Below are 230,686 nucleotides of genomic sequence, written 5' to 3'. Positions count from 1 at the left end.
TTAAGTGCTTCTTTGGTTTTTTTAAGCTCCTTTTTTCAGAGAGAAGTTTTTTAGCATGCTGATGAGAAAGGTCGTGACAGAGCCTAGGAGCACTGAGACCAAAATCAATATGATTAAGGGAAGTTTGAAGCTAAATAGGATAAAGCTAACATTGACACTCTGCATATTTGCCAAGGAAATACTGGCAACCAATAGAATGGTAATTAAAAGCAGGATATAATGCAATTTTTCTTTCATAGTGATTCTCCTGTTTGTCTATTCAAACTCAGCCTTGCTCTTGATATCTCCGTATTCTTCTGGGATTTCTTGGGCTAGGATATCTTCATAAGCCGCCAGTTCAATATCTGAGCCATACTTATTTTTCAGAGCGGTGGTCACTAGACGGTAGGCCAAGTTCGCATTGCGGGACAAGATGGGACCATGGAAGTAGGAGCCAAAGACATTTTTATAATGGACGCCTTCGCAACCATCCTCTTGATTGTTGCCATTTCCATAGACGACTTTGCCCAGAGGTTTTTCATCGTCCGAGAGGAAAGTCCGTCCTTGGTGATTTTCAAAGCCGTAGTAGGTCTCATTGAATTCTTCGTTATGAATCTTGATGTCACCGATATAGCGGTTTTTGGTCTGGTTGAGGGTATAGTGACCCATGATGCCCAGGCCTTCGATTCGTCGACCAGAAGCTTCGATATAGTATTGGCCTAGGAGCTGGAATCCGCCGCAGATAGCTAGCACTACGCCGTTTTCATTGATAAAGCTTTCCAAAGCTTCCTTTTTAGCTGGCAAGTCACGAGCCACAATCGTTTGCTCATAGTCTTGACCTCCGCCAAAGAAGACGATGTCGCAGCTGTCCTTGTCAAAGTCATCTTCTAGAGAGACGATATCGACTTCAACACTAGCGCCTAGCTTTTCAGCCACATACTTGAGCATGAGGACATTGCCGTTGTCGCCGTAAGTATTCATGAGATTACCATAGAGGTGAGCAATCTTTATATCATAGCGATAGTCCTGGTTTTCAGGAGAAGTGAGGGATCTGTAAACCATTAGTTCATCTCCTTTCTGACTACTTGTCGTTCTGCCAGCAACTCGCGGAATTCCAGCATAGCAGTATAAGTTGCTAAGATATAGGCATACTTGGTTTCTTGCTGCTCAATGGCTTTGAAGACGGCTTCTAAATCTTTGACTTCAGTAATCTGATCTGCTGGATAGCCCGTTACCCGCAGGCGACGAGCAATCTCAGAGTGGCGCACACCGCCTGCGATGACATGAGGAATTTCCATCTCTAAAATCTTCTCAAAGTCAGCATCCCAGATCCAGCTGGTATCAATTCCGTCTGCATAGTTGGCGTTGAGCAGGACGGACAAGCTAAAGTCAAAGGGCGCAAGTCCAATCATATCTAAAGCTTGGGTCGCCCCGACCGGATTTTTAATCAAGACTAAGGTACATTCTTTATCGCCGATTTTGAAAGTTTCCTGACGGCCAAAGACAGCCCGGCTCTTGTCAAAGCCAGCCTTGATAGTAGCCGGCTCGACACCAAAGAACTGAGCTACTGATACAGCGGCCAAGGCATTGTAGATATTATAAAGGCCTCCGATATTGATTTGATAGTCTTGACCATCAATGGTAAAGGCCGAGCGGTTATGCTCAAGTGTTCTGAGAGCGGTCAGGCTGTAGTCAAGCTTAGGACGCTTGAAGCCGCAGTCCTCACAGATATAAGCCCCCAGATTGGCATAAGTGTTGAGCTCGTATTTGAGGATATGCTCGCACTTGGGACAGAGGATGCCCTCTGTATTGTAGTGAGCCAGCTGAGCCTGGCCTTTCTCGGTATCAAATCCATAGTAGTGGACAGGATTTTTTAGAGTGACCGAGTTAAAGAGGGGGCTGTCACCATTCATCAGCACAGTCGCTTCAGGTACTTTAGCTGCAGCATCCAGAATCATCTGGTAGGTCGTGTAGATCTCACCATAGCGATCCATTTGGTCTCGGAAAATATTGGTAAAGACGAAGAGGCTAGGCTTGATATAATCACAAATCCGAGATAGGCTGGCTTCGTCTATTTCCAGCACAGCGATATTTTTGCCAGATTTGCCTTTCTTAGCGGTCAGGAAGGTTGTCGTAATCCCAGTAATCATATTGGCACCGCTGGGATTGGTCACCACTTGTCCGAAGGCTTCCTTGAGAATGCCTACCGTCAGAGCTGTAGTCAGAGTTTTCCCATTGGTTCCGGTAATAACCACGACCTCATAGTTCTTCGCTAGGTTTTGTAAAATATTTTTATCAAATGTCAGGGCAACTTTCCCTGGCAGAGTAGAGCCGCGTCCCATTTTGCTGAGAACAAAGTGGGAGGACTTGCCTGCCAAGAGGCCCAAGGCTGTATTTATCTTCATAAGAAATATTTTATCATAAAAAAGTAAAGAAGGTTACAGAAAAATATTGACAAACGTGATATAATGGGTTGGTAAGTCTTTAAGCATTAAGACCCACTGTAAAATAAAAAGAGAGAAGTTAATTGAGTGAACTCTAATTACAAGATAAAATCAGGCTGTTACTAGATTTAATAAGTTCGATTTGTTGCTACAGCTGTTTGATTTTGCTTGTAGAGGAGTAGGAAGTCTAAGTATGAATTTTCAACAACTAACCAATCTCCAATATTGGGCCAGTTTGTTTTCTGACCCTTGGAGGATTGTAATTAATATTATTGACGTCGCTATCGTCGCATGGATTCTATATTATCTAATCAAGGCCATTGCTGGTACGAAAATTATGATTCTGGTCCGCGGGGTGCTCTTCTTTATCTTGGCACAGTTTTTTGCCAATATCATCGGCTTGACGACCATTTCTTGGTTGATTAATCAGGTCATAACTTACGGGGTCATTGCGGCCGTGGTGATTTTCTCGCCTGAGATTCGGGCAGGATTGGAAAAGCTTGGCCGAGCAACGGATATCTTTTCTGCGACGCCCATCAGTAACGAAGAAAAAATGGTTCAGGCCTTTGTCAAGTCTGTTGCCTATATGAGTCCGCGGAAAATCGGGGCTTTGGTGGCTATTCAAGGGACCCGCACCTTGCAGGAGTACATTGCGACAGGGATTCCCTTGGATGCAGATGTGTCCGGAGAGCTGCTAATCAACATTTTCATCCCCAATACGCCATTACATGATGGAGCTGTCATCATAAAAAATAATAAGATTGCGGCTTCCTGTGCCTACCTGCCTCTGACAGAAAGCAGTGGTATTTCTAAGGAGTTTGGAACTCGGCACCGCGCAGCTATTGGCCTGTCTGAAGTATCCGATGCTTTTACTTTTGTCGTTTCAGAAGAAACCGGCGGTATTTCCACTACGCACAATGGAATTTTCAAGCATGATTTGACTTTGGATGAGTTTGAGACAGAGCTGAGAAAGGTCTTCTTATCAGAGCAGGACAAGCCAGCAGGTTTGAAAAAACGCGTCATGGGAGGATGGAAGAAATGAAAAAACGTAAAAAAATTCTTTATATCATCTCTTCGTTTTTCTTTGCCCTAGTTCTTTTTGTCTATGCAACCTCTAGCAGTTATCAAAACAATACTGGAGTTCGACAGGTCACATCTGAAACTTATACCAATACGGTTTCCAATGTGCCAATTGACATCAAATATGACAGCGAGAATTACTTTATCAGTGGCTTTACTTCTGAAGTTTCCGTCGCACTGACAGGCTCCAACCGGGTCAATCTAGCCAGTGAAATGCAGGAAAGTACTCGGAAGTTTCGAGTTGTAGCTAATCTTTCTAAGGCTACAGAGGGAACAGTAGAAATTCCGCTAAAGGTTGAAAACCTGCCAAGCGGTCTGACTGCTACAGTCACTCCACAGAAGATTTCTGTTAAGATTGGTAAAAAAGCCAGCAAGAAGGTTGAGGTCCGCTACCTCATCACAGACAGTCAGGTGGCTGAAAATGTGTCTATTAGTGGTGTGACCTTGGAAAACAAGGAAGCTACAGTAACCAGTGACGAGGAGACCTTGTCTAAGATTGAATATGTCGTAGCTATTCTCCCGACCAATGTCATTATCACCGGCAACTATAGCGGGACAGCGCCGCTGCAGGCTGTTGATGGACAAGGGAATGTTATGCCGAGCGTGGTGACTCCATTTGAAACGACTATGCGTGTCAACACTAAAACAGCAGACAACTCTGGCTCGTCCTCCTCTAACAGCAGCTCAAATACGAGCTCATCAAATAAAAACTAACTAAAATTTTGAAAATAAACTTGGATTAAAGCGGTCTGCCTTGCTTGCAGCCAAAACCTTTACATCCAGGTCTTATGAAAGGAAACTATTTATAATGGGTAAATACTTTGGAACCGATGGTGTTCGCGGAGAAGCAAATGTGGAATTAACGCCGGAATTGGCCTTTAAACTTGGCCGCTTTGGTGGTTATGTTCTGAGCCAGCACGAAAGTGAAGTGCCTCGGGTCTTTGTTGGCCGTGATACTCGAATTTCAGGAGAAATGCTGGAAAGCGCCTTGGTTGCAGGACTTTTGTCCGTTGGGATTCATGTTTATAAGCTGGGTGTCATTGCAACGCCTGGTGTAGCTTATCTGGTCAAGTCAGAGAAAGCCAGCGCCGGAGTCATGATTTCTGCCAGCCACAATCCAGCTTTGGATAATGGTATCAAATTCTTTGGTGGTGACGGTTATAAACTGGATGATGAGCGTGAATTGGAAATCGAAGCTTTGCTGGACGCAGCAGAAGATACCTTGCCACGTCCAAGTGCCGAAGGTTTAGGTGACTTGGTGGATTACCCAGAAGGACTGCGCAAGTACCAACAATACTTGGTTTCAACTGGCTTGGAACTAGAAGGAATGCATGTGGCCTTAGATACGGCCAACGGTGCGGCTTCTACCAGCGCCCGTCAGATTTTTGCGGATCTCGGCGCACAGTTGACGATTATCGGAGAAAATCCAGACGGCCTCAATATCAATCTGAATGTTGGCTCTACGCATCCAGAAGCTTTGCAGGAAGTTGTTCGTGAGTCTGGTGCGGCGATTGGTCTGGCCTTTGATGGAGATAGCGACCGCTTGATTGCAGTGGATGAAAATGGTGAGCTGGTAGATGGTGACAAGATTATGTTCATCATCGGCAAGTACCTGTCTGAAAAAGGCAAGCTGGCGCAGAATACGATTGTTACGACTGTCATGTCCAACCTAGGCTTTCATAAGGCTTTGGATCGAGAAGGTATCCAAAAGGCTGTGACAGCAGTTGGTGACCGCTATGTAGTAGAGGAAATGCGCAAGAATGGCTATAATCTAGGTGGCGAGCAGTCTGGACATGTTATCATCATGGACTACAATACGACAGGTGACGGTCAGCTTTCAGCTGTGCAATTGACCAAGGTCATGCAGGAAACAGGTAAGAAACTATCTGAATTGGCTGCTGAAGTAACCATCTATCCGCAGAAACTGGTCAATATACGTGTAGAAAACAGCATGAAGGACAAGGCGATGGAAGTTCCAGCTATCAAGACGGTGATTGAGAAAATGGAAGCTGAAATGGCTGGCAATGGCCGAATTTTGGTTCGTCCGAGTGGAACTGAGCCTCTGCTGAGGGTCATGGCTGAAGCACCAACTGACGAAGAAGTTAATTATTATGTAGATACCATTGCCAATGTTGTTCGAGATGAAATTGGAATAGATTAATAAATGTAAAGAAACTGAGACACAACGTCTTGGTTTTTTTACATTTGTGTGAATATTTAAACACTTTGATACAAAATGTTGATAAATTGCAATACTATTGGTATAATAAGCTATGAAAGGAGCATACAATGAAAGATAAGAAGACGATCATTCTTAAAATTTTAATTTTGTTAACGGCTATTGTTACAGGTATTGGTTTTGCTGCTAGGACTCAGGCTGCTGAGGTAACATACTATACTCAACAAACCAGTATCACTAAAAATGGTGTGCCAGTAACAAGTGACTCAACGGTTATGACCAATGAAACTTTATCTGCAACAACTAGTTTCACATTCCCGTCATCTCAAACTATCGCTGAAGGGGACACCCTTACTTTCTCACTGCCGCAGGAATTAACCCTGATTACTCCCTTAAACTTCCAAGTATCTGATGTTGTCAATCACAAGGGAGAAGTAGTCGGAAAAGCTCAAGCGAATCCAGCGACTCAGACGGTTACGGTAACGTTTAGTAATTACTTTACTAACTACACCGAACAAAAAGAAATGTCCCTGACTTTTAATGTACGAGTTAATAACGACAAGGTGCAAAATTCAGGGCCAGTTTCCTTCAAATTTGGCCAGACAGATTTTTCTTTCCAATACGAAAAAGTAGAAGGAACTGCTGGTGAATATGAAATGAAATATGGTTACCAAGACAGTAGCGATCCAAAGATTGTCAAGTGGCGCATTATCCTGAATGCAAGACAGGACATGCTTCGCAACATGGTGATTTCAGACAACTTTGGCAATGGTCTGACACTGGTACCAGGTACACTGCGCGCAGTTCGTTATGCTCCTGTAGAAGGTGGTATCCGCAATGAAGCGCACTTGCTGACTCTGCCTGTTTTGGATAACTTCACTAACAAGGCGGTTCTTACACAAAATGCTAATGGTGATGCCAATGGCTTTACCATCAACTTTGGTGATAACTACAACTGGCCAATGTACATTGAGTACTCTACTCGCGTACTAGATGGTGTTCAAGTAGGTGATGTGGTTAACAACACCTTGTCTTGGACAGCTAAAGGCTTCCCAGAGCGTACTATTACTAAGTCAGTCCGTTTAGAAGATGGTTCTGGTAAAGGAAGCGCTCTGTTAGCAAAAGACGTAATGATTAAGGCTCAGAAGAAGCTTGTTAACAAAGAGTTAGAAAAAGGTCAATTTACCTTTGGTCTCTTTGATGAAAATGGTAACTTGCTTCAAACAGTTACCAATGAAGCAGACGGCTCTATCAACTTCAAGGCCTTGAACTATAATGCAGCTGGTACTTACCGCTACAGCATTAAGGAAATCCCAGGCAATGATGATAACTATGTCTATGATGACAAGGAAGCACAGCTGACAGTTACTGTAACAGATGTTAATGGTGAGCTTTTGGGCTCTGTCAAGTATGACTTGGATCCAGTCTTTACAAATACTTATAGAGGTAATGATCCAGGTAAGTCAGTTCAGCCACCAACTCCTGGCAATAACAACAATCCAAACAACAATCCAAATAATAATCCAAATAATACCCCAGGCAATGGTAACAATATCCCTGGTAACAGTTCCGACAATCCAAAGGGTGGAACAGACAATCCAGGGAATGGAAAAAACAATTCAAACAATGGTACCAATGATCCGGGTGCTGCAGGAGGCAACAAAAAAGTTCTGCCTAAGACTGGTCAAGAAACTACACTTTGGCTGTCAGTTGCAGGTTTGGCAATCTTAGTTGGCTTTGGAAGCTATGTCTTTCTTCAAAAAAAGACTAGATAAAATTCAAAGGTTTTAAGAGTTTTCTCTTAAAGCCTTTTTGCATACTTTTCCATTTGAAAAAACGGAGCAATCATGTTAGAATAGACCTAGTAATTTTTAAAGGATAGAGGTGTTATCGTGGCTTTTGGAGATAACGGACAACGCAAAAAAACAGGATTTGAAAAATTGACGATGCTGGTCGTGATTATCATGCTCATCGTGACAGTCGGAGCAATCTTTGCTACCGCTATCAGCGCAATCTTTTAATCCAAACGCTTCAGGGCGTTTTTTTAGACTAGAAAAAGAGAATAGAAAAAATGAGTATGTTTTTAGATACGGCCAAGATTCAAGTTAAGGCTGGCAATGGTGGCGATGGCATGGTGGCCTTTCGCCGTGAGAAATATGTTCCTAATGGCGGTCCTTGGGGCGGCGATGGTGGTCGTGGTGGCAATGTTGTTTTTGTCGTAGACGAGGGCCTTCGTACTCTGATGGATTTTCGCTACAATCGCCATTTCAAGGCTCAGTCTGGTGAAAAGGGCATGACTAAGGGCATGCATGGCCGAGGTGCTGAGGACTTGATTGTTCGAGTGCCGCAGGGGACGACGGTTCGTGATGCGGAGACTGGCAAGGTTCTGACGGATTTGGTAGAAAATGGTCAAGAATTTATCGTAGCGCGTGGTGGCCGAGGCGGTCGCGGAAATATCCGCTTTGCAACGCCTAAAAATCCTGCTCCGGAGATTTCTGAGAACGGAGAACCAGGTCAAGAGCGAGAGCTTCTGCTGGAGCTCAAGGTTCTAGCAGACGTTGGTCTGGTCGGATTCCCATCTGTTGGAAAATCCACTTTGCTCAGTGTTATCACTGCAGCTAAGCCTAAGATTGGTGCTTATCATTTTACGACCATCGTGCCTAATCTAGGCATGGTTCGCACTCACTCTGGAGAATCCTTTGCAGTAGCAGATCTACCAGGTTTGATTGAGGGGGCCAGCCAAGGGGTTGGACTGGGAACCCAGTTTCTCCGTCATATTGAGCGGACAAGGGTTATCCTACACGTTATTGATATGTCAGCAAGTGAGGGGCGTGATCCTTATGAGGACTATCTAGCTATCAATAAGGAGTTGGAATCCTACAATCTTCGTCTCATGGAGCGTCCGCAGATTATTGTCGCTAACAAGATGGACATGCCTGATAGTGATGAAAATCTCAAGATATTCAAAGAAAAATTAGCGGCTAATTATGATGAGTTTGCTGACCTGCCGCAAATCTTCCCCATTTCCAGTCTGACCAAGCAGGGACTTGCGACCCTCTTGGATGCGACCGCAGAATTACTGGATAAGACGCCAGAGTTCTTGCTTTACGATGAGTCTGAAATGGAAGAAGAAGCTTACTATGGCTTTGACGAAGAAGCACCAGCCTTTGAAATTTCTCGTGATGATGATGCGACTTGGGTGCTGTCAGGTGACAAGCTTGAGAAGCTCTTTAATATGACCAACTTTGACCGTGATGAGGCAGTCATGAAATTTGCCCGTCAGCTTCGTGGTATGGGAGTTGATGAAGCCCTTCGCGCTCGTGGAGCCAAGGATGGTGACCTGGTCCGCATCGGCAAGTTTGAGTTTGAATTCGTTGACTAAGGAGGCTTGCAATGGGTGATAAACCAATATCCTTCCGCGATGAAAATGGAAATTTTGTCTCTGCAGCCGATGTCTGGAATGCAGAAAAGCTAGAAGAGCTCTTTAACAAACTCAATCCCAAACGCAAGCTGCGTCTGGAAAGAGAAGCATTAGCGAAAGCAGAAGAGGAATAAGATAAAAAGCAGCTGAGCAGGAAATAATCCTACTCAGCTGCTTTTTTTGCGCCAAAGATGTATTCGTTAAGGTAATTAATCTTTGTTTTGAGCAAAGATTTTAGGACTGACCGCTTTTATTCGAGGGAGAGCAGCTAGGCAGACACCTAAAACGATAAGCTTGTCTGCATAATCAGTCAGTATTTGGACGAGGACGATACTAAGGACGGGGTTGACTCCCATTCCCCGCAGGGCTTGGACGATGAGACTAGATCCGCTGGATGTTATGCCTCCGAAAAGCAGGACAGTGATTGCAGAGGCTACTAGGGTACCCGGAAGGGCTACCAATAGGGTTTTCCAGAGAAGACTGAGCTTTAAGCTTCCTTTTTCTTTAAAAAACCAAGCTGCTGAAAGAGCAATGATGATAGCGGCAGGCGAGTAGTAGAGAGAAAAGATATCGGTTGTCATCCAGCCAATGAGGGCGCTGAGAAAGGCAACGCCAGCCCCAGAAAGAGGCCCTAAGGTCAAGCTAGCTAGAATCGTTCCAAAGGTATCTAGATAGATAGGCAATTTCAGAAATAGAGCAATATTAGCTCCCACGTAGTTAAGAGCGATACAGATAGACAAGAAGCTTAAGATAAGGGGTGTAGATTTTTTCATGATAAAATTTTCCTCATAAAAGTGATGATAGGTCTTGAGCAATCGTTTCCTTAGGCTGATTCAGGAGGATAGCTAAGAAGTCTTGGAAGAAGAGCGAGGGACTGACTTGAGTTGCAATATAGGCATTGGCTGGTTTATGATAGAAGTCATAAGCATCAACCACGGTCTGTCCAAGAGCAATGCCTTCGGTCACGACTTCAACATAGGAGTCGAAGCCCGTACAAAGATCCTCATGCAGAAAATGAGCAATAGCCAGCGGATCGTTGATAACACATCCGATGATGTGCTCGTATTCCCAATGGAAGTCCCAGTAGAAACGCGTGATACGGCCGACAAACTCAGCTACTTCTGGCTGCAGGAAACGCATGTACTCTAATAGATTGGGGGTGAGGACGATGGCGCGTGTGACATCCAGTCCCACCATCTCGATTTTTCGGCCTAACTTTTGATAGACAAATTGAGCGGCGTGTGGGTCACACCAGTAGTTATACTCGGCTACAGGTGAGCAGTTGCCATGAGATTTGTAGCTACCGCCCATGCTGACAAAACGTTTGATTTGTTGTCCTATTTGTGGATTTTTCTCTATAGCCATTGCTAGATTAGTCAATGGTCCTAAGGTGATAAGGGAAGTGTCCTGAGTCTTCTGGAAATAGGTAGCCAGAAATTCAGAAGCTTTCTGAGGCTGGGGCTGACAATTGCTTGTCCGATTGATTCTGCTCTCGCCTAAACCATCCATACCGTGGGTATCTTGAGCTGAAACGAAGTTACGGACTAGAGGCTTGTCTGCACCTGCATAGACTGGGATATCTAACCGATTCAGTCTTTCTAATATTTTAAAGGCATTTTCAACACCAAGGTCTACTGGGACATTTCCAGCGACGATGGTCAGTGCTACTACTTCTAGATCGGGATGTTGAATGGCATAGATTAGGGCTAGACTATCATCTATACCAGGGTCACAGTCGATAATGATTTTTCTTTTCATGAGTTCTCCTTTGCCTATATAAAAATGAGGTTGAGACAATTGGTCCCAACCTCTTAACAGCCTGCCTAATCGAGGAGACAGCAAAAAAACTATGCGCAAGACATTTTAAATACAATATAAAGGCACTTAGTTTTTTATTCTGGGAAGTTTTCGAACCAGTCCAAAACCTAGGTTTTGATTTCTATGTTTTTCTATCATAAATAAAAATAATGAAAAAGTCAATGGGAGTAAGACTAACATGGCCACCCCCATCTTTTTATGGTATAATGAAAAAAATAAGTAGGAGAAGTGATAATTATGGCAAAAACGATTCATACAGATAAAGCACCAGCAGCGATTGGACCTTATGTTCAAGGAAAAATTGTCGGTAACCTTTTATTTGCGAGCGGGCAAATTCCTCTGTCTCCTGAAACAGGAGAAATCATCGGGGCGACTATTGAAGAGCAGACCCAGCAGGTACTGAAAAATGTTTCAGCCATTTTGGAAGCCGCTGGAACAGACTTTGACCATGTGGTCAAGGCTACTTGCTTCTTGAGCGATATAAATGATTTTGTGGCTTTTAATGAAGTTTATAAAACAGCCTTTACAGAAGCATTTCCAGCTCGCTCTGCAGTCGAAGTGGCTCGCCTGCCTAAAGATGTGAAAATTGAGATCGAGGTTATTGCCGAGATTCTCTAAAAAAAGAGCAGGGAAACCAGCTCTTTGACGGATTCTATCTGATGAAAGGATTATAATGTCTGAGAAGAATATTCAGCTTGTCATTGTGACTGGAATGAGCGGGGCGGGGAAAACCGTAGCCATCCAGTCCTTTGAAGACTTAGGTTATTTTACCATTGATAATATACCACCAACTTTGGTGCCGAAGTTCTTGCAGCTGGTTGAAGGGACCACGGACAATGATAAATTGGCTCTGGTTGTCGATATGCGCAGCCGTTCCTTCTTTTTGCAAATCCAGAACGTTTTGGATGATCTAGAACAAAACGAGAACATTGATTTTAAAATTCTTTTCCTAGATGCGGCGGATAAGGAGTTAGTGGCTCGTTATAAGGAAACTCGGCGCAGTCATCCGCTGGCAGCTGATGGGCGGATTTTAGATGGGATTAAACTGGAGCGTGAACTCTTAGCCCCTCTGAAGAATCTCAGCCAAAATGTTGTGGACACAACAGATTTGACACCACGGGAGCTCAGAAAGACCATCTCTGAGCAATTCTCAAATCAGGACGAGATGCACAGTTTCCGCATTGAGGTCATGAGTTTTGGTTTCAAATATGGTCTGCCTTTGGATGCAGACTTGGTCTTTGATGTGCGTTTTCTGCCTAATCCCTACTATAAGCCTGAGCTGCGCAATCAAACTGGCTTGGACAAGGATGTCTTTGATTATGTCATGAACCATGCCGAGTCAGAAGAATTTTACCAGCATCTGCTGGGCTTGATTGAGCCCATTTTGCCGGGCTATCAGAAGGAAGGCAAGTCTATCCTGACCATTGCTGTGGGCTGTACGGGTGGTCAGCACCGCAGTGTAGCCTTTGCTCAGCGCTTAGCGGATGATTTGGCTAAAAATTGGCCGGTCAATGCCAGTCACCGCGACAAAAACCGTCGGAAAGAAACGGTGAATCGTTCATGAGAAAGCCACGAATTACAGTCATCGGCGGTGGAACAGGAATTTCAGTTATTTTAGACAGCCTGCGTAAAAAGGATGTAGAGATTACAGCCATTGTCACAGTAGCAGATGATGGAGGCAGTTCTGGTGAACTGCGGAAAAACATCCAGCAGCTGACTCCACCGGGTGATTTGCGAAATGTCTTAGTAGCCATGTCCGACATGCCAAAGTTCTATGAGAAGGTCTTTCAGTATCGCTTTGCTGAGCGAGATGGTGTTCTAGCGGGACATCCCTTGGGCAATCTGATTATTGCCGGTATTTCCGAAATGCAGGGATCGACCTATAATGCCATGCAGCTTCTGACTAAGTTTTTCCATACTACTGGTAAAATCTACCCTTCCAGCGACAATCCGCTGACCCTGCATGCTGTGTTTACAGATGGAACAGAAGTTATCGGTGAGAGCAATCTGACCAGCAAGATCGGGATGATTGAGCGGGTCTATGTGACCAATACTTATGATGACAAGAAGCCTGCTGCTAGTAAAAAGGTGGTTGAAAGTATCTTAGAAAGCGATATGGTGGTTCTGGGACCAGGTTCGCTATTTACCTCTATCTTGCCTAATCTCGTTATCGAGGAAATCGGTCAAGCTCTTCTAGACACCAAGGCAGAAGTGGCCTATGTTTGCAATATCATGACCCAGAGAGGTGAAACAGAGCATTTTTCAGACAGCGACCACGTCCAAGTCCTACACCGCCATCTAGGCAGGAAGTTTGTAGATACAGTCTTGGTTAATATCGAACCTGTTCCTCACGAGTACATGGACAGTAATCAGTTTGACGAATATCTGGTACAGGTGGAGCATGATTTTCAAGGGTTGCAAGAGCAGGTTCCGCGCGTTATTTCTTCGAATTTTCTGCGTTTGGAAAATGGCGGAGCTTTCCATGATGGTGAGTTGGTTGTTGACGAATTGATGCAGATTATACAGGTACGCAAATGAGCTTTACAGTAAAAGTAAAAGAAGAACTGCTGAGTCTGGCAAGCAGAGATAAAAATGAGCTGTCAGCCATGATCAAGATGTCTGGCAGTCTGGGCTTGGCCAGCAGTGGTTTGACCCTATCTGTCACAACAGAAAATGCCAAGATTGCCCGCCATCTCTATGAGTTGCTGTTGGAGCTTTATCAGGTCAAGTCAGAAATCCGTCACCATCAGAAGACCAATCTACGCAAGAATCGAGTTTATACAGTATTTCTAGATCAGAAAGTAGAAGAAATACTTTCTGACCTGCACTTGGCTGATTCCTTTTTTGGTATCGAGGCCGGGATTGACCAGACCATTTTGTCAGATGATGAGGCCAGCCGAGCCTACCTACGGGGAGCCTTTCTCTCAAATGGTAGCATGCGGGAGCCTGACTCAGGCAAGTACCAGCTGGAAATCCTGTCCGTTTATCTGGATCATGCTGAGGATTTGGCTGCCTTGATGCGCCGTTTTCTGCTGGATGCCAAGACCATCGAGCGTAAGAAGGGGGCTGTTACTTATCTGCAGCGAGCTGAGGATATCATGGATTTTCTCATTGTCATCGGAGCTATGGAAGCCATGGCTGAGTTTGAGTCTCTTAAGCTCATGCGGGAAGCGCGCAATGACCTCAATCGCGCTAATAATGCGGAGACAGCGAACATCGCTCGCACGGTCACAGCCAGTATGAAAACCATCAACAATATTGCCAAAATCAGTGACAATATTGGCATTGAGAGTTTACCTGTAGACCTGCAGGAGGTAGCCCAGCTTCGTATCCAACATCCGGACTACTCCATCCAGCAGCTAGCTGATAGTCTGAGCCGGCCACTGACTAAGAGCGGAGTCAATCATCGCTTGAGAAAAATCAATAAAATCGCAGATGAATTATAACAGCTGCTGAGCTTGAGCTCGGCAGCTGTTTTGTTATAGGCTTGTAGAATGTTTGGGTTGGACTTTTTGCTCGGGATAGATATGGTTAATGGCATTGTTGACAGCAGTAGGTGCCTCACCTAGCCCAGTTGCAATCAGGTCAATCTTCCCCTCGTAGCTGCAGCAGTCCCCAGCTGCATAGATGCCTGGCACGGAAGTTTCTTGCTTGCTGTTGACCAAAATCTTGTGACGGTTGAGCTCCAAGCCCCAATCTTTGAGATTGCCGACAGAGGATTTAAAACCGTAGTTGATAAAGAGATGATCCAGCGGCAGCAGTTGACTTTCCTCTCCCTTGACCTGGCTGATTTCCAAGTGGGTAATCTTGCCATTTTCACCGACCAATCGACTAGGTACAAATGGTGTCTTAATCTCAACACTAGAAGCCTTGAGTTCTTCCACACTATGCTCTAAAGCTCGGAAGTTGTCCCGACGGTGAACCAGGGTGGTTTCTGCGATTTTTTCAAAAGCTAACGCCCAGTCAACAGCCGAGTCGCCGCCGCCCAGAACAACAACCTTTTTGCCAGCGTACTGGCTGATGTTTGAAACGTGATAGTGGAGGTTGCTGTAGCTTTCAGCATCATCTAACTCCAAAGCCCTTGGTTTGAAAGCACCGCCTCCCATGGCGATGATAATGGTTTTGGTCTGATGCTGGGCTTGAGAAGTCGTGATGGTGAAGCCATCATCAGATTTAGTGATATCCAGAACCGTTTCATTGAGGCAAATCTCAGTCTGGAAAGTTTCCAACTGCTCAATCAGACGCTGTGTCAACTCTTCGCCACTTAGATTGGTAAAGCCCGGCACATCCAGAATCTTCTTCTCTGGATAGAGAATGGCCGGCTGACCACCTAGCTGATGCAGGGAATCAATGATTTTAACCTTGGCTTGGCGCAAATGAGCGTAAAAAGCTGCGAATAGGCCAACTGGACCGCCGCCGACAATCGTAATATCATACAGTTCAGACATAAATTTCCTCAATCTTTTTAAAATAAACTAGCATTATTGTATCATAAAAAGGGGTTGAAATGTAGACAAATGTTTTGAAGACATCTTAAAAGCCCCATCAGGGGCTTAAAATTAGATAGCAAATAAATCATTGAGATTTTCAGCCAGCGTTGGGTGGGTGAAGATTTGCTTGCTCAAGTAGGTGTAAGGAATCTTATTATCCATGGTCACAGTCAGGATATTGATAATTTCCTGAGCTCCTGCTGAGAAGATAGTCGCTCCAACGATTTCCTTGGTTTCAGTGTTGACAACAGCCTTGAAGGCACCGCGTAAGTCAGCATTGACATGTCCACGAGGCATTGCTGCGACTGGAATCTCTTTAACTGCAATCGGCAGTCCTTGATCTTGGGCTTCCTTTTCAGTCAATCCGATTTGAGCCAATGGCGGTGTGATGAACATGCTGGTAGGGACATTTTTACGGTCTTCCAGTGTGTAGCTGCCGTCGCCAGCCAGATAGCTATAAAGGATACGGAAGTCATCCAGTGAGATATAAGTAAACTGCAGACCGCCATTGACATCGCCCGCTGCAAAAACGCCGGGTACAGATGTTTCCAAGTGTTTGTTGACCTTGATTGCTCCGCGCTCTGTCAGCTCGATATCTGTATTTTCCAACTGCAGTGGCTCAACATTGGACTTACGGCCGGTAGCATAGAGCAGGGCATCAAAGCGGAATTCTCCATCCTCTGTTACAACGACAACTTCAGCACCATCATTTTTAACCTGCTTGGTTTGCACATTTTGCAGGAGCTGGATTCCGTCTTCTTCCATGTATTGCTTAGCTAGAGCAGCGATAGAAGGCTCTACTCGAGGGAGAAAGACAGGAGCAGCATCCAGCACAGTCACCTGACTGCCCAATTTATTGTAGAGTCCAGCAAATTCTAGGCCGATATTACCGCCACCCAGAACTCCCAAGCGTTTAGGAAGTTCTTTCAGATTTTGGATGCCAGTTGAGTCATAGACATGCTCGGTCTCGGTCAGTCCTGGAATCGGCAGGACATTAGAAACAGCACCAGTATTGATAACAATAGTTTCAGCAGTCAGTTCCTCTTTCTCATCGCCAGCTGTGATTTCGATGACTTTATTGGAAAGGAAATGAGCTTCCGCATCGATGATGTCGACACCAGCGCCACTGATTGTTGCGTAGTTCTTTCCATTGAGACGGCTGGTTACAGCGTTCTTTTCAGCCATGACTTGGTCGAAAGCCAGGCCTTTTTCAGCTGCGACAAGCAGGGTCTTGGTTGGGATGCAGGCGATATTAATACAGGTTCCCCCGTACATAGCCTTGCTTCGCTCAATCAAAGCAACTTTTTTTCCTTGGGCCGCCATTTTGGCTGCCAATGTTTTACCGGCCTTACCAAAGCCGATGACAATTAAATCATAGGTTAACATAATTTACCTCCATTTTTCAAAAAGATTGTATCACATCTAGTCAGAAATTGCTTATTTCTGCTACGCTTTTTTCTTCAGTATTTTTAGTCACGATTTTTATACAAACCGTCCATTTTTTGAGCAAGATTTTCGCAGTTCCAGTCAGTTTGTGTTATACTAAGTTTCGTTATTTATTTTAGGAGAGCGAAATGTCTATTATTACATTGATTTTGGCAAGCTTGGTTGCCTTGGAATTTTTCTACATCCTGTACTTAGAGACCATTGCGACGACTTCAGCGACAACAGCTCGGGTTTTCGGCATGTCGCAAGAGGAGTTGGAGCGGCAGTCGGTCAATACACTTTTCAAAAATCAAGGAGTTTACAACGGATTGATAGCTGTTTTGGTCTTGATTGCGGCCTTTGTACAGCCTAGTCCGGTTTGGCTGGGAATTTTTATGGTTTATATCATCTTGGTGGCAGCATACGGTGCAGTGACCAGTGACCCTAAAATCTTGTTCAAGCAGGGAGGGCTGGCTATGCTGACCCTACTTAGTTTATTTTTCTAAAATAGAGTGAGGAAGTGATTTCCCGCTCTTTTTTATATAATGATTGACTTTTTTGTTAGACAAGTGTAGAATAAAAATAGAATAGCATTATTTAGAAAGCGCGTGGGAATGATGAAAAGATCTATTAAACGTTTGCCAGATGGGGAATTTACTATTTTAAAAGTAATTTGGCAGCTGCCTACCCCGACGACCTCTGCCCGTATCATGGAAAAGCTGGGACCAGACAATCACTGGAAGCCCCAGACTTTGCCGACAGTCTTGGCTCGCTTGACTGAAAAGGGCTTTTTAGAAAGTGTCCGCAAGGGGCGTGAAAGGCAGTATACAGCCTTGATCTCAGAAGATGAGTATCTAGAAGTAGAGGCTTCGGATTTCTTGAAGCGTCACAGCGGCCGTTCAATGGGCGGGTTTGTCAAAACACTCTTTTCTTCTAACTCCTTTTCGGAAAATGAACTGGATGAGCTGCGCAGTTTGCTCAACCAAGGAAAGTAGGATGGAGGGATAAGCATGAAACAATTCCTTCTTTCTTTTCTTCTGACCAGTTTGTCAACATCCATTTTGGTGCTTTTGCTTAGTCTGCTTTTTACGGCCTTTAAGACTAAAATTTCGGTCAGAGTGAAGTATTTTATTTGGTTTCTGATATTGCTGAGTTTTCTGTTTCCGTTCCGTCCCCAATTTGGTTCAGGCCTGATTCGGCTGGATACAGGATCAGTAGTTCAGACAGCAGTGACTGCCACCCAGACAGGTGGTGCTCAGGGCGCTTCTCCAGCAGTTGAAAAAGCTGCCCAGCAAAATCTGTGGGAGGCTTTTCTCGGTCTGCCTTGGATTGAAATTCTCTTTGCCATCTGGCTGATTGGCTTTGTCTTTAGTATAGGAAGATACGCTTATTCTTATATTCGCTTCAGAAAGATGCTGAAGCGCTGGGGCACGGAGTTTCAGGACGAAGAAGCGATGGCTCAGCTACAGGCTGTTCAGCAGGAGATGGGAGTTAAGGCCCAGATTCATCTGCTCCACTATCCTATGTCCCAAAGTCCTATGCTGCTAGGTTTCAGAGATATTTTAATCGTGCTTCCAGAACTTGACTACACGGAGGAAGAGCTGCAGCTGATTTTCAAGCATGAGCTGACCCACTACAAACACCGAGATGTTTTAATCAATCTCTTAGGGATTTTTGCCAAGAGTCTGCACTGGTTTAATCCGGTTGTCCGCTTTGCCTGCCGTGAAACCCAGGAAGCAGGAGAAATGTACTGTGACTACGATGTTTTGAGCTGTAGAGATACAGAGTATCGGACTTTCTACGGTGAAACGATTTTGACCATGATAGACCGCAGTAAGAAGACCCCAATTGCTCTGACAACCTGCTTTTACTCTGACAAGTTTAATCTCAAGCGGCGGATTGTCGGTATTATGGATAACCGCCTGCCTAAGAGGTTTCTGTCTGCTGCCTTTGTAGTAGCAGTTCCTCTCCTTTTGCTCTTGACTAGCTCGGTCTTTGCCTTAGAAAGCCCAGAAGCTCAACAAAGCCGACCTGTGGCGGGTCAAAAACAGCTTCAAGGGCTCAGTCAGCGTCAGGCACTAGCATCCGTCTTAAAAGAGCTGTCTCTTTCTGAAAAAGATATTAAAGATTTACAAATTTCTCGTGAGAAAGACACCTATAAAATTCGCTTCTCGCACGGGCAAACGGCCCATGAAACCATTGTCAATGCTAAGGATGGAAAACTGGTCAAATCCAAGCAGCATACCATTGTCGAAAAGACTGTAACGGTTGAAAAAGAAGTCAGCCCATCCTCGTCAGCTGCATCAACTCCAGCTGACAACAGCGCTACTGCAGGCGCAGGGAATACGGGAGCAGCGGGCTCAACCGGAGCGAATAATGGAGCTAGTACAGCGACAGTTCAAACTCCGTCTCAGAACAGTTCCTCTCATACGACAGACACTGATGATTCGGACGATGATGATGACCATGATGACGATTAAATAAAGGATTCTGCCAGTTTAAGTTTCTTAAAAGCTTAGACTGGTAGAATTTTATTATCTTCTCAAAGGGGGATTTGGCAATCCTCCAAGAGCAGCTAGTCATCAGTTTATCTTTTATTTTAGGTCGATTTTGCTTACAGTTTGCATTTCGTTTCCTAATGCTAAAAAAACTGAAAGATTATTTATCTTTTTTCTTGACATTTATAAACGACAAATGTAGAATATATTTATAAACTACTTTTGTAGAATGTTTTTGAAAAATACTGCTTGGAAAGGAGAAGAAAGCAAATCTTATCCAGACGCTTGTAGGATGCAGAGCGGAAGCTCTATTTCTTTTAAAAGCAAAAACTACATTTGTAGAATCAAAGGAGAATTCAAATGAAACAAAAGCAAATCCAAACAAACTTCCAACGGATCGAAACGAAGTATATTCTTGACCGGGCAATGTTAGCTCGTCTTGAGGCTGACATGAGACCTTACCTCACCGCAGATGATTATGCGACATCAACCATTTCCAATGTATATTTTGATAATGATGAGTTCCAGATGATTCAGGATTCCATTGCCAGAAAAGGTGGTCGCGAAAAGATGCGGATGCGTACTTATGCTGAACAGCCGAATGATGATAGCCAAGTTTTCTTAGAAATCAAGAAGAAACGCGATGAAGTAGGCTTCAAATACCGTTTGGTTTCTAATCCTCTCTCTGTGGCCAACTATATCGTGAATGGTGTGGCAGACCATACTATTTCTGATGACCGGGTCAAGGCAGAAGTAGAACAGTTACAGGAGCGCTATATAGACTTGAAGCCAAAAATGGTGATTAGTTATGACCGCTACTCTATGAGAGGCTTGGAAGATAAAAAGGTACGTGTGACAGTTGATTCCAACATCCGCTATCGAGATTATGATGTAGACTTGGCTTTAGGCCGCTATGGACTGCCCTTGCTGGAAGACGACAAGGTGATTATGGAAATCAAGGTTCCTGGTCAATATCCTCAGTGGCTGGCTGATATTCTCAATAAATATGGACTAGAAGACCAGTCCTTCTCTAAATACGGCAAAGCCTACCTGAAAACTAAAGAAAGGCTGACTCAAACAGTCAAGGCCTGAGGGGGTAATCTATGCTCAATCATTTATTTAACAGTATTTACTCCTCTATGGAGATTAAGATTAATCCTTTAGCATTGATTTTTTCACTAGCAACTAGTGTGGTTTTAGGAATTATCTTGGCCAAGGTCTATAAGCACCAGACAATTTATACTAAGGAATTTGTCGTCACCCTCTCTCTTTTGCCAGCTATTATTTCCATTATTATCTTCTTGGTTAATGGAAATCTGGGTACCAGTGTCGCCGTAGCAGGGACTTTCAGCTTGATTCGTTTCCGGTCGGCTGCAGGTGGCTCTAAGGAGCTCTTAGCCATTTTTATGGCGACGGCTATCGGAATTACAACAGGGATGGGATTTGTAGCATTGGGAATTGTCTTTACTCTAGCTATTTCAGGCATCTGGATGCTCTTTGAAAAGATGAGCTTTACTTCAGTCAGTCAGACCAGACGTTATGTTCAGGTTCAAGTTCCAGCTGACTTTGACTACGAAGTACTCTTTGATGCTATTTTTGAAACAGCTTGTAAATCAGCTGAGTTGACCTCTCTCAAGTCAGCTGAAAAGAAGTCTATCAAGCTGGACTATGTTGTTGACTTGAATCCTGATGTGAATGACCGAGACCTCATTCAGCAGTTTATACGTTATAACAAGGTTCAAGACATTTCACTTTCCAAAATTGCTAAGAAACGTAAAACATTATAAAGCACTAAAGACCAGCTGCAATATGCAGCTGGTCTTCTTAGTCTAAAAAGAAGTGGAAATACATCCAAGTTACAGAAAAAACTTGACACTCTTTTCTATATGTGGTATGATTATATAGATTTTGGACTTGAAGGGAGTGAAAAAAATGTCAAAAACAGTAGTACGCAAGAATGAATCACTTGATGATGCACTTCGTCGTTTCAAACGTGCGGTTACTAAAGCTGGTACTCTTCAAGAAACACGCAAACGTGAATTCTATGAAAAACCTTCTGTAAAACGCAAACGCAAATCAGAAGCAGCTCGTAAACGTAAAAAATTCTAATTGAACAAAAAAGCAGACTCCGGTCTGTTTTTTGTTTTCACTCTTTGGAGAGAAGGGGATGATTGTGAGCAATAGGCAAGAAAAAAACACTGATTTTCATCAGTGAATTCTCTTTATTTTTTCTCAGCCAACAAAGCTTTGATTTCTTGTAGGACTTCCAATTCAGTTGGTCCAGCTAGCGCTTCTTCAGCTTCTTCCTTCTTCTTAGCAAGGCTTTGTGCTTTTTCAGCAGACTTAACGATGAAGAAGAGAACAGTACCGATTACCAAGAAGTTAATTACAGCGCTCAAGAAGTTACCATAGGCAATCCCGTTCCATTTCAGATCAGCAATTTGATTCAAGTGTGCAGCTTTCAAAATTGGGTTGAGGAAGAGAGGAGTGATTACGTCAGTAATCAATGAAGTGACAATTGCTCCAAAAGCGTTGGCGATGATCACACCGACTGCCAAATCAATCACATTCCCACGCAGCAAGAATTCTTTAAGATCCTTTAACATTCTTTCTTTCCTTTCAAGAATTTATTAATGAGATTATATTATAGCTTATTTATATGACATCTACAAGATATTTGTTTGTCAAATATTTTACATTTGCTTCATTTTGTTATAAAATATAGAATGATATTCTATGATAAATTGGAGGTATTGTCTCTTGATTGATAAAGAAATCATTTCTGAAATTAAAAACAGCGTCAATATCGTCGATGTCATAGGAGAAACGGTGGCCTTGACCAAGGCCGGGCGGAATTATCTAGGGCTTTGTCCCTTTCACGGTGAAAAGACGCCCTCTTTTAACGTTGTAGAGGACAAGCAGTTCTATCACTGTTTTGGCTGCGGCAAGTCGGGCGATGTCTTCAAATTCATTGAGGATTATCGAGGCGTTTCCTTTATGGATGCTGTGCAGATTGTAGCAGATCGGGCAGGGATTCCTTTGGCTTTGGAGACAGCAGGCAATGACCGACCGAGACAAAGCCATCCGTATCAGGCTCTCTACGATATCCATACCGAGGCAGCCAAGTTTTATCATGCGGTCCTGATGACGACCAAAATGGGAGAGGAAGCGCGGGCTTATCTCTACCAGCGGGGTCTGACAGATGATGTTCTTAAGCATTTTCAAATCGGGCTGGCTCCTAATGAGGGGAATTATCTTCATAAGAGTATGGCTGGCAAATTTGATGAGAATACCATCATGAACTCGGGCCTCTTCAATCTGGCGGAGAATAATCTGGTCTATGATGCCTTTCAGAATCGGATTATGTTTCCCCTGACCAATGACAGTGGGCAGGTTGTGGCTTTTTCCGGACGGATTTGGCAAGCAGCGGCTTCAGACGGGCATCAGGCCAAGTATAAAAACAGTCGCAGCACCGCTATTTTCAATAAAAGCTACGAGCTCTATCATCTGGATAAGGCCAAGCCGGTTATCAAGAAGAGCCATGAGGTTTATCTAATGGAAGGCTTCATGGATGTGATTGCGGCTTATCGGGCTGGGATTGAAAATGCGGTTGCCTCTATGGGAACAGCTCTGACACCTGAGCATGTCCAGCATCTGAGTAAGTATTGCAAGAAGATTATCCTGTCTTACGATGGAGATAGGGCAGGACAGGCAGCGACTGCAAAGGCTTTGGATGAGCTGAGAGATATGACGGTGGAAATTGTTCGGATTCCGGATAATTTGGACCCCGATGAATTTCTCGCTAAAAATTCTGAGGAAGACTTGCAGCATTTGCTGAGTAAAACGCGAATAAGTAATGTGGAGTTTCTGCTGCATCATCTGAAACCAGATAATATTGAAAATCTGCAGGCTCAGATTGAGTTTGTAGAGAAGATGGCACCGATTATTGCGAAAACCAAGTCCATCACAGCGCAGAACTCCTATATATACATGCTGGCTGAGTTGCTGCCGGACTTTGACTATCAGCAGGTGGAGCAGACGGTAAATAACAGCCGGCTGGCTGAGCGCTCTAGTCGCAGTCAGGAGGCGCCCACTCAGCAGTCTCAAACAGTCGTCATGCAGTTTTCGCCTTCGAACCGGCTGAGTCAGCTGACGAGGGCGGAAAATCATATCTTCCACCGCATGATGCATCATCCTTTGATTTTGAACCAATACAGGCTTAGAGAAGACTTTGTCTTTGACTCGGAGGACTTGCAAGCCTTGTATGAGATTTTGCTGGCAAATGGTGAGGTGACACCGCAGGATTTGTCTCAGCTGTCGGACAATGTCCAACAGGCTTGGTATCGGGTTTTAGAAGAAGACTTGCCTGATGAGGTTTTGGAAGATGAGTTGAAAGAAGTGGAAGAAACCAGAGAACGGGAGATTTTGCGCAAGCATAATCAGTTTATTAGTAAGAAGATTCGAGAAGCCTCTCACAGCGGAGATACGGATACAGCCCTGTCCGAGTTGGAGCGCTTGATTGAGCAAAAAAGAAGAATGGAGTAGGAATGGCTACAAAACAAAAAGAAGTAACAACATTAGACGTTCAAATTGCAGAATTTATCCGCAACCACAAGCAGACAGGGGTTGCGACAGATGATGAAATCAATGACCAACTGGTTATTCCTTTCACTTTGGATGCTGATGGAATTGAGGATTTGCTGCAGCGCATCCAGGATGCTGGCATCTCAATTACAGATAAGGAAGGAAATCCCAGCGCGCGCGTCTTGAATACTGAAGAGGAAGAAGCGGAGCTGACGGATGAAGAGCTCTTGGGCAGCAATTCGGCTAAGGTCAATGACCCAGTCCGCATGTATCTGAAAGAAATCGGGGTTGTGCCCCTTCTCAGCAATGAAGAAGAGCAGGAGTTGGCTATCTTGGTAGAACAGGGAGACTTGGAGGCCAAGCAACGTCTGGCTGAGGCCAATCTTCGTCTGGTTGTTTCCATTGCTAAGCGCTACGTCGGCCGTGGTATGCAGTTCCTTGACTTGATTCAAGAAGGAAACATGGGGCTGATGAAGGCCGTTGATAAGTTTGACTACACCAAAGGATTTAAGTTTTCAACTTATGCGACTTGGTGGATTCGTCAGGCCATTACTCGTGCGATTGCTGACCAAGCTCGTACTATTCGGATTCCGGTCCACATGGTGGAAACCATTAACAAACTAGTCCGTGAGCAGCGCAATCTCTTGCAGGAATTAGGTCAAGACCCAACACCAGAGCAAATCGCTGAGCGCATGGATATGACACCTGACAAGGTTCGTGAGATTCTCAAAATTGCTCAGGAGCCAGTTTCCTTGGAGACACCTATCGGTGAGGAAGATGACAGTCATCTGGGAGACTTTATCGAAGACGAAGTGATTGAAAACCCAGTCGACTACACAACTCGTGTCGTTCTTCGTGAGCAGCTGGATGAGGTCTTGGATACGCTGACAGACCGCGAGGAAAACGTCTTGCGTCTGCGCTTTGGTCTGGACGATGGAAAAATGCGGACACTGGAAGATGTCGGCAAGGTCTTCAATGTAACCCGCGAGCGGATTCGCCAGATTGAAGCCAAGGCCCTGCGTAAACTCCGCCATCCAAGCCGCAGCAAACCACTCAGAGACTTTATTGAAGATTAAGAACAGAAGAGCGCAACGAGGGGGCAGAGCAGGAAAACGTCAAGCCGGCAATCCTAGCTGAAAACAAAGGCCCCCTCAAGCTAACTTGAAATTTTTGCTCTATCTATAAGGAGGATATTGCATGTCAGAACAAAAATATAGCCCTGAAGAAGTTGAAAAGATTAAAACGCGTATTTTAGAGAGCTTGGAGCAAGTCATTGACCCAGAATTGGGAATTGACATTGTCAATCTAGGCTTGATCTATGAAATCCGTTTTGACGAGACCAATGGGGAGACGGAAATCGATATGACCTTGACAACCATGGGATGCCCTCTGGCGGATCTTCTGACTGACCAGATCTATGACGCCGTGTCAGATGTTCCCGAGGTTACCAAGACGGATGTTAAGTTGGTTTGGTACCCAGCTTGGACGGTGGAAAAGATGAGCCGTTATGCTCGGATTGCTTTGGGGATTCGCTAAGAACTGATAGTAAGTGCTGGCCTGCTGCGTGCAGGCTTTTGCTTTTTTTAGCAGATTCTGTTATAATGTTCTTATTGTCTTGGGGTCGTTACGGATTCGACAGGCATTATGAGGCACATTTTGCGACTCATCTAGCGGATGTAAAACGCCAGTTAAATATAACTGCAAAAAATAACAATTCTTACGCTGTAGCTGCCTAAAAACCAGCCAGCGTGACCCGATTCGGATTGCTTGTGTCTGATGACAGGTCTTATTATGAGCAAGCTACAGCAAAATCTGGTCTAGGGATTTTGCAAGAGATTGATAGACTCGCTTGACTTGGGCCTGAGCTATGTGTCAAAGTTAAGTTAAACCAATACATAGCCTATGGTTGTAGACAAATGTGTTAGCAGGTGTTTGGACGTGGGTTCGACTCCCACCGGCTCCATTATTTCAAAGCCTTTCTAAAACGTTGAGAAATCAGCGTTTTTTTGCTTTTGCGATCTTCAGGAAATCTTGATTTCTGTCTGAAAAAGTAATACAATGATGTTAGTAATGTCAAAGGAAATATTGGTATTTCTAGTTGGTCGATTTCATAAGTATTAAGGGAAGTTTGATATGAGTTTTTTTAAGAATCTGTTTGGTAAGAAGCAAGAGGAAGAGAAAGTAGAAAAGGTAGAAGAAGCAGTGCTTGATGTGCCTGCTGAGGATCCTTTTCCGAGTGAGTGGGGATCTTTCTCAACCTATATTGATGACAAGTTGGCTAGTATCCGTCTGAATCTTGCTCTTGCTGATGAGGCACCCTATCCTCTCTATGCCTATGCTATGAGGCTCAAGGTAACGCTCCTCCAGTACGATGGGGAGACAGGTTTTCCATCTAGTGATGAGTTTAAAGAGCTGAATGTGATTGAGGATCGGCTTTCTGAGGCTTTGGGCCAGGTCGGTGGCATTCATGTTGGTGTGATTACGACAGATGGAAATATTGAGTTTTACTACTATCTGCAAGACAAGAAAAGCCATCTGGAGCCAATTGCCAAGGTGATGCGCGACTTTCCAGACCGCCGCTATGACTCAGCGACCTTGGAAGATGAGGAGTGGGATCAGTACTTTGACTTTCTCTATCCTAATGAATACGAGTATCAGACCATTCTCAACCAGCGGGTCTGGTACCAGCTGGAGCAGGACGGCGATGACCATAGTCAGGAGCGCGAGATTGACCATTGGGCCTATTTTGCGTCTGAGGAAGACCGAGATGGTTTTCTAAAGGAAGTTGAAGCGTTGGGCTACAGCCTCGTATCTGCTGAAAAGATAGAAGATGCGGACAAACCATATCAGCTGCACGTGATTCGTATGGATACGACAGAAATCTTTGATTTGAACCAGAATGTTTGGACTTTGGTTGAATTTGTGAAAAAATTTAACGGAAACTATGGCGGTTGGGGCTGTAATGTGGTATAATGGTTAAAGTTTTGAGAAAGCTAGCCTTTCTCTTTTGTGGAAGATTACTCAAGAGGCTTAAGAGGCTGTGTTGGAAACGCAGTAGGCGTGTAAAAGCGTGCGTGGGTTCGAATCCCATGTCTTCCGTCATCATATGCAAGAAACGCTGCTTAGCGTTTTTTCTATTTGTTGACGGAGATGAAAGTTGCTTTAATATGAATATTTTTGGAAATGCTTGAAAACAATTTCAGCAAAAAAAATAAGTATTTATTGTTCATTTTATTTAATAGTGTGGTAAAATGAGAGTAATAGAGTTTTAAAAGGATATAAATTAAAGGGAGAATTATGTTTTTTAAACGTCAAAAAGGTAAGTACCACGAAGTAGAGCGTGTGACTCGTTTTAAGCTGATTAAATCGGGTAAGCATTGGCTGCGTGCTGCGACCTCACAGTTCGGCCTTTTTAGATCAATGAAAGGGGGAGGCCTTTCATCGATTGAGCTTAAGGTAACGGAAGAACAAGTTACCGATAAGAAGAGCGGCATAGACTTTTTGAGGGGGATTGTCGCCACGGGGGCTGTGCTGGGCGGAGCTGTTGTGACAAACACAATCGTCCATGCGGAAGAAGATCAGGCTCTGGAAAAAGTCATTGACACGACAGACGTTTTAGCGACACGTGGTGAAACAGTTTTAGGTGAAGAAAGCAGTGCTACTGAGGCAGCAACCGCAACGACAAGCTCACATACTGAGTCAGAGTCTGTATCAGATACATCCTCAGCCAGTGCCAGTGCTTCTGTCAGTGCATCTATCTCTGCCAGCGTCTCAGCTTCAGAGTCAATGTCACAGTCTAGCTCTGCTTCTATCAGTGCCAGCACATCTCAAGTAGTCTCAGATTCCTTAAGTGTATCTGAGTCTCTTTCAGTGTCTTCAAGTACATCGGATTCGGTGAGTGCATCTCAGCCAGCATCTACCTCAGCTAGCTCCCAGTCAGAATCTGCTGTAAACAGTCAAAGCGCGTCATCTGAAACCAATAGGTCTTCGACTAATAATGGCTCAGCCAGTTCCTCAAGTGAAACGACTCGTGTTCGGAAGAGACGTGCTACAGATACAACCCCGCCTACAATTACAGTTCCCAATGAAATAGTAGTCTATCGTGGTGAAGAGTTTGAATTTTATTTTGAAATAACTGATGACAGCGGACAAGTTACAAATGTAGAATTAAGTACTTTTGGTCAAGCATTGAATTTATCTTGGTTAGAAATTTCACGGGATAATTTCAATGTACCTGGGAATGCTACCTCTGCTAATCCATTACGTGTTAGAGCATACGGTAGAGTTCCAGAAGAGTTAACAATTGATCCTAGAAATGTAAATGCTGCTCAATATACGCGAACAATTAGAGCTTGGGATGTTAACGGTCAAGTCTCTTCAAATATTCCTTTTGTAATTAAATTTAGACCACAATCTTATAAATATGACCCTGCTAATCCGTCTATAACTTATGTTAATCGGCTTTCTAAGTTATCTCCAACTGAGAAAAATGCAGTAGAGGCTGCAGTAAGAGTAGCCAATCCTCAGATTCCAGCAGCTGCTAGAATTACTGTTTCAGCAAACGGAAGAGTTACTATTACTTATCCAGACTCATCTACAGATACTATCGCTGCGAATAGAGTAGTAAAAGATCTTGCATCAAGTCGTTCAGCTTTAACGTCAGCTTCAACATCCGCGTCAACGAGTGCTTCTATGTCTGCTAGTACCTCTGCGTCCCTAAGTGCGTCGACCTCTGCGAGCCAGTCTATTGTAGATAGTAAATCGGCTTCAGTAAGTGCATCAACATCCGCAAGCACGTCTGCATCAACCAGCGCTTCAGTGAGCGCAAGTACATCAGCCTCAACGAGTGCATCGGTAAGTGCAAGCACCTCAGCTTCAACGAGCGCATCCGTATCCGCAAGCACATCCGCGTCGACGAGCGCGTCAGTATCAGCAAGCATTTCTGCATCGACGAGTGCGTCCGTATCTGCAAGTACATCAGCCTCAACGAGTGCGTCCGTATCTGCAAGTACGTCCGCGTCGACAAGTGCGTCTGTAAGCGCAAGTACGTCCGCGTCGACAAGCGCATCCGTCAGTGCGAGCGAGTCCGCTTCAACGAGTGCATCAGTAAGTGCCAGCACGTCCGCGTCCACAAGTGCGTCCGTAAGCGCAAGTACGTCAGCGTCAACCAGTGCCTCAACATCTGCAAGTACGTCCGCTTCGACGAGTGCGTCCGTATCAGCCAGCACCTCAGCGTCAACCAGTGCCTCAGTAAGCGCAAGCACGTCCGCGTCAACCAGTGCCTCAACATCTGCAAGTACCTCAGCTTCAACGAGCGCGTCTGTGTCCGCAAGCACGTCAGCGTCAACCAGTGCCTCAACATCTGCAAGTACGTCCGCTTCGACGAGTGCGTCCGTATCAGCCAGCACCTCAGCGTCAACCAGTGCCTCAGTAAGCGCAAGTACGTCCGCTTCGACGAGTGCTTCCGTAAGTGCAAGTACTTCCGCATCGACAAGCGCGTCCGTAAGTGCAAGTACGTCCGCCTCCACGAGTGCGTCAGTAAGCGCAAGTACGTCCGCGTCCACAAGTGCATCAGTAAGTGCAAGTACATCAGCGTCGACCAGTGCGTCAGTTTCAGCAAGTACCTCAGCATCAACGAGTGCATCCGTAAGTGCAAGTGAGTCAGCGTCCACGAGTGCATCCGTATCAGCCAGCACGTCAGCTTCCACGAGCGCGTCAGTGTCAGCAAGTACGTCTGCCTCAACGAGTGCGTCAGTAAGTGCAAGTGAATCTGCTTCCACGAGCGCGTCTGTGTCTGCAAGTACATCTGCATCGACTAGTGCATCCGTCTCAGCAAGCACATCAGCATCGACAAGCGCCTCAGTAAGTGCAAGTACGTCTGCTTCAACGAGTGCGTCAGTAAGTGCAAGTGAATCTGCCTCCACGAGTGCATCAGTAAGTGCAAGTGAATCTGCATCGACTAGTGCATCTGTATCTGCAAGTACGTCTGCATCGACAAGTGCTTCAGTTTCAGCTAGCACGTCCGCGTCAACAAGTGCATCTGTATCCGCAAGTACCTCCGCTTCAACAAGTGCGTCAGTGAGTGCAAGTACATCTGCCTCGACGAGTGCGTCGGTATCTGCAAGTACCTCAGCCTCAACAAGTGCATCTGTATCTGCAAGTACGTCCGCGTCAACAAGTGCTTCAGTCAGCGCTAGCACGTCCGCGTCGACGAGTGCATCAGTCAGCGCAAGTACCTCAGCTTCAACTAGTGCTTCAGTGAGCGCAAGCACGTCCGCATCGACGAGTGCATCCGTATCAGCAAGTACCTCAGCGTCGACGAGTGCGTCAGTTTCAGCAAGCACATCAGCATCGACAAGTGCGTCAGTTTCAGCAAGCACATCAGCCTCGACGAGTGCGTCCGTATCAGCAAGTACCTCAGCTTCAACTAGTGCTTCAGTGAGCGCAAGCACGTCCGCATCGACGAGTGCATCCGTATCAGCAAGTACCTCCGCGTCCACGAGCGCGTCAGTTTCAGCAAGCACATCAGCCTCGACGAGTGCGTCCGTATCAGCAAGTACCTCAGCTTCAACAAGTGCTTCAGTGAGCGCAAGCACGTCCGCATCGACGAGTGCATCCGTATCAGCAAGTACCTCAGCGTCGACGAGTGCATCTGCATCCGCAAGTACCTCCGCTTCAACGAGTGCATCCGTAAGTGCAAGCACCTCAGCCTCAACGAGTGCATCAGTGTCTGCAAGCGAATCCGCTTCGACGAGTGCATCAGTAAGTGCCAGCACGTCCTCGTCTACCAGTGCGTCAGTAAGTGCAAGTACGTCAGCGTCCACGAGCGCATCAGTAAGTGCAAGTACGTCCGCGTCCACAAGTGCGTCCGTAAGTGCAAGTGAATCGGCATCGACCAGCGCGTCCGTATCCGCAAGTACGTCAGCGTCCACGAGCGCGTCAGTATCTGCAAGCACATCTGCATCCACGAGCGCGTCAGTGTCTGCAAGTACGTCAGCGTCCACAAGCGCCTCTGTATCAGTAAGTACGTCCGCCTCGACGAGTGCATCTGTCTCTGCCAGCACGTCCGCATCGACGAGTGCATCAACAAGTGCAAGTACGTCCGCCTCAACGAGCGCATCTGTAAGTGCAAGTACGTCAGCGTCCACGAGCGCCTCTGTATCAGCAAGTACGTCCGCCTCAACGAGTGCATCTGTCTCTGCCAGCACGTCCGCATCGACGAGTGCGTCAGTATCAGCAAGTACATCCGCTTCAACGAGCGCGTCCGTAAGTGCCAGCACGTCCGCGTCTACTAGCGCGTCTGTAAGTGCAAGTACGTCCGCATCGACGAGTGCATCAGTAAGTGCAAGTACGTCTGCTTCAACGAGCGCTTCCGTAAGTGCAAGTACGTCCGCATCGACTAGTGCATCAGTTTCAGCAAGTACATCGGCTTCAACGAGCGCTTCCGTAAGTGCAAGTATGTCCGCATCGACTAGTGCGTCAGTGAGTGCAAGTACGTCCGCGTCCACAAGCGCGTCTGTAAGTGCAAGTACATCGGCCTCAACCAGCGCATCAGTTTCTGCAAGTACGTCCGCCTCAACGAGTGCATCTGTGTCTGCAAGCACGTCAGCCTCAACGAGTGCGTCAGTATCCGCAAGTACGTCCGCGTCCACAAGCGCATCCGTATCAGCCAGCACGTCCGCTTCAACTAGTGCATCCGTAAGTGCAAGTACCTCAGCCTCAACAAGCGCGTCAGTAAGTGCAAGTACCTCCGCGTCCACGAGTGCGTCAGTGTCTGCAAGTACCTCCGCGTCCACGAGTGCATCCGTAAGCGCAAGTGAGTCCGCTTCAACGAGCGCATCCGTATCTGCAAGTACCTCGGCCTCCACGAGTGCGTCCGTAAGTGCAAGTACCTCAGCATCGACCAGTGCATCCGTGAGTGCAAGTACGTCAGCCTCAACAAGCGCATCAGTGTCTGCAAGTACCTCCGCGTCCACGAGTGCATCCGTAAGTGCAAGTACGTCTGCGTCGACCAGCGCGTCAGTATCCGCAAGTACCTCCGCGTCCACGAGTGCATCAGTAAGTGCCAGCACATCCGCATCAACCAGTGCCTCTGTCTCAGCAAGTACATCTGCATCAACGAGCGCATCAACAAGTGCAAGCACCTCAGCTTCAACGAGTGCATCAGTAAGTGCAAGCACGTCAGCATCGACGAGTGCGTCAGTAAGTGCAAGTACCTCCGCGTCGACCAGTGCGTCTGTAAGTGCAAGTACGTCGGCTTCAACGAGTGCATCAGTAAGTGCAAGTACATCCGCATCGACGAGTGCGTCTGTAAGTGCAAGTATGTCCGCGTCGACTAGTGCATCAGTAAGTGCAAGCACATCTGCTTCAACGAGCGCGTCAGTTTCTGCAAGCACGTCAGCATCGACGAGTGCATCAGTAAGTGCAAGCACGTCAGCATCGACGAGTGCGTCAGTAAGTGCAAGCACGTCCGCGTCGACCAGTGCGTCAACCAGTGCATCAGTAAGTGCTAGCACGTCCGCTTCAACGAGTGCATCAGTATCCGCAAGCACGTCAGCATCGACAAGTGCGTCAGTAAGTGCAAGTACATCTGCCTCAACGAGTGCATCTGTCTCAGCAAGCACATCCGCTTCAACGAGTGCATCAGTATCCGCAAGCACGTCCGCATCGACAAGTGCGTCAGTATCTGCAAGTGAGTCAGCTTCCACTAGCGCGTCAGTTTCTGCCAGTACCTCAGCGTCGACGAGTGCGTCAGTATCTGCAAGTGAGTCTGCTTCAACCAGTGCATCAGTAAGTGCAAGTGAGTCCGCCTCCACGAGTGCATCTGTATCCGCAAGCACGTCCGCGTCTACCAGTGCAAGCACCTCAGCATCAACCAGCGCATCTGTATCAGCAAGTACCTCCGCCTCCACGAGTGCGTCTGTTTCAGCAAGTACCTCCGCCTCCACGAGTGCGTCTGTTTCAGCAAGTACCTCAGCGTCTACCAGTGCAAGCACCTCAGCATCAACCAGCGCATCTGTATCAGCAAGTACATCCGCCTCCACGAGTGCATCAGTAAGTGCAAGTACCTCAGCGTCCACGAGTGCATCAGTAAGTGCAAGCGAATCAGCGTCCACGAGTGCATCAGTGAGTGCAAGTGAGTCCGCTTCAACTAGCTCATCTGCGAAAGCAAGTGAATCCGCGTCCACGAGCGAATCTGTATCTGCAAGTACATCGGCTTCCACGAGCGCGTCTGTGAGCGCAAGCACGTCTGCGTCGACCAGCGCATCTGTTTCTGCAAGTGAGTCCGCTTCGACGAGTGCATCAGTGAGTGCAAGTACGTCTGCCTCAACGAGTGCATCAGTAAGTGCAAGCACGTCTGCCTCAACCAGCGCGTCTGTGTCTGCAAGTACGTCTGCTTCAATGAGTGCATCAGTAAGTGCAAGTACGTCCGCCTCAACGAGTGCATCCGTATCAGCAAGTGAATCAGCCTCCACAAGTGCGTCTGTATCCGCAAGTACGTCCGCCTCAACGAGTGCATCTGTATCTGCGAGCGACTCAGCGTCGACCAGTGCATCCGTGTCCGCAAGTACGTCTGCGTCAACGAGTGCGTCAGTAAGTGCAAGCGAATCAGCGTCGACCAGTGCATCTGTATCTGCAAGTACGTCTGTCTCAACGAGTGCATCCGTAAGTGCCAGCACGTCAGCTTCCACAAGCGCCTCAGTAAGTGCGAGCGAATCAGCTTCAACGAGCGCCTCAGTAAGTGCAAGTACATCCGCGTTGACAAGTGCCTCAGTAAGCGCAAGTACGTCTGCGTCGACCAGCGCATCAGTAAGTGCAAGCACATCGGCATCAACGAGTGCGTCAGTGAGTGCAAGTACGTCCGCCTCAACCAGTGCATCTGTATCTGCGAGCGACTCAGCTTCCACTAGCGACTCAGTAAGTGCAAGTACCTCAGCTTCAACGAGCGCATCCGTATCAGCAAGTGAGTCCGCGTCGACCAGCGCGTCCGTAAGTACAAGCACGTCCGCGTCGACTAGTGCGTCCGTAAGTGCAAGCGAGTCCGCTTCAACGAATGCGTCAGTAAGTGCAAGTGAATCAGCATCAATCAGCGAATCGACTTCAGTTCAGGCTTCTGCCTTAGCGTTGGCAAGTAGATCTGCTTCAGTAAGTGCTTCAGAATCCGCAAGTACTTCGGCTAGTCTGTCTGGTTCAGAAAGTGCTTCGATTAGTGATTCTCAGTCAATCAGCGAGTCGACTTCACTGAGCACTAGCACATCAGTCTTGCATAGTCAGCTGGATCTGGTTCATGAGAAGGAATTCTACTCACTCAGCCTTTTTACAAGTGAGTCACTGTCAGCAGCAGTCAGTCTCAGCGAGCTTGCCCGTGTCAGTCAGTCTGTATCGGAAAGCCTGTCGACGAGTCTGTCAGCTAGTCAGAGCACATCTGAAAGCCTGTCCGCTTCCACAAGACAGTCTGAACTGGATCTGATTTCCAGAGGTCGTCTGCCTCAGACAGGGGAAACGGAGAGTAAGGCTTCCATCCTGGCTCTGGGCTTGGGAGCATTGGGCTTGGCCTTCAAGAGACGTAAAAAGAAAAGCGACTCTGAGGAGTAGCAGTAAATAGTGCCGATCAGTTTATCTTTTAGTCCGTCGAAATTTCACTCAGTTAGTGAGTTGAGGAAGTGATGAATAGCGCAAGCCATTAAGGAAATCATGTCATGATTTCTGGTGCTTGCTTACTAAAATACTAGACTAAGAACTAGTAAAAAGAAACCGAGAGGCAATAGAAACAGGAAGTTTTGACAACTTCCTGTTTTTTTGACAATTTAGTAGAAAAAAGTGTTCTTTATTGTGCAGGAAAATCCTTGAGAATATAGATTTTTTGGACAATATTTTATATAATATCAAGTATAGAAATGATGTTTTAGAGTTTATGAAATGAAAGAGTAAGGGAAGAAATGAAAACGATTGTTTTGGTTGGGGATCAGGCCTATCAGGAGCAAGTTTCGACTACAATTAAGTCGATTTTATATTACAATAAAAATGTAAAAATCTATGTTTTCAATCAGGGATTGAGTGACGAGTGGTTTCGTGAATTTAATGAGTTGGCCGAGCAACTGGACAGTGAATTAGTTAATATCACCTTGGACCAAGTGACGATCAGTCCAGACTGGCTGACGCAGGACCATATCAGCTCAGCTACCTATGCTCGCTATTTCATTCCGCAGTTTGTAGCAGAGGAGCGAGTCCTTTATCTGGATAGCGATCTGGTGGTCAATAGAGATTTGCAGCCTTTATTTGATATTTCTCTAGAAGGCAAGCTTGTGGCTGCGGTTGGAGATGCCGGAGGTTATGGCTTTAATGCTGGCGTTCTGCTAATTGATAATCGAGCTTGGAAAGAAAGGCAGCTGCAGGAGAGCTTTATCAAGGAAACGGACCACATCATGGGCTTGGTCCAATCTGGTCAGATGGAGGATTTCAACGGTGATCAGACGGTTTTAAATCATGTGTTAGATCAGGACTGGCTGCCCCTGGATAAGATTTACAATCTGCAGGTCGGTCATGATTTAGTGGCCTTTTATAGCGGCTGGAATGGCCATTTTGAGCTGTATCAAGAACCTCTGATTATCCACTATACGACCTTCCGCAAGCCTTGGAACTCGGAAGTCAGCTATCGGTACCGTCAGCTTTGGTGGGACTTTCAGGCCTTGAGTCTGGAAGAGATTGTAGCCCATCATCAGGGGGAGTTTGAGCTGCCGGATCATTGGGAGCAGGCCGCTCTCAACTGTATGCTCCTGACGGATGTGCAGGAGCTGGAGCAGATAGAGTTTTTAGCCCAGTCCCTGCCTAGGGTTGATTTTCACATCGCCTGCTACACAGAGATGGGAGCTTACCTGCAATCTTTGAACCAGTATGAGAACATCCACCTTTACCCGCAGGTTATCCATGCAGTGCTAGATGAGCTCATTGATAAGTGCCAGGTCTATTTGGATATTCACCATGGAAGTGAGCACTATGAGCTGAGCAGTCGCTTCAAGGCACTTGACAAGCCAGTTCTGGCTTTTGACAATTCTAAGAAAAATGAAAACGAAGAGCTGGTCTATCCGCATGAAAATCCACAGGAGATGGTGGAAAAGCTGCGCAGTCTGATGAAAAGAGAGAAGCCGCAAGCCTTTCGGGCTGTGGTGCTGGCGGCTAATGCTGCTTATAGTGAGCAGGTCATAACCACCATTAAGTCCATCGTCTGCCACAATCGCTTTATCAAGTTTTATGTCATCAACAGTGACTTTCCGACAGAGTGGTTTGTCAGCATGCAAAAGAGACTGGCCAAGCTAGACTGCCAGATCGTCAATGCTCGGGTGTCTGCTTCGTTGGTGTCAAATTTTAAAACGGATATTAGTTATACTGTTTTCCTACGCTATTTTGTAGCGGATTTTGTTGAGGAAGACAAGGCTTTGTATTTAGATTGCGATATCGTTGTCACGCGGGATTTAAGCTCCTTATTTGAAACAAAACTTGGAGATGCACCGCTTGCTGCGGTCAAGGATCTAGGCGGGCAAGTGTATTTTCATCAGCATATCTTTAATGCTGGGTTCTTATTAATCAATAATGCCCTTTGGAAGCGAGAGAATATTCGCCAACGTTTGATTGAACTGACCAATGAATGGCATGACAAGGTACCGTCTGGTGACCAAAGCATTCTCAATATGCTCTTTGAGAATCGCTGGCTGGAGCTACCCTTTGCTTATAACTGCATTACGCTGCACACGACCTTTTCCGACTATGAGCCAGAAAAAGGTCTCTATCCGCCTGTGATTCACTATCTGACCGAGCGCAAGCCTTGGAAAGAGTATACTCAGTCCATCTATCGTGAGGTCTGGTGGTTTTATCAGGGACTGGATTGGTTGGATATGGAGGAGCCAGTCGGAGCCCTGACTCAAAAGATGGTGGAAGGTGAAGAGGGCTCAAGTCTGTCCTGCCTAGTCTATACCTACTCTTGTGACCTGATGCATATCAACTATCTGATCCAAGCCCTGCCTACCTGTCATTTCTACATTGCGGCACCGGTCATGGTGGCAGAGCCAATCACACGTCTGCTTCGGTATCCTAATGTCAGTGTCAGCTCAGATATTGCTGGGATTCCGGCTCTCTTGGAGTCGCTGGAAGCCAAGTCTCAGCTGCTGCTGGATATCAATGCTGGTGATGAGGTCGGGGATATTATCTCTCGCTTCAAGTCAGCCGGTAAGCCAGTTTTTGCCTTTGACAGCACAGCTCATGGCCAGCAGGGGCAGGAAGTCTTTCCAGCCGATAATCCTGAAGTCATGGTGCAGGCTATTGAGAAGCTGGGCTTAGCCGAGCCTAAAGAGCGGCAGATTTCTGTACTCTCTATCGACCAATCACTGGATTATCTCTTGGAGAAAGGTGCTTCAGTCCTTCGCTTTGGAGATGGTGAGATGGATTTGATTGCGGGCCGCAGTATCGTCTATCAGGATTTTGATCCAGAACTGTCAGCGCGCTTGAGAGAGATTATGTCTATGGAGAGCGATGAGCGTTTGATGATTTGTCTGCCCGATGTCTTTACAGGACTAGAGCGCTATTCCATTGATGCCCAAAATTTTTGGAGTCTAAATCATTTGCCACATTTTCTTGAGAAATATAAAAATATTTGCCGGGCACCTTGGTATGGCTCAACCTTTATTTCCCGTCCTTATATCGACTTGGAAGATAAGACGCCGTCTGCGGGCTATTTTGCCAAGCTCAAGCAGTTATGGCAGGACAAGGACCTCTTGATCGTAGAGGGTTTGACTTCTCGTTCTGGTGTGGGCAATGACCTATTTGCCGGAGCTCGGTCTATCAAGCGGATTATCTGTCCTTCGCGCAACGCCTACAGCAAGCTGGAGGCCATCAAGCAGGCTGTCCGAGAGCATGCGGACAATCGTTTGATTTTGACTATGCTGGGTCCGACGGCCAAGGTCTTGGTCTATGATCTGGTTCAGGAAGGTTATCGGGCGCTGGATATTGGACATATTGACTCGGAGTATGAGTGGTTCCAGATGGGGGCTAGCCACAAGGTCAAGCTGTCGCACAAGCATACGGCTGAGCACAACTTTGATCAGGATATTGAGTTTAGAGATGACCAAGCTTATGACAGTCAGATTGTTGCCAATCTGGCTCAGGAATGAAGATTAGAAAAAGAATATGAAAGTTAATATTACCAACCTATACGGTATGTCTGGCCAGAGTACGGCCTTGATTGCCCAGAATGATGTGACCAAGCTCGCCAAGCAGCTGGGCTTTAATGAACTGAGTTTTTACTTTTACGATATTTACAGCGATAGCCAGTCGGAGCTCAGTCGGCGTCTGGACGGTATCATGGCTAGTGTAGGCTATGGCGATGTGGTTATCTATCAGTCGCCGACTTGGAATGGCCGGGAGTTTGACCAGGCCTTTATCAGCAAGCTGAAGATTTTGCAGGCCAAGCTGGTTACCTTTATCCATGATGTACCGCCACTGATGTTCCCGTCAAATTACTATCTGATGCCGGAGTATATCGATATGTATAATCAGTCAGATGTGGTTATCGTGCCTTCTGAGCAGATGCGCGACAAGCTTCTGGCAGAGGGGTTGAATGTGGACAAGATTTTGGTCCAGCGCATGTGGGATCATCCCTATGATCTGCCCCTGCACCAGCCTCAGTTTGCGCCTAAGCTGTATTTCGCAGGAAGTGTAGAGCGTTTTCCGCATCTGAGCAACTGGTCTTATGTTACGCCGCTGGAGATTTTTTCGCCTGAAGAAGAGTCAAATCCAGAGGCCAATGTCAGCTATCGCGGCTGGGTCAGCCGGCCGGAGTTGCTCTTGGAGCTTTCCAAGGGCGGTCTGGGTCTGGTCTGGGGCGTTGAGGAAAATCCAGCAGACGAGCCGGAATACTACAGGCTCAACATCTCTCATAAGTCAGCTACTTATCTGGCGGCAGGGATTCCGGTCATCGTCCCTTCTTACCTGTCCAATGCGGAGCTGATTCGCGAGCGCGGTCTGGGCTATGTCGTAGACAGTCTGGAAGAAGCCAGTCGGATTGTAGAAAGTCTGAGTCAAGAGGAGTATCAGGCTATGGTCGAGCGGGTTAGAAAGTTCTCTTTCCTGCTCAAGGAAGGTTATTTTAGCAAGAAAGTCTTAGTAGATGCGGTCATAGAAGTTTTATCATAATGGCTTTCTAAGCATCGTCATGAGGAGTCAGTGTGAAGTCATTTTTTAAACCGGTCATTATCAAGAAGTTTCTGTGGACCTTATTTTTCTTATTTATCTATGTCTTGGGAACCAAGCTGACCCTGCCTTTCGTCGATATGAGTAAGGCAGCTGCCATGGACGGAACCTCTACGACCTTGAACTATGCGACAGCCCTGATGGGGGGGAATCTGCGCAGTATGTCGCTTTTTTCTGTCGGCTTGTCTCCTTGGATGTCCTCTATGCTGATCTGGCAGATGTTTGCTGTATCCAAGCGCCTAGGCTTGAGTAAGCTCCCTCTGGAAGTGCAGGAAAGGCGGCGGATGCTGCTGACCTTGGTCATTGCCTTGATTCAGTCAGTAGCGTTGGTCCTAAATCTGCCATTGCAAGAAGCAGGTGGGGTGGATATGACTACGATTATCGTCTTAGATACCTTGGTCTTGATGGCTGGGACTTACTTTCTCATCTGGCTGACGGATTTGAATGCTGCCATGGGACTTGGCGGCTCCATCATGATTGTCATGGCCAGCATGATTGCCTACATTCCGCAGGATATTTGGAACTCCATTCAGGAGCTGAAGATTTCTTCACTTTGGCTGGCCTTGATGCTGGTTTTCAGCCTAGTCTTTCTCTATCTGGCTGTTACAGTTGAACGGTCTAAGTACCGAATTCCAGTCAATAAGATCAATATCCATAACCGTTTCAAGAAATACTCTTATCTGGATATTCGTCTGAATCCTGCTGGTGGGATGCCGATTATGTACGCTATGACCTTGGTCAGCATTCCCCAGTATTTCCTTTTGATTATCCACTTTCTCCAGCCGGAAAACCAGTTGATTGAGCAGTGGATAGAAGCGTTGTCTATGGGAAGTCCAGCTTGGTTTATCCTCTATCTGCTGACTATTTTCATCTTGGCACTGGCCTTCGCCTTTATCAATATCAGTGGCGACCAGATTGCTGAACGGATGCAAAAGAGTGGAGAGTATATTGAAAATGTTTATCCGGGAGGAGCAACCCGCCGGTATATCAATGGTTTGGTGACCTATTTTGCACTAGTGGGGGCTTTCTATCTTATCCTGATTTCTGGCCTGCCTATGATGGTGGTGCTTCTGGACATTCGCTATCTGCGGCTCAGTATGATTCCGGGGATTTTTATGATTTTTATCGGAATGGTCTTTTCTATTAAGAACGAGGTGGAGGCCTTGACGCTGAATGACCGTTATCGTTCATTGTTGTAGGAGAAATTATGTATTACTTTATTCCTTCATGGAGTGGCAGTGGGGATCGGGTTTGGCACCGGGATATTGTCCCTTGGTATCGCTCCATGCAGCGACTGGAGTTTGATGACTCGATTCATCAGATTCGGATTTTTCAAAGTGAAAATTTGCCAGTCCAGCTGCTTTTGCCAGCCTATATGCCGCATGCCCGCTACCTCTTGCATCGGCAGGATATTTTTGAGACGGACTATTACTCGGTCTTTGATGAGATTCAGGGAATCCAGTCTAAAGAAATGCAGGTCTTGCAAATCAAGGATCTGGACTGGGAGCCAGACTGCGAGTTTGTCTATACGCCCTTTCTAATCATGGTTCGCAGGCAGGGCCAACTCTATGCCCATGTCGAGTTTGGAGTAGAAGGCTTTATCAGCTTTATCAAGTTTTTCAAGGATGACCAGCTGGAGAAGTTTTATATCTTTGATGATCGGGGCTTTGTCTCCAGTATCACCTATTATGAAGAGGGGCAGCCCCTTTATCAGGAATACCTGCAGCCGGATGGTGACTGGCGGATTCGTGAGCATCTGAAGCCTGACGACAGTCGGGTAGAGGTCAACCCTGCTTACTTACTGGACTTTGATAAGCTGGAGTATGAGCGGATGCCGGACTTGATTTTGGAGAAATTGGGACACTATATCGAGCGCAATGCAGGAGCGGACAGCCGGTTTGTCCTAGCAACGCATCCCTTATACACTCAAGCCATTTTGCGCTTATTGCCCCAGCAAGTTCAAGTCATTCTCAGCTTTTTCCACGAGCGCAATCATGCAGTAGACTGTCAGGCTCTGGAGGCGGATTTGCAGCAGGCAGATCTAGTCTTGACTGATCGTATGGATTTCAAGAAGGCGATTCAGCGTTACCTGCCTGGGCAGGCTCAGAAGGTGCATTACCTGTCGCCTTTTGATACTCGTTTGCAGCTGGGCAAGAGCCAGCGTCGTCGTGAATCCAAGATTTTTTATCAGATTAATCTGGAAGAAGGGCTTAATGACTATGCCATCTTCAAGGTTCTCCACTATGTGGCCAAGCATCCGGATACAGAGCTGACTATCGGTGTTTACAATGCCTGGCAGGAAGGAATCCAAAAGGTGGAGAACAAGGTGCAGGAGGTTATTGATGAATATCTGAATCGGTATGAATTTGTCAAGAACTACCGGCGCAGTGAGCAGGCTGAGAATGCCCTGCTGGAAAATCAGGAGCAGGACCTCCGTTTCACCATTAAGAATATCACGGATGAGCTTAGCTTGATTCAGGAGCTGGACGATACGCGGTTAATCATTGACCTGAGTGAGCAACCTAATCTCTATACACAGATTGCTGGGATTTCTGCCGGGATTCCGCAAATCAATCTGGTGGGCTCGGACTATGTGACCCATCTGCAAAATGGCTATATCTTGGACTCTATCTCTGATCTACCGACTGCTGTAGACTATTATTTGGAAGGTTTGAAAAATTGGAACCAGGCCTTGATATACTCTATCGAAAAAATTCATCATAATACAGGGCTGGAGCTGATTGGTCGTTGGGAGCAGTGGCTCAAGGAGACTGAAGATGCAAAATAAGCTGAAAATCTTACAGATTGGCTCAAGCGATTGGAGCAAGGAGCTTGCTATTCCAGACAATATGGCCTGGTATTATTTCTTTCCTAACTCCAATCTAGCTATCAAAAAGGTCATGGAGATGGATAAGATTGGCAAGTTTGATGCGATTCTGGTGGACGACCTGCGTCGGATCCCAGATTTGTTTATGATTGAGCCCCAAATTATCCCTTATACAGTTTTCTATGATCAGGAACAGGAAACCCAGGAAGCGGATATTGAGTACTTCCTCAAGCGTCACTGTGCTCAGCCAACGGATATGAGCGATCGAGCTGACCTGATCCGCAAGCTGTCCAAGGCTCTCTTTTCCGGCCAGTATGGGGATAAGATGACTCCACTCGATATGGTGGTCAGCTCTGGATTTCGGGGTAAGATTTGCTACAATGGCTATGAAAATCTAGAGCTGGAAGGTGACTTTGGTCAGGACTTTCAGCCAATCCTGTCTTGGAAATACAATATTATTGCCAACAAGTTCAATCCAGTTGAACTTTGGCTTGAATATGAAAAGTCAGGCAACTGTGAGCTGCGGCTGCGCCTCTATAATATCCAGGAAGGCTCGACTGCGGATATTGCTCGCGAGACTATTTTCGCAGAAGAGGACATGCGGGAATCCATGGTTCTGGACAATGACTTTACTTCTTATCTGGGCGTCAGTCTGGAGGCTAGAGGTGAGGGACGGATTCAGGTCGGTGCTATGCATCAGCGCCTGACCCGCTTTGAGTTTGGCAAGTATGTTCTGGGTGGGAAGATTTTTCGCGATAGCCACCGTCAGGAGATTAATTACTTCTTTTATCCAGGAGATTTGAAGCCGCCTTTGGCTGTTTATTTCTCTGGTTACCGTCGGGCGGAAGGCTTTGAGGGCTTCGGAATGATGCGCAGTTTGGGCTGTCCTTTTCTCTTGTTTTCAGATCCGCGCGTGGATGGCGGTATGTTTTATCTGGGCAGCCAAGAGCTGGAGAGCAGTATTCATAAGATTATCCAAGAGCATTTGGACTTTCTGGGCTTTACCGAGCGTGATTTGACTTTATCAGGCATGTCAATGGGGACCTACGGTGCGGTTTATTACGGATCGGAGTTTCGTCCGCGGGCTATCGTTTTGTCCAAGCCCTTGGGAAATCTAGGCACTATTGCCCAACGTGGTCGTTTACGCCTGCCCGAGGTCTTTCCGACGGCTCTAGATGTCCTTCACCGTCACACGGGTGGCAAAGATCAGGAACATGTAGAAGAACTGAATCAACGCTACTGGCGTAAGTTTGAGAAAGCTGATTTCAGTCGGACGACCTTTGGTATCGCATATATGAAAGAAGAAGACTATGATCCGACGGCCTATGAGGACCTAGTAGCGGCTCTTCATCTGACTGAGGCCAAACTGATTAGCAGAGGTGTCCCTGGACGCCATAATGACGACTTAGCTGTGTCTGTGTCTTGGTTTATGAATTACTATCGAATGATATTGGAAAAGGAATTTGGGAGAAAGAAATGAACATTCAAAAAAGAAAGGGCATTTACTGGGGAGAGCTGAGAGGGGTTTCGGCAGCTGGTAAAATGACTGACTTTACCTATCTTTATGGCACTACCCTTATTATTCATTCCCCTTCACATATATTTTTTGAAAATAAACTAATGGCTTCTGGCCAGACCATTCATGAGTGGTCTTCCAAATGGAACTATCAACGAGACCGGCAGGTGCCTGCTCTCCCCTTGCTCAAAAAGGGAGCTCGCTATTGCCTGTCTAGAGATATGACCACCTATCCTGAAGCCAGCGTCTTTCTGAAAATCATCTTCTTTGACCGCTATGATAAAGAAATCAGCAATCAAGTGGAGCGCTCGGAGAGTATGATCTTTACCTACCCAAAGGAAGCCTATAGCTATAAGGTTCAGCTGCTGAGTGCAGGAGTTGAGTCCTTAGAGTTTCATTGCCTAAACATTGACCAAATCATAGAGGAGTCTGATGATTAAAAATCATTTTCAAATTCAGCGCTTAAAGAAAATCTTAGCGAAAGTCAAGAGCTTTGAGTCAGAAATAGCTGGCTTGTCAGACGCTGACCTGCGAAAGAAAACCCAGGAATTTAAAGAGAGATTGGCTGCAGGCGAGACCTTAGACGACTTGTTGCCGGAAGCTTATGCCGTGGTGCGGGAAGCAGACAAGCGGGTACTGGGCATGTTTCCCTACGATGTGCAGGTCATGGGGGCGATTGTTCTTCATGAGGGCAATGTCGCTGAGATGGCTACGGGAGAGGGCAAGACTCTGACGGCTACCATGCCGCTCTATCTCAATGCCCTGTCTGGTCAAGGAGCTATGCTGGTGACCACCAATACCTATCTGGCTCTGCGGGATGCTCAGGAAATGGGACAGGTCTATCGTTTTCTGGGGCTGACTATTGAGGCAGCGGTAGTAGCTGATGAGACTGAAAATTTGACTCCCAAGCAGAAGCGGCTGATTTACCAGGCGGATATTGTCTATACGACCAATAGTGCCTTGGGCTTTGACTATCTGATTGAAAATCTAGCAGAGAATAAGGACAGCCAATATCTTAGTCCTTTCAACTATGTCATCATAGACGAGATTGACTCCATCCTCTTGGACAGTGCTCAGGTGCCTTTGGTTATCTCTGGTGCCCCTCGAGTCCAGTCTAATTTCTATGCCATCATGGATACCTTCATTACGACTTTGAAAGAAGACGAGGATTATCACTATGATGACGAGAAGAATGAAGTCTGGCTGACATCGAAAGGTATTCTGGCGGCGGAGTCTTTTCTGGACTTGGAGCATCTTTTTTCCAAGGAAAATCAAGAGTTGGTCCGCCACCTCAATCTAGCCTTGCGGGCCCACAAGCTCTACAAGAAGGACAAGGACTACGTTGTCCGCCAGGGTGAGAAAGAAGCTGAAGTCGTACTTTTGGATCGCTCAACCGGCCGTCTGCTGGAAATGACCCGGCTTCAGGGAGGTCAGCACCAGGCCATTGAGGCCAAGGAGCATGTCAAGCTGACAGAGGAAACGCGAGCCATGGCTTCCATTACCTATCAGAATCTCTTCCGGCTCTTCCGGAAAATCTCTGGTATGACTGGAACCGGCAAGGTGGTGGAGAGCGAGTTTATGGAAACTTACTCCATGTCTGTCATCAAGATCCCGACCAACCAGCCAGTTATTCGGCAGGATTTACCAGACCAGCTTTACCAGACCCTGCCAGAAAAAGTCTTTGATTCTCTGGACGAGGTCAAGCACTACCATGCCCAAGGCAATCCGCTCTTGATTTTTACTGGCTCAGTGGAGATGTCAGAGATTTACTCCTCCCTACTGCTGAGAGAAGGCATCGCCCACAACCTGCTCAATGCCAACAATGCGGCACGTGAGGCGCAAATCATCGCTGAGTCTGGGCAGAAAGGTGCGGTGACGGTGGCTACATCCATGGCCGGCCGCGGGACGGATATAAAGTTGGGGCCAGGTGTCGCAGATTTGGGTGGTCTCGTGGTGATTGGCACTGAGCGGATGGAGAACCAGCGGATTGACCTACAGATTCGTGGCCGTTCAGGCCGTCAAGGTGATCCGGGGATTAGTAAGTTCTTCATCTCGCTAGAGGATGACCTGCTCAGGAAGTGGGGGCCAGACTGGCTCAAAAAGTTCTACAAGAACTACTCAACCGAAGAAGTTCAGCAGCATCCAGTCCAGCTGGGACAGCGCCGTTTCAGAAGCTTAGTGGCTAAGGCCCAGAGAGCCAGCGAAAGCAGCGCCAAGATGTCCCGCCGGATGACGCTGGAATATGCCCAGTGCATGAAGATTCAGCGGGAGATTACCTATGCTGAGCGCAATCGCTTGATTCAAGCTGAGGAGCGAATTGACGAAGAAATCAACCGTGTCCTCAGTCAGGTCATTCATCAGGCGGCCTATGAGCGGTCCTATGATACGCGGGCTGACCTCTATCGCTTTATCTTAGACCATTTCAGCTATCATGCTGAGCGCATTCCTTATGATTTCGATATTTATTCGCCGGAGAAAATCGCAGAGCTCTTGCAGGATATTGCCGAGCAGGAGCTGCAGGCAAAGAAAGCCTATCTAAAGTCTGACAAGCTCTTTACCCATTTTCAGCGGGTGTCCGTTCTCAAGGCTATTGATGAGAACTGGGTCGAGCAGGTGGACTATCTGCAGCAACTCAAGACAGCTTTGAGCGGTCAGCATTTCTCTATGAAAAATCCTCTGGTAGAATACTACCAAGAGGCTTACGATGGCTTTGAATATATGAAGGAGCGCATGAAACAGCAGATTGTCAAGAATCTTTTGATGAGTGAATTGGCACTCAACCCTAAAGGAGAAGTCATCATGTACTTCCCGTAAGACGAGGAGAATATGACAGTATATAACATTAACTTAGGCATCGGCTGGGCCAGCAGCGGTGTAGAATACGCCCAAGCTTATCGAGCCCAGCTTCTGCGCAGAATCCAGCAGCCGGCTAAGTTTATCTTTATGGATATGATTTTAGCGGATAATATCCAGCATCTGGCGGAAAATATTGGTTTTCTGGATGAGGAAGTTATCTGGCTTTATAACTATTTTACTGATATCAAGATTGCACCGACGACGGTTACGCTGGATCAGGTGCTGGCTCAAGTCGCAGGTCAGCCGGAACGCTCTGAGAAGGAATGCAAGATTGTCCGCTATTTCTACCCGCAGGATGATCAGTTTATCACTTGCTATCTGCGGCAGGAAGATCAGGACTTTGTCGAGCATGTAGAGTATGTCTCGCGGGGGAGATTGATTCGCAAGGATTATTTCTCCTATGTCCGTTATGCTAGTGAATACTTCGCACCCCACAATGACGCCGCAACTCTCTACCAGCGCCGTTTTTACCATGAAGACGGCAGTGTGGCCTATGACATGCTGATAGAGGATGGTCAGGAAGAGCTCTATCGCTTTCCAGATCGGATTTTCTATTCCAAGGCTGAGCTGGTCCGATATTTCCTCCAATGTTTGCAGCTGCAGGCGGATGATGTGGTCATCTTGGATAGGGAGACAGGGATTGGTCAGGTTGTCTTTGAAGAGAGCCAGAAGGCTAAGCTGGGAGTAGTGGTCCATGCGGAGCATTTCAGTGAAAATGCCAGCAGTGACGACTACATTCTCTGGAACAATTTCTATGACTACCAGTTTACCAATGCTGACAAGGTGGACTTTTTCATCGTAGCAACTGAGGCTCAGAGAACGATTCTAGAGCAGCAGTTCCAGCATTACTCGGACAAGCAGCCCAAGATTGTCACCATACCGGTAGGGAGTCTGGACCAATTGACTTATCCCAAAGAGCCTCGCAAGCCTTTTTCTATGATTACGGCTTCGCGTCTAGCTACAGAAAAGCATATCGACTGGCTAGTGGCAGCGACTGTTCAAGCCCATGCCCAGCTGCCTGAGCTGACTCTGGATATTTATGGCAAGGGGGGCGAAGAGGAAAAGCTGCGTCGCAGGATTGAAGAAGCAGGAGCTCAGGACTACATTCGGCTCAAAGGGCATGCGGATCTGAGTCAGATTTATGCAGGCTATGAGCTTTATCTGACGGCTTCGACCAGTGAAGGCTTTGGTCTGACTCTCATGGAAGCAGTTGGCTCGGGTCTGCCTCTCATCGGCTTTGATGTCCGCTATGGCAATCAGACTTTTATCGATGATGGTAAAAATGGCTATCTGCTGCCGGTCAGTTCCAATCAGGTCGAGGACCAGATTATTGCTGCTTTTGTGGAGAAAATAGTAGCTCTCTTTAGCCAAGGACGCCAGCAGGAGATGAGCCAACACTCTTATCAAGTGGCCGAGAATTATTTGACCAACCGAGTTGAAGCGGCTTGGTCCCAGCTTTTAAAGGAGGTCAGAGATGATTCAGCTCTTTGATTATTACAATCAGGAAACCCAGGATCTGCATGATTCCCTCCTTGCAGCTGGCTATGACTGTCCGACCATTGTCATTGAGGCTAATGGCTTTCTGCCGGACGACATGATCTCCCCCTATACTTATTTTTTAGGGGATGAAGAGGGAGTAGACCACCCACTCTTTTTCAATCAAGTGCCAGTGCCCCCTTTCTGGGAAATCACAGGCGACCACCAGTCGGCGCGTGTCAGTGACATGGGAGAAGAAAGAGCACGGATTCACTATGCAAGTCAGGCCAAGGGGCGCTTGGTCAAACAGGTGGATTGGCTGGATAAAAAAGGCCAGCTGCGACTGAGTGAGCGCTATAATAAGCGAGGCCACTGCTTTGCCAAAACAGCCTATAAATCAGGCCAGGAGGCTTTCAACACAACCTATTACAGCACAGACGGGCAGGAGCGTATCGTGGAAAATCATGCCACTGGTGACATCATCCTGACACTGGAGCAAGAGCCCTTGCGAATTTTTAAAAGCCGAGTGGATTTTATCTGTTTCTTCTTGGAGCGGCTAGAATTTGACTTGGATCACATTCTCTTTAATTCGCTGGCTTATTCTTTCCTGGTTTCCCACAGTTTGACAGGCCGAGCTGGGCAGGACATTCTCTTCTGGCAGGAGCCTCTGTATGACGAGCTGCCAGGTAATATGCTGCTGATTCTGGAAAGCAGTCAGCTCCGGGCGCAGACTATTGTCATTCCAGATTTAGCAACTTATGAAAAGGCCAAGAGTCTGGCAGCGACTGACCAGCAGCAGAAGTTCCTGCATCTGGGCTATCATTATGATTTCAAGCGGGACAACTACTTGAGAAAAGATGCCTTAATCCTGACCCATTCGGATCAGATTGAAGGCTTAGAGACCTTGGTTCAGTCCCTGCCGCAGCTAGTCTTTCGCATTGCAGCTCTCACGGAAATGTCGCCCAAGCTCTTGTCTATGCTGTCCTATAAGAATGTCGTTCTTTATCAAAATGCCAGTCTCAAGCAAATTGAGCAGCTCTACTTGGAATCAGACATCTATCTGGATATCAATCACGGCGGACAGGTTCTGCAGGCAGTACGCAAGGCTTTTGAGAACAATCTCTTGATCCTAGGCTTTGAGCAGACCCTGCATGACAGGCACTACATTGCCCAGCAGCATATTTTTGACAGCAGCCAGCCTGCTCAGTTGGCAGCAACTTTGGAAGAAGCCTTATCTGGTGTCGAGCAGATGCGGTCAGCCTTGCAAGCTCAAGGCCGGCATGCCAACGATGTGCCCGTCAGTCTTTATCAGGAGACTCTCCAAAGCGTACTAGGAGGTCAGCATGGCTAAAAAAGATTTATTTCATAAGGATATTGAGGGGCGGTTAGATGAGCTCAAGCATGGCAAGCCCAAGAAAGAAAAGGCCAGCTTGGGTGAAAATCTCAACAAGGCCTTTGTCATCGCCTTGGGCTTGATGATCTTGATTGGATTGATTTTTACATTGATTGGAGCCTTGAGGAAATAAAATGCAAACAATATTGATTACACTTACCATTGTAGTAGCCCTTGTCTTGATTTTGCTGGTTAGTCTTCTTCCCAGAGTGAGCCAGCAATTTTACAGAGACACCAATACATCAATCGGCAAGTCAGGCTACTGGGAAACTCACTTTGCAAAGAAAATCCTAGTTCTTTTGGCAAGCCTTGCCCTGATTGTGCTCATGATTATCTTTATGATTCAATCTCTTTGATTTCTCAGACGATGGCTAAATAAGAAAGACCCTCTATTGCAGACGATGGAGGGAATTTTTATAAGCTGATTTTTTATATAAAGGTTTTAATTTCTGAAAGCACCTTGATATTTTCCTGAAAAAGAGTAAACTGGATATACAAGTGATGGAGGTTTGGTATGAAATTATACGTTCAGTTGATGATTATTTTTATGATTTCCCTCGTTGGAGAAGGAATTTCAAGTGTTTTTCACCTGCCAGTTCCGGGCAGTATCATAGGTTTACTCTTGCTGTTTTTGGCGCTGCAGTTCAAGCTCCTGCGCCTGCGTCATATCAGTATGGTTGGCAATTTTCTCTTGGCAAATATGACCATTCTTTTTCTGCCTCCAGCAGTTGGTATCATGGATAAATTTCAGGTCATCGCGCCTTATCTGCTGCCGATTATTTTGATTGTTTTAGGAGCAATTGTGCTCAATGTCTGCGTGATTGCAGTTGTGGTGCAGCTGATTAAGACCCGTTTTGAAGGAGATTATGAGGAAGGAGACACCAGCAATGTCTGATTTATGGAGCAACCCTCTCTTTGGCCTTGCCTTGTCTATCTTGGCCTATTTGTGCGGCCTATTGATTTTTCGGAGATTTCCTCATCCCTTGACAACTCCTTTGCTGATTGCAGCAGTTTTGGTCATTGCTTTTTTAAAATTAACCGGTATTTCCTACAAGGATTACTATGTCGGTGGCTCCTATTTAAACAATCTAATTGTGCCATCTACGGTTGCTTTGGGGATTCCGCTTTACAAGACTTTTCATTTGATGAAGCACCATGCACGCAGTATTTTGATTGGTACCTTTGCGGCGGTTGTAGTCAATACTAGCTTTACTGCTCTGTTGGCTAAGTTTTTCGGCATGGATTTCTTTCTGGCTGTTTCTCTTTTTCCGAAGTCTGTCACAACGGCCATGGCTGTCGGTATCACAGACAAGCTGCAAGGGCTTGCTACAGTGACATTAGTGGTGGTGGTTGCGACGGGCATTCTGACCAGTGTCTTGGGACCAACGCTTCTTAAGCTCTTAAAAATCACAGACCCAGTAGCTATCGGTCTAGCTTTAGGGGGAACCGGTCATGCGGTAGGAACGGGAACCGCCTTTAAATACGGCCAGGTCTCAGGAGCTATGGCAGGACTTGCGATTGGCGTGACTGGGCTCATGTACGTTCTGGTCAGCCCCATCGTGGCAGCCATTATTCTGAAGTAAAAATAAACGAGGTTGAAACATTTTGTTTCAACCTCGTTTTACTTATTGAAGATTTAGTTTGTTTTTTACAATGGTATGGATTGTAAAATAGAAACCGAAAATTTTGACCAGTTCAAAGACGATTCGGATAATAAGAAAGACATCTAGCATCTGTTCAAAGTTCGTAGCGGAGTTACTATAATCGTATGGAGCAAATAGGCCATACGGATTGAAGAGGCTAGGTAAGAAGATTGACAGGACCGCCAGAACACTCCAAATCAAAAATCCGAAAAGCACAGCCATCATAATCCGATTCTTCTTAAATAGCTGTCCGACTGAGATTGCTAGATAAAAGAAGAGGATACCAGAAAGGATTTGGAGGAGATTAAGGAAGCCGTATTTGACAATCCAAAGCCATAAATCTGGGATTTCGCCAATATATTTAAAAATCTCATTAAATGAATAGCCGGTAACAGGGAGGGCAATGCCAAAAATGGCAAGGCCGCTAATAAACATGGTTAGCATACACAAGAGGGTCCAAACAAATGCGGAAAGAAGCTTAGACAGAAGAATCTGATGCGGCGTAACCGGCAAGGTCCAAGTCAGGTAGCCTTCTCGCCCAAAAACATTTTTATAAAACCGACGGATAATAATGATGGTATTGGACAGAAAGACAGCGCAGGATGCAGAAAAAAGCAAGAGGAAGAGTAGGTATAAAGTGACAATAACACCACTAGTAGCCATTGGGTAGTCACTATAGCGTTCCATGACCTCAGGTCTCAAGCTGCTGCCAGTTATAAATCCCATCAAGATAGAGAGAGACAGAAGAATGGCAAAAGTGATACAGTACCATTTGTAATTAGACTTAAAGTCGTATTTAAACAGTTTTCCAAACATATAATGAAGACCTCCTAATAAAAGCGAAACTGGCTGCGGAAGAGATTATCAATGGATTGATTGTACTGTTGACGCAGCTGATTAGCATTTTCATGCAAAAGAATCTGACCTTGGTTAATCAGGATGACTTCATCCAAGATTGGCTCAATATCTGCAATCAAGTGGGTGGAAATGATGACAGAAGACTGAGGTGTGCGGTTTTGGATGATGGTCTGCAGGATATAGTCGCGAGCGGCCGGATCAACACCACCGATAGGCTCGTCTAGGATATAGAGTTCCGCATGGCGGCTCATGACCAGAATGAGCTGCATTTTTTCTTTATTTCCTTTTGAAAGGCTTCCGATGCGCACTTGAGGATCGATATGAAGATCCTTTAGAAGCTGCATGGCTTTGGTGCTGTCAAAATTATCATAAAAATCTTGGAAATATTTTACAGCTTCGATTACTTTAGAGCTGTCGCTTAGATAAGTCGTATCTGGTAGATAGGAAACGATTCTTTTGGTATCAGGAGAAGGTTTGACGCCTTTGAGATAAATATGGCCAGAGGTGGGCTGCAAGAGACCATTGATAAGCTTAATAATAGTTGTCTTGCCGCTGCCATTAGGACCTAGAAGTCCGATAATTCTGCCAGGCTGAATGTTTAAGCTCACATCGTACAGGGCGGGTGCGTCGCCATAATTTTTATGGACATGGTCAAGATAGACTAGAGGATACTGATTCATACATGTCTCCTTTATTTTCTTCAATTTACAATTATTATACCTTTTCCTTAGGAAAATGGCAAAGAAAGCCGGAAAGGGTGAATGGAATCTTTCTGTTCGGTCAAACTCCTATTTCCCTCATTCAGTGAATTGCGGTATAATAGTTATAAGAAGAAGCAAAGCATGTTCAAGGAGAAAAATGTGGTGATACAACTTGATACCAAGACTGTTTACAGTTTTATGGATAGCTTGATCCCGATAAAGAAATATGTGCAAAAAGCCAAGGGGTTAGGATACAGTCATCTGGGCATGATGGATGTGGACAATCTCTATGGGGCTTATCATTTCTTAGAGGAAGCCGAATCTGCGGGACTGCAGCCGCTTTTAGGCTTGGAGCTGAGTCTGCTCAAGGCAGAGCAGGAGCTTCATCTCCGTCTGCTGGCCTTGGACAGTCAGGGCTATCGCAATCTGATGAAAGTCTCGACTCTCAAGATGATGGGACAAAAGAATTGGGAGGATTTCCAGCATCTCTTTAAGGGATTGGCTGTGATTGTTCCTGCTTTTGACGGAGTAGCAGATCTGGATTTGGGTTTGGATTTTTATGTTGGAGTTTTTCCAGCAACGCCCCAGCAGGAGTTTGGTCGGCCAACCCTGCCCCTGCATACCGTCCGATATTTTGATACGGGGGATCTGGAAACCTTGCAGATGCTCCGGGCGATTCGTGAAAATGCCAGCTTGCGGGAGATTGGCAGCCTTCCCAATCATGAGTTTTTGCTGGCACCAGATGCTCTGGAAGGAGCTTTTAAGGAAACTTTCCCAGAGAGTTTGGCTAATCTTGAGAAGCTAGTCCGTGATGTTCACTATGATATCAATAGGGAGCTGAAACTGCCCCGCTTTAATCGGGAACGTCCTGCCGTGGAAGAGCTGCGGGAGCGATCAGAAGCTGGCTTAAAAAAACGCGGTTTAATAGGTAAACTTTATCAGGAACGGCTGAACCAGGAGCTGGCTGTCATTCATCAGATGGGCTTTGATGATTATTTCCTCATCGTCTGGGATTTGCTGCGCTTTGGTCGCAGTCAGGGCTATTATATGGGCATGGGCCGAGGATCTGCTGTTGGCAGTCTGGTGGCATATGCCTTGGAGATTACTGGGATTGACCCAGTCAAGAATAACCTGCTCTTTGAGCGCTTTCTAAATCTAGAGCGCTATACCATGCCTGATATTGATATCGACATTCCCGATGTTTACCGGCCGGAGTTTATCCGCTATGTTCGTGACCGCTATGGCAGTATGCATGCAGCCCAGATTGTGACCTACTCGACCTTTGGAGCCAAGCAGGCCATTCGCGATGTTTTCAAGCGCTTCGGTCTGCCAGAGTATGAGCTGACCAATATCACCAAGAAAATCCGATTTGGCGATAGCCTGACCTCTGCTTATGAGAAAAATATGGCCTTTCGCCAGATTATCAATAGTAAGCTGGAATATCAAAAGGCCTTTGATATTGCTAAAAAAATCGAAGGTCATCCCCGTCAGACTTCTATCCACGCAGCCGGCGTTGTGATGAGCGACAATGACCTGACCGACCAGATACCGCTCAAGTACGGTGAGGACATGTATATCACCCAATATGATGCCCATGGTGTGGAGAGCAACGGTCTGCTCAAGATGGATTTTTTGGGCTTGCGCAATCTGACCTTTGTCCAGCGGATGAAAGAAGCAACCCTGAAAAAATATGAGCTAGATATTGAGATTGCAGAGATTGACTTGGAGGATGCAGACACTCTGAAACTCTTTGCAGCTGGCCAGACCAAGGGTATTTTCCAGTTTGAGCAGCCGGGTGCCATCAGCCTGCTTAAGCGGGTTCAGCCAGTTCGCTTTGAGGAAGTAGTGGCCACAACCTCTCTCAATCGTCCTGGAGCCAGTGATTATATTGACAATTTTGTCAAGAGAAAGCATGGGCTGGAGCAGGTGGAGTTAATTGATGAAAGTTTGGCTGATATTCTAGCTCCGACTTACGGTATCATGCTCTACCAAGAGCAGGTCATGCAGGTGGCCCAGCGCTTTGGTGGCTTTAGTCTGGGGAAAGCTGATATTTTACGAAGGGCAATGGGGAAGAAAAGTGCTGCTGAAATGCACCGCATGCAGGAGGACTTTGTTGCAGGTGCTCTCAAGCTAGGGCATTCGGAATCCAAAGCAGAGGAAGTCTTTGCTATTATGGAGAAGTTTGCTGGTTATGGCTTTAATCGTAGCCACGCCTATGCCTACTCAGCTCTGGCCTTTCAGTTGGCTTACTTCAAAGCTCACTATCCAGATGTTTTCTTTGATGTCATGCTCAATTACTCTAGCAGTGACTATATCACCGATGCCCTGAGTTTTGACTTTGAAACAGCACCCCTCAGTATCAACAATATTCCCTACCATGATAAGTTTCAAGATAAGAAGATTTTTCTGGGCATGAAAAATATCAAAGGCTTGCCTAGAGATTTGGCATACTGGATTATCGAAGAGCGACAAAATGCTGCCTTTACTGGGGTAGAAGACTTTATTCTGCGCCTGCCTCAGAATTACCATAAGATTCCGCTGCTGACTCCTCTGATCCAGCTGGGGCTCTTTGACAGTTTTGAGAAAAATCGCCAAAAAATTCTAGCCAATCTGCCTAATCTATTTGTATTTGCGGATGAGCTGGGCAGTCTCTTTGCAGATACGACCTATTCTTGGACAGAGGCTCAGGATTTCAGCGATGCCGAAAAGTTTGAGCTGGAACAGAGCATTATCGGTGTGGGGCTTAGCGATCACCCCTTGGTGAAACTGGCCAAAGAAGCGGACCAGCCCTTTAGCTGGATTAGTGATTTGACAGAAAATAGCAGAGCTAGGATTTTAGCTGAAGTCCAGACTATCAAGACTATCCGGACTAAAAAGGGCGAGAATATGGCCTTCTTGCAGGTTTCAGATACCAAGAAAAAACTGGATGTTACCCTCTTTCCTGATACTTATAGACAGCTGGGTGAACGCATTAAAGAGAAGGGGATTTACTACTTGAGCGGCAAGGTGCAGGAACGGGATGGTCGTTTACAGTTGGTCTTGGCAGACATAGAGGAGACCACGACTGAACGCTTCTGGATAAAGCTTGCGGGCCATGAACATGATCGGGAAATATCTCAGATTTTGCAGAAATATACAGGCAATATTCCGGTTGTCCTGCGCTATGAAGATGAGAAGCGAACCATATCTGCACCTCATTTCCGAGTGGAGAAATCGGAGCAGCTGCAAGAGGAATTGAAGAATTATACTATGAAAACGATTTTTCGTTAAAAAATATGGAAAATAAGAGAATTTTCATGATGATTGTGGTATAATCTATAAGAATGTTAAAAAGAAAAAGGAGCAAAAAGCGAAATGAAACGTATTGCTGTTTTGACTAGTGGTGGTGATGCCCCTGGAATGAATGCTGCCATCCGTGCAGTTGTCCGTAAAGCAATTTCCGAAGGAATGGAAGTTTACGGGATTTATGATGGTTACGCTGGAATGGTAGCTGGCGAGATTTACCCACTTGATGCGACATCAGTTGGTGACATTATTTCTCGCGGTGGTACTTTCCTTCACTCTGCACGTTACCCTGAGTTTGCCCACGTTGAAGGGCAGCTGAAAGGGATTGAGCAGCTTAAAAAACATGGAATCGAAGGTGTCGTTGTTATCGGTGGAGATGGATCTTACCACGGTGCGATGCGCTTGACAGAGCATGGCTTCCCAGCTGTCGGTGTTCCAGGAACCATTGACAATGATATCGTCGGAACAGACTTCACTATCGGTTTTGATACAGCTGTTACTACAGCTATGGATGCGATTGACAAGATTCGGGATACCTCATCCAGTCACCGCCGTACTTTCGTTATTGAAGTAATGGGACGTAATGCTGGTGATATTGCTCTCTGGGCAGGTATCGCATCTGGTGCGGATGAAATCATCGTTCCTGAAGAAGGTTTCAAGATCGAAGAAGTTGTTGAAAGCATTAAGAGTGGCTATGCCAAGGGTAAGAAGCACAACATCATCGTCTTGGCTGAGGGTGTCATGTCAGCGGATGCATTTGCTGAAAAGCTGAAAGAAGCTGGAGATATGAGCGATTTGCGTGTCACAGAGCTCGGACATATCCAGCGTGGAGGATCACCAACTGCGCGTGACCGTGTTCTTGCATCTCGTATGGGAGCACATGCTGTTAAACTGCTTAAAGAAGGTATCGGCGGTGTTGCTGTTGGAATCCGCAATGAGCAGATGGTTGAAAGCCCAATTTTGGGAACTGCTGAAGAAGGAGCACTCTTTAGCTTGACTGCTGAAGGCAAAATTGTCGTTAACAATCCGCACAAGGCTGATCTGGACTTGGCTGATTTGAACCGCAGCATTAATATTTAATTATTATTTGTTATTCAGGCCAAGAGGCCAAATAGAAGAAGGAGTTTCATACAATCATGAATAAACGTGTAAAAATCGTTGCAACATTAGGTCCTGCGGTAGAAATCCGCGGTGGAAAAAAATTCGGTGATGACGGATATTGGGGAGAAAAGCTGGATGTTGAAGCATCAGCTCAAAACATTGCTAAGCTGATTGAAGCTGGCGCAAACACATTCCGTTTCAACTTCTCACACGGTGACCATGCTGAGCAAGGAGAGCGCATGGCAACTGTTAAGCGTGCAGAAGAAATTGCCGGTCAAAAAGTTGGTTTCCTTCTTGATACAAAAGGACCAGAAATTCGTACAGAATTGTTTGAAGGCGATGCAAAAGAGTATTCATACAAGACTGGTGAAAATATCCGTGTTGCTACTAAGCAAGGTATCAAATCTACTCGTGAAGTAATTGCTTTGAACGTTGCTGGCGGATTGGACATCTATGATGATGTTGAAGTTGGTTGTCAAGTATTGGTTGACGATGGTAAACTTGGTCTTCGTGTTTTCGCTAAAGACGATGAAACTCGCGAATTTGAAGTTACAGTTGAAAATGACGGCATCATTGCTAAGCAAAAAGGTGTGAACATCCCTAACACTAAAATTCCTTTCCCAGCACTTGCTGAGCGTGATAATGATGATATCCGCTTTGGTCTTGAGCAAGGAATCAACTTCATCGCGATTTCATTTGTACGTACTGCAAAAGACGTCAACGAAGTTCGTGCAATCTGTGAAGAAACTGGTAATGGCCATGTTCAATTGTTTGCAAAAATCGAAAACCAACAAGGTATTGATAACTTGGACGAAATCATTGAAGCTGCTGATGGTATCATGATTGCCCGTGGTGACATGGGTATCGAAGTACCATTTGAAATGGTTCCAGTTTACCAAAAAATGATCATCACTAAGGTCAATGCAGCTGGTAAAGTGGTTATCACAGCAACTAACATGCTTGAAACCATGACAGAAAAACCACGTGCAACTCGTTCAGAAGTATCAGATGTATTTAACGCTGTTATTGACGGAACTGATGCAACCATGCTTTCAGGTGAGTCTGCAAACGGTAAATACCCACTTGAGTCAGTAACAACAATGGCTACTATCGATAAGAATGCTCAAACCCTTCTTAACGAATATGGTCGCTTGACAACTGATAACTTTGAGCGCAACTCTAAGACTGAAGTTATGGCTTCAGCAGTTAAAGATGCTACAAACTCAATGGATATCAAGTTGGTAGTTACCCTTACTAAGACTGGTCACACAGCTCGCTTGATTTCTAAATACCGTCCAAATGCTGATATCTTGGCTATCACTTTTGATGAATTGACGCAACGCGGTCTTATGCTGAACTGGGGTGTAATTCCAGTGACTACAAACACTCCATCTAACACAGATGATATGTTTGACATCGCTGAAAAGATTGCGGTTGAGCAAGGCTTGGTTGAATCTGGTGATGATATCGTTATCGTTGCTGGTGTGCCGCTTGGTGAAGCAGTTCGTACCAACACAATGCGCATCCGTACAGTACGTTAATCTAAGATAATAAAAAAGAACCGTTGATTGAAAAATCACCGGTTTTTTTCTTGTCTATGTGATGCCACTTATTTTATTTGAGAGGAAGGGCTAGTTTGTGAATTGATTTTTGAAATAAGATTGTCCCTTTGTCTATTTTGTCGAAAAATGATATAATGGTATAAAAGAGATGGGAGAGACAGATGTTAAAGAGAGATTTATTAAGAAATGTCATTATTTTTTCAGTTCTAGCAGCCATCATTATAGGTCTGAGAGTTTTTATTTATACGCCTTATCGCGTGACTGAGCAAGACAGCAATGCTTATTTGGCAAAGAATGACTTGGTCTTGGCGACAAGAAAGCAAGACATCAAGCGTGGGGATTTTGTCCTCTATGAAGTGGACGGCAAAGACTATGTCGGCCGGGTCATTGCCCAGGAAAAAGATCAGGTAACCTATATGGATGATCTCCTTTACCTGAACGGCCAGGTCATGTCGGAAGAATATATTGAGAAAATGCGCGAGAAATATTTGGCTTCAGCAGGAAGTTCGGGTTACTATACTCATGATTTCTCTATTATGGATTTAAAAGACTCAAAGTCTGATAAAATTACTAAAGATTCTTATCTGATTCTTAATGACCGACGTGAAAATACGAAGGACAGCCGAGAATTTGGACTCATAAAAGCCAGTCAAATCAAGGGAGTGGTGGAGTTCCGACTCTCACCTCTTAATGAATTTGGTTTTATAAAAAATAAGTAAATTGAAGTCTATTTTCAACCAAGGCAGGGCAAGCCTTGGTTTTTTTCTTTGAAAATCAACTTTAAAGTTACAAGTAAACATAAAGATACTTGTCCTGATGTGGTATACTAATATCAAAAGACCGCTAAAGGAGAATGCTCTTGAAGTCAAGAAAGAAGAAATTATTATTTTTTGCTATACTGGCTCTAGGTTTTTTGACAGCATGCAGCAGTATAGTGAATAGAGATGGTGAAAAAATATGGATGTCAGATACAGAAATGACTGAGCTTCATAAGAAAGAGCAAAAGCTTTCACTTTATATCATTAATCATTATGAAGATGTTCAAAAAATTGAATTTGATGAATTTTCCAAGGGAAATTTATGGAAAGGGATTCCGTTAGTCTCATAGTAAATGACACCAGTTATATCCCACATGTTTCTTTGGACTCAAAAGATGAAAACTATAATATAAATGATAGTTCTCACACTGATTCGACAGAATTGACTTTTCGTCTGAAAAAGAAAGAGAAGGTCACAAATTTTAAAGATACGGGTGAGACGGATGTTATTTACTCTGGAGAAAATGCTTGGCTGACGACTGAGGAAAAAGTAAAGGTGCGCAATCAGGAAGAGGGTCTGGCTTTATTTTTACTGAATCACTATGAAAATGTTGAAAAAATTGAATTTACAAAGATTTCAAGAAAGCCTTTTGGACAGGCAAGATATGCTGCTTTACTTGTTAATGATAAGATAAAGATTTATACCGACCTAGATGATAGCTATGATGACTATCATTTGTCTGACAATTCTGAAAAAGACGGCCTAAAAGTTAAAGAGAATCCAACAAATTTGCAAAGTCTAGATAGCATTACTGTTATGTATTATACGGGGAAATGAATGGTGTGTTGCAAAGAAAAAGCCAGACTGACTTAATCATCAGACTGGTTTTTTCGTGTCTCTTGGTGAAAGATGTTTTGCCATACTTCGTGGCGGCGCCAGAGGCTGGTATGGATAACACCGTCCATTTCATAGCGGATGAGCTTGGTTTTCTGGCTGACAGAGAGGAGTTCAAAGTTTTTGATAGGTGTTTTTGAGGCTCTTTCTGCCTGAAATTCAGCCTTGTTGAGCTGTCGGCCATCTTGGGAAATATAGAGAAATTCGGCGGACAGAAGCGTATCCAGTTGGCTGCCTTGGTCCACGAGCTGCTCACGCATGAGTAGGTTTGGATAAAGATTTTCCAATCTCTCATCTTCAGGAATGGGAGCGGGCTCGATATGAATGTCAATGTCAAAGACCCCGAAGCGCTCCATCAACATATCCTCAACCTGGTCCGCAATCTCATGACTCTCATAGACAGAAAGGTCTGGATTCATTTCAAGAATAATATCTAGATAGATATTACTGCCATAGGTCCGGCCTCGCTGGGATTTAACCTGAGTGATTTTAGGAATTTCCAGGATAGCTTGCTTATAGTCTTGGAGCAGGCTTTCATCAAATCCGTCGGACAGGCTGAAGGAAGATTCCATAAAGATGTCATAGGCAGTCTTGAGGATAAAGAAGGTAATGATAATGGCTGCTAGCTTATCAACGATTGGAAAGTTAAAGGCGCTGGCAATGATAGCGACTGAAGTTCCGATAGAAGTGACAGCGTCTGACAAGTTGTCCTTGGCTGCGGCATCCAGAGCCTTGGAGTGAGCTTTTTTAGCCAGTGTTTTATTGTAAAAATAAACAACCAACATAATGATTGCCGAGATGATTCCGACCACGGCGCCAACTGGGTCAATCTTAGTCTCTTGGTTGGAGATGATCTTCTGAATGGTCTCAATCAAGACATCAAATCCAAAGAAAAACATGATGAAAGATGTGATGAGACTGGCCAAATCTTCTATCTTCCAGTGGCCGAAGCGATGGTCACGGTCGGCTGGTTTTCTAGCCATACGCAGGCCGATTAAAACGGCGATATTAGCCACGATATCAGAGACGTTGTTGAAGCCATCGGCCGTCAGACTGGAGGACTGGAGGGTAGAGCCTGCGATAATCTTGACCGCTGAGAGAATCAGATAGGTAGTGATGGAAAGGATGGCTCCTCTCTCCGCTAGTTTCAGATTGTTACTAGGATTTTTCATGACAGCCTTTCTTTCTAAGTGGGGCAGCAGAATGGAAAAGAGATATGCGAAAAAGTTATTTCTGGAAAGATATTCTAAGTCTCATATGGGCATATTATAGCAAAAATAGGCCTGATTTTCAATTTCCGTCGGGCTTATGGCGGCTTAAATGACTTTGCCAAAAATCTAATCTAAAATCAGGAATTCCTCTTCTTTCTGGTTTAGCTTCATAAGGATTTTTGTTATAATAGTAGCATTGACTTTGAAAGAGGAAGAAACATGCATCCTTTATTAAACGGTATGAATGACCGTCAGGCTGAGGCGGTTCAGACAACAGAAGGGCCTTTGCTGATAATGGCGGGAGCTGGTTCGGGTAAGACCCGTGTCCTGACCCACCGTATTGCCTATTTGATTGATGAGAAGATGGTCAATCCTTGGAATATCTTAGCTATTACCTTTACCAATAAGGCGGCGAGGGAGATGAGAGAACGGGCTGAAAAACTTAAAACGGAGGCCCAAGACTGCTTAATTGCCACCTTCCACTCCATGTGTGTGCGCATCCTGCGGCGAGAAGCAGATCATATTGGCTACAACCACAACTTTACCATTGTTGATCCGGGCGAACAGCGGACTCTGATGAAGCGAATTCTCAAAAGTCTCAATTTGGATCCTAAAAAGTGGAATGAGCGCGCCATTCTGGGGACCATTTCCAATGCTAAGAACGACCTGATTGACGAGGTGGCCTATGAGAATATGGCAGGTGATATGTATACTCAGATTGTGGCTAAGTGTTACATGGCCTATCAAAAGGAATTACGCCAGTCTGAGGCTATGGACTTTGACGATTTGATTATGCTAACTTTACGACTTTTTGATCAAAATCCTGATGTCCTGACCTACTACCAGCAACGTTACCAGTACATCCATGTAGATGAGTATCAGGATACCAACCATGCCCAGTACCAGCTAGTCAAGCTCTTGGCTTCTCGCTTTAAGAATATCTGTGTGGTCGGGGATGCTGACCAGTCTATCTATGGCTGGAGGGGAGCCGACATGCAGAATATCCTGGACTTTGAAAAGGATTATCCAGAAGCTAAGGTAGTTCTGCTTGAGGAAAACTATCGTTCCACCAAGACCATCCTTCAAGCGGCTAATGAAGTCATCCGAAACAACCGCAACCGCCGTCCTAAAAATCTCTGGACTCAAAACGAAGACGGTGAGGAAATTGTTTACTATCGGGCTAATGACGAGCAGGACGAGGCTCTCTTTGTCGCTCGGACTATTGATCAGCTGAGCCGAGAAGGATACAGTCATAAAGATTTTGCGGTTCTTTACCGGACCAATGCCCAGTCACGGACGGTGGAGGAAGCTCTGCTCAAATCCAATATTCCCTATACCATGGTCGGTGGAACCAAGTTCTACAGCCGCAAGGAAATCCGCGATGTTATTTCTTATCTCAACCTCATCGCCAATCCTAGCGATAATATCAGCTATGAGCGCGTGGTTAATGAGCCCAAGCGGGGTGTTGGACCTGGTACTGTTGATAAGATTCGAAATTTTGCGGCCAGTCAGGAAATCTCTTTGCTAGATGCGTCGGCCAATATCCTGCTGTCGCAGGTCAAGGGCAAGGCGGCTCAGGCGGTCTATGATTTTGCCAATATGCTTCTGGATTTGCGGGAGCGCTTGGATGACTATACCCTGACTGAGCTGGTAGAAGCTGTCCTGGAAAAGACGGGGTATGCTACAGTCTTGGCTGCCCAGGCAACCCTGGAAAGCCAAGCACGGATTGAAAATATCGAAGAATTCCTGTCTGTAACCAAGAACTTTGATGAAAATCCAGACAATCCTGCTGATGAGACTGGCCTTGATAAGCTCAGCCGTTTTCTCAATGACTTAGCCTTGATTGCAGACACAGATGACGGAGATACGGAGAGTTCTGAAGTGACTTTGATGACCCTTCACGCGGCCAAGGGATTGGAATTTCCGGTCGTCTTTCTGGTTGGTATGGAGGAAAATGTCTTCCCTCTAAGTCGGGCATCTGAAGATGAGGATGAGCTGGAGGAGGAGCGGCGTCTGGCCTATGTCGGTATCACCCGAGCAGAAAAGATTCTCTATCTGACCAATGCCAATTCCCGTATGCTTTATGGTAAAACCAACTATAATCAACCCACTCGCTTCCTGAGAGAAATCAGCTCAGACTTGCTTGACTATCAGGGACTGGCTCGGCCAGCAAACAGCTCCTTTAAGGTCAGTTATACCAATAGCGATACTAGTCAGTTCGGTCAGGGTATGAGTCTGGCTCAGGCTCTACAAGAGCGTAAACGTCAAGCGGCACCAAGTTCCATTTCTACAGGCAGTCTGCCTTTTGGAAAGAGCAGTCAGAACCAGCCATCTAAGCCGGAAGTTGCTTGGGCTATCGGAGATATTGCCCACCATAAGAAATGGGGCGATGGGACAGTTCTGGCAGTCTCTGGCAGTGGAAATAGTCAAGAGCTTAAGATTAATTTCCCAGAAGTCGGTCTGAAGAAAGTGCTGGCCAGCATAGCACCGATTGAGAAAAAATCATGATGAGGCATTCGATTGAAGCCTGGATCTATCATCCAGAGGATGGAGAAATCTTGCTTTTGAGAGTTGAGGATGAGAAAGTTTCCTTTTGGCAGCCCATTACTGGTGGGATTGAGAGCGGTGAGAGTCCAGAAGAAGCCTGCCTTCGTGAAATAAAAGAGGAGACCGGCTTGCTCTTAGCTTGTTCAAATCTGACTAGTCTTGGAGATTTTACGGTAAAGATTGATGAAAATCTGACCATCCACAAGAATCTTTTTCTAGTCCTGACTGAACGGAAGGAAATCCAGATTTCTGATGAGCATGTGGGAGCTCAGTGGGTAGCTTTAGACAAAGTTTCGTCGCAGTTGTACTGGACCAGCAATCAGGCGACTTTTGAGATTATAACCGAGAAGCTATAAGATATAGCTTCTCTTTATTTCTTTTGATAAGGAAATTCTATTAGTCAAGCGGGGCGTTTAGTGGTAGACTTATCACATAACTATAGTGAGGTGACCTTATGACACGTGAATTTAAATTTGAAACCCTGCAGCTTCATGCCGGACAGACAGTTGACCCGACAACTAAGTCGCGGGCTCTGCCTATTTACCAGACAACTTCCTATGTGTTTGATGATACTCAGGAGGGAGAAGATCTTTTTGCCCTACGCAAGCCTGGCAATATCTACACTCGGATTACCAATCCGACCCTGTCTGCTTTTGAGGAGCGGATTGCGGCTTTGGAGGGTGGAGTCGGAGCTCTAGCAACAGCTTCTGGTATGGCGGCCCTTACCTACACCATTCTAGCTTTGGCGCATGCTGGCGACCATGTAGTGGCAGCCTCCACCATCTACGGCGGCACATTTAATCTGCTCAAGGAAACCCTGCCTCGCTATGGCATTACCACGACTTTTGTGGATATTGAAAATCTAGCTGAAGTAGAAGCAGCCATTCAGGACAATACAAAGTTAGTTCTGATTGAAAGCTTGGGCAATCCTCTGATTAATATTCCTGACTTCGAAGCTTTGGCAGAGCTGGTTCATGCCCACAAGATTCCGTTTATTTCCGACAATACCTTTGCAACACCTTATCTGATCAATGTTTTTTCTCATGGAGTGGACATTGCAGTACATTCTGCGACCAAGTTTATCGGTGGTCACGGAACCAGTATTGGTGGTGTCATCGTAGATAGCGGCAAGTTTGACTGGGAAGCTTCTGGCAAGTTTCCGCAGTTTGTAGATCCAGATCCAAGCTATCATGATATCAGTTATACGCGCGATGTCGGAGCAGCAGCTTTTGTCACTGCAGTCCGGACCCAGCTCTTGCGCGATACGGGCGCAGCTATGTCTCCCTTCAATGCCTTTCTCTTCTTACAGGGGTTGGAAACTCTCTCTTTGCGTGTAGAACGCCATGTGTCCAATGCAGAGAAGATTGTTGATTTCCTAGCAGGACATCCCAAGGTTGAGCAGGTCAATTATCCAAAGCTTGCTGACAGTCCTTATCATGCTTTGGTAGAAAAATATTTCCCTAAAGGCGTAGGCTCTATCTTTACCTTTAATGTCAAAGGTTGTGAGAAAGAAGCTCGTAAGGTTATTGACAGCCTAGAGATTTTCTCTGACTTGGCCAATGTAGCAGATGCTAAGTCCCTGGTTGTCCATCCAGCTACGACGACTCATGGTCAGATGTCGCCAGAAGATCAGCTGGCAGCAGGCATTACACCAAATCAAATCCGTCTCTCTATCGGCCTGGAAAATGTGGATGACTTGATTGAGGATTTGAGAATCGCCTTGGAATCTATCTAATTTTCAAGGCCTCTAGACAGAGCAAATAAGAATAAAACTAGGTTTTCGCCTAGTTTTTTGTTATAATGAGAGATATTAAAAAATAGCAGGTAATCAAAATGACAATTTCAGTGATTGTTCCGTGCTTCAATGAAGAAGAGTCTATTCCTCTGTTTCATGAAGCCATGGAAGCGGTGAAATATCAAATCCGTGACCAGTTCGAATATATTTTTGTCAATGACGGATCGACGGACCGGACCTTGGCTGTTTTGCGTGAGCTCAGTAGCCGTTGTCCTGACGTGCACTATCTGTCCTTTTCTCGTAATTTCGGAAAAGAAGCAGCCCTCTATGCTGGTTTGCAAGAGGCTAGTGGGGATTTGGTGACGGTAATGGATGTAGATTTGCAGGATCCACCCGAGCTCCTGATTGAGATGAAGGCCATGCTGGACACGAATCCTGAGCTGGACTGCGTGGGAACTCGCCGCACTACTCGCGAGGGAGAGCCGCCAATCCGAAGCTTTTTTGCCAATTTGTTCTATAAGCTGATTAACAAGATTAGTCAGGTAGAGATGGTAGATGGTGCGCGTGACTTCCGACTGATGCGCCGCCAGATGGTAGCAGCCATTCTGGAAGTTTCAGAGTACAATCGCTTCTCCAAGGGAATTTTTGCCTGGGTTGGCTTCAATACCGAGTACTTGGAATACAAAAATGTTGAACGAGTTGCTGGCAAGACCTCTTGGAATTTCTGGTCTCTTTTCAACTATTCTTTAGAAGGCATCGTCAATTTCTCTGATGCGCCGCTCAACATCGCCTTTTTAGGAGGTATCCTGTCTTGGATTTTAGCCTTCATCCTGATGGCGGTGATTATTATCCGCACCTTGGTTTTTGGTGACCCGACATCGGGCTGGCCGTCCCTTATGACCGTCATTCTCCTTATCGGAGGCTTCCAGCTGCTGACCATCGGTATCCTAGGTAAATACATCGGCAAAATCTTCATGGAAACCAAGAAACGCCCGATTTATGTGATTAAAGAGAAGAGTAAGTAATATAGCAGATTTTTTCTGCTTTTTTTGTTATAATAAACTCATTAAATGTTTATGATGTGAAAGGAAAGACAAATGATTTTAATTACAGGTGCGAATGGACAGTTGGGTACAGAGCTTCGCTATCTTTTGGATGAGCGCAATGAGGAGTATGTGGCTGTTGATGTGGCAGAAATGGATATTACCAATGCCCAAATGGTGGACAAGGTCTTTGCGGAGGTCAAGCCAAGCTTGGTCTATCACTGCGCAGCCTATACCGCTGTTGATGCGGCTGAGGACGAAGGAAAAGAGCTGGATTATGCCATCAATGTGACCGGTACCGAAAATGTGGCAAAAGCAGCAGAAGCACACGGAGCAACCTTGGTCTACATCTCGACAGACTATGTCTTTGACGGCCAAAAGCCTGTCGGAGAGGAATGGGAAGTAGACGATCGGCCGGATCCGCAGACTGAGTATGGCCGTACCAAGCGCATGGGTGAGGAGCTGGTTGAGAAATATTCCAGCCGTTTCTATATAATCCGTGCTGCCTGGGTCTTTGGTAACTACGGTAAAAACTTTGTCTTTACCATGCAAAATCTTGCCAAGACGCACAAAACTCTGACTGTAGTCAATGACCAACATGGCCGTCCGACTTGGACTCGTACGCTGGCTGAATTTATGACTCATCTGGCGGAAAATCAAAAGGAATTTGGTTATTACCATCTGTCTAATGATGCGGCAGAGGACACGACATGGTATGAATTTGCAGTGGAAATTCTCAAAGATACGGATGTGGAAGTCCAGCCTGTTGATTCCAGCAAGTTCCCGGCCAAGGCTAAGAGGCCTTTCAACTCAACTATGAGTCTGACCAAGGCTAAAGCTACAGGCTTTGTCATTCCGACTTGGCAGGATGCCTTAAAAGAGTTTTACAAGCAAGAAAAGAAACAGTAATTTGCTTTGAAGTTGATAAGAGCGACAGAACTTAGTCTCAGACTAGGTTCTGTTCTTTTCTAGGAGACTGAAGAAACGATTTTGAGGTGCGTGCTCTGGTGGAGAAATAGCTAGCTTGAAGATGCGGGTGGAAAATGAGAATGGGAAGAATTTTCCACAGATCTTATCCCCTTAAAATAAAGATGTTTCAATTTGATGAAATTCTGTGGATAACCTTTATTATTTCATGCAACTATGTTACAATGTTACTATAAATAAAATAGAAGAGGTGTGTGAATATGTCACGTAAACCATTTATTGCTGGTAACTGGAAAATGAACAAAAATCCTGAAGAAGCAAAGGCTTTTGTAGAAGCAGTTGCTGCTAAGCTACCTTCTTCAGATTTGGTAGAAGTTGGTATCGCTGCTCCAGCACTTGATTTGACAACTGTTTTGGCAGCAGCTAAAGGAAGCAATCTTAAAGTTGCAGCCCAAAACGCTTACTTTGAAGATGCAGGTGCTTTCACTGGTGAAAACAGCCCTAAAGTTCTTGCAGAAGTTGGAGTTGACTACATTGTTATCGGTCACTCAGAACGCCGCGATTATTTCCATGAAACAGACCAAGACATCAACAAAAAAGCGCACGCTATCTTTCGTAATGGTCTGGTACCAATCATCTGCTGTGGTGAGTCGCTTGAAACTTACGAAGCTGGCAAAGCGGTAGATTTCGTTGGTGCTCAAGTATCAGCTGCTTTGAAAGACTTGACAGCTGAGCAAGTTGCATCATTGGTTATTGCTTATGAGCCAATCTGGGCTATCGGTACTGGTAAGTCAGCAACTCAAGACGACGCTCAAAAGATGTGTAAAGCAGTTCGTGACGTTGTAGCAGCTGACTTTGGTCAAGAAGTAGCAGACAAGGTTCGTGTTCAGTACGGCGGTTCTGTAAAACCTGAAAATGTTGCGTCTTACATGGCTTGTCCAGATGTTGACGGTGCTCTTGTTGGTGGTGCGTCACTTGAAGCTGAAAGCTTCTTGGCATTGCTTGATTTTGTAAAATAAAAAATGTTGAAAAAAGACTTGTCCTCCCAAAGGTGACAAGTTTTTTAAAAGTTGGAGAGAAAAGTTGAAATCGAAAGAATTGGTTTATTTAGCGAGTACGGCTATTTTGTTGGCAGCGACTGCCAATGTTGCAAAAGCCGAGGAACATACTATCGCTGAGTCAGAAGTTTTAAAAACAGAAAGGTCTGTTAGTTCCCAGAATCAAGCAGTCAATGCGGCTGCATCACAAGTGTCTAATCAGCCGACTGTAGCAGTATCATCTGCAGAACAGTCAGTTCAAGCAGTTAAGCAAGAGGAGCAAGTAACTAACGCTGTAGGAACAGCTGTTGAGTCTGGAGGAGCAGCTCAATCAGCCACTGTAGAAACTCAGGTAGCACCTGCTAAGCCAGAAGGGCAAACTCAGTCAGATGCAAATGCTTCTAATCAGAATGGAACTGTAGCTGCTCAGTCAGTAAAAGCAAGCTCTTCTGTTGCAGCTTCTGTTACTGCTTCAGAGCCCAAGGCTAGTCCTGCAGTAGCATCAGCACCAAAAGCTAGTAATGCTGGAAAAACTGTATTTTATAATGCTGGGTCAAAGGCTCAGGCAGCCCGCGGGAATTCCCAAGCAGAGATTAAAGGTACTTCCTTTGTAGATGTCAGCAGCCACAATGGCCATATCAGCGTAGACGACTATCGTAAATTAGCCCAGCAAGGGGTTGGCGGTGTCGTTGTCAAACTGACAGAAGGAACCCATTACACTAATCCATTTGCTGAGTCCCAAGTGAGAAATGCTCAGGGAGCTGGCCTACAAGTATCGACCTATGCCTTCTCGCACTATACCAGTGATGAAGAAGCGAGAGCAGAAGCTCGTTATTATGCTGCCTTTACTAATAGACTAGGTTTGCCTAAAAACACAGTCATGGTCAACGACATGGAAGATCCTAAAATGCAAAATGGGATCAACCAGCATACCCAAGCTTGGGCGGATGAGATGCGCAGACTGGGTTATTCTAACCTGATGTACTATACAAGTGCCAGCTGGCTGGATCAAAACAATCTTCGCAGCAAGGGACCGGTTAATACATCGCAATTTGGCTATACCAACTTCTGGGTGGCTCAGTATCCGTCTTCTAATTTAAATCTTGATGGAGCTAAATCTCTCAAATACAACAGTGGCGCTGGAGCATGGCAGTTTACAGCTCAGGCTCAGCTTTTAGCTGGCAAACATGTATTTGACCATAGCGTAGATTACACTGGGAGATTTACCCAGCAGTCTGCTCTTGCTAAGCAGCCTTTAAAGGGTAACATCAGTATTCAGAATAAGAATAATGTCAACGGCAGCTTTGATGTTGTGATTTCAAACGTTTCTGCTCCTTATGGAGTGTCTGTTGTTAGTGTCCCGGTTTGGTCTGAAGCTAATGGCCAAGACGATATTATCTGGTACACAGCGACTCAGCAGGCCAATGGTACTTATAAAGTTTCTGTTGATTCTAGCAGACATAAGGATTCAGTTGGCAAGTACAATGTCCATCTCTACTATGTCCGCAATGACGGCCAATTAGTTGGTGCTGGCGGTACTACAACCAATGTATCTGTCATCAAGCCACAGGGAAAAATCAGCATCCAGAATCGTAACAGCGAAACTGGTGATTTCGATATTGTTGTTTCAGGTATTTCATCTCCAGGAGGTCTTAAGACTGTTTCTCTACCAACTTGGTCAGAGGCCAATGGTCAAGATGATATCAAGTGGTACAATGCAGAACGTCAGGCTGACGGCACTTATCGTAAGCGGGTACGCATAAGCGACCACAATAATGTGCAGGGCGAGTACAATGTCCATCTCTACTATGTTCAAAATGACGGTCGCTTGGTTGGTGTAAGCGGTACTAAAACGACCGTTTCTCTTGGCAAACCTAAGGGCACCATCAGTATTCAAAATCGAAACAAAGAAACTGGCGATTTTGATATTGTGGTTTCAGATATTTCATCTCCAGGTGGTCTGAAGAGCGTTTCTCTCCCGACCTGGTCTACAGCTAACGGCCAAGATGACATCAAGTGGTACGATGCTGAGCGTCAAGCTGATGGTACTTATCGTAAGCATGTCCGCCTAAGTGATCACAATAATGTCGAAGGTGAATACAATGTGCATCTCTATTATGTGCAAAATGATGGCAGCTTGGTAGGTGTAAGTGGCACTAAAACGACTATTTCTATAGAAAAACCAAAAGTTCAAGGCAAAATCAGTATTCAGAATCGCAACAGCGAAACTGGCGATTTTGATATTGTGGTTTCAGATATTGTATCTCCAGGCGGTCTCAAGACTGTTTCCCTGCCAACTTGGTCAGAGGCCAATGGTCAGGATGATATCAAGTGGTACAACGCAGAACGTCAGCCGGATGGTACCTATAAGAAGCGAGTTCGTGCGAGCGACCATAACAACGTTCAGGGCGAATATAATGTACATCTCTACTATGTCCAAAATGATGGCAAACTAGTAGGAGCAGGCGGCATCAAGACCAACGTTTCTATCAGCAAGCCGCAGGGTAAAATCAGCATCCAGAATCGCAACAATGAAACCGGTGATTTTGATATTGTGGTTTCGGGGATCTCATCCCCAGGGGGGGTGAAGAGTGTTTCTCTTCCAACCTGGTCTACAGCCAACGGCCAAGATGACATCAAGTGGTACGATGCTGAGCGTCAGGCTGATGGCACCTATCGTAAGCATGTCCGTCTGAGTGATCACAATAATGTTGAGGGCGAATATAATGTGCACCTTTACTATGTGCAGAATGATGGCAGCTTGGTTGGTGTGAGCGGCACTAAAACGACTATTTCCATTGAGAAACCAAAAGCGCAAGGTAGAATCAGCATTCAGAATCGCAATATCGAAACCGGCGATTTTGATATTGTAGTTTCAGATATCGTATCACCAGGTGGTCTTAAGAATGTTTCCTTGCCAACCTGGTCAGAGGCCAATGGTCAAGATGATATCAAGTGGTACAACGCAGAACGTCAGCCGGATGGTACCTATCGTAAGCGAGTTCGTGCGAGCGACCATAACAACGTTCAGGGCGAGTACAATGTACATCTCTACTATGTGCAAAATGATGGCAGGCTGGTAGGAGCAGGTGGCATCAAGACCAATGTTTCTATCAGTAAGCCGCAGGGTAAAATCAGTATTCAAAATAAGAATAATGATACTGGAGAGTTTGACATTGTAGTATCAGGAATTGTGGCACCAGAAGGTCTCAAGACAGTTTACCTGCCGACTTGGTCAGAAGCGAATGGTCAAGATGATATCCAATGGTACACAGCGGATCGTCAGGCTGATGGCACTTATCGTAAGCATGTATATGCGCGTGACCATAAGAATAATGCAGGCGAATACAATGTTCACTTGTATTACTTAAATAATCAAAATCAGCTGCAGGGAGCTGGTGGAGAAAAGACCTCTATCTCCGTGAACCGTCCTCAGTCAGCTAGTCAGCGAGACCGTGTTCTTGCGGCGGCAGCTGCTATGGTAGGTGTCAGGGGAGGCAGTGCTGAGCATCAGCGTTTGGTCAACGATTATAATAGTGTCAGACCTCTGCCAGTTGGCTACGCTGTAAAAAACACAGATGACTGGTGCGACATTTTCACGACGGTTATTTTCCAAAGAGAGGGCTTGAGCGATCTTATCGGTCGCGAGTGCGGTGTTGAGCGCCATATTCATATTTTCCAAAGACTAGGTATCTGGAATGAAGATGGTAATTCGACTCCTAGCGCAGGCGATATTATCACTTTTAACTGGGACAAAGATACCCAGCAAAACGATGGCTGGGCTGATCATATCGGTATTGTCGAAAAAGTCGAAAATGGCATTATTCACACGATTGAAGGCAACAGCAATAACGTAGTTAAACGCAATACTTACCGCATCGGTCATGGAAATATCCGTGGTTTTGCGACACCTCGTTATAAATAAACACACAAAAAAACCAAGGGGAACCTTGGTTTCAGATTGAAGACAAAGTCCTAAGAACAGAAGTTTCTAAGGGCTTTTCTTTTTGTAAAGTCGTATAATAGAGGTAAGAAAATTTGTGAGGTACTCCCTATGTTTCACAAAGAAAAACCTGATTATAATCGCTGCCAATATGGTTTCTATACGATAGACGAATTGGTCCCAGAAGATCACTTTCTTCGCCAAGTGGAATCAGAGGTTGATTTCGACTTTATCTATGACTTGGTTGAAGAAACCTATAGCCCAGATCTGGGTCGTCCCAGTCTAGATCCCGTCATGTTAGTCAAAATCCCTTTGATTCAATGTTTTTATGGCATTCGCTCCATGCGCCAAACCATTAAAGACATTGAAGTAAACGTAGCCTATCGTTGGTTTCTTGGACTAAGCTTGGATGACAAGGTGCCTCATTTTACCACATATGGAAAGAATTACAGTCGTCGCTTTCAAGATAAAGCACTGATTACTGAGATATTTTCACAAGTACTCCATCAAGCTTTATGTGCTGGTTTAATGGATCCTTCGGAAATATTTGTGGATGGAACCCCTATCAAAGCGGCAGCTAACAGTCACAAGTATCATAAGGAAATGGTTGCCCAACAAGCTAAATTTATGGGTGAGCAATTGGAAGTGGAGATTGATTTAGATAGGAGAAAACACGAAAAAAAGTCCTTAAAGCCCGCAAAAGGAAGCGAGACTAAAGAAAAGAAAATCTCGAGAACAGATCCTGAGAGTGGTTGGTTCCACAAGGGGGAACACAAGGAAGTATTTGCCTATTCTGCCCAAGTAGCGTGTGATAAGCATGGTTGGGCCTTGGCTTATACGGTTGAAGCAGGAAATGTTCATGATAGTCAGGCTTTCCCTGCCCTTTTTTCAAAATTAGAAGCTTTCTCCCCACGTTACATTATTGCGGACTCAGGCTATAAGACTCCAGCTATTGCCCATTATTTATTACAGCGAAACATCATCCCTGTCTTCCCCTATACCCGCCCCAAGGGTGTAAAAGGGAACTTAAGGCCCAATGATTTTGTTTACGATTCCTATTATGACTGTTACCTCTGTCCAGAGAATCAAGTATTAGCCTATCGCACGACGACCCGAGCAGGCTACCGTGAGTATAAGAGTAATCCAAATACATGTGCTTCCTGTCCCCTATTATCCGTTTGCACCCAAAGCCAAAATCACCAAAATGTAATCACGAGACATGTATGGAAAGATGATCTTGAATTTTGTGAAGAGATTCGCCACCGAAGAGGGATGAAGGAGCTTTATAAGAAGCGCAAAGAAATAATTGAAAGGCTCTTTGGGACAGCCAAAGAGTACCATAACCTCCGTTATACAAGAGAGAAAGGAAAGTCCAAGATGGAGATAAGGTTGGGCTTACTTTGGCGTGTTTGAATCTCAAAAAACTAGTAAAAATGAGGGTGGGGAAGCCTTTTTATTTTGTTCAAATGACCATTATTCTATCAAAAGATGGAATATTAGCCTGACAAAAAGAAAAAGACAAACACCATTTGGAATGTTTGTCTTCGATCTGAACCTTGGTTTTTTTTAACGTCTTAGAATTTTCTTTATGAGTTGAAGCAGCTTAAACTTGAGAGGGTTGGGATAATAACGGAAAGTCCCAATTTTTCTTACGATGAAGCCGTTGAAGTTCTGTTTGAAGCGCAGAACACCGTCAGAACCATCGAAAATTCCCATAATACCGAGGAAATTATAAAATGGAATGCCTCTCTTGATGCTTTCAGTCATAACGTATTCCTGCAGCAGGGCAGGAGCGTAGAATTTATTAAACTCAGGATAGGAGCCGCTGAAAAGATAGGTTGCTTCCTGAGGAGTGTAGATAAAGAGGCTGGCAGCCAGAACTTGGTCTTGGTCACCGTACTTATCAATCAGCTCTTGAGCCTCTGCTTTGCGGGTTTCAAAGCTATCAAACTGGCTGGAAAGCTCTCGCAGCTGGTTTTGTTTCTTTTCGGATTTAGGATTGTTGCCCAAGTCTGCCTGCAGTTTCTGAATTTTCTGGCCCAGTTTCTCTTGGTCTTTTTGTAAGTTCTGAAGATAGTCCTTGAAGTTGAGACTGGCTGTCATAAAGTCCGCTTGTTGACCAAAGCTATCATAAAAATCTTGGTAATAGTCCAGTGGCTTGTCATCGTATTCACGCCGATCAGAAGTGGCAGAGGTAATCTCTTTGAAAAGATTGAGCTGGTCGCGTTCCAGCCTTTTTAGCTTGATACCAAAGGTATTAGCCTTTTTGACAGTCGCCTTGCCATTTTTACTGAAGGATTTGAGCAAGTCTTTCTCCGTCAGACCAGCTAAGTCTTTGACATAATGCCAATCAGGCTCCCCACCTGGATAGCCTGTCTGTAAGCCGTCAAAGTCAAAGCCCAAATCAGTCAGTTGCTGGATAAGCTCGACTTTTTCATCAGATGTAGGCTGGCCATTGCTGTCAAAGGTCTGGTACGTCTCATAGGGCTTGATGATGAGCTCTAGGGCGCCTTCTTTTTTAGCGTAAGCCTGCAAAGCTTGATAGAAAGGAGTCAGGTATTGAGCATCAGTAGAGACAGGACCGCAGTTGATTTCCATATGGAGGCCGCCAGTCATAGGCATGCTGTAGAGGACAGCAGACACCACTACCTGTCCCTGCGGGTCAGTGTAGCCGATATACTGGGTACTGAAGCCACGCTTGCTCAGCAGCTCTGCCATTTCCACGGTCTGCATAAAAGAGCGTTGGGAGCTAGCTGAGGTATGCTGGATAAATTCTTCTTGGCTGAGAAGTTTAAAGGTCATAGGCTTCCTTTCTTTTAATGCTTGCTGCGCAGTTTCTTTCTGATAGTGTAGACATGATTGGAGAGGTGATAGAGGGGATTGGTCGGCAGGTTAAACTCACCAGCAAATTCCTCAATGGTCGGATTGAACTTGGATTTAAAGCTATAGAGACCACCCTTGAGGTCGTTTTCGATTCCGCCCATATTTTGCCAATCAGCTCCGCGCTCAAAAGCATGTTTGGCTGTTTCGTACCAAGTGATGATGGCTGGCTGGTAACGGCGGTACTCCTCGTCCATTCCGGCATAGATATTTTCAGAGGTTTTGCCGTATTCCAAGACCAGTGTGCCAGACAGGGGAACGACAGCAGCCCCTTGGCTGATTTTGTCCTGCAGAAAGTCAATCTCTTCTTGGAGGCGTTTCTGTTCTTGCTTGTTATTCTCAATCTTGCCGGGCTTGGTTTTCTCGGTAAATTTCTCTGCTTCCTTGAGTGTCTTGGTCAGCTGAGTCTGCAAGTCTTCCAAGCGTGCCTTTAGATCAATGCTAGACAAGGTGATGTAGGAGTGCTCAGGATAAGTATCCAAGAGTTTTTGGTAATAGTCTTTGCCGCGTAGGTGGATGTTTTTTCTATTTTCTGTCTTCTTCATCAGGGCTGAAAAGTCATCCAGTAATTCTGCTCCTCCAAATTGGATTTGGATGCCTTTGTTACGGGCAGTGCGAATAGCTTGACGAGTACTCTTAGAAAGCAGTTCCTCGCTGAAATCTTCTTTATGAATATTAGCCTGCAAGCGAGGCTGGATGGTTTCGTCCAGAGACTCAGTCCGCCCGACCCAGACAGCTCCAGCTTGCTGCAGTTTTTGAATCAGCTCAATCGTTTCTGCCTTGTCTTGCAATTCGCCACCCATCTTGCTTTCTGCCAGAAAGAGGCTAGGATCAAACTTGGCAAATAGCGCTTTTTTCTCCTTGGCAAATTTCTTGAGCGAGGCCAAAACAAAGGCCAGCAGCTCCTTGTCACCATAGTCCATGATGGGGCCGCGCGGGATATAAAGCATGGTCATCCCTAAGGGCAGTGGTTTGATCAAGACACTGGCTGCAGCAACCAAGCGGTCGTCTTTATAGAAGCCCAAGCGCTCATTAGCCCAGTTATCCTTAATCTGAGCCCAGGCTGAGCTCTGCAGAAGATTGGCCTGTGGATGAGCCGTGACAAAATCATCGTGTTCCTGAGCTGAAATTCCAATTTTGTAACTAAACATTATTTTAAAACCCACTCTCTAATAGCGTGTGCTACGCCGGATTCGTCATTCGATTTGGTGATATATTTGGCGATTTTCTTGAGTTCTTCCTTACCGTTTTCCATGACAACAGGAGAGCCAACGGCTTCCAGCATGGCGCGGTCGTTTTCTTCATCACCGATAGCCATGGTCTGCTCCTTGCTTAAGCCAAGTTTTTCAGCCAGATGAAGGATAGCAGCTCCTTTATTGACAGTCTTTTTGACAATTTCCAGATAGAAAGGAGCTGACTTAACCAGTGTATATTTTTCAGCTAATTCCGGTGGCAGCTTGGCAATGGCCGCATCCAGAATTTCTGGCTCATCAATATACATGCACTTAACGATTTCTTTATTGACCATTTCTTCAGGTGTGCGGTAGAAGATAGGCATGCTGACCAGATTGGACTCGTAAACAGTGTACTTGCCGATGTTACGATTAGCTGTATAAATGCCGTCCTTAGTGATGGCATGCATGTGAACGCCTAATTTTCGACCAAGCAGTTCGATATCCAGATAGTCATCATAAGTCAGTGTTTCTTTGATTAATTCTTGACCTGTGACAGTATCCTGCACCAGTCCGCCGTTGAAGGTAACGACATAGTTGTCTGGCTGATTAAGCTCTAGGTCCTCGAGAAGCTTTTGAACACCCGCAATAGGACGGCCGGTTGCAATGACGATTTTAACGCCAGCAGCCTTGGCATCCTGAACAGCGCTGAAGACTTCAGGAGTGATTTCTTTTTGGTTATTTAAAAGGGTTCCGTCAATGTCAACGGCAACTAATTTGATAGACATATTATTCTCCGTAGGTAAATTGGTCGTTTTTGATATAGTGCATAAAGGTATGGTTTTTTTCGCTGAAAAGTCCCGTCTCTGCCAGCATTTCCTTAGGGAAGTAGAAGCGATTATCTCCTTGTCTGGTCCCTGCTAGCGAATGAACGATAGGTGACAGGCTGGACAATTCTGCTAAGCTGCCATCTTTTTGCAGAATCTCAATCTGGGTCCGGGGTTTTTCAACGTCAGGCCGGTAGAAATCGTAAGGCAAATCAAAATTACGATGGATAGCAGTATAGTAATCAGGGTCAAAACCAACCTGTCCAACTAGGTCTCGCATGATATCCAAATGCGCTTCGTTTTCCTGAGAGAAGACGATAGACTTAAAGACCTTGCGGTTGATAAAACGCTGAGCCAGGTCAGATAAAATCTTATCCGGACTAGTCATCCAAACTTGGAAATAGGTATTCATAACACCATCATCCAAGGCCAGATAATCCTGCAGGGTCACTCTGTTTTCAAAGAATGGAATGAGATTGGGCGATGATAGCGCAAAATAATCCTTCTGAGCCGGATAGAGAAACTTGGCCCGCTTGAGCAGATTTTGCAGCAGAACTTCCATAGCACGGCTAGCTGGGTGGAAATAGACTTGCATGTACATCTGGTAGCGGCTGACTACGTAGTCTTCTACTGCATGCATGCCATTGCGCTTGAAGGCGATGCCGTTTTCTACAGGACAAATCACTCGTAAAATTCTGGTTAAGTCAAATTGTCCATAGGAAGCACCAGTAAAAAAGGAATCTCGCAAGAGATAGTCCATCCGGTCCACATCAATCTGGCTGGAAATCAGCTGAACCACCTGTTTATTGGGATAGGTATGGTTGATGACGCTAGCTACCTTTTCAGGGAAATCTGGTGAAACCTGCACCAGTACCTGATGAATCTCCGTCTCTGGGCTGGTGATGATTTGCCGCGTAATATCCTCGTGATTAGTGTCAAAAAGACGCTCGAAAGTATGTGAATAAGCTCCGTGTCCCAAGTCATGAAGGAGAGCTGCAGTCATGGTCAGCAGGCTTTCATGGCTATCCCAGTTGGCTTGGTATTTTTCATTGAAAATCTTAGTGATGCGCCGAGCAATCTCATAAGCTCCCAGACAATGCGAAAAACGGCTGTGCTCCCCGCCGTGGAAAGTATAGCCGGAGGTACCCAGCTGTTTGATGCGGCGCAGCCGTTGAAATTCTTTGGTATTGATTAAATCATAAATAACCTGATGGTCCACATGAACATAATTATGAACCGGGTCCCGAAATACTTTTTCAATCATGTTACCATTATACCACAAATCATAGTAGGAAAAAAATCAAAGCTGCAACTGAAAGAAGAGCAATTTTGTCATTTTTTTGATAGAATAGGGAAAGAAAAACAGAAACGAGATGAAGATGCAAATTAGAATAAAAAATCAAATCCAGCTGGACGGGCATACCGAGCTAATTGATCAGGTCTACGATACGGACTGGATGCAAAAAGGAGACTATCATTATCTGCTTTACAAGAATGAGGAAGGTGAGAAAGTGGTTCTGAAGTTTCACGATAAAGAGTTGGTTATGACACGCTTTTCCGAGCCTAAGTCCATCATGCGCTTCATCAGTCAAGGGCAGGCGCTGGTTGGCATCCATACACCTGTGGGCGTGCAGCAGTTTGTGACCGATACTCCTTTCTATAAGGTTGATTTTACTAATCAAGTCCTGCAACTTCATTATCAGCTGAAAACTGTTGATGGGGAGCAGATTTTTGCCAGCTATGAAATGGAGATTAGCTGGGGTTAACTGCTATCCTCTGAGAAAACTCTTGAATATCATAATGTTTCCCCTTGCAAAAGCTTGAAAATTTGGTATAATAGTTTCTAACTCAAGGGAGTAGCTAACGGAATAACCGTTACAAGGTCGTCAATACGAAAGAAATTTCCGGCCTTGTATGAAATAGCGAGACTTGTTAATAAACAGGTCTCTTTTTTGTTTCTGACTTTTTGGATATGACTAATGTGGTTCAAGATGATGAGTCCTAGTGGTCAGAAAACTTCAGAAATAAAAGAGGCCAAGAGGAGGAATACATTGTCACAAGAACAAAAGCGCCAAGCTTTTTACACCCAGAGTCCTGAGGAAATTTTCAAAACTTTGGACGCTTCAGAGCAAGGTTTGTCCAGTCAAGAAGCCGCCAAGCGTTTAGCTGATTATGGTCGCAATGAACTGGATGAAGGAGAGAAAAAATCTCTCTTAATGAAGTTTTTAGAGCAGTTCAAGGATTTGATGATTATCATCTTGTTGGTAGCAGCTGTCTTGTCTGTTGTCACATCAGGCGGCGAAGACATCGCTGATGCTTTAATCATCTTAGCTGTAGTAATCATCAATGCCATATTCGGTGTCTATCAGGAAGGAAAGGCTGAAGAAGCGATTGCAGCTCTCAAATCGATGTCCAGCCCGGCTGCGCGTGTCCTGCGTGATGGCCATGTCACAGAAGTAGATTCTAAGGACTTGGTACCTGGTGATATCGTTAGACTGGAAGCCGGTGACGTTGTCCCAGCGGATATGCGGCTTCTGGAAGCTAATTCACTGAAAATCGAAGAAGCTGCTCTGACAGGTGAGTCTGTTCCGGTTGAGAAAGATTTGACAGTTGAGGTGGCTGCAGATGCTGGTATTGGAGACCGTGTGAATATGGCCTTCCAAAACTCAAATGTGACCTATGGCCGAGGAGTAGGGGTTGTTGTCAATACAGGGATGTATACGGAAGTAGGCCACATCGCAGGTATGTTGCAGGATGCGGATGAAACGGACACACCGCTCAAGCAAAATCTTAATAGTCTGTCTAAGGTTCTGACCTATGCTATCTTGGTGATTGCTGCAGTGACTTTTGTAGTCGGTGTCTTCATTCAAGGGAAAAATCCACTGGATGAGCTGATGACCTCTGTAGCCTTGGCAGTTGCTGCTATTCCAGAAGGCCTGCCTGCTATCGTTACCATCGTGTTGGCTTTGGGAACTCAGGTTTTGGCTAAGCGGAATTCAATTGTCCGTAAGCTTCCAGCTGTTGAGACTTTGGGATCAACTGAGATTATCGCTTCAGATAAGACTGGTACCCTGACCATGAATAAGATGACGGTCGAAAAAGTCTTTTATGACGGAGTCCTGAATGAAGCTGGACAAGATATTGAACTTGGCTTGGAGCTACCTCTCTTACGTTCGGTTGTTTTGGCTAATGATACCAAGATTGACCAGGAAGGGAAGCTAATTGGTGACCCAACAGAAACAGCCTTTATTCAATATGCTCTGGACAAGGGCTATGATGTGAAGGCCTTTTTAGGGAAATATCCTCGAGTAGCTGAGCTGCCATTTGATTCAGACCGTAAGCTCATGTCTACCGTTCATCCATTACCAGATGGGAAATTCCTTGTGGCAGTAAAGGGAGCACCAGATCAACTATTGAAACGCTGTGTTGCCCGTGATAAGGCTGGAGATGTTGCAGCGATTGATGATGCTACTTCACAGTTGATCAAGTCTAATAACTCAGAAATGGCTCACCAAGCTCTGCGTGTGCTGGCTGGCGCCTACAAGATTATTGATGCAGTTCCGACTGACCTGACATCTGAAAATCTGGAAAATGATTTAATCTTTACTGGTTTAATCGGTATGATTGACCCAGAACGAGCAGAAGCAACAGAAGCTGTTCGTGTAGCCAAGGAAGCTGGTATTCGTCCGATTATGATTACCGGTGACCATCAGGATACAGCAGAAGCTATCGCTAAGCGTTTAGGTATCATCGAAGAAGGAGATACTGAAGACCATGTCTTGACTGGTGCAGAGCTCAATGAGCTTTCTGATGCAGAATTCGAAAAGGTTGTTGGACAATACTCTGTTTACGCGCGTGTATCTCCAGAACACAAGGTTCGTATCGTCAAAGCGTGGCAAAACCAAGGTAAGGTTGTTGCCATGACAGGTGACGGTGTTAATGACGCGCCAGCTCTGAAGACAGCTGATATCGGTATCGGTATGGGAATTACCGGTACAGAAGTATCTAAGGGTGCCTCTGACATGATTCTGGCAGATGATAACTTTGCGACCATCATTGTAGCCGTGGAAGAAGGACGTAAGGTCTTCTCTAATATTCAAAAGACTATCCAGTATCTCCTTTCAGCTAATACAGCTGAGGTACTGACTATTTTCTTGGCAACCCTCTTTGGCTGGGATGTGCTGCAGCCAGTTCATCTGCTTTGGATTAACCTAGTAACGGATACCTTCCCAGCTATTGCTTTGGGAGTTGAGCCTGCTGAGCCAGGTGTCATGAGTCATAAGCCTCGCGGTCGTAAGTCTAGCTTCTTCTCAGGTGGAGTGATGAGCTCTATCATCTATCAGGGTGTCTTGCAAGGGGCTTTGGTTCTGGCGGTTTATGGTTATGCTATCTCTAATCCCGTCCATGCCGGTGATATCAAGGCTATCCATGCGGATGCTCTGACAATGGCCTTTGCAACGCTTGGCCTCATCCAGCTCTTCCATGCTTACAATGTGAAATCTGTTTACCAATCTATCTTTACAGTTGGTCCATTCAAGTCTAAGACCTTCAACTGGTCTATTCTGGTTTCTTTCATCCTATTGATTTCAACTATTGTCATTGATCCACTGGAAAAGATTTTCCATGTGACCAAGCTGGACTTGTCACAATGGACAGTTGTTCTGATTGGTAGCTTTGCCATGATTGTCATTGTTGAAATTGTTAAGTTCATCCAACGTAAATTAGGTATGGATAAGAATGCTATTTAACAGCAAAAAGTCATCTACGGATGGCTTTTTTGCGTACAAGGCGGTATAATCACATTTAAAGAAAGCAACTCGAAAGGACGGTGAAAGTATGTGTCAAAACTTACGAAAGAAGTTGGAAGAAGCTTCTCCTTTATATTATGAGGAAGAAATCTTATGGTTACTGGATCATATTGGTCATCCAGAAGCGACAATCCGTGATGAGTTAGTCTTTTCGTCCTTAGCAAGGGGACTTCAGGCTGACCTGTTTTCAGCTGAACAGTTTTGTTTTTTGGCTCACGAAGCAGTCAAAAGACAAGGACTTTTTTACGAGAGTGATAAAAACGGTCAAGCTACCTTAACACGTTCCTTCACGGCTTTACTTTATGCTAATCTCTTAAACTGTGATGGTGATCCAAACTCTTCGTATTATCAGGCTTTATCAGTGCAGGGAAGAAGATATTTACTAGATAAGGGGCTAACCTACCTGTCAGTAGAAAGAGACACAAGGGGTTACTCCAGGAAATACGGTTGGGTTCATGCCTTCGCTCATGGAGCAGACTTATTGACAGAAGTGACTTGTCATCCGGACTTTCCCTCCAGTAGGATGCCAGAGGTTTTAGAGGTCATTCATCAAGTTTTTAAAAGAGTTTCAGTCCGTTTCAGAAATGATGAGGATTGGCGCTTAGCCCAGGTGCTCTATCAAGCTGTCTTAAAGGAAAAACTGTCGCAGCATGAACTTAGACTGTGGCTTCAATCACAGAGTTTTCCATTGGATAGCAACCAGGACTTCATTGCTTTTTCCAATTTTCGTTCCTGTTTATTAGAAGTCTTTGTGCAGTTGGACAGCAAAAAGCAGCTCTCAGATGAGCTGAGAACTGCTATCCAACATTTCCATTACTGAACTTCAATCACCGTTAAAGCATCTCGCAGTTCGTCTGCTAGGTTTTTTTTCTTATAGTCTCGAAATTCGGCTAAATCTTTTATAGCGTTATAACGCTTATGCAAGCGATACATCTGAGGAATCTGATACTGAGGAAAGTCATTAAAAAAGTTCCGAGTCAGTTCCCATTCGCGGATGTAGCCCAGAGGACGCATATGGTAGCGGACCCCTTCGATAACACGGCTTTGGTGGCGGTGATGGAGATGGCCGAAAATCACTTCTTTCACCCTGTATTTGACAAAGAGTCGATGAAAAGCTTGACTTCCTAGGAAGGCATTGAAGCGCTGGAAATAGGGATGGTCGTAAAGGAAGTCTTGATGGGGGACAAAATGCAGAGCAACAATAATGGGACCGTCTAAAGCCGCCAACAGTTTTTCTAACTCTTGCAGCGTCTGAGCTGTGATGCTAGGATCGTCGAGTTGACGCTCCAATCTTCGGTCAAACCAGAAATTAGTCTTGGTTCTCAGATGCTCTTCCTTGCTTTTTTCTGGAACAAAGCTGTAGTCGTACCAGCCAGAAAAGCTGACGAGCTTAGTCCGGCCGAACTGCTGGACCTGAAAATCATAGTTTGAAATTTCTTGCTCAGAAAGTCCCAGCATATCGTGATTTCCCAGATTAAAAGAAAGGGGAATCTCTTGCTTCAAAGTTTCAAGAAAGGGCAAACTAATATTGGTCAGGTCGTTGGACAGGTCACCAGCGATGTGTAGGTGGTCAATACCTTCCTCTTTTAAAAGCTGGCGAAGAGCTTGGTGTTCAAAATTCCCAAACTGATTTGAGTCCAGATGGAGGTCGCTCATAAATCCGATTCTTGTCATAATTTTAGTCTAGCATATTTTTCAAAACTTGAAAATGCTTAAGCACCTATGGAGAGTTCCCCTTTTATCTGAACACCTCATAAATTATCGTAATCTTATATTTCGTTTATTCATGGACAAAGTCTAGGAAGACTTGAAATAATTCTTCCAACCCCATGTCATTATATTACTTTTCTAACAATTAGGTGACAAGGAGTCGCTTGTCTTGCCTAGCTAGGGAAAATCCGATAAAATGTAAGCTGCTGAATGTGAGATTAGGCAAACTGTTTGATTTATGTTATAATTAAACGATATGTGAAAAGAGGTATTTATGGACATTTCAGAAATTCGTCAAAAGATTGACGCAAATCGTGAAAAATTAGCTTCTTTCAGGGGGTCTCTTTGACTTAGAAGGTCTGGAAGAAGAAATTGCCATCTTAGAAAATAAGATGACAGAACCCGACTTTTGGGATGACAACATTGCAGCCCAGAAGACATCTCAAGAGCTGAATGAACTCAAGCAAACCTATGAAAATTTCCATCATATGACTGAGCTTTTTGATGAATCGGAAATCTTGCTTGATTTTCTGGCTGAAGATGAGTCGGTTCAGGGTGAGTTGGAGGAAAAGCTGGACGAACTCGAGAAAATGATGACCAGCTATGAAATGACTCTGCTCTTATCTGAGCCTTATGACAATAACAATGCTATCCTTGAAATTCATCCGGGCTCTGGTGGTACAGAGGCCCAGGATTGGGGAGATATGCTGCTGCGTATGTATACACGCTTTGGCAATGCCAAGGGCTTCAAAGTAGAGGTCTTGGACTATCAAGCTGGTGATGAAGCGGGAATTAAGTCAGTGACTCTTTCATTTGAAGGGCCGCACGCTTATGGTCTGCTCAAGTCAGAAATGGGAGTCCACCGTTTAGTTCGGATTTCGCCATTTGACTCAGCTAAACGTCGCCATACTTCTTTTACCTCAGTAGAGGTCATGCCAGAGCTGGATGACACCATTGAGGTGGAAATTCGAGATGACGATATTAAGATGGACACTTTCCGCTCGGGAGGAGCCGGCGGGCAGAACGTCAATAAAGTTTCTACTGGTGTGCGGCTGACGCATATTCCTACAGGAATTGTGGTGCAGTCTACCGTTGACCGGACCCAGTATGGAAACCGTGATCGGGCGATGAAGATGCTACAAGCTAAGCTTTATCAGCTAGAGCAAGAGAAACAAGCAGCCGAAGTAGATTCACTCAAGGGAGATAAGAAGGAGATTTCCTGGGGCAGCCAAATCCGCTCCTATGTCTTTACGCCTTATACCATGGTCAAAGACCATCGGACCAGTTACGAAGTAGCACAGGTGGACAAGGTGATGGATGGTGATTTGGATGGTTTCATCGACGCTTATTTGAAATGGCGTTTGAACTAGGAAATGCAAGAGATTAGAATTAGATTGAAAGGAAATTTCAATAGATGTCAATAATTGAAATGAAAGATGTTGTCAAGAAGTATGGCAACGGGACCACTGCCTTACGTAGTGTGTCTATTAACGTAGAACCTGGAGAGTTTGCCTATATTGTAGGCCCTTCAGGAGCAGGAAAGTCAACCTTTATTCGTTTGCTTTACAGGGAGATAAAGCTGGATAAGGGAAGCCTGAAAGTAGCTGATTTCGACTTGGCTAAGATTAAGAAACGCGATGTTCCAATGCTGCGCCGTCAGGTTGGAGTCGTCTTCCAAGACTACAAACTTCTTCCTAAAAAGACAGTGTATGAGAATATTGCCTACGCCATGGAAGTTATCGGTGAGCGCCGCCGCAATATTAAAAAGCGGGTTATGGAAGTGCTGGACCTGGTTGGTCTGAAGCACAAGGTCCGCTCATTCCCTAATGAGCTGTCCGGTGGTGAGCAGCAGCGGATTGCCATTGCGCGTGCTATTGTTAACAACCCTAAAGTCCTGATTGCGGATGAGCCGACAGGAAACTTGGACCCAGATAATTCTTGGGAGATTATGAACCTGCTGGAGCGGATTAACCTTCAGGGAACAACTGTCCTGATGGCAACCCACAACAGCCAGATTGTAAATACTCTGCGTCACCGCGTTATTGCTATTGAAAATGGCCGTGTGGTACGTGATGAAGCGGAAGGAGAATACGGATACGATGATTAGAAGATTTTTTCGTCATTTGATTGAGTCGCTTAAGAGTCTTACGCGGAATGGTTGGATGACTGTAGCAGCTGTCAGCTCGGTTATGATTACCTTGAGCTTAGTGGCTGTCTTTGCTTCAGTAATTTTAAATACAGCCAAGCTGGCAAATGATATTTCCAATAATGTCCGCGTCATGGTCTACATGCGTAAGGATGTTGCCGACAATAGCGAAACGATTGTAAAAGAAGGTCAAACAGTTCAGAATGAGGACTACCACAAGGTCTATGATGCTCTGACTTCTATGAAAAATGTAGATAAGGTTACTTTTTCTAGTAAGGAAGAACAATATGAGCAGCTGACAAAAACCATGGGTAGTGAGTGGAAGATTTTTGACGGTGATGCCAACCCACTTTACGATGCTTATATTGTTGAGACCAAGGCACCGAAGTATGTAGAATCTGTTACAAAAGATGCTCGGAAGATTGATGGTGTTTCAGAGGTTCAAAATGGTGGTACCAACACTAAAAAGCTTTTTGCGCTTTCTAATTTCATCCAAACATGGGGCTTGATTGGTGCAGCGCTTCTGATTTTTGTTGCTGTCCTTCTCATTTCCAATACTATTCGGATTACCATTATTTCCCGCAGTCGCGAGATTCAAATCATGCGCTTGGTTGGTGCCAAGAATAGCTATATCCGTGGACCATTCCTGTTTGAAGGGGCTTGGATTGGCTTGCTAGGGGCAACAATTCCGTCAGTGGCAGTGTATTTTATATACAAAATAGCCTTCCAGACTATGAATAAGAGCCTAGTCGGTCAAGGGCTTTCTATGATTGATCCGAAACTCTTTAGTCCGATTATGATAGCAATACTCTTCGTATTGGGTATTCTTATCGGATCTTTGGGATCTGTCTTCTCTATGAGACGCTTCTTGAAGATTTAACAATTTATAAAAAAACAGAGTTTGAAGAATTTCAAACTCTGTTTTTTTAGATAATTATAGGTAATTGCTTAAATGGCTACTGAGCTAAAAATGGATTAAAGATTTTTTCATGTGAAATAGTGGTATCATGACCATGACCAGGATAAACAGCATAGTCTTTGGGGAGAACCAAAAGTTTCTCACGAATGGACGTCAGCAATTGTTCCATGTTTCCTGTCGGCAGATCCGTTCGTCCGATGCTTTCCCGAAAGAGAGCATCACCCGTCAAAACAAGGTGGTCATCTGGAAAGACTAGAGAGGCACCTCCGATGGAGTGGCCAGGTGTTGCAAGCACATAGAAGTGAAAGCCTCCAAGATCATAGTTTGTTTCGTAGGAGAAAAACTCTTCTGCTGGTCGACAGATAATATCATCCAGATCGGCATGGCGCGCCAGACCAGATAGGTTATCTGTCGGTGTGTAGAGCCAGCTGCTTTCACTCTCAGCCACATAAACAGGTGGGGCAGCATAGTGCTCCCGGACCTTTTCTAAGCTCATAATGTGGTCATAATGGGTGTGGGTTAGGAGAATAGCAATCACAGGTTTGGCTAGTTCCTCTAATTTTCGCTCAATCTTTTTCCAGTCACTGCCAGGATCGACAACTAGGAGGCCATGATTATTTTCTAAGATATGGGTGTTTTCAAAAGCTACAAGGTTGATAATTTTATGAATCTTCATTTGATTTCCTCGGAAAATGTATTCTGCTATTGAGTGTAACAGAAAAGCTGTTTTTTTGCACAGAATTACTTTCTGCGCTTGGGCTGAAAATTTTCAGATGTATCAGAATGGCTTTTATGATATAATCATAGCAGTATGACACAAAATGATTATAAGTATGCCGTTGTGGACTTGGAGGCTACAGGAACGGGCAGCAGTGCAAAGATTATCCAGATTGGCATTGTTTTGATTGAGAATGGATGCATTACCAAGACTTATGAAACAGATGTCAATCCTCGTGAGGAATTGGATGAGCATATCAAACAGCTGACGGGATTGAATGATGAGCGGCTTGGCCGAGCCCCGGAGTTTTCTCAGGTAGCAGCTGAGGTATATGAGCTGATTCAGGACGCGATTTTTGTCGCTCATAATGTTAAGTTTGACGCCAATCTACTAGCGGAGGCCCTTTTCTGGGAAGGTTTTGACTTGCTGACACCGCGTGTGGATACGGTGGAGTTGGCTCAGGTCTTTTACCCGACCTTTGATAAATATTCCTTGGGCAAACTTTGCAATTTGCTGGATATTTCTCTGGAAAACGCCCACACTGCTCTGGCAGATGCTCAAGCAACAACTCAGCTATTTTTAAAAATACAAGACAAAATCAAGAGCCTGCCCAAGGCCTTGGTTGAGAAAATGTTAATGTTGGCGGACAGCATTATCTATGAGTCGCGCCTGGCTATCGAGGAAGTTTATCAGACGATGCCGGATCAGCAAGATAAGGAACTGCAATCCTGCCATGGTATTTTCTTGCGACGTCCCCAAAAGCTGACTTCGGAAAAGAAACTGTCGCAGGATTTCCTCACCAATCTATACCTGCTGGGCTTAGAAGATCGGCCTGAACAGCTCAAGTTTGCTCGTTTTATGGAGGAAGCTCTGGACCAGCAGGAGCCTAGTTTTTTAGAGGCGCAGACAGGCTTAGGTAAGACCTTTGGCTACTTGCTGCCTATTCTATCTAGAGGTCAAGAAAAAGTACTAGTGACGGTTCCGACTAAGATTCTGCAGGACCAGCTGTTGCAAAAGGAAGGACGATTGTTGGAGGAAGTCTTTGGTATTTCCTTTCACAGTCTAAAGAGTCCGGAGAATTATCTCAAGCTGGACCATTTCTATCAGACACTAGACAGGGAATATGACAACCGTCTGATTAATCGCTGCAAGCTACAACTCTTAGTCTGGCTGACAGAAACCAAAACAGGTGATTTGAGTGAGATCGGGCAGGCTCATCGCTTCTCAAGCTACTTCAATGAAATCCGTCATGATGGCAAGCTAAGCAAACATTCTCTTTTTTATGAGGAAGATTTTTGGCGGTTGGGACAGGTCAAGGCGGCTACCAGTCGGGTCGTGATTACCAATCATGCTTACCTGCTGACGCGTTTAGAGGATGATCAGTCTTTGCTGGACAATCGTATTCTGGTAGTTGATGAAGCTCAGAAGATGTTTTTTGCCTTGGAAAGCTTCTCTCAGGCCAGTATAAATCTAACTAAAAAGCTGCAGCAGATAAATCATCTCCTTCAGGAAGAAGGGGAACTTCTGCAGCAACGGCTTTTGCAAAGCATTCAGTTTGAGCTGGCTGATGCCGCAGAGAAGCATCGCAAGAAAACATCTGAGCTAAGTCCGGAAAAGATTGCCCGGCTGCTTCAGGATGTGTCCGAGTTAAAGACAAGTTCATTGCCTGAGCTGCAGCACTTGTTCAGTGGCAAATACCAGTATTATTGGTTGGTTGATGAAGTTTTGGTAGACCATCGCTTGATGACACTGCATGCTGGCCGTTCAGAATTACTGCATTTTACTGATTTCCTGCCTGAAAGTGCCAAGGTTATCTTGGTTTCGTCCACTCTGGAAATCAGCTCAAAGGTCAATTTGGCGCAGTTACTAGGCTTTGAAAGTTATCACTTTTACAAGCTGAAAAGCAAGAAGAAGCCACTGCAGAAGCTCTTTTTAGATGAGAATTTTCCAGCAGTAGTGGATTTGTCAACTGAGGATTTTGCTCGAGAGATTGTTGCTTGCCTGCAAGAAGTGGCAGAACTTGGTCTGCCTATCGTTGTTCTCTTCACCTCTAAAGACTTGCTTTTGACTGTTTCGGACTTGCTGGCTCTGCCGCATTTGGCCCAATATAAAAATGGCGATGCTGGCAATATCAAGCGGCGTTTTGATAGAGGAGAGGCAGGTATCCTTTTGGGATCTGGTAGCTTCTGGGAGGGGGCTGATTTTGCTGAGCAAGAACAGATTATTCAGCTAATCACTCGGATTCCATTTGACAATCCCAAGGATTTCTTCGTGCAGAAGATCAACAGCCGCTTGAAAGCGGAAGGTAAGAATGCCTTTTATGATTATCAACTGCCTCTTGCCATTTTGCGGCTTAAGCAGGCCATTGGCCGGACCCGGCGCAATGAACATCAGAAGTCAGCTGTTATTCTTTTGGACAACAGAATCTCTAGTAAACGCTATGGCAAGCAGATTCAGCATCATCTATCACAATTGGCTTCTTTGGACATTCTGCCGGAGGCAGCCATTATGCAGGAATTACGAGACTTTTTTGACTGAATCTATCTGAAATCAGCTGAGTTTTATCGGCTGATTTTTTAAATTCATTCAGATTTTTAGGATAAAATTTGTTATAATGAGAGGCATAGGAAAGAAGGGGTGTTCGTGAAAAAAAATTTACCAGGAATTCTGTTATCCTTTGGCATAGCGGCTGTTTCTATCTTTTTAGGCGGCTTGCTTCCCTTGATAGGCTCTAGTGTTTTGGCTATTATCTTTGGGATTGTTTTGAACAACAGCATGAAGCTGCCGGCTGCTTTTCAGGAAGGACTCAGCTATTCGGGGAAGAAATTGCTGCAGTATTCCATCATCTTTTTGGGATTTTCCATGTCCATTGGTCAGGTTTCTGAGACAGGGATTTCTTCTCTTCGTATCAGTCTTATCACCATTATGATAGCCTTTCTGGCTGCCTATTTGGCTAGCCGTTTCTTTAAAATGAACCGCGTCTTGACTATTTTAATCGGTTTTGGAACAGCCATCTGCGGCGGTTCTGCCATTGCGGCCGCATCACCAATCTTGGAAGCTGATGAAGAGGAAATCGCTCTGTCTATCTCCACTATTTTCTTTTTCAATATTTTAGCAGTATTCATTTTCCCTTTTTTAGGGCATTTGCTGCAGATGTCGGATGCCTTTTTCGGGACTTGGGCTGGAACAGCCATCAATGATACTTCGTCAGTAGTGGCAGCAGGCTATACATATAGCTCGTCAGCTGGAGACTTGGCGACCATTGTTAAGCTTAGTCGGGCTCTGATGATTGTACCGGCCTGCTTGATCTTCGCAGCTTATCGCTATATCAAGTCTAAGCAGTCATCACAAAAGACAAACTTGAAACAAATTTTTCCTTGGTTTATAGCTTGGTTTGTCCTTGCTTCACTTGTCAGCAGTCTTGGATTTTTGCCGGCTGCTGTCATCCCCTACACAAAATTCATTTCTCAGTGGCTGATGGCTATGGCCTTGGCAGCTATTGGCGCAAAAGTTTCCTTTAAGCAGTTTAAGCAAGCAGGAGCAGCGCCTTTGCTGACTGGTGCCTTTGCTTGGTTTTGCGTCGCTGTTTCTAGCTTGATTATCCAGTATTTTTTCTAAAAAGGAGGGACTATGCCCTATCAAAGACGGACGTTTGAGTCTCGGATTGATTATAGTTTAATTTTGCCCGTTTTGATGCTGCTCTCAATCGGTGTTGTGGCTATTTACATTGCTGTTAGTCATGATTATCCTGACAATGCCTGGCCCATGGTTGGTCAGCAAATCGCCTGGATTGCGGTGGGCTTCCTGCTAAGTTTTATCCTCATGTTCTTTAACACCAAGTTTCTCTGGGAAATTACCCCTTATCTCTATGTTTTTGGTATTGGCCTCATGGTCTTGCCTCTGATTTTTTACAGTGAATCTCTGGTAGCCTCCACTGGTGCCAAAAACTGGATTGCTATTCGTGGTGTGACCCTCTTTCAGCCCTCGGAGTTTATGAAGATTTCATACATTCTCATGCTTTCGCGGCTGGTGGTCCATTTCCTCCAGCAACACAAGCAGAATGAGCGAACCCTGGCTTTAGACTTTTTTCTGATTCTGAAGCTTGGGCTCTACACTGTGCCTGTTCTGGTTCTGTTAACTCTTCAGAGTGATTTGGGAACAGCTCTGGTTTTTGTTGCTATATGCGGCGGCATCGTTCTTCTGTCAGGTGTCTCTTGGAAGATTATCCTGCCAGTTTTTCTGACAGGAGTCTTGCTGTTGGGAGGATTTCTCTTTATCTTTATTTCCGATGGCGGTCGTGCCTTTCTGCATAATCTAGGCATGCCAACCTACCAGATCAATCGGATTTTGGCTTGGCTTCATCCTTTTGACTACGCTCAGACGACCACCTTCCAGCAAGCACAGGGACAAATCGCTGTCGGAAGCGGTGGTCTGACTGGTCAAGGCTTTAATGTTTCTAATCTCTTGGTTCCTGTTCGGGAAAGCGATATGATTTTCACCGTCATTGCAGAAGATTTTGGCTTTTTGGGCTCGACCTTGGTTATCATGCTCTATTTACTGATGATTTACCGCATGCTCAAGATTACGATTAAATCCAACAACCAGTTTTATACCTATATCTCAACTGGCTTTATCATGATGCTGCTCTTCCATATCTTTGAAAATATTGGAGCGGTGACAGGGATTCTGCCTCTGACAGGGATTCCGCTGCCCTTTATTTCACAGGGTGGTTCTTCCATCATCAGTAATCTTATTGGTGTCGGTCTCCTGCTGTCCGTCTCCTATCAGAACAGCCTGACGGATGAAAAGAAGGAGCGAATTCCAGCTGTCCGAAAAAAAGTCGTACTGAAGAAATTAAAATAAAGATAAAGTAAGTTTTTGACTCACAAATCAGATGTGTTTTTGTGATTGGCTCATATCAGAAAGGATATTTTCATGAAAAAAGCAGCTTTACTCTTAGCTCCCGGCTTTGAAGAAATCGAGGCCCTGACAGTTGTGGATGTCTTGCACCGTGCAGGTCTTGTCTGTGATATTATTGGTTTTGATGAAGCAGTAACTGGGTCTCATGCCATCACTGTTCAAGCGGATCAGGTCTGGAAAGGCCGACTAGATGACTACGATATGGTCATCTTGCCAGGAGGGATGCCAGGGGCGGCTAATCTCCGTGATGATGACCGCCTGATGAAGCTTTTGCAGGATTTTCAGCAAGAGGACAAGTTCATTGCTGCCATTTGTGCCGCTCCCATTGCTCTTGACCACGCAGGTATCTTGACTGGTAAGTATTTCACTTGCTATGACGGTGCGCAAGACAATATTAAAAATGGAACTTACCGTAAAGAAACAGTTCTTGTTGATGGGAAGCTGATTACTAGCCGTGGTCCATCGACTGCCTTGGCTTTCGCCTATGAGCTGGTTCGTCAGCTGGGAGGAGACGCTGACCAGTTGGCTGATGCCATGCTTTACACAGATGTATTTGGGAATTAAAAATATGCTGGGTTTCATAATGTTTCCCAGCTTTTTTGAAGTCTAATTTACCTTTGCAATCCTCTATATGGAACGGGTTTAGAGATGTTGAAAAGGACGAAACCAGCATCCATTTTTAAATTTTAGATTCTTTGAGATATTTTGTTTAGAAAAAGGCTTGAAAAAGTCGGAAAAGTGCTGGATTCGGGCAAATATTAGCCCCTTTTTCATGAAAATTATGGTATAATGAAAGGTATGAATTATCAAGATTACATCTGGGATTTAGGTGGAACACTCTTGGATAATTATGAAACTTCGACTGCAGCTTTTGTTCAGACTTTGAAAGAATACGGTCTGCAAGCTGGTCACGATGAAGTTTATAAGGCCCTCAAGGTGTCTACGGACTATGCTGTCCAGAAGTTTGCTCCCCAAGAAAAAGACTTTTTAAAGTTTTATAAGGGCAATGAAGCAGAAGAGTTGACTCATCCTGTCTTATTTGACGGCGCAGCAGACTTGCTTAGGCGGATTGTGGCCAAGGGTGGTCGGAACTTTCTGGTCTCCCACCGGGACAACCAAGTGCTGGAAATCTTGGAAAAGACTGCCGTTGCATCAGCATTTACAGAAGTGGTGACATCGGCGAATGGCTTTCCAAAGAAACCCTCACCAGATTCCATGCTCTATCTAAAAGACAAGTATCAGATTGTCTCTGGCTTGGTCATTGGTGACCGTCCGCTGGATATTGAAGCAGGGCAGGCAGCTGGCTTTGATACCTATCTCTTTGATAATATGCAGCATCTTGAAGAATTTATAGATATTGATTAGAAAAGGAACACTATGACAGAAGAAAAGCAGCAAGATATACAGGCCCAGAAATATGATGCCAGTCAGATTCAGGTCTTAGAAGGCCTAGAAGCCGTTCGTATGCGTCCGGGGATGTATATTGGTTCGACCTCCAAGGAAGGTCTGCACCATTTAGTATGGGAAATTGTTGACAACTCGATTGATGAGGCGTTGGCTGGTTTTGCCAGTCACATTCAAGTCTTTATTGAAAAAGACAATTCCATCACAGTAGTGGACAACGGTCGGGGAATTCCCGTTGATATTCAGGAGAAAACTGGCCGCCCAGCCGTGGAAACCGTCTTTACCGTCCTCCATGCCGGAGGAAAATTCGGCGGTGGCGGATACAAGGTATCGGGAGGTCTGCACGGTGTGGGTTCTTCCGTTGTAAATGCCCTGTCCACTCAGCTGGATGTCCGCGTTTATAAGAACGGTCAGATTCATTACCAAGAATACCGTCGCGGTCATGTAGTCGCTGATCTAGAAATCATCGGTGAGACAGAACGTACAGGTACGACAGTTCACTTTACACCAGATCCAGAGATTTTCACTGAAACAGTAGAATTTGACTTTGAAAAGCTCAATAAGCGGGTGCAAGAATTAGCCTTCCTCAACCGTGGTCTCAGAATTTCCATCACTGATAAGCGGGATGGAATGGAGCAGGCCAAGGATTACCACTATGAGGGCGGGATTGCCAGCTATGTCCAATACATCAATGAAAACAAGGATGTAATCTTTGAAACGCCGATTTATACCGATGGCGAAATGGACGATATCACGGTTGAAGTCGCTATGCAGTATACAACTGGCTACCATGAAACAGTCATGAGCTTTGCCAATAACATCCATACCCACGAGGGTGGAACGCATGAGCAAGGTTTCCGGACGGCACTAACTCGGGTTATCAATGACTATGCCAAGAAAAATAAGCTTCTCAAAGAAAACGAAGACAATCTGACTGGGGAAGATGTTCGTGAGGGACTGACAGCGGTCATTTCTGTCAAGCACCCTAACCCTCAGTTTGAAGGTCAGACTAAGACCAAGCTGGGCAATAGCGAAGTGGTCAAGATTACCAATCGACTTTTTAGCGAAGCTTTCTCAGATTTCCTTTTGGAAAATCCTGCGGTAGCTCGAAAAATCGTTGAAAAAGGAATTTTGGCTTCTAAGGCTAGAATTGCTGCCAAGCGAGCTCGGGAAGTAACCCGCAAGAAGTCTGGCTTGGAAATTTCCAATCTGCCTGGTAAATTGGCTGACTGTTCGTCTAACGACCCTCAGGAAACTGAACTTTTCATCGTTGAGGGGGATTCTGCGGGTGGTTCAGCTAAGTCCGGCCGTAACCGTGAATTCCAGGCTATTCTGCCAATTCGTGGTAAGATTCTCAACGTTGAAAAAGCCAGCATGGACAAGATATTGGCCAATGAAGAAATCCGCAGTCTCTTTACTGCTATGGGAACTGGTTTTGGAGCTGACTTTGATGTCAGCAAGGCCCGCTACCAAAAATTAGTCATTATGACCGATGCCGATGTAGACGGAGCTCACATTCGGACACTGCTCTTAACCTTGATTTATCGCTATATGAAGCCGGTTCTTGAAGCTGGATTTGTTTATATCGCTCAGCCGCCAATCTATGGTGTCAAGGTCGGAAGTGAAGTCAAAGAATACATCCAGCCAAGTGCTAATCAGGAAGAAGAGCTTCAGGCTGCTTTGGCTCGCTACAGTGAAGGTCGCTCCAAGCCAACCATTCAACGGTACAAGGGGCTCGGAGAGATGGATGACCATCAGCTCTGGGAGACAACTATGAATCCTGAACATCGCTTGATGGCTCGGGTTTCAGTGGATGATGCAGCGGAAGCTGACAAGATTTTTGACATGCTGATGGGGGATCGAGTTGAACCTCGTCGTGAATTTATCGAAGAAAATGCTGTATACAGTACGCTCGACGTCTAAAAAAATCTGAAAAATCAACCATTATGGGCAAAAATATGATATAATCATTATGTTTGCTTTATAGTAACAATGTGAAGGAGTTCTATATGTCTATTGGACTAGTTATTCTCGTTGCTGTGGTAGCTCTGCTTTTGGTTGTCGGCTATGGTACTGCAGTTCTGATGAGAAAGAGAAATGAAGCTTTACTTCAAAATTTGGAGGAGAGAAAAGAAGCACTCTATAATCTCCCGGTAAATGATGAAGTTGAAGAAGTAAAAAATATGCATTTGATTGGGCAGAGTCAGGTAGCCTTCCGTGAATGGAATCAAAAATGGGTAGACTTGTCCTTAAATTCATTTGCTGATATCGAAAATAATCTATTTGAAGCAGAAGGTTACAATAATTCTTTCCGTTTCATAAAAGCCAAGCATGCCATCGGCAATATTGAGAGTCAGATTGATTTGATTGACGAAGATATCAAGATGATTCGTGCAGCCTTGGAAGATCTTAAAGAGCAAGAGTCTAAGAACAGCGGTCGTGTTCTTCATGCCTTGGATTTGTTTGAAAAACTGCAAACCCAGGTTGCGGAGAATGCAGACTCGTATGGGCAAGCCCTAGCTGAGATTGAAAAACAGCTGGAAAATATCCAGTCAGAGTTTTCTCAGTTTGTGACCCTTAATTCTTCGGGTGACCCGGTTGAAGCAGCTGAAATCTTGGATAAGGCAGAGGATCATATTCTTGCTCTGACACATATCGTTGAGAAAGTTCCTGCCATTGTCGAAGACTTGACTGTTAAATTGCCAGATCAGTTGGAAGACTTAGAATCTGGTCACCGTAAGCTCTTGGAATCTGGTTATCACTTTATCGAAACAGATATAGAGTCTCGCTTCCAGCAGCTCCATGCAAGTCTCAAACGCAACGAAGCTAACATTTCAGCCCTAGAGCTGGATAATGCTGAGTATGAAAATGAGCAGGCGCAAGAAGAGATTAACGCTCTCTATGAAATTTTTACGCGGGAAATTGAAGCCCACAAAGTAGTGGAGAAGTTGATTAAAAACTTGCCTAGCTATCTGGCTCATACAAAGGAAAACAACCAGCAACTCCAAAAAGAGATAGAACGTTTATCTCAAACTTTCCTTCTCTCTGATATGGAGACTTCTCATGTCAAAGAGTTGCAGGCTGAGCTCTCAGCCCAGGAAGATGTGGTGCTTAGCGCGGTAGAAGATTCTTCTGAAACCAAGCAAGCTTATTCTGTAGTTCAGGAAGAGTTGGAAGCTATCCAAGAGCGTTTGAAAGAAATCGAAGATGAGCAGATTTCTCTTGGTGAAGCACTGGCAGAGATTGAAAAAGATGATGCCAACGCTCGCCAGAAAGTCAATATCTATGCGAACAAATTGCATACCATTAAGAGATATATGGAAAAACGCAATTTGCCAGGTATTCCAGACTCTTTCTTAGAAATTTTCTTCTCAACCAGCAACAATATTGAAGAGTTGGTTAAGGAATTGGAAGCTACACGAGTCAATATCGAATCGGTTAACCGTTGGCTGGAAATTCTAGGAAATGATATGGAGCAATTGGAAGAAGAAACCTATCGTATCGTCCAAAATGCTACCTTGACTGAGCAGCTGCTGCAGTATTCAAACCGCTATCGTTCCTTTGATGATAATGTACAAGCAGCTTTCAATAAGTCCTTGTATGTCTTTGAACATGACTACGACTATGCTCAATCCTTGGAAATCATTTCAAAAGCTTTAGATCTTGTCGAGCCAGGCGTGACCGAGCGTTTTGTGACATCCTACGAAAAAACACGCGAGAATATTCGTTTTTAAAAGAAGTTCCTTCGGGAGCTTTTTTTCTTTTGCAAAGCGAACGCTAGATAACAGTCAGTTACAAGGATTCTGAGACTTCAATTTTTCCCAGCTTGTTTTGAAATAGAATTTCCTGTATAATACAAAAAAATAGAAAGAATGAGGTCAGACAATGAAAACAGTCAAAGGCTTATTAGTCATGGATGTAGACAGTACCTTAATCATGGAAGAGGGGATTGACCTGCTAGGTGAGGAAGCGGGTGTAGGAGCTCAGGTTGCGGCTATTACAGAGCGTGCCATGCGAGGAGAGTTGGACTTTGAAGCTGCCTTACGTGAGCGTCTCGCTCTTTTAAAAGGACTGCCAGAGGATATTTTTGCTCGAATTGCAGAAAGGATCCACTTCACGCAAGGAGCCGAGGAACTGGTCAAAGAGCTGCATAAACGTGGTTATAAAGTGGGCTTGGTGTCAGGTGGTTTTCATGAGACGGTGGACAGACTGGCTGAGCAGCTTGGAATTGACTACGTCAAGGCAAATCGTTTGGAAATCCAGCAGGGCCTTTTGACAGGCCAAGTCTTAGGAGAGATTGTCACTAAGGACACGAAGCTTACCATGCTAAAAGCATGGGCGGCTGAAAACAAGTTGGAATTAAATCAAACAATTGCTATGGGAGATGGCGCCAATGATCTGCCTATGATTCAAGCGGCAGGGATAGGAATTTCCTTTATGGCCAAGCCAATCGTGCGAGAGCAGGCTCCTTATCAGATTCAAGAATGCAATCTCTATCGGGTCATTGATATTTTAGACAATAGAAAAGAGTAGGAGAGAAGCATGCATATTCTAATTGCACCGGATTCTTTCAAGGAAAGTTTGTCAGCTGCTCAGGTTGCTCTAGCTCTGCAGACGGGCTTTTCTCAGGCCTTGCCAGATGCCAGCTTTGACTTGGTTCCGGTCGGTGATGGGGGCGAGGGGACAATGGCTGCGCTGACATCAGCCTTGGGCTGGTCTGAATTTTACCACACCGTAACCGGACCCTTTGGCCAGCCGGTAAAAATGCCCTACGCCAGAAATGGTCAGCAAGCGCTTTTTGAGATGGCTGATTTGGTCGGACTCGCTTCTATTCCTCAGGAAAAACGAAATCCCTTGGCCATAGAGACCAAAGGATTGGGAGAATTGATTTTGCACCTGACTGAAGATGGTGTCAGAAAGATTTTAGTTGGGGTTGGAGGTTCAGCCTGCAATGACGGTGGAATTGGACTGGCAGCAGGCCTAGGCTATGAATTTTTCGATGCGGACAATCATAGACTACGCCCCATTGGCTCGTCTTTGGGAAAGGTTGCCCGAATATCAGCTGAGCAGGTTCCTGATTTCTTGAAAGAAGTTGAGATTGAGATTTTGACTGACGTTGACAATCCTCTCTGCGGAGAGCGAGGTGCGACAACTGTTTTCGGAGGTCAGAAAGGTCTAGCTCCCCTACTCTTTTCTCAAGTAGACCAAGCTATGGCTGATTTCTATCAGTTGGTTGATCCTCAGGTGATTGATATGGAGGGAGCCGGAGCCGGAGGCGGAATGGCAGCAGGACTGGTTGCTTTTGCCGGAGGAAAAATTGTTTCGGGTATCGAAACCTGTTTAGACTTACTGGATTTTGATGAAAGAGTTAAAAAAGCGGACTTGGTCGTAGTTGGCGAAGGGCGGATGGATTGTCAGTCCTTGGCGGGCAAGGCACCGATCGGGGTCGCAAGACGAACACCAGAAGGCATCCCTGTACTGGCGATTTGTGGTAGCCTGGCTGATGATTTACCGGATTTCCCAGTTGAGAATATCCAGGCAGCTTTTCCGATTATTGCGCGAGCGGATAGCTTGGATAGGATTCTAGAGCAAGCGGAGCAAAATCTGATTCGCACGGCAAGAAATATTGGCAATCTACTAAAAATGAAAAAAAGCGATTAGTCCGCTTTTTTTAGTAGGTATTCAATTTCTTTGACTATCATACCCTTTTTAAAGAAGAAGATGTCACAAGACAGGTCACCAAAGTCATTTTCTAAAAGGGTCACAATTCGATTCTGGTCAGGACTAAGCTGATAATAAGTACAACGAAACTGGACTGGGTTGTTATGGTAGACTTGTTGAATTTTAGTCAGGTAGTCCGCTTTTCCTTTGATGATTTCGATTGTGTCACCCTCTAATTCTCAGCTAACATGATCAGAAAGAAAAGTCTGATAGGTTTGCCAATCACGCTGGTTTTCAGCTTCAAAAAAGGCAAAAAGTTTTTCTGAATTTGTCATCCTAGCCAAACCATTTTTTCCATAGGGAGCGTTTTTCTTTTACTGGTTTTTCTGCTGGCTGAAGGAGACTAGCAAACTGTTGGCTCATGTCCTTGTCATCTACTTGGACAAGATGGTCGCTATGGACAATCAGGCCAAAAGGAGAAGACTGGTAATCGCTAGAGACAATAGTTGCCTCGCAGCCCAGCTCCTTAGCAGTTTTTAGATAAAAGATTTGATTGCCTGACTCGACTTCCGGAGAAATTTTAACAATTACAGGTCGGCAGTTTTTCATGATGCTGCTGAGCATTTCCTTGAAATGACTGCGAATGAGGGTCTCGTTGGCTTGCTCAATAGAGCAGGAAGCCAGCACTCGCTCCTCAAAAGTCCCTAAAAATCTACGCTGTTCATCAGGATTGAGCTTGACTCCGCCCTGAGCTTTTTCCATGATTACTTTATTAATATCAGTCATAATAAAATTGTACCATAAAAGGAGAATTTCTAAAAGGTTGAATATTTGTTCTGATTTGCTGGAAAAGCTTTTATATAGTAAATTTGGAATCGTTTTCTTGTGCAAAATTTCTCAAATTTGCTTAGATTCTCTATTTTTCCTTGAAAAAAAAGCGTTTTTGAGGTATCATAGACTAGTAAATAATTTTAAATAATAAGGAGAGTAAGAAATGTCAATTATTACTGATGTTTACGCTCGCGAAGTCCTAGACTCACGCGGTAACCCAACACTTGAAGTAGAAGTTTATACTGAATCAGGTGCTTTCGGACGTGGTATGGTTCCTTCAGGAGCTTCTACAGGTGAGCACGAAGCAGTTGAACTTCGTGATGGCGACAAATCTCGTTACGGTGGTCTTGGTACACAAAAAGCAGTTGATAATGTAAACAACGTTATCGCTGAAGCTATTATCGGTTACGATGTTCGTGACCAACAAGCCATCGACCGTGCAATGATCGCTTTGGACGGTACTCCTAACAAAGGTAAATTGGGTGCGAACGCAATCCTTGGTGTGTCTATCGCTGTAGCTCGTGCTGCTGCTGACTACCTTGAAGTGCCACTTTACAGCTACCTTGGCGGATTCAACACTAAAGTTCTTCCAACTCCAATGATGAACATCATCAACGGTGGATCTCACTCAGATGCTCCAATCGCATTCCAAGAGTTCATGATCTTGCCAGTTGGTGCTCCAACATTCAAAGAAGCTCTTCGTTACGGTGCTGAAATCTTCCACGCTCTTAAGAAAATCCTTAAATCTCGTGGTTTGGAAACTGCCGTTGGTGACGAAGGTGGATTTGCTCCTCGCTTTGAAGGAACTGAAGATGGTGTAGAAACTATCATCGCTGCTATCGAAGCTGCTGGTTATGTTCCAGGTAAAGATATATTTATCGGATTTGACTGTGCATCATCAGAATTCTACGATAAAGAACGTAAAGTATACGACTACACTAAATTTGAAGGTGAAGGCGCTGCTGTTCGTACATCTGCAGAACAAATCGACTACCTTGAAGAGTTGGTTAACAAATACCCAATCATCACTATCGAAGATGGTATGGATGAAAATGACTGGGATGGTTGGAAAGCTCTTACTGAACGTCTTGGTAAGAAAGTACAACTTGTTGGTGACGACTTCTTCGTAACAAACACTGACTACCTTGCACGTGGTATCAAAGAAGGTGCTGCTAACTCAATCCTTATCAAAGTTAACCAAATCGGTACTCTTACTGAAACTTTTGAAGCGATTGAAATGGCTAAAGAAGCTGGTTACACTGCAGTTGTATCACACCGTTCAGGTGAAACTGAAGATTCAACAATCGCTGACATCGCAGTTGCAACTAACGCAGGTCAAATCAAGACTGGTTCACTTTCACGTACAGACCGTATTGCTAAATACAACCAATTGCTTCGTATCGAAGATCAACTTGGGGAAGTTGCTCAATACAAAGGTCTTCAAGCTTTCTATAACTTGAAAAAATAATTCATTCAGATTGAATGAAGTAAAAATCCCTCAAGCTTGACTTGAGGGATTTTTCAATAAAGTAAAGGGAGATTCGGGAGATGTTTTATTTTTTTCTATATATTCTAAGTAGAGAATGGCCAGCTCTTATGCTCTTAGCTGTTGGATTGCTTATATCTTATTGGTTGAAGTCGTGGCGTCTGGTACTTTTGGCGGTCCTTGTATTCTTTTTGGTCACCAGTATATTGTGGCGACCTCAGTTGAGTCCGTGGGTTGCTTTTCTCTTTTTATTCCTCGCTTTCTATTTATTGATTAAAAGATACAAATGGGTTCTTTATCCTTCCCTTGCTTTAGGTTTGTTGCTATTGGCAGTTTCTCCTATAATTGGCTATCTTTTTACAGTTTATGTTCCAGTAAGCCATTATGCCTATCTAGAGGAGAAAGGACAGACGGTAGTGGTTCGAGAAGACTATTATGGAGCTTTTTTTGGTGATAGTAATATAGAGATTACAACTTATGTAGAAGGGCAGCTTACATCATCAAAGGTAAAACGGTATGATAATGTCCCTATGAATAAGTTTTATAAAGAGAAAGATGTTAACTTAGATGCTTTTCTTGATCAACCCCTAACAAGCAAACGATTAGAGGAGTTAAAAGGTTTTATTAAGGAGAGGGAGCGTCAAGAACCGTAGTTTACCAAGAAGTTGTTTTGATAGACCTATTGGGAATTTTCCTTGCCCGAATCGATAAAAAGTAGTATGATAAGACACAGATTGTGAGGAGAAATAAATGAAAGACTTTCACTTTGATGCGATTTCAGCATTTGAAAACTATGAGATTGAAAAGATGAAGGACGGTCAGGTTATTGTCACGACAGAAGTCGTTCAGTCTTCTTTGAACTATTATGGTAATGCTCACGGAGGTTATCTGTTTACTCTCTGTGATCAGATTTCTGGTTTAGTCTTGATTTCTCAAGATTTAGATGGGGTGACGCTTCAGTCTTCTATCAACTATATGCGAGCGGGACATCTGGGTGATAAATTAATCATTTCAGGAAACTGTGTTCACCCAGGGCGTAAAACACGAGTTGTAGATATTACTATTACGAATCAAGATAAAGAAAATGTCTGCAAGGCAACATTTACCATGTTTGTTACTTGACAGAGAAAAGAAGCTAGCCAAATTAATATTTAGTTTAAAAAGCCCGATTTCTAACTGGAAACGGGATTTAAGGTTTAAAAAGATACTAACCAGTATCTGAAATCTTGCACAAAAAAAGCATCGCTCAAAGAGGATGCTTTTTATGTTTGTGACTTTCAGTCTGTCTCGCTCCGTAAGGTGCGAGACAAATAAACCACCCGCTATGCGGGTGCGCATCGAAGGATATACCAAAAAAACTCCAAACGCGATACAATAAAGGTGTTCAAGCCAATTGTGAAGCGAAAGGAGAAAATTATGGCGCAAAAGGCACATAGTTTATCACATACAAAGTGGATGTGTTCTATCACATTGTGTTTACACCTAAGTATAGGTGAATCTTATCTATAATCAATATCGAAATAGTTTGGGTGAAATATTTCACCGATTATGTAGTTATAAAGGTGTTGAAATTATCGAGGGTCACTTGATGCCGGATCATGTACATATGTTAGTAAGTATTCCACCAAGGATAAGTGTTTCTAGTTTCATGGGGTATTTAAAAGGGAAAAGTGCACTCATGATGTTTGACAAACACGCCAACCTAAAGTACAAGTTTGGGAACAGACATTTCTGGGCGGAAGGTTATTACGTGAGTACAGTAGGACTTAATGAAGCCACCATTAAAAAATATATCCAAGAGCAGGAAAAGCATGATATAGCGTTGGATAAATTGAGTGTGAAAGAATATGAGGATCCCTTTAGGGATAGTGGTAAGTAATGCAAACACCTCTTTGAGAGGTTTGTGACGAGTCAAGAGCAATGAGGCTTGAACAAAGTGAAAGCCAGCGTCTTTAGGCGCTGGCTGGTGATGTGGGCTTATAGCCCTAGGACAAACCACCCGTTAGACGGGTGGTTATGATTGGAGCTTGTCAACGTATATTGTTTGTTAGTCAGTCGTCGGCCTATAACAAGCTTAATAAGTGGTTTGAAACTTACTCAGATTTGTATTTTAGCATTATTCCATCACTAAATATGGAAGTATATCATGAATTGCTAGGTATGTAACTGATTGTATGATATAATGAACTAAAGTACAATGAGTAGTATATAGTGCTTGTACCTTGATTGAGGAGATTCCGGTTCGAATCCAGGCTATTGTGCTAGCATCTAGGGAACTAGGTGCTTTTATGATTTTTCCAAATTAGTATGTAAGGTAATGTAGAGGAAAGAAAAACATCTAAAAATCCTCAAAAAGTAGGAAAAAACGTAGTGAATTTGATAAAAAGTACAAAAAAATGCTTTTTTGAACTACTTCTTTTTCATTTTATGGTACAATATAATCATTAGAGGAAATAAGAGTACTGAATTTTGGAGGGAATTTTGGAGGGATATCATGGAACAACCCCTACTGCTGCACAAAATATACTAAGTACTTGTTCAATAGATGTTATTCCTTTTGTTATAACCAATGATGCAGGGATAGTGCTTGGACAGAATCTCCCAAATGATTTGGGACAAGGGTTGTATTTATTTATTGACGAAGAAAGTAAGGGGTTTTCTGGAAAACAATCTGCAAAGAATTACTCTAAAACATATAAGCACGAAGAAAATAAAATAAAGATTTTAAAGTTTGTTTTTGATGATCAAAATTTAACTGTATTAAATTTAAATAATGCTTCAACTATAAAGATGCTAAATGAATTGAAGAATCAATTATATGATAGAATCTATACTCAGTTGTCTTCTGCAATTAAAAATAATCCTAGAAAAAAGAGAGCGAATTTAGATGGAATTTTTCTTGAATTTCTGATTAAGTTTAGATTCTGTGACAGTATAGATTGTGTAATTTGTGATACATATACACCTGTGTACAATGTTGGGGGTGTAAGAACAATATCTAATTTGCCAAATGGTAGGGAAATTTGTCTCAGAAATTTATCCTTAATCAATTGGGAAAAAGTCGAGGAGTGTGAGTGATATGGCCTATAATGAAATTATATTGGATGGATCAATTCTTGATATTGATTCATGGTTACCAAAAGATGCGTTGGATGAATTAGTCAAGCTTGTCATTAAAAAAGAAATTTATGATTTTAAATTGGCTCAGAATAATCCTGCAAGCTATTGCAAGGTAGCAATTGGTGATGAGTTTTACGAAATAAATAAAAAAATGAACTACTCTAATAATGTTTACAGTGATTCAATATTTCAAATTGGAAAAGGAGTTGAAGCTGCATAATGGCAATTATTTCATTTGAAGATTATGCAATTGATAATGTAAGCTTTCTAACAAACACTATGTTTGAGGGAGCTGATGATTCGGGCAAATTACATACTGAGGTAAGTTTTTCAGCTGAGATTGGAATTAGCTATGAGAATGCACGGTCATATGTAATAATTAAAACCCAAATAGGAAATTGTAAGTCTGAAATAGATTCAACTGAAGTTAAACATGTTCCCTTCCAATTGGAAGTTGATATCAGAGGTATTTATTCGTTAAATTTTAGCGATTTTAAAAGTGTAGATAATTTAAAAGATATATTGAGTACAAATGCAATCGCTATACTTTATCCTTATTTAAGATCTTTTGTGTCAACTTTAACTGCTCAGGTCAATAGTTTTCCAGCCTATGTTTTGCCAGTTGTAAATTTCGCTGAAACATTAAGAGAGAACAATCTAGTTGAATATTGGGGGTTTGATGAATTGCCTCTTAATATTTTTAATAATTAAAAGACACTCTTCAAGATGCCTTTTTTCTTGCCTGCTGAACTCATAAATTTAATACCTTTTTAACTACTCCTTTAGTACACTGTACTTGTTTGTACTTTACATTTTAGAATGGAAAAAGTAAAAAGTGGGTTAATAATTTAGTGTATTTTATTGAACGGCTTGATATTGGTATAACTTGAAAAAATAATCTAACAGCATATAAGAGGAGCTAGGACTTAGTCCTAGCTTTTTTGATGAGTAAAGATATAAAAATGGATATTTTTTGATTTAGGAACCACCCTAATTGATGAGAGGGAGATTTATCATCTTTTCCTAGAAAATTGACTAGAAGTAGTGTGTAGGGCTGGTCATGCTCTTTCCCTTGAAAAATGTGAGGACAAGATGACAGTTTTTCTTTCGGAAAATATAATCAAGAGATTCCTGCGTTTCCTTGTGACTACATGGTTGAAAAAGTGAGTGATTTACTGAAGATTTTATAGCTTTCTTGTATCAAAATCAGTCTTTTATGGTATACTAGCAAAGTGGAAGGAGGAGTACAATGGAAGAATTATTAAATCAGGTCTTACTATCACAGGATAGGGAAGTTTTCAATCAGATATTTGACGATTACTATCCCATTGATATTGCTCTTTCTTTGGAGGCCTTGGAGGATGAGGAAGGGAATCTCCTCAAAACCTTTACGGAAATGGCTAGTGATGATCAATTGGTAGAGATTTTAAAAGAAGCCGAGCCGGAGTTGCAACGACAGATTATCCAATCGATTTCTTTTAAACGTACCAGCACTCTTTTTCATCTTATGCCAGATGATGATGTGGTAGATATTTTGGGTTACTTGAGTGTGGACTTGCGTAAGCAATACTTAAGTATGATGAAAAATACCAGTCAAGAGAATTTGAAAGCTATGTTGGCTTACGATCCTCAGACAGCTGGTGGTCTGATGACGACAGAATTCATCACCTTAAATGAAAATCTGACCGTCTCAGCAACTCTCAATAAATTGAGGGAGATTTCGCCCAATACGGAAGTTATTGATACCTTATTTATTAGAAATGTGCATCATTCGCTAGTTGGCTGGATTGATATTCGTGATTTGTTTATTCATGATGCGGAGATGAAACTCAGTGAATTTATGAATACTCAGATAGTGAGTGTAACGCCAGAGGTTGACCAAGAGGAAGTGGCACAGCTTTCTGCCAAATATAATTTATCTGTCGTACCGGTCGTCAATCATCGGCAGGTATTGTTAGGAATCATCACTATTGACGATATCGTCGATGTTTTGCAAGAAGAGTATCAAGAAGATATCTTGCGGATGGGTGGTGTCCAAGAAAGTGAAGAAATTGGAGGACCTTTCAAAGAATCACTCAAGAAACGCTTACCTTGGTTGATGATTAACCTAGTGACAGCCTTTCTAGCTTCTGCGACAGTAGCACTTTTTGATGATACGATTTCAAAAGTTGTAGCATTGGCAGCGATTAGTCCTATTATCACAGGAATGGGCGGAAATTCTGCCTCTCAGACACTTGCTTTGGTTATCCAGGGGATTGCCTTGGGGAAACTAGATCTGAAAGAAGATCGGAATCTAGTATTCAAAGAAATCGTGCTAGCTTTGGTTAATGGTTTCTTTACTGGCTTGATTGCAGCGATTGTTATGTTTGTCTTCTATCAAAATTTCTATCTGTCTGTTATTGTGGTATTGGCTATGATGATTAATCTAGCATGTGGTTCTCTATTTGGTTACTTTGTACCACTGATTATCAAGACACTGCATCAGGATCCAGCTCTAGCCTCAACCATTTTCATTACCACAGCAACAGATGTATTGGGTTACCTAGCTTTTCTAGGCTTAGCACAAGTTTTCTTACCATTGATTGTATAAAAAATGATACACAAAAAACGCTTGATTTTTCAAGCGTTTTTGTTTTCTTAGTTGTCGAACAAACCTTTAATTTTATCAATAGCACCGCTGGCCATTTCATTTCCAGCTACTAATTTTTTAGCTTGATCAAGGTATTCACCAAGATTATCTTTGTTTTCTTCGATAAACTTTTTAGCGCCATCAAAGTCTTTCTTTTCAATCATTTCTTTTACTTTATTAAATAAATCTACTGGATTCATGGTAGTTGCTCCTTAATAATTTTTATACTATTTAATCAAATTTCTAATAGAAAGACAAGAATTCTGCTTATTTAAAGGTCACACAAACAGCTTCGGGAACGTAGAAATCATGGGAGATTTCTGTCAATTTTCCACTTTCCGCATCGCGTTTGAAGATGGTTGCATTGTCTGAGTCTTGATGGACCGCAATGATATAGTTTTGGTCTGGTGTGATGTTAAAGTCACGTGGATTTTTGCCATTGGTTGCTGCAATCTGAATCAGCTCCAAACTGCCGTCAGCTAAGATTTTGTAAACGGCAAGAGAGTCATGACCACGGTTGGAACCGTAGAGAAACTTGCCATCAGCAGACAGGCGGATAGCAGCTGTTCCATTGGCTCTTTCAAAGTCCTCTGGTAAGGTGGAGACAGTTTGCAGGTGTTCAAAATGGCCGACTCCATCGTAAATTAGGACTTCAATAGTAGAATTAAGCTCACAAATCAAATATGCGATTTTATAATGATGGTGGAAAACGATATGGCGGGCACCAGCTCCAGCGGCACACTTGTAGGTAACCAGAGGAGTAATTTTTCCGTCTTCAGCAACATCATAAGTGGTTACTTCATCGGTTCCCAAGTCGCAGGTGATCAGGTATTGATCTGGTGTAAGGTCAGCATAGTGGACATGGGCAGAGGCCTGATTAGCGTGTGGTCCTTGACCTTGATGGCTAGCTGAGTCAGCCAGTTCCAGTCTGCCATCAGCCAGTCGTTTGTAGACTAGAACTTGCCCTTTATGATAATTGGCACCGTAAACCAAGTCACGCTCTTCGTCAACTGCCACATAGCAGATCGGAGCCCCTTCTTCAACGACATGGTTGAGGAGCTGACCAGCCTTGTCAAAGGCTGCAATACCTCCCTGTCCGTTCTTTGCTCCAACAGAATAGAGATGTCCAGCCTTATCAAAGGCTAGGTAGGTTGGACTGGGCTCTTCAGCAACCAAGGTCAAGTTTTCTAAAGTTCCTTTGTTAGAATTAAAATCTGCCTTGTAAATTCCCTTGGAATCTCTGCGAGTATAGGTTCCAAAGTAAACTGTTTGTGTCATTCCATTACCTCGTGTATATTTAGATTACTTGCTACTATTATATCATAAAAGCAGATGATAGGCCTGAGAGCGGAGGATTTGCCTGATTTTCAAAAGAATAGTATTGGTTTTAAAAAAACAGATAAAAAACAGATAGCGGGTAGGAAGGGGATAGATGGCTTTGTTAGAATAGAATTGTTCAAAAAAACAATTACTGTCAGGAAGAAACAAACTTCCTGCTTGATAAACAAAGGAGAAATCAAATGAACGTTAAAAAAATTGCTATGCTCGTTGCTCTTATTGGAATGTCAGGATTCTTTTTAGCCGCATGCGGAAATAAAGAAGCTGATAACTCAGAAATTAAGGACGGGAAACAAGTGGACTTCCAGAAGGATGCTGTTGATAAGAAGACCAAGACAGTAGATGGCAAAGAAGTGACAGAATACACAATGCCTGATGGGAACGTTATCCAAATTCCAGCAGATGGTGAGGAAATTCCAGAAGATGGATCAGGATCTAGCTCAGAAGCTGAATAAAGATTAAATCATGTAGGTTGGAGGCAATATGTTTCGAAGAAAAAAAATGAATCGTAAGACCATTCTATTGGGCAGCACGGTCATTCTTGCTTGTGCTGGACTGGGAGGCTATCTGTATTTTAGACAGATCAATCAACAACAGGCCATGAAAATGGTAGATAAGACGATTGATTCGCTGACAGTCCAAGAAGCTGTCAACAACAGTAAAAAAACAAGCCTGGTTTTATCTGGGGAAGTAGTTGCCAACAATAGCAGTAAGGTCAAGATTGACCCTTCTAAAGGGGAAGTCAAGGAAGTATTTGTCAAAAATGGTGATACCGTTACGCAAGGACAGCCGCTCTTTTCCTATGCGACAGAGCAGCAATTGACAGCCCAGTCGGCTCAATATGATGCCCAGTCCAAGGCTAATGGCATCACAGCCGCTCAAAACAGCGCTGCGATTAAATGGGAAACTTATAACCGCAAGCTGGCCAGCCTCAATGCTCTCAAGGACAAATACAATTCCAGTCAGGATGAGTCATTGCTGGAGCAGATTAAGTCTGCTGAAGACGAGCTGGCTCAGGCGCTGAGCGATGCCAAGACGGCGGATAATGAAGTAACAACAGCTCAGATTGAGGCTGAAAAGGCTCAGGTGACAGCCCAGACAGAATCAGACCGAATGAAGTATGATACTGTGACTGCAGATACAGCAGGAACAATTACCTCTATGAATGAAGATTTGCCCAATCAGTCCAAGGCCAAAAAGGAAGAAGAAAACTTTATTGAGATTATGGACAAGTCTAAAACTCTGGTCAAAGGGACTGTCAGTGAATTTGACCGTGAGAAGCTGAGTGTTGGCCAGAAAGTGGAAGTGGTGGATCGCAAGGATCCTAAGAAACGCTGGAGTGGTACGGTAACTCAGGTCGGCAGTCTGACAGCAGAAAATACTTCCAATAATAATGGTGGGAATAAGCAACAGGAAAATCCCAACCAAGGTAAGTATCCTTATACAGTTGAGCTGGATCAGGGTGGTGAAATGCCACTGGTGGGCTCCCATTCCTATGTCAACATCGTGGAGAATGCTCCCGAGGCTGGAAAGGTAGTCGTCAATAAGGCTTATACTTTCAATAAAAATGGCAAGACCTATGTCTGGAAGGTAGAAGGCAAGACTCTGAAAATGCAGGAAGTCAAGACCAAAAAAGTTTCTGACCGTTTGGTGGAGATTACAGAAGGTTTGACTATGCAAGATACCATTTCGACCCCAAGAGCAGGTATGGAAGAAGGGATGGAGGTAGGACAGCATGTTAAAGCTTAAGGATATCCACAAATCTTATCAGCAGGGCAGTCAGGAATTTCCAATTTTAAAAGGAATTGATCTGCATGTGAAAGAGGGGGATTTTCTAGCTATCATGGGACCATCTGGATCTGGCAAATCCACTTTGATGAACATCATCGGCTGTCTGGATAAGGCAAGTTCAGGGACTTATCATATCGAAGGGACCGATGTGTCTGAGCTGTCTGACAATCAGCTGTCCGATTTGCGCAATCAGAAGATTGGCTTTGTTTTTCAAAATTTTAATCTTATGCCCAAGCTAACGGCCTGCCAAAATGTGGAACTGCCTCTGACTTACATGAAAATTCCTAAAAAAGAGAGACGGGAGCGGGCTCTAGAAATGTTGCGATTGGTCGGGCTGGAAGAAAGAAGTGATTTCAAGCCTATGGAGCTGTCTGGTGGTCAAAAGCAGCGGGTAGCCATTGCACGAGCCTTGGTAACCAATCCCAGCTTCATCCTTGGCGACGAACCAACGGGTGCACTGGATACCAAGACCAGTGTGCAGATTATGGATCTTTTCAAGCAGTTTAATGATGAGGGCAAGACCATTGTCATCATTACCCATGAGCCGGAAGTAGCTCAACTCTGCAAGCAGACGGTTATCCTGCGGGACGGTAATATAGAGAGCAAAGCGATAGGATAGAAAGGAAGCTGTATGGAAGATATTTTTGTAGCTCTGAATTCAATCTTGTCGCATAAAATGCGCTCTATGCTGACCATGTTGGGGATTATCATCGGGATAGGCGCTATCATCGCTATCTTTTCCATCATTGAGGGGAATACGGAAAATACCAAGCGTCAGCTCATTGGCGGCAACAATAACACAATTAAGGTCGTCTATGATAAGAAAAGCGCCATCGATCCGACCATTCCAGAGAAATCTCAAGCTCAGAAGCCTTCTTATATCCCATTTATGGGAGAGGATGTGTTGAGCAAGATTAAGGAAATCTCTGGGGTCAAGAATGCTCTGCTGACCTATGGTACAGATGAGAAGATTTACTACCTGAGCCAAAAGTCATCTGGGAAGATTCAGGCTGTTTCGCAGACAGCCGCTGACATCAAGCAGCAACGTCTGCTGGAAGGTGAAGGATTTGACTCAGAAGCCTTTAAAAATCAAGAGCAGGTGACCTATCTGGAAAAGTCGCTTTATGATAGTCTTTTTCCAAAGGGTGATGGTATTGGCAAATATGTTGAAGTCCTAGGAAATCCTTTTAAGGTTATTGGCGTATTTGAATCAACTGAGCAGAGTGGCTTAACAGCTGGTGCGGAAAAGGTGGCCTATATTCCCTTGCAGCAGTGGCATCGGATTTTTGATACCATTAATGTCAGTCCTGAAGTAACTGTCCAAACCCACAAGGCCGATGATTTAAAGAAGGTGGCCAAGAAGGTCAGTGATTATCTCAATCAGCAAATGCCGCCGTCAGACTATATGTTTGGTGTGCTCAATTTGCAGGAATTTGAACGACAGCTGGATAATCTCAACAAGTCTAACTTCGTCTTGCTAGCAGGTATTGCCAGCATCTCTCTCTTAGTCGGAGGTATCGGTGTTATGAATATCATGCTGGTTTCAGTGACAGAGCGGACTCGTGAAATCGGGATTAAAAAGGCTCTGGGAGCTAGACGGAAGATCATTCTCAAGCAGTTCCTGATTGAGGCAGTTATCCTGACTCTGATGGGAGGAATTATTGGCGTGGTGGCTGGTATCGCCTCTGGCTTTGCCATCACCCAGTCTCTAGCATATCCGTATATTCTATCCCTCTTTTCTGTCTTTGTAAGTTTGATCTTTTGTTGTATAATAGGAGTAGTATTTGGGCTCCTGCCAGCTGTAAAAGCATCTAAGCTGGATCCAATCGAGGCCCTGCGATTTGAATAGGTAAAGGAGAAAAATCTAAGTATGCACAAGATTCTAGTGGTGGAAGATGATACGACGATTAATCAAGTGATTTGCGAGTTTTTAAAGGAAAGTCAGTATGAGGTGAGGCCAGTCTTTGACGGAGGCGATGCTTTGCAGGCTTTTGAAGAAGAGCCCTTCGATCTGGTCATCTTAGACATGATGCTACCGACCAAGAGCGGTCTGGAAGTACTGAAGGAAATCCGCAAGACTTCTCAGATTCCGGTCATGATTTTGACAGCTCTGGATGACGAGTATACCCAGCTGGTCAGCTTTAATCACCTCATCAGTGATTATGTAACCAAGCCTTTTTCACCGCTAATCTTGGTCAAACGGATTGAGAATATTCTGCGCAGAAATACTGTTGCTTCAGAGATTGCTGTTGGCGACCTGACGGTTTCTATTGATGACTGCACGGTTTACTGGCAAGGTGAGAAAATGCCTCTGACCAAGAAAGAATATGAAATCTTGCAGACTCTGGCTAAGAGGAAGGGCCACTTGGTGACCCGTGATCAGCTGATGAATACCATTTGGGGTTACAGTGAGCTGGATAGCCGGGTACTGGATAATCATATCAAGAATATCCGCAAAAAGATTCCGGGTGTGCCGCTGAAAACCATTACAGGTATGGGCTACCAGCTTGGAGGAGAAGACAAGTGAAAATTGTCAAAAAGAACTTTCTCTTGACCTCGTCCATCATTTTCGTTGTGGTGACTATCGTTCTGGCCAGTCTTTACTTTGCCATGCCGGTGTACTATCAGCAGGTTAAGAGCGGAGAAGCTCAGCGGGAATTTGACCAAGTTTCCAAGCAAGTCAAGGGAAAGTCTAGTCAGCAAATCGGCGAGCTGTTGAGTGATTATAGTAAAAAGAGCAATCTAATTTGGTTTACCTTGCTGGCCAAAGACAATACTATTCTCTATCCTTCACTCGAAGCTGGCGATGAAAGTTCTCTGCAGCTGACCATCGTGCCAACGATTGCCAACAGCGACTATGAGAGCAAGAGTTTATCAGAAAGCTTTCGAACTTCAGATGGTAAAGAAGTTGTCCTGAGAGGGGAATATTCCTTACAGCCGGTTTCTGATGCTAGTCGGATTTTGCTCAATCTCTATCCATTTGTCTTGCTTGTATCTCTGAGTCTGGGTGGTCTGGCTGCCTATCTCTATAGCCGGACTTCTAGTCAGCGGATCAAAGCCATCTCTAAGAGCACCCGTCAAATGACGAGTCTGGCTCCAGATGTGACCTGTCAGGTCAAGGGGCGTGATGAGATTGCTGAACTGGCCCAAGATATCAATCATCTCTATGCTAATCTACTGACCAGTATTGAGGCTCTGCGCCTAGAAAATGAAAAGGTAGCAGAAAGCGAGCGGGAAAAGGCTGAGTTTTTGCGAATGACATCGCATGAGCTCAAGACACCCATTACCAGCATGATGGGAATGGTCGATGGCATGATTTATGGTGTTGGAGAGTTCAAGGATCGCGACAAGTACTTGCAGAAGTGCCGAGAAATCCTAGAGGAGCAGTCGGAGTTAGTCCAGTCTATCTTAGCCATTTCTAAACTGGAGATGAAGACTGAAACTGAACAGGAAGTCTTTTCACTCAAGCAGGTCTTAGAGGAAAATCTGAGTACCTATCGAGTTTTAGCAGATGTCAGACACTACCATTTTCAGGTTGAGCTGACAGAAGCGAAGGTCAAGGGTAACCGAACTTATCTGCTCAAAGCTATCAAGAATCTTCTGGACAATGCCTTTCATTATACAGTGGAAGGCGGGGAGATTCTTCTCAGGCTGGAAGAGCGTAAGCTAGTCATCGAAAATGAAGCAGAACGAGTCTTAAACAAAGACCAAATCCTGCAGATTTTTCAGCCTTTCTACCGGCCAGACTACAGTCGCAATCGCAAGGATGGCGGGACAGGTCTGGGACTCTTTATCGTTCAGCAGATTTTGGACAAGCATGGTCTGCGATATCAGTTTGAAGCCCTTGATGGGCGGAAGATGCGCTTTAGCATTTCTCTGCCAGCTGTCGAAAAATAGCCTTGCATTCTAGCTGGCCCTGCAGGAGCCGAAGAGAGAAGTCAGAAGCTGTATTTTGTGAAAAATACAAGTCTTCTGTCTCCTCTCTTTTTTTGTTTTTCCCTATAGCTGAGCTGAGAATTTTTCTCCGAAAAATGTTACAATGAAATGACGAGTTAAAGGAGGAGAATATGGAGCACAAAGAAAAAGATTTTAGCCTATCTTGGTTTTTTAAATGGTTTTTGGATAACAAGGCCATTACAGTATTTCTAGTAACCCTTTTGATGGGACTGAATATTTTTATACTTAGTAAAATCAGTTTTATTTTTAGTCCAGTCATTGAATTTTTGGGAGTAATCATGCTGCCGGTTATTTTAGCTGGTCTGCTTTATTATCTGTTAAATCCCATCGTCGACTGGATGGAAAAGCACAAGATTAATCGACTGGTTGCTATTACCATCGTCTTTGTTCTCATTGCTTTTTTGATTATCTGGGGCTTGGCTGTTGCTATTCCTAGCTTGCAGCATCAGGTCATGGCCTTTGTCAGAAATGTTCCGGCTTATCTGAAGCAGGCTGACAAGTTCATCGACGATGTTGTGACCAAGCATATTTCGGCAGATTTCAAGCCGCAGATTGAAGAATACACTAGCAATCTATCTAGCCAGATTACTGATTGGGCCAGCAATTTTTCATCTAGGGCAGTCAATTGGGCGGGGAACTTAATCAGTACAACTTCGCAGATTGTCGTGGCTATTATCATCATGCCGTTTATCCTTTTTTACCTGCTGAGAGACGGGAAAAATCTGAAAGGCTATGTGACTCAGTTTCTGCCGACTAAATTCCGAGAATCTTTTGGTCAAGTGATGACGGATATCAACAGCCAGCTGGCCAACTATGTGCGAGGTCAGGTGACGGTTGCTATCATTGTAGCTCTGATGTTTATTGTTTTCTTCAAGATTATTGGCCTGCGCTATGGTGTCACTCTTGGAGTCATTGCGGGCGTTCTCAATCTGGTGCCTTATCTGGGCAGCTTTTTGGCTATGCTTCCGGCTCTGGCAATCGGTTTGATTGCTGGCGGTCCAGTGATGCTGGCTAAAGTCATTGTCGTTTTCATCATTGAGCAGACTATCGAGGGGCGTTTTGTTTCTCCTCTGGTCTTGGGCAGTCAGCTCAGCATTCATCCAATTACGATTTTATTCGTATTATTAACTTCCGGTACTATGTTTGGCATTTGGGGCGTTTTCCTGGGAATTCCTGCCTACGCTTCGGCCAAGGTTGCCATTGCGGCCATCTTTAAGTGGTATCAGAAAGTAAGTGGCCTCTATGAAGCCGATTTTGAACAAGAAGGAGAAATCAGTGAGCAAGAGTGAGCAAATGTTGGCAGCTATACAGGAGCAGGACCTAGCTCTGGCTGACCGCTATTTCGAGCAAGCCCTGACTACAGACAGCGAAGAAGAATTATTGGATTTGGCCGATTACTTAGAGAGTATCGGCTTTTTCCCTCAGGCCAAGCGTATTTTTGAAAAGTTGGCTCCTGACTATCCAGCTTCTTATGTCAGTCTGGCAGCTATTGCCAGTGACGATGGGGACTTGGAGCAGGCTTTTGCCTATCTGGAGGAGATTCAGCCAGGCAGTGACTGGTATGTTGCTGCTCTCTTGGCTAAGGCTGACCTCTATCAACTAGAAGGACTTCCTGATGTGGCTCGTGAAAAATTAGCTCAGGCAGCAGAGCTGACTGATGAGGCTTTGGTAACCTTTAGTCTGGCTGAGATAGATTTGGAGCTGGGGGATTTTTCTCAGGCGATTAAGGAATACGCCCAGCTAGATAATCGCTCAATCTTTGAGCAGACAGGCGTCTCAACCTATCAGCGGATTGGAGTCTGCTATGCCAGTCTTGGAAAATTTGCAGCGGCTATTGAGTTTTTGGAGAAAGCTGTTGAGCTGGAGTATGACGATGCTGCGGTTTATGAGCTGGCAACTATATTAGCGGATCAGGAAGAATACCAGAAGGCCAATCTTTATTTCAAGCAACTGGATACTCTGTCGCCGGATTTTGAAGGCTACGAATATGGCTATGCCCTATCTCTTCATGCGGAGCATCGAACAGCTGAAGCCCTGACTCTTGCCCAGCAGGGCTTGGCTAAGAATCCATTTGAGACTCGGCTCTTGCTTTTAGCCTCACAGCTTTCTTATGAACTTCATGATGAGGAAGCGGCTGAACATTATCTCTTGCAGGCTCAGGAAGATGCGGATGATTTGGAAGAGATTGCCTTGCGACTGACGACTCTTTATTTGGAGCAGGAGCGCTATGAGGATATTTTAAAATTTGCAGAGCAAGAAGTCGATAACGCCTTGACCCGCTGGAATCTGGCGCGCGCTTATCAGGTCTTGGAAAATCTGGGAAAAGCAGAGGAACTCTACAATCAACTAGCTCGTGAATTGCAAGATAATCCAGAGTTTCTAGAGCAGTATGTCTATCTTTTGCGTGAACTAGGTCGATTTGAAGAAGCTAAAAAGGCTGCTGCTTCTTACCTGAGATTGGTACCTGATGATGCTAGTATGCAGGAGCTTTATGAAAGCTTATAAGAGCACTCGCTCAGCCCTTTCCCGCGATTTATGGTATAATGATTGGCGGTAGAAATTTAGTAAGCACATGTAATAAGGAAGAATAAAGCTTAGCTTGATGGGCAATAATATTTTTAGGAAGAGAAAGATTAAGGAAAAAGAATGGCAGAACCAATCAAATTATTTCAATATAATACTTTGGGAGCCTTGATGGCTGGTCTTTACGACGGCAGTATGACTGTTGGAGAGCTGCTGCAGTATGGAGATTTGGGCTTGGGGACACTAGACTCTATTGATGGTGAGCTCATTATTCTCGATGGTAAGGCTTATCAGGCAAAGGGCTCTGGAGAAGTGCCAGAAGTGGTTGAGGTGTCACCGGATATGACAGTACCTTATGCGGCAGTGGTTCCTCACCAGGCGGAGGTCATTTTCCGTCAGCGCTTTGAGATGAATGACAAGGAGCTGGAAAAGCGGATTGAGTCTTATTATGATGGGGAAAATCTTTTCCGCTCTATCAAGATTCATGGTGATTTCGCCCGCATGCATGTTCGGATGATTCCCAAGTCTACGACGGAGCGGAAGTTTGCAGAAGTAGCGGTTAATCAGCCTGAGTATCGTAAGGAAAATGTCGAAGGCACCATCGTTGGTATCTGGACGCCAGAGATTTTCCACGGAGTCAGTTTGGCAGGCTATCATCTGCATTTTGTATCGGATGATCTGACTTTTGGCGGACATGTTATGGATTTTGTTATCAAAGAAGGTGTCGTCGAGTTGGGAGCTGTAGACCAGCTGGATCAGCGTTTTCCAGTTCAGGATCGCAAGTATCTCTTTGCTAAGTTTAATATGGATGAGATGAAAGAAGATATGGAAAAGTCGGAATAAATAGCAGGGGCTAGCATTGTTTGCTGCCTCTTTTTTTGATATAATTGGAAAAAGAATAGAGGAGAAGTGAAGCTATGATTTATTTGGTAAACGCCAGCCCAAATAGGAATGGCAATAGTTTTAAGCTGGGGCACTTTTTTCTGCGAGATAGAGATTATGAGGCTCTTCAATTAGTAGACTACCATATTGAGCAATATGGCCAGTCGGCAGAAAACGATCAGTTCTTTCAAGTCTATGAGCAGCTGAGCCAATCCGATGTTTTGGTGTTTACCAGTCCTATTTATTGGTGGTCTTTTTCAGGCTTGCTAAAAACTCTGTTGGACCGAGTGGCTGATGTGCATGAGCCGCAGGAAGCACTTAAGGGCAAAAAGGTATTCTTGCTCTTGCAAGGTTCTCAGCCTAGCAAAGAAATTGAAATGCTGGACTACGTCATGAACCGCTTTTGCCGGAACTGCGGACTCAAATATGAGGGGCTGGCAGTGACCAATCATAAGCTAAAAGAAATCGAAGGTTGGGAATTAGCAGCCCTGCAGGAAAAATTAGATAAGGTTTTATCAGAAGGTTAAAAGTGAGAAGATTCGTTTGCGGATCTTCTTTTTTACTAAAAAATGGAGCCTTTTTTTTATGTGTCCATTTTTGGACACAATAGCCCTCAACTACAGTCATATCCATGGCTAACTAAATATAAATGTTGTATAATACCAGTTGCTATTAAATATTAATATAGGAGATTCTATGGGAAAAGAATTATTTAATCCCCATTTAAACAAGTTTTCAATTCGAAAATTAAATGTCGGAGTTTGCTCGGTATTATTATCTACCGTTTTCCTTTTAGGTACTGCGGCTACAGTAAATGCAGATGAAACTGCCAACGGATCTGTAGATGATAATATCTCACTGCCAGAAAAACCGACGGAGTCTGCTGTCAGTCAGCCAGTAAGTCAGCCTGTTCTTGAGAATACAGCAACATCTGCTGTTTCTGAAACAGCTAACTCAGAAGCAAGTGCTGATCAAAATCAGCTGGTAAGTCCAGCTGCAGCTCCAGAGCAAGCGACACCTGAAAAGTCACAAGAAGCTAATCAGACAGCTGAGACCTCTAATGAAGCTAGACCAGCTGAAACTAGTCGGACGCGCTCTTACTCAGTGCAATATACGCCAAAACCAAGTTCTGCAGCTATGCCTAGGTCTGAACGTAATGGCCAGCCGATGGAGAGAGGAACATCATTCCGTACTACCAGTCCTGCTGGCCAAGCTAGTTCTGCTATACAAGATGCAACAGCTAATCCTACAGTTTCTAAACCAACACTGGAAGAATCTGTAAGAAAACGCTCTGATGAGTTGATGAAGCAAGTAAACTGGCTAGATTTTGGTGATACAAAATCACTGAGAAATCTAGATAGAGATGGCTCCTTTAAAGTTGGAACGGTTTATGAAAAAGAGATTTCTCCAGGCTATGTGGTCAAACTGACTGTGACGGAATTGAAACCTTTCTATGCGACAGAGATCTATCGTGATCGAGTAAAGGGAACTGAGTACGAAAGCAGTTATGATCCCAATGCAAAAAATACTTGGCTTCAATATAACAATAGTAATAATTATGCTTATCAGTATTGGTATGGTGATGATTACCGTCCTAAAATTACTGGTGCTGCTCAAAATCAATGGTCTGCTATCAAGTCAGAAGGAATTGATACTAAAGGTCGTAAGACCCAACTGCAGGTTCCTAAAGATGAAGCCAACTATGGTGTGAAGTTCAAAGTTGAAGCTAGATACCGTGGGAAGCCAGTTAAAGCAACAGTTGTCATGGCTGATGGAGAAGAGGCAAACCCTGGTGAGTATGCTATCTTTACAACCAATGGTAAGGGTTGGGAACATTTGGCCGAGTGGAAGCGAACAGTTACAGACGCAAGTGGTGTGACTACTGAGATTACAGAAACCTATAAGCCAATGAAGCCTACTACAGAAGGCCAATTTATTGGAGATGATGGTACTGGTGTTCATTGGCAGGCCTATGTCAGTCCTGACCAAAAGACTGGCGGACTGGGAAGTCAAGTATTTGGACCTAACATTTCTAGAAATAATACGATTCCACTTGTGATGACTCGTGGTGCTTCAGAGGTTGGTATTTACATAGCTTCTTCTGGTCAGCAGGCTGCGATGATTGGTTTTATGGCAATTGATGAAGGGGATGCACCGGATTCCTATGGAAAAGCTATCCATGCTATTTCAAGATACAATGCAGAAACTGGCGGTCAAAATCCACAGCCATTCTTGGGCCGAGTGGAGGCTGATATTGATATCACATCTGGAAACAACTGGAAGCATGACGATCAGAATGATTTAGCCGATGAAGGTATTAATCAGCTCTTGTCTGATGATTTAGTCGGGAAAACCAATGGTCTTTTTCCAGTAAACCGTCTGCACGACGGAGATTATTCTCTCCGCATCCATGCTTCAGCTAACGGATACGAAAAAGCCTATGTTCGCGCCTGGATTGACTTCAATAATAATGGTGTCTTTGACGAAGACGAAGCCAGTGAATTTACCGAAGTAACAACTGCGGGAGATTATACTGTCAACTTTAAGAAGAATCCAGCCATGACCAATCCTGAACTTAGCAAGCTTGGAATGCGGATTCGTATCGCCTTGAACAAGGGAGATATTGAAAAGCCAACCGGAACTGCATTTAGTGGTGAGGTGGAAGACCTAGAAGTTGAACTGACCTATCCACCAAAAGGCGAGAAGAAGGAAAGTACTGGAATCCGTGATCAGAGACAGACAGCCACTCTTCATTTCACTCCTCAGGGGATTGCTCAAAATACTGAAAATCAGAAAGTAGCAATTGATACTACTAAAGCTCCGATTGTATTAGATGCGAGAGGAAATGAACTGACTGCTGATGCAGCAGGCTGGTATAACACTGCTGAAGGCCGTTATAAAGTAACAGCAAACGGTGCTGATGTGGATGTTGTCTACGAGCCTAAGGCTGGCTTTATCGGCACAGCTCAGGGAATTAACATCCGTCGTTTTGATACTAACGGCGAAAGTACAGATTGGATTGCCAAAAATCAGGCTGAAGCAGCCATCAATGACCAGCTCAACACTATGGATGGACGCTATGTGCCAACCGTGCTGAATGTTCCTAAGTATGAAACAAGGGATGCTCAAGGACTAACGCAAGAAAAGACGCCTATCTTTAATGATGGTGATGCTGGCAAAACCCCGGCAAGTCCGACTGCAGCAAATCCTGTAAAATTTGTGAAAGCAGATGGAACCACTACAGATGATACTAGAGTTCCAGCTTTATCAAATGGTCAGGAAATTGGTCGTTTTGAAGTCGAGCCTTCAACAGGTAAGATTACTTTCAAACCAAACAAAAACTTTGTTGGTACAGTGGATCCAGTTTCCGTTAAGATGATTGATGGCAAAGGCATTCCGCATCAAGCTGTTTATCAGCCAAAGGTGACACCTGTTCGACCAACGGCTCAAGGTGCTAACAGCGAGGGTATTCAAGGTGCTGTTCAGACAGGGCAGCTGACCTTCAATCCGGGCAATAATCGTGTACCTATTGATAGCAAGAAGTTGCCAACCTTTGATAATGACAGCCAAACTAAAACAGTTGCGGGTCTTGGTACCTATAAGGTGGATAATCAAGGTCTAGTTACCTTTACTCCACTGCCGACCTATACTGGACGTCCATCAGCAGAGACTATCAAGCGAGTAGATGTCAATGGAACAGAAGTAACAGCTACCTATCAGGTTGATGTAAAAGCAGCAGCACCAAGTGCGACAAATGCTGAAACCAGTGGCATACAAGGCCAAGTTCAGCGAGGCAAAGTCAGCTTCACAGAAGGTTCTGCGCAAGTCAACGGTCAAAAACAAACTGTGCCCTTTCCAGCTGATTCAACTCCGCTCTTCGACAATGGTTCGACTGTCAAAGAAGTGCCTACTGTTGGTAAGTTTGAAGTGGATGTGAATGGAAATGTAACCTTTACTCCAGAGAAACAATTTAAAGGCCTTACGCCGGACATCAGGATTACTCGTACAGATACGAATGGCAGCACAGCTACAGCTATCTACAAGGCGACAGTCACTGCTGTAACTCCAACAGGGACAAACATTACCAGCACTGGTAAGCAAGGCCGTCCACAGACAGGTAAGCCAAACTTTGTCAGTGGCAACCCAGATGTACCATTGGATAATGATACTCCAGCGACTTTCGAAGATGGAAGCAAGCGCAAGGTGGTTCCAAATGTCGGAATCTTTGAAGTGGCACCAGATGGATCTGTCACTTTCACACCGGACAAGCAATATGTTGGGACACCAGATCCTGTTGTTGTTAAGAGAGTAGATAAGAATGGTACGCCAGTGATGGCTAAGTATACGCCTACTGTTGAGAAAGTGACCCCAAGAGCAACTGGCGCTCAGACAAAAGGCCCTCAAGGTCAAGTTCAAAAAGGCAAGGTTACTTTTGAACCAGGAAGTCCTCAGGTTGGTTTCCCAGAAAACAGCACACCAGTCTTTGATACTGGCACGAATATGAAAGAAATTGCCAAAGTCGGTAAGTTCGAAGTGGACGGAGAGGGGAATGTAACCTTTACTCCAGTCAAAACGTTTGTCGGTAAGACACCAGAAGTTGAACTCAGCCGTGCAGATGTCAATGGCACAGTAGCTAAGGCCAAATATCGGGCGACTGTGACCGCTGTGACTCCGACGGGAACTGGAGATCAGACAGAAGGTCCGCAAGGCCAAGTTCAAAAAGGCCGTGTAACTTTTAAAGCTGGCGATCCAAAAGTAGGATTCCCAGCCAATAGCACACCAGTCTTTGACTCGGGTACGAATGTCAAAGAAATTGCCAAAGTTGGTAAGTTCGAAGTAGATGATGAGGGCAATGTCACCTTCACGCCAGACAAGAACTTTATAGGTGAAACGCCAGAAATTAGCATTTCTCGCAAAGATGCAAATGGCATTGCAGCAAAAGTCACTTATATCGCGACAGTTACATCAGTAACTCCAACAGGAACTAACGTGACTAGCACCGGTCCTCAAGGTCTTCCGCAAACGGGCACTCCGACCTTTGCGGGCGGCGATCCACTGGTTCCGATTGATGAAGCAGTCGAGCCAAGCTTCGACGATGGCAGCAAGGAAAAGATTATTCCAGGTCAGGGAACTTACACCATTGCTCCAGATGGCGCAGTGACCTTCACGCCGGAGAAGCAGTTTGTAGGCACACCAGAGCCAGTGACAGTGAAACGAGTAGATAAGAACGGTACACCAGTGACTGCGACATACAGTCCAGAGTTCACCAAGGTGACACCAACAGGAACTAATGTGACTAGCACCGGTCTACAGGGTATCTCGCAAACAGGTACCCCAACTTTCCAAGGTGGTGATCCGCTAGTTCCGATTGATGAAGCAGTCGAGCCAACTTTCAAAGATGGCAGCAAGGAAAAGGCTATTCCAGGCCAGGGGATTTACACCATCGCACCAGATGGCGCGGTGACCTTCACACCAGAAAAACAATATGTTGGTAGCCCAGAACCAGTGACGGTGAAACGTGTAGATAAGAATGGCACTCCAGTAACTGCGACTTACAGTCCAGAATTCACCAAGGTAACTCCAACAGGAACTGGTGATAAGACTGAAGGATTCCAAGGTCAGGTTCAAGAAGGCCATGTTACTTTCACACCAGGTCATGATTCTGTGCCGTTCCCAGCTGAAACAACTCCACTCTTCGATAACGGTTTGACTGTTAAAGAATTGCCAAATGTCGGTAAATTTGAAGTGGATGCTAATGGTAAGGTGACTTTCACGCCAAACAAGCAGTTTAAGGGGATCACTCCTGAGCTAACATTGATTCGAGCAGATGTGAATGGCACACCAGTAACAGTCAAATATCAAGCTGTGGTGAAAGAAGTGGTTCCAACGGGAACAAATATTACCAGCACTGGTGAGCAAGGCCGTCCACAAACGGGCAAGCCAAACTTCGTGAGCGGCACTCCGGGAGTTCCACTGGATAATGATACTCCGGCTGTTTTCGATGATGGAAGCAAGCGCAAGGTTGTTCCAAATGTTGGTATCTTTGAAGTGGCACCAGATGGTTCTGTTACCTTTACCCCAGATAAGCAATATGTTGGCACGCCAGATCCAGTTGTTGTTAAGCGAGTGGACAAAAATGGCACTCCTGTGACAGCCAATTACACGCCAACGGTTGAAAAAGTGACTCCAAGGGCCACAGGTGCTCAGACAGAGGGTCTTCAAGGCAAAGCTCAAAAAGGCAAGGTTACTTTTGAAGCCGGAAGTCCGCAAGTCGGATTCCCAGAAAACAGTACACCTGTCTTTGACACCGGCACGAATGTCAAAGAACTTACCAAAGTTGGTAAGTTCGAGGTTGATACAGAGGGGAATGTTACCTTCACACCAGTCAAATCGTTTGTCGGTAAGACACCAGAAGTTGAACTCAGCCGTACAGATGTCAACGGTACAGCAGCAAAAGCCAATTACCAAGCGACTGTGATTGCTGTTACCCCGACAGGTACTGGTGACAAGACAGAGGGTCTTCAAGGTCAGGTTCAAAAAGGTCATGTCATCTTCACGCCAGGCCATGAATTAGTTCCTTTCCCAGCAGGTTCGACTCCGCTCTTTGGTAACGGAAAAAATATTAAAGAAGTACCAAATATCGGTAAGTTCGAGGTGGATGCAGATGGCATTGTGACCTTCACTCCAGACAAACAGTTCAAGGGTGAGACACCAGAATTAGGAATTATTCGTGTGGATGCCAACGGCACCCCTGTTACAGTTAAGTACCAAGCGGTAGTGAAAGAAGTAACTCCGACAGGTACCACCGTTACGAGCACCGGTCCACAGGGTATCCCGCAAACAGGAACCCCAACTTTCAAAGCTGCGGATCCACTAGTTCCAATCGATGAAACAGTCGAGCCAACTTTCGACGATGGTAGCAAGGAAAAGACTATTCCAGGTCAAGGAACGTACACCATCACTCCAGATGGCGTAGTGACCTTCACGCCAGACAAGCAGTTTGTAGGTAAACCGGACCCAATCACAGTGAAGCGAGTGGACAAGAACGGCACACCAGTAACAGCGACCTACAGTCCAGAGTTCACTAAGGTAACTCCAACTGGTACTAATGCAACCAGCACCGGTCCACAAGGCCTTCCTCAAACTGGCACCCCAACTTTCCAAGGTGGTGATCCACTTGTTCCAATCAATGAAACAGTAGAGCCTACCTTCGCAGATGGAAGCAAGAAGAAGACCATTCCAGGTCAGGGAACTTACACTATTACTCCAGATGGCTCAGTGACCTTCACGCCAGACAAGCAGTTTGTTGGTAAACCAGATCCAATCACTGTGAAACGTGTGGATAAGAACGGAACGGAAGTGACTGCGACCTACAATCCAGAGTTCACCAAGGTAACTCCAACAGGTACTGGAGACAAGACAGAAGGCTTGCAAGGTCAAGTCCAGGAAGGCAAGGTGACCTTTACTCCAGGTCATGATTCTGTTCCGTTCCCAGCTGGTTCGACTCCGCTGTTTGATAACAATTCAACAGTTAAAGAAGTGCCGAATGTCGGTAAGTTCGAAGTGGATGCAGATGGCAAGGTAACCTTTACTCCAGACAAACAATTCAAGGGCGAAACGCCAGAACTTGAATTGACTCGCACTGATATCAATGGTACCCCTGTTACAGTTAAGTACCAAGCAGTAGTGAAAGGGGTAACACCAACAGCTACCACCTCAACCAGTACTGGTCCACAAGGCCGTCCACAAACGGGTAAACCAAACTTTGTCGGTGGCGACCCGCATGTACCACTGGATAATGATACTCCAGCTACTTTCGATGATGGAAGCAAACGCAAGGAAGTTCCAAATGTCGGTACTTTTGAAGTGGCACCAGATGGTTCTGTCACTTTTACACCTGACAAGCAATTTGTAGGCACACCAGATCCAGTTGTTGTTAAGCGAGTAGATAAGAATGGTACGCCAGTGACGGCTAAGTACACACCTACTGTTGAGAAAGTGACCCCAGTAGGAACTACTGCAACTAGCACTGGCCCACAAGGCCAACCACAAACTGGTACTCCAACCTTCACAGGTGGTGATCCTTTGGTTCCAATTGATGACTCAGTCGAGCCAAGCTTCGACGATGGTAGCAAGAAAAAGACCATCCCAGGTCAGGGAACTTACACGATTGCTCCAGATGGCTCAGTGACCTTTACTCCAGACAAGCAGTTTGTAGGCAAACCTGATCCAATCACTGTTAAACGCGTCGATAAGAATGGCACTCCAGTAACGGCAACCTACAGTCCAGAGTTTACCAAGGTTACTCCGACAGGTACTGGCACTAAGACAGAAGGTCTGCAAGGCCAAGTCCAAGAAGGCAAAGTGACCTTTACACCTGGTCATGATTCAGTTCCATTCCCAGCGGGCTCAACTCCATTATTTGACAATGGTTCTTCTGTCAAAGAAGTACCGAATGTCGGTAAGTTCGAAGTGGATGCAAATGGCAAGGTAACCTTTACCCCAGATAAACAGTTCAAGGGTGAAACACCAGAACTCGAATTGACTCGTACGGATGCCAATGGCACCGCTGTTACCGTCAAGTACCAAGCGGTAGTGAAAGAAGTGATTCCTACAGCTACCAATGCGACCAGCACTGGTAAACAAGGACGTCCACAGACAGGTAAGCCAAACTTTGTCAGTGGCAATCCAGATGTACCAATGGATAATGATGCTCCAGCTACTTTTGATGATGGAAGCAAACGCAAGGAAGTTCCAAATGTCGGTATTTTTGAAGTGGCACCAGACGGTTCTATTACTTTCACGCCAGACAAGCAATTTGTAGGCACACCAGATCCAGTTGTTGTTAAGCGAGTGGACAAGAATGGCACTCCTGTGACGGCTAAGTACACGCCTACTGTTGAGAAAGTGACTCCGACAGGCGCCGCCGCGACCAGCACAGGTCCTCAAGGCTTGCCTCAAACGGGTACTCCAACCTTCACAGGTGGTGATCCACTGGTTCCAATTGATGACTCAGTCGAGCCAAGCTTCGACGATGGCAGCAAGGAAAAGACTATTCCAGGTCAGGGAACTTACACCATTACTCCAGATGGCTCAGTGACCTTTACTCCAGAGAAGCAATTCGTAGGCAAACCTGACCCAATCACCGTGAAACGTGTGGACAAGAATGGTACGCCAGTGACAGCAACTTATATACCAGAATTCACCAAGGTAACTCCAACTGGTACTGGTGTCAAGACAGAAGGACTTCAAGGTCAAGTTCAAGAAGGCAAAGTAAGCTTCATCCCAGGCCACGACTCTGTTCCATTCCCAACTGGTTCGACTCCATTATTCGACAATGGTTCTTCTGTCAAAGAAGTACCGAATGTTGGTAAGTTTGAAGTGGATGCGGACGGCAAGGTGACCTTCACTCCAGACAAACAATTCAAAGGTGAAACACCAGAACTCGAATTGACTCGCACTGATGTCAATGGCACCCCTGTTACAGTCAAGTACCAAGCGGTGGTGAAAGAGGTAACTCCAACAGGCACCACCGTGATGAGCACTGGCCCACAAGGTCTTCCGCAAACAGGGACTCCAACTTTCAAAGGTGCGGACCCACTAGTTCCGATTGATGAGACTGTTGAGCCAACCTTTGCAGATGGAAGCAAGGAGAAGACCATTCCAGGTCAAGGAACTTACATCATCACTCCGGATGGAGCAGTGACTTTCACGCCAGAGAAGCAATTTGTAGGCAAACCAGATCCAATCACTGTGAAACGTGTGGATAAGAACGGTACGCCAGTGACTGCGACTTACAGTCCAGAGTTTGTCAAGGTAACTCCGACAGGTACTGGCACTAAGACAGAAGGTCTGCAAGGTCAGGTTCAAAAAGGTCAAGTGACTTTCACGCCAGGACATAAATTAGTTCCATTCCCAGCTGGTTCGACTCCACTCTTTGGTAACGGAAAGAATATTAAAGAAGTACCAAATGTTGGTAAGTTCGAAGTGGATGCGGATAACAAGGTGACCTTCACCCCAATAAAACAATTCAAGGGCGAAACATCAGAACAGGGATTAATTCGTTTAGACGCTAACGGAACTCATGTTATTGTCAAATATCAAGCAATAGTGAAAGCAGTAGTCCCAACTGGTAAAGATGCGACCTCTACGAATATCAAAGGCCATGTTCAAACTGGCACCCCTGTATTTGAAGCAGGTGATCCATTGGTGCCAATTGATGAGTCAGTCGAGCCAACCTTCGAAGACGGAAGCAAGGAAAAGACTATTTCGGGTCAGGGAACATATACCATCGCACCAGACGGTACAGTGACCTTCACTCCAGATGCTGATTTCCTTGGTCAGGGAAGTGGTGTGACTCTTGTCCGTCGTGATAAGAATGGCACTTCAGTTACAGCTCGCTATATTCCGACCGTAGTTGAACCATCAACTAGCAAGGACAGTGTATCTAGCGGTCGCAAGGGCCAAGCTCAAACAGGCACGCCAATCTTTGAAGGGGCGATTGACCAGGCAGTAGCTCCGACCTTTGCGGATGGCAGCACCGAAATGGTTGTCCCAGGCGAAGGAACTTACAGATTCACCGTTCTGGGAGCTGTGACCTTTGTGCCAGAAGCCGACTTTGTCGGAACTGCTCGCGGAGTTGTCGTGAAGCGTTCAGATATTTATGGCAATGCCGTAACAGCGACCTATACTCCGACTGTATTGGGAAGCACTGATACTATAGACAGTGGAAGTACGGGGCTTAAAGGCCAGCCTCAGACTGGAAAGCCTCTCTTTGAAGGGGATGTGGATACAACTGTTCCACCAACTTTCTCAGATGGCAGCACAGAAAAGGCTGTTCCAGGTCAAGGTACTTACACGATTGCACCAGATGGCACTGTGACCTTTGTGCCGGAAGCTGGCTTTGTCGGTCAAGCGGATGGTGTTACTGTTGTTCGTAAAGACCGCAATGGTCAGATGATTTCAGCAGTCTACGTTCCGACTGTGACAGAAGCTCCTGTTCAGCCAGAGCGTACGATTACACCTGCACCACCGTCTCTTTCCAAGAGCGAGAGTGCAAAAGCTCTTCCTAAGACTGGTACAGAAGAAACCTCATACATAGCTGCAAGCTTACTTGCGGGAGTATCAGGTTTGGGACTGATTGGCTTAGAGAAGAGAAAGAAAAAGTCTGAAGATTAAATGGTGAGAGCTTAGGTTTCAGACTCTGGATTGAAATAGGAAAGATTCGTTTATGGATCTTTCCTATTTTTTGTTAAAAATAGACTATTTTTAACAAAGTGTCTAATTACAATGTTAGTTTCTTACAATTATAGTTATATATATGGATAACTAAAATAGAATAGTGTATAATAAAGGCTGGAATTTAAATGATTATTTAGGAGATTATTATGGGAAAAGATTTGTTTAATCCACACCTGCGTAAGTTTTCGATTCGAAAACTAAACGTCGGTGTTTGTTCTGTGCTCTTATCGACCTTGCTTCTTTTGGGAGCAGCTGCGCAGGTTAGCGCTGATGAGACTGTTTCTTCTGGGACTCAAAGCGAGGTTTCTCAAAAAGGCATAGCTGATTCCTCAGTAAGTACTGCAGAATCAGTAAATTCACCTGCTGAGGAAAGTAAGCCAGCCACTTTCGCGGCCCAAGCAGAAGATGCGTCTGCGGTAACGACTGTATGGTCTGATTCAGATGGCAAGTCAACAAGTGAGCAGCCGGCGGCAGAAACTACCTCTGCACCAGCTGTTGTTCCTGCAGAAGTTAAGACTGAAGATAATGCCCAACCAGCTCCTGCTCAACCGGCAGGAACTACAGAGACTGCTCAGCCTAGTCGCTCTCGTCGCGTAAGACGGGATGCGGCACCTACTGGTCTGCGAGATGGTGCCCCTAACAACACCATTGAGAAGCCTACTTTGGCTGATTCTGAAAAAAAGAACCCGACAGACTTGATGAAGCAGATTAACTGGCTGGATCTTGGTGATAAAAGTGCCATCAGCAACTTAGATACGGACGATTCCTTTAAAGTTGGTACTGTTTATGAAAAAGAAATTTCACCAGGCTATCGTATTAAACTGACAGTGACGGAATTAAAACCCTTCCACTCAACAGAGATTTATCGTGACCGCGTCAAGGGTACTGAGTATGAAAACAGCTATGATCCGAATGCGAAAAACACTTGGTTCAGATATGTAAACGAAGACTATAGAAAGCAAGAAGCCGAAGGAGATTCAGCTAGACCGAAAATTATAGGAGCGGAACAGAATCAATGGACAGCCGTCCGAGACCAAGGGATTAACACCAATGGTCGAAAGACTCAATTACAAGTCCCTAAAAATGGTGCTAGCTATGGAATAAAATTTAAGGTAGAAGCGACTTACCTTGGAAAACCTGTAAAAGCGACGGTTATCATGGCAGATGGAGAAGAGGCCAATCCAGGGGAATACGCTATCTTCACGACCAATGGCCAAGGATGGGAACACTTGGCAGAATGGAAACGGGTCCGGCCAGATGGATCTGTAATTACCGACACTTATGCACCGATGAACCCTAACAGATATGGTCAATACATAGGGGATAATGCGACTATACCTGTAATCGACTGGACTGCTTTTACTAATCCAGATCAAAAAACAGGAGGCTTGGGATCTCAGGTCTTTGGTCCGAATACTTCTAAAGATCGCACAGTTCCGATTGTGATGACACGTGGTGCTTCAGAAGTTGGGATTTATATTGCTTCTTCTGGCCAGCAAGCTGCTATGATTGGTTTTATGGTAGTTGATGAGGGAGATGCTCCGGCTTCTTATGGAAATGCTGTTCATGCGATTTCTGGTTATGATTCCAATACAGGTGCAAGAACTCCTCAGCCATTCTTGGGTCGAGTTGAAGCTGATATTGATACTACTTCGGGTAATGACTGGAGAGATGATGACGATACTGATCACGCAGACGAAGGGGTTGATCAGCTCTTGCCTTCAGATTTGACTGGTAAGACAAATAACCTTTTCCGAGTTAATCGTCTTCAAAATGGTGACTACTCAGTTCGCCTGCAAGCCTCTGCCAATGGCAATAGCAAGGCCTATGTCCGTGCTTGGATTGATTTCAATCAAAATGGCGTTTTTGATGAAAATGAGGCCAGCGAATTTACTGAAGTAACAACGGCTGGTGACTATACTGTTAATTTTAAGAATAATCCAGCGATGACCAATCCTGCAGTTAGCAAGCTGGGAATGCGGGTCCGCATTGCCCTAAATAAGGGAGATATTGAAAAACCTACGGGAACAGCCTTTAGTGGGGAAGTAGAAGACTTAGAAGTCATCTTGACCTATCCACCGAAGGGAGAAAAGAAAGAAAGTTCAGGAATAATCGGCCAGCCTCAGAAAGCTACTCTTCAGTTTACACCTCAAGGTATTGATCAAAATGATGAAAGCAAGAAAGCGGCTATTGATACAACTGTAGCACCTGTCGTTTTGGACAATGCTGGAAATACATTAACAGCAGATGGCGATGGTTGGTACAATACTGCTGAGGGACGATATAAAGTAACAGCCAAGGGTGCAAATGTGGTTGTAATATTTGAACCTAGCACTGGCTATATCGGTACTACTCAAGGAATTAATATCCGCCGTGTTGATACTAATGGTGCAAGTACAGATTGGATTGCGAAGAATAATGGAGAACCTGTTATCAACGATAAGTTGAATAATATGGATGCCCGCTATATTCCGACTGTTTTGAATTTCACAGAACATCATTCGACGGACGCACAAGGCTTGCCTCAAGTGCAGGATATTGTCTTTAATGATGGCAATCCTGCTAAGACACCTGCTCAACCATCTGCAACGAATCCTGTCTTTTTCTTGGATGCTGATGGCAATCGTATTGTTGGAACAAGCGCAAAGGCAACATCGCAAGGCCAAGAAGTGGGAACCTTTGAGTTAGATCCAGCTACTGGGCGTGTGACTTTCACTCCAAATAAATCATTTGTGGGGACGGTCGACCCTGTTAACCTACAATTGCATGATACCGATGGAACAGAGCACCGTGCAACCTATCAACCAACAGTAACGCGTCTTGTTCCAACAGCACAAGGAGCAAACTCTGAAGGTATTCAAGGTGCTGAACAATCTGGTAATTTGATCTTTACGCCAGGTGATAATCGTGTGCCAATTAATGAGGCAGTTGCTCCAACTTTTGATAACGGTCAAACAACTAAGGTTGTTCCGAATGTCGGAACTTATATGGTTGATAACGCAGGTCGTGTAACCTTCCAACCAGTTCCTAGTTACACTGGCCGTCCAAGCGCTGAATCCGTTAAACGTGTTGATATGAACGGGACTGAAGTAACCGCTGCTTATCAAGCTGAAGTTAAGGCCGCAACTCCAACAGGTCAAGATACACAGACTGTTGGGCTTCAAGGACAACTTCAAACTAGCCAGCTTAACTTTACTCCAGGTCAAGCAACTGTTAATAACCAAACACAAACAGTCCCATTAAACCCAGCAGGACCACAATTCGTTGTGGATGGGCAGGTTCAACAGGGTAATACCTTGGCAGTTAGCGACGCAAGTGGCAAGCTACAAGGAACTTACACTGTTCAAGCTAATGGAGATATTAGCTTCCAACCTGCTCCTGATTTCTACGGAACGCCTACTCCTGCGCATCTTCGTGTAAGGGATAAGAACGGTTCTACTGCAGATGCAGTTTATTGGCCAAACGTTACGCAAGTAACTCCAACTAGCACTGATGCGACTAGCACTGGTCCTCAAGGTGTTCCTCAAACTGGTACCCCAACCTTCCAAGGTGGCACTCCACTGGTTCCAATTGATGACTCAGTAGAGCCAACTTTCGAAGATGGAAGTAAGGAGAAAAAGATTCCAGGCCAGGGAACTTACACCATTACTCCAGATGGCTCAGTAACCTTCACCCCAAACAAGCAGTTTGTAGGCAAACCAGATCCAGTCACTGTAAAACGTGTGGACAAGAATGGCACTCCAGTGACGGCTACCTACAGCCCAGAATTTACTAAGGTCACTCCTACAGGAACTGGGGCAACCAGCACAGGTCCTCAAGGTGTTCCACAAACAGGTACCCCAACATTTGAAGGTGGCGATCCACTGGTTCCAATCGATGAAACCGTTGAACCAACCTTCGAAGATGGAAGCAAGAAGAAGACCATTCCAGGTCAAGGAACATACACGATTGCTCCAGATGGCGCAGTGACTTTCACGCCAGACAAGCAATTTGTAGGGAAGCCAGATCCGGTTACTGTGAAACGTGTAGATAAGAATGGAACTGAAGTAATCGCAACTTACATACCAACTGTGACTAAGGTAACGCCAACCAGCACCAATGCAACAAGCACCGGACCTCAAGGTCTTCCGCAAACTGGCACTCCAACCTTTGCGGGTGGTGACCCACTAGTTCCGATTGATGAAACAGTGGAGCCAACCTTCGAAGATGGAAGCAAGAAGAAGACCATTCCAGGTCAGGGAATATACACTATCTCTCCAGATGGGGCAGTGACCTTCAGTCCAGACAAGCAATTTGTGGGTAAACCAGATCCAATTACTGTGAAACGTGTTGATAAGAACGGCACACCAGTGACTGCCACTTACAGTCCAGAGTTTACTAAGGTAACGCCAACCAGCACCAATGCAACAAGCACAGGCCCTCAAGGTCTTCCGCAAACTGGCACTCCAACTTTTGCGGGTGGTGACCCACTAGTTCCGATTGATGAAACAGTGGAGCCAACCTTCGAAGATGGCAGCAAGAAGAAGACCATTCCAGGTCAGGGAACATACACTATTGCACCAGATGGTGCAGTGACCTTCACTCCTGAGAAGCAATTCGTAGGCAAGCCAGATTCAGTTACTGTGAAACGTGTTGATAAGAACGGCACACCAGTGACATCGACCTACAGTCCAGAGTTTACTAAGGTTACGCCAACCAGCACCAATGCAACAAGCACCGGTCCTCAAGGTGTCCCTCAAACTGGCACACCGACTTTCCAAAGTGGCGACCCACTAGTTCCGATTGATGAAATCGTAGAGCCAAGCTTCGAAGATGGAAGTAAGGAGAAGAAGATTCCAGGCCAGGGCACTTACACCATCACTCCAGATGGCGTAGTGACTTTCACGCCAGACAAGCAGTTTGTAGGTAAGCCAGATCCAGTTACTGTGAAACGTGTTGATGAGAACGGTACACCAGTGATATCGACATACAGTCCAGAGTATACTAAGGTAACTCCAACTGGTAAAGATACCACATCTACGAATATCAAGGGTCATGTTCAGACTGGCACACCTGTCTTCGAAGCAGGTGATCCACTAGTTCCGATTGATGAGACGATTGCACCAAGCTTCGAAGACGGAAGCAAGGAAAAGACTATTCCAGGTGAGGGAACATATACCATCTCACCAGACGGTACAGTCACTTTCACCCCAGAAGCAGATTTTCTTGGCCAGGGTACTGGTGTGACCCTTGTCCATCGCGATAAGAATGGCACCTCAGTGACGGCTCGCTATGTTCCGACCGTAGTTGAACCATCAACTAGTAAGGACAGTGTGTCTAGCGGTCGCAAGGGTCAAGCTCAAACAGGCACGCCTACCTTTGAAGGGGCGATTGACCAAGCGGTAGCACCGACCTTTGCGGACGGCAGCACCGAAAAGGTTGTTCCGGGTGAGGGAACTTATAGGTTTACCGTTCTGGGGGCAGTGACCTTCGTACCAGAAGCTGACTTTGTCGGAACTGCCAGTGGAGTTGTCGTGAAGCGTTCAGATATTTATGGCAATGCCGTGACGGCTACCTATACCCCAACTGTTTTGGGAAGTACTGAAACAGAAGATACCAGCAGCACAGGTCTTAAAGGCCAGCCGCAGACTGGCAAGCCTCTCTTTGAAGGGGATGTGGATCCAACCGTTCCGCCAACATTCGAGGATGGCAGCACAGAAAAAGTTGTTCCAGGTCAAGGTACTTACACGATTGCGCCAGATGGCACTGTGACCTTTGTGCCGGAAGCTGGCTTTGTCGGTCAATCTGACGGCGTAACAGTGATTCGTAAAGATCGCAATGGTCAGACGATTTCAGCAGTCTACATTCCGACTGTGACAGAAAATCTTGTTCAGCCAGAGCGGACGATTACACCTGCACCACCGTCTCTTTCTAAGAGTGAGGGTGCAAAAGCTCTTCCTAAGACCGGTACAGAAGAAACCTCATACTTGGCTGCAAGCTTACTTGCGGGAGTATCAGGTTTGGGACTGATTGGCTTAGAGAAGAGAAAGAAAAAGTCTGAAGACTAAAAATTAAGAATTTAGGTTTCATATACTAAATTAAAAGAGGAAAGATTCGTTAGTGAATCTTTTTTCTTTATATTCAAAGAAATAAATCTTAAAAACTTCATAATAATAGCATTTCTAAAATGTTAAACATTAAAGTAGAATCTAAGATACTCTCAGATTTATTTAATTTATAAGGATTTTTCTATGGTCTATTTTTTCTTTCGTTTAAAAAATAGACTATAAATTATTTTGTGTCCATTTTTTTTAAAAAATTTTATATAATTATAGTTATATATATAGCTAACTAAAATGGAATGTTGTATAATAAAACTATTGTAACTAGATGATTATTTAGGAGATTATTATGGGAAAAGATTTATTTAATCCTCACCTGCGTAAGTTTTCGATTCGAAAACTAAACGTCGGTGTTTGTTCTGTGCTCTTGTCAACTCTGCTTCTTTTGGGAGCAGCGGCACAAGTTAGTGCTGACGAAGCCAGTGATTCTGGTGCCCAAAACGAAGTTTCGCAAACAGGAATATCGGAAACATCAGTGAATTCTGCTGAAACTGTGGCTTCTGAACATTTACAAGCAAAAGAAAGTTCAGCACTTGCTTTTGCTACTGAGACCCCTCAATCAGATGATAATCCTAGTCCAAGAAGCTCAGAACCTGAGAAAGTTGAAGAATCTACTGAATCTACAGCAACTAAACCAGTTGAGAATACTCAACCAATCACTGTTCACCCAGAAACATCTAACGCGACTGTCGTGGCTGAAAAGTCAGAAGCAACCGCAGATCTAGATCAGCCTAATCGCTCTCGTCGTGTGAGACGGGATGCTACACCTACTGGACAACAGAACAGCGTAACAACAGGAGTTCCGATAGGTACTGGACCAGCTGGGGCAGATGATGCTACCTCTACGCCACGATTACCTAAACCAAGCTTGGAGGAATCTGTCAAGAAAGATAGTACCCAATTAGCCAAACAGATTACTTGGCTTGATTTTTCGGATACTGCAAGTTGGAAAGGATTGGATTCACGAGGCGGACTCCAAGTAGGAACGACCTTCAAGAAGGAAATTTCACCGGGCTATGAAGTAACCCTGACGGTCACTGAGCTTAAACCTTTTAACTCGACTGAAACTTATAGAAAACGGGTTGAAGGAACACCTACAGCAAATACTTATGACCCAAATGCTCAGAATGGATATTTAAAGTCTGCTCCACAATATGGGAAAACACCTCCTACAGTGACGGGGGCAATCCAGAACCAATGGACTTCTATCCGTGATCAAGGTTTTAATACGCAAGGACGAAAGACCCAGCTGGTTTACCCAGAGAACTCAACCAACTGGGGAGTGAAATTCCAAATTGAAGCAACCTATCTCGGTAAGCGCGTGGCTCCTACAGTGGTTATGGCTGATGGTGAAGATGCCAACCCAGGTGAATTTGCTATTTTCACTACTAACGGAGAAGGATGGGAATATCTCGGTGAATGGAAGAATAAGAGTACTGCCAAAGAAGCCTACACCGTTATTACCAAGCAAATGTTGGATGATGAAAATGTAAAAAGAAGAGGTCTCTTAATCTTAAGAGATACAAGCGTAGACTGGTATAAGTACCTCAGTCCGGATACTGTGACAGGTGGTCTGGGGACTCAGGTCTTTGGACCAAACCGTTCTAACGAACGGACGGTTCCTGTGGTGATGACACGAGGAGCTTCTGAAGTAGGATTTTATGTAGCATCATCTGGGCAACAGGCTATGATGATGGGATTTTTAGTGGTGGATGGAAGTGATGCGCCAGCGACTTATGGCGAAGCCTTCCATACCATTTCAGGACGTGATTCGGTGACTGGTAAGCTAATTAATCAGCCTTACTTAGGGACTACTCCAGCAGACATTGATGTTGATACAGCTAATAATTGGGTTCTGGACGATAAAAAGGAACATAAGGACGAGGGGGCCAGCCAATTACTAGCGGACGATCAATTAAGTACTTCTAATGATTTGCTTGATTTAGACAAAGCAAAAAATGGAACTTATACGATTAAAATCAAAGCTAACCCAAATGGCAATGCTAAATCCTATGTCAAGGCCTGGATAGACTTCAACCAGAATGGGACCTTTGAAGATAACGAAGCTAGTGATGTCAAGACTATTACGGCTGCCGGCGACCACACCTTAACTTTTCAGGCTATTCCTGGGCTGGCTGGCGGTCAAGTGGACAAATTGGGTATGCGTTTCCGTATTGCCACAAATGCAGGCGATATTGAGCAACCAACTGGTATTGCCTTTAGCGGTGAAGTAGAAGATATGCTCTTGCACCGCATTTATCCTCCAAAGGGGGAGAAGCAGACTACAGACGGCTTTACAGGCGAGACTCAAACTGCGATTCTTCACTTCACACCTAAAGGAACGGATCGCTCAGACGACAGTATCAATGCAGTTATGAGCACCCAAGCGCCTCAGGTTTTGGATAAGCAAGGCCAAGTTCTGACAGCCGTTGATGGCAACTATATTCGTCCAGAAGGGACTTATCACTTGACCGTCAAGGACAATGACGTGCAAGTTGCCTTCACATCAAATGCAGACTTCTCAGGGACGACTGAGGGTATTAACATCCGTTGGACTGACAGCAATGGTACCTCGACTGGTTGGACTTCGACAGATGCTTCTGACCCTAATAAGAATGATCAATTGACTACAATGGATGGCCGTTATGTACCAACAGTCCGTAAAATTCCAAACTACGAATCAAGTGGTCTTCAGGGACTGGAACAAAACAAAACGTTAGTCTTTAACGATGATGATGCGAATACGCCCCCTGTTACGCCAGATGCTTCTCGTCCGGCTAGCTTCGTGGATGCGAATGGACGGCTAGTAACAGACAATACGGTGCCTGCCATGACCAATGACCAGCAAGTGGGAACCTATGAATTGGATCCAAATACCGGCCAAGTGACCTTCAAGCCTATCAAGACTTTTTATGGCACGCCAGCCCCAGTGGTAGTTCAAGTCAGTGATACCGACGGTAAAGCACACCGAGCACGTTATCAACCTAAGGTAACCCAAGTAACGCCAAGAAGTACCAATGCTGAATCAACTGGTCTTCAAGGTCAAGCACAAAGTGGTAAGCCAACTTTCACTGCAGGTGACCAACAAATCCCAATTGACATGAGCAAAGCCATGACTTTTGAAAATGGGACGGACACCTTGGAAGTGGCGAATGAAGGAACTTATACTATCAATTCAGATGATACCATTACCTTCAAGCCGCTTAAGCAATTCACTGGCAAGGCGACACCAGTTACGGTTAAACGCGTAGATGCCAACGGCACAGAAGTGACTGCTACCTATACACCTAACGTGACCAAGGTCACACCAACCAGCACACCTGCTACTTCATCAGGTCCTCAAGGGGTGCCACAAACAGGAACGCCAGTCTTCAAGGAAGGTGATTCAGCGGTCCCAATCGATATGACCAAGCCCATGACCTTTGACGATGGTCAGCCTAAGAAGACAGTTGCTGGCATAGGTGAATACACCATTAATTCAGATGGTTCTATTACCTTTACCCCAGATAAACAATACGTCGGGACCCCAGCCCCCGTTACTGTCAAACGAGTTGACGAAAATGGCACCCAAGTAAGAGCAACCTATACACCAACTGTTACCAAGGTAACTCCGACTGGTACTGGTGATAAAACTGAAGGATTGCAGGGTCAGGTTCAAGAAGGTCATGTTACTTTCACACCAGGTCATGATTCTGTGCCGCTCCCAGCTGAAACAACTCCACTTTTTGACAATGGTTTGACTGTTAAAGAGGTCCTAAACGTTGGTAAATTTGAAGTGGATGCTAATGGTAAGGTGACCTTCACGCCAGACAAGCAGTTTAAGGGAACCACTCCTGAGCTGACATTGATTCGAGCAGATGTGAATGGCACTCCTGTTACAGTCAAATACCAAGCAGTGGTGAAAGAAGTGGTTCCTACAGGTACCAATGCGACTAGCACAGGTCTTCAAGGTCTACCACAATCAGGTACACCTACTTTCACTGCGGGTGACAAAGCTGTGCCGATTGATATAGCCCAACCAATGACCTTTGAAGATAATCAAACAACTAAGAAGGTAGACAAGGTCGGTACTTATGTCATTGAGTCAGATGGCTCGATTACTTTCACTCCAGAAAAGCAATATGTTGGTACACCAACACCAGTTACAGTTAAACGTGTAGATACGAATGGAACGGAAGTAACCGCCACTTACACGCCAACGGTAACACGGGTCACACCAACTAGCACCAATGCTGAGTCAACAGGCCTGCAAGGACAACCACAAAGCGGCAAGCCGATCTTTACCCCAGGTGATCAAGCAGTCCCAATCGATATGACCAAGCCCATGACTTTTGAAAATGGGACTGACAATTTAGTAGTAGCTGATCAAGGAACTTATACCATTAATTCAGACGGTTCCATTACCTTTAAGCCGGAGAAGAAATTTACTGGCAAGGCGACCCCAGTGACGGTCAAACGTGTAGATGCGAATGGCACCGAAGTGACAGCTAAATATACTCCTACTGTTGAAGAAGTTGTTCCAAACGCAACTGGTGATCAGACTGAAGGTCTACAAGGATTGGTTCAGAATGGTAAGATTACTTTTGAAGCCGGAAGACCAGAAGTTGGTTTTTCAGCAGATAATTCCCCAGTTTTTGACACTGGTACTAATGTGAAAGAAATTGAAAATGTTGGCAAGTTTGAAGTGGATATTGATGGTAATATTACCTTTACTCCGGTTAAGACATTCGTAGGTAAAACGCCAGAAATTGAAGTCAGTCGTGCAGATGTCAACGGTACCCTTGCGAAGGCAAAATATCAAGCAACAGTAACGGCTGTAAAGCCAACTGGTGTTGGAAACAAGACAGAAGGCCTGCAAGGTCAAGTTCAAGAAGGTAAAGTTACCTTCACACCTGGCCATGACTCAGTTCCATTCCCTGCGAATTCAACACCATTGTTTGATAATAATTCAACAGTGAAAGAAGTACAGAATGTCGGTAAGTTTGAAGTAGATGCAAATGGTAAAGTGACCTTCACGCCAGACAAGCAGTTTAAGGGTGAGACACCGGAACTTGAATTGACTCGCACCGATACCAATGGCACTCCTGTTACAGTCAAATACCAAGCAGTGGTGAAAGAAGTGGTTCCAAGAGGCACCGATGCGACTAGCACAGGTCCTCAGGGCGTTCCGCAAACAGGTAGCCCAAGCTTCCAAGGTGGTGATCCACTTGTTCCGATTGATATGGATTCTCCAATGACATTTGAAGATGGTCAACCTAAGAAGACGGTTCAAGGAGTAGGGGAATATACCATCAACTCAGATGGTACTATCACCTTCACGCCAGACAAACAGTATGTGGGGACCCCAACTTCAGTTACTGTTAAACGTGTAGATAAAAACGGAACGGAAGTGACTGCCACCTATACGCCAACGGTAATACGGGTAACGCCTACCAGCACCAATGCTGAATCAACCGGCCTTCAAGGTCAACCGCAAAGTGGCAAGCCAACTTTCAGTCCAGGTGACCAAGCGGTTCCAATCGATATGACCAAGCCAATGACTTTCGAAGATGGAACTGATACTTTGGTAGTGGCTAATCAAGGAACTTATACCATTAATTCAGATGGTTCCATTACTTTCACTCCAGATAAGCAATTCACTGGCAAGGCGACACCTGTTAGGGTTAAACGAGTCGATGCTAACGGCACAGAAATAACGGCTACTTATACCCCAGAAGTTACCAAGGTAACTCCAACTGGCACCAATGCTGAATCAACTGGCATTCAAGGTCAGCCGCAATCAGGCACACCTAGTTTCACTCCTGGCAACTCAGCTGTTCCGATTGACATGGATAGTCCAATGACCTTCGAAGAAGGTCAGTCTAAGAAGACCGTTCCAGGAGTAGGGGAATACACTATCAACTCAGATGGTTCTGTCACCTTTACTCCAGAGAAACAGTATATTGGTACACCAACACCAGTCACTGTGAAACGTGTAGATAAGAATGGAACTGAAGTAACCGCTACTTATACTCCGACAGTGACGAAAGTGACTCCAACTGGTACTAGTGCAACGAGCACAGGTCCTCAAGGTGTTCCACAAACCGGTACTCCAACCTTTGCGGGTGGTGATCCACTAGTTCCAATTGATGAAACAGTTGAGCCAACTTTCGGAGATGGAGGTAAGGAGAAGACTATTCCAGATCAAGGAACATACACGATTGCTCCAGATGGCGCAGTGACTTTCACGCCAGACAAGCAATTTGTAGGTAAACCGAATCCAATCTCTGTAAAACGCGTCGATAAGAATGGCACGCCAGTAACTGCAACGTACAGTCCAGAGTTCACTAAAGTAACTCCAACTGGTACTGGTGATAAGACAGAAGGCTTGCAAGGTCAGGTTCAAGAAGGTCATGTTATCTTCACTCCAGGCCATGATTCCGTTCCATTCCCAGCGGGCTCAACTCCACTGTTTGATAATGGTTCAGCAGTTAAAGAAGTGCTAAATGTCGGTAAGTTCGAAGTGGACGCAGACGGTAAGGTAACTTTCACACCAGACAAGCAATTCAAGGGGGAAACGCCAGAACTGGAATTGACTCGGACTGATGCGAATGGAACTCCAGTAACCGTCAAATATCAAGCAGCAGTGAAAGAAGTGATTCCAACCAGCACCAATGCAACAAGCACCGGTCCTCAAGGTGTCCCTCAAACTGGCACACCGATCTTCGCGAGCGGCGATCCACTGGTTCCAATTGATGGCTCAGTAGAGCCAACTTTCGAAGATGGAAGTAAGGAGAAGAAGATTCCAGGCCAGGGCACTTACACCATCACTCCAGATGGCGCAGTGACTTTCACGCCAGACAAGCAGTTTGTAGGTCAGCCAGATTCAGTAATTGTGAGACGTGTTGACAAGAACGGCACACCAGTGACAGCGACCTACAGTCCAGAGTTTACGAAAGTGATTCCTACAGGAACTGGTGAGAAGACAGAAGGCCTGCAGGGTCAGGTTCAAGAAGGAAAAGTCACCTTCACCCCAGGCCATGACTCTGTTCCATTCCCGGCTGGTTCGACTCCGTTCTTTGACAATGGTTCTTCTGTCAAAGAAGTACCGAATGTTGGTAAGTTCGAAGTGGATGCAAATGGCAAGGTAACCTTTACCCCAGATAAACAGTTCAAGGGTGAAACACCAGAACTCGAATTGACTCGTACGGATGCCAATGGCACCGCTGTTACCGTCAAGTATCAAGCGGTAGTGAAAGAAGTGATTCCTACAGCTACCAATGCGACTAGCACTGGTCCTCAAGGTGTTGCGCAAACTGGTACTCCAACTTTCCAAGGTGGTGATCCACTGGTTCCAATTGATGACTCAGTAGAGCCAAGCTTCGAAGATGGTGCCAAGGAAAAAGTAATTCCAGGTCAGGGAACTTATACCATCGCACCAGACGGGGCAGTGACCTTCACTCCAGACAAGCAATTTGTAGGCAGTCCAGATCCAGTTGTCGTTAAGCGGGTAGATAAGAACGGTACGCCAGTAACGGCAACTTATAGTCCAGAGTTTGCCAAGGTAACTCCGACTGGTAAAGATACCACATCTACAAATATCAAGGGTCATGTTCAAACCGGTAAACCTGTCTTCGAGGCAGGTGATCCATTGGTTCCAATTGATGAGACAATTGCGCCAACCTTTGAAGATGGAAGCAAGGAAAAGACCATTCCGGGTCAGGGAACCTATACTATCTCACCAGACGGTACAGTCACTTTCACTCCAGAAGCTGATTTCCTTGGTCAGGGAAGCGGTGTGACCCTTGTCCGTCGTGATAAGAATGGCAGCTTAGTGACGGCTCGCTATATTCCGACCGTAGTTGAACCATCAACTAGCAAGGACAGTGTATCTAGCGGTCGCAAGGGTCAAGCTCAAACAGGCACGCCTACCTTTGAAGGGGCGATTGACCAGGCAGTAGCACCGATCTTTGCGGATGGCAGCACCGAAATGGTTGTCCCAGGTGAGGGAACTTACAGGTTCAATATGCTGGGAGCAGTGACCTTTGTGCCGGAAGCCGACTTTGTCGGAACTGCTCGCGGAGTTGTCGTGAAGCGTTCAGATATTTATGGAAATACCGTGACGGCTACCTATACCCCAACTGTTTTGGGAAGCACTGCCACAGAAGATACCGGCAGCACTGGTCTCAAAGGCCAGCCTCAGACTGGTAAACCTATCTTTGAAGGAGACGTGGATTCAACCGTTCCGCCAACTTTCGAGGATGGCAGCACAGAAAAGGTTGTTCCAGGTCAAGGGACTTACACGATTGCCCCAGATGGCACTATAACCTTTGTACCGGAAACTGGCTTTGTAGGTCAAGCTGACGGTGTGACAGTGATTCGCAAAGACCGCAATGGTCAAACGATTTCAGCAGTCTATGTTCCGACTGTGACAGAAGTTCCTGTTCAGCCAGAGCGGACCATTACACCTGCACCGCCGTCTCTTTCCAAGAGTGAGGGTGCAAAATCCCTTCCTAAGACCGGTACAGAAGAAACCTCATACTTAGCTGCAAGCTTACTTGCGGGAGTATCAGGTTTGGGACTGATTGGATTAGAGAAGAGAAAGAAAAAGTCTGAAGACTAACATAGGCTTGAAGAAATTCTATTAATGAACTAGAAGAATTTCGGAAGAGCGCAAAAACAGGTGGAACTTATGTTCCACCTGTTTTTTTATCAAAAAATTATTGGAGTTGATGGAGATAATAGACAGCTTCAGCTATCTAATGACTATCATGCTCTTAAGTCAGCTTCAGCTATCTAGTGACTATCATGCTCTTAAGTCAGCTTCAGCTATCTAATGACTATCATGCTCTTAAGTCAGCTTCAGCTATCTAATGACTATCATGCTCTTAAGTCAGCTTCATAGTTAAAGGGGATTTTTTACATTTTCATACTCTTAATCTTTTCTTCATCTGGTGTGACGCGCAGGGTTTTATGGCCCGTATAGGTGACAAATCCTGGCTTTCCACCGGTTGGTTTGTTGAGCTTTCTAGTCTCAATCATATCTACTTGGACCAGATTAGAGAGTCTGGCTTTGGAGAAGTAGGCCGCTAGCTCGGCAGCGTCAGTCTTGACTTCATCGCTGGGCTGAAGATTGCCTGTGATGACCACATGACTGCCTGGAATATCCTTGGCGTGAAACCAAAGCTCGTCCTTCTTTGCAATTTTAAACGTCAGCTCATCATTTTGTAGATTGTTGCGGCCAACTAGGATAATGGTTTGGCCATCTGTTGCTAAATATTTCTCCGGTTTCTGTCTTTTCTGGATTTTCTCTCTCTGGCGTCGTCGGATAAATCCAGTCTGGATTAGTTCCTCCCGAATTTCCGCAATTTCAGTCAGGCTGGCCTGAGTAAGGGCTGTTTCCACACTCTCTAGGTAGAGAATCGTAGCCCGAGTCTCCTCAATCAAGCTGGTCAGGTGTTTGACAGCTTCCTTGAGCTTCTGGTAACGTTTGAAATAGCGCTGGGCATTTTGGTTGGGGGTTAGGGCCTTGTCAAGCGAGATGATAATCTTCTCACCTGTGTAGTAATTGTCCAATTCCACCTGTTCTTGGTCGTTGGGCACTTGATGGAGAAAGGTGGTCAAGAGTTCCCCTTTTTGGCGGAATTCTTCTGCATTCTCCGTTGCTAGGAGCTCTTCCTCTTGCTTACCTAGTTTTTTTCGGTTCTTTTCCAACTCATTTTCTACTCGGCGGATCAGCTCGCTGGCTTGCTGGTTGACCCGGTCTCGCTCAGCTTTGTCCTTATAGAAAGTGTCTAAAAGCTCGGATAAGTTGGACATTTGGGTCTTGCTGTCGGAAAATAGCAGGGCAGAGAAAGATTTTTCGGTCAGACTTGGCTGAGTCGGACTGGCAAAGAAGGCTCGGAAAGTTTTGAGCTTGTCAGCTGTCAGACGGCCACTGAGTTCAGTAGCCGTATCCCGACCCAATCCCTGAAAAATTTGCTGCAGGTGTTTGGGCTCTAAGTCTTCAGTATGCAGGATTTCAAAGAGCTTTTCATCGCCTACAGTTAAAGGATTGAGACTGCCAGTCTGAGGCGGTGCGACATAAGTTGAGCCCGGCAGGATGGTTCGATAGCTATTTTGTGAAAATCCGACATGTTTAATGGCTTCAATAATTTTCCCGCTAGCCTTATCCAAGAGAATGATATTGCTGTGCTTGCCCATGATTTCGACGACCAGAGTCACAGCCACGCTGTCGCCGATTTCGTTCTTATTGGAGACGCTGATTTCCAAAATCCGGTCATTCTCCACTTGCTGGATTGCTTCAATAACAGCGCCCTGCAGGTATTTGCGCATAACCATGATAAAGGTATTGGGAACAGCTGGATTTTCAAACGTGGTATCTGTCAGCTGGACGCGCCCAAAGACCGAGTGAGCTGATAGGAGCAGCTTGTGGCTTTGGCGGTTGCTGCGAATCTGTAAAACCAGCTCCTGTTCAAAGGGCTGATTAATCTTTTGAATACGGCCGCCCAGCAATTCGCGGCGGAGCTCCTCTGTCATGTGGTGTAAAAAAAATCCGTCGAAAGACATGCTTTTCTCCTTGAAACTTACTATAGAAAATTATAACAAAAAAACAAGCTAAAAGCTTCTAAAGTCTCGCCAAAAAGCAATTTAATTTTTACCTATAACTGCCTCGATAAATCAAATCCGAACATTTTATAAAAATTTTCAAAAAGGTCTTGACATATTATTAGGAAAAACTTAAAATATAGGAAATTAGAAAAGTAGTAGATGCATTTGTTTTTAGCGAGCTTGTGGTTGGTGGAAATGAGCAGCAAATCTTTACGAAATTGGGCTAATGGATAAAATGAATTTGAAACAATAAGAATTCGGTTGGCACACCTTACAGTGCAGCTTGTTTGATGACAAGACAGAGATATGGAGAATACTAGCTATTTTCCATAATTGAGGTGGCACCGCGAATTTCGCCCTCACACAGAATACCTGTGTGAGGTTTTTTGTTGCTAATTATAAAAAAACAAGGAGAACTGCCTATGTTTAAACGATGGCGCCCCTAGGGATTAAATAGAAAATTATAAAACATAGAAATGGAGAAAGAACATGAAAAATAAACGTTTAATGACTATCTTAGGCCTTCTGGCCGTTTTGGCAATCGGTGGGATTGTCTATTCCAGCTTGAACAGCAAAGGCAACAACACAAAGACCAGCAGCGACAGTCAGACGGTCAAGGTTGGCGTGCTGCAGTATGTCAGCCATCCTTCGCTGGATTTGATTTACAAGGGGATTCAGGATGGTTTGGCTGAGGAAGGCTATAAGGGAGACAAGATTAAGATTGATTTTATGAATGCTGAGGGCGATCAGAGCAAGGTCTCTACCATGAGCAAGCAGCTAGTCTCCAATGACAATGATGTGCTGATTGGGATTGCAACTCCGTCTGCACAAGGACTGGCTGCAGCTACTAAGGACAAGCCTATCGTTATGGGAGCTGTAACGGATCCTGTCGGAGCAAATTTGGTGAAAAATCTGGACAAACCAGGCGGCAATATCACGGGTGTCTCTGACCACAATCCAGCTAAGCAACAGCTAGAGCTGATTAAAAAATTGACCCCAGATGTCAAGACTATTGGTGTGCTCTACTCTAGCAGCGAAGACAACTCTAAAACTCAAGTGGAAGAGTTCAAAAAATTGGCTGAAGAGGCAGGCTACAAGGTAGAGGAATACTCTGTTCCTTCAACTAATGAAATTGCTTCAACCATGAATGTTATGACTGGCAAGGTTGATGCTATATGGATTCCAATTGACAATACCATTGCGTCAGCTTTTGCGACAGTTGTGTCCAGCAATAAAGAAGCCAAGAAACCAATTTATCCAAGTGCGACAGCCATGGTAGAAGAAGGAGGCCTTGCCTCTGTCGTTGTAGACCAGTATGACCTAGGTGTTGCGACTGGTAAAATGGCAGCTAAAGTCCTTAAAGGTGCCAAATCTGCTGACACTGCAGTAGATATTTTCGATACAGGTAAATCTGTTATCAATACCAAAAATGCCAAAGAACTGGGCATTACTGTACCAGAAGATGTCCTCAAAGAAGCTGGTCAGGTTATCAAATAAAAAGAAGGAAGTCTGTTGCTTGACAGGCTTCTTTTTCTCGATAGTCTCTTCTTGTAAATTCTTTAACTGAGCTTGCGAAATGTTTAGAAATCTGTTAGAATGAAGTATAATTGAATAGCAATCCGCAAGACCAGTAACCTAGGGGAAGTTTAACAGGGAGGAGAGCCAGCGACTGAAAGCTCTCTAGATGAAAGCTAGGCGAATTCACTTGCTCTAGGATTGATAAGTAAGGTCTGGCTTGCCAGATAAAAAACGGATGGTACCGCGTGTCAACGCTCCGCTTATGGAGATTGGCGCGCTTTTTATTTTGGAGGGAAAATGACGAAAACGATTGAAGAACAACTAAAAAGCCTGCGCGAAGAGACTCTAGCTTCTCTCAAGCAGCTCAAGACTGAGAATCAAAAGGAACTGCAGGACTTGCGTGTAGCTGTCTTGGGAAAAAAAGGTTCACTGACTGAAGTCCTGAAAGGGATGAAAGATATCTCAGCTGAAATGCGGCCGATTATCGGGAAACATGTCAATGAAGCGCGTGATATTCTGACAGAAGCCTTTGAAAAGACTGCTCAAGAGATGGAAGAGCAATTAGTCGCTCTGAAACTGGCTGAGGAATCCTTGGATGTGACCCTGCCAGGTCGTCAAATTCCGGTAGGGAACCGTCATATTCTTAGTCAGACTAGTGAGGAAATCGAAGATATTTTCATCGGGATGGGCTATCAGGTCGTGGACGGCTTTGAAGTGGAAAAGGACTATTACAACTTTGAGCGGATGAATCTGCCTAAGGACCACCCAGCACGGGATATGCAAGACACTTTCTACATTACAGAGGAGATCCTGCTCAGAACCCACACTAGTCCAGTACAAGCGCGAGCTATGGACGCTCATGACTTTTCTAAAGGGCCACTCAAGATGATCTCACCAGGGCGCGTTTTCCGTCGGGATACCGATGATGCGACTCACTCCCACCAGTTCCATCAGATTGAAGGCTTGGTGGTTGGAGAAAATATTTCCATGGCAAACTTGCAAGGAACGCTGCAGCTGATTGTCCAGAAGATGTTTGGCGAAGATCGCAGTATCCGTCTGCGTCCATCTTACTTCCCATTCACAGAGCCGTCTGTTGAAGTGGATGTTTCCTGCTTTAAGTGTGGCGGTGCAGGCTGCAATGTCTGCAAGAAGACCGGCTGGATTGAGATTATGGGAGCGGGTATGGTGCATCCGCGCGTGCTGGAAATGAGCGGCATTGATGCGGAGAAATATTCTGGATTTGCCTTTGGTCTTGGTCAAGAACGTGTAGCTATGCTTCGCTACGGTATCAACGACATTCGTGGATTCTACCAAGGAGATATTCGATTTTCTCAGCAGTTTAAGTAGAAACCTGTATTCACAGATGCAGCTTTTCTGAGAAAGGAGTGCAGTATGCTAGTCAGAGTCAAAAAAGAAGAAGCGAGCCTCCTGCGGGAGTTGGAGGTCGCGACCTATCAAGAAACCTTTGGTCCATTTATCAAGGAAGCTGATATGGCTCATTATTTTGACAATGAGCTGTCGCTTGCAACTATCGAAAAGGAACTGGCAGACCCTGAGTCAGAGACCTATTTTGTTGTCAAAGACGGTGAAATTGCTGGTTTTCTCAAGTTTAACTGGGGACAGGCTCAAACGGAGCAAGAACTGCCACAGGCCTTTGAGGTTCAGCGAATCTATGTCTTGAAAGCCTATCATGGTCAAGGTTTGGGCAAGGAAATGTTTGAATTTGCCTTAGAAGAAGCTGAGAAACGAGGCTTTGACTGGGTCTGGCTGGGCGTTTGGGAAAAGAATTTTAGAGCTCAAGATTTTTACTTTAAATACGGCTTTGAAAAATTCAGCCAGCACGACTATATCACTGGCGAGACAGTAGACACAGACTGGCTGCTGCGCAAGAAATTGAAATAAACAAGAAAATTTAAAGAGAGGAAATGATACGACCTAAAAGTTTAAATTTAGATGATTTGGTCATTCAGATTCCTCAGCGATAGAATAGAGAAAGGAATTGAACTTGGGCTAAAAACTCGGAAAAAAGATAGATTTGCGAGCATTCATCAAATGCTTGGGTAATCTCCTATTTTTCAGTTGTTTTTGACGCCCTTGGTATCTTAAATATGCTAGTAAGTTATAAGTGGTTAAAAGAGTTAGTAGACATTGATGTGGCAAGCGCTGAGCTGGCTGAGAAAATGTCAACGACAGGAATTGAAGTGGAAGGTGTGACATCACCAGCTGCTGGTCTGTCCAAAATTGTCGTTGGTGACGTGGTATTGTGTGAGGATGTTCCTGATACCCACCTGCATGTTTGTCAAGTCAATGTCGGAGAAGAGGAGAACCGTCAGATTGTCTGCGGTGCTCCAAATGTTCGTGCAGGCATCAAGGTCATGGTGGCTCTGCCAGGTGCTCGCATTGCGGACAATTATAAGATTAAAAAAGGGAAAATCCGTGGGTTGGAGTCACTGGGCATGATTTGCTCTCTTGGTGAGCTGGGCATTTCTGATTCTGTGGTACCAAAGGAATTTGCGGATGGCATTCAAATCCTGCCTGAAGAAGCAGTGCCGGGTGAGGAAGTCTTCTCTTATCTGGACTTGGACGATGAGATTATCGAGCTTTCTATCACGCCAAACCGGGCAGATGCTCTATCTATGCGTGGGGTGGCTCATGAAGTGGCTGCCATCTATGACAAGTCAGTGCATTTCAAAGATTTTCCGCTGGTGGAAAATGAAAAGCAGGCAATTGACAGTCTTTCAGTTGCCCTTGAGACGGAGAAGTCTCCTTACTATGCGGCTCGTATTCTGGAAAATGTTACCATCGCCCCAAGTCCTCAGTGGCTGCAAAATCTCCTCATGAACGAAGGAATCCGTCCGATTAACAATGTAGTGGACGTGACCAACTACATCCTGCTCTACTTTGGTCAGCCTATGCATGCCTTTGATCTGGATACGTTTGAGGGGGACCAGATCGTTGTGCGGGAAGCGCGTGCTGGTGAAAAACTGGTGACGCTTGACGGCGAAGAGCGGGAGCTGGAAGTCAGCGACCTAGTCATTACTGTGGCGGATAAGCCAGTTGCTCTGGCTGGTGTTATGGGCGGAGCAGCGACTGAAATTTCCGGTAAGTCCACTCGTGTTGTTTTGGAAGCAGCTGTCTTTGATGGGAAATCAATCCGCAAGATCAGCGGGAGACTTAACTTGCGCTCGGAATCATCTTCCCGCTTTGAAAAAGGCATCAATGTAGCAACTGTCAATGAAGCTTTGGACGCGGCAGCAAGTATGATTGCGGACTTGGCAGGTGCAACCGTTCAGGCTGGTATCTTATCCGCTGGTAGTTTAGACACTAGCGATGTAGAAGTAGTGTCTAGTCTTGCAGATGTCAACCGAGTTTTGGGAACAGACTTGCTTTATACAGATATTGTGGATGTCTTCCGCAGACTTGGCTTTGGCTTGTCAGGAAATGCTGAACAGTTCACTGTCAGTGTACCTCGCCGTCGCTGGGATATTTCAATCGAAGCGGATCTCTATGAAGAAATTGCCCGTATTTACGGCTATGACAAATTGCCAGCCAGCCTGCCAAAAGATGACGGGACTGCTGGTGAATTGACTGCAACGCAGCAACTGCGCCGTCAAGTACGGACCTTGGCAGAAGTAGCAGGGCTGACAGAAATCATCACCTATGCTTTGACGACGCCAGAAAAGGCGATTGAGTTCACTCTCAATCCTAGCAACTTGACTGAGCTCATGTGGCCGATGACAGTGGAGCGCTCTGTTCTTCGTCAGAACATGGTTTCTGGCATTTTGGACTCCCTAGCCTACAATGTAGCTCGTAAAAATAAGAATCTAGCTCTCTATGAGATTGGAAAAGTCTTTGAGCAGACTGGCAATCCTAAGGAAGAACTGCCAAATGAAATCAATAGCTTTGCTTTTGCTTTGACAGGTCTGGTTAATGAAAAAGACTTCCAGACCAAGCCAGTGGTAGTTGATTTCTTCTACGCTAAGGGTGTAGTTGAAGCACTCTTTGCTAAGTTGGGCTTGACAGCTGAATACGCGGCTAGCAACCAGATTAAGAGTTTGCATCCTGGTCGGACTGCTTTAATCTCTATCAATGGCCAGCCTGTCGGCTTTGTCGGCCAAGTCCATCCTGCGACAGCCAAGGCTTACGATATTCCTGAAACTTATGTGTCTGAGCTCAATCTGTCGGCTATCGAAGAGCAGCTCCAGCCAACACAGCCTTTTACAGAAATCACTAAATTCCCAGCTGTCAGACGGGATGTGGCACTCTTGCTCAAGGCTGAAATCACTCACCAAGAGGTTCTTGATGCAATCCAAGCAGCTGGTATCAAGCGCTTGACCGATATTAAGCTCTTTGATATCTTCTCTGGTGACAAGCTGGGTGTCGGCCTCAAATCCATGGCCTACAGCCTGACTTTCCAAAATCCAGAAGCTAGCCTGACTGACGAGGAAGTGGCTAAATACATGGAAAAAATCGAAAAATCCCTGACCGAAAAACTCGGCGCAGAGGTACGTTAATGAACGATTCCCCAGTCATGTGATTGGGGATTTTGATTCATACTCTTCGAAGTCCTATTCAAATCATAGTTGATTTGCAGTTTCGCTTTGCTTCCTATTATGGCAAGCTTATTGCTAGGATGCGAGCAAAGATGTAGACGAAACGAGAAGTATTCGAAATTAAAAATCAGTAGGAAAAGTAATCATGGAAAATTCAAACCAAATCTCCCAATGTCAGACTCTTTGGGCTAGAAATAAATATCTGGTTCTCAGTCATTCTAGTAAGATCTATCTGGAAATCCGTCAGTATCTAAAAAGCGACTCGGTGGAAGCAGCACATGTTCAAGGCTTGATTGACCAGGCGGTAGCCTTGCCTGAAAACCGCGGTCAGGTCAGCAATGCCTTTCAGCATGTTTGGGGCTATTTTAAGAAGAAAGCTAGCTCAGCTGAAAAAGAAGATTTTATGCATCTTTTGCTTCGTTACCAATCTGGTCAGGCTGAGCAGAAAGACTTGGTAAGAGCTGTAAGGGATCTGCTAGTCAAGTATCCCAATCCTTATCTGCAGCAGTCGAACTTGATATTTGGGAATGAGGCATGAAGCTCTGAAATCAAGGTGAGAGAATAAGCTTGCTCGCCTAGTAGCTTTGAGGGGTGTAGATGATAAGAATAATTTGTTAGGCTCATAAACAATATTATTTTGACTAGTTTCGATAAAGAATCCACCTTGAGCAAAACGTGTCTTTAAGGTATGATTGGAGAAAAAATGTTTTTTACTTATCAGGGAAATAAATTATATTATAAAGTGATTGGTCAAGGAAAGCCAGTCTTGGCAATTCATGGTTTGGGCTGTTCATCTGAATTGATGGAAGGATGTTTGGAACCTATTTTTGAGAAACATGCTGACTATAAAAGGATTTATTTAGATTTGCCTGGCATGGGTAGGTCTGATGCCAATCCTGCTTTTGCAAGTGCGGATGCGATTTTAGAGATGCTCCTGAACTTTATAGAAACTGTAATCGGCGGACACAGCTTTCTCTTAGCTGGAGAGTCTTATGGTGGTTATCTCGCTCGAGGAATTTTGGCTAAGAAAAATTCGCAGATTGATGGTTTGCTGCTTATTTGTCCAGTAGTTGTACCCAATCCGCAAGAAAGAATTTTGCCTAAAGATACTTTGGTAATTAGAGAGGTTGGGTTTGATATAGCAGGCAGAAACGAAGATTTCGTTGATTTAGCGATTTTACAGACTAAAGAAACTTATCAACGGTTTGAAAAAGAAATCCTAGCAGGGCTTCAGATGATGAATGCTCCCTTTGTCCAAAAGCTGCAAGAAAACTATGCTTTTTCGTTTGAAGTGGATCAAGAGATACAGGAAAAGGGCTACGATAAGCCCAGCCTTTTTATAGCAGGGAAGCAGGACCAAGTGGTGGGCTTCCAGCAGTTAGCCCAACTGTCTCACTATTTTCCAAGGGCAACCTATGCTGTAATGGATCTTGCTGGCCACAATGCACAGATAGATCAAGAGGCTCTCTTTACGGCCTTGGTTGAAAATTGGCTCAAGCGAATTGAACTTTCCTGAAACTCCAAGATTTAATATGTTGAACAGATGCAGATGAAACTGGAGTTCATCAAAGAAATCTAATTCAGCCCCAAATTGATTTTAAAAGCATTGAAAAAAGCGGTCATACCGCTTTTTTGCTTATTATCCCCAGAATTTCTGGGCGATTTCTTGGCCTTGTTTGATTTTGGCCCATTGTTGCTCAATGGTGAGTTCGTTTCCAGAGTCACAAGAGGCGAAGCCGCATTGGTGGGAGAGCAGGAGACGATCTTTTGGTAGAACGGTTGCTGCTTTCTCAAGCAGGTCTAGGACGCGTTTTTCGTCATCCAAGCCTGTCGTCTTACTGGAAAGCAGTCCTAAAACAACTTCCGCATCCTTGTCCTTCAAAGCTGCTAGGGCTGATACATCACCAGCTACATCGCTGTCCCACTCTAGGAAGTAGCGGTCATAGTGTTGGTCGCGCAGGAATTTTTCCGCGATAGCTTCGTAGGTACCCTCGGCAGCAGAGCGGCTTTCGTAGTTACCACGGCAGTTGTGGGTCCAGACAGTCAGTCCTAGCTCATGAGCGTAGTCTACGACTTCATTGTTGATGGCGACAAACTCGTCTGCTAAGTCAGCTAGACTAGCATTGCCCTCCGCAAAGAAGCTGGCAGGATTGGACTCGTCAAAAAGCTCCCAGAGACAGTCGTCAAACTGGATAATCTGTCCGCCAGCAGCCTTATAGTCGTCCAAAAATTCCTTGTAGGCCTGAATCAAGCCTTTTTTCAAATCTTCATTGGTCTCATAAACTTGTCCTGGTCCCGCCAAGCGGTCAAAGACAGCTAACTCAGTATAAGCATGGGCAGGCCCCCAGACAGTCAGCTTGGTATCTTGGCCAGCAGCCTCATCCTTGACTAGCTTATAAATCTCGATAAAGTGATGATTTTTTCCAGAGAGTGGTGCTGTGATGCGGATACCAATATCTTTACGGGTCTCGTATTGCCCGCCGTCGTGGTCCTTGAAGGTATAGCCGTGGTCAGCAATGTAGCGCTCAATTCCCTTAAGGCCCCAGACAAAGTCCAGATGCCACATAGACTTGGAGTATTCTCCATCCGTCAGGATGTCAATTCCCTTTGCCTTTTGCTCAGCAACAATCTCCTTGATGTCAGCGGTCTCCGTCTCATGGTAGCCTGGGAAGCTGTCGTAGAAGGGATATTGAATATCATCGCGGTGCTCAATTTCGGTTTTATACTGGCGCAGATTTTCTGGGCGCAGAAGTGATCCAACCAGTTGGAATTTTGATTTTGTCATAAGATTTCTCACTTTCATTACCTATTACTATCTATTGTATCGAAAATTTCTCGGCAAATAAAATAGTTAATTCTGCTGGTAGGGTATATCCTAAAACTATTGCTAGCGCTTCCTAAAATTTGTCTTTCAAGATCAAAGTAACTTCTCCATCACAGTTTCCTGAGCCTGAAGCCCTAATCGCTCATAGAAACGCAGGGCTCCTACATTATCGTTCCAAACATTGAGAGTCAGATTATAGCAGCCGATTTTCCGAGCATAGTCTTCCGCAAAGCGGTAAAGCTGCTCGCCAACCTTTTGCCCTCTGGCTTTCTCATCTACACATAAATCCTCGATAAAAAGTGTCTTGATGGGATTGAGTACAGGACTGACAGGTTCCTTGATGGAGCAAAAGAGGTGACCGAGGATTTCTCCGGATTCACTTTCAAAGACGAAAATAGGGGTGGACTCTTGTCCCAGAATATTCTCTAATTCTTCATTGCTAAACTTGCTTCCTTTGGCCTTGAAAATGTCCGGACGAGCTTGATGGTGGACAAGCAGGACTTGCTGAAGGAGTCCTTGTAATGCAGGAATATCGCTGACTTGGGCTTTTCTGATTGGCATAATTTTCTCCTTTTATCTTTTATAGAATCATTATACGACAGGGAACTATTTTGTCAAGTTAGCTCGGGAAACCTATCAGAACAATTGGCGTCTGAATAGCAAAGTTCAGTCAGAGTGAGTCATTTCCTTTAGATGTATTTTCCTTATAATAAAAACTGCTTTTTCTTGACAAATGAAACAGACAAGTGTAGAATATAAGTATAAACTACAAATGTAGAAAAAGGAGAAAGCGATATGACGATTACAAAAAAAGCCTTTATGGGAATTCTATCTCTGACAGCAGCAGTCCTATTAGCTGCCTGCTCAGGCAATACTAACCAAGGAGGGAATACTAGTTCATCACAGAATACACAAGGCCAGACATCACAATCTGCGCAAAATCAGACTTCGCAGTCATCAGCTGCATCTTCCTCTAATCAGCCTTCTTCATCATCAAATGCAGGGCAGGCTACTAATCTAGACGGGCGCTACCAAGCAACCGACCATGATGGTGACCAGCATGTCCTAGAAATCAATGGTACGACTGGTACCTGGACTGAGACCGAGGTTGATGGCAGTAAGGAAATCAAGCAGGTACAAGTAGATGCTACTAATCAAAGACTGATTGTTGGCGATGATGTCAAAAGTTACCGCCAAAATGGCAATCAGTTGATTGTGGACGAATTGGATGATGATCCAGACACTCTGACCTTTACCAAGCAGTAAAGCGCTTCTTATTCTGCTCAGGACAACAGGATGAGCAGTGAGGAAATCTAACTAGGAAACTCTGAGAAAGGAGTTTCCTTTTTTATAAGAATTTTATCTTAAATGATGTCAAAAATTTGACTTAAAGGGTGCTCTAAGTTGTATAATAGTTACTATAAAGATATCAAAGGAGAAGAAACGATGAAATTGGCAGTTTATACAAAAGCAGGTCAAGTTGGACTGACTGAGATTGATCGTCCGCAAATCATTGAGGCAGATGATGCCATTATTCAGATTGTTCGGACCTGTGTCTGTGGCTCTGACCTATGGCGCTACCGCAGTCCAGATATTGAAGCAGGCCATCAAAATAGTGGGCACGAAGCGATTGGAATTGTCGAAGAAATCGGGGATGCAGTAACGACTGTTAAACCTGGCGATTTTGTTATTGCTCCATTTACTCATGGATGCGGGTAATGGGATGCCTGTCGAGCAGGATTTGACGGTACCTGTGATTCTCATATTGGGAATAACTGGTCAAATGGGGTGCAAGCTGAATATATGCGCTTCGAATTTGCTAACTGGGCTCTTATCAAAATTCCTGGTCAGCCTTCTGATTATACAGAAGGCATGCTCAAATCACTCTTGACACTGGCAGATGTCATGCCGACGGGTTACCATGCTGCACGAGTGGCAGACGTCAAGCCTGGTGATAAGGTTGTCGTGATTGGTGACGGAGCTGTTGGACAATGCGCTGTTATCGCTGCTAAAATGCGTGGTGCTTCCCAAATCGTTCTTATGAGCCGTCACGAAGATCGACAAAAGATGGCCTTAGAGTCAGGTGCGACAGCTGTTGTTGCAGAACGTGGCGAAGAAGGAATTGCCAAGGTCCGTGAAATCCTTGGTGGTGGTGCAGATGCCGCTCTGGAATGTGTCGGAACAGAAGCTGCTGTTGATCAAGCTCTGGGAGTCCTTCACAATGGTGGTCGTTTAGGCTTTGTCGGTGTGCCTCACTATAATAACCGAGCTCTTGGTTCTACCTTTGCTCAAAATATTACAGTGGCAGGAGGAGCAGCCTCTGTCACGACTTACGACAAGCAAATCTTGCTCAAGGCAGTTCTTGATGGGGATATTAATCCAGGTCGCGTCTTTACTTCGAGCTACAAACTAGAAGATATTGATCAAGCTTATAAAGACATGGATGAACGCAAGACCATTAAGTCTATGATTGTCTTTGATTAAATGTAGAAGAAAAACAGCCTTGCTGCGGTCTCTTTAAGATGGCAGTAGGCTGTTTTTAAATGACTCGAAGGGATTTTTTTAGAAGATATAATTTATTTTGTTGATGCTTTGAGCCTCTCTATTTTTACTGATATTAGTCTCAATAATTTTTATACCTTTCGTTTTTATGTTATAATAGATAGAATATCTCAAAGGAGGACAGCTTTGTTTTTAGCTTTTAAAGAGATTGTCTACAGTCGCGGGCGTTATCGTTTAGTGGTTGCTGTGGTCTTTCTCATTACCTATATGGTTTTCTTTTTATCCAGTCTTTCCGTTGGTTTGGCTAGACTCAATCGCTTGGCTTTGGACCAATGGCAGGCTGAGTCAATCGTTTTGTCGGAGTACGCCAATAAGAATCTGGTTTCTTCGACCCTCAAGGAAGAGGAGTACAGCCGCCTGCTTCAAGGGGACTCAATCGCTGCTTTGGGACAAACGTCAGCAGTCGCCAATTATGAAGATGGCACTGATAAAATCAATGCTCAGGTTTTTGGTCTCTCTTGGGATAGTTTTCTAGCGCCTGACATTATTGAGGGACGTCCTGCTGAAACTGCTTATGAAGTTATTGCGGATAAGCGCCTGCAGCAAAAAGGTGTAAAATTAGGTGATCAACTCCAGCTCAATGGCAGTGAGCGCCTCTATCAGGTTGTTGGTTTCACAGAGGATAACAGCTACTTAACTCAGCCAGTTCTCTTTATGACTCTGGAAGATTTCAGGGAATTAAAGTACGGCTCAAGTCAGGTTAAGAATATCAGTGCACTTGTGGTCAAGGATGGTCAGAAGATTGAAGAAGCAGGACTTAGTCAGCTCTCTATGAGTGATTTTATAGAAAATATCCCTGGTTATCAGCCTCAGGTACTGACTTTTTCCTTTATGATTGGTGCCATGGTTCTGATTACATTTTTGGTATTGGGAATTTTTATGTACATCATTACCATCCAAAAGACACATCTTTACGGTATTATGCGCGCCCAAGGGATTGCCAGTGGGAAGATTATTGCTTCTATTTTTTGGCAGATTTTCATCCTATCCACTCTGGGAATCAGCTTAGCTGTCTTGGCTCTCTTGGGGACCCAGCTAGTCTTGCCGGCTTCTATGCCTTTTTACAGTGACTGGCGAGCTTATGCTGGATTGATTGTCCTGATTGTTTTCATGTCACTGGCTGGCGGACTCTTGTCCATTCACCGGGTTCTGAAAATTGACCCTATCACAGCGATCGGAGGTGAGTAAATGTCAATCATAGAACTAAAAGGGGTTACAAAAGAATATGGGCAGGGGCATACGCTGGTTCAAGCCCTGAAACCAACTGATTTCCAACTGGAAGCGGGGCAGTTTGTAGCTATTATTGGGCCGTCAGGATCGGGTAAAACAACCCTTCTGACCTTGCTGGGGCATTTACAAACACCCTCAAAAGGGCGGATTCTCCTGCATGGGAAAGATACTTCCCAGCTCAAGGAAAAGGAACGGGCTGCTCTGCGTTTCAATGATTTCGGCTTCATTTTGCAGGCCTCCAATCTCATACCTTTTCTGAAAATCGAAGACCAGTTTCAGCTGATTGACCGCTTATCTAAAAAGGAAAGGACGGATCTAGACAGTCTGATTGAGTTGCTAGATCTTAAAGGAACTCTCAAGCAGTATCCGAAAGAATTGTCTGGCGGGGAACGGCAGAGAGCTGCTATCGCCCGAGCACTTTACAACAGTCCTGATATTATCTTGGCTGATGAGCCGACAGCTAGTCTAGATACAGAGCGGGCTAAGCGCGTGGTCCATTTGCTCAAAGAAGTGACCCAAAAATTTCATAAGAGTGTGGTCATGATTACCCATGATACCCGCCTGCTGGACGAGGTTGATAAGGTCTATGAGATGCAAGATGGAGTGCTGACTCAAGTTCGATGAAGCTTTAGAAGTTTTATTCAAACAAACAGAGAAAAAACAAGGAGAGGACTATGATACATTATAAAATAAATCCTCAGCTAGATTTTTTGGCAGTGCTAGACCTCTATGCTTCGGTTGGTTGGAGCAATTACACTAATCGACCTCAGCAGTTAGAGCAGGCCTTTCATCAGTCCTTGTTTGTGATGGCGGCCTATGACGAAGATAAGTTGGTTGGTTTGATCCGAGTGGTCGGGGATGGACTTACCATTGTCTTCATTCAGGATTTGCTGGTGTATCCACACTACCAGCGTCAGGGGATTGGCCAAAGCCTTGTTCAGCAGACGCTAGAAAGATTTAAGGAAGTTTACCAAATCCAGCTGGCAACGGAGCAGTCAGATAAAAATCTAGCTTTTTATCAAGAGCTCGGCTTTCGCCGACAGGAAGATTTCGACTGTACTGGCATGATTTATGCACCTGATAAAAAGTAAAATTCTAGAGGAGCTTGTCAATAAGCTCCTTTTGTCATGTTTAGAAGAGAAAAAGGAATAGAACTAGACTGATGAAAATATTTTTCGGCCTTTTTTTGTTTTTCCTTGACAGTTAAATTGTCAGAATTTATAATAAAAGAAGAAAGGTGATAACGGTGTTATCGAATTAAAATCATGAAAAAAGAAACAGATGAGTTAAATGAAAAAATCTTGGAAAGCGCGAGGAGTGAGTTCTTGGCTTATGGCTATCAAGATGCTTCACTGCGGAGAATTTGTCGAGCTGCTAGTTTGACGACTGGGGCTTTTTATAAGCGCTATGAGAGTAAGGACAGTCTCTTTACTGCTCTGCTTGAGCCTACTCTGACAGCCTTAGACCAGTATGGACAAGAGCAGAAGCGACGTGACTATGATTTCCTAGAAGAGGGGCACCTGTCTGATATGTGGACTCATCGCTTAGAGGATCTCCAGTCCCTGATGCAGATTCTCTATGAGCATAAGGATATCATGCAGCTCTTGCTCTTTAAATCTCAGGGTTCTTCGCAAGCGGACTTCAGGATGCGTCTGCCTCATTTGGCTGCTGACGAGACTTATCGCTATTTGGAGCTGGCTTACAAAGAGGGTAAGATCAATCGTTTGGTCAAACATGAGTTTCTGCGATCGTGCATGACAGCTTATTACACAGCTGTATTTGAGCCCTTGGCTCAAGACTGGCCCCAAGAACAGGCGCTGGAATTTTGCCATTCCATCATGGACTTGTTTGACTGGGGAGGTTTGCTAGGTTTTTAATAGAAAGAAGGAAATTCTATGAAGAAAAAATCTGTTCTTGCTTGGATCTGGGACTTTGTTTCCCTTCATAAGATATATTTTGTGCTCAGTCTGATCTTTGCCTTTGCCTCTGTGATTTCAGGATTTCTGCCTTATTTCTTTATTGGCGGAATGATTAATCAGCTCTTGGATGGCAATAAAAACTGGAATTTCTACTTGCAGCAGTCAGCTTGGGCAGGTCTGGCCTGGATTGGTTACTGGGGATTCCATGGTATTTCCACCATGCTGTCACATACGGCTACTTTTAAGATTCTAGCAGAAATGCGGCACCGCCTGACAGATAAGCTGGCTAGGCTGACTTTAGGTACAGTGCTTAGTCAGTCATCAGGGAGCTATAAAAACATTATCGTTGAGCGGGTGGATGCGACCGAAACGACCTTGGCTCACCTAATTCCAGAGTTTACTGCTGGGATTTTTGGTCCGATTATTGTCCTCATTGCCATGCTGGTTATCGATTGGCGACTGACCTTGCTGTCTCTCCTGACTATTCCCATCGTGGCGCTGGCCTATATGCGGATGGTTGCTAATAGCGAAGCTGACTATCAAAATACTCTGATCAAGACCAAAAAGCTCAATGATACAGCGGTGGAATACATCAATGGGATTGAGGTTATCAAGGTTTTTGGCAAGGAAAAATTTTCTTACGATAAGTTTGTGACGGCTGCTAGGGAAGGAGCAGACTGCTTTATAGAGTGGATGCGCAAGTTCAATCTGGAGATGGGCATTGTGACTGCATTTCTGCCATCAGGCTTGCTCTTTCTGCTGCCGGCTGGCTGTTATTTCTATCTGCAAGGCAGCCTGACTGCTGGCAATTTCATTCTGATGATTATTCTATCGCTCAGTCTTCTGACTCCTCTGATTTTAGTTGCTAGTTATATGGACGATTTACGGAAAATCAGCACTATTTTTGGCCAAGTCATTGATATTTTGGAAAAGCCTGATTTGAAAAGGCCTCAGGAGTTGCGAGAACTTCCAAAAGGAAGGGATCTGGTTATGACGAATGTCAGCTTTGGCTATACAGATGAAGAGGAAGTACTGCATGGTATTTCGCTAGATATTAATGCTGGCAGCGTCAATGCTTTAGTTGGGCCATCAGGATCAGGTAAGTCTACAATTGCCAAGCTTCTAGCTTCTTTCTGGGATGTCAGTTCTGGTCAGATTACCTATGGTGGCTTGGATATTCGCCAGCTTCCGCTAGACTATTACAGTCGGCAGATCGCTTACGTGACCCAAGATAACTATCTCTTTGATGAGACTATTATGGAAAATATCCGGATGGGAAATCCAGCAGCTTCTGATGAAGAGGTCATCGAAATTGCCCGTCGCTGCGGCTGTTATGACTTTATCATGAACTTGGAAGACGGCTTTGAAACTCAGGTAGGCTCTGGCGGCGGTCATCTATCTGGTGGGGAGCGCCAGCGGATTGCCATCGCCCGTGCCATGCTTAAGGATGCGCCGATTCTTATCTTGGATGAAGCGTCTGCTTATACAGATCCGGAAAATGAAGCACGGATTCAGTCCAGTCTAGCTCGTCTGATTGAGGGACGGATCCTGATTGTCATTGCCCACAGGCTGTCTACGATTATGAGTGCAGACCAGATAGTCTTGGTCAATGATGGTCGGATTGAAGCTAGAGGACGACATGAAGAATTACTGGCAGCAAGTCCGCTTTATGCTTCCATGTGGCAAGCCCATATAGCTACTAGGGATAGTGATGAGATGGAAGGGGGGCTGACGTATGCTTAATATACTGAAGAAATTCTTTGATTTCTGTACGGCAGAGGATCGTAGGAAATTTTATCAATCCATTTATCTGGGCATCATCAAGTCTTTTATCATCGCTCTGCGTATTCCAGCAATCGGCCTAGTCGTTATGGGACTGATTGAGAAGAATCTCTCTATGCAGACCTTCTGGCTGGCTCTGGGTATCATGTTGGTATCCACTGTCCTAAACGTCTGGATTACCCTGAAAATTACTATGCTGCAGACGGAAGCGGGCTATCATACCTGTGCTCAGAAGCGGATTGAAATTGCTGAGCACATGCGCTATCTGCCCATGGGTTACTTTAATCAAAATAGCTTGGGCAAGATTACCAGTGTTACGACCAATACGCTGGAAGGGTTATCTGATGTAGCTACGCGAGTGGTTATGATGACTGTGCAGGGCTTTCTGACGACTGGCCTCATCACTATTTTGGTCTTTCTCTATGACTGGCGGGTTGGACTGGTTCTCTTGGTGGGTCTCGTCCTCTTTCTCCTGCCCAATACCCTCATGCGTTGGCAAGTTGGCAAGGTTTCAGCTGACAAGTATCAGGCGGATATGGACCTGGTAGCCGTTGTTTTGGAGTACAGCCAAGGTATTGCTGAAGTTAAGAACTACAATCTGGTCAACCGTTCTGCCAAGAAGCTGTCCAAGGCTATTGAAGGAAAGAGTCAGCTAGATACCAAAATGACACTCGTGACCTCACCTTACATTGCCCTCCAGGGCATGGTGAACAAGCTGACCGGTCTCTTTATGGGGCTTTTCTCTATTTATTTTTATCTCAATGGCAGTATGGAGCTGCTGGTAACCATTATGATGATTGTCAGTGGTTTTATGATTTATGAAAATCTAGACGGCGTTGGCTCTTTCTCTTCTCTCCTACGCATTGTTGATTTGTCGGTTGATATGGTCAATCAAGTCTTGGCTATCCAGCCGATGGACATCAGTGGTCAGGATATTGAGCCTAAGAGCAGCCGGATTGAGCTGAGAGATGTTAGCTTCTCTTATGGAAATAAGAAAATTATTGACCGGGTTTCCCTCACCATTCCAGAAAAAACAACAACTGCTCTGGTCGGACCTTCTGGATCAGGCAAAACAACGCTCTGCAACCTCATTGCCCGCTTCTGGGATGTGGATCAGGGAAGTATTAGTCTAGACGGGCATGATGTTAGAGATTACAGCTATGACAGCCTGATTCGCAATTTCAGCTTTGTCTTCCAAAACGTTTATCTCTTTGAGGATACCATTGCCAATAACATTCGTTTTGGCAAGCCGGAGGCCAGTCAGGAAGAAGTGATAGAGGCTGCCAAGAAAGCGGCCTGTCATGACTTTATCCTCTCGCTGCCTGATGGCTATGATACCAAGATAGGTGAAGGAGGTGCCAGTCTTTCTGGAGGTGAGCGCCAGCGCATTTCCATTGCTCGGGCAATTATCAAGGATGCGCCTATCATCATTCTGGATGAAGCAACAGCCAATGTTGATCCAGAAAACGAAGAAGCCCTCATGCAGGCTATTCAGGCTTTGACTTGCGATAAGACTATCATCATGATTGCCCACCGACTCAAGACAGTTGAGCATGCAGACCAGATTTTGGTGCTGGATCAAGGTCGCATTGTCGAACAAGGCAAACACCAAGACTTACTAGCTAAACAAGGTATCTACAGCAAATTTATCCAAGAAAGAAAAATAGCCGCCAGCTGGCGGATTGAGATGGAGGAGTGATAAACTGAAACAGCAGGCCAACGGCTTGCTGTTTTTCATCTGATAAAAGAATGGTATAATAAAACTATCTTTGTTAATCAAAATAGTAGGGAGTCTCATGTTTAAATCGAAAAAGTGGATTTTTATTCTTTTCATTGTTATTGCCCTTCCGATTCTTATTATAAATCTACCATTTTTGACTAAGCCTCAATATAGTAACGATGGTAAGTTTATTCTTGAACATCAAGATTCTATCAAAAAAGAAATTATCGAAAACTTGGATTTCGAAAAGAAACACATAAAATCGGTGACACTTTTGCCAGGTTCTGCTAGCGGAGAGTATGACAATGGCGGTGACGTGAGTGGGAATTATCATATCTATTTTTCAGCCTATGTCAATGATAATAAAGAACAATCGTTAAGAACTGAATTGTCTTTTCCAGATGCTGGCATTGCACCCTTTACTTTTATCCATCCTAACCCTTATAAAGACAAAAGTCAGGATATGAGTACCTGGTATATGGGCGAGATTGAAATATCGGAAGATTCTTCTTGGGACTGGAAGCGAGAGCAGGATGATGCAAAGGAAGCCTTGTATAATTTTTTGAATGCTCTTGCTGATTCAGGAGAGAATATCGTATATAGAGTTCAAAAAGAAAGGGCGACTCGTTTCTTTAATGAATGGCTGCAAGTACATCAGGAAAATTTCAAATCAGCGATTCAATCAGAACTGTATAGGGAACTTCCAGAACTCGAACAATCATTGGGAAAGATTCAAAGTATTCGTCTGAGTGAACATCAGTCCTATTTTCCATCTTCTTCTAGAGAACTTAGTTTCGATATATCCTTTGAAAAATATCCTGAAGAAATTGCAACCATAAAAGGAGTGGTTCGTTCTCAGAGTGAACAATCTATCTTTCAAGATTCTTCAGCGTCTGCATCTATAAGTTTTGACAATGGACGTTTTGTCATTTATTCTGAATATGATTCAAAACTCTATTCCATTTTTAGTAAGAGTAGACTTGGAAGCAGTGCAGGGGATATATCTTATTACCTTCCAGAGGATCATGGACATAGCATTTTAATTCCGTGAAAATCGAGCAAGCCGTTTGGCTTGCTGTTTTTCATTTATTGGCAGTAATGGTATAATAGTTGATAGTTGTGAGAAGTAGATTAGTGAATTTGGGAGAATGATGAAAAATAGAGTTAGAAATAATAAATGATAGCGATATAATCTATCAACTTGGAAAAAAAGAATAAAATGTTTAATTTTAGATGAAGAGGTACCCCATGAACGAAATCAAATGCCCCAACTGTGGGGAGGTTTTTACAGTCAATGAGAGCCAGTACAGTGAGCTTTTGTCGCAGGTTCGGACAGCAGAGTTTGACAAGGAGATTCATGCTCGGATTGAGCAGGAACTGGCTTTAGCAGAGCAAAAATCCCAGAATGCCCAACAAGCTCTCCTATCTCAGAAAGAACAGGAAATTAGCAATCTTCAAAGTCAAATTGCTCAGTTTGAGACCCAGCAGGAATTGGCAAAGAAAGAGGCGGAGCAGGCAGCTAGTCTTCAATTGCAGGAGAAGGATAAGGAAGTTCAGCAATTGGAAAGTCAACTGACAACTCTGCGCTTGGAGCATGAAAATCAACTGCAAAAGACCTTGTCTGTGCTGGAAAAAGAGCGAGACGAGGTTAAGAATCGGCTAGTTTTGCAAGAAAAGGAAGCAGCTCTGGCTCAGACCTCGCTCAAAGAGCGCTATGAGGTAGAGCTGCGGCAGAAAGATGAGACCATAGAGTTCTACAAGGATTTCAAGGCCAAGCAGTCTACTAAGATGATTGGTGAGAGTCTGGAACAGCACTGTGAGTACGAGTTTAACAAGAACCGTATGGCCATGTTTCCACAAGCGGAGTTTGGCAAGGACAATGATGCCAGAACAGGCAGCAAGGGTGACTATATTTACCGTGAGGTGGATAAAAATGGTGTAGAAATCCTCTCCATCATGTTTGAAATGAAGAATGAAGGTGATGAGACAGCGACCAAGAAGAAAAACGAGCATTTCTTCAAAGAGCTGGATAAGGACCGGCGGGAGAAAGGCTGCGAGTATGCTATTTTGGTGACACTTCTGGAGGCTGACAGCGAGCTCTACAATTCGGGTATTGTCGATGTGTCCTATGCCTATGAGAAGATGTATGTTATCCGGCCTCAGTTCTTTCTGCCCATGATTACCCTCCTACGTAATGCTGCGCTTAACTCGCTCCAGTACAAGCAGGAACTGGCCTTGGTTAGGGAGCAGAACATTGATATTACGCATTTTGAGGAAGATTTGGATGCCTTTAAAGTAGCTTTTGCCAAGAACTATCAGTCTGCTTCGACCAATTTTGGCAAGGCCATCGAGGAGATTGACAAGGCCATCCGCCGTATGGAAGAAATCAAGAAGTTCCTGACAACCTCTGAAAACCAGCTGCGCTTGGCAAACAACAAACTGGACGATGTCTCTGTCAAAAAACTGACACGCAAAAATCCTACCATGAAAGCTAAGTTTGAAGCTTTGAAGGAGTGAGAAAAATGGACTTAACAACCCGTTGGATACAAGCAACCAAATTTGCTGAGATTGATCGAATTATAGAAAGACTGCCACAAGAAGGGAAGGAAACTTTTAATCAGCAATGGCAGGCTGCTTCTTCCGAATTACGTAAAGAAATTTGGATTGAACGAGGCAAACAAGTACTGTTAGCTAATGTAGTTTATTTTTTAGTACTTTGCTATTTAGTCTTTTTTCAAGGGATGTCCTTATCTGTTAAGGATTTACCTTATCTTGGACTAGGTTTGTTAGTTTTTTCAGGGATTGGATTTATGGACGATGAAGAGCCGACTGACTTGGTTATTAAGAAAAAACGTCAGATAGCGGTAACTATTTATAAGCAATATTTTGAAAGAAAAATAGAAAAATGATAGATCAATTGACTGTTCAAGAATATCAGAAAGAAGACGCAGAAGTTCTGCCGCCCCTGTATAAAGTATTGGGCTATTCAGCAGAAAAAGATGAATTGCAAAGGAGACTCAGGGATATTCTTGTTAATCCAGCTTGCGGTTGTTTAGTTGCTGAGAAAGGATCTCAGATTCTTGACTTTATCGGCTATGTTAAGCTTTACTTTTTCGAGTCCACAGGTTTCTACTATCGAATTTTAGCTCTGGCAGTCAGTCGAAATGCCAGGTGGCAAGGAATTGCGACAGCTCTGATGGACAAGGTCAAGAAGATAGCTAGTCAAGACGGCGCCAATGATGAACGGTTGGCTGCGCATGCCCAAAATTATGTCTTTCGTCAGACTAGCCTAGCTTTTGCGAGGAACGTAGAGGAGGATGAGCATGGGAAAGAAAAAAGCTAAGACTAGACCGGAAATATCGAAGGAGCCCGACCTCAGCCCTGCTATGCAGGCCCTTTTAGAAGAGGCTTATACCCTGTTTAAGTGCGAATTGCACTTTCCTCTGACCCTTTGTACCTGCCCTGTCTGCCTCTCTGAGGAGAATCTCAGAGCTTTGCAAACCATTCCTGTCAGGGAACTGAGTGAGGTGTTAATCTATGAATACCTCAACGCGGTGGTTAATAAGAGTGATGACGACTACCAAATCAGGCATTTTCTGCCTCGGATTTTAGAGATGATTGCTCACTACATTGAAATCAGAGTCGATGACTCTCTTAATCTGGATCGGTGTCACTTTGAAAGTTACAGTTGGAAGCCACAGGAGTTAGATTTTATGCGGCGCTTCTCACGTCAGTTTATCCTTGATACTATTAATTTTAGACCCAGTCAAGCTGATGGTGTGGCGGTTTATTTAGTTATGTTTGATCTGGCTGGCCTTGAAACCGACCATCTGCTAGATAAGAGTCTTTGGCTGGAGGAAGCTGATCCCATCAAGGCACTACTTGCTCTGGAGGAGATTTACTACTATTACACAAAGGATTATGCCCACTTTGACTATATTTTTTCGGACAATCCTACCTTTAACCAGCAGATGACAGATTGGCTGAACAGTCGGGAACTGGCTCAAGATTTTTTTCCAATATTGGAAAATGTTCTCCTATCGGAGGAAGAAATAACGACTACTGAGGACTGCCGCCTTGAACAGCTTTATCAGATTTTTGAAAGTCGGATAGAAGTGTGACGGTTTCGTTAAGTTTTTGAAGTCAATCATTAACATCCATATAAATTGATGAATTTTTTGGAGAAAATCAAGAACAGAAAGTGACTGCTGATTCAGGCTCAGACCTTTCAAGAATATGATGCAAGATCAGACAAGGATTTCCAAAAGAGAGTTTTAGTATTTTTAGAAAGTTAATCAATGAACGGAATTATCAACCTAAGAAAAGAAGCGGGCATGACCTCGCATGATGCGGTATTTAAGCTGCGCAAGATTTTAAAAACCAAGAAAATCGGTCATGGGGGTACCTTGGATCCAGATGTGGTAGGAGTGCTTCCAATTGCTGTGGGCAAGGCAACGCGCTTGGTTGAGTTCATGCAGGAGGAAGGCAAGGTCTACGAGGGGGAGATTACGCTAGGATGCTCAACAACGACAGAAGATGCCAGCGGAGACATCCTAGAGCGGACGCCAGTGACGGAGCTTTTAGAAGAAGCTCTCATTGATGAAGCGATGGAGTCCATGACTGGTGAGATTCGCCAGATTCCGCCCATGTACTCTGCAGTCAAGGTAAATGGCCGCAAGCTTTATGAGTATGCAAGAGCGGGTCAAGAAGTTGAGCGGCCAGAGCGGCAGGTGACCATCTATAGTTTCGAGCGCACCAGTCCGATTTCCTACGAAGATGAGGAAGCCCGCTTTCGCTTTCGAGTGAAGTGCAGCAAGGGGACCTATGTCCGAACCCTGTCTGTTGATTTGGGAGCAAAGCTTGGCTTTGCCAGTCACATGTCCCAGCTGACACGTACTTCCTCTGCAGGTATGAGCTTAGATGATGCCTTGACCCTGGATGAAATAGAAGAGCGAGTAGCAGTAGATGATTTCTCCTTCCTCCAACCACTCGAATTGGGAATCGGAGAATTAGTGAGAGTTGAGCTCTCAGACGAGCAGGTTGAGGACGTGAGAAACGGCCGTTTTATAAGCTTGATGTCAGATGAAGCTGAGCTAGCTGGCTTTTATAAAGAGAAGTTAGTAGCCATTTTGGAAAATCGGGAAGCCGCCTACAAGCCTCGCAAGGTCTTCCTTTAATATCCGCAGTAGAATTGTCAAAAGATTGTTACTCTTTTGTAATATGAAATGTGCGCTTGCATGTTATAATGATTTCATTAAACCTCACAAAAGGACAGCAACTGCACAACTGCTGTCCTTTTGTTTTACATTTTTCAGCTTTTGACAAACGTCCTGCATTAGAACGGTAAAAATCTTTTTGAATATTTTGCGGTTTCGAGCGGAACGGATATTGTAAAAATAGCAAATGCGTAGTAAAATAGAGGAATGATGATAACCAAGAGAATTATAGATGAAAAAGGGATTGATCAGACAGAAGACACGGTCCTTGTTCTAGGCTATTTTGATGGGCTGCATAAGGGCCATCAGGCACTCTTTGAGAAAGCGAGAGAGATTGCTGTGGAGCAAGGTCTAAAGATTGCAGTGATGACTTTTCCGGAGTCGCCTAAGCTAGCCTTTGTACGCTACCAGCCTGAGCTCATGCTGCATCTGGCTAGTCCTGAAGACCGGATGGCGCAGCTGGAAAGTCTGGGTGTTGACTATCTTTACCTGATTGATTTTACTAGCCATTTTGCGGGCAATACAGCTCGGGACTTTTTTGAGAAGTACGTATCTCGTTTGCGCGCCAAGGCTGTGGTAGCTGGCTTTGACTATCATTTTGGCTCAGACCGCAAAGAGTCACATGAGCTGAGAGATTATTTTAACGGTAAGATTGTTATCGTTCCTTCGGTTAATCTGGATAATCGGAAAATTTCTTCCACTCGGATTCGGGAGACGATTGCTGTCGGAGATATGCTAAAAACTCAAGAATTGCTAGGCTATCCTCTATCTACGCGTGGTATTGTGGTTCATGGTAATGCCAGAGGACGGACGATTGGCTATCCAACAGCCAATCTAGCTCCCTTGGATCGAGTCCTTCTTCCAGGAGATGGCGTTTATGTCGCGGATGTTGAGCACAATGGTCAGCTCTATCGTGGTATGGCTAGTGTTGGGAAAAATGTAACTTTTGACGGGGATGAACTTCGTTTTGAGGTTAATATCTTTGATTTTTCTCAGGACATCTATGGCGATACCATTCGGATTTTCTGGCTGGATAAGATTCGCGGGATGGTTAAGTTTGATGGTATTGACAGCTTGATTGCTCAGCTGCAGAGCGATGAACAGATTGCTAGAAGTTGGACTGCTTATCGAAATAGTTGAAAATTTATATTTTCATGACATTCGGCAGTAATTTTCAAAAAAATATAGTCAAGCCAAATAAAATTTAGTATAATAGAGGTAGTTATTATACAGAATTAGAAGAGAAACGCATGATTACATTATTTTTATCGCCGAGTTGTACTTCTTGCCGTAAGGCGCGTGCTTGGCTGCTAAATCATGAAGTGCCATTTCAGGAACATAATATCATGACGAGCCCTCTGTCAGCTCCCGAATTGCAACACATTCTTTCTCTGACAGAGAACGGTACAGACGACATTATTTCAACTCGCTCAAAAATTTTTCAGAAATTAGATTTGGATGTGGAGGATTTGTCCATTTCAACCTTGATTCAGTTGATTGAGGAAAATCCTAGTCTTTTGCGACGCCCAATTATTTTAGACGGCAAACGGATGCAAATCGGCTTTAACGAGGATGAAATTCGTGCTTTCTTGCCTCGTAGTTATCGTAAGGAAGAGTTAAGATCCGCAACTATGCGGGCAGATATTCAGTAAAGATGAACAAAAATTATAGTTACCCACTAGATTTATCGTGGAGCACTGAAGAGCTTGCTTCGGTGCTCTCTTTTTTTAATGATGTAGAAGCAGCTTATGAACAGAAAGTCCAAGCAGAAAAGCTCTTGAAGTCCTATGCGTCTTTCAAGCAAGTTGTTCCGAGCAAGGGCGAAGAGAAGCGAATCGGCCGAGAGTTTGAAAACGTCAGCGGTTATTCGCTTTATCGTGCTGTTCAAGAGGCAAAAAGTAAAGGTAAAGGAAGCATTTCTCTTGGAAAATAAATTTCATTTTGCTAAAGAAATCATCTACCAAGCTGGTGCTTTTTTGAAGGAACATCTCTATGATGATTTGGATGTGAGTCAAAAGACCAGTGCTACTGACTTGGTCACCCAGATGGATCAGAAGGTTCAGGATGATTTGGTGGCTAAGATTCTAGCCCGCTATCCCCAGGATGCTATTTTAGCGGAGGAAAATGGACTCCGACATAATATTGCTGATGGCAATGTCTGGGTGATAGATCCGATCGATGGGACCACTAATTTTATCACTCAGAAGGCTGATTTTGCAGTCATGATTGCCTATTTTGAAAAGGGCATTGGTCGATTTGGCTTGATTTATGACGTGACCAGAGATCAGCTCTATCATGGTGGCGGGGACTTTGATGTCTATTGTAACGAACGGAAACTTCCTGCTTTTGAGAACCGGCCTTTTCAAGCTTTTCTCATGGCTTCTAATGCCGGTATGCTGCAAGCCAATGATTGGGGCTTGTCAGACTTGGCTCGGGAGTGTTTAGGGGTTCGGGTTTATGGCAGTGCAGGGATTAGTTTTAGCAAGGTACTGTCTGGTGGCCTCTTGGCTTATTTTTCCTATAACTGGCCTTGGGATTATGCGGCGGCTTCGATTATGGCGGAGAAGTTGGGCTTTGTCGTCCAGACCTTGGATGGCAGTCAGCTAAATTTCCAGACTCGGCAGCCTGTCATGATGGCACCTAAATGCAAACTATCAGCTCTGAAGCCTTATTTAGAAAAGGGGAAGCAGTAAATGGACTTTCCTAAAGGTTTTAAAGAAAAATATGAGCAGATTTTAGGCACAGAAGCGGCAGCCTTTTTTGCGGCCTTTGACGAGGAGCCGATTTCGGCCTTTCGCAGCAATCCTCTAAAAGAAGGCCAGCAGGATTTCTCAGATGCCATTCCTCAGACAGACTGGGGTTTTTATGGCAAGGTGTCTGGTAAGTCTGCTGAGCATGTGACTGGTCTGGTTTATTCGCAGGAGCCAGCAGCTCAAATGGTAGCTCAGATAGCAGCGCCATCTAAGGGGATGAAAGTCCTGGATTTAGCTGCTGCACCAGGTGGCAAATCAACTCATCTCTTGTCTTTTCTGGACAATATAGGCCTGCTGATCTCCAATGAAATTAATAGTAAACGCTCTAAAATCTTAGTGGAGAACATTGAGCGCTTTGGTGCCAGAAATGTGGTGGTTACCAATGAATCTGCTGAGCGGTTGGCTCAGGTTTTCGGGGGCTATTTTGATTTGATTGTGCTAGATGCACCTTGCTCGGGCGAGGGCATGTTTCGTAAGCAACCAGATGCTACCCAGTATTGGACGCCGAATTATCCGGTCCAATGCGCCCAGCTCCAGCGAGAGATTTTAACAGCTGCTATGAGCATGCTTGCCAAGGACGGTCGTCTGGTTTATTCGACCTGTACTTGGGCTTCTGCAGAAAATGAAGACATCGTTGCTTGGCTATTGGAAGAATTTCCACTTGAACTGATCGATATTCCTAAGATAAACGGGATGACTGAAGGAATTGGCTTTCCTGAGACGGCTCGGATGTATCCGCATCGCTTCAAAGGTGAAGGTCAGTTTGCAGCCCACTTTCGTTTTACTGGTGAGAATAATAGTAAGAAGATTAAATCAGCTAAGAATCGCTTGACGAGTGAGCAAAGAAAGCTATGGCAGGACTTTGAGAGCAAGCATCTAAAAACGGTCTTGACTGGAGAACTGCAGACCTTTGGGGACAATCTTTATTTGTTGCCTGCTGGACTGCCAGACTTATCCAAGCTAAAGATTGCTCGTAACGGCCTGCATCTAGGAACGTTTAAGAAGAATCGCTTTGAGCCTAGCTTTGCCCTAGGCTTGGCTATGAAGCCAAGCGAGGTTTTGAAGCAGGTTGAAATCAATGAACAGGACTTCACGAAATATGCAGCAGGCGAGACGATTGAACTGGCAGAACCACAGCCAAACGGTTGGTACCAACTAGTCCTTGGCGGGAATGGCCTGGGCTTTGCAAAAGTCACTGGAAAAACCCTGAAAAATTATTTTCCAAAAGGCCTGAGATTTAGATAAAATATTAGGAAAAGCTGGTATTATATGATATAGTTGAAGATGTGAATGTATTGAAAAAAAGCTTCTTTCTGCTAAGTAAGAAATACTAAAGATACTTCCCATCCTCTTGATTTTATTAAAGGAGAAATCTTTTGAACAAATTGAAAAAATTTGCTTTAGCGCTGACAGCTCTGGGCTTAGGACTCACCTTATCAGCTTGCTCATCTTGGATTGACCGTGGTGAATCCATGACAGCAGTAGGTTCAACTGCCCTGCAGCCCTTAGTTGAAGCGGCAGCTGATGACTTTGGCTCTAACAATATCGGTAAAACGGTCAATGTGCAGGGTGGCGGATCTGGTACAGGTCTTTCTCAAGTGCAGTCAGGAGCTGTTGAAATCGGGAACTCTGATGTTTTTGCTGAAGAGAAGGAAGGGATCAAAGCATCTGACTTGGTGGACCATAAGGTCGCTGTGGCCGGTATTGCTGTGATTGTCAATAAAGAAGTGAACGTGGATAATCTAACGTCCGAACAGCTGCAGAAAATTTTCACTGGTGAAATCACCAACTGGAAAGAACTGGGCGGTAAGGACTTGGAGATTTCGATTATCAATCGTGCGGCTAGCTCTGGGTCCCGCGCAACCTTTGACAGTGTGATCATGGATGGGAAGTCTGCTGTGCAGAGCCAGGAGCAGGATTCCAACGGTATGGTCAAAAATATCGTTTCGCAAACTCCTGGTGCGATTTCTTACCTAGCCTTTGCCTATGTTGACGAGTCTGTAAAAACCTTGAAACTCAACAACTACGAACCAACAGCAGAAAATGTTGCTACCAATAACTGGTCGCTCTGGTCTTATGAGCATATGTATACACTGGGCAAGCCGACTGGTTTGGCCGCTGAGTTTCTGGAATACATGCTGTCAGACGATGTTCAAAAAGGTGTTGTTACCAGCATGGGCTATATCTCAATCAATGATATGAAAGTCAGCAAGGACGCTGATGGAAATGTCACAGCAATAGAAGGAGATTCAAAATGAAAAATGAGGAATTAACCAAAAAGTTGTTATCGCCTTCTAAAAATTCTCGCTTGGAGAAGTTTGGCCGCTATCTGACTTTTGCCTGTTTGTCACTGATTGTTGTGATTGTGGCTATGATTCTAATTTTCGTTGCTCAGAAAGGTCTATCTACTTTCTTTGTCAACGGCGTTAATGTTTTTGATTTTCTTTTTGGTGGTGTCTGGAATCCTTCTGGTAAGGAATTCGGTGCCCTGCCAATGATTTTAGGTTCCTTTATCGTTACCATTCTGTCAGCCCTGATAGCAACTCCCTTTGCGATTGGTGCAGCTGTCTTTATGACAGAGGTTTCTCCAAAAGGAGCAAAGATACTGCAACCGGCGATTGAACTTTTAGTTGGTATTCCGTCTGTTGTTTATGGATTTATCGGTCTGCAAATTGTGGTTCCTTTTGTCCGTACAGTCTTTGGCGGGACTGGTTTTGGGATTTTGTCTGGTATTTTTGTGCTCTTTGTCATGATTTTGCCAACAGTAACCTTTATGACGACGGACAGTCTGCGTGCTGTGCCGCGCCACTACCGTGAAGCAAGTCTGGCTATGGGAGCTACGCGCTGGCAGACCATTTGGCGGGTAACACTCAAGGCAGCTCGTTCAGGTATTTTTACAGCTGTGGTCTTTGGAATGGCGCGTGCCTTTGGTGAAGCCCTAGCTATCCAGATGGTTGTGGGTAACTCTGCGGTGATTCCAACCTCTCTGACAACACCAGCAGCTACACTGACCTCTGTCTTGACCATGGGAATCGGAAATACCGTTATGGGAACAGTGGACAATAACGTTCTCTGGTCTCTGGCTCTGGTGCTCTTGATGATGAGCTTAGCCTTTAACAGTGTGATTAAACTAATTACAAAAGAAAGAGGTAAGAAAAACTATGCACGCTAAGAAATTAGATAAATTGGCGACTGGTGTTCTCTACACAATAGCGAGTATCATTGTTGCCATCCTTGCCTCTCTCATACTCTATATCTTAGTTAGAGGTCTGCCGCATGTTTCCTGGTCTTTCTTGACAGGAAAATCCTCTTCTTACCAAGCTGGCGGTGGTATTGGCATTCAGCTTTATAATTCTTTCTTCCTGCTTGTAATTACTCTGATTATCTCTGTGCCTCTTTCTATGGGGGCTGGGGTTTATTTGTCAGAATATGCTAAGAAAGGTCCAGTGACCAACTTTGTCCGCACCTGTATTGAAATTCTGTCTTCACTGCCTTCGGTAGTAGTTGGGCTCTTTGGGTATTTGATCTTTGTTGTCCAGTTTGAGTATGGTTTTTCTATCATCTCTGGTGCCTTGGCTCTGACAGTCTTTAATCTGCCTCAGATGACGCGGAACGTCGAAGATAGTCTTCGCCATGTCCATCACACCCAGCGTGAAGCTGGTTTGGCCTTGGGAATTTCCCGCTGGGAAACGGTCCTGCATGTGGTCATCCCGGAAGCTTTACCTAGTATTGTGACAGGGATTGTCTTGGCTTCTGGACGTATTTTCGGGGAAGCTGCAGCCTTGATTTATACAGCAGGTCAATCAGCTCCGGCTCTTGACTGGTCCAACTGGAATATTTTCAGCGTTACCAGCCCTATCTCTATCTTCCGTCAGGCTGAAACCTTGGCTGTCCATATCTGGAAGGTCAACAGCGAGGGTACAATTCCTGATGGAACGGCTGTTTCTGCAGGTTCAGCAGCGGTTCTCCTGATCTTCATTTTGATTTTCAATCTGGGAGCTCGCAAACTGGGCAGCTATCTGCATAAGAAATTAACCTCTGCTTAAAGGAGAAGAAATGACAGAATATAATTGGAATGAAAAACATATCATTACTTTTCCTGAAGAAAAGGTAGCCCTGTCAACCAAGGATTTGCATGTTTACTATGGTAAAAAGGAATCCATCAAGGGCATTGATATGCAGTTTGAAAAAAATAAAATCACTGCTTTGATTGGCCCGTCTGGATCAGGTAAATCTACCTATCTTCGCAGCCTCAACCGCATGAACGATACCATTGATATTGCAAATGTGACTGGGGAGATTCTCTATGAGGGGATTGATGTCAACCGGCCTGAAATCAATGTTTATGAAATGCGCAAGCATATCGGCATGGTTTTCCAGAGACCAAATCCTTTTGCCAAGTCTATCTATCGAAATATTACCTTTGCTCATGAACGGGCTGGTGTCAGAGATAGAAAGGTTCTGGATGAGATTGTGGAGACTTCGCTCAAGCAAGCGGCGCTTTGGGACCAAGTCAAAGATGACTTGCACAAATCAGCCCTAACCCTCTCTGGCGGTCAGCAGCAGCGGCTCTGCATTGCCCGTGCTATCTCGGTCAAGCCAAACATTCTGCTCATGGATGAGCCAGCGTCAGCCTTGGACCCGATTGCGACCATGCAGCTGGAAGAAACCATGTTCGAACTTAAGAACAACTATACCATTATCATTGTGACCCACAATATGCAGCAGGCTGCCCGTGCTAGTGACTACACTGGATTCTTCTATCTGGGCGACTTGATTGAGTATGATAAGACGGCTAATATTTTCCAAAATGCCAAGCATCAGTCCACTAATGACTATGTTTCAGGCCACTTTGGTTAAGCAGCTGTCCGTATTCATCACGGTTCAACAAGCTTAGTCTTTGGTTGAATGTAAAATAAAATGAAGGAAAAACGTATGACAGAACCTATTTTGCAAGTCAAGGACTTGTCGGTTTATTATAATAAAAAGAAAGCCCTTAATAGCGTTTCACTTGATTTCATGCCAAATGAGATTACGGCTTTGATTGGCCCGTCAGGCTCAGGTAAGTCAACCTTGCTCAAGGCCATCAACCGAATGGGCGACCTGAATCCAGAAGTAACGACTACAGGAACGGTCATTTATAACAGTCACAATATCTATGGTCCGAGGACAGATACGGTAGAGCTTCGCAAGGAAATCGGAATGGTCTTCCAACAGCCTAATCCTTTCCCTATGACTATCTATGAAAATGTAGTTTATGGACTTCGGATTAATGGTGTCAAGGACAAGGCTGTTTTGGACGAAGCAGTAGAACGCTCCCTGATTGGAGCTTCTATCTGGGATGAGGTCAAGGACCGGCTGCATGATTCTGCAATTGGTCTTTCCGGTGGTCAGCAGCAACGGGTTTGTGTGGCTCGCGTGCTAGCTACTAGTCCTAAGATTATTCTCTTGGACGAGCCTACTTCCGCCTTGGACCCAATCTCTGCTGGGAAAATCGAGGAAACCCTCTACAGCCTGAAAGACAAATATACCATGCTTTTGGTCACTCGCTCCATGCAGCAGGCGTCTCGGATTTCTGAAAAGACCGGCTTCTTCCTTGGTGGAGACTTGATTGAATTTAATGAAACCAAGAAGATGTTCCTCAATCCAGCCCATAAAGAGACCGAAGATTACATTACTGGTAAATTCGGATAACAGAAAGGAATCTTATGCTTAGAGTACAATTTGAAGAAGATTTAGAAAAACTTCATAATCAATTCTACGCGATGGGAAACGAAGTCCTATCGCAGATTAACCGGACAGTGCGTGCCTTTGTCACACATGACCGTGAACTGGCTCGTCAGGTCATTGAAGACGATGCTGAAGTCAATGACTACGAAGTGAAACTGGAGAAAAAATCTCTGGAAATCATCGCCCTGCAACAGCCTGTTTCTCAGGACTTGCGGACCGTTATCACCGTGCTAAAGGCCAGCAGTGACTTGGAACGGATGGGTGACCATGCCGTATCTATCGCCAAAGCTACTGTTCGGATGAAGGGAGAAGTTCGCATCGAGTCTGTAGAAGATGCCATCAGCAAGATGGGGCGCGATGTTAAGAATTTCGTTGAAGAAACTCTGAACGTCTACCTCAATGGAAATGTAGACCAAGCTTATGCTGTAGCAGCTATGGATGAGAAAATCAACCAATACTTTGATGATATTCGCGATCTTGCTACTGAGGAAATCAAACAAAATCCAGAGCTGATTGTGACTGGCCGCGACTACTTCCAAGTTATCTCTTACTTGGAACGAATCGGCGACTATGCCAAGAATATCTGTGAATGGGTTGTTTACTTTGAAACAGGTAAAATTATTGAGTTGTGATGATAAATGAAGACAGGTTATTCCCCTGTCTTTTTGTTTACATTTATTCTGCACTGAAATCCTTTAAATATGATACAATAATAACAGATTATAAGTGGACAAGAATGGCAGAGTAATCTTGCTACGTTGTTCGCTAGATGAGGAGAAGCTGATGCAAGCAGTTAAACATTTTATTGAAACTTTTGTTCCTGAGCACTATGATCTCTTTTTGGATCTGAATCGTGCCGACAAGACTTTTTCAGGCAAGGTGACCATTACTGGGGAAGCTAAGACGAGTAAGGTTTCCTTACATCAAAAAGATTTGACAGTTGAAGCTGTAGAGGTAGCTGGCCAAGCTCGTCCTTTCACTCTTGATAAGGACAATGAAGCTCTTTATATCGAGCTGGAAGCGGCCGGGCCTGTAGTGGTGACAATAACTTATACTGGTAAGATTACGGACAATATGACGGGGATTTACCCATCTTACTACACGGTTGATGGTGTGAAAAAAGAGATTATCTCTACGCAGTTTGAGAGTCACTTTGCCCGCGAAGCCTTTCCGAGTGTGGATGAGCCAGAGGCTAAGGCAACTTTTGATTTGGCTTTGAAATTTGACCAAGCAGAGGGTGAGTTGGCTCTGTCTAATATGCCGGAAATTGATGTTGAAAACCGCAAAGCGACTGGCGTTTGGAAGTTTGAAACGACTCCACGTATGTCTTCCTATCTCTTGGCTTTTGCTGCAGGTGATATGCAAGGAATTACTGCTAAAACTAAGAATGGAACTTTGGTAGGAGTTTATGCGACCAAGGCCCACCCAATCAGCAATCTAGAGTTTGCTTTGGACATTGCGGTTCGCTGTATTGAATTTTACGAAGAATATTATGGAGTCAAGTATCCTATTCCTCAATCCCTTCATGTGGCTCTGCCAGACTTTTCTGCTGGGGCTATGGAAAATTGGGGCTTGGTGACCTATCGGGAAATCTATTTGTTGGTGGATGAAAATTCAACAGCTCTAAGCCGTCAGACAGTTGCCTTGGTTGTTGCACACGAATTAGCCCACCAATGGTTCGGAAATCTAGTGACCATGAAGTGGTGGGATGACCTTTGGCTCAATGAAAGTTTTGCTAATATGATGGAGTATGTCTCAGTTGATGCGATTGAGCCTAGCTGGAAGATTTTTGAAGATTTCCAGACCAGTGGGGCTCCTTATGCCCTCAAGCGTGACGCGACAGATGGCGTCCAGTCAGTCCATGTAGAGGTCAAACACCCTGATGAAATCAATACTCTTTTTGATGGAGCGATCGTCTATGCCAAGGGTAGCCGTCTTATGCACATGCTACGCCGTTGGTTGGGAGATGATGCCTTCCGTAAGGGGCTAGGCGCCTATTTTGAGAAGCATCAGTATGGCAATACCATCGGTCGTGACCTCTGGGACGATCTTTCTCAAGCTTCTGGCCGTGATGTAGCTGCCTTTATGGATGCTTGGCTGGAGCAGCCGGGGTATCCAGTTGTCACTGCTAAGGTTGAAAATGACTGCTTGATTTTGACCCAGAAGCAGTTCTTCATTGGGGAGCACGAAGACAAAGGTCGCCTCTGGCCAGTACCGCTCAATAGCCATTGGCAAGGACTGCCTGATACTCTGACGACAGAAAGACTGGAAATTCCTAATTATGCAGCCTTGGCAGCGCAAAATGAAGGAGCCCTGCGCCTTAATACAGAAAACACTGCCCACTATATTACAGATTATCAGGGTGAGTTGCTGGATGCTCTTCTGAATAATCTCAGCTCTTTAGACAATATCAGTAAACTGCAAATCGTGCAGGAGCGCCGACTTCTAGCAGAGTCAGGTAAGATTTCCTATGCGGACCTGCTGCCAGTTATCAGCAAGCTAGCAAACGAAACTTCTTATATGGTGGTTTCAGCTGTTTCCCAAGTGCTGGAAGGGTTGAATCGCTTTGTTGATGAAGGCAGTCAGACTGAAGAAGATTACAAAGCCCTGCTGAAAATTCTCAGTCAAAGTAATTTCGACCGTCTTGGTTTTGAAAAACAGGAAGGCGAAAGTGATGAGGATGAGATGGTTCGTCAGCTGATTGTGGGTAATATGATTAAGGCGGACGATGAGACAGCTAAAGCTCAAGCAAGTCAGATTTTTGATAGCTATCGTGATAATTTGGAAAAACTCCCTGCCGCTATTCGCCTGCAGGTATTGGTCAACCAAATCAAGCATCATGAAAGCAAGGAGCTGACCAAGCTTTATCTGGACCTCTATGTCGCTTCAAATGATGGAAGCTTCAAAAATGCTCTTTCTACAGCCCTTTCTTATACGAAGAACAAGGAAACCTTGGATGAACTTTTAGCGACTTGGAAAGATAAATTTACTGTGAAACCGCAGGATTTGTCAGCTTGGTATGCCCGTTTCCTCAGCCGTGATTTTACTCAAGAAGCAGTATGGTCTTGGGCGCGTGAGAATTGGGACTGGATCAAGGCAGCGCTAGGTGGTGATATGAGCTTTGATAGCTTTGTCATTAGCCCAGCAGTGGTCTTCAAGACAGAGAAGAGATTGGCAGAGTACAAAGCCTTCTTTGAGCCACAGTTGGATGATATGGCGATTAGCCGAAACATCAGCATGGGAATCAAGGAAATCGCTGCGCGTGTTGAACTAGTGAAGCGCGAGAAAGAAGCAGTGGAAAAAGCAATTCGAGCTGCGATTTGATCGATTTAATTAAATTGACAAGAAAGTCTGAGATATTATCTATCTCAGGCTTTTTCTTTATCATTTTGAGTATTTAAACATTGCTTATTTGCCTTTGCTCTGATAAAATATAACAATATGGACAATAAACAGGTAACTGTTTAAAGGAGAAATGGAGTTTATAATGGAAAAGAAAATAGTCTATGGCTTCCGCAAGAGCCGCCTTTCTAAGGGTTTGTGCGGAGCTGTTTTGGGTGCAGCTTTGTTGCTAGCTGCTGGGTCGGTTCAGGCTGAGGAAAAGGCAGCAGAAGCAGCAGATCAGTCTTCCCTTTCTGAAGCTGCACTTTCACCAACCGAAGCACCCCAGCCGACTGCTGCCCCTGTTCAGTCAGAGTCTGTAAATCAAGGCAAGCTTCCCTTGGAGGTTTCCCATGCGGAAATGGACCAAGCTTTGGTAGAGGCTGAGAAAGCAGGTATCCAGCTAAAGCAGGAATCGACTGTTGATTTAGGAACAGCTAGAAATCCAGAAGAAGCTGCTAGTAAACGTGAGACAGCGCTAGCAGATTATGCGACCCAAGTCAAGGAAATACGTGAAACCACAGCAGCTTATCAGGAGCAACTGAAGACTTATGAGAAAGAACTCAGTCAGAAAGAGTCTGCCAATCAAGCCTTGAAAGATCAATATGACAAGGCTCTGGCTTCCTATGCACAAGAGTCCAACCGTATTCAAGCTGAAAATGCTCAGCTAGAGGCGGAATATGAACAGAAGCGGACGGCTTATCAAGCAGAATTGACCCGTATAGTAAAAATCAATCAAGAGAAAGAAGCCTCCTATCAAGCAGCTTTAGCAGCCTATCAAGAGGAGCGTTCACGGATTTTGCAAGAAAATGCTCAAGCGAAAGCAGACTACCAAACTGCTATGGAGAGCTATACTACAGAGCTGAAAGCTACTCAGGAGAAGAATGCTCAAGTAAAGCGTCGCTATGATGAAAAGCTTGCTCAGGTCTCAGCTCACAACAAAGCTGCCCAAGCTGAAAATGCAGCCATTGCAGAACGAAATCAGGCAGCTGAAAAGGCCTATCAGGAAGCAGTCAAGCAGTATGAAGCTGAAGTATCCAGACTGACTCAGGTTAAGGCAGAAAAAGAAGCTGTTTATCAAGCTGCCTTGGCTGACTATGAGAAAGAATTGGCTCGGGTTCAGAAAGAAAATGCTGAGCTAGAGCAGCAGTATCAGTCAGAATTGACGGCTTACCAACAGGAAGTAGAACGCATTCAAAGAGACAATCAAGCAGCTCAACAATCTTATGAGACAGCCTTGGCTAAAATCCAAGAGCAGAACAAAGAGATTGAGACCCAAAATCTAGCTGTTCAGAAGAAAAATGCAGCCTTAAAGGAGCAGTATCAGGCTGATTTAGCTGCTTATCAAGAACGATTGGCTGAGATTCGACAAAAAAATCAAGCTGCCGAGAAAGACTATGAGAATAAATTAGCTGCTTATCAAAAGAATCGCTCTGAAATCCAAGCTGCTAATGATGCCAAAGAAAGAGATTATCAAGTGGCTTTGACTGCTTATCAAGCTGAACTTGAGCGTATTCAAGCTGAAAATAAGAAGCGGCAAACTGCCTATGAGACTGAAAAAGCAGAAGTAACAGCCCGTAATGCTGCCATTGAAGCTGAAAACGCCCAGCTTCGTCAGCAAAATCAGGAAAAACAAGAGCTTTATAAAAATCAATTAGCCCAATATGAGCAGGATGTGGCTCGAATCACCGAAAGCAACCAGAAAAATCAAGAAGCATATGAGAAAGCCTTGTTTACCTACCAAGAAGAAACTGCTCGGATCGAGACGGAAAACAATAATAAATTAGCTGCTTATCAGGCAGAATTAGCGGACTACCAAGAAAATCTTGCAAGAATTGAAGCAGAAAATCAAAGAATAAAAGAAGACTATGAGGTAAACCTTGCGGCTATTTCAGCGCAGAACGCAGTGATTGAGCAGGAAAATGCAAGCATTAAGGAAAAAAATGCCCGCTTGAAAGCTTACTATGATAAGCTCTTAGAAGAATATAAGAAGGCAAAAGCTGCCTATGATACTGCCAAAACTAAGTATGATGCAGCTCTTGTGACTTTTGAGAGAGAGTTGCAGGAAGCTGAAGCTAAGAAAAATGAAGAAGGCTATCTCAGTAAGGTTGAAAGCCAGCCATTTGTTTTTAAATCTGAGCCCCAGGCCGTCTTGACACTTGATCCCTCTATTAGAACCTATACCAATGATGAGCTGACTGATGAGGTTCGTTCTTGGGGAATGGACAAACAAGGAATAACTGATTTGACCAGTGTTTTAAAAGGGAAAGAACATCAGACTAAAGTCGTTTTGCAAAAAGATGTGCCTCTGGTAGCTACTTATACCAATATCAAAAATTCCAGTATTCAAGGCAAGAAAATCGCTAAAGTTGTTTACACTTATACTCTTAAAGAATCAACGAAGAGCCAGGATAAGCTGCCAGTTTTCTTGGTTAAGGATCCGACTTTGACTGTGTGGACCTTGGATTTTCATGGCCAATCTCGAGTCAATGTCCAAGCGGAGTTTTTCGATGAGGCAGGAGAAAAGCTTGATATGACAGATTCGCTTGTCAGCTTCTCATCTTTAAATACGAATAAAGCTGCGATTGAGTACATCAAGAATTTTAATGGTGAATATGTTCCTATCACAGGATCAGCTATTAACATTCACCCAGATACCAGTGTTCATGCCGATATTTCTATTAACCATGAGAAGGAAGGCTCTCGCTTTGAGTATAATAAGTGGGATACACCTACTAGTCCTTATAACTGGTATGGCGCTATTGTCGGTAAGGCACAGGGCGATGTCATTTCCTTTGATATTGGTTCACGAAATCGGGGTTCTGCTTGGTTTGTATTTAACTCAGATATTAAAGCTAAAGGTGTCCCAATGAAGCCTGTCGCTCCGACTGAGATCGCTCAACCACAAGAGCCAACCTATGAAGAGCTCAAGGCACTGCAGCCTCTTCCAATTCAGCTGGTTTATCAATCTTTGCCAGAAGAGCCAGCTCAGCCAGCCTATCAAGAACTTCCTAGCCAGCCGACAGAAACTCAGCCTCTTGCTCTTCCAAGTCGGCCTGAGGAACTAGTAGCTCTACCGGAAAGAGATTTGGAAGTTTTACCGCAAGAGCCGACTTATAAGGCTGAGCCGCTTCAACCGCAGGCGCCAGCTTATCAGGAGGTGCCAGAAGAACCTAGCTCCCCTCCTCTATTGATAGAGCCGGCTGTAGTTGAAGAGCCAACTTATGAGGAGGAGCTGCCCTTGCTGAGCCTTCCGCAAACTCCGGTTGAAGAAGCGCTGCCACAGGAACCTCAACGACCTTCTTATTTGAAGGAACCAGAAAAACCTCAAAAAGATCCTGAAGTAAACACTGGTGAGGCTCCGAAACCGCCTGTTTATGAAGAAGAAATTGCTTTAGAGGACCTGCCTCAGGAGCCAAGCTATCTGCAGGAACCACAGCTCCCTAAAGAACCAGTTCTTCAGCCTGAGCCCCAGTCACCTGTCAGAGAAAGTGACTTGCCTTTGATGGAGGAGCCTGACAAGCCGAATTATAAAGAGCTTCCTCAAAAGCCGGCTGAACCTAGCTATCAAGCTTTGCCAAGCCGTCCGCAAGCACCGACTCAAACTTATCATTATAACCAGCTCTTTATCCAGTTAAAAGTCAGAGAAGAGTTGGAGGATGAGTCCAAGAAGAATATTCATCAACAAGAGGTTAGCCAGGGAAGTTTTGCTGTCCTTAATCTGGTAACGGATGCTTTGCCTGCTTATCGCCAGCCAATTCATTCTTTCGTATTGGAGGATCGCCTGCCAGAAGGTTTTGAATTGGATCTAGAAGCGACTAGAGCGAAAAGTCCTGGTTACGAGGTTTCTTATGACCCGAGCACCAGAGTCTTGACTTTTGTTGCTGCACCAGGTTTGCTTGAACGCTACAATGCTGATTTGAATACTGCTACCGAAACGCTAGCTCCAGCAGCAGTTGGTCGACTCTTGTATCCAGGCAGAACCTATACCAATCATTTCAGCTTGCTGATTAATAATCAATACCGGATAGCATCCAATCAGGTTAGTGTTTCGACACCTCCTGCAGAAATTACTGTTCAAACAGCGCAAAAATTTGAGCTTCTTTCAAACCGAACTTGGCAGCATCAAAGATTTGCAAGTAAGCAAACAAGCAACTTGCAGCTATCTGTCAGCTACCAAACCAAAGAGAGAGCTTCTCAAGGGCAACTGCCTAAAACTGGAAGCAATTCGAGTGCTCTTCTCACTTATCTTGGATTTGCGACCTTGCTAGCGTCAGCTGGCTTCCGTCTTTCTAAGAAAAAGTCATAAAAAGATAAGCAGCTCCTGCATCCAGAGCTTTTGAACATGATAAATCAAGACTGAGACAATTTCGCCCCAGTCTTTTTTGCTGCGGATTTTTTGAGCAAATGGTCGATAGATGTATCAAGTGTTTTAGATAGGCAAGTATTTTAAGATGAACGTAAATCGTGTTATAATAGCCATGTCAAAGAATTTTTACTTACAATAATCACTAATGTTAAAGAATTTCATCTAGCCAAACAACTAAAAAATAAGTATGATGAGGAGGAAAAGATAATGTTAGGAAAACAATTGAAATTTATACGGGAGCAAAAAGGCTATAGTCAAGCTCAGATTGCAGAATCACTAGGAACGACTCGGCAGACCATCTCGAATTGGGAAAATGATAAGACGATTCTAGATAGTGCAAGTCTTATTCGTCTAGCCGATTTTTACCAGATTTCATTAGATGAGTTATGCGGTCGAAAAACTTTATCTATCTCCAAAGATTCGAGCATAAAATCAATGATTTTGACAAATGCCTGTACACTTTGGACTTGCTTTGTTTCATCTCTCGGATAATTCTATTGATTTTCCTGCTAACTTTTTAGTTATTTAGAATATTAGGAGGAAAACAATGTTTTACTATTTTTATTTATCTCTCGCAATTCTATTTGAAATTGCCGCCACAAGTCTTTTAAAACTATCTCAAGGTTTTTCAAAACTATTTTTCGGTTGCCTTGCTTTGGTGTTTTATGGCTTGTGCTTTTTCTTTTTATCTCTATCTTTAAAGGGCATTCAGTTAAATCTAGCTTACGCTATTTGGTCTGGAATAGGTCTAGTAGGGACAACGATATTATCTATTCTGCTTTGGCACGAAAAAGTAACAGCTGTAAGTCTTTTTGGGATAACTCTGGTTATTGTCGGACTTGTTTTATTGAATTTATCACAAAAGGCTCACTAGAGAATGGAGAATTATATGTTTGATAATTATTTTAAAAATAAAAAGGTTGTAATCATTGGTGCAAGTGGTAGTTTGGGAAGAGTCTATACACGAGCTTTTCATCAAGCAGGTGCTAGGTTATATCTCTTAGGAAGAGATATAGAGAAGTTAAAGATATTTGTGCAAGAATTTTCGTCTTTTATTCCAATAAGCTCAGTGGATATAACAAGTGAAGAGTCTCTAAAAAATGTAGTATCAGAGATACAAGAGTGGTCGGAATGTATAGATATTGTTATCAATGCAACTGGTTTTGATGTAAGAAAGTCTTTGTCAGCGCATTCCCTTGAGGACATAGAGCAGACACTGTTAATCAATTTATCTGGCGCCATTCTTATTAGCAAGATTTTTCTGCCCTTATTAGCAAATGAAAAAGGTGCTACAATTGTGCATTCTGGCGGTTTTGCAGATGGGCGGCTCGCTTTCCCTTACTATAGCGTAGATGTGGCTAGTCGTGCAGGGATTTTTTCTTTTATTGAATCAATGAATCGCGAATTAAAGCAGGAGCAGAAAAAGGTGTATTTAACCTATTTTTGTCCCAATGCTACGGACACGCCCTCAGAAAAACCTTACCATCCTGTTTGGGAAGAGATGGGAATTAAGATTTCAACTACAGACGAAGTTTGTCTGGCTTTACTAAAAGGTATTAAGTCTCATCAAAGAGTCATTCTAATGGGGCGAGGAGCATCTTTGTTTGCTAAACTCAATCTTCTGTCTTCAAGATTAACCGATTTTCTTTTATTAGATAAATATAGCCGTATATTGAAAAAGCACTTTGCATAATCCATTTTCCTTATCTTTTCAGCCTTTTTTAAGAAAAAATTCAGTCCTGTTTAAGTAAAAAACTATATGATAATGCTATTCTAGTGAAAGGATGTGTATGGGATGACTTGTAAGCTGCATTAGCTTCTTGCTTGATAGAATGAGTCAGAAAAAATTTTAAAAAAAGAAGGTGATAGATTAAATGGATATGGAAAAAATGATTGTTGTAGAAAAAAGTACTAAATGGTGGCTGACGGTTGCAACGGGTAGTGCTCTAGCAGTCGGACTTCTGGGCGGTTATGGTCTTGCGACAGCTATTCACGGTACAAACAGTCAGCAATCAGCTATTCAACAGTCAGCTACTATACCAGAAGCACCAAAGCAGGGGCAGAATGGTCAGAATGCAGGAAATGGAATGCCACCACAGCCAGGTCAGAATGGTCAAAATGGTGGACCAGATAATGGCATGCCACCACAGGATGGTGGTCCAGTACAGAACGGTCAAGACCAAGGAATGCCGCCTCAAGACGGTCAGCAGTCTGGCAAGGACAAGAGCAGGGATTCTTCTGCTCAGCAAAATGACAACGGGAAGAAAAATAAGAAAAAGTCTTCAACGAACACAAATGAACAATCGGACAAGAACAATAATAAGTCGACAAAAGAAAATAAAACGTCGCAGTCGTAGAAAAAACTTACTGATTTTGACCCAAGTCATGATATAATAAGAATAGCAAATAAAACAAAAACCAAAAGACATAATCTTGGTAAGTTTTATTGGAGGAAAGAAAGATGATTAAAATTCTATTGGTAGAAGATGACCTTGGACTGTCAAACTCAGTTTTTGATTTTTTAGATGATTTTGCAGATGTAATGCAGGTTTTTGATGGCGAAGAAGGCCTATATGAAGCAGAGAGCGGTGTTTATGACCTTATCTTGCTGGATCTCATGCTTCCTGAAAAGGATGGTTTTCAAGTGCTGAAAGATCTTCGGGCAAAAGGAGTCACAACCCCTGTTCTCATCATGACAGCTAAGGAAAGCTTGGATGACAAAGGACATGGCTTTGAGCTCGGCGCTGATGACTATCTGACCAAACCTTTCTATTTGGAAGAACTGAAAATGCGGATCCAAGCGCTCTTGAAACGTGCTGGTAAATTCAACGAGAATACTCTTTCTTATGGTGATGTGACTGTCAATTTATCTACAAATTCAACCACGAAGGCAGGTAAAGACGTAGAGTTGCTTGGTAAAGAGTTCGACCTCTTGGTTTATTTCCTGCAAAATCAAAATGTAATCTTGCCTAAGACCCAAATTTTTGACCGTCTGTGGGGCTTTGACAGTGATACCACTGTTTCCGTTGTTGAAGTGTACGTTTCCAAGATTCGTAAAAAACTGAAAGGAACGGCATTTGCGAAAAACCTACATACTCTTCGTAGTGTCGGCTACATTTTAAAAGATGCTGAATAAAATCAAGAAGACCTTTTATGCGGATGATTTCTCTTATTTCATTCGCTATTTTGGGCTGTTTACATTAATCTTCTCAGCCATGACCTTGATTATCATTCAGGTCATGCGCTCCAGCCTTTATACGTCTGTTGATGAAAATCTGAAAAACCTGAGTAATGATCCTAGTTCGGTAGCAGATTTGGCCTATCGGACGACAGGTCAGCAGTCTGATCCGAGCAATAAGGTCAACACTAAAAGTCCCAAAAACAATAAAGAGCCAGATGGCGATTCAGATGAAGAGCCTAAGCCTAACAATCTAACTACGCCAAATGTGAGCTCTAATACTTTTGCCCTGCTTTTGGATGATGATTATAAAAATATTTCCACCAGCAAGAGCGATGGTTTTCTGGACTTTAATTCATTAGAGTTTAACAAGTCCTATCTGAATCAAATCAAGGAAATTGTGATTGGCAACAGCTTTGGTCAGACAGAAAGCTATCGGGCTTATCTCTTTGATATTGATCCTAAAAATGAGTATCCTGATATCAAGTATGCTGTGGTCATGACTAGTATCAGCCAGCTGGAGCAAACCTGCAGCAAGCATGAGCAGTTGATTGCCATGGTCATGGTCAGCTTTTGGGGAATTTCCCTGATTGCTAGTATTTATCTGGCTCGGATGAGTGTTAAGCCTCTGCTGGAAAGTATCCAGAAGCAGAAGGCTTTCGTGGAAAATGCCAGTCACGAACTACGGACTCCTCTGGCAGTATTGCAGAGCCGCTTAGAGACGCTCTTTCGTAAGCCTGAAGCTACAATTATGCAGAGCAGTGAAAATATCGCTTCTAGCTTGGATGAAGTGCGCAATATGCGCTTGCTGACGACCAATCTGCTCAACCTGGCCCGCCGCGATGATGGCATCAAGCCACAATATGGTGAAGTTGAACCAGAATTTTTTGATACGACCTTTGCTAATTACTGCATTATCGCAAGGGAGAATAAAAAAGCCTTTCATTCAGAAAATATGATCAAGCACCCTATTGTGACCGATCAAATTTTCCTCAAGCAGCTGATGACTATTCTATTTGACAATGCTATCAAGTACACAGATGATGACGGCGAAATCAGTGTTATGGCTGCTTCAACCGATCGTTACCTCATCTTTCGGGTAGCAGATAATGGACCTGGTATCAGCAACGAAGATAAGAAGAAGATTTTTGATCGCTTTTATCGGGTGGACAAGGCTCGGACCCGTCAGAAAGGTGGCTTTGGTCTGGGGCTTTCTCTGGCCAAGCAGATTGTCGATGCTTTCAAGGGCACTATTTATGTCAAGGACAACAAACCAAAAGGTACGGTCTTTGAAGTTAAACTGCTATTGAAAGAAACGAAAAAGCGTTCTGTTAAATAGCAGGAGAGGCCTAATATGAACATTTTGGTTTATGGTGCTGGCACAATTGGTTTGACATATGCTTGGTTACTGTCTAATCAACATCAAGTTACTGTCTTAGTTAGAGAGCATAAGCTGTTGACTTTAGAGCAAGGCTTTACACTTTCTATTAAAGATTTAAGAAAAGATAATCAGGTCTATAAAGAACATCATTTCCAGCCGCCAGTGGTGACGAGCATTGCTCAAGACTATGACCTGATTCTCTTAACGGTAAATAGTTTGCAACTAGAGCAGGCATTGAATCATTTGGCGGCTATAAAGGAAAAAGCTCATATACTTATTTTACAGAATAACTGGAATATCAACTCCAAGATTCCTTCTTATTTGGACAGAAAGCAAGTGTCGTTAGCTTTTCCTTCTTCTGTTGGAGGAGGGCGAAAGAGTGATGGTCGGATCCAAGCTATCATTTTCAAAGAAGCTACGTTACTTGATGATGATTCTTACACATCAGAGTTGTCTCCTATCTTCACAGCTAGTGGGATAGACATTGATGCTATGCCTGACTTGGCTTCTTGGATGAAGGTTCACTGCCTTCAGGAGGCGGTAATGGCAGGTGCAGTTGCAGAAACGGGGACTTTTGATGCACTCTTGAAAGATAAAAAAGCAATTCGAAAGATGATTTGCGCTTGGCGAGAAGGTTTAGAACTCTGTCAGCGATATGGCATTCCTAAACATCGTTATAAACCTACTAAATATCTATCCCTGCCCCTATTTCTCTTGGTCCCAGTAATGAAGTTCATGTTGAGTCAGCCTTTGGTTGCCGAAATGGTCACAAATCACATGCATTCAGGCTATGCCGAGTGGGTTGATCAATATTTTGAAATCAAAAGAAGTGCTGAGAAAGAAAGCATTCCAATGCCTCAATGGAATTCGTATGGTGACTTCATCGAACAGTTTTTGAAAAACAATTCTTAGCAAGCCTTGAGGCTTGCTTTTTATATGCTTTCATTTACTTTTTTTAAAATTTAATATAAGTTTTGCCCAAAATAGGGTATAATAATAAACAAGAAAGAATGAGGTGAAATTATGGCATCAAAAATGTTACATACTTGTTTGCGTGTGGAGAATTTGGAAGCGTCTATTGCTTTTTATGCAGAGGCTTTTGGTTTTAAGGAGCTTCGTCGCAAGGATTTTCCAGATTATCAGTTTACTATCGTTTATCTAGGTTTGGAAGGCGATGATTATGAGCTGGAACTGACCTATAACTATGACCATGGTCCTTATGTGATTGGGGATGGCTTTGCTCATGTGGCACTTAGCACGCCAGACTTGGAAGGTCTGCACGCTGAGCATAAGGCCAAAGGCTATGAAGTGACAGATCCAAAGGGTCTTCCTGGCAACCCGCCTAATTATTATTTTGTAAAAGATCCTGATGGCTACAAGGTGGAAGTCATTCGTGAGAAGAGTCTCTAACATCTAGCTGCAGTTAATTTTGCAAGATAAATGATGATTTTTATTCATTTAGGACAGGTGCATGAAAAGACAAAATAACAAGAAACACGGTAAGAAAACACTCATCGTTCTCAGCTTGCTCGGTTTAGCTTTTGTTGCTGCTCTATTTCTCGGTGCTGTAAATATTTACGCTATTTTCCAAGAAAAGGAACTGCAAGAGAAGGTTAGTGTGCTGATTGCCCAAGAAGAGACCTTCCACGCTGAAAATACTGAAAAGCAGAGCAAGATGATTGGCAGCCACTATGTGGAGTCCTTTTATCCTCTGCTGGATGGACAGGTTATGGCAAGTGTCAAGGAGCAGATGGATGTAGATAGCCAGACGATTAAGGATAATCAGAAGAAGGGCGATAAGATTGAGGAATTGACCTTCTACTATGCTGAGGAAAAAGAAACGAGCCTGAAGGATGTCAAAGAAGTGCTGGTGCATCGCAAGGACTATCATGTCAAAGAGATGAAAATCAGTAAAGGAGAAGAGCGGGAAGTTGCTGACAACTACCTCGGTGCAGACGGCAGCCCTTTCACTCTGGATAAGGTCTTTCAGGATCCAGATGCAGCTAAGGAAATCTTCATCAACGAGATATCCAGCCAGCTGACCTTTAGACAGGCGGATGAGGCGATGCAGACGGAAATTCTTAACACCCTCAATGGAACGGAGTTGGGTCAGTGGTCCTTCCGTTATGAATACAGCCATTTTTCTATTAAGCTGAGTAAGGAAGTGCAAGGCTTAACCAGCATTGATGTTCCTTTGTCTAGCTTTTATGACCAGATTAATGCGGACTATCTGACTGGTGATGACTTGGCAGCTTATCAGAGTTTTGAGGCTAAGAAGCATGTGAAGATGGTTGCTCTGACTTTTGATGACGGTCCAGATCCTAAGACAACACCGCAGGCTCTGGATATCCTCAAGAAATATGGTGCCAAGGCGACCTTCTTTATGGTTGGGCAAAATATTGCTGGTAATGAAGCAATTGTCAAGCGCGTGCACAATGAAGGTCATCAGATTGGGATTCATACATGGGACCATCCAGTCTTAACCAAACTCCCTCTGGAGACAGCCCAAAAAGAAATCCTTGATACACAGACCGCTATTAACAATGTCATAGGCATCAAGCCAACGATTACGCGGCCCCCTTATGGAGCTATTAATGCTGCAATCCAAAATTCGGTTGACCAGTCCTTTATCATGTGGAATGTGGACAGTCTAGACTGGAAGACACGCAATACTAAAGCTATCATGCAAGAGATTGCCAAAACCCAGCCAGGCTCGATTATCCTCATGCATGATATTCACCAGACCAGTATTGATGCTCTGCCAAGCGTCATCCAGTATCTTCAGAGTAACGGCTATACTCTGGTGACGGTCGATGAGCTGCTGGAAGGTCAGCTGGAGCCACATCGTATTTATTACGGCAGAGACTAAGACGGTCCTTGGGTTTAGATTTTTGAAATACTTGTTGGTAATGAGTAAAAGCAAAAAGCTTTGGAAACATGAGATTTCCAAAGCTTTTTTAGTTTAACTCGTTACATAAAGTTCTTGATTTTTTAGTACAATTTCGCGAACAGAAGCGTATTTTTTCAATGTTTTCAGCTCTTCTGGATGGCTGATGAGAGTGATAACATAGCCCTCCTTTCCCATGCGGCCGGTTCGGCCAGAGCGATGGGTGTAGGTTTCTAAATCGCGTGGAAGCTCATAATTGACGACGCATTCTAGCGAGTCAATATCAATGCCGCGAGCAACCAAGTCAGTGGCTAGCAGGAGAGTAATCTGGTGTTCTTTGAACTTATCCAGAATAACCCTGCGGAACTTAACATTGACATCGCTGGCCAGAGAAACGGCATCGGCTTCACGATACTGGAGTTTTTCCTCGGCACTGCCTAGGTCTGACAGAGCGTTGAAAAAGACCAGTCCACGGAATTCTTCAACATTGGATAATTTTCGGAGCAAGTCCACCTTATCACGTTTCTCAACTTGCATGTAAAAATGCTGGATGTTGTCTAAAACTTGGTCGTCAATGCTGATTTCTAGAGTATTTTCAGCAATCTTATCGTGGTCGAACTTAGCGGTGGCGCTCATATATACCAGTTGGTGGTCACGAGGCGCATAGTGGGTGATTTTATCTACAAAGTGATACTGAGAATCGCTGAGCAGCTGGTCAAATTCATCCAAAATAATGGTTTCGACATTCATCATCTTGATTTTCTTAAGCTTGGTCAATTCGAAAATCCGCCCAGGCGTTCCGATGATAATCTCCGGCCCTTTCTTAAGGCGCTCGATTTGTCGCTTCTGGCTGGATCCGGAGAGCAGGAGCTGGGCTGTCAGCCCTAAAGGCTCCGCCCAAGTTTTGCAGACCTCAAAGATTTGTCCAGCCAACTCAGTATTAGGAGCTAAAATCAAGAGTTGTTGGGCTTTTTTAGGTGTCAGCCTGAGCAGACTGGGAAAGAGATAGGCCAGAGTTTTGCCAGTACCAGTCGGACTGATTCCCAGCACCGTATCACCTGCAGAAATAGGCTCAAACATCTTCTCTTGAATAGCTGTCAAATCTTCAAAGCCAAGCTGAGCCAGCTGATTTTGCCAGCTCGGGGGAAATTGTTCCTTAATCATCATCAACCTCAAATCTAATGCCAGCGTCCTTGCGCATGGCAAATAAGCTTTCATGAACAGCCGCTGCCGCATTCAACCATTTCTTATAATCCGCATCCTGTCCGCCCTTGAGCACTCGCGCGAAAGCTTTAGCTTCTTCCAGCATGGTGTGTGAAGCACGCTTGATAGGCAGTATCTCGTCTTGCCCGTTCAGACTTTGGAAAATAGCAGAGCTGATAAATTCAATCCCATCTAAAGTCAGAGTTCCCTGATCCGTGTAAATCTCTGCAGGTAGATTGCTGTTTATATTTTTACCGGCCTGAATCTGAACTTGAAAATCTGGGTAAATAAGACAGCCGGCACCATTTAAATCAATCGTATTAGCTAGCTGCTGGGCGCTGTAGCGAGCGAAGCGTGGATGGCCGAAAAGTCTGATTGCCGCATAGACAGGATAGACACCCAGATCCATCAAAGCGCCGCCAGAAAACTTAGCTGAGAAAACATTGGGCTGCTCTCCCGCAAGCAGAGCCTGCATTTTTGAAGAATACTTGGCATAGGTGAAGTTGGCTCCCAAGACAGTCTTGTCCTTGAGAAAATCACTGATTGTATCAAAGGCCTGCTCATGATAGTTGCGGGCAGCTTCAAAGAGATAGACTTGATGCTCATCAGCCAGCTTGACCAATTCCCGCCATTCTTTGGGACGAGAAACCGCTGGCTTTTCGACAATGACGTGTTTACGAGCCAAAATAGCTACCTTGGCATGATTGAAATGCAGGCTATTGGGACTGGCGATATAAACGACATCGATATCAGACGACAAAAAGTCCAGCTTTTCAGTATAGACGGCTGTATTTTCATAGTTTTGCACAAAACGCTCAGCAGAAGCCAGAGTCCGAGAGTAGACAGCAGCAAGCTGATAGTCGCCTGTTAAGTGAGCAGCATTTATGAACTCATGAGAAATAGAACCTGTTCCGATAATTCCAAGTTTGAACATAAAAACCTCCTTTTTTCTATTTTTAAGCATATACTTTTTTTTATTTTAGCTCTTTCATTATAACATGAATTGCGGTAAAATAGATAAGATAACAAGAGATGGAGCTTATAATGCAAAATAGACCTATTATTATTGGTGTAACTGGTGGTTCCGGAGGAGGAAAGACCAGTGTTTCTCGAGCAATTTTGGCTAATTTTCCCAACGAAAATATTGCCATGATTGAGCATGACTCCTACTATAAGGATCAGACGCATCTGACTTTTGAGGAGCGGGTTAAGACCAACTATGACCATCCTTTTGCCTTTGATACGGACTTGATGATTGAGCAAATCAAGGAGCTCTTGGCTGGTCGGCCAGTGGATATTCCTACTTATGACTATACGGAGCATACCCGCAGCAAAAAGACCTATCGGCAAGTTCCTCAGGATGTCTTTATCGTTGAGGGGATTTTGGTCTTAGAAGATCAGCGCCTGCGAGATTTGATGGATATTAAGATCTTTGTAGACACAGATGATGATGTTCGGATTATCCGTCGGATTAAGCGGGACATGGAAGAGCGTGGACGCAGTTTGGATAGTGTTATTGAGCAGTATTTGGGTGTCGTTAAGCCTATGTACCATCAGTTCATCGAGCCGACCAAGCGCTATGCTGATGTCATCATTCCAGAGGGGGCTTCTAACAAGGTGGCTATTGACTTGATTACAACCAAGATTGAAAAAATCCTTAAGGAAGCCAGAGAAGGCTAGGATAAGCTGCTTTCTAGCTCAGTCGTTTGAGGAAATAAATAGCTGTAAATCTGGTAAAAAGCAGTAGCTGCAAGATTTTCGAAATGTAATCTAGCAAGGGGAAGTGGACGGACTGAAATCAAGGATTTTCGGAGTCCGGTCACTCCCTTATTTTGTAGGTAATTTATGAAACAATTTGTAAAAAGAGAGTTTCACTCTCGTTCAAAATTTTTTGCCTGTCTCTTGACCTTTTGTGCAGGATTTATCGATGCCTATACCTTCATTGAGAGGGGAGGCACCTTGGTGGCAGGGCAGACGGGCAATGTCGTTTTCCTTTCGGTTGAACTCATCAATCAGGAGACAAGAGGAATCGAAGTGAAATTGGCAACTATGTTGGCTTTTATGCTGGGGATTTTTCTGATGACTGTTTTTCAGCATCATTTTGAGCATTCTTGGCGCAGACTGTCCAGCGTTTTTCCTTTGATATTGACGACAGCTGTCGCTGGATTTTTACCAGCAAATGTGCCCTATCTCTATATTGTGCCACCACTGGCTTTCTGCATGGGCCTCGTTGCGACCGCTTTTGGCGAGGTGGATGGCATTGTCTATAACAACTCTTTTATGACTGGGAATATCAAGAAAACCATGGTAGCTTTTGGCAACTATGCTCGAAACAAGAAAGGAAAAGATTTGAAAGAAGGCCTTTTCTTTGTAGCCCTATTGGCAAGCTTTGTAGTGGGAGCCATCATCTCTACCTATCTGATTCAATTTTACCTCCTGAAGACCATCTGGCTTGTTTCCCTGATTCTAACAGCGTTTCTCCTTTTCCGAGGTATCCAGTATATGAGGAGATGAATAAAGTGTAATTAGAATATGTTGCGATTCCTGAAAAAATAGAAGAAGCAGAAGCTACCTTGCTTCTTTTTCTTTTTCGCATTTATGGTAGTAAAGCTACAAAATAATCCAGCATATTAAAAATTTTCAGAAAATATCGACTTTTTCTTGACAGGCCTATGATACTGTGCTAAAATACTAAACAATAAGAAACCATCTCAAAAAGGAGTTAGTCAAACATGAAGTCAACCCAATCTTCAAACTTTGCTTTGTTGTTGCGTTACTCGGGCTAGTGCAAAAGCATTAGTCCTGTTTGGCTTACCAAGCGGGAGTAAATCAACATCTCGCTTGTTCCTCAAGTGAGATGTTTTTTATTTCACCTGTCTTACCTCAAGCTCCGATGGGTAAGAAATGGATTCTAAAGGAGCGACAGGAGTGGGAGTATATTTTGATTTTTCTGAAATCAATTTATCTCATACCGTCTCAGTCATTGAACACGACCTAGAAGTTGGGGAAGAGTTTTTCCTAAATGGTCTATGTATTTAGAAAAGGAGTTGTCTATGACACGCAAAGTTGAATTTTTTGATACCAGCCTCCGGGATGGTGAGCAGACACCAGGAGTGAATTTCTCTATCAAGGAAAAGGTTGCTATTGCCAAGCAGTTAGAGAAGTGGGGGATTTCAGTCATTGAAGCTGGTTTTCCTGCTGCGAGTCCAGATTCTTTTGCGGCGGTGCAGGAGATTGCTAAAGTCATCACAAAAGCTTCTGTTACTGGGCTGGCGCGTTCGGTCAAGTCCGATATTGATGCCTGCTATGAAGCGCTCAAGGATGCCAAGGATCCACAGATTCATGTTTTCATTGCGACCAGTCCCATTCACAGAGAGTTTAAGCTGAAAAAGTCCAAGGAAGAGATTTTAGAAGCGGTGAAAGAGCATGTCTCCTACGCGCGCTCCAAGTTCGATATAGTCGAGTTTTCACCAGAGGATGCGACAAGAACAGAGCTAGATTTCCTTTTTCAGGTGGTACAAACAGCAGTGGATGCAGGTGCGACTTATATCAATATTCCAGATACAGTCGGCTTTACTACTCCTGAAGAATTTGCAAATATTTTCGACTACCTAGTGGCAAATGTGACTTCTGATCATAAGGTGGTATTTGGTGTTCATTGCCATGATGACCTTGGCATGGCAACGGCCAATACTTTGACGGCTATCAAGCACGGTGCTGGTCGTGTTCAGGGAACTATCAATGGTATTGGTGAGCGGGCTGGAAATGTAGCATTGGAAGAAGTTGCAGTTGCATTGGAGATTCGTCAAGACTATTATCAGGTTGAGTCGGATATCGTCCTTAATGAAACCATAAACACTTCTGAGCTGGTGTCCCGCTTCTCAGGTATTCCAGTGCCTAAGAACAAGGCGGTCGTTGGTGGCAATGCCTTCTCTCATGAGTCCGGTATCCATCAGGATGGCGTTCTTAAGAATCCACTAACCTATGAAATCATTACACCTGAGCTGGTTGGAGTTAAGAGCAATTCGCTGCCGCTTGGCAAGCTGTCTGGCCGCCATGCCTTTGTCGAAAAACTCAAAGAATTAGCTCTGGACTTTGCAGAATCTGAAATCAATGATCTCTTTGCTAAGTTTAAGCTTTTGGCTGATAAGAAGAATGAAGTCACAGACGCTGATATTCGGGCTCTGATTGCCGGAACGACCGTCGAAAATCCTGAAGGCTTCCACTTTGATGATCTGCAGTTGACGACTAATGACGACCATACCATTACAGCAGATGTGCAATTGGTTAATGGCGACGGCGAGGCGGTCAGCTGTGTGGCAGAAGGTAAAGGAAGTGTTGAAGCCATCTTTAATGCCATTGACCAATTCTTTAATCAGTCCGTCCAACTTTTGTCTTATAACATCGAGGCGGTGACGGATGGTATTGACTCTCAGGCTCGCGTCTTGGTAGCTGTTGAAAATACGGATACAGATACGATTTTCAACTCCTCTGGTATTGACTTTGATGTTCTTAAGGCAAGCGCCATTGCCTATATCCATGCCAATACCTTTGTGCAAAAGGAAAATGCTGGTGAAATTGGCCATCAGGTATCTTACCGCGATCTGCCTGCAAATAATTAGAAGGAAGCGACTATGACAAAAGAAATTGTAGCTCTGGCGGGTGACGGTATCGGCCCAGAAATCATGGAGGCTGGTCTCCAAGTTCTGGCTGCTGTTGCGGACAAGTTCGGTTTTACTTATCATGTCACGGAGAAGGCTTTTGGGGGTGCTGGGATTGATGCGGAAGGCCATCCTCTGCCTCAGTCAACTCTAGAAGCGGCCAAGGAGGCGGATGCTATTCTTCTAGCAGCTATCGGCAGTCCCCAGTATGATAATGCTCCAGTTCGTCCTGAGCAAGGCTTGCTGGCTCTGCGCAAGGAGCTTGAGCTCTATGCCAATATCCGTCCAGTTAAGATTTTCGATCCTCTTAAGCATTTGTCGCCTTTGAAGGCAGAGCGTATTGCTGGCGTGGACTTCGTGGTCGTGCGCGAGCTGACTGGTGGAATTTACTTTGGTGAGCATATTTTGAAGGACAAATCTGCGCGTGATATCAACGACTACAGCTATGAAGAGGTGGAGCGGATTGTCCGTAAGGCCTTTGACATTGCGGGTGGTCGCAGAAAGCGTGTGACCAGTATTGACAAGCAAAATGTACTAGCGACATCCAAACTCTGGCGCAGAGTAGCAGATGAGGTGGCCAAGGATTATCCAGATGTGACCTTGGAGCACCAACTGGTGGACAGCGCTGCGATGCTCATGATTACCAATCCTGCTAAGTTTGATGTCGTAGTAACAGAAAATCTCTTCGGGGATATTCTATCAGACGAGTCCAGTGTCTTGTCAGGGACGCTGGGAGTTATGCCCTCAGCCAGTCATTCGGCAGCTGGACCAAGTCTTTACGAGCCTATCCATGGTTCTGCTCCAGATATTGCAGGGAAAGGCATTGCCAATCCTATAAGTATGATCCTTTCTGTAGCAATGATGCTACGGGATAGTTTTGCAGAGCTTGAAGCTTCAGAAGCGATTGAAGCAGCAGTGGAGAAGACTTTGGCTCAGGGGATTTTAACCCGAGATCTTGGCGGTCAGGCGACAACAACTCAAATGACGGAGTCAATTATTAATAATTTATGAAATGGATATTAACAGATATTTGCCTGCTATGGAACCTTGTCGTTTTCCTGCTTTATGGCTGGGATAAGCGAAAGGCTAGGAAAAATCACTACCGCATTCCGGAGAAAACTTTGCTCTTGTCAGCATTGGCAGCCGGAGGTTTTGGCGCTTTATTAGGCGGTCGCCTCTTTCACCACAAGACCAGAAAATGGTATTTCTGGCTGGCTTGGATTTGCGGAATAATTGTGGAAATCGGAATTTTATATTACATATGGAGAAGCTAGTATGGCTGGAAAATCGATTTTTGATAAGCTGTGGGATAGGCATCTGATAACAGGCCAAGAAGGCCAGCCCCAGCTTATGTATGTGGATCAGCATTATATTCATGAAGTAACCAGCCCTCAGGCTTTTCAAGGTCTTCGAGATGCAGGGCGCAAAGTTAGACGGCCGGATTTGACCTTTGGAACCTTTGATCATAATGTTCCTACGGTCAATATCTATGATATTCGGGATGTGATTTCCAAGGCTCAGATTGATAAACTCTCTGAGAATGTCAAGGATTTTGACATCGAACACGCGGCTCACGGATCGGAACTGCAGGGAATTGTTCATATGGTTGGACCCGAAACGGGCAAGACTCAGCCAGGAAAATTTATCGTCTGCGGTGACAGTCACACGGCCACTCACGGAGCCTTTGGAGCTATTGCTTTTGGAATCGGTACTTCGGAAGTTGAGCACGTCTTTGCCACGCAGACCATTTGGCAGGTCAAACCAAAGAAAATGTTGGTCAAATTTACTGGAGTGCCACCTAAGGGTGTCTATGCCAAGGACTTTATCCTCGCTCTGATTGCCCGATATGGTGTGGCTGCAGGTGTCGGTCATGTGGTCGAGTATGCTGGTGATGCAATTGACCATCTTACTATGGAAGAGCGCATGACCATCTGCAATATGTCCATTGAGTTTGGCTCCAAGATGGGCATTATGAATCCCGACCAGAAGACCTATGATTACGTTAAAGGGCGGCCGGGCGCTCCCAAGGATTTTGAGGCAGCAGTAGTTGATTGGATGACTCTAGTCAGTGATCCTGATGCTGTCTATGATAAGGTCATTGAGATTGATGTCTCTGAGCTGGCACCTATGGTCACTTGGGGAACCAATCCTTCTATGGGAGTAGAGTTCGGCGCTTCTTTCCCAGAAATTCGCGATATGAACGACGAGCGGGCTTACAATTACATGGATCTCTCACCAGGTAAGAAAGCAGAAGATATTGACCTAGGTTATATTTTTATCGGATCCTGTACCAATGCCAGACTCAGCGATTTGCAGCTGGCTGCTAAGTTTGTCGCTGGCAAGCATATCGCTCCCCATCTGACAGCTATCGTCGTACCAGGCTCTCGTCCGGTCAAGCGGGCTGCTGAAAAGATGGGACTGGATAAAATTTTCATGGATGCAGGCTTTGAGTGGCGCGATCCGGGCTGTTCCATGTGTCTGGGGATGAATCCAGACAAGGTACCAGACGGAGTTCACTGTGCCTCTACTAGTAATCGGAACTTTGAGGATCGTCAGGGATTTGGCGCTAAGACCCATCTTTGCAGTCCAGCTATGGCCGCAGCGGCAGCTATTGCCGGGCACTTCGTAGATGTCCGCCAGCTACCGGAGGTCCAGTAAGGAAGTTTTATGGAAAAATTTACAATCTACACGGGGACAACGGTTCCCCTCATGAACGATAATATTGATACGGATCAAATTTTACCCAAGCAGTTTCTCAAGTTGATTGATAAAAAAGGCTTTGGCAAGTACCTCATGTACGCATGGCGCTATCTGGACAATCAGTACACCGAAGATCCGGATTTCGTCTTTAATAGACCGGAGTACCGCAAGGCGACTATTCTGATTACAGGGGACAATTTCGGAGCGGGTTCCTCTCGGGAGCACGCTGCCTGGGCCTTGGCTGACTATGGCTTCAAGGTAGTTATTGCCGGATCTTTCGGGGATATTCACTACAATAACGAGCTTAATAACGGTATGCTGCCTATCGTCCAGCCTCTTGAAGTGCGGCAAGCCTTGGCTAATCTGAAGCCAACGGATGAAGTGACGGTGGATTTGGAGCAGCAGAAGATTTTTTCTCCGGTGGGAGAATTCTCCTTTGACATTGATGGTGAATGGAAGCACAAGCTCCTCAACGGTCTAGATGACATCGGCATTACGCTGCAGTACGAGGATTTGATTGCAGAATATGAAAAAAATCGCCCATCTTATTGGCAGTAACCTTATTTTTGCTATATTGAGAAAATTCTGAAAAAACCTTGTCTCCGATAAAAATATATGGTAAAATAAATCTTAATTTAATAGAAAAGGAAGAAACTTATGACAAAACACATTCAATGGAACGGACAGCTTTCACAAGAAGGTTATGACATCCTGAAAGGCGATGGCGGCTGTATCGTTTGCCCGACCAAGGTGGGTTACATCATCATGACTAGCGATAAAGCTGGCTTGGAGCGTAAGTTCGAAGCTAAGGCTCGTAACCGTAATAAACCAGGTGTTGTCCTCTGTGGCAGTATGGATGAGCTCCGTGCTTTGGCTCAGCTGAATCCGGAAATTGAAGCTTTTTATCAAAAGCATTGGGATGAAGACATCCTCTTGGGCTGTATCCTACCATGGAAGCCAGAAGCTTTTGAAAAGCTCAAAGCCTATGGCGACGGTCGGGAAGAGCTGATGACAGATGTTCGTGGCACTAGCTGTTTTGTTATTAAGTTTGGTAAGGCGGGCGAGCAGCTGGCAGCTAAGCTTTGGGAAGAAGGCAGGATGGTCTATGCTTCCTCAGCTAACCCATCCGGTAAGGGAAACCGCGGCAAGGTCGAAGGAATTGGCGAGCGCATCGAAAACGCTGTTGACCTAGTCATTGAAGCAGATGACTATGTAGCCTCTATCCAGCCAGATAAGACCATTGAAACTCGCTACGAGCAAGGCGTTATGGTTTCCATGGTGGATAAAGATGGAAAACTGATTCCAGAACAAGGTGGCCAACGGTCCATCTCACCAGCACCAGTGGTCATCCGCAAAGGCTTGGATATCGACAAAATCATGATGCACCTGTCTGATACCTTTAACTCATGGGATTACCGTCAGGGTGAATATTACTAAGATAAAAAGAAGCTCAGTGTGGTAGTCGCCTCTTTACACTGGGCTTTTTAGTTTGGAACTTTAAGTTTAAAATTATTTCGAAATAGAACAAAATTCTTGATAGTTGAAATCACAAATGTTACAATGGAACCGTTCGTTTTGGATGATAATGGATTGATTGTTGAGCATTGGGACAATAAAGAAGTCATGTCTAAGGTAGAAGACTTGACCAATCGAGGGAAGTTTTAAAATGAGGACAAAGAATGATTGAATATAAAAATGTAGCGCTACGCTATACAGAAAAGGATGTCTTGAGAGATGTCAACCTACAGATTGAGGATGGTGAATTTATGGTTTTAGTGGGTCCTTCTGGGTCTGGTAAGACAACCATGCTCAAGATGATCAACCGTCTTTTAGAGCCAACAGATGGCAACATCTATATGGATGGCAAGCGCATCAAAGACTATGATGAGCGTGAGCTGCGCCTTTCTACAGGCTATGTCTTACAAGCGATTGCACTCTTTCCAAATCTAACGGTGGCTGAAAATATTGCTCTCATTCCTGAGATGAAAGGATGGAGCAAGGCAGAGATTCAGCAGAAGACCGATGAATTGCTGAAGCTAGTAGGCTTGCCTGCTGAAGACTATGCTCAGCGTATGCCTAGTGAGCTGTCTGGTGGTGAGCAGCAGCGGGTGGGCATTGTCCGTGCCATTATCGCTCAACCCAAAATCCTGCTGATGGACGAGCCTTTTTCTGCTCTTGATGCCATCTCGCGTAAGCAATTGCAGAGCTTGACCAAGAGTATCCATGACCAGTTTGGGATGACAACAATCTTTGTTACCCATGACACGGATGAGGCTTTGAAATTGGGAAATCGGATTGCTGTTCTGCAGGACGGGGAGATTCGTCAAGTGGCGACACCTGAGGAAATCCTATCTGCACCTGCGACCAGCTTCGTAGCAGATTTATTTGGAGGTGTTCAACATGGCTAATTTGTTTTCTACCTTTCAGGAGCGCTTTGGCGAATGGTTGGCAGCCTTAGGGCAACATCTCCAGCTATCTCTTCTGACATTACTAGTGACCATCTTCCTGACCATTCCGCTCGCTATCTATCTTCATAGTCACAAAAAGGCAGCCAATTGGGTGCTGCAAATTGCAGGAATCTTTCAAACCATTCCTTCAATGGCCTTGTTGGGACTCTTTATCCCTCTTATGGGGATTGGCACACTGCCGGCACTGACTGCTCTGGTGATTTACGCTATTTTCCCGATTTTAGAAAATACTGTCACGGCTTTGAATGGGATTGATCCTAGTTTAGAAGAAGCTGGAATCGCCTTTGGGATGACCAAGTGGGAGCGACTCAAAAAGTTTGAACTGCCTCTAGCAATGCCAGTCATCGTATCAGGAGTTCGGACGGCAACGGTAATGATTATCGGAACAGCAACTCTAGCAGCTCTTGTCGGAGCTGGTGGACTAGGTTCTTTTATTCTTCTAGGAATTGATCGTCGCAATGCCAGTCTGATCTTGATTGGGGCAATTTCATCTGCAGTTTTGGCTATTCTTTTCAACAGTCTCCTTAAATGGATGGAAAAGGCTAAGCTTCGGACAGTATTTACAGCTTTTGCGATTTTAATCCTCGGCCTCGGTGCTTCTTATACACCGAGTCTAATTCCCAAGCAGGAGAAGGAACATCTGGTTATTGCTGGGAAATTGGGTCCAGAGCCAGAGATTCTTATGAATATGTATAAACTCCTCATCGAGGAAAATACGGATATGACTGTGACAGTCAAACCAAACTTTGGGAAGACCGACTTCCTTTATCAAGCTCTAAAAAAAGGTGATATTGATATCTATCCTGAGTTTACAGGTACAATTACTGGAACTCTCTTGCAGCCTGCTCCAAAGGTCAGCAAAGATGCTGAAGAAGTTTTTGAAGCAGCGCGTGATGGAATCAAAAAACAGGACAATCTAGTCTTGCTCAATCACATGGCTTATCAAAATACCTATGCGATTGCAGTGCCTAAGAGTGTTGCCAAAGAATACAATCTTAAAACCATCTCTGACCTTAAGGCAGTTCAAGACAAGCTCAAGGCAGGGTTTACCCTAGAGTTTAACGATCGTGAAGATGGAAACAAGGGTTTGCAATCTCTATATGGCCTTAATCTTAATGTAGCGACCATGGAGCCAGCCCTTCGCTACCAAGCTATTCAGTCGGGTGATATTCAAATCACGGATGCCTATTCGACTGACGCAGAACTTGCGCGTTATGATTTACAAGTTTTAGAAGACGATAAGCACCTTTTCCCTCCTTATCAAGGTGCCCCTCTCATGAAGGCTGAATTGCTCGAAAAACACCCTGAATTGGAAGGTATTCTCAATAAGTTGGCTGGTAAAATTACGGAAAGCCAGATGAGCCAGATGAATTATCAAGTTGGCGTTGAGGGCAAAAAAGCGGAAGCTGTTGCGCGTGATTATCTGGTCAAGGAAGGACTTCTAAAAAAATAATAAGTAAAAGAGTTAGACTTGTAAGGTCTAGCTTTTTTACTTACTTGACGATAGACAGACTACGGATTGGAGGAGATGAGTTGATCTCTTAGTCAGGAAATCTTCATTCATTTTTGGTATAATAAAGTAACAATTTATGGAGGTGTTTCGATGGCATCTAGTCAAGAATATTTGGATTTTATTCTGAAGCAGCTGAAGGGCTTAGGCCAAGAAATTAGCTTTCGCAAAATGATGGGAGAGTATTTGCTTTATTATCGAGGTCGCTTATTTGGCGGCATTTATGACAATCGCTTGTTGCTCAAACCGGTCCAGCCAGCTCTGGATTTTTTTGAAAATCCGATTTATGAGTCCCCTTATCCAGGCACAAAACCAATGCTTCATATAAAAGAAGTAGAAGATGCTGCCTTCCTCTGTAATCTAATTGAAGCTGCCTATCCTGCCTTACCAGCACCTAAAAATAAAAAATAGTCTTTCCTTTACAATGGATATTCTAAAAAAATTGCCGTTTAAATAGACATTTTTTAAATTTTCCTTTATAATGGACTTAAAGGAGGTTTGGTATGATTTATATTGCTCTTATTGGAGATTTAATAGAATCCAAACAGCTGAAAAATCGTAAGCAGGCCCAGAAGGACCTGCAGGACATGATGGAAGTGCTAAATCAGGATTATCGGGATTATCTGGTGTCGCCTTTCACGGTAACGACTGGAGATGAGTTTCAGGCTTTGCTGCGACCTAATTCGGAGATTATGCAGCTCCTTGATCAGATTGCCTTGGGCTTTCCTCACCCAATTCGCTTCGGGCTTGGACTGGGGGAGATTGTGACGGATATCAATCGGGAGCAGAGTATTGGTGCCGACGGTCCGGCCTACTGGAGGGCGCGCGCAGCTATTGAGGCTATTCATGAGAAGAACGACTACGGCAGCAGCCGTATAGCTGTATCCTTAGGAGATGAAGAGCTCAGTCAGGCGGTCAATACGGTGCTGGCAGCTACTTCATTTATCCAGAGCAAGTGGAACACCAGTCAGAGAGAGGTTCTGGAGCGGATGCTTATGGAATATATCTATGACGAGAATTTTTCTCATGGAGAAATAGCAGAGCTGTTACAGATTAGTCCCAGTGCGCTTAGTAAGCGGCTCAAGTCGTCTGGTCTGAAGATCTATCTGAGAAATCGCCGTTTAGCTATGAGAATGATTCTACAGGCAGCAAAGGAGGCTGAAGAATGACAAATTTTATGGGATTTTCAGAATTTTTTATGCAGAATCCGATTCTTGTACTGACTTTGCTGGCTCATGTACTAGCTGATTTTCAGCTTCAAAGTCAGAAAATGGCCGACCTAAAAAGCCGTCGGATGAATTTCTTAATTCTCCACTTGGGAATTGTTCTCTTGCCCCTGTTGCTCTTGGGGCTCATATTACCTAATTATCTGCTATATTTCGCCTTGGTCTGGCTCAGTCATGCGCTTATTGACTTCTTGAAGAATAGGTTGAATTCATCGATTATCCGCTATTATGCTCAAAAGTCAGCCTTTTTACTGGATCAGATCTTGCATCTGATTAGCATTTTTGCTCTTTATTTTCTCTTAGGGCAGCAGCAAATTCCAGCTCCTAATTGGCTATCTGAGCGCTACCTCATGCTGCAGGCTCTCTTTTTCTTCGCCCTTACTGGTAAGCCGGTTAATATCCTCTTTAAACTCTTCTTCAGCAAGTATCAGGCGGGAGAAGACAGTGGAGAGACGATTGCGGGGGCTGGTGCCATGATTGGGATTTTGGAGCGCTTGATTATGGGACTTTCCCTTATTTTTGGGCAGTTTACTGCAATTGGGTTAGTTTTTACAGCTAAATCTATCGCCCGCTATAATAAGATTTCAGAAAGCCAGTCCTTTGCTGAATACTACCTGATTGGCTCGCTTTTCAGTATGATTGCAGTCTTGCTGGTTTACGGTTGTCTGTATTGGTAAAAATAAATAAAAAAACAGATCATCAAAGCAAGGATGGTCTGTTTTTGTGTTCTTATCTATAACTCTACTCAATCATGGTATTGACAGCAGTGCCTGTTTGGTAGTCAATCTCTGCATTTGGAGAGACATTGTCCAAGAGGACATGAGACATTCCGTCTTCATCTATTGTTTCCTTGCCCCCTAGCTGGATGTTGATAACATTGCCTTCTGCGTCAAGCCCGACATACTGGAGCTCAATCTTTCGAGGAAGAAGCTCATTGTCCGTATAAATCGGAGTAACCTTGTAATCTAGCCAATAATCAGGATTTTCCTCTAACCAACGCTCCAAGCGATGTTCATAATAGATCATGCTATCTGGGTTATTGTCGTCCAGTCCTTGGAAACTGCCAGAGTTGAGCCAAGCGGTCATTGGAACGAGATTTTTTCCCTCGTTATTGAGGCCGCTGAAAGTGAAGCCAATCAGGTGAGCGCGATTCATGAGCCAAGCCCGATCATCTCCATTTCCATAGTAAAATTTGTAATTGTGCCAACCGATGGGATTGTATGTGACCTTGGTCTCCTTTTTCTTTTTAGCTTTGTGTTGCTCCTGCATTTGAACATGAGCAGCAGTAGCCCGACCGTACTTGTCCTTTTTCCCAAGCTTTAGCTGATACTCTCCATTCAACTCCAGAGTGCCAATAGCTGTTTCATCGCTATGGTTAAGCAGCTGGACCTTAATCTGGTTCTTCTGATTCGCAGCGACATTTTCTGCAGGAAGAGCCTGTGAAAGTAACAACAAAGAGCCGGCTGACAGGACAAGCCAAGTGCCAAACCTAAACTTTTTCATAAAGAACTCCTTTTAAATAATATATCTCCGACATCATTCTACTAAAAAATAGATTGTTTGACAACTGAAACTTTTCAAAAATATTACAAAAATAAATATCTGTTCAATAAGTGCGAGGTTTGACTAGGATGCGTATTTTTCCTATAATCATAACTAGAGAAAACGCTTGTATAAATTACCTAAGGAGGTGTTTATGAGTCCATCTTTAGAGGAAATGTCGCTGGAGGAGCTGTGGCAGCTTTTTCCGATTTTTTTAAGAGAGCATCAGGATGAGTGGAAAGAATGGTATGAGGAGGAACGGCTTCATCTTTTAAGTTTTTTTCAAGAACATCAGATTGTTCGTCTTAGCCATATTGGCTCAACATCGGTAGAGACCATTTGGGCCAAGCCTATAGTGGATATCTTATTGGAAATTCCTAAAGCGGCAGATATGGCGGTAATGAGAGACTTGCTGCTGCAAAATGGTTATCTGCTCATGTCAGAAAGCCAAGGGCGGATGTCATTTAATAAAGGCTACACACCGAGTGGTTTTGCGGAGCGGGTTTTCCATCTGCATTTGCGCTATGAAGGCGATCATGATGAGCTATACTTTAGAGACTATCTACAGGAGCATCTTGCTGTAGCCAAGGACTATGAACAACTCAAACTGTCTTTGTGGAAACAGTATGAGCACAACCGGGATGCCTATACCGACTCCAAGACGGATTTTATCAAGAAATACACCAAGGAAGCTAAAAGGCTTTATGGTAGAAGATATGAGATGGAAGACAGATGAGTTATCTAGCAATAGTTGGCCTTCTGATTATTCTTGCTTTTCTTTACTTAATGTACCAATCAAAAAAGCCGTCCGGTTTGGTTGGGTTATGGATGATGAAGTTATGGAATCGTGTTTATATGCCCATGGTTGTTTGGGCGGTCATTCAGCTGGAGTATAGGAAGAGATTTAAAGCTATTTTGGTTGTTGGAGTTGGAAATGGATAATCCTCGAAATATTTGAAAAAGCACTTTCCTAATAGTCGAGTTCTGGGGATTGATATTTCTTCTACGGCCATCAGAGCAGCTGAAAAATTGGCTGAGCCTGGCCTAGCATTTGGGGTGAAAAATGTTGAGAATACAAATCTTCCGGTTGAGAAATTTGATTTGATTACATACAGCATTTTAAACTCAATTTCATTGGTCGGATTTAGCTCAGGCGTTCCTAGAACTTAAGCAGATACTTAAGCCAGATGGAAGCATCTTACTGGCATGTGAATGGAGCAAATTAGCTTAATACCTACCAGACTTTACAAAGCAAGAAAAACTGGAGCATTATTTATCTAACTTGGACTTGCATCTCATCGATAGTCAAAGAAATGGTCAATGGATTCTTTATAAAATTAAGAAAAAATAAGGAGGTATCCTATGAAACAATTATTTTTATGTTCATATTTTGCGGGAGTTAAGAACTTATTTAAACAATATGCATCTAAAAAGCAATTGGGCAAACATGTGCTTTTTATCCCGACGGCTGGAAATGTAGAAGAGTATAGGGGTTATATTGACGAAGCCCTGCAAACCTTTGAGGACTTGGGATTTCAAGTAGAGGTCTTGGATATTTCAGCTTGTGATAGAGAAACAGCTCAGGCAAAGATTTTCCAAAGCAAGCTTCTCTATATCTCTGGCGGCAATACCTTTTATCTTCTGCAAGAACTAAAGAAAAAGCAGCTTCTGTCTTTGATAAAAGAGCAGATTGCGGATGGCATGGTTTATGTGGGCGAATCCGCTGGTGCTATCATCACAGCCAAAGATATTGACTATAATAAGATTATGGACGATAAGGAAGTAGCAGGGGAACTGTCTGATACGGTGGCGTTACATGAGGCAGATTTTTATCTCCTGCCTCATGTTGGTGAAGAACCCTTTGCTGAAAGTGCTCAGTCCACTCTGGATACATACAGCGACCAGCTACATCTACTTCCCTTAAATAATCACCAAGCTGTGCTTGTGGAGGTTGAAGAAGTGAAGGTTTTGGTGGAAAATAAATAAGAATGCGGGTGTAGTATTTTGATTGAAAAGACATACGAAACATCAAGTGGAGTCATTCATTATTGGACAAATGATATGTATGCATCAGCGAAAAGTGCTCTTATCTTTTTACCTGGACTTACAGCTGACCATAGATTATTTGACAAACAAATAGAGTACTTTAAAGACAAATATAGAGTACTAGTGTGGGATGCTCCAGGCCACGCGTCATCTTATCCTTTTAAGCTCAATTTTAGCTTGTTTGATATGGCGAAATGGCTAGATAGAATATTTGTCAAAGAGAGAATAAAAAATCCAATATTAATTGGTCAGTCAATGGGAGGATATGTAGGACAGGTTTATGCTCAACTTTTTCCTGAGAAATTAAAAGGCCTTGTTACGATTGATTCACCTTCCCTGCAAAGGAACTATTATACAGCTATGGAGTTGTGGCTCTTAAAAAATATGGAGGCAATTTATAGAATCTATCCATGGAAATCTCTTTTGAAATCAGGCCCTAAAAGCGTATCAACAACAGACTATGGAAGAAAACTGATGTATGATATGATGATGGTTTATGATGGCGATCAAAAAAGGTATGCTCGTCTTGCGGGATACGGATATAAGATATTTTCAGAAGCAGTAGAGAAGAAGCTTTCTTATGAAGTAAAATGTCCACAATTGGTTATATGTGGAAAAGAAGATCGTGCAGGGTCTTGTATACGGTATTTGAAGGCCTATGAAAGAAATACTGGGAAGTCTGTTCAATGGATTGATAAGGCGGGACATAATTCTAATACCGACCAACCCGATATTGTAAATAGACTGATTGATGAATTTTTGGATAACAAAATTAAAGAAAAGCTTGGTTGAAAGACCGGCTTTTTGATATAATAGACTCTATGAACACAAAAGAAAAAATTTCAAATTATCAACTTTTACTGGCTCAGTTGGAAGCCTTGTTAGATGGTGAGACTAACGCTTTAGCTAATCTGTCCAACGCTAGCGCGCTGCTCAATCAAGCTTTGCCTCATTCGGTTTTTACTGGTTTCTATCTTTTTGATGGGAGTGAGCTAATTTTGGGGCCTTTTCAGGGCGGTGTTTCCTGTGTCCATATTGCCTTAGGTAAGGGTGTCTGTGGGGAATCTGCGGAGAAAGAAGAGACAATCATCGTAGATGATGTGACTCAGCATGCCAACTATATCTCTTGTGATAGCCGGGCTAAGAGCGAAATTGTGGTGCCCATGGTAAAAGATGGCCACCTTTTGGGAGTGCTAGATTTGGATTCGGCATTGACAGGCGATTATGATAATCTAGATCAGGAATATCTGGAAAAGTTCGTCCAGATTTTGCTTGAAAAAACGACTTGGAATTTTGAAATGTTTGGAGAAAAAGCCTAATGTATCAAGCTTTATATCGGAAATACCGCAGTCAGACCTTTGGTCAGCTGGTGGGTCAGCAGGTAGTGGCCACTACTCTCCGGCAGGCTGTTGAGCAAGGCAAAATCAGCCATGCCTATCTCTTTTCTGGCCCACGTGGAACAGGGAAAACTAGTGTTGCCAAGATTTTTGCTAAGGCTATGAACTGTCCGAATCAAAAGGAAGGTGAGCCTTGCAATGACTGCTATATCTGTCAGGCTATCACTGAGGGGAGCCTTGAAGACGTCATCGAAATCGACGCGGCTTCTAATAATGGTGTAGATGAGATTCGTGACATTCGGGACAAGTCTACCTATGCACCTAGTCTTGCCAAGCACAAGGTCTATATCATTGACGAGGTGCACATGCTCTCGACTGGAGCTTTTAACGCCTTACTCAAGACCTTGGAAGAGCCGACAGAAAACGTAGTCTTTATCCTAGCGACGACAGAGCTGCATAAGATTCCAGCAACTATTCTTTCCCGTGTCCAGCGCTTTGAGTTTAAGTCTATCAAGACTCAGGACATTATTGGCCATATCGATTGGATTTTGGAGCAGGAAGGCATTGATTTTGAGCAGGAAGGTGTGCAGATTATTGCCCGTCGAGCTGAGGGCGGTATGCGGGATGCCTTGTCTATCCTCGACCAGGCTCTTAGCTTAACTCAGGAAAATCGTTTGACTACTGACATTGCTGAAGAAATCACTGGCTCTATCAGCTTGGGAGCCTTGGATGCCTATGTAGCAGCCTTGATTGCTCATGATGCAGTTGCAGCCTTGGATAATCTCAATCTGATTTTTGACAGCGGAAAAAACATGGCCCGTTTTGTGACGGACCTCCTGCAATATCTGCGTGACTTGATCATTGTCAAAACTGGCGGGGAGAATCATCATGCTAGCGAGCTCTTTCTGGAAAATCTCAAGACACCGCAGGACACTCTTTTTGCCATGATTGATATGGCGACTAGGAGTTTGGCAGATATCAAGAACAGCCTGCAGCCTAAGATTTATACAGAAATGATGACCATTCGACTGGCAGAGACCAGCAGCCTTCCTGCAGCGGCAGCGATTCCGGATAATCTAGCCGATGAGCTTAAGGGACTGAGACAAGAGATAGATAGTCTTAAGCAGCAGCTGGCTAATGGCAATGGAAAACCTGCAGCAGCTGTCAAAACTTCGGATATTCGTCCGCAGAAGTCTAAGGGCTACCGAGCAGACCGTAATAAGGTTAATGCCATCTTAGAAGAGGCTGTTGACAATCCTAGTCTGGCTCGCAGCAATCTGACCAAGCTGCAGAATGCTTGGGGTGAGATTATCGAAAGTCTAGCTGGAGCTGATAAGGCCTTGCTGGCAGGCTCGCAGCCAGTGGCAGCCAATGAAAGCCATGCTATCTTAGCTTTTGAGTCTAATTTTAACGCTGAGCAGACCATGAAGCGGGACAACCTCAATACTATGTTTGGCAATATCCTCAGCAATGCAGCAGGCTTTTCACCAGAGATTTTGGCTATTTCCTTGGAAGAGTGGACTAAGATTCGGGCGGATTTTTCGGCTCGTAGCCGCAATGGCAAGGCAGAGGTTGAAGAGAAGGAAGAGGAAAGCTTGATTCCAGAAGGATTTGACTTTTTAGCAGAAAAAATTACCATTCAAGAGGACTAAAAAAAGATTTTTCTAGGTTTTCGTGTTATAATAAATCTATGAACAGACGACAATTTATTGTGATGGCTGTTTTTACAGCCTTAGAAACCTATTTTTTCAATGAATCTATCATGGCGGGGCGCTATTTTATGGCTGCTTTCTGGGCAGTTTTGGTGTTGCGCAATCTGCAGATTTCCTATGTCATGGGGCGAATTGTGGATGAAATCGATAAACATTTAGGACCGAAATAATGAAAACAGGACTGAGTCTTATGACTCAGTCCTTTTGAAATGAAATTTTTGATTACCAACTGGTCAGCGAGACTTCGCCGCTGTTGAGCCAGATTTCTTGACCATCTGTCAGCTGGACCAAAAGTTGCCCGCTGTCTGAGATATCCTTGGCCAAACCTTGGTAGTTTGCGCCTTTTTGGCTAAAGGTCACTTGCCGTCCTAGCACCAAGGAGCGCTGCTTGTAGAGGTAGATGAGCTCTTCTGGGTCACTTTCGTAGAAGCATTTCCAAATCTCGGCAATGAGCTCATTGCGACTAATGGCTGGTTTCTCTTCAAAGAGGGAGCCAGCTTTTTCTTTGATGTCGGCTGGAAAGTCTGTTATGAAAAAATTAAAGCCAACACCGATGATGACATCGGTGACGAGACCCGTCTCGATAGAAGTTGTAGCCTCGGTCAAGATGCCGGAAATTTTTTTGTTTCGATAGTAAATGTCATTGACCCACTTGATATCAACCTCCATGAGGGTTAGATTTTTCACTGCCTTGTAAATGGCACCCGCAGTCAAGATAGTATAGGAGGGGAGCTGGTCGAAGGGGAGGTTGGGCTTGAGGTGGAGAGACATGTAAAAGCCGCCCTGGCTGGGGCAGAAGAAGGCACGACCGAAGCGGCCTCGGCCAGCAGATTGGGCATCGGCTAGATAGAGAGTGTTGGCTGGGCGTCCAGCCTCCATGCCAGCCTTGGCATCCATTTGAGTGGACTGGCAGTCAGGATTAAAGGAGACCTGAGCAGGTGAGTGTGTCTCAATCCAATCAGGAATCAGTAGGTCACCCGCTGTCAATCGATAGCCCCGGTTCTTGACGGATTCGATTTGGATGCCTTCTTTCTCCAATTTTTGAATGGCCTTCCAAATAGAAGTTCGTGAAACGCCCAATTCTTGGGCTATTTTTTCGCCGTTGACATAGTCGTCAGCCTGGCTGAGGATGTCAAAGAGTTTTTCGTAGGTTTTCATAGGTGGTCTTTCTAGCTTAAAGGCTGCTTTCTCTTAGTGTCAGCTTGGTAGAGAGCTTAATCATGTAAGGAATGGAGCTTTCGTCAGTTTTGATCATCTGGTCCAGTATCTGCAGAGCTTGCTTGCCCATTTCCTCTGTAAAGACTGTCACAGTGCTGAGAGGCGGATAGACGTATTTGGCAATAGATGTATCATTAAAGGAAATAATCTGGACATCTTGGGGAACAGCTATTCCCGCTTCCTGAAGAGCACGGAGGGCACCGACTGCCAGAGCATCGCTGGCTATGAAGAATGCTTTGGGCATCTGCTCTTTTTGCTGGTTGATGAGGTCTTTCATCAGCTGGTAGCCTGACTCTGAGGAGAACTTGCCGACCTTGACATAGGCCGGCTGATAGAGGTATTTTTCACTAAGGTAACGGCAGAAGCAGGCCAAGCGCGGATCGTCAAGACTTGTCGTCCCGTCTGAAGTCTCTTCACGTCCAGCAATCATACCGATTTCTCGAATGCCCTGCTCAAGAAAATGGTCGAGAACATGGGTAACGGCATGCTCAAAGTCCGTTGTCACACAGCTGTGGCCTTGGTCGAGCGTATCGCTATCTACGAAAACCAGGGCAGGACTGTATTGCTTCAGCTCCTGCACTTGCTTAGTGCTGAATTTTCCGATGGCAATGATGCCGTCAATCTGTTCTAGCTGGCTCAGAGAGTCGTTGTTGAAAATCCGTACGATATCATAGCCCAGTTCGTGAGCTTTCTTTTCAATGCCTAGGCGGATGGAGTAATAGTAAAGATCATCCAGCTCTTCCAGCTCTGTGTACCATTCCACGATAGCAATGCGATGGGTCTGAGGCAAAGTCTTTTTCTGCCTTTTGCTTTTTTGGTAATTGAGCTGTTCAGCGATATCGAAAATCTTCTTACGCGTCTCATCGCTGACAGACATGGACTTGTCATAATTCAAAACCCGCGAAACAGTTGCGGGAGAAACACCAGCAGCCTGGGCGATATCTTTGATAGTAGCCATTTGATTTGATCCTTTTCAATTTACTGTCTACATAAATTATAACTCAAAAATTAGTAAATAACAAAGATATGTTTAGTAAATTTTTGCACGGTGCTAAATTAAGTAAAATTTTACTAAATTTATTGAAGTTTTACTCGGAAACAGTTATAATAAATATAAGAAAACGATTACAATGTCGATTATTCATTTTAAAGGAGTTTAGCTTATGTCAAACCTAATTTCAGCGGAGCAAATCCGCGCAGATTTTGCCAAGGTTTTTGGAGTAGAAGCGGACCACACGTTCTTTTCACCTGGTCGGATCAATCTGATTGGTGAGCATACGGACTATAACGGCGGCCATGTCTTTCCTGCAGCGATTTCTCTAGGAACTTATGGAGCGGCTCGCAAGCGGGACGACCAGCTCTTGCGATTCTTCTCAGGGAATTTTGAAGAAAAAGGGATTATTGAAGTGCCACTGGAAAACCTGCACTTTGAGCCTGAGCATAACTGGACCAACTATCCAAAAGGAGTTTTGTATTTTCTGCAGGAGGCGGGTCATAAGATTGATCGAGGAATGGATATCTATGTTTATGGAAATATTCCCAACGGGTCGGGCTTGTCTTCTTCTGCATCTCTAGAGCTCTTGACGGGTGTCATTGCTGAGAAACTCTTTGATTTGCAGTTGGAACGTTTGGACCTAGTGAAAATCGGTAAATTAACTGAGAATGAATTTATCGGAGTTAATTCTGGCATTATGGACCAGTTCGCTATTGGAATGGGAGCTGACCAGCGGGCTATTTACCTTGACACCAATACTCTTGAATATGACTTGGTGCCGCTTGATCTCCAGGACAATGTTGTAGTGATTATGAATACCAATAAGCGTCGTGAACTAGCTGACTCCAAGTACAATGAGCGCCGGGCGGAGTGCGAAAAAGCTGTTGAAGAACTTAACCGCAAGCTGTCTATCGCAACCTTGGGCGAGTTGGACGAGTGGTCCTTTGACGAGTATAGCTATCTGATAGAGGACAAAAATCGTCTTAAACGGGCTCGCCATGCTGTTTTAGAAAATCAACGTACTTTGCAAGCACGGGCAGCTTTGCAGGCAGGCGATCTTGAAAAATTTGGCCGTCTCATGAATGCTTCCCACGTTTCATTGGAGCATGACTATGAAGTGACTGGTCTAGAGCTGGACACCTTGGTTCACACAGCCTGGGAGCAAGAAGGTGTTCTGGGGGCTCGTATGACTGGGGCTGGCTTTGGCGGATGTGCTATTGCTTTAGTGCGTAAGGATGCTGTGGATACTTTTAAGGAAAATGTCGGCTCTAAGTATCAAGAGGTTGTCGGCTATGCCCCTAGCTTTTACATTGCAGAAGTAGCTTGCGGAAGCCGAGTGCTGGACTAATTCACAGAAAAGGAACTTGGGTCTGGGACAAAAGTCCTAGCCTCTCAATTGTCTTTGGATTGTCGAGCAAGACGCAGTGGTTGAGTGGGCTCTATTACGCTGATTTTATCAGCTTTTACAGCCCTACTCAACTGTGCGGAGGTGGGACGACGAAATCGAATTCTAACGAATTACCGATTTCTGTCCCACTTTCTTTACTAGCAAGAGAAAGGAAGATCTATGTCCAAGAAGTTACTGACTGCTTTTGTATCTGCAGTGATTGACAAGAGTACTTTTGAAGAAATGGACACCATCTATCTGAGCAATCGTGTCATGGCTCTAGTTGGAGAGACAGTGGCAGAGGAGGATACGGAAGCTGAGCAGCTAATTGACCTTAAGGATGACTTGGTAGCTGTGGCTGTCAAGAATGGGACGATTGGTCATACCCTAGCTGAGCAGGATATACTGGGAGCAGAGCTCATGAACTTCATCACCCCTGCCCCTAGTCGGCTCAATCGGGACTTCTGGACTTCTTATGCCTCAAGTCCCGAGCAGGCTGTGGCTGACTTTTACCAGCTTAGCCAAAAAAATGACTACATCAAAGTCAAGGCCATTTCTAAAAATATTGCTTTCAAAGCACCGACTGCCTATGGAGATTTGGAAATTACCATCAATCTCTCTAAGCCAGAAAAGGATCCCAAGGAAATTGCGGCAGCTAAAAAGGCTAAGAATAGTAATTATCCAGCCTGCCAGCTTTGCATGGAAAATGAAGGTTACCAAGGCCGCTTGGACCACCCAGCCCGCGCCAACCATCGGATTATTCGCTTTGACTTGGCTGGACAGGAGTGGGGCTTTCAGTATTCGCCCTATGCCTACTTTAATGAACATTGCATCTTTCTGCACAGCCAGCACCTTCCCATGGCTATCAGTCGGCTGACCTTTGAGCGCTTGCTGGACATCGTTGAGACCTTTCCGGGTTATTTTGCTGGCTCAAATGCCGACCTGCCTATTGTCGGCGGCTCTATCCTGACCCACGACCACTATCAGGGCGGACGTCACACCTTCCCTATGGAAATAGCAGAGCTGGATTGCAGCTTTACTTTTAGCGGATTTGATGAGGTTGAGGCAGGTATTGTCAAGTGGCCCATGTCCGTTATTCGGCTTAAATCTGAGAAGAAGGAACCATTGATTGAGTTAGCTGACAAGATCTTGCAAATTTGGTGGACTTATTCTGACCCAAGTGTGCAGGTCTTGGCAGAGTCTGAGGGCGAGTCGCACCATACTATCACACCGATTGCGCGCAGAAAAGATGGATCTTTTGAGCTAGACTTGGTCTTGCGGGACAATCAAACTTCCCCAGAACATCCAGACGGCATTTATCACCCTCATAAGGATGTGCAGCATATTAAGAAAGAAAATATCGGTCTAATTGAGGTGATGGGACTGGCTATTCTGCCGCCTCGGCTCAAGGAAGAACTCAAGCAGGTGGAACTTTTCTTGCTGGGAGAAGACTGTCAGGTTGCTGCCTATCATCAGGAGTGGGCCAATCAACTCAAAGACCAGAATTCAGATGTTACTGCTGAGACGGTGGAAGGAGTAGTTCAGGCATCGGTTGGACAAATTTTCAGCCGAGTACTGGAAGATGCTGGAGTTTACAAGCGAACAGAGGAGGGGCAGGAAGCTTTCATGCGCTTCGTCCAATCCGTCGGCATCCAGCCCTAGGAAATGTGTTATAATGAATCTAGCGTAAGAGGGAAAGGAAGTTTTATGGCAATTTTAGTATTAGGTGGAGCTGGCTATATCGGCTCGCACATGGTAGACCGTCTGGTAGCGGCAGGCAAGGAAGAGGTAGTCGTCGTTGATAATTTGGTGACTGGCCATCGGGCAGCTGTCCATCCGAAAGCGGTCTTTTATGAGGGGGATTTGGCGGATAAGGACTTTATGCGTGATGTCTTTGCCAAACATCCATCTATCGATGCAGTTATTCACTTTGCAGCTTTTTCACTGGTGGCAGAGTCTATGTCAGATCCGCTCAAGTATTTTGACAATAACACAGCCGGCATGGTTTCTCTTTTGGAGGTCATGCAGGAATGCGGCGTTAAAAATATTGTCTTTTCTTCGACAGCGGCGACTTATGGCATTCCTGAGGAAGTTCCGATTTTGGAAACGACTCCGCAAAAGCCTATCAATCCTTATGGTGAGAGCAAGCTTATGATGGAGACCATTATGCGCTGGGCAGACCAGGCCTATGGCATCAAGTTTGTAGCCCTGCGTTATTTCAACGTGGCTGGAGCCAAGCCAGACGGCTCTATCGGCGAGGATCACGGACCTGAAACCCATCTCCTGCCCATTGTGCTTCAGGTGGCTCAGGGCAAACGTGAGAAGATTGCCGTCTTTGGAGATGATTACGATACTCCGGACGGGACCAATGTCCGCGATTATGTCCATCCTTTCGACTTGGCTGACGCCCATATTTTGGCTGTCGAGCACTTGCGTGCCGGACATCCTTCAGATGCTTTTAACCTTGGCTCTTCGACTGGTTTTTCTAACTTGCAGATTGTAGAAGCCGCCCGCAAGGTGACCGGCCATCCGATTCCTTTGGAAATAGCAGAGCGGCGCCCAGGCGATCCGGATACGCTGATTGCTTCCTCTGAGAAAGCAAGAAAAATTCTGGGCTGGAAGCCGAAATTTGATAATATCGAAACCATCATCGAAACCGCTTGGAAATGGCACTCAAGTCATCCAAATGGCTATGATGACAGAGGATAATCTGACAAACCAGCTAGAAAAGCTGGTTTTTTACTTTGAATTATAAAACCCTTCTTTACAAATTTTTAAAAGCCTTTTATAATAAAAGGAAGATTGATTGACATATTATCTGCAATCTTGTTTAGTTGCTACTAACTCTTAGTATATCTTGAAAAATCATGGCAGCTATAGATACAAAAAGAAATAAGAATGTAGAATAGCGATTTTTTTGCACAACTATCAGATGAGACAGATGTTGACAGTTTGTTGTGTAAGGGCTTTAGAGAATTATGTTATAATGAAGCCATAAAAGTTTGAGAAGTCTCTTAATCTTTTCAAACTGATTTTCATAAAAAGAATAGGAAATAAGTATGTGTTCGATTCTTGCCTTATATATCACCTTGATGCCGGTCATTCTGACTGGGATTCTGAATATGATCTTTTGCAAGTCTTCACTGCTAGAGGCGGCATACCGACCCATGGACGCTGGGTTGATTTTAAAGGATGGGAAGAGGCTTTTTGGGGCTAACAAGACCTGGAAAGGTTTCTTTGGCATGATTGTCTGGGGAGCTTTAGCTCAGATCCTTTGGGGCTTGGTATTGAAAAGTATTCCTCCCCTAGAGAAGCTGCACCTGGTCTATGCCTTCTACGAAAATACTGTGCTCTTTAATCTGGTTCTTGGGGCTCTTTTGGGGCTGGCTTATGTTTTGTTTGAGCTGCCCAATAGCTTCATCAAGCGCCGTTTGGAAATCAAAGAGGGCAAGACGGCGGAGAATGGCTGGAAATGGACCTTTATCTGGATAGACCAGATTGATTCCTTGATTGGCTGTATCATTTTCTTGCTTTTCTATATTCCTCTGTCCTGGCAGCAGATGCTGGGCATTCTAATACTAGCGGCGGGCACGCACCTAGGAGTCAATCGTCTGCTCTACTGGGCTAAACTTAGAAAAAATCGTATGTAAGATGGGAGCTTTTGATGAAAGAACTATGGCTGGAAAAGGAGCCTTCGGCCGTCTATGGCGGTGAAATCAATCAGTTGATCAGTCTCTGTCAACTTGGGCTTTCGGTTCCTAAGGGTTTGATTTTGCCTGCGGACCAAGTAATGGATTGGCTAAGCGCAGCTCTGCCAGAATACTCAAAAGAGGGACTTAAAGAATTAATTCATTTGGGCAAGGAGGAAATTGCGGAGCGTTTGCAGCAATATCCTTTGGAGTCAGCTTGGCTACAGGAGTTAGCAGCTTTTTGTCAGGAAAATCAAGTTTATATCGTTCGTAGCAGTGCCCTTTTAGAAGACGGACAGGCTATGTCATTTGCCGGCCAATATGACTCGATTGGTGACTGCCGGACATTGTCAGAAATTGAGCAGGGCATTCGTTCTTGTCTGCTTTCTCTCTTTAATCCAGAAGCATTGGCCTACTGGCAGCGCCAGGGTTTGCCTGAGCAGGATTTTGCTATGGCGGTGCTGATTCAGGAGCAGATAGAACCTGACTTCAGCGGTGTCTGCTTTTCCCTAGATGTGGCGACTAATCAGGACCAGACCATGCTGTTGGAGTATGTAAAAGGCTCGGCTGAGAGCTTGGTTAGTGGTCAAGTCAATCCTGAGCAGCTGACACTTCCTTGGTACAAGACAGACTGGATCCAGTGTGAAAATGTTGAAATCTCTCTGGCAGTCTTGCAGAAACTGCATGAACAGGTTTTGGAGATTGTAGCGTATTTTGGTCGGCCGATGGATATTGAGTGGTGTGCCGTACAAGAGCAAGTCTATCTAATACAGGCTCGGCCCATTACAACAGTACCAACTAAAATCGACAGTGGCCGCTGGACGACAGCGAATTTTCGGGACGGTGGCGTCGCGGCCCAGCCCTGTCCAAATCTGATGTGGAGCCTTTACCGCCATTCTTGGCAAGAGGCCCTTTCTAGCTTTTTGCTGGCAATTGTCCTAGAGCCTGAAGGTGTGATACCTCCACTGATGCGTCTCCATTATGCTCGGCCTTTCTGGAATTTAGGCGTGGTCAAGCAAGGTATGGAGCAGATTCCGGGCTATATTGAGCGAGACTTTGATGATGAGCTGGGAGTCAATAAAGACTACCAAGGTCAAGGTTTTACCAGCAAATTAAGTCCAGCCTTGCTCTTGAATTTCCTGCGGGTCGCTTTGAAAACGCAAAAAGTAACTAAGACTTTTCTGCATCAGGCGCCAGACAAGTTGAAAGAGCTGCGTCAGCAATTTAACCATCTTAATCAAAAAATACGAGAACTGAACAACCAAAGCTCGCTGCAGCAGGTCGAGAGTCTTTGGCAGTTAGTGCTAAATCAGGCTTATTTAGATAGTGAGGGAACTTATTTCTGGCAGGCCTACATCAATACGGTACAGCTGTCTATGAAAAAGACCAGTCTGCTTAAATGGCTGACGGTCGATGAATTTTTCCAACTGATAGCCAAGTTAGGAAATGTTTCTCATACCAAGCCTTTAGCTAGAATGCTGGAAGCTGCGGATCTTATTTTGGCAGAGGAGAAACTGACAGACGATTGGTTGAAGCTATCGGTGGAAGAATTGCAGCGACTGGCAGCACAATATCCTGAGCGAGCAGATTTCATCAAGATTCAGGATTTCCAAAAGGATTTTGGCTATCACTCGGAACGGGAGCTGGACTTGCGAGTAGCTAGTTATGAAGAAGATGCTCATCAGGTTTTAACAGCGGTCCAGCAGTTGATTGCTGATTCAGCATATTACCAAGCAGCAAAAGCTTCGCTCAGTCCTGGCTCAGAGTTTGAGCTGGATTTGGCTCATCTATCTCGCGCCAAGCAGAAAAAGATAGAAAAAATCAGCGAAGTTCTGCGGAACTTGCTTTGGTGGCGGGAGGAGTTCAAGGATATTTCCACGCGCTATTACCACCTCATTCGTCAGATTAGCCTCAAACTCGGCCGAGCCTATGAAAAGCGATGTTTTCTGAAAAATGAACAAGATGTTTTTTATATTAAGAAAGAAAGCCTAACTTCCTTTATGGAAGGGGAAAAGACTGCTGACCAGCTCCAAGAAGAAGCGGCTGATAATCAGCATTATTGCCAGGCCTATCGGAATTTTGAGCCAGTGGGTGATTTGACTGAAAAAGAGATGAGCCTGGAAGAAGTGGCCCATGAGAGTCAGGCTCTGCTGACGGGAATGCCAGCCAGCAGCGGTCAGGTGACCGGCCGGGTTCGAGTTCTCTTGGATTTGGCTGATATTGAGATGATTGAACCGGGAGAAATTCTTGTCACTCGCTATACAGATACGGGCTGGAGCTATGTTTTCGGTATTATAGGCGGTCTTGTGACAGAGTATGGCGGGGTTCTCTGCCATGCCTCCATTGTCGCTCGGGAATGCGGGATTCCAGCTCTGGTCTGCGCCAAAAATGCAACTCAGCTACTAGAAACTGGCATGCTGGTTACTTTAGATGGAAGAAGAGGAGAAATAAGAATCCATGAAGAAGAATGAACCATTGTTTATCGGTGAATACGACAAATCTGTTATCCTGACCTATATGGGTGCTGCTTTTGCACTTTTGGCAGTCTATGCCATCATTCAGTCCCAGCTGCGACTAGCCATGATGGCTTTTATCGTTAGCGGTATCTGTGACCTCTTTGACGGTGTGGTGGCGCGACGGATGAAGCGGACTGAAAGTCAGAAGCGCTTCGGTATTGAGATTGATTCGCTCTGCGACATGATTAGCTTTGCGGCTCTTCCGGCTGTGCTCCTCATGACCCAGCTTCCCTTGGGTGCAGCCAATATCATCTTGACTGTCCTCTATGTCTTAGCCGCCGTCACGCGCTTGGCGCATTTTAACCGCTTGGCCAAGTATGATGAAGGATCTAGGTCCTATTTTATCGGCTTGCCCGTGACCTACAGCGCCCTATTTTTCCCTCTGACCTATCTGGTCTGTCAATGGCTGGCGCCTGGTCTCTTTGCTTGGGTGTGGCTGGGCTTGTCTCTTTTGCTGCCCTTCCTATTTGTCTACAACTGCCGTATTCCCAAGCCAAATAAGCTGGCCTATCTGGTCTTTGCGATTTTAGCTGTTGCAAGTTTGATTGGTCTGGGAGTTCTCCCGCATGGTTAAGGTCTATCAGCGAAAGACTGGCCAGGTACAGGAACCGATAGAATACAAGGCGGGGCTGTTAGATAAGCTTTATGGTACTGCTTGGGGTCGCTTCTTATTGCCTATCTTGACCCGACCTAGCCTGTCTTATCTTCTGACTTTGAAAGACTACACTCCTTTTTCTCTCAAGAAAATAGCAGCTTTTGTGGAAAATTATCAGCTGGATTTGGCTGACTATGAAGATGGCCCCTATTCTAGCTTCGCGGCTTTTTTCCAGCGAAAAATCAAGCCTGATTTGCGTCCAATCTGTCCTGACAGTCAAGTATTGGCAGTGGCAGATGCCAAACTAGAGGCTTTTACCATTAGTCAGGACTTACGGCTGACAATTAAGGGTCAGACGTACAGACTAGCTGACTTACTGTTTGATGATGACTTAGCTCAGCTGTTCACTGGCGGAACAGCACTTGTCTATCGTTTGGGAGTGGAAGACTTGCACCGCTATCTGGCTGCTGAATCCGGCAGAATTACCCAAAAACGAACAATCAAGGGACGACTGCATACGGTTAGACAGGTAGCCCAGAAGAGGTGCTTCATTTACAAAGAAAATAAAAGAGAATACTGTCTTTTAGATACCGACCTAGGACCTGTCCTGCAGATGGAAGTAGGGGCTCTGCTGGTCGGAAGAATATACAATCACAGTCAGGACCATTTGGTCAGGGGACAGGAAAAGGGCTGCTTTGGTCTGGGCGGCTCAACTATTCTTGTCCTCTATCCGGCAGACACGATTTGCTTGGATCAGGATATCCTGACTTACTCAGACCTCGGAATAGAAACCCAGATTCAAATGGGTGAAAAGATTGGAGAGAAGCTATGTTTAAACGATTAGCTGTTTATTATAAGGAAATGTTTCCTTTGCTGCCGCGCTTTTTTGTGGCTGCCATCATGTTTTTTGAGATTTATTTTGTCCTCTTGCTCAATGACGGAGTGACTACCTTTCACTTTGACCATCAGGAGTTGATCGGAATCTTTACCATTTTCGTCTTTCTGATGATTCTGCGGATTGCAGATGATTTCAAGGACTACGAGACCGACAGGCGGCTCTTTCCTCATCGAGCTCTGCCATCTGGCCGGGTGAAAAAGAAGGACTTGGCTATTGCTCTCAGCTTTATCGTAGCTGTGTCTGTACTTCTCAATATTCTCTTTATGAACAATATCGGCTGGTTCCTCTTTCTCTATATCTACGGAACCCTCATGTCCTTCTGGTTCTTCAAGCGTGACAAGATTCAAAATTCCTTGCCGTTAGCTCTAGTGACCCATAATCCGGTCATGATGATTTTGAATCTCTATACTATTTCCTTCGTCTGCTACAAGTACAATCTGCCTCTCTTGTCCCTACCGACTATCTTGCTGGCCTTTACCATGTATTTCCCAAGTCTGATCTGGGAAGTCTGCCGCAAGATTCGGGCGCCAAAAGACGAGACCGAGTATGTGACCTATTCTATGCTTTTTGGCTACAAAAAAGCCACTCGCTTTATCGAGGTGGTGACTCTGCTGGATATCTTGACCAATTTCGTCCTCCTCTGGAATATTTCACATGTCGGAGTGGTGGTCTTGGTGCTGAATGTCATCTGGATGACTGTCCAGTTTGAGCAGTTTATCAAGGATCCAACTCGCTTTAATATCCGGGAGCGGGTGGAGCGTTATACTTATATCACGGAGACGACCATGGTTCTGTCCGTTGCTGTTTATCTCTTGATGGGGGTACTTTGATGAAAAGGATCAAGCAGACAGGGCTTGACCAGGTCGGAGGCAAGGCCTATCATTTGCTGAAAATGCAGGCTGCTGGATTGCCGATTCCTGACTTTGCAGTGTTTGCTTTTGACTTTTTCCAAGAATCTGCCAGCTCTGCTGACTTGGAGCGGATGGAAGCTGCCTATCGATCTGGAGAGTTGGACTTGTCCCAACTCAGTCAGCAGCTCCAGGGCTGGGCCAAAGAGCAGTTTAGTCAAGAAGATCTGACAGCGGCAGAAAACTGGATTCGGCAGGAGTTTTCTCAGAAAGACTGTTGCTTTGCAGTTCGCTCATCAGCAACCATTGAGGATGGGAAGGCTTCATCCTTTGCCGGTCAGTTTGAGAGCCAGCTCAATGTGAAGCCAGAAGGGCTTAAAGAAGCTATTCAAGCGACCTTGCTCTCTCTTTATCAGGAGTCAGCTCTTAGTTATCTGTTTGAGCAAGGCCTATCGTTGAAGCAGGCACAGATGATTTGCCTTGTTCAGATCATGCAGGAGGGAGACTTGTCTGGGATTTACTTCACAGCTAATCCCAAGGGCATTTTAAACGAGCATATTATTGTTATCGGTCGAGGCTTGGGCAACAAGGTTGTCGAGGATAAGATTCCTACAACCATGGTGACCCTCCATCCTAAGGACCAGCTCTTTTATACAGAGCAGACGGAGAACTCACCAGACGTATCACAGGAACAACTCGAGGAGCTACAAGCTTTGGCTAGTCAGGTAAGTCAGCTTTTCGGACCTTATATGGATATGGAATTTACCTTCGACAATGGCCAGCTCTATCTTTTGCAAGCACGACCTATTACTACCTTGCCAGAAGGCCGGCAGATTATTCTGGACAACAGCAACATTGTGGAGAGTTATCCGGGCGTTTCCAGTCCTCTGACTATTAGCTTTATTCAAGAGGCTTATGCCAGCATTTTTCGCAGTCTAGCCCAACGCTTGGTTGGTAAGGATGCTCCAGAGTTGGCTGCCTATGAAGCAACCTTTCAAAATATGCTACAACTGGTCAATAGCCGAGTCTATTACCAGATTCAGAGCTGGTATCAGCTACTGCAGCTTTTACCTTTTTCGAAGAAAATCATTCCAATCTGGCAGGATATGCTGGGAGTGCGAGAGACAGAGGTACCTCAGATGCCGGTGCACCTTTCTGCTTTCAAACGCCTGCAAATCATGCTCCGCATTATTCGAGAGTTTTGGACGGCCCCCAAGCAAATGCGGCAATTGGAAGAACAGTTTGCCCAGATTCAGCGCGAATACGAAGCGAGCTTTTCTCCCGACGCAGATGCAGAGACCTTGATTGCCTTGGTCAGCAAGCTGAAAGAGGATATTCTGGCTCACTGGGACATTACGCTGGTTAATGACCTCTATGCTTTTGTCTATACTGGACTCCTGAAGAAGTCGCGTCGCGGCGGAGCGGTTCAAGCGGAAATTGCAGGAATTGAGCAGATTGAAAGTATGCGGCCGGCTTTGGCTCTGCAGGCTTTAACAGCTCAGCTGAAAGCAGAAGAAAATGCAGAGATTAGACAGGCCATGGCAAGTGAAAGTCCAGCAGTCTTTCTAAATCGCCAGCATCCTTTGGTTCAAGAAATAGTTCATTTTATCCATGAATTTGGTGATCGAGCTCCGGAAGAGTTGAAGTTAGAAACTCCAACTTTTCGAACGCATCCAGAGCGTCTGCTCAAGCTCCTGCTGCAAATGTGCCAGCAAGAGGAGAAGAAGTTGGCACCTCAGAAACTTGAAGAAGATGTTCAAAAATCAGGCCGGTGGACGAATTTTCTCCGCAAGCGAGCCATGACTGGTGTTAAATATCGGGAAAGCTCCCGCTTAAATCGAACACGGATTTACGGCATGATGCGACAGATTTTCCGAACTCTGGGCCAGCAATTAGCCGAGCAAGGACTGCTGGCTACGCCTGACGATGTTTTTTACCTGACAAAGGAAGAATTATTTGAGTTGACCAGAAAGCCCAGAGATGTTAGCGGCTTGATAGCCGAGCGTCGAGAGAAGTTGGAGGCTGATAAGGAACTACCAACCTTTAGTCGCTATGTTTTTGCTGGACAGGTCTTTGAGAAATACCTGAAACCGCAAAACCGCACCAGCAGTCATAATACGGGGAATCAAGCCTTACAAGGGATCGGCTGTTCACCTGGCTGCGTTAAGGCTCAGGTTTTGGTCGTGGCAGATGTGCAGGAGATTGAGTCTGCTAAGGACCGGATTATCGTGACCAAGATGACAGATCCGGGCTGGGTTTATCTTCTTACCCAAGCCAAGGGTGTCATTGCCGAACAGGGGTCTTTGCTCTCGCACACGGCCATTATTTCCCGCGAGTTGGGTATTCCTTCCATTGTCAATGTCAGAGGTGCCTGCAGCCAGCTGCAAAAGGGCGACTGGATTGAGATGGATGGCCTTACTGGCAAGATTCGACTGATCAAGGAGGAAGACCATGCTGGAAATTAAACCAGTCAAACCTAATACTGTAGAGCTGGACGATTTTCTAGCCCTGCCCAAACAGATTTACCAGCCAGACCACCTCATGCAGTCGGAAGAGGAAGAGCTGGCTTTGATTGAGGGCAGTCACCCGCTGAGTTCTGATCTAGAAACCTATGCCTTTATTGGCTATGTGGACGGTCGGCCTTGTATTCGAGGGCTCCTGACCTTCTATCCAGATGATGAGGCTGCTTACTTGGGATTTTTCGAGTCGATCAATGATCAACAGATTGCATCTGCTTTTATCGACCATTTAGCAGGTTTTGCTCGCAGTCTCGGAGCGATTAAGATAATTGGTCCCGTACAGGCAAGCTTTTGGCTTGGTTATCGAATGCAACTGACTGGAACAGAGGAGCTCCCTTTTACTGGAGAACCTCATAATCCAGACTATTATCCTGAGTTATGGCAGGCTGCTGGTTTTGAGCTCAAGGAGCGCTATCTGTCCAATTTTTATCCCAAGGTCAGTAATCAAACTCATCAGGATAAGCTGGCTCATCGCTTTGAGTCTTTTGAAGAAGCTGGATTCACTTTTTGCTCTACCAAAAAGAAAGAGTGGGATCAAGCTTCGCTGCAGGTTTTTGAGCTCCTCAATCGCCTCTATCAAGATTTTCCAATTTATCGGTCTATTTCCAGTCAGCAGTTCAGTCAGATTTTTCAAAAATACCAGTATATTCTTGATTTTTCCATGGTTAAGCTGGCCTATAAGGAGAGTAAGCTAGCTGGTTTTCTGATTTCAATGCCGGACTACGGCTCTCTGGTTTATCAAAAACTGACTCCTCTCAACCTGGCCAAGCTTTTTTGGACCAAGCGCTTTCCCAAACGCTATATGATTATGTATTTAGGAGTAGATGAACAATTCTTGGGGTTGGGCTCTGCCTTGGCCTATCCGATTTTTAAAGAGGTACAGAAGCGACAGGCTTCAGCTATTGGAGCCTTGATTCATCAAAAAACCGTCACGCGCCACTATGCAGCAGAATTGCAAGGGGACAAGCATGAGTATGGCCTCTTTGAATTGGATTTAAACTCTTAGCTAACAAAGCAAATCATAGTTTAAAAAACAGATTTTCTAACTGAAGATTTGTTTTTTATTTTTTAGTAAAAATGAACACTATTTTCAGGCTGTTCAAAAACATGATGATTTCAGCCTTCAAAGATATATTTTTAAGCAAAAGCATTGAATTTTTGTAGGAAATTCTGTAAAATTTTAAGAGATTATTATATGAAGAAAAGGGAATTATTATGGAAAAAAGAATCACTGGTGATACGCTCCAGCGCTATTCTTTTAGAAAGTTATCAGTAGGATTGGTTTCTGCCACTATCGGAAGCTTCTTTTTGAGTACCGCAATAGGGGGAAATATAAGCACGGTTGAGGCTGCAGAAGTCTCAGCAGGCAAAACTGTTCCAGTTCAGTATCACTACGTAGTAGAGTCTGAACTGACTGAAGCTGAGAAGAATGCAGTTGTTAAGGAGCTTCCAAAGTTTGTGGAAGAAAACTCTGATGCTTATTACCTGGTTTACCGTCCAAAGACCCAGGGACTTTCGGCAAAAAGTTTGCCAAAGACGGGCTACTCAAGTCTGTGGGAAGCAACTTTTGCAGCTGCTGGGCTAACTTTAGCCGTCTTAGTAATTGCACGAGGTAGAAATGGCAAGAGGTACCTGTCTTCTATTTTGCTGGTGACGGGTCTAGGCTCTATTCTCCTAGCTCCATCTGTATTTGCAGTGACCAATATTGAATTAGCCGCCTACAATCAAAGGCTAAATTTAGCAGTTGGAGATAAGCTGCCTGAGCCTTTAGAGATTGCTGGTTTCGAATATGTTGGCTATCTGAAAAGCGGTGAACAGGGCAATGAGAACACAACAGGAAGTCATCAGCTTCCTACGGCACAAAAGGACTTGTCAGCTGTCGAAGTCGATCAGCAGGCAGGTAAATCTGCTAGCCTTTCTGGGAATCAGGGTACTGCTAACAAGCCTGTATCTACCGAAACAGATCAACTGACAGAGCAAGAAAAAGAGATTATTGCTGCCAAAGAGCGTGAATTTGCTCGGCTTTCTCCAGTTACTGAAGTACCAGAACTCGAATTCAAGAGCCAAGAAAGCAGCCAAACCCAAGTCCTGCCTTATCAAACAGAATACCAATATTCAAATGAGCTCGCAGAGGGGCAATCTAAGGTCATTCGCGCAGGTGTCGCTGGTACACGTACTGTTGTCACTCGCAATCATATTGCTGGTAAAGAAATTGTAAAAAGCGAAGTGGTTTCAGACCAGGTAACTGCAGAGCCAGTTTCGGAAATTGTGTTAGTTGGAACTGCTGCAGTAAAATCTGTGCCAAAAGAGGCACCAGTTCAAGAAGTCCCAGAATTGACGAACTATGGAACGACGCCCGATACAGCGCCAGTACAAGAAGTTCCAGAACTAACAACTTATGGCACTGCACCAGATACAGCGCCAGTACAAGAAGATCCAGAGTTGACAACCTATGGCACTGCACCAGATACAGCACCAGCTCAAG

At 44.5% G+C, this 230,686-nt stretch carries 179 protein-coding genes, 1 tRNA gene, 1 other RNA gene, 8 pseudogenes, 1 riboswitch and 1 other annotated feature (2 of these 191 cut by a window edge); of the genes and pseudogenes, 160 read left to right on the top strand and 29 right to left on the bottom strand.

Features of this window, described 5'->3' with window-relative positions; translation table 11 throughout:
* From MK370_RS03690 to murT, 3 genes and pseudogenes are all read right to left on the bottom strand, one after another.
* Positions 1 to 237, bottom strand: a pseudogene (locus MK370_RS03690) (LapA family protein); it reaches 22 nt to the left of the window's first position.
* A gap of 18 nt (positions 238 to 255) precedes the next feature.
* Positions 256 to 1,041, bottom strand: a complete 786-nt coding sequence (gene gatD / locus MK370_RS03685; protein WP_268684204.1) for a lipid II isoglutaminyl synthase subunit GatD — start codon at positions 1,039 to 1,041, stop codon at positions 256 to 258.
* On the bottom strand, positions 1,041 to 2,384 hold the full coding sequence (gene murT / locus MK370_RS03680) for a lipid II isoglutaminyl synthase subunit MurT (protein ID WP_268684203.1): 1,344 nt from the start codon (positions 2,382 to 2,384) through the stop codon (positions 1,041 to 1,043). Before murT ends, gatD begins: the two co-directional genes overlap by 1 nt.
* Before the next feature lie 232 nt (positions 2,385 to 2,616).
* Between murT and cdaA the strand changes: the two genes are divergently transcribed.
* From cdaA to MK370_RS03645, 7 genes are all read left to right on the top strand, one after another.
* Positions 2,617 to 3,465 (top strand): diadenylate cyclase CdaA, encoded by an 849-nt coding sequence (cdaA, locus tag MK370_RS03675; protein WP_268684202.1) that lies wholly within the window; start codon positions 2,617 to 2,619, stop codon positions 3,463 to 3,465.
* Positions 3,453 to 4,217: a YbbR-like domain-containing protein gene (locus MK370_RS03670; RefSeq protein ID WP_268684201.1), complete on the top strand. Its 765-nt coding sequence runs from the start codon at positions 3,453 to 3,455 to the stop codon at positions 4,215 to 4,217. Before cdaA ends, MK370_RS03670 begins: the two co-directional genes overlap by 13 nt.
* A 94-nt stretch (positions 4,218 to 4,311) precedes the next feature.
* Complete coding sequence (glmM, locus tag MK370_RS03665) at positions 4,312 to 5,664, top strand: phosphoglucosamine mutase (RefSeq protein WP_268684200.1); 1,353 nt, start codon at positions 4,312 to 4,314, stop codon at positions 5,662 to 5,664.
* Between the two features lie 128 nt (positions 5,665 to 5,792).
* Complete coding sequence (locus MK370_RS03660) at positions 5,793 to 7,457, top strand: Ig-like domain-containing protein (protein ID WP_268684199.1); 1,665 nt, start codon at positions 5,793 to 5,795, stop codon at positions 7,455 to 7,457.
* Positions 7,458 to 7,574: 117 nt separating this feature from the next.
* Positions 7,575 to 7,703 (top strand): DUF4044 domain-containing protein, encoded by a 129-nt coding sequence (locus MK370_RS03655; protein ID WP_268684198.1) that lies wholly within the window; start codon positions 7,575 to 7,577, stop codon positions 7,701 to 7,703.
* Positions 7,704 to 7,753: 50 nt separating this feature from the next.
* The gene (gene obgE / locus MK370_RS03650; protein ID WP_268684197.1) at positions 7,754 to 9,064 is read left to right on the top strand and encodes a GTPase ObgE; all 1,311 of its coding nucleotides are present in this window, start codon (positions 7,754 to 7,756) and stop codon (positions 9,062 to 9,064) included.
* 11 nt (positions 9,065 to 9,075) lie between these two features.
* Positions 9,076 to 9,237, top strand: a complete 162-nt coding sequence (locus tag MK370_RS03645; RefSeq protein ID WP_002895966.1) for a hypothetical protein — start codon at positions 9,076 to 9,078, stop codon at positions 9,235 to 9,237.
* Between the two features lie 75 nt (positions 9,238 to 9,312).
* On the opposite strand, the gene MK370_RS03640 is transcribed toward MK370_RS03645, so the two are convergent.
* On the bottom strand, positions 9,313 to 9,876 hold the full coding sequence (locus MK370_RS03640) for an ECF transporter S component (protein ID WP_268684196.1): 564 nt from the start codon (positions 9,874 to 9,876) through the stop codon (positions 9,313 to 9,315).
* Positions 9,877 to 9,889: 13 nt separating this feature from the next.
* Positions 9,890 to 10,861, bottom strand: a complete 972-nt coding sequence (locus tag MK370_RS03635; RefSeq protein WP_268684195.1) for a nucleoside hydrolase — start codon at positions 10,859 to 10,861, stop codon at positions 9,890 to 9,892.
* Positions 10,862 to 10,981: 120 nt separating this feature from the next.
* A riboswitch (PreQ1 riboswitch) is annotated at positions 10,982 to 11,026 on the bottom strand.
* Between the two features lie 132 nt (positions 11,027 to 11,158).
* Here MK370_RS03635 and MK370_RS03630 point away from each other — a divergent pair.
* From MK370_RS03630 to whiA, 4 genes are read left to right on the top strand one after another with little or no spacing between them, the layout of a single operon-like run.
* Positions 11,159 to 11,539 (top strand): RidA family protein, encoded by a 381-nt coding sequence (locus MK370_RS03630; protein ID WP_002929929.1) that lies wholly within the window; start codon positions 11,159 to 11,161, stop codon positions 11,537 to 11,539.
* Between the two features lie 55 nt (positions 11,540 to 11,594).
* A complete protein-coding gene (rapZ, locus tag MK370_RS03625) occupies positions 11,595 to 12,485 on the top strand; it encodes an RNase adapter RapZ (RefSeq protein ID WP_268684194.1) in 891 nt (296 codons plus the stop codon).
* Complete coding sequence (locus tag MK370_RS03620; RefSeq protein ID WP_268684193.1) at positions 12,482 to 13,459, top strand: YvcK family protein; 978 nt, start codon at positions 12,482 to 12,484, stop codon at positions 13,457 to 13,459. Before rapZ ends, MK370_RS03620 begins: the two co-directional genes overlap by 4 nt.
* Positions 13,456 to 14,367 (top strand): DNA-binding protein WhiA, encoded by a 912-nt coding sequence (whiA, locus tag MK370_RS03615; RefSeq protein WP_268684192.1) that lies wholly within the window; start codon positions 13,456 to 13,458, stop codon positions 14,365 to 14,367. The genes MK370_RS03620 and whiA overlap by 4 nt, the downstream gene beginning before the upstream one ends.
* 33 nt (positions 14,368 to 14,400) lie before the next feature.
* Here the strand turns inward: whiA and MK370_RS03610 are convergent, their stop codons facing one another.
* The gene (locus MK370_RS03610; protein WP_268684191.1) at positions 14,401 to 15,369 is read right to left on the bottom strand and encodes an NAD(P)/FAD-dependent oxidoreductase; all 969 of its coding nucleotides are present in this window, start codon (positions 15,367 to 15,369) and stop codon (positions 14,401 to 14,403) included.
* Between the two features lie 111 nt (positions 15,370 to 15,480).
* Positions 15,481 to 16,797, bottom strand: coding sequence for an FAD-containing oxidoreductase (locus MK370_RS03605; RefSeq protein WP_268684190.1), 1,317 nt, complete (start codon positions 16,795 to 16,797; stop codon positions 15,481 to 15,483).
* A 188-nt stretch (positions 16,798 to 16,985) separates the two neighbouring features.
* On the opposite strand from MK370_RS03605, the gene MK370_RS03600 reads away from it, so the two are divergent.
* The 6 genes from MK370_RS03600 to rpsU all read left to right on the top strand — a co-directional run bounded on the left by MK370_RS03600 (position 16,986) and on the right by rpsU (position 21,443).
* Positions 16,986 to 17,342 carry a DUF1304 domain-containing protein gene (locus tag MK370_RS03600; protein ID WP_268684189.1) on the top strand — a complete coding sequence of 119 codons (357 nt, stop codon included), beginning with the start codon at positions 16,986 to 16,988 and terminating at the stop codon, positions 17,340 to 17,342.
* A gap of 111 nt (positions 17,343 to 17,453) precedes the next feature.
* A complete protein-coding gene (locus MK370_RS03595) occupies positions 17,454 to 17,831 on the top strand; it encodes a BlaI/MecI/CopY family transcriptional regulator (protein ID WP_268684465.1) in 378 nt (125 codons plus the stop codon).
* Between the two features lie 15 nt (positions 17,832 to 17,846).
* A complete protein-coding gene (locus MK370_RS03590; RefSeq protein ID WP_268684188.1) occupies positions 17,847 to 19,316 on the top strand; it encodes a M56 family metallopeptidase in 1,470 nt (489 codons plus the stop codon).
* Between the two features lie 378 nt (positions 19,317 to 19,694).
* Positions 19,695 to 20,426, top strand: coding sequence for a polyphosphate polymerase domain-containing protein (locus tag MK370_RS03585; RefSeq protein ID WP_268684187.1), 732 nt, complete (start codon positions 19,695 to 19,697; stop codon positions 20,424 to 20,426).
* Between the two features lie 11 nt (positions 20,427 to 20,437).
* Positions 20,438 to 21,121 carry a DUF4956 domain-containing protein gene (locus MK370_RS03580; RefSeq protein ID WP_268684186.1) on the top strand — a complete coding sequence of 228 codons (684 nt, stop codon included), beginning with the start codon at positions 20,438 to 20,440 and terminating at the stop codon, positions 21,119 to 21,121.
* A 145-nt stretch (positions 21,122 to 21,266) separates the two neighbouring features.
* Positions 21,267 to 21,443 (top strand): 30S ribosomal protein S21, encoded by a 177-nt coding sequence (rpsU, locus tag MK370_RS03575; RefSeq protein ID WP_000048054.1) that lies wholly within the window; start codon positions 21,267 to 21,269, stop codon positions 21,441 to 21,443.
* Between the two features lie 113 nt (positions 21,444 to 21,556).
* Here rpsU and mscL read toward each other — a convergent pair whose 3' ends face one another.
* Positions 21,557 to 21,940: a large conductance mechanosensitive channel protein MscL gene (gene mscL / locus MK370_RS03570; RefSeq protein WP_268684185.1), complete on the bottom strand. Its 384-nt coding sequence runs from the start codon at positions 21,938 to 21,940 to the stop codon at positions 21,557 to 21,559.
* A gap of 154 nt (positions 21,941 to 22,094) precedes the next feature.
* Between mscL and dnaG the strand changes: the two genes are divergently transcribed.
* The 20 genes from dnaG (at position 22,095) to MK370_RS03470 (ending at position 50,812) form a co-directional block, all read left to right on the top strand.
* Positions 22,095 to 23,879, top strand: a complete 1,785-nt coding sequence (gene dnaG, locus MK370_RS03565; protein ID WP_326845070.1) for a DNA primase — start codon at positions 22,095 to 22,097, stop codon at positions 23,877 to 23,879.
* A gap of 2 nt (positions 23,880 to 23,881) precedes the next feature.
* Positions 23,882 to 24,994 carry an RNA polymerase sigma factor RpoD gene (rpoD, locus tag MK370_RS03560; RefSeq protein ID WP_002895944.1) on the top strand — a complete coding sequence of 371 codons (1,113 nt, stop codon included), beginning with the start codon at positions 23,882 to 23,884 and terminating at the stop codon, positions 24,992 to 24,994.
* Positions 24,995 to 25,115: 121 nt separating this feature from the next.
* On the top strand, positions 25,116 to 25,454 hold the full coding sequence (locus tag MK370_RS03555) for a metal-sulfur cluster assembly factor (protein WP_268684183.1): 339 nt from the start codon (positions 25,116 to 25,118) through the stop codon (positions 25,452 to 25,454).
* Between the two features lie 81 nt (positions 25,455 to 25,535).
* Positions 25,536 to 25,884, top strand: a transfer-messenger RNA (tmRNA) gene (gene ssrA, locus MK370_RS03550).
* Between the two features lie 167 nt (positions 25,885 to 26,051).
* A complete protein-coding gene (locus MK370_RS03545; RefSeq protein WP_268684182.1) occupies positions 26,052 to 26,891 on the top strand; it encodes a DUF695 domain-containing protein in 840 nt (279 codons plus the stop codon).
* A gap of 38 nt (positions 26,892 to 26,929) precedes the next feature.
* Positions 26,930 to 27,017: transfer RNA gene (locus tag MK370_RS03540), tRNA-Ser, on the top strand.
* A gap of 198 nt (positions 27,018 to 27,215) precedes the next feature.
* A complete protein-coding gene (locus tag MK370_RS03535) occupies positions 27,216 to 34,514 on the top strand; it encodes an accessory Sec-dependent serine-rich glycoprotein adhesin (RefSeq protein WP_268684464.1) in 7,299 nt (2,432 codons plus the stop codon).
* A 344-nt stretch (positions 34,515 to 34,858) separates the two neighbouring features.
* Positions 34,859 to 38,083 (top strand): SP_1767 family glycosyltransferase, encoded by a 3,225-nt coding sequence (locus MK370_RS03530; RefSeq protein WP_268684181.1) that lies wholly within the window; start codon positions 34,859 to 34,861, stop codon positions 38,081 to 38,083.
* A 16-nt stretch (positions 38,084 to 38,099) separates the two neighbouring features.
* Entirely contained in the window at positions 38,100 to 39,104 is a 1,005-nt protein-coding gene (locus MK370_RS03525) for a sugar transferase (RefSeq protein WP_268684180.1), read from the top strand.
* A gap of 32 nt (positions 39,105 to 39,136) precedes the next feature.
* Positions 39,137 to 40,360 (top strand): accessory Sec system protein translocase subunit SecY2, encoded by a 1,224-nt coding sequence (secY2, locus tag MK370_RS03520; RefSeq protein WP_268684179.1) that lies wholly within the window; start codon positions 39,137 to 39,139, stop codon positions 40,358 to 40,360.
* A gap of 8 nt (positions 40,361 to 40,368) precedes the next feature.
* On the top strand, positions 40,369 to 41,949 hold the full coding sequence (asp1, locus tag MK370_RS03515; protein WP_268684178.1) for an accessory Sec system protein Asp1: 1,581 nt from the start codon (positions 40,369 to 40,371) through the stop codon (positions 41,947 to 41,949).
* The gene (asp2, locus tag MK370_RS03510) at positions 41,939 to 43,468 is read left to right on the top strand and encodes an accessory Sec system protein Asp2 (RefSeq protein WP_268684177.1); all 1,530 of its coding nucleotides are present in this window, start codon (positions 41,939 to 41,941) and stop codon (positions 43,466 to 43,468) included. The genes asp1 and asp2 overlap by 11 nt, the downstream gene beginning before the upstream one ends.
* Complete coding sequence (gene asp3, locus MK370_RS03505; RefSeq protein ID WP_268684176.1) at positions 43,465 to 43,944, top strand: accessory Sec system protein Asp3; 480 nt, start codon at positions 43,465 to 43,467, stop codon at positions 43,942 to 43,944. The genes asp2 and asp3 overlap by 4 nt, the downstream gene beginning before the upstream one ends.
* Positions 43,937 to 46,318, top strand: coding sequence for an accessory Sec system translocase SecA2 (gene secA2, locus MK370_RS03500; protein WP_268684175.1), 2,382 nt, complete (start codon positions 43,937 to 43,939; stop codon positions 46,316 to 46,318). Before asp3 ends, secA2 begins: the two co-directional genes overlap by 8 nt.
* A gap of 12 nt (positions 46,319 to 46,330) precedes the next feature.
* Entirely contained in the window at positions 46,331 to 47,851 is a 1,521-nt protein-coding gene (gtfA, locus tag MK370_RS03495) for an accessory Sec system glycosyltransferase GtfA (protein ID WP_268684174.1), read from the top strand.
* Positions 47,835 to 49,187, top strand: a complete 1,353-nt coding sequence (gene gtfB / locus MK370_RS03490) for an accessory Sec system glycosylation chaperone GtfB (protein ID WP_268684173.1) — start codon at positions 47,835 to 47,837, stop codon at positions 49,185 to 49,187. The genes gtfA and gtfB overlap by 17 nt, the downstream gene beginning before the upstream one ends.
* Positions 49,180 to 49,362, top strand: coding sequence for an accessory Sec system protein Asp4 (gene asp4, locus MK370_RS03485; RefSeq protein ID WP_002897858.1), 183 nt, complete (start codon positions 49,180 to 49,182; stop codon positions 49,360 to 49,362). Before gtfB ends, asp4 begins: the two co-directional genes overlap by 8 nt.
* Before the next feature lies 1 nt (position 49,363).
* On the top strand, positions 49,364 to 49,585 hold the full coding sequence (gene asp5 / locus MK370_RS03480) for an accessory Sec system protein Asp5 (RefSeq protein WP_268684172.1): 222 nt from the start codon (positions 49,364 to 49,366) through the stop codon (positions 49,583 to 49,585).
* Between the two features lie 158 nt (positions 49,586 to 49,743).
* Positions 49,744 to 50,124: a CidA/LrgA family protein gene (locus tag MK370_RS03475; protein ID WP_268684171.1), complete on the top strand. Its 381-nt coding sequence runs from the start codon at positions 49,744 to 49,746 to the stop codon at positions 50,122 to 50,124.
* The gene (locus tag MK370_RS03470; protein WP_268684170.1) at positions 50,117 to 50,812 is read left to right on the top strand and encodes an LrgB family protein; all 696 of its coding nucleotides are present in this window, start codon (positions 50,117 to 50,119) and stop codon (positions 50,810 to 50,812) included. The genes MK370_RS03475 and MK370_RS03470 overlap by 8 nt, the downstream gene beginning before the upstream one ends.
* Before the next feature lie 42 nt (positions 50,813 to 50,854).
* On the opposite strand, the gene MK370_RS03465 is transcribed toward MK370_RS03470, so the two are convergent.
* Together MK370_RS03465 and MK370_RS03460 are read right to left on the bottom strand one after the other, a co-directional pair.
* Positions 50,855 to 51,688, bottom strand: coding sequence for a lantibiotic ABC transporter permease (locus MK370_RS03465; protein WP_268684169.1), 834 nt, complete (start codon positions 51,686 to 51,688; stop codon positions 50,855 to 50,857).
* 14 nt (positions 51,689 to 51,702) lie between these two features.
* A complete protein-coding gene (locus MK370_RS03460) occupies positions 51,703 to 52,410 on the bottom strand; it encodes an ABC transporter ATP-binding protein (protein WP_268684168.1) in 708 nt (235 codons plus the stop codon).
* A gap of 180 nt (positions 52,411 to 52,590) precedes the next feature.
* Between MK370_RS03460 and MK370_RS03455 the strand changes: the two genes are divergently transcribed.
* The 5 genes and pseudogenes from MK370_RS03455 to MK370_RS03435 all read left to right on the top strand — a co-directional run bounded on the left by MK370_RS03455 (position 52,591) and on the right by MK370_RS03435 (position 59,975).
* On the top strand, positions 52,591 to 55,701 hold the full coding sequence (locus MK370_RS03455) for a DNA polymerase III subunit alpha (protein ID WP_326845069.1): 3,111 nt from the start codon (positions 52,591 to 52,593) through the stop codon (positions 55,699 to 55,701).
* An 84-nt stretch (positions 55,702 to 55,785) separates the two neighbouring features.
* Positions 55,786 to 56,796 (top strand): 6-phosphofructokinase, encoded by a 1,011-nt coding sequence (gene pfkA / locus MK370_RS03450; protein ID WP_268684166.1) that lies wholly within the window; start codon positions 55,786 to 55,788, stop codon positions 56,794 to 56,796.
* Positions 56,797 to 56,852: 56 nt separating this feature from the next.
* A complete protein-coding gene (gene pyk, locus MK370_RS03445) occupies positions 56,853 to 58,358 on the top strand; it encodes a pyruvate kinase (RefSeq protein ID WP_268684165.1) in 1,506 nt (501 codons plus the stop codon).
* 182 nt (positions 58,359 to 58,540) lie between these two features.
* A complete protein-coding gene (gene lepB, locus MK370_RS03440) occupies positions 58,541 to 59,098 on the top strand; it encodes a signal peptidase I (protein WP_268684164.1) in 558 nt (185 codons plus the stop codon).
* Between the two features lie 140 nt (positions 59,099 to 59,238).
* Positions 59,239 to 59,975, top strand: a pseudogene (locus tag MK370_RS03435) (hydrolase).
* Between the two features lie 32 nt (positions 59,976 to 60,007).
* Here MK370_RS03435 and MK370_RS03430 read toward each other — a convergent pair.
* Positions 60,008 to 61,204, bottom strand: coding sequence for a cation diffusion facilitator family transporter (locus MK370_RS03430; RefSeq protein ID WP_268684163.1), 1,197 nt, complete (start codon positions 61,202 to 61,204; stop codon positions 60,008 to 60,010).
* Between the two features lie 258 nt (positions 61,205 to 61,462).
* On the opposite strand from MK370_RS03430, the gene pcrA reads away from it, so the two are divergent.
* The 8 genes and pseudogenes from pcrA (at position 61,463) to MK370_RS03390 (ending at position 74,053) form a co-directional block, all read left to right on the top strand.
* A complete protein-coding gene (gene pcrA / locus MK370_RS03425) occupies positions 61,463 to 63,751 on the top strand; it encodes a DNA helicase PcrA (protein ID WP_268684162.1) in 2,289 nt (762 codons plus the stop codon).
* Positions 63,748 to 64,146 carry an NUDIX hydrolase gene (locus tag MK370_RS03420; protein ID WP_268684161.1) on the top strand — a complete coding sequence of 133 codons (399 nt, stop codon included), beginning with the start codon at positions 63,748 to 63,750 and terminating at the stop codon, positions 64,144 to 64,146. The genes pcrA and MK370_RS03420 overlap by 4 nt, the downstream gene beginning before the upstream one ends.
* Positions 64,147 to 64,244: 98 nt before the next feature.
* Positions 64,245 to 65,525, top strand: a complete 1,281-nt coding sequence (locus MK370_RS03415) for an O-acetylhomoserine aminocarboxypropyltransferase/cysteine synthase family protein (protein ID WP_268684160.1) — start codon at positions 64,245 to 64,247, stop codon at positions 65,523 to 65,525.
* A 98-nt stretch (positions 65,526 to 65,623) separates the two neighbouring features.
* Positions 65,624 to 66,550: a glycosyltransferase family 2 protein gene (locus MK370_RS03410; protein ID WP_268684159.1), complete on the top strand. Its 927-nt coding sequence runs from the start codon at positions 65,624 to 65,626 to the stop codon at positions 66,548 to 66,550.
* A 72-nt stretch (positions 66,551 to 66,622) separates the two neighbouring features.
* Positions 66,623 to 67,477 carry a dTDP-4-dehydrorhamnose reductase gene (gene rfbD / locus MK370_RS03405; protein ID WP_268684158.1) on the top strand — a complete coding sequence of 285 codons (855 nt, stop codon included), beginning with the start codon at positions 66,623 to 66,625 and terminating at the stop codon, positions 67,475 to 67,477.
* 278 nt (positions 67,478 to 67,755) lie between these two features.
* Positions 67,756 to 68,514 (top strand): triose-phosphate isomerase, encoded by a 759-nt coding sequence (tpiA, locus tag MK370_RS03400; RefSeq protein WP_268684157.1) that lies wholly within the window; start codon positions 67,756 to 67,758, stop codon positions 68,512 to 68,514.
* A gap of 64 nt (positions 68,515 to 68,578) precedes the next feature.
* The gene (locus MK370_RS03395) at positions 68,579 to 72,457 is read left to right on the top strand and encodes a GBS Bsp-like repeat-containing protein (protein WP_268684156.1); all 3,879 of its coding nucleotides are present in this window, start codon (positions 68,579 to 68,581) and stop codon (positions 72,455 to 72,457) included.
* Positions 72,458 to 72,586: 129 nt separating this feature from the next.
* A pseudogene (locus tag MK370_RS03390) lies at positions 72,587 to 74,053 on the top strand (IS1182 family transposase).
* Here the strand turns inward: MK370_RS03390 and MK370_RS03385 are convergent.
* Genes MK370_RS03385 through MK370_RS03370 form a run of 4 tightly spaced genes read right to left on the bottom strand, consistent with a single transcriptional unit; the run spans position 74,042 to position 78,618 of the window.
* Positions 74,042 to 75,277: an aminoacyltransferase gene (locus MK370_RS03385; protein ID WP_268684155.1), complete on the bottom strand. Its 1,236-nt coding sequence runs from the start codon at positions 75,275 to 75,277 to the stop codon at positions 74,042 to 74,044. The pseudogene MK370_RS03390 and the gene MK370_RS03385 overlap by 12 nt on opposite strands.
* Positions 75,278 to 75,291: 14 nt before the next feature.
* A complete protein-coding gene (locus tag MK370_RS03380; RefSeq protein ID WP_268684154.1) occupies positions 75,292 to 76,506 on the bottom strand; it encodes an aminoacyltransferase in 1,215 nt (404 codons plus the stop codon).
* Positions 76,506 to 77,315 (bottom strand): sugar-phosphatase, encoded by an 810-nt coding sequence (yidA, locus tag MK370_RS03375; RefSeq protein WP_268684153.1) that lies wholly within the window; start codon positions 77,313 to 77,315, stop codon positions 76,506 to 76,508. Before yidA ends, MK370_RS03380 begins: the two co-directional genes overlap by 1 nt.
* A 1-nt stretch (position 77,316) precedes the next feature.
* Positions 77,317 to 78,618 (bottom strand): HD domain-containing protein, encoded by a 1,302-nt coding sequence (locus tag MK370_RS03370; protein ID WP_268684152.1) that lies wholly within the window; start codon positions 78,616 to 78,618, stop codon positions 77,317 to 77,319.
* A gap of 115 nt (positions 78,619 to 78,733) precedes the next feature.
* On the opposite strand from MK370_RS03370, the gene MK370_RS03365 reads away from it, so the two are divergent.
* From MK370_RS03365 to MK370_RS03355, 3 genes are all read left to right on the top strand, one after another.
* Complete coding sequence (locus MK370_RS03365) at positions 78,734 to 79,120, top strand: DUF1934 domain-containing protein (protein ID WP_268684151.1); 387 nt, start codon at positions 78,734 to 78,736, stop codon at positions 79,118 to 79,120.
* A 285-nt stretch (positions 79,121 to 79,405) separates the two neighbouring features.
* Positions 79,406 to 82,102, top strand: coding sequence for a cation-translocating P-type ATPase (locus tag MK370_RS03360; protein WP_268684150.1), 2,697 nt, complete (start codon positions 79,406 to 79,408; stop codon positions 82,100 to 82,102).
* Positions 82,103 to 82,190: 88 nt separating this feature from the next.
* Positions 82,191 to 82,982 (top strand): DUF2785 domain-containing protein, encoded by a 792-nt coding sequence (locus MK370_RS03355; RefSeq protein ID WP_268684149.1) that lies wholly within the window; start codon positions 82,191 to 82,193, stop codon positions 82,980 to 82,982.
* Here the strand turns inward: MK370_RS03355 and MK370_RS03350 are convergent.
* Complete coding sequence (locus tag MK370_RS03350; protein ID WP_268684148.1) at positions 82,976 to 83,836, bottom strand: metallophosphoesterase; 861 nt, start codon at positions 83,834 to 83,836, stop codon at positions 82,976 to 82,978. The genes MK370_RS03355 and MK370_RS03350 overlap by 7 nt on opposite strands.
* 310 nt (positions 83,837 to 84,146) lie before the next feature.
* Between MK370_RS03350 and prfB the strand changes: the two genes are divergently transcribed.
* The 3 genes from prfB (at position 84,147) to ftsX (ending at position 86,898) form a co-directional block, all read left to right on the top strand.
* Positions 84,147 to 85,242 (top strand): peptide chain release factor 2 gene (gene prfB / locus MK370_RS03345; protein WP_268684147.1). Its coding sequence is split into 2 segments (ribosomal slippage): positions 84,147 to 84,218 and positions 84,220 to 85,242, totalling 1,095 coding nucleotides; the frame shifts between segments, so codons are not numbered across the junction.
* Positions 85,243 to 85,286: 44 nt separating this feature from the next.
* Positions 85,287 to 85,979 (top strand): cell division ATP-binding protein FtsE, encoded by a 693-nt coding sequence (gene ftsE, locus MK370_RS03340; RefSeq protein ID WP_268684146.1) that lies wholly within the window; start codon positions 85,287 to 85,289, stop codon positions 85,977 to 85,979.
* Positions 85,972 to 86,898 carry a permease-like cell division protein FtsX gene (gene ftsX, locus MK370_RS03335; RefSeq protein WP_268684145.1) on the top strand — a complete coding sequence of 309 codons (927 nt, stop codon included), beginning with the start codon at positions 85,972 to 85,974 and terminating at the stop codon, positions 86,896 to 86,898. Before ftsE ends, ftsX begins: the two co-directional genes overlap by 8 nt.
* Positions 86,899 to 86,974: 76 nt before the next feature.
* On the opposite strand, the gene MK370_RS03330 is transcribed toward ftsX, so the two are convergent.
* Positions 86,975 to 87,613, bottom strand: a complete 639-nt coding sequence (locus MK370_RS03330) for an MBL fold metallo-hydrolase (RefSeq protein WP_268684144.1) — start codon at positions 87,611 to 87,613, stop codon at positions 86,975 to 86,977.
* 135 nt (positions 87,614 to 87,748) lie between these two features.
* Between MK370_RS03330 and MK370_RS03325 the strand changes: the two genes are divergently transcribed.
* From MK370_RS03325 to MK370_RS03285, 9 genes are all read left to right on the top strand, one after another.
* Positions 87,749 to 90,193, top strand: coding sequence for a bifunctional DnaQ family exonuclease/ATP-dependent helicase (locus MK370_RS03325; RefSeq protein WP_268684143.1), 2,445 nt, complete (start codon positions 87,749 to 87,751; stop codon positions 90,191 to 90,193).
* A 99-nt stretch (positions 90,194 to 90,292) separates the two neighbouring features.
* On the top strand, positions 90,293 to 91,273 hold the full coding sequence (locus MK370_RS03320; protein ID WP_268684142.1) for a YeiH family protein: 981 nt from the start codon (positions 90,293 to 90,295) through the stop codon (positions 91,271 to 91,273).
* 12 nt (positions 91,274 to 91,285) lie between these two features.
* Positions 91,286 to 92,518 (top strand): FtsW/RodA/SpoVE family cell cycle protein, encoded by a 1,233-nt coding sequence (locus MK370_RS03315; RefSeq protein ID WP_268684141.1) that lies wholly within the window; start codon positions 91,286 to 91,288, stop codon positions 92,516 to 92,518.
* Positions 92,519 to 92,590: 72 nt separating this feature from the next.
* Positions 92,591 to 93,139, top strand: coding sequence for a DJ-1 family glyoxalase III (locus tag MK370_RS03310; protein ID WP_268684140.1), 549 nt, complete (start codon positions 92,591 to 92,593; stop codon positions 93,137 to 93,139).
* A 234-nt stretch (positions 93,140 to 93,373) separates the two neighbouring features.
* Complete coding sequence (locus tag MK370_RS03305; RefSeq protein ID WP_326845068.1) at positions 93,374 to 93,940, top strand: HAD-IA family hydrolase; 567 nt, start codon at positions 93,374 to 93,376, stop codon at positions 93,938 to 93,940.
* Between the two features lie 12 nt (positions 93,941 to 93,952).
* On the top strand, positions 93,953 to 95,902 hold the full coding sequence (gene gyrB / locus MK370_RS03300) for a DNA topoisomerase (ATP-hydrolyzing) subunit B (RefSeq protein WP_268684138.1): 1,950 nt from the start codon (positions 93,953 to 93,955) through the stop codon (positions 95,900 to 95,902).
* A gap of 86 nt (positions 95,903 to 95,988) precedes the next feature.
* Positions 95,989 to 97,713 (top strand): septation ring formation regulator EzrA, encoded by a 1,725-nt coding sequence (ezrA, locus tag MK370_RS03295; RefSeq protein WP_268684137.1) that lies wholly within the window; start codon positions 95,989 to 95,991, stop codon positions 97,711 to 97,713.
* A 151-nt stretch (positions 97,714 to 97,864) separates the two neighbouring features.
* On the top strand, positions 97,865 to 98,512 hold the full coding sequence (serB, locus tag MK370_RS03290; protein ID WP_268684136.1) for a phosphoserine phosphatase SerB: 648 nt from the start codon (positions 97,865 to 97,867) through the stop codon (positions 98,510 to 98,512).
* 9 nt (positions 98,513 to 98,521) lie between these two features.
* Positions 98,522 to 99,640 (top strand): glycerate kinase, encoded by a 1,119-nt coding sequence (locus tag MK370_RS03285; protein ID WP_268684135.1) that lies wholly within the window; start codon positions 98,522 to 98,524, stop codon positions 99,638 to 99,640.
* On the opposite strand, the pseudogene MK370_RS03280 reads toward MK370_RS03285, so the two are convergent.
* Together MK370_RS03280 and MK370_RS03275 are read right to left on the bottom strand one after the other, a co-directional pair.
* Positions 99,637 to 99,975: pseudogene (locus tag MK370_RS03280) on the bottom strand (nuclear transport factor 2 family protein). The gene MK370_RS03285 and the pseudogene MK370_RS03280 sit on opposite strands and share 4 nt — an antisense overlap.
* Position 99,976: 1 nt before the next feature.
* On the bottom strand, positions 99,977 to 100,426 hold the full coding sequence (locus MK370_RS03275) for a YueI family protein (RefSeq protein WP_268684134.1): 450 nt from the start codon (positions 100,424 to 100,426) through the stop codon (positions 99,977 to 99,979).
* A gap of 208 nt (positions 100,427 to 100,634) precedes the next feature.
* Between MK370_RS03275 and eno the strand changes: the two genes are divergently transcribed.
* The 8 genes and pseudogenes from eno to mgtE all read left to right on the top strand — a co-directional run bounded on the left by eno (position 100,635) and on the right by mgtE (position 107,667).
* Positions 100,635 to 101,939 carry a surface-displayed alpha-enolase gene (eno, locus tag MK370_RS03270; RefSeq protein ID WP_268684133.1) on the top strand — a complete coding sequence of 435 codons (1,305 nt, stop codon included), beginning with the start codon at positions 100,635 to 100,637 and terminating at the stop codon, positions 101,937 to 101,939.
* A gap of 80 nt (positions 101,940 to 102,019) precedes the next feature.
* On the top strand, positions 102,020 to 102,610 hold the full coding sequence (locus tag MK370_RS03265; protein ID WP_268684132.1) for a hypothetical protein: 591 nt from the start codon (positions 102,020 to 102,022) through the stop codon (positions 102,608 to 102,610).
* A 97-nt stretch (positions 102,611 to 102,707) separates the two neighbouring features.
* Entirely contained in the window at positions 102,708 to 103,079 is a 372-nt protein-coding gene (locus MK370_RS03260; protein WP_268684131.1) for a PaaI family thioesterase, read from the top strand.
* A gap of 294 nt (positions 103,080 to 103,373) precedes the next feature.
* Positions 103,374 to 103,836: pseudogene (tnpA, locus tag MK370_RS03255) on the top strand (IS200/IS605 family transposase).
* Between the two features lie 602 nt (positions 103,837 to 104,438).
* A complete protein-coding gene (locus MK370_RS03250) occupies positions 104,439 to 105,035 on the top strand; it encodes a hypothetical protein (RefSeq protein WP_268684130.1) in 597 nt (198 codons plus the stop codon).
* 1 nt (position 105,036) lies between these two features.
* Entirely contained in the window at positions 105,037 to 105,297 is a 261-nt protein-coding gene (locus tag MK370_RS03245; protein WP_002930064.1) for a hypothetical protein, read from the top strand.
* The gene (locus MK370_RS03240) at positions 105,297 to 105,788 is read left to right on the top strand and encodes a protein-export chaperone SecB (protein WP_002930066.1); all 492 of its coding nucleotides are present in this window, start codon (positions 105,297 to 105,299) and stop codon (positions 105,786 to 105,788) included. The genes MK370_RS03245 and MK370_RS03240 overlap by 1 nt, the downstream gene beginning before the upstream one ends.
* A 538-nt stretch (positions 105,789 to 106,326) precedes the next feature.
* On the top strand, positions 106,327 to 107,667 hold the full coding sequence (mgtE, locus tag MK370_RS03235; protein ID WP_268684129.1) for a magnesium transporter: 1,341 nt from the start codon (positions 106,327 to 106,329) through the stop codon (positions 107,665 to 107,667).
* Positions 107,668 to 107,714: 47 nt separating this feature from the next.
* Here the strand turns inward: mgtE and MK370_RS03230 are convergent, their stop codons facing one another.
* Both MK370_RS03230 and MK370_RS03225 read right to left on the bottom strand, forming a co-directional pair.
* The gene (locus tag MK370_RS03230) at positions 107,715 to 107,906 is read right to left on the bottom strand and encodes a hypothetical protein (protein WP_268684128.1); all 192 of its coding nucleotides are present in this window, start codon (positions 107,904 to 107,906) and stop codon (positions 107,715 to 107,717) included.
* A gap of 67 nt (positions 107,907 to 107,973) precedes the next feature.
* Positions 107,974 to 108,984, bottom strand: coding sequence for a lactonase family protein (locus MK370_RS03225; protein WP_268684127.1), 1,011 nt, complete (start codon positions 108,982 to 108,984; stop codon positions 107,974 to 107,976).
* A gap of 242 nt (positions 108,985 to 109,226) precedes the next feature.
* Between MK370_RS03225 and MK370_RS03220 the strand changes: the two genes are divergently transcribed.
* The 13 genes from MK370_RS03220 to MK370_RS03160 all read left to right on the top strand — a co-directional run bounded on the left by MK370_RS03220 (position 109,227) and on the right by MK370_RS03160 (position 144,141).
* On the top strand, positions 109,227 to 109,499 hold the full coding sequence (locus MK370_RS03220; RefSeq protein WP_002895853.1) for a hypothetical protein: 273 nt from the start codon (positions 109,227 to 109,229) through the stop codon (positions 109,497 to 109,499).
* Between the two features lie 28 nt (positions 109,500 to 109,527).
* Entirely contained in the window at positions 109,528 to 110,793 is a 1,266-nt protein-coding gene (locus MK370_RS03215) for an efflux RND transporter periplasmic adaptor subunit (RefSeq protein ID WP_268684126.1), read from the top strand.
* Entirely contained in the window at positions 110,780 to 111,454 is a 675-nt protein-coding gene (locus tag MK370_RS03210) for an ABC transporter ATP-binding protein (RefSeq protein ID WP_002895848.1), read from the top strand. Before MK370_RS03215 ends, MK370_RS03210 begins: the two co-directional genes overlap by 14 nt.
* A 12-nt stretch (positions 111,455 to 111,466) precedes the next feature.
* Complete coding sequence (locus MK370_RS03205; protein WP_002906830.1) at positions 111,467 to 112,684, top strand: ABC transporter permease; 1,218 nt, start codon at positions 111,467 to 111,469, stop codon at positions 112,682 to 112,684.
* A 21-nt stretch (positions 112,685 to 112,705) separates the two neighbouring features.
* Positions 112,706 to 113,362 (top strand): response regulator transcription factor, encoded by a 657-nt coding sequence (locus MK370_RS03200; protein WP_002897805.1) that lies wholly within the window; start codon positions 112,706 to 112,708, stop codon positions 113,360 to 113,362.
* Positions 113,359 to 114,732: a sensor histidine kinase gene (locus tag MK370_RS03195; protein WP_268684125.1), complete on the top strand. Its 1,374-nt coding sequence runs from the start codon at positions 113,359 to 113,361 to the stop codon at positions 114,730 to 114,732. The genes MK370_RS03200 and MK370_RS03195 overlap by 4 nt, the downstream gene beginning before the upstream one ends.
* A 170-nt stretch (positions 114,733 to 114,902) precedes the next feature.
* On the top strand, positions 114,903 to 116,081 hold the full coding sequence (locus tag MK370_RS03190) for an AI-2E family transporter (RefSeq protein WP_268684124.1): 1,179 nt from the start codon (positions 114,903 to 114,905) through the stop codon (positions 116,079 to 116,081).
* The gene (locus MK370_RS03185; RefSeq protein WP_326845077.1) at positions 116,068 to 117,297 is read left to right on the top strand and encodes a tetratricopeptide repeat protein; all 1,230 of its coding nucleotides are present in this window, start codon (positions 116,068 to 116,070) and stop codon (positions 117,295 to 117,297) included. The genes MK370_RS03190 and MK370_RS03185 overlap by 14 nt, the downstream gene beginning before the upstream one ends.
* A gap of 141 nt (positions 117,298 to 117,438) precedes the next feature.
* Complete coding sequence (budA, locus tag MK370_RS03180; protein WP_268684122.1) at positions 117,439 to 118,158, top strand: acetolactate decarboxylase; 720 nt, start codon at positions 117,439 to 117,441, stop codon at positions 118,156 to 118,158.
* Positions 118,159 to 118,232: 74 nt separating this feature from the next.
* A complete protein-coding gene (locus MK370_RS03175; RefSeq protein ID WP_268684121.1) occupies positions 118,233 to 118,724 on the top strand; it encodes a flavodoxin family protein in 492 nt (163 codons plus the stop codon).
* A gap of 169 nt (positions 118,725 to 118,893) precedes the next feature.
* A complete protein-coding gene (locus MK370_RS03170) occupies positions 118,894 to 129,375 on the top strand; it encodes a CshA/CshB family fibrillar adhesin-related protein (RefSeq protein ID WP_268684120.1) in 10,482 nt (3,493 codons plus the stop codon).
* A 209-nt stretch (positions 129,376 to 129,584) separates the two neighbouring features.
* Complete coding sequence (locus MK370_RS03165) at positions 129,585 to 135,485, top strand: CshA/CshB family fibrillar adhesin-related protein (protein ID WP_268684119.1); 5,901 nt, start codon at positions 129,585 to 129,587, stop codon at positions 135,483 to 135,485.
* A gap of 343 nt (positions 135,486 to 135,828) precedes the next feature.
* Positions 135,829 to 144,141 carry a CshA/CshB family fibrillar adhesin-related protein gene (locus MK370_RS03160; protein WP_268684118.1) on the top strand — a complete coding sequence of 2,771 codons (8,313 nt, stop codon included), beginning with the start codon at positions 135,829 to 135,831 and terminating at the stop codon, positions 144,139 to 144,141.
* 296 nt (positions 144,142 to 144,437) lie between these two features.
* On the opposite strand, the gene fbpA is transcribed toward MK370_RS03160, so the two are convergent.
* On the bottom strand, positions 144,438 to 146,087 hold the full coding sequence (fbpA, locus tag MK370_RS03155) for an Rqc2 family fibronectin-binding protein FbpA (protein WP_268684117.1): 1,650 nt from the start codon (positions 146,085 to 146,087) through the stop codon (positions 144,438 to 144,440).
* Between the two features lie 172 nt (positions 146,088 to 146,259).
* Positions 146,260 to 146,493: a binding site (T-box leader), on the top strand.
* A gap of 125 nt (positions 146,494 to 146,618) precedes the next feature.
* Here fbpA and trpX point away from each other — a divergent pair.
* The 6 genes from trpX to MK370_RS03125 all read left to right on the top strand — a co-directional run bounded on the left by trpX (position 146,619) and on the right by MK370_RS03125 (position 153,716).
* Positions 146,619 to 147,626, top strand: a complete 1,008-nt coding sequence (gene trpX, locus MK370_RS03150; protein ID WP_268684116.1) for a tryptophan ABC transporter substrate-binding protein — start codon at positions 146,619 to 146,621, stop codon at positions 147,624 to 147,626.
* A 318-nt stretch (positions 147,627 to 147,944) separates the two neighbouring features.
* On the top strand, positions 147,945 to 148,994 hold the full coding sequence (gene pheS, locus MK370_RS03145; protein ID WP_268684115.1) for a phenylalanine--tRNA ligase subunit alpha: 1,050 nt from the start codon (positions 147,945 to 147,947) through the stop codon (positions 148,992 to 148,994).
* A gap of 45 nt (positions 148,995 to 149,039) precedes the next feature.
* Complete coding sequence (locus MK370_RS03140; RefSeq protein ID WP_009660486.1) at positions 149,040 to 149,549, top strand: GNAT family N-acetyltransferase; 510 nt, start codon at positions 149,040 to 149,042, stop codon at positions 149,547 to 149,549.
* 206 nt (positions 149,550 to 149,755) lie between these two features.
* A complete protein-coding gene (gene pheT, locus MK370_RS03135) occupies positions 149,756 to 152,161 on the top strand; it encodes a phenylalanine--tRNA ligase subunit beta (RefSeq protein ID WP_268684114.1) in 2,406 nt (801 codons plus the stop codon).
* 184 nt (positions 152,162 to 152,345) lie between these two features.
* The gene (locus tag MK370_RS03130; RefSeq protein ID WP_268684113.1) at positions 152,346 to 152,738 is read left to right on the top strand and encodes a YbgA family protein; all 393 of its coding nucleotides are present in this window, start codon (positions 152,346 to 152,348) and stop codon (positions 152,736 to 152,738) included.
* A 150-nt stretch (positions 152,739 to 152,888) separates the two neighbouring features.
* On the top strand, positions 152,889 to 153,716 hold the full coding sequence (locus tag MK370_RS03125) for an alpha/beta fold hydrolase (protein WP_268684112.1): 828 nt from the start codon (positions 152,889 to 152,891) through the stop codon (positions 153,714 to 153,716).
* Positions 153,717 to 153,839: 123 nt separating this feature from the next.
* On the opposite strand, the gene MK370_RS03120 is transcribed toward MK370_RS03125, so the two are convergent.
* Together MK370_RS03120 and MK370_RS03115 are read right to left on the bottom strand one after the other, a co-directional pair.
* Positions 153,840 to 154,985 (bottom strand): cobalamin-independent methionine synthase II family protein, encoded by a 1,146-nt coding sequence (locus MK370_RS03120; protein ID WP_268684111.1) that lies wholly within the window; start codon positions 154,983 to 154,985, stop codon positions 153,840 to 153,842.
* Positions 154,986 to 155,117: 132 nt separating this feature from the next.
* Positions 155,118 to 155,585, bottom strand: coding sequence for a GNAT family N-acetyltransferase (locus MK370_RS03115; RefSeq protein WP_268684110.1), 468 nt, complete (start codon positions 155,583 to 155,585; stop codon positions 155,118 to 155,120).
* 234 nt (positions 155,586 to 155,819) lie between these two features.
* On the opposite strand from MK370_RS03115, the gene MK370_RS03110 reads away from it, so the two are divergent.
* The 36 genes and pseudogenes from MK370_RS03110 (at position 155,820) to MK370_RS02935 (ending at position 193,114) form a co-directional block, all read left to right on the top strand.
* On the top strand, positions 155,820 to 156,290 hold the full coding sequence (locus MK370_RS03110) for an SP_0198 family lipoprotein (protein ID WP_268684109.1): 471 nt from the start codon (positions 155,820 to 155,822) through the stop codon (positions 156,288 to 156,290).
* A gap of 180 nt (positions 156,291 to 156,470) precedes the next feature.
* Positions 156,471 to 157,508 (top strand): annotated as a pseudogene (locus tag MK370_RS03105) (zinc-binding dehydrogenase).
* A gap of 204 nt (positions 157,509 to 157,712) precedes the next feature.
* Complete coding sequence (locus tag MK370_RS03100; RefSeq protein ID WP_268684108.1) at positions 157,713 to 158,774, top strand: ABC transporter permease; 1,062 nt, start codon at positions 157,713 to 157,715, stop codon at positions 158,772 to 158,774.
* The gene (locus MK370_RS03095) at positions 158,775 to 159,440 is read left to right on the top strand and encodes an ABC transporter ATP-binding protein (protein WP_268684107.1); all 666 of its coding nucleotides are present in this window, start codon (positions 158,775 to 158,777) and stop codon (positions 159,438 to 159,440) included.
* 50 nt (positions 159,441 to 159,490) lie between these two features.
* Positions 159,491 to 159,907 carry a GNAT family N-acetyltransferase gene (locus MK370_RS03090; RefSeq protein WP_268684106.1) on the top strand — a complete coding sequence of 139 codons (417 nt, stop codon included), beginning with the start codon at positions 159,491 to 159,493 and terminating at the stop codon, positions 159,905 to 159,907.
* 174 nt (positions 159,908 to 160,081) lie between these two features.
* Positions 160,082 to 160,693, top strand: a complete 612-nt coding sequence (locus MK370_RS03085; RefSeq protein ID WP_268684105.1) for a TetR/AcrR family transcriptional regulator — start codon at positions 160,082 to 160,084, stop codon at positions 160,691 to 160,693.
* A gap of 18 nt (positions 160,694 to 160,711) precedes the next feature.
* Entirely contained in the window at positions 160,712 to 162,478 is a 1,767-nt protein-coding gene (locus MK370_RS03080; protein ID WP_268684104.1) for an ABC transporter ATP-binding protein, read from the top strand.
* The gene (locus MK370_RS03075) at positions 162,471 to 164,216 is read left to right on the top strand and encodes an ABC transporter ATP-binding protein (RefSeq protein ID WP_223336730.1); all 1,746 of its coding nucleotides are present in this window, start codon (positions 162,471 to 162,473) and stop codon (positions 164,214 to 164,216) included. Before MK370_RS03080 ends, MK370_RS03075 begins: the two co-directional genes overlap by 8 nt.
* 97 nt (positions 164,217 to 164,313) lie before the next feature.
* A complete protein-coding gene (locus tag MK370_RS03070; protein ID WP_268684103.1) occupies positions 164,314 to 165,288 on the top strand; it encodes a hypothetical protein in 975 nt (324 codons plus the stop codon).
* 197 nt (positions 165,289 to 165,485) lie between these two features.
* Entirely contained in the window at positions 165,486 to 166,754 is a 1,269-nt protein-coding gene (locus tag MK370_RS03065) for a DUF2130 domain-containing protein (RefSeq protein WP_268684102.1), read from the top strand.
* A 5-nt stretch (positions 166,755 to 166,759) separates the two neighbouring features.
* The gene (locus MK370_RS03060) at positions 166,760 to 167,146 is read left to right on the top strand and encodes a hypothetical protein (RefSeq protein ID WP_268684101.1); all 387 of its coding nucleotides are present in this window, start codon (positions 166,760 to 166,762) and stop codon (positions 167,144 to 167,146) included.
* Positions 167,143 to 167,580, top strand: a complete 438-nt coding sequence (locus MK370_RS03055) for a GNAT family N-acetyltransferase (RefSeq protein ID WP_268684100.1) — start codon at positions 167,143 to 167,145, stop codon at positions 167,578 to 167,580. The genes MK370_RS03060 and MK370_RS03055 overlap by 4 nt, the downstream gene beginning before the upstream one ends.
* Positions 167,561 to 168,358 carry a hypothetical protein gene (locus tag MK370_RS03050; protein WP_268684099.1) on the top strand — a complete coding sequence of 266 codons (798 nt, stop codon included), beginning with the start codon at positions 167,561 to 167,563 and terminating at the stop codon, positions 168,356 to 168,358. The genes MK370_RS03055 and MK370_RS03050 overlap by 20 nt, the downstream gene beginning before the upstream one ends.
* A 177-nt stretch (positions 168,359 to 168,535) precedes the next feature.
* Positions 168,536 to 169,414, top strand: coding sequence for a tRNA pseudouridine(55) synthase TruB (gene truB, locus MK370_RS03045; protein WP_268684098.1), 879 nt, complete (start codon positions 168,536 to 168,538; stop codon positions 169,412 to 169,414).
* Positions 169,415 to 169,663: 249 nt separating this feature from the next.
* Positions 169,664 to 170,593, top strand: a complete 930-nt coding sequence (locus tag MK370_RS03040; protein WP_326845067.1) for a bifunctional riboflavin kinase/FAD synthetase — start codon at positions 169,664 to 169,666, stop codon at positions 170,591 to 170,593.
* A gap of 110 nt (positions 170,594 to 170,703) precedes the next feature.
* Positions 170,704 to 171,105: a Spx/MgsR family RNA polymerase-binding regulatory protein gene (locus tag MK370_RS03035; protein ID WP_002906786.1), complete on the top strand. Its 402-nt coding sequence runs from the start codon at positions 170,704 to 170,706 to the stop codon at positions 171,103 to 171,105.
* 2 nt (positions 171,106 to 171,107) lie between these two features.
* Positions 171,108 to 171,386 (top strand): UPF0223 family protein, encoded by a 279-nt coding sequence (locus tag MK370_RS03030; protein WP_268684096.1) that lies wholly within the window; start codon positions 171,108 to 171,110, stop codon positions 171,384 to 171,386.
* Positions 171,376 to 172,146 (top strand): inositol monophosphatase family protein, encoded by a 771-nt coding sequence (locus MK370_RS03025; protein WP_268684095.1) that lies wholly within the window; start codon positions 171,376 to 171,378, stop codon positions 172,144 to 172,146. The genes MK370_RS03030 and MK370_RS03025 overlap by 11 nt, the downstream gene beginning before the upstream one ends.
* Positions 172,147 to 173,451, top strand: a complete 1,305-nt coding sequence (locus MK370_RS03020) for an RsmF rRNA methyltransferase first C-terminal domain-containing protein (RefSeq protein ID WP_268684094.1) — start codon at positions 172,147 to 172,149, stop codon at positions 173,449 to 173,451.
* A 131-nt stretch (positions 173,452 to 173,582) separates the two neighbouring features.
* Positions 173,583 to 174,464, top strand: a complete 882-nt coding sequence (locus tag MK370_RS03015) for a phosphate ABC transporter substrate-binding protein PstS family protein (RefSeq protein WP_125383251.1) — start codon at positions 173,583 to 173,585, stop codon at positions 174,462 to 174,464.
* On the top strand, positions 174,461 to 175,378 hold the full coding sequence (pstC, locus tag MK370_RS03010; RefSeq protein ID WP_002895771.1) for a phosphate ABC transporter permease subunit PstC: 918 nt from the start codon (positions 174,461 to 174,463) through the stop codon (positions 175,376 to 175,378). Before MK370_RS03015 ends, pstC begins: the two co-directional genes overlap by 4 nt.
* Complete coding sequence (gene pstA, locus MK370_RS03005; RefSeq protein ID WP_002895770.1) at positions 175,368 to 176,252, top strand: phosphate ABC transporter permease PstA; 885 nt, start codon at positions 175,368 to 175,370, stop codon at positions 176,250 to 176,252. The genes pstC and pstA overlap by 11 nt, the downstream gene beginning before the upstream one ends.
* Before the next feature lie 10 nt (positions 176,253 to 176,262).
* Entirely contained in the window at positions 176,263 to 177,066 is an 804-nt protein-coding gene (pstB, locus tag MK370_RS03000; RefSeq protein ID WP_268684093.1) for a phosphate ABC transporter ATP-binding protein PstB, read from the top strand.
* Between the two features lie 75 nt (positions 177,067 to 177,141).
* Entirely contained in the window at positions 177,142 to 177,900 is a 759-nt protein-coding gene (gene pstB / locus MK370_RS02995; RefSeq protein WP_009660526.1) for a phosphate ABC transporter ATP-binding protein PstB, read from the top strand.
* A gap of 14 nt (positions 177,901 to 177,914) precedes the next feature.
* Positions 177,915 to 178,568, top strand: coding sequence for a phosphate signaling complex protein PhoU (gene phoU, locus MK370_RS02990; RefSeq protein ID WP_002900571.1), 654 nt, complete (start codon positions 177,915 to 177,917; stop codon positions 178,566 to 178,568).
* Positions 178,569 to 178,719: 151 nt separating this feature from the next.
* Complete coding sequence (locus tag MK370_RS02985) at positions 178,720 to 181,260, top strand: M1 family metallopeptidase (RefSeq protein ID WP_268684092.1); 2,541 nt, start codon at positions 178,720 to 178,722, stop codon at positions 181,258 to 181,260.
* 151 nt (positions 181,261 to 181,411) lie between these two features.
* A complete protein-coding gene (locus MK370_RS02980; RefSeq protein ID WP_268684091.1) occupies positions 181,412 to 185,626 on the top strand; it encodes a GbpC/Spa domain-containing protein in 4,215 nt (1,404 codons plus the stop codon).
* A gap of 267 nt (positions 185,627 to 185,893) precedes the next feature.
* A complete protein-coding gene (locus MK370_RS02975; RefSeq protein WP_002925100.1) occupies positions 185,894 to 186,178 on the top strand; it encodes a helix-turn-helix domain-containing protein in 285 nt (94 codons plus the stop codon).
* 55 nt (positions 186,179 to 186,233) lie between these two features.
* Positions 186,234 to 186,560 (top strand): DMT family transporter, encoded by a 327-nt coding sequence (locus MK370_RS02970; RefSeq protein WP_268684090.1) that lies wholly within the window; start codon positions 186,234 to 186,236, stop codon positions 186,558 to 186,560.
* Between the two features lie 3 nt (positions 186,561 to 186,563).
* Positions 186,564 to 187,379 (top strand): SDR family NAD(P)-dependent oxidoreductase, encoded by an 816-nt coding sequence (locus MK370_RS02965; protein WP_268684089.1) that lies wholly within the window; start codon positions 186,564 to 186,566, stop codon positions 187,377 to 187,379.
* A gap of 181 nt (positions 187,380 to 187,560) precedes the next feature.
* Positions 187,561 to 188,043, top strand: a complete 483-nt coding sequence (locus MK370_RS02960) for a hypothetical protein (RefSeq protein WP_268684088.1) — start codon at positions 187,561 to 187,563, stop codon at positions 188,041 to 188,043.
* Between the two features lie 104 nt (positions 188,044 to 188,147).
* Positions 188,148 to 188,822, top strand: a complete 675-nt coding sequence (locus MK370_RS02955) for a response regulator transcription factor (RefSeq protein ID WP_002897753.1) — start codon at positions 188,148 to 188,150, stop codon at positions 188,820 to 188,822.
* Positions 188,812 to 190,203, top strand: coding sequence for a sensor histidine kinase (locus tag MK370_RS02950; protein ID WP_268684087.1), 1,392 nt, complete (start codon positions 188,812 to 188,814; stop codon positions 190,201 to 190,203). The genes MK370_RS02955 and MK370_RS02950 overlap by 11 nt, the downstream gene beginning before the upstream one ends.
* Positions 190,204 to 190,218: 15 nt before the next feature.
* Positions 190,219 to 191,157 carry a ketopantoate reductase family protein gene (locus MK370_RS02945; protein ID WP_268684086.1) on the top strand — a complete coding sequence of 313 codons (939 nt, stop codon included), beginning with the start codon at positions 190,219 to 190,221 and terminating at the stop codon, positions 191,155 to 191,157.
* Between the two features lie 111 nt (positions 191,158 to 191,268).
* A complete protein-coding gene (locus tag MK370_RS02940; protein ID WP_002895748.1) occupies positions 191,269 to 191,655 on the top strand; it encodes a VOC family protein in 387 nt (128 codons plus the stop codon).
* Between the two features lie 61 nt (positions 191,656 to 191,716).
* Positions 191,717 to 193,114 (top strand): polysaccharide deacetylase family protein, encoded by a 1,398-nt coding sequence (locus tag MK370_RS02935; RefSeq protein ID WP_268684085.1) that lies wholly within the window; start codon positions 191,717 to 191,719, stop codon positions 193,112 to 193,114.
* Positions 193,115 to 193,207: 93 nt separating this feature from the next.
* On the opposite strand, the gene MK370_RS02930 is transcribed toward MK370_RS02935, so the two are convergent.
* A complete protein-coding gene (locus MK370_RS02930) occupies positions 193,208 to 194,299 on the bottom strand; it encodes a DEAD/DEAH box helicase (protein ID WP_268684084.1) in 1,092 nt (363 codons plus the stop codon).
* Complete coding sequence (locus MK370_RS02925; RefSeq protein WP_268684083.1) at positions 194,289 to 195,299, bottom strand: Gfo/Idh/MocA family protein; 1,011 nt, start codon at positions 195,297 to 195,299, stop codon at positions 194,289 to 194,291. Before MK370_RS02925 ends, MK370_RS02930 begins: the two co-directional genes overlap by 11 nt.
* 80 nt (positions 195,300 to 195,379) lie before the next feature.
* On the opposite strand from MK370_RS02925, the gene udk reads away from it, so the two are divergent.
* The 14 genes and pseudogenes from udk (at position 195,380) to MK370_RS02855 (ending at position 207,577) form a co-directional block, all read left to right on the top strand.
* Positions 195,380 to 196,015, top strand: a complete 636-nt coding sequence (gene udk, locus MK370_RS02920; RefSeq protein ID WP_060976800.1) for a uridine kinase — start codon at positions 195,380 to 195,382, stop codon at positions 196,013 to 196,015.
* A gap of 165 nt (positions 196,016 to 196,180) precedes the next feature.
* Positions 196,181 to 196,849, top strand: a complete 669-nt coding sequence (locus MK370_RS02915; protein ID WP_268684082.1) for a YoaK family protein — start codon at positions 196,181 to 196,183, stop codon at positions 196,847 to 196,849.
* 539 nt (positions 196,850 to 197,388) lie between these two features.
* Complete coding sequence (locus MK370_RS02910) at positions 197,389 to 198,957, top strand: 2-isopropylmalate synthase (RefSeq protein ID WP_268684081.1); 1,569 nt, start codon at positions 197,389 to 197,391, stop codon at positions 198,955 to 198,957.
* Positions 198,958 to 198,969: 12 nt separating this feature from the next.
* Positions 198,970 to 200,007: a 3-isopropylmalate dehydrogenase gene (gene leuB, locus MK370_RS02905; protein WP_268684080.1), complete on the top strand. Its 1,038-nt coding sequence runs from the start codon at positions 198,970 to 198,972 to the stop codon at positions 200,005 to 200,007.
* Entirely contained in the window at positions 200,004 to 200,270 is a 267-nt protein-coding gene (locus MK370_RS02900) for a DUF1294 domain-containing protein (protein WP_268684079.1), read from the top strand. Before leuB ends, MK370_RS02900 begins: the two co-directional genes overlap by 4 nt.
* A gap of 1 nt (position 200,271) precedes the next feature.
* Positions 200,272 to 201,654, top strand: a complete 1,383-nt coding sequence (gene leuC, locus MK370_RS02895) for a 3-isopropylmalate dehydratase large subunit (protein ID WP_268684078.1) — start codon at positions 200,272 to 200,274, stop codon at positions 201,652 to 201,654.
* 9 nt (positions 201,655 to 201,663) lie between these two features.
* The gene (gene leuD / locus MK370_RS02890) at positions 201,664 to 202,254 is read left to right on the top strand and encodes a 3-isopropylmalate dehydratase small subunit (RefSeq protein ID WP_002895722.1); all 591 of its coding nucleotides are present in this window, start codon (positions 201,664 to 201,666) and stop codon (positions 202,252 to 202,254) included.
* Positions 202,255 to 202,353: 99 nt separating this feature from the next.
* A complete protein-coding gene (locus MK370_RS02885; RefSeq protein WP_268684077.1) occupies positions 202,354 to 203,133 on the top strand; it encodes an L-threonylcarbamoyladenylate synthase in 780 nt (259 codons plus the stop codon).
* A gap of 144 nt (positions 203,134 to 203,277) precedes the next feature.
* Positions 203,278 to 203,361, top strand: a pseudogene (locus MK370_RS02880) (polyketide cyclase); the annotation flags it as partial.
* 14 nt (positions 203,362 to 203,375) lie between these two features.
* Complete coding sequence (locus tag MK370_RS02875; RefSeq protein WP_125352724.1) at positions 203,376 to 204,104, top strand: ABC transporter ATP-binding protein; 729 nt, start codon at positions 203,376 to 203,378, stop codon at positions 204,102 to 204,104.
* On the top strand, positions 204,097 to 205,617 hold the full coding sequence (locus tag MK370_RS02870; protein WP_268684076.1) for an ABC transporter permease/substrate-binding protein: 1,521 nt from the start codon (positions 204,097 to 204,099) through the stop codon (positions 205,615 to 205,617). The genes MK370_RS02875 and MK370_RS02870 overlap by 8 nt, the downstream gene beginning before the upstream one ends.
* Positions 205,618 to 205,767: 150 nt before the next feature.
* Entirely contained in the window at positions 205,768 to 206,085 is a 318-nt protein-coding gene (locus MK370_RS02865) for a TfoX/Sxy family protein (protein ID WP_268684075.1), read from the top strand.
* A 92-nt stretch (positions 206,086 to 206,177) separates the two neighbouring features.
* Positions 206,178 to 206,843 (top strand): SatD family protein, encoded by a 666-nt coding sequence (locus MK370_RS02860; RefSeq protein WP_268684074.1) that lies wholly within the window; start codon positions 206,178 to 206,180, stop codon positions 206,841 to 206,843.
* A complete protein-coding gene (locus MK370_RS02855) occupies positions 206,840 to 207,577 on the top strand; it encodes a DUF3307 domain-containing protein (protein ID WP_268684073.1) in 738 nt (245 codons plus the stop codon). Before MK370_RS02860 ends, MK370_RS02855 begins: the two co-directional genes overlap by 4 nt.
* A 64-nt stretch (positions 207,578 to 207,641) precedes the next feature.
* Here the strand turns inward: MK370_RS02855 and MK370_RS02850 are convergent, their stop codons facing one another.
* Complete coding sequence (locus tag MK370_RS02850) at positions 207,642 to 208,403, bottom strand: DNA/RNA non-specific endonuclease (RefSeq protein WP_268684072.1); 762 nt, start codon at positions 208,401 to 208,403, stop codon at positions 207,642 to 207,644.
* 193 nt (positions 208,404 to 208,596) lie between these two features.
* Here MK370_RS02850 and MK370_RS02845 point away from each other — a divergent pair, with 193 nt between their 5' ends.
* The 7 genes and pseudogenes from MK370_RS02845 to MK370_RS02815 all read left to right on the top strand — a co-directional run bounded on the left by MK370_RS02845 (position 208,597) and on the right by MK370_RS02815 (position 213,707).
* The gene (locus MK370_RS02845; protein ID WP_268684071.1) at positions 208,597 to 209,178 is read left to right on the top strand and encodes a GrpB family protein; all 582 of its coding nucleotides are present in this window, start codon (positions 208,597 to 208,599) and stop codon (positions 209,176 to 209,178) included.
* A pseudogene (locus MK370_RS02840) lies at positions 209,175 to 209,793 on the top strand (class I SAM-dependent methyltransferase). Before MK370_RS02845 ends, MK370_RS02840 begins: the two are co-directional and overlap by 4 nt.
* An 11-nt stretch (positions 209,794 to 209,804) precedes the next feature.
* Positions 209,805 to 210,428 (top strand): Type 1 glutamine amidotransferase-like domain-containing protein, encoded by a 624-nt coding sequence (locus MK370_RS02835; RefSeq protein ID WP_268684070.1) that lies wholly within the window; start codon positions 209,805 to 209,807, stop codon positions 210,426 to 210,428.
* 18 nt (positions 210,429 to 210,446) lie between these two features.
* On the top strand, positions 210,447 to 211,280 hold the full coding sequence (locus MK370_RS02830; RefSeq protein ID WP_268684069.1) for an alpha/beta fold hydrolase: 834 nt from the start codon (positions 210,447 to 210,449) through the stop codon (positions 211,278 to 211,280).
* 29 nt (positions 211,281 to 211,309) lie between these two features.
* Positions 211,310 to 211,807 carry a GAF domain-containing protein gene (locus MK370_RS02825; RefSeq protein WP_268684068.1) on the top strand — a complete coding sequence of 166 codons (498 nt, stop codon included), beginning with the start codon at positions 211,310 to 211,312 and terminating at the stop codon, positions 211,805 to 211,807.
* Entirely contained in the window at positions 211,807 to 213,477 is a 1,671-nt protein-coding gene (dnaX, locus tag MK370_RS02820; RefSeq protein ID WP_268684067.1) for a DNA polymerase III subunit gamma/tau, read from the top strand. Before MK370_RS02825 ends, dnaX begins: the two co-directional genes overlap by 1 nt.
* A gap of 38 nt (positions 213,478 to 213,515) precedes the next feature.
* Positions 213,516 to 213,707, top strand: a complete 192-nt coding sequence (locus MK370_RS02815; protein WP_002895701.1) for a DUF3272 domain-containing protein — start codon at positions 213,516 to 213,518, stop codon at positions 213,705 to 213,707.
* Positions 213,708 to 213,759: 52 nt separating this feature from the next.
* On the opposite strand, the gene birA is transcribed toward MK370_RS02815, so the two are convergent.
* Positions 213,760 to 214,695 (bottom strand): bifunctional biotin--[acetyl-CoA-carboxylase] ligase/biotin operon repressor BirA, encoded by a 936-nt coding sequence (birA, locus tag MK370_RS02810; RefSeq protein WP_268684066.1) that lies wholly within the window; start codon positions 214,693 to 214,695, stop codon positions 213,760 to 213,762.
* A 16-nt stretch (positions 214,696 to 214,711) separates the two neighbouring features.
* Positions 214,712 to 215,713, bottom strand: a complete 1,002-nt coding sequence (locus tag MK370_RS02805; protein WP_268684065.1) for a LacI family DNA-binding transcriptional regulator — start codon at positions 215,711 to 215,713, stop codon at positions 214,712 to 214,714.
* A 205-nt stretch (positions 215,714 to 215,918) separates the two neighbouring features.
* Between MK370_RS02805 and MK370_RS02800 the strand changes: the two genes are divergently transcribed.
* The 11 genes from MK370_RS02800 to MK370_RS02750 all read left to right on the top strand — a co-directional run.
* Positions 215,919 to 217,097, top strand: coding sequence for a galactokinase (locus tag MK370_RS02800; RefSeq protein WP_268684064.1), 1,179 nt, complete (start codon positions 215,919 to 215,921; stop codon positions 217,095 to 217,097).
* Between the two features lie 219 nt (positions 217,098 to 217,316).
* Positions 217,317 to 218,798 carry a UDP-glucose--hexose-1-phosphate uridylyltransferase gene (gene galT / locus MK370_RS02795; RefSeq protein ID WP_268684063.1) on the top strand — a complete coding sequence of 494 codons (1,482 nt, stop codon included), beginning with the start codon at positions 217,317 to 217,319 and terminating at the stop codon, positions 218,796 to 218,798.
* 45 nt (positions 218,799 to 218,843) lie between these two features.
* Positions 218,844 to 219,845, top strand: coding sequence for a UDP-glucose 4-epimerase GalE (gene galE, locus MK370_RS02790; RefSeq protein ID WP_268684062.1), 1,002 nt, complete (start codon positions 218,844 to 218,846; stop codon positions 219,843 to 219,845).
* 350 nt (positions 219,846 to 220,195) lie between these two features.
* A complete protein-coding gene (locus MK370_RS02785) occupies positions 220,196 to 220,786 on the top strand; it encodes a CDP-archaeol synthase (RefSeq protein WP_268684061.1) in 591 nt (196 codons plus the stop codon).
* 14 nt (positions 220,787 to 220,800) lie between these two features.
* Positions 220,801 to 223,296: a PEP/pyruvate-binding domain-containing protein gene (locus MK370_RS02780; protein WP_268684060.1), complete on the top strand. Its 2,496-nt coding sequence runs from the start codon at positions 220,801 to 220,803 to the stop codon at positions 223,294 to 223,296.
* Positions 223,283 to 223,915: a CDP-alcohol phosphatidyltransferase family protein gene (locus MK370_RS02775; RefSeq protein ID WP_268684059.1), complete on the top strand. Its 633-nt coding sequence runs from the start codon at positions 223,283 to 223,285 to the stop codon at positions 223,913 to 223,915. The genes MK370_RS02780 and MK370_RS02775 overlap by 14 nt, the downstream gene beginning before the upstream one ends.
* Complete coding sequence (locus MK370_RS02770) at positions 223,908 to 224,780, top strand: phosphatidylserine decarboxylase (RefSeq protein ID WP_268684058.1); 873 nt, start codon at positions 223,908 to 223,910, stop codon at positions 224,778 to 224,780. Before MK370_RS02775 ends, MK370_RS02770 begins: the two co-directional genes overlap by 8 nt.
* The gene (locus MK370_RS02765) at positions 224,765 to 225,664 is read left to right on the top strand and encodes a UbiA family prenyltransferase (RefSeq protein WP_268684057.1); all 900 of its coding nucleotides are present in this window, start codon (positions 224,765 to 224,767) and stop codon (positions 225,662 to 225,664) included. Before MK370_RS02770 ends, MK370_RS02765 begins: the two co-directional genes overlap by 16 nt.
* Complete coding sequence (locus tag MK370_RS02760) at positions 225,664 to 228,147, top strand: phosphoenolpyruvate synthase (protein ID WP_268684056.1); 2,484 nt, start codon at positions 225,664 to 225,666, stop codon at positions 228,145 to 228,147. The genes MK370_RS02765 and MK370_RS02760 overlap by 1 nt, the downstream gene beginning before the upstream one ends.
* Positions 228,134 to 229,207 carry a hypothetical protein gene (locus MK370_RS02755; protein WP_268684055.1) on the top strand — a complete coding sequence of 358 codons (1,074 nt, stop codon included), beginning with the start codon at positions 228,134 to 228,136 and terminating at the stop codon, positions 229,205 to 229,207. The genes MK370_RS02760 and MK370_RS02755 overlap by 14 nt, the downstream gene beginning before the upstream one ends.
* Before the next feature lie 209 nt (positions 229,208 to 229,416).
* On the top strand, positions 229,417 to 230,686 hold the 5' portion of the coding sequence (locus MK370_RS02750) for a ZmpA/ZmpB/ZmpC family metallo-endopeptidase (protein WP_268684054.1). 7,751 nt of this gene lie beyond the right edge of the window; the window shows 1,270 of its 9,021 coding nt (coding positions 1-1,270); the start codon lies at positions 229,417 to 229,419; its stop codon lies off the right edge, out of view.

It is taken from the genome of Streptococcus sanguinis, from assembly GCF_026781265.1.
In the GTDB taxonomy this organism is placed as follows: domain Bacteria; phylum Bacillota; class Bacilli; order Lactobacillales; family Streptococcaceae; genus Streptococcus; species Streptococcus sanguinis_T.
This window is presented reverse-complemented; position numbering and strand designations above follow the sequence as displayed.

Coding starts and splice junctions, on each gene's coding strand:
- pstB (WP_009660526.1), top strand. CDS start 177,142: ATGACAGAACCTATTTTGCAAGTCAAGGACTTGTCGGTTTATTATAAT.
- MK370_RS02955 (WP_002897753.1), top strand. CDS start 188,148: ATGATTAAAATTCTATTGGTAGAAGATGACCTTGGACTGTCAAACTCA.
- pcrA (WP_268684162.1), top strand. CDS start 61,463: ATGCATCCTTTATTAAACGGTATGAATGACCGTCAGGCTGAGGCGGTT.
- MK370_RS03055 (WP_268684100.1), top strand. CDS start 167,143: ATGATAGATCAATTGACTGTTCAAGAATATCAGAAAGAAGACGCAGAA.
- ezrA (WP_268684137.1), top strand. CDS start 95,989: ATGTCTATTGGACTAGTTATTCTCGTTGCTGTGGTAGCTCTGCTTTTG.
- MK370_RS02800 (WP_268684064.1), top strand. CDS start 215,919: ATGTCAAACCTAATTTCAGCGGAGCAAATCCGCGCAGATTTTGCCAAG.
- MK370_RS02765 (WP_268684057.1), top strand. CDS start 224,765: ATGTTTAAACGATTAGCTGTTTATTATAAGGAAATGTTTCCTTTGCTG.
- MK370_RS03640 (WP_268684196.1), bottom strand. CDS start 9,876: ATGAAAAAATCTACACCCCTTATCTTAAGCTTCTTGTCTATCTGTATC.
- MK370_RS03605 (WP_268684190.1), bottom strand. CDS start 16,797: ATGTTAACCTATGATTTAATTGTCATCGGCTTTGGTAAGGCCGGTAAA.
- MK370_RS03120 (WP_268684111.1), bottom strand. CDS start 154,985: ATGACAAAATCAAAATTCCAACTGGTTGGATCACTTCTGCGCCCAGAA.
- MK370_RS02805 (WP_268684065.1), bottom strand. CDS start 215,713: ATGGCTACTATCAAAGATATCGCCCAGGCTGCTGGTGTTTCTCCCGCA.
- MK370_RS02980 (WP_268684091.1), top strand. CDS start 181,412: ATGGAGTTTATAATGGAAAAGAAAATAGTCTATGGCTTCCGCAAGAGC.
- MK370_RS02770 (WP_268684058.1), top strand. CDS start 223,908: ATGGTTAAGGTCTATCAGCGAAAGACTGGCCAGGTACAGGAACCGATA.
- MK370_RS03265 (WP_268684132.1), top strand. CDS start 102,020: ATGTTTTATTTTTTTCTATATATTCTAAGTAGAGAATGGCCAGCTCTT.
- yidA (WP_268684153.1), bottom strand. CDS start 77,315: ATGTCTATCAAATTAGTTGCCGTTGACATTGACGGAACCCTTTTAAAT.
- MK370_RS03030 (WP_268684096.1), top strand. CDS start 171,108: ATGAACAAAAATTATAGTTACCCACTAGATTTATCGTGGAGCACTGAA.
- MK370_RS03630 (WP_002929929.1), top strand. CDS start 11,159: ATGGCAAAAACGATTCATACAGATAAAGCACCAGCAGCGATTGGACCT.
- MK370_RS03385 (WP_268684155.1), bottom strand. CDS start 75,277: ATGACCTTTAAACTTCTCAGCCAAGAAGAATTTATCCAGCATACCTCA.
- MK370_RS03215 (WP_268684126.1), top strand. CDS start 109,528: ATGTTTCGAAGAAAAAAAATGAATCGTAAGACCATTCTATTGGGCAGC.
- MK370_RS03240 (WP_002930066.1), top strand. CDS start 105,297: ATGGCAATTATTTCATTTGAAGATTATGCAATTGATAATGTAAGCTTT.
- MK370_RS02960 (WP_268684088.1), top strand. CDS start 187,561: ATGGATATGGAAAAAATGATTGTTGTAGAAAAAAGTACTAAATGGTGG.
- pheS (WP_268684115.1), top strand. CDS start 147,945: ATGACGAAAACGATTGAAGAACAACTAAAAAGCCTGCGCGAAGAGACT.
- rapZ (WP_268684194.1), top strand. CDS start 11,595: ATGTCTGAGAAGAATATTCAGCTTGTCATTGTGACTGGAATGAGCGGG.
- serB (WP_268684136.1), top strand. CDS start 97,865: ATGAAAACAGTCAAAGGCTTATTAGTCATGGATGTAGACAGTACCTTA.
- MK370_RS03525 (WP_268684180.1), top strand. CDS start 38,100: ATGAAAGTTAATATTACCAACCTATACGGTATGTCTGGCCAGAGTACG.
- MK370_RS03110 (WP_268684109.1), top strand. CDS start 155,820: ATGACGATTACAAAAAAAGCCTTTATGGGAATTCTATCTCTGACAGCA.
- murT (WP_268684203.1), bottom strand. CDS start 2,384: ATGAAGATAAATACAGCCTTGGGCCTCTTGGCAGGCAAGTCCTCCCAC.
- mgtE (WP_268684129.1), top strand. CDS start 106,327: ATGGAAGAATTATTAAATCAGGTCTTACTATCACAGGATAGGGAAGTT.
- MK370_RS02925 (WP_268684083.1), bottom strand. CDS start 195,299: ATGCTTAAAAATAGAAAAAAGGAGGTTTTTATGTTCAAACTTGGAATT.
- MK370_RS03125 (WP_268684112.1), top strand. CDS start 152,889: ATGATTGGAGAAAAAATGTTTTTTACTTATCAGGGAAATAAATTATAT.
- asp4 (WP_002897858.1), top strand. CDS start 49,180: ATGGCTAAAAAAGATTTATTTCATAAGGATATTGAGGGGCGGTTAGAT.
- rpsU (WP_000048054.1), top strand. CDS start 21,267: ATGTCAAAAACAGTAGTACGCAAGAATGAATCACTTGATGATGCACTT.
- leuC (WP_268684078.1), top strand. CDS start 200,272: ATGGCTGGAAAATCGATTTTTGATAAGCTGTGGGATAGGCATCTGATA.
- MK370_RS03635 (WP_268684195.1), bottom strand. CDS start 10,861: ATGAAAAGAAAAATCATTATCGACTGTGACCCTGGTATAGATGATAGT.
- MK370_RS03230 (WP_268684128.1), bottom strand. CDS start 107,906: ATGAATCCAGTAGATTTATTTAATAAAGTAAAAGAAATGATTGAAAAG.
- MK370_RS03600 (WP_268684189.1), top strand. CDS start 16,986: ATGTCTATTATTACATTGATTTTGGCAAGCTTGGTTGCCTTGGAATTT.
- phoU (WP_002900571.1), top strand. CDS start 177,915: ATGCTTAGAGTACAATTTGAAGAAGATTTAGAAAAACTTCATAATCAA.
- whiA (WP_268684192.1), top strand. CDS start 13,456: ATGAGCTTTACAGTAAAAGTAAAAGAAGAACTGCTGAGTCTGGCAAGC.
- MK370_RS03175 (WP_268684121.1), top strand. CDS start 118,233: ATGATTTATTTGGTAAACGCCAGCCCAAATAGGAATGGCAATAGTTTT.
- MK370_RS02760 (WP_268684056.1), top strand. CDS start 225,664: ATGAAAAGGATCAAGCAGACAGGGCTTGACCAGGTCGGAGGCAAGGCC.
- MK370_RS03325 (WP_268684143.1), top strand. CDS start 87,749: ATGACACAAAATGATTATAAGTATGCCGTTGTGGACTTGGAGGCTACA.
- MK370_RS03085 (WP_268684105.1), top strand. CDS start 160,082: ATGAAAAAAGAAACAGATGAGTTAAATGAAAAAATCTTGGAAAGCGCG.
- MK370_RS02875 (WP_125352724.1), top strand. CDS start 203,376: ATGATTGAATATAAAAATGTAGCGCTACGCTATACAGAAAAGGATGTC.
- MK370_RS03585 (WP_268684187.1), top strand. CDS start 19,695: ATGAAACAAAAGCAAATCCAAACAAACTTCCAACGGATCGAAACGAAG.
- MK370_RS03200 (WP_002897805.1), top strand. CDS start 112,706: ATGCACAAGATTCTAGTGGTGGAAGATGATACGACGATTAATCAAGTG.
- MK370_RS03035 (WP_002906786.1), top strand. CDS start 170,704: ATGATTACATTATTTTTATCGCCGAGTTGTACTTCTTGCCGTAAGGCG.
- MK370_RS03645 (WP_002895966.1), top strand. CDS start 9,076: ATGGGTGATAAACCAATATCCTTCCGCGATGAAAATGGAAATTTTGTC.
- galE (WP_268684062.1), top strand. CDS start 218,844: ATGGCAATTTTAGTATTAGGTGGAGCTGGCTATATCGGCTCGCACATG.
- MK370_RS03260 (WP_268684131.1), top strand. CDS start 102,708: ATGAAAGACTTTCACTTTGATGCGATTTCAGCATTTGAAAACTATGAG.
- MK370_RS02950 (WP_268684087.1), top strand. CDS start 188,812: ATGCTGAATAAAATCAAGAAGACCTTTTATGCGGATGATTTCTCTTAT.
- MK370_RS03315 (WP_268684141.1), top strand. CDS start 91,286: ATGCCCTATCAAAGACGGACGTTTGAGTCTCGGATTGATTATAGTTTA.
- udk (WP_060976800.1), top strand. CDS start 195,380: ATGCAAAATAGACCTATTATTATTGGTGTAACTGGTGGTTCCGGAGGA.
- secA2 (WP_268684175.1), top strand. CDS start 43,937: ATGATTAAAAATCATTTTCAAATTCAGCGCTTAAAGAAAATCTTAGCG.
- MK370_RS02915 (WP_268684082.1), top strand. CDS start 196,181: ATGAAACAATTTGTAAAAAGAGAGTTTCACTCTCGTTCAAAATTTTTT.
- MK370_RS03095 (WP_268684107.1), top strand. CDS start 158,775: ATGTCAATCATAGAACTAAAAGGGGTTACAAAAGAATATGGGCAGGGG.
- MK370_RS02860 (WP_268684074.1), top strand. CDS start 206,178: ATGATTTATATTGCTCTTATTGGAGATTTAATAGAATCCAAACAGCTG.
- MK370_RS03555 (WP_268684183.1), top strand. CDS start 25,116: ATGTCAGAACAAAAATATAGCCCTGAAGAAGTTGAAAAGATTAAAACG.
- MK370_RS03580 (WP_268684186.1), top strand. CDS start 20,438: ATGCTCAATCATTTATTTAACAGTATTTACTCCTCTATGGAGATTAAG.
- MK370_RS03660 (WP_268684199.1), top strand. CDS start 5,793: ATGAAAGATAAGAAGACGATCATTCTTAAAATTTTAATTTTGTTAACG.
- MK370_RS03020 (WP_268684094.1), top strand. CDS start 172,147: ATGGACTTTCCTAAAGGTTTTAAAGAAAAATATGAGCAGATTTTAGGC.
- MK370_RS03305 (WP_326845068.1), top strand. CDS start 93,374: ATGAATTATCAAGATTACATCTGGGATTTAGGTGGAACACTCTTGGAT.
- MK370_RS03165 (WP_268684119.1), top strand. CDS start 129,585: ATGGGAAAAGATTTGTTTAATCCACACCTGCGTAAGTTTTCGATTCGA.
- MK370_RS03330 (WP_268684144.1), bottom strand. CDS start 87,613: ATGAAGATTCATAAAATTATCAACCTTGTAGCTTTTGAAAACACCCAT.
- MK370_RS03420 (WP_268684161.1), top strand. CDS start 63,748: ATGATGAGGCATTCGATTGAAGCCTGGATCTATCATCCAGAGGATGGA.
- ftsE (WP_268684146.1), top strand. CDS start 85,287: ATGTCAATAATTGAAATGAAAGATGTTGTCAAGAAGTATGGCAACGGG.
- pstB (WP_268684093.1), top strand. CDS start 176,263: ATGACAGAATATAATTGGAATGAAAAACATATCATTACTTTTCCTGAA.
- MK370_RS03365 (WP_268684151.1), top strand. CDS start 78,734: ATGCAAATTAGAATAAAAAATCAAATCCAGCTGGACGGGCATACCGAG.
- asp1 (WP_268684178.1), top strand. CDS start 40,369: ATGTATTACTTTATTCCTTCATGGAGTGGCAGTGGGGATCGGGTTTGG.
- MK370_RS03140 (WP_009660486.1), top strand. CDS start 149,040: ATGCTAGTCAGAGTCAAAAAAGAAGAAGCGAGCCTCCTGCGGGAGTTG.
- MK370_RS03470 (WP_268684170.1), top strand. CDS start 50,117: ATGTCTGATTTATGGAGCAACCCTCTCTTTGGCCTTGCCTTGTCTATC.
- MK370_RS02870 (WP_268684076.1), top strand. CDS start 204,097: ATGGCTAATTTGTTTTCTACCTTTCAGGAGCGCTTTGGCGAATGGTTG.
- MK370_RS03225 (WP_268684127.1), bottom strand. CDS start 108,984: ATGACACAAACAGTTTACTTTGGAACCTATACTCGCAGAGATTCCAAG.
- MK370_RS03355 (WP_268684149.1), top strand. CDS start 82,191: ATGTGTCAAAACTTACGAAAGAAGTTGGAAGAAGCTTCTCCTTTATAT.
- MK370_RS03410 (WP_268684159.1), top strand. CDS start 65,624: ATGACAATTTCAGTGATTGTTCCGTGCTTCAATGAAGAAGAGTCTATT.
- budA (WP_268684122.1), top strand. CDS start 117,439: ATGGCAGAACCAATCAAATTATTTCAATATAATACTTTGGGAGCCTTG.
- MK370_RS02845 (WP_268684071.1), top strand. CDS start 208,597: ATGAGTCCATCTTTAGAGGAAATGTCGCTGGAGGAGCTGTGGCAGCTT.
- MK370_RS03610 (WP_268684191.1), bottom strand. CDS start 15,369: ATGTCTGAACTGTATGATATTACGATTGTCGGCGGCGGTCCAGTTGGC.
- pstC (WP_002895771.1), top strand. CDS start 174,461: ATGAAAAATGAGGAATTAACCAAAAAGTTGTTATCGCCTTCTAAAAAT.
- MK370_RS03050 (WP_268684099.1), top strand. CDS start 167,561: ATGGGAAAGAAAAAAGCTAAGACTAGACCGGAAATATCGAAGGAGCCC.
- leuB (WP_268684080.1), top strand. CDS start 198,970: ATGACAAAAGAAATTGTAGCTCTGGCGGGTGACGGTATCGGCCCAGAA.
- MK370_RS03415 (WP_268684160.1), top strand. CDS start 64,245: ATGACACGTGAATTTAAATTTGAAACCCTGCAGCTTCATGCCGGACAG.
- gtfB (WP_268684173.1), top strand. CDS start 47,835: ATGATTCAGCTCTTTGATTATTACAATCAGGAAACCCAGGATCTGCAT.
- MK370_RS03595 (WP_268684465.1), top strand. CDS start 17,454: ATGAAAAGATCTATTAAACGTTTGCCAGATGGGGAATTTACTATTTTA.
- MK370_RS03040 (WP_326845067.1), top strand. CDS start 169,664: ATGATAACCAAGAGAATTATAGATGAAAAAGGGATTGATCAGACAGAA.
- asp5 (WP_268684172.1), top strand. CDS start 49,364: ATGCAAACAATATTGATTACACTTACCATTGTAGTAGCCCTTGTCTTG.
- mscL (WP_268684185.1), bottom strand. CDS start 21,940: ATGTTAAAGGATCTTAAAGAATTCTTGCTGCGTGGGAATGTGATTGAT.
- MK370_RS03190 (WP_268684124.1), top strand. CDS start 114,903: ATGGAGCACAAAGAAAAAGATTTTAGCCTATCTTGGTTTTTTAAATGG.
- MK370_RS02780 (WP_268684060.1), top strand. CDS start 220,801: ATGAAAGAACTATGGCTGGAAAAGGAGCCTTCGGCCGTCTATGGCGGT.
- MK370_RS03535 (WP_268684464.1), top strand. CDS start 27,216: ATGTTTTTTAAACGTCAAAAAGGTAAGTACCACGAAGTAGAGCGTGTG.
- MK370_RS03070 (WP_268684103.1), top strand. CDS start 164,314: ATGTTTAAATCGAAAAAGTGGATTTTTATTCTTTTCATTGTTATTGCC.
- ftsX (WP_268684145.1), top strand. CDS start 85,972: ATGATTAGAAGATTTTTTCGTCATTTGATTGAGTCGCTTAAGAGTCTT.
- MK370_RS02940 (WP_002895748.1), top strand. CDS start 191,269: ATGGCATCAAAAATGTTACATACTTGTTTGCGTGTGGAGAATTTGGAA.
- MK370_RS02900 (WP_268684079.1), top strand. CDS start 200,004: ATGAAATGGATATTAACAGATATTTGCCTGCTATGGAACCTTGTCGTT.
- MK370_RS03065 (WP_268684102.1), top strand. CDS start 165,486: ATGAACGAAATCAAATGCCCCAACTGTGGGGAGGTTTTTACAGTCAAT.
- fbpA (WP_268684117.1), bottom strand. CDS start 146,087: ATGTCTTTCGACGGATTTTTTTTACACCACATGACAGAGGAGCTCCGC.
- MK370_RS02865 (WP_268684075.1), top strand. CDS start 205,768: ATGGCATCTAGTCAAGAATATTTGGATTTTATTCTGAAGCAGCTGAAG.
- MK370_RS03130 (WP_268684113.1), top strand. CDS start 152,346: ATGGAAAATTCAAACCAAATCTCCCAATGTCAGACTCTTTGGGCTAGA.
- MK370_RS03275 (WP_268684134.1), bottom strand. CDS start 100,426: ATGACTGATATTAATAAAGTAATCATGGAAAAAGCTCAGGGCGGAGTC.
- rfbD (WP_268684158.1), top strand. CDS start 66,623: ATGATTTTAATTACAGGTGCGAATGGACAGTTGGGTACAGAGCTTCGC.
- pfkA (WP_268684166.1), top strand. CDS start 55,786: ATGAAACGTATTGCTGTTTTGACTAGTGGTGGTGATGCCCCTGGAATG.
- MK370_RS03115 (WP_268684110.1), bottom strand. CDS start 155,585: ATGCCAATCAGAAAAGCCCAAGTCAGCGATATTCCTGCATTACAAGGA.
- obgE (WP_268684197.1), top strand. CDS start 7,754: ATGAGTATGTTTTTAGATACGGCCAAGATTCAAGTTAAGGCTGGCAAT.
- pyk (WP_268684165.1), top strand. CDS start 56,853: ATGAATAAACGTGTAAAAATCGTTGCAACATTAGGTCCTGCGGTAGAA.
- gyrB (WP_268684138.1), top strand. CDS start 93,953: ATGACAGAAGAAAAGCAGCAAGATATACAGGCCCAGAAATATGATGCC.
- MK370_RS02910 (WP_268684081.1), top strand. CDS start 197,389: ATGACACGCAAAGTTGAATTTTTTGATACCAGCCTCCGGGATGGTGAG.
- glmM (WP_268684200.1), top strand. CDS start 4,312: ATGGGTAAATACTTTGGAACCGATGGTGTTCGCGGAGAAGCAAATGTG.
- MK370_RS02930 (WP_268684084.1), bottom strand. CDS start 194,299: ATGATGATTAAGGAACAATTTCCCCCGAGCTGGCAAAATCAGCTGGCT.
- MK370_RS03285 (WP_268684135.1), top strand. CDS start 98,522: ATGCATATTCTAATTGCACCGGATTCTTTCAAGGAAAGTTTGTCAGCT.
- MK370_RS02785 (WP_268684061.1), top strand. CDS start 220,196: ATGTGTTCGATTCTTGCCTTATATATCACCTTGATGCCGGTCATTCTG.
- asp3 (WP_268684176.1), top strand. CDS start 43,465: ATGAACATTCAAAAAAGAAAGGGCATTTACTGGGGAGAGCTGAGAGGG.
- lepB (WP_268684164.1), top strand. CDS start 58,541: ATGTTAAAGAGAGATTTATTAAGAAATGTCATTATTTTTTCAGTTCTA.
- tpiA (WP_268684157.1), top strand. CDS start 67,756: ATGTCACGTAAACCATTTATTGCTGGTAACTGGAAAATGAACAAAAAT.
- MK370_RS02755 (WP_268684055.1), top strand. CDS start 228,134: ATGCTGGAAATTAAACCAGTCAAACCTAATACTGTAGAGCTGGACGAT.
- gatD (WP_268684204.1), bottom strand. CDS start 1,041: ATGGTTTACAGATCCCTCACTTCTCCTGAAAACCAGGACTATCGCTAT.
- eno (WP_268684133.1), top strand. CDS start 100,635: ATGTCAATTATTACTGATGTTTACGCTCGCGAAGTCCTAGACTCACGC.
- asp2 (WP_268684177.1), top strand. CDS start 41,939: ATGCAAAATAAGCTGAAAATCTTACAGATTGGCTCAAGCGATTGGAGC.
- MK370_RS02935 (WP_268684085.1), top strand. CDS start 191,717: ATGAAAAGACAAAATAACAAGAAACACGGTAAGAAAACACTCATCGTT.
- MK370_RS03210 (WP_002895848.1), top strand. CDS start 110,780: ATGTTAAAGCTTAAGGATATCCACAAATCTTATCAGCAGGGCAGTCAG.
- MK370_RS03370 (WP_268684152.1), bottom strand. CDS start 78,618: ATGATTGAAAAAGTATTTCGGGACCCGGTTCATAATTATGTTCATGTG.
- MK370_RS03080 (WP_268684104.1), top strand. CDS start 160,712: ATGAAGAAAAAATCTGTTCTTGCTTGGATCTGGGACTTTGTTTCCCTT.
- MK370_RS02850 (WP_268684072.1), bottom strand. CDS start 208,403: ATGAAAAAGTTTAGGTTTGGCACTTGGCTTGTCCTGTCAGCCGGCTCT.
- MK370_RS02985 (WP_268684092.1), top strand. CDS start 178,720: ATGCAAGCAGTTAAACATTTTATTGAAACTTTTGTTCCTGAGCACTAT.
- MK370_RS02975 (WP_002925100.1), top strand. CDS start 185,894: ATGTTAGGAAAACAATTGAAATTTATACGGGAGCAAAAAGGCTATAGT.
- rpoD (WP_002895944.1), top strand. CDS start 23,882: ATGGCTACAAAACAAAAAGAAGTAACAACATTAGACGTTCAAATTGCA.
- galT (WP_268684063.1), top strand. CDS start 217,317: ATGTCCAAGAAGTTACTGACTGCTTTTGTATCTGCAGTGATTGACAAG.
- truB (WP_268684098.1), top strand. CDS start 168,536: ATGAACGGAATTATCAACCTAAGAAAAGAAGCGGGCATGACCTCGCAT.
- MK370_RS02855 (WP_268684073.1), top strand. CDS start 206,840: ATGACAAATTTTATGGGATTTTCAGAATTTTTTATGCAGAATCCGATT.
- birA (WP_268684066.1), bottom strand. CDS start 214,695: ATGAAAACCTACGAAAAACTCTTTGACATCCTCAGCCAGGCTGACGAC.
- MK370_RS03060 (WP_268684101.1), top strand. CDS start 166,760: ATGGACTTAACAACCCGTTGGATACAAGCAACCAAATTTGCTGAGATT.
- cdaA (WP_268684202.1), top strand. CDS start 2,617: ATGAATTTTCAACAACTAACCAATCTCCAATATTGGGCCAGTTTGTTT.
- pheT (WP_268684114.1), top strand. CDS start 149,756: ATGCTAGTAAGTTATAAGTGGTTAAAAGAGTTAGTAGACATTGATGTG.
- MK370_RS03075 (WP_223336730.1), top strand. CDS start 162,471: ATGCTTAATATACTGAAGAAATTCTTTGATTTCTGTACGGCAGAGGAT.
- MK370_RS03160 (WP_268684118.1), top strand. CDS start 135,829: ATGGGAAAAGATTTATTTAATCCTCACCTGCGTAAGTTTTCGATTCGA.
- MK370_RS03220 (WP_002895853.1), top strand. CDS start 109,227: ATGAACGTTAAAAAAATTGCTATGCTCGTTGCTCTTATTGGAATGTCA.
- MK370_RS02825 (WP_268684068.1), top strand. CDS start 211,310: ATGAACACAAAAGAAAAAATTTCAAATTATCAACTTTTACTGGCTCAG.
- MK370_RS02970 (WP_268684090.1), top strand. CDS start 186,234: ATGTTTTACTATTTTTATTTATCTCTCGCAATTCTATTTGAAATTGCC.
- MK370_RS03465 (WP_268684169.1), bottom strand. CDS start 51,688: ATGTTTGGAAAACTGTTTAAATACGACTTTAAGTCTAATTACAAATGG.
- MK370_RS03350 (WP_268684148.1), bottom strand. CDS start 83,836: ATGACAAGAATCGGATTTATGAGCGACCTCCATCTGGACTCAAATCAG.
- pstA (WP_002895770.1), top strand. CDS start 175,368: ATGCACGCTAAGAAATTAGATAAATTGGCGACTGGTGTTCTCTACACA.
- MK370_RS02945 (WP_268684086.1), top strand. CDS start 190,219: ATGAACATTTTGGTTTATGGTGCTGGCACAATTGGTTTGACATATGCT.
- gtfA (WP_268684174.1), top strand. CDS start 46,331: ATGACAGTATATAACATTAACTTAGGCATCGGCTGGGCCAGCAGCGGT.
- MK370_RS03310 (WP_268684140.1), top strand. CDS start 92,591: ATGAAAAAAGCAGCTTTACTCTTAGCTCCCGGCTTTGAAGAAATCGAG.
- MK370_RS03460 (WP_268684168.1), bottom strand. CDS start 52,410: ATGAATCAGTATCCTCTAGTCTATCTTGACCATGTCCATAAAAATTAT.
- MK370_RS02965 (WP_268684089.1), top strand. CDS start 186,564: ATGGAGAATTATATGTTTGATAATTATTTTAAAAATAAAAAGGTTGTA.
- leuD (WP_002895722.1), top strand. CDS start 201,664: ATGGAAAAATTTACAATCTACACGGGGACAACGGTTCCCCTCATGAAC.
- MK370_RS03475 (WP_268684171.1), top strand. CDS start 49,744: ATGAAATTATACGTTCAGTTGATGATTATTTTTATGATTTCCCTCGTT.
- MK370_RS03670 (WP_268684201.1), top strand. CDS start 3,453: ATGGAAGAAATGAAAAAACGTAAAAAAATTCTTTATATCATCTCTTCG.
- MK370_RS03090 (WP_268684106.1), top strand. CDS start 159,491: ATGATACATTATAAAATAAATCCTCAGCTAGATTTTTTGGCAGTGCTA.
- MK370_RS02815 (WP_002895701.1), top strand. CDS start 213,516: ATGAACAGACGACAATTTATTGTGATGGCTGTTTTTACAGCCTTAGAA.
- MK370_RS03545 (WP_268684182.1), top strand. CDS start 26,052: ATGAGTTTTTTTAAGAATCTGTTTGGTAAGAAGCAAGAGGAAGAGAAA.
- MK370_RS02775 (WP_268684059.1), top strand. CDS start 223,283: ATGAAGAAGAATGAACCATTGTTTATCGGTGAATACGACAAATCTGTT.
- MK370_RS03530 (WP_268684181.1), top strand. CDS start 34,859: ATGAAAACGATTGTTTTGGTTGGGGATCAGGCCTATCAGGAGCAAGTT.
- MK370_RS02835 (WP_268684070.1), top strand. CDS start 209,805: ATGAAACAATTATTTTTATGTTCATATTTTGCGGGAGTTAAGAACTTA.
- MK370_RS03620 (WP_268684193.1), top strand. CDS start 12,482: ATGAGAAAGCCACGAATTACAGTCATCGGCGGTGGAACAGGAATTTCA.
- MK370_RS03170 (WP_268684120.1), top strand. CDS start 118,894: ATGGGAAAAGAATTATTTAATCCCCATTTAAACAAGTTTTCAATTCGA.
- MK370_RS02885 (WP_268684077.1), top strand. CDS start 202,354: ATGACAAAACACATTCAATGGAACGGACAGCTTTCACAAGAAGGTTAT.
- trpX (WP_268684116.1), top strand. CDS start 146,619: ATGAAAAATAAACGTTTAATGACTATCTTAGGCCTTCTGGCCGTTTTG.
- dnaX (WP_268684067.1), top strand. CDS start 211,807: ATGTATCAAGCTTTATATCGGAAATACCGCAGTCAGACCTTTGGTCAG.
- MK370_RS03205 (WP_002906830.1), top strand. CDS start 111,467: ATGGAAGATATTTTTGTAGCTCTGAATTCAATCTTGTCGCATAAAATG.
- MK370_RS03245 (WP_002930064.1), top strand. CDS start 105,037: ATGGCCTATAATGAAATTATATTGGATGGATCAATTCTTGATATTGAT.
- MK370_RS03590 (WP_268684188.1), top strand. CDS start 17,847: ATGAAACAATTCCTTCTTTCTTTTCTTCTGACCAGTTTGTCAACATCC.
- MK370_RS03380 (WP_268684154.1), bottom strand. CDS start 76,506: ATGTTTAGTTACAAAATTGGAATTTCAGCTCAGGAACACGATGATTTT.
- MK370_RS03430 (WP_268684163.1), bottom strand. CDS start 61,204: ATGAAAAATCCTAGTAACAATCTGAAACTAGCGGAGAGAGGAGCCATC.